Origin of the sequence: Tistrella mobilis (genome assembly GCF_041468085.1) — a bacterium.
GTDB classification, from domain to species: domain Bacteria; phylum Pseudomonadota; class Alphaproteobacteria; order Tistrellales; family Tistrellaceae; genus Tistrella; species Tistrella mobilis_A.
On the sequence record NZ_CP121017.1, the window covers coordinates 4,239,196 to 4,464,535 of the forward strand.

Genomic DNA, 225,340 nt, shown 5'->3' on the forward strand with positions numbered 1-225,340 from the left:
TGATCTTGGTTGCGGTCGCGGCGAAGCCTTCGGCCGTACAACGAACCACCGAGAGCGGGTCGTCATGCGCCATGTCGAAGCCGAGCGACACCACCAGAGCCTCGGCGCCGAACGTACGGATCGCCTCCAGCGCCTGATCGACCGCCGCCCCGATCTCGGCGTCACCCGATCCGGGGGCCAGGGTCAGGTTCAGATTGGCACCCGCCCCCTCGCCGCGGCCGGTCTCGTCGGGATAGCCGACGTAATAGGGCACATAGTCGGTGGGATCGACATGGATCGAGGTGAAGAACACGTCGCCGCGCTCGTAGAAAATATCCTGGGTACCGTTGCCGGCATGGGTGTCGACATCGATGATCGCGACCCTGGCGAACCGGCGCCGCAGATGATGGGCGGCGGCAGCGGCGTTGTTGAAGAAGCAGAAGCCGTTGCTCGCGTCCCACGAGGCATGATGGCCGGGCGGGCGCGAGAGGCCATAGACCATACGCTCGCCGGCCATCACCCGCTCCGCCGCATCCAGCGCCGACTGGGCCGACCAGTAGATCGCCTCCCAGGTCCCCTCGGTCACGGGGCAGGCCGTATCGGTGGAATAGTAGCCGAGCTGGCCGATCACCCCGGCCGGCAGACGGGCGTCGCGCCGGGTGGTGTGGTAATTGGGCACGGCCGGGTTGGTGGTCCCGGTCGCCTCCACCCAGCGTTCCCAGGCAGTGCGGAAGAAATCCACATAGCCGCGATCATGGACGGCATAGAGCGAGTCCAGGCCGTGATCCGCCGGAGCCACGATCTCGTGACCGGCACCGGCCAGCGCGTCGCGCAACAGAATCGCACGCAACGGCTGCTCGGGGTGGGGGATGAAGGCGCCGCGGCGGAAATACTGCTCCGGCGCATGGGCGGTCTGGCGGGGGTCGAAGACGACTTTCATGAGGCACATGTCCCGAAAGAGAAGCGCAGGAACCGGAGCGGTCAGTATCCGGCGCCGCGGTCGACGGAGGTCTCGACCGGCAGTCCCCGGTCGAGACGCTCCGCCGCCGCAGCGATGTGACGGGCAAGCGCACCGGCATCCGGTTCGCTCGCTTCATGCGGCGTGATCAGGATGCGTGGATCGCGCCAGAACGGATGGCCGGCCGGCAGCGGCTCGACCTGGAAGACATCGAGCGAGGCAGCCGACAGCTGCCCGGCATCCAGCGCCGCCAGCAGATCCGCCTCGATCAGCTGCTCGCCCCGACCGAGCTGGATCAGCACGGCGCCCGCCGGCAGTTTCGCGAAGAAATCGGCCGCCAGCAGGCCGCGGGTATCCTCTGTCAGGGGCAGCAGGTTGATCACCATGTCCGCCTCGGGCAACAGGCGGTCGAGCGCGGCCGGGCCGGCAAGCACGGTCACCCCCTGAGGCACCAGAGCCGGGTCGGGCGCCCGGCGGGCCACGGCCCGCACATCATAGCCGAGCCCGGAGAGTACCGTGGCTGCCATCCGCCCCATATGGCCGAAGCCCAGAATCAGGATCCGCACCTCACGTGCCGGCTGTTTGCGCAGCTTGCGCTGCCAGACGCCGTCCCGCTGCTGGGCCAGATAATCCCCCATGCCGCGGTGATGCCAGAGCACATGCCAGGCCGCGAACCCGGCCATCATCCGCGCCTGATCATCATCGCGCACCCGAAGCACCGGCAGCCCCCGGGGCAGGCTGGGGCAGGCCAGGATGTTGTCGACCCCGGCTGCAATCGAGGAGACGAAGGCGAGGTTCGGGAAGGGTGTGAAAGCATCGGCCGCCGGCTTCCAGGCCAGGGCGAAATCGATCGAGGCCGGGTCTTCGGCTGCCGTAACGGCGTCGACCAGTTCGATATGCGGGGCATGGGCCCGGAAATCGGCGCCGAAGATGGCGCCGAGATCCAGGGTGGCACTCAACCAGACGCAACGGCGCGCCCGCGGCATGGTGGTCATGCGCCAGCACCTGCGGCGAAGCGCTTGAGCGGCGTGCCCGGGCCACGGCCGGGGATGGCCGCAAGCAGGTCGCGGGTGTAGTCGCTCTTCGGCGCACCGAACACCTCGGCCACCGGGCCGAGTTCAACGATGCGGCCGCGCTGCATCACGGCGATGCGGTCGCAGATCTGCGCGGCGACGCGCAGGTCGTGGGTCACGAACAGCATGGACAGCCTGAGACGGGTCTTGAGCTCGGCCAGCAGGTCAAGAACCTGGGCCTGGATGGAGACGTCGAGTGCCGAGACCGCCTCGTCGGCGATGATCAGCTCCGGGTCGAGCGCGAGCGCCCGGGCGATGCCGATGCGCTGGCGCTGGCCGCCCGAGAATTCATGCGGGAAACGGTCGGCAGCCGAGGCGTCCAGCCCCACCACTTCCAGCAGTTCCCGCGCGCGCTTGCGCGCCTCGACGGCCGGCACACCGGCCGCGATCGGGCCTTCGGCGATGATCTGCCCCACCCGCGTGCGGGGATTGAGCGAGCCGTAGGGGTCTTGAAACACCATCTGCACCCGCCGGCGTTCGCGACGCAGTGCCGCCCCGGTCAGGGTGGCGAGATCGACCCCGCCGATCTCGGCCGATCCGGTCTCGGGATCGATCAGCCGGACGATGCAGCGCCCGAGGGTCGACTTGCCCGATCCGCTCTCGCCCACGATGCCCAGCGTCTCGCCCCGGGCGAGATCGAAGGAGATGTCGTCCACCGCCTTGACCACCCGCGCCTTGCGGGTCAGCCCGCCCCTGCCGTGATAGGTCTTGGTCAGCCCGCGCACCTTGAGCAGGACCTCGCCCTCGACCGGCTTGCGGTCGGGCACGCTCATGCCCGGGATCGCGTCGATCAGCCCACGGGTATATTCATGCTCAGGCGTGCCGAGCACCTTCGCGGCCGTGCCGATCTCCACCACCTGGCCATAACGCATCACACAGACCCGGTCGGCAATCTCGGCCACCACGCCGAAATCATGGGTGATGAACATCACCCCCATGCCGTGGCGGCGCTGCAGGTCGCGGATCAGCTCCAGGATCTGGGCCTGGGTGGTGACGTCCAGCGCCGTGGTCGGCTCGTCGGCAATCAGCAGCCTGGGCTCCAGCGCCAGCGCCATGGCGATCATCACCCGCTGACGCTGACCACCCGACAGCTGAAAAGGATAGGCGTCGATCGCCCGTGCGGGATCGGGGATGCCGACCTCGGTCAGCAGCTCCAGCGCCCGGGCGCGCCGTTCCTTCGGCTTCAGCCGGTTATGGCCTTCGAAGACCTCGGCGATCTGCTCCCCCACCCGCATCAGCGGGTTCAGCGCAGTCATCGGTTCCTGGAAGATCATGGCGACGCGAGCCGCCCGCACCTCACGAAAACCGATCTCGTCGAGGGCGAGCAGATCTCGACCTTCGAACAGAATCTGTCCGCCCGCCGGTTTCACCCCCGGCGGCAGCAGCCCCATCACCGCATTTGCGGCCATCGATTTGCCGGAGCCGCTTTCACCCACCACGCACAGGATCTCGCCGGCCTTCAGGTCATAGCTGACCCCGTCGACGGCGAAGGGCCGGTCGGCCCCCTTGGGCAGGGCCAGCTTCAGGTCTCGGATCGAGAGGAGGACATCGTCGGTCATCTGGGCCTCCCTCACCCGTCCTGCCGCGCCAGGCGCGGGTTGAGCGCGTCGTTCAGGCCTTCGCCGACCAGGTTGAGCGCAAGCACCGTCAGCAGAATGGCGACGCCAGGGAAGAAGCTCAGCCACCAGGCCTGACGGATCACGGTCCGGGCAGCGCCGATCATATAGCCCCAGCTCATCACATTGGGATCGCCCAGCCCCAGGAAGGAGAGCGAGCTTTCGAGCAGGATCGCCGTCGCCACCATCAGCGAGGCGAGCACGATGATCGGCGACAGCGTGTTGGGCAGAACCTGCTTCAGGATGATGGTGGTATTGGACTGCCCGGCGAGCATCGCCGCCTCGACATATTCGCGGGTGCGCAGCGACAACACCTCGCCACGTACGAGCCGCGCCACGGGTGGCCAGCTGACCACCGCAATCGCAATCACGATCGACGTGATGCTGGGCTGGAAGATCGCGACCAGCACGATGGCGAGCGCGAAGCTCGGCACGGTCTGAAAGAATTCGGTGAAACGCATCAGGGCATCGTCGACGATGCCGCCGTAATAGCCGGCGATGGCGCCGAGCGGCACGCCGATCGCCAGCGCCACCACCGTGGAGACCAGGCCGATCAGCAGCGAGACCCGCGCCCCATGGGCAAGACCCGCCGCGACGTTGCGGCCCAGCGTGTCCGTCCCGAAGGGCAGACCGGCCACATCGAGCGGCGGCAGGAAAGGCCGCTGCACCATCTTCCAGGGAGAGACCGGGTAGATCAGCGGCGCGATGATCGCAAGCACGATCACCGCCAGCAGGATGATCATGCCGACGACGGCACCGCGGTTCTGCGCGAAGCGCACGAGGAACTTCTTCATGCCCCCACCTCGATCCTGGGATCGGCAACCCTGTAGATCAGGTCGGTCACCAGGTTGAACAGGATCACCATCGCCGCCGACACGAAGAAGATGCCGAGCAGCAGGTTATAGTCGCGCTGCAGCAGGGCCTCGAACATCAGCCGGCCGATACCCGGCCAGGCAAAAACGGTCTCGGTGAGGATGGCACCGCCGACCATCTGCCCGGCCTGGAGGCCGGCCAGGGTGACGATCGGCAGAATGGCGTTGCGCAGCACATGCCGGCGCTGGATGACCGCGGGCCTGAGCCCCTTGGCACGGGCCGTCTTTACGAAATCCAGCCGAGAGACCTCCAGCATCGAGGCACGGGTCATGCGCGCATAGACGGCCATGAAGAACAGGCCGAGGGTCATGGCCGGCAGGACAAGATGCTCGGCGATATCCAGCACACGGCCGAAGCCGGTCGCATTGCCGCCGACGGTTTCCATGCCGAAACCCGGCAGCCAGCCAAGCTGCACCGAAAACAGCAGCACGGCCATCAAAGCCACCCAATAGAGCGGTGTGGCATAGAAGATGAGGGCCGCGGTGGTGATGGCCGTGTCCGACCACTTGCCGCGCCGCATGGCAGCCACTGCGCCGGCCGCAACGCCCAGGATCAGCGAGATCACGAAGGCGGTGCCGGTGAGCAGCAATGTCGCCGGCAGGCGGTCCATGATCAGATCCAGGACCGGCATCTGCTGACGATAGGAATAGCCGAAGTCGAGCGTAACCACGCCCGAGAGATAGATCCACAGCTGCACATGCAGCGGCTGATCGAGGCCGAAGCGCTCGCGCAGCTGCTGGATGAAGATCTCGTCGGCGGCACCGGCCTCGCCGGCCATCACCGCCGCCGGATCACCCGGTGCTGCATGGATCAGAAAGAAGTTCAGCACCAGAACCGCAAGCAGCACCAGGGCGGCCTTGACCAGCCGGCCAAACAGGAAGCGTGCAAGCGCCATCGACAGGTCTCCTCGACGGGGCGCCCGGAAGGGAATGGCAGGAACGGGATGGATGCGACGGCCGGCCCGGCGGGGCCGCTCCCGGACAGAGCGGTCCCGACCGGCCGTCACATCCAGCCGGTCACTCGATCCAGGCGTCCTTGAAGCCGTCGTTCACGCCGATGCCCGTGGTGATCAGGTTCTTCACGTTGCAGCGGGTGATGGTCGGGAAGCCGAGCTCCAGCAGCCAGGCCACCGGCACGTCTTCGACCAGCTTCTTCTGGACGACCTTGTAGACGGCCTCGCGCTTCTTGTCGGAGAAGGCGCTGGCCCCCTCGTGGAACAGCTTGTCGATCTCGGGCGACACATAGCCCTCGACATTGTTCCAGGGCGAGCCCTTGGCGATGTTGGTCGAGACATAGGTCCGCGATACGCCGAGCGCCGGGTCGCCATACTGGTAGAGATAGGTGAAGGCGAGATCGTAATCCCAGTCGGCGACCTTCTGGTTCCAGCCGGCGACATCGGTCGCGACCAGTTCGACCTTGATGCCGACCTCTTCCAGATTCTGCTTCACCGCTTCCGCCCAGCGCTGCCAGGTCTCGCCATAGGGCAGCGGCAGCAGGCGGACGGGCGTGCCGTCATAGCCCATCTCCTTCAGCAGCGCCCTGGCCTTCTCAGGATCGTGCGGATATGGCGTGACATCCTTGGAATGGAAGCGGATCTTCGACGAGAATGGACCATTGGCGACGTCACCCAGACCGTTCCAGAGCACGTCCTTGGCGAATTCGCGATCCATCGCATACATGATCGCCTTGCGGAAGCGCACGTCCTTGGTCGGGCCTTCGCGGTTATTCAGCCACAGCCAGGACAGGGGCGAGAAGAACTCCCAGCCTTCGTCGGTGACGCAGACATTGTCCATCCCGGTCAGCCGCGGCACGTCGAAATTCTCGACCGACCCGCCCGGCAGAATGTCGACCGTGCCGTTTTCGAAGGCGACGGCGCGCGAGGCCGCGTCGGGGATCACATGCCAGTAGATCTCGTCGAGATGGGGCTTGCCCGTCTCGTAATAGTTCTCGTTCTTGACCAGCAGGATATGCGAACCCTTGACCCATTCCTTGAACTTGAACGGGCCGGTGCCGATCGGCGTGTTGTTCGCGGGGTTGGTCTTGTAATCGGTGCCTTCGTAGATGTGCTTCGGCACCATCGGCATGGTGCCGACCTCGAAGATGCCGAGGAAGGGGCCGAAGGGCTCCTTCAGCTTGAAGACGACGGTGTGATCATCGGGCGCCGAGATGTTGTCGACATAGGCGAGCGAGGCGCGCAGGCGCGCATGGGTCTCGCGCAGGAACTTGTCGACCGAGAAGACGACATCCGCCGCCGTGAAGGGCTTGCCGTCATGCCAGGTGACACCCTGGCGGAGCTTGAAGGTGTAGATCGTACCGTCGCCGGACACGGTCCAGCTTTCGGCGAGCTGCGGCATCGGCTTCAGCGATTTGTCGTAGCGCAGCAGGCCTTCGTAGATGTTGCCGGCCACCATCTGCGTCGGGCCGTTCTGGATCATGCCCAGCATCAGTCCCGGCGGTTCGGGCTGGATCACCACATTGGCCCGTCCTCCCTCGACGGGCGCCGCGGTTGCCGCGAAGATCCACGACAGCGCTGCCACGCCGCCGAGCAGAATTCCCCTGATCATTCCTGTTCCCCCTGACGTCTCTGTTTTACGTCGGTCGTCGGACGTGGCTCATCCTGTTCTGATGTCGTTGGTATCGGTCTGTCGTCGAACGGCCACGAAATCCGCGCCCGGCCTCCCTGCCGGGTACGAAATCCTGTTCTGGTCGGTCAGTTCTCGAAATCGGGCTGGGTCCGACGGAGGAGGCGCAGATAGGCCTCCCACTCCGGGTCGGGCCGGTTGTGGCCGTGCTTGTCGTTCCAGCCCGTGTACTGGGCGGCGGTCTTGCGCGCCACCTCTTCACTCGGGCGATGGACAGGTGCGCCCGAGGCCTGCAGGGCAAGCTGCGCCTTGCAGCTGCGCTCAAGATTGTACATCAGCTTGAATGCCTCCGCGACCGTGGCGCCGCAGGTCATCAGGCCGTGGTTGCGCAGGATCATCACCTTGCGGTCGCCCAGATCGTTCACCAGCCGCTCGCGCTCGTCCAGATCCAGCGCAATGCCTTCGTATTCATGGAAGGCGATGCGGTCGTGGAACTGCAGCGACCACTGATTCAGCGGCAGCAGCCCTTCTGCCTGACACGATACGGCAACACCGGCGACGGTGTGGGTGTGCAGCACGCACTGCACATCATGTCGCGCGGCATGAACGGCACTGTGGATGGTGAAGCCGGCCGCATTGATGCCGGCGCCATACGGGTCGTCGATGATCCGGCCGTTGAGGTCCACCGTCACCAGGTTCGACGCCGTCACCTCGTCGAAGCGCAGGCCGTAGGGATTGATCAGGAACCGGCCGGTTCCATCCTCGGCATCGGCCACGCGCGCCGAGATATGGGTGAAGATGCTGTCATCGAGGCCGAAATGGGCGACCAGGCGATAGGCCGCGGCCAGATCGATCCGGGTCTTATCGACAGGATCGGAAGCGGGATGGAGCTGGGATGCGGTCTGCATCAGGCGGACCTCGCGCGGAGATGACGGATGCGGTGCCCCGGAACGGCGGGCGCGGAAAGGGTAGTCGACGGGTGGGTCGGCGAACGCGACGCGGGGGCGGCGGAATGTCGCGTTGCAAATTGTCGACAATCGACATTCGACCATGTTTCCGGCATAGTCGCAAGGGAGAGGTGACATATGACCGCAACCGGACCGACCCGCCCCCCACACATCGCCGCAGGCACCCAGGCTGCGCCGCAGCTTGCGGCGCTGGCGCAGGACGATCTCGTGAACCGCATCGCCCAGGTTCTGACCGAGGCGATCATGAAAGGGGGGTTTGCGCCCGGCGCCCGGCTGACCGAGGCCACCATTGCGCGCGATCTGGGGGTGAGCCGTGCCCCTGTCCGCGAGGCGGCACGCCTGCTGGAGAACAGGGGACTGGTCGTGGCGGTACCGCGCCGCGGCTTCTTCGTCCGCAGCTTCGATGCAGCGGATCTGGACCAGATCTATGATCTGCGCATGTGTCTGGAACGACATGCCGGCGGGCTGCTCGCGGGCCGCCTGACGCCCGAGATGGATGCCGCATTGTCGGCGCAGGTGGACCTGCTCCATCGCCTGGCCGAGGCAGGCGACGCCGATCGCCAGATCGAGGAGGACCTGAAGTTCCACCGCATGATCTGCGTCTTTGCCGGAAATCGCCGCCTGCTCAAGGTGTTCGATGAACTGACCGCAGAGACGCGTTATGGCATTGCCATGATCGGGCGGCTCTATGACGACCCGCACGAAATCGCCCGCACCCACGAGCCCCTGCTTGAAGCGCTGCGGTCAGGCGACGCCACGAGCTTCGCGGAAGCGAGCGATTATCACATCGGGACGGCCCGGGAGAGGGTCGTCGCCATGTTCGGTCCCGGCTGAAGGTTGCGCCCCTCAGCGCCGTTTCTGCAGGGCCCGGCCTGCCGGCCGGTCACCGACCAGCTGCCAGAGAGCCCGGGTCACGTGATCGAGATCATCGCCGTTCAACCGGCGTGACATGTCGGCATGATACTGACGGTCGATATCCGTCAGCCGCTGGACCTGGGACCGGCCGCGATCGGTGAGGGTGAGCGTGATCATCCGACGATCGGTGTCGGAACGATCCCGGCGCACCAGGCCGTGTTCGACCAGACCGTTGACCAGCCGGCTGGGGCTGCCGGTCTCACAGACCAGCAACTCGCCCAGATCGACCAGCGACAGGGGCTCACGCTGAGCCAAGACCGTCAGCACCTCCGCCTGGGAGGGCGTAAGGCCGAGCGGCCGCAGCCGGTCGGCGAGCTGACGGTAGGCTTCGCGCTGTGCCGCCAGGATCAGATAGCGAAGCTCTTCGACGGGCTGCATCCTGCCTCCCTCTGGTTCGAGGACGAATTCGAGGATGGGTACGTCATTCGGACGGGATGCCGCGACCGACGTCGATCTCCTCCGGAGATCCCCGATCGGAAACCGCATCCCCATGACCTAGACATAGGTCCTGCGTCACCGATTACCAAGCCGCCGAATGCGGAAGTGTCGGTCAAACCACGAAAAAACGCCCATGCCCCTCAAAAAGGACACGGGCGTTCCCGGAACCGGGGGTTTGTGCGGGCGGGCGGCTTCAGTGGATACCGAGGTGGACCATCGCCCCCAATACTGCGCCCTTGATGCGGGGCAGGAAGAGGAAGGTCAGGATCAGGCTGAGCGGGATCCAGAGCAGGACATGTACCCAGAGATCGGGCATCCAGTCCTTCTCCACCCACAGCATCAGCGGCACCACGATGTGGCCGACCAGAAAGATGGTGAAATATGGTGGGGCATCATCGGCACGGTAGCTGTCCAGCGCCTCACCGCAATGGTCGCAGTGATCACGCACCTTCAGATAACCGGCGAAGGCCGGCGCCTCGCCGCAACGGGGGCACCGGCGGGCGAAACCCCGGCGCAGAGCGCGCCAGAAGCCCGGCCGTACCGGCTCGGCTGCCGCCTCTTCGGTCATTGCGTTGGTCCAGACCATTTCTTCCTGGCCCGACATGTTCTGGCCCGACATGGGCTCTTCTCCTCGGGGCTGGGGCGCATCACTCGGGGGAACGGGACTGCGGAAGGGATCCCGGAGACTGGCGGGACGGATGCGCGATCTTCAATATGGGGGCCCGCGCGGTCGCGTGATACGCGACACGACGTCGCGGCCTTCATCGCCGGAGACGAGAAGAACCGACGGATCCCCCGCCGGCCGATCACCCCATCCAGTAATGGGCGGCGCCGAACAGGGCATCGACCCGATCGCCGGCATCGCTCACCGGCAGCAGGATGCGTTCATAGGTCACGTAGTCCTTGCCGATCGCGAAACCAGAGCGACGGGCGAAATTCGGCCGGCCCGTGAGGACCACGTCGTGATAGTCCTTCTCGATCCGCGGCCACTGATTGCCATGCACCTCGCGCAGCAGCCGGCCGCGATGATCGCCGCCATGAGCTTCGGAGATCCGTGTACCGACGAGGCGGAAGCGGTAGTCCAGACTGCCATCATCTGCCCGTACGACATCGTAGATGAACAGGTTCGGCAGCAGCCGGCGAAGATCAAGCGGATCGATCTGGCGCCGTAGCGGCATACCGGCACCTCCGCACAACCCACGCCAGTATGCGTAGGCCGAGCGGAGAATGTCGGTTTCGAACTGACGCGCGAAATCGTCCATGTTGCGGATGCCTGCCTGGCGGTCGCACGGCCGGTCATGGCCTTCTGCAACGATAGCAGTCCTTGTACGGCCCGTCCGGATGATTTCTTCAGACTAGAAAAGAAAAAGCCATCCGTCCGGAAATTTCCTGACGGATGGCTTTATTGCAACGCAACATTCATGCGGCGATGCGAAATCACCGCGGAGGTATGCCGCTCAGTACGACTTCGCGAAGATGGCTTCCACGGTCGCAGGCGCACCGGTCAGCACGCAGGCCTTACCGGAGACATCACCCTGGTCGTAGGGCAGGCAACGGATGGTGACCCCCAGATCGTCGAGCTTCGCCTCACTCTCACGCGTCCCGCACCAGGGAGCCCGCACGAAGCCCAGCCCGCCGGTGAAGTCGCTGCCCTCTTTCGAGAAGAAGGCGCGGAAGGAGTCATAATCGGTGATGTCGGTGCGGATGCGGGTCTCGCGGAACGCCACCGCCTCGTCATAAAGCCGCGCCTGAATCGCCGCCAGCCGGTCCGAGATGCCCGAGACCAATTCGTCCTGCGGAAGGATCGCCTTCTTCTGGTCCAGAGCAATGCGCTCGGTGACCGCAACCGAGCCCGAGGCGACGTCGCGGGGCCCCACCTCCAGGATCACCGGCACACCGCGCTTGATCCACGACCAGCGCTTCTCGCCCGCATTCATGTCACGACGGTCGACCTCGACCCGCACCGGAAGGTCCAGATAGCGTTCTGCCGACAGTCGCTTCGCCAGTTCCTCGACCGCCGGCATGACCTGGGCTTCGCTCGCCTCGTCGCGGATGATCGGCAGGATCACGATCTGCGCCGGCGCCACCGCCGGCGGCAGGCGCAGGCCGTCATCATCGGAATGGGTCATGATCAGCGCGCCGATCAGCCGGGTCGAGACACCCCACGAGGTGGTGTAGGCGAATTCCAGCCCGCCATCCTTCGTCTGAAACTGGATATTGGCGGCCTTGGAGAAGTTCTGGCCCAGGAAATGCGAGGTGCCGGCCTGCAGCGCCTTGCCGTCCTGCATCATCGCCTCGATGCAGTGGGTCTCTACCGCGCCGGGGAAGCGCTCGCTCTCGGGCTTCTCACCCGGGATCACCGGCACCGCCAGCCAGTCCTCGACCACCTCGCGATAGACTTCGAGCATGGTCGCAGTCTCGTCCATCGCCTCCTCGCGGGTGGCATGGGCGGTGTGCCCCTCCTGCCAGAGGAATTCGCTGGTGCGCAGGAAGACCCGGGGCCGCATCTCCCAGCGGACCACATTGGCCCACTGGTTGATCTTCAGCGGCAGGTCGCGATAGCTGCGGATCCAGCGGGCAAAGGCCTCGCCGATGACGGTCTCGGAGGTCGGGCGGACGACCAGCGGCACTTCCAGCTGTCCGTCGGGGACCAGCTTGCCGTCCTTCTGGACCAGACGATGATGGGTGACGACCGCCATCTCCTTGGCGAAGCCCTCGACATGGGCCGCCTCTTTCTCGATCAGGTCGAGCGGGATGAAGATCGGGAAATAGCAGTTCTGATGGCCGGTTTCGCGGATGCGCTGGTCGAAACGCTTCTGGATCTGCTCCCAGACGCCATAGCCCCAGGGGCGGATGACCATGCAGCCGCGCACGCCCGAGGGCTCGGCCATCTCGGCTTCCTTGACCACTTCCTGGAACCAGGCCGGAAAGTCTTCGGCACGGCTGATACGGATGGCGGTCTTCCGCTGGGCGCTGGACATCGGACGGAGGCCCCTGTGTGTTGGACGACGGCTGTTGGACGACGGGGGGTTATGCCGCAATGCGCATCACCCCGAACTCGCCGGCATCATCCACGTTTCAGGGCCGAGAACAAGAGCTTCCGCCCGGCCGGACCGACCTTCAATCTCAGAGACTGCCACGGGAGGCCAGGGCAATCCCTACCGCAAGGGGCAGCAGCGGCAGCACTGCCGTGAAGCCGTAACCACGGATCATCCGCCGCTTCAGTCCGGATCCGCCGCCACCGATAACGATCGCCGCAATCGCGACCGGCAGCCAGCCTGCAAGGCCCAGTGTCACCGCCGCTTCGGCCCCCTCCAGTACCGCGGTCACCGCCACCGCCGCCAGCACGACCACCGCGAGCGCCGCGATGGTAGCGGGCAGGCCGGGGCGCGCCGCAGCGAGGCCAGCGGCAATGCGGCCGGCACCGGCCGTGGCAGGTTTTCGCGGATCGGCAGCGCTGCGAGGATCACGATCGGCGGACATGGGCGGGGCACTCCATCGACTGGAATGAATCTAAGTTTCACTCTTATATACAGGAGCGCGCCCCGGACTTGTAGAGGCGAATACGGATCGACACGATAGGCAATCCCGATCGCCACGGAGCCTCCCCGCCCATGACCCTCACCGAACTCAAATACCTGGTGGCCATCGCAGATCACGGTCATTTCGGCCGGGCTGCCGCCGCGGCCGGCGTTGCCCAGCCCACCCTGAGCGCCCAGCTGCGTAAGCTTGAGGACTATCTGGGGGTGGAGCTGGTTGAGCGCAGCCGAAAGGGTGTGCGCCTGACCGCGGCCGGCGAACGCATCGTGACCCATGCCCGCCGGGCACTGGCGGAACAACAGGCGATCCTGCGGCTGACCCGGCATCGCGCCAGGCCGCTGGAAGGGCCGTACCGGCTGGGCGCCATTCCGACCCTCGGCCCTTATCTGCTGCCGGCGCTGCTGCCGGCGCTCAAACAGGCACATCCCCTGCTCGACCTGGTCGTGATCGAGGATCTGACCGACAATCTGCTGGGGCTGCTCGACGACGGCCGGCTGGATGCCGCCCTGGTGGCCCTGCCGGTCGAGATGCGCGGCCGGCAGGCGGTACCGCTGTTCGACGAAGGCTTCTTCGCCGTCGAACCCGCAACCGCCGGTGATGACCGATCTGATCGGGCACCCGCGATCAGTGACGCCGAACTATCTGCCGCCCGGTTGCTCGTGCTCTCCGACGGTCATTGTCTGCGCGATCAGGTGCTCGCCGCCTGCGCCCGCCCCAACCCGAGCGGCGACGATTTCCGGGCCGCCAGTCTGGAGACCCTGCGCGAGCTGGTCGCCGCCGGCTTCGGCACAACCCTGGTCCCCGCTCTTGCCGCCCGCGCCTGGCAGCGCGGCGGTGAAAGCCGGATGATTTTCCGCCCGGTCGAAGGCGATGCCGGGCATCGGCGGATCGGCCTGGTCTGGCGGCGCGGGGCCGGTGATGCCGACGCAATGGCCCTGGCTCGTGTCTGTCGGGGCGCCGTACCGCCGGAAGTGCGGCCGATCGACAGCTGATCACGCGGCCCGGATCCGGGAGCAGCCACCCGATTCCGGGCAAAATCTGCGATTGATTATTATTTGCATATGATGCGAGCATCCAGCCTCGGGATCATCCCCAGCAGAGGCATTCATGACGCCCCTCCCCTCCGCCAACGACGATACCGGCCATCGCATCTCCATCTCCCTCGACGGCGTGCCCGAAACCATGCTCTGGCCGCTCTGGCATCGCGTCGGGCTGGCAGGAACCGGCCGGGTGCCGCAGGAGGAACTGCTCGACGATCCGCTTGCGGCAGGAGTGCTCGCCCGCATCGATTATGATTTCGCCGGACATTTCGGCCGCCCGCATCCGGCCCACACAATCCGGGCGAAGCTGGGCGACCGGTTGATCCGCGACTTCGCCACCATCCATGACCGGCCGATCCGGGTGCTGTCGCTGGGCGAAGGACTGGAGACCCAGCTCTGGCGGGTCGATGACGGCCGCATGGAGTGGATAACGCTGGATCTGCCCGAGGGCATCGCGCTACGCCAGCGGCTGCTGCCTGCCCATCCACGCAACCGGATGATCGCCGCGTCGGCCTTCTCCCCCGAAGACTGGATCAGCGACATCGGGACCGACCGGCCATGCTTCGTCAGTGCGGCAGGACTGCTGATGTATGCCCCGGACAGCAGCCCCGTGACACGGCTGCTGGCGGCACTTGCCACGGGGCTGCCAGGCGGACGGGTCTATTTCGACACGATCCCCGGCTGGTACTCCCGCAAGACACTCCGCGGCCTGAAGGTGACGCCCGGCTATACCGCCCCTCCGATGCCCTTCGCCCTCACCCTGGCCGGGCTGGATGACTTCGCGGCCGGGGTTGCGGGCTTCCGGGTCGAGCGCAGCTGGACCTATGCCGACCCCTTCCCGCGGATGATGCCCGTGCTGGCCATGGCCTCACGGATCGGTTTCGTGCGCCGGCACATCGCGCCACTCTTGATCCTGGGCGGCTTCACGCCGACCCTCTGAGCAGGCACCGCCCGCTTCTGCGCCAGCCCCCACCACCGGAAGACAACACGCCATCCACAGCCGACCGATTGAAGACTGGCAACCGGCACACGGTTTCGGACAGACCGTGCGCCGCCCGGTCGAACGCCGGGTCCATGCGGTCATCGCGCTCACCATCGTCACCATGATTGCCGAAGTGGTGGCCGGCTGGCTGACCGGATCGATGGCGCTGCTTGCCGACGGGCTGCACATGGGCACCCATGCCTTTGCGCTGGGGCTTGCGGCCCTCGCCTATGCGCTCACCCGTGCCCGGGCACTTGACCGACGCTACAGTTTCGGCAGCGGCAAGATCAGCGAGCTTGCAGGCTTCGCCAGCGCGCTGCTGCTTGGTGTCTCCGCCCTGGTGATCGCAGGCGAAGCCGTGGCCCGACTGTTCGACCCCAGGCCGATCGCCTATGGCGACGCCATCCTGGTGGCGGTGATCGGGCTGATCGTGAATCTGGCCTCGGCGGCGCTGCTGGGGCTCGACCATCATCACGGGCATGAACACGGGCATGGGCATCACCATGCACATGACCATGATCACGACCACCATGACCACGAGCACGACCATGCCCATGAGCATGCCCACGGCCTCGACACCAATGCCCGGGCGGCCCTGCTGCACGTTCTGGCCGACGCCCTGACCAGCCTTGCGGCCATCGCAGCGATCGGGGTTGCCTGGGCCACCGGATGGCTCTGGGCCGACCCGCTCGCAGCCATGCTTGCGGCAGCGGTCATCCTTAAATGGTCGGTGGATCTGGGGCGGCAGTCGGCCGGTGTACTGCTCGACCGTCAGGCGCCAGAGGCGATGCGCCGCGACATCACCCGGGCGCTGGAATCCGATGGCGACTCGCAGGTCGTGGACCTGCATCTCTGGTCAGTGGGCCATCAGGCCTGGACCATGGTTGCCGCGGTCGTCACCCATGGTGATGCCGGCCCCGACGACTACCGCGCCCGCCTGCCGAAGCGGGCGGACCTGCACCACCCGATCATCGAGGTCAATCGCTGCCGCGGAGAGGTCAATCGCTGTCACGGAGACGGGCCTGCTCATCCGGCATCAAACTCGCCGGCCTGACGACATCCGGCATCAGCATGCCCCGGCGCCAGTCGGCCGGCGCTGCACCGAAGCGGCGCCGGAACAACCGCGCGAAATGGCTGGGATTGGTGTAGCCAACCGCCACCGCGGCATCGATCACCCGGGCTCCGTCCTCGATCATCCGGGCGGCCGCATCCAGCCGCGCTGCCTCCAGATGTCCGTGGACGGTCCGCCCGATCACCAGGCGGAAGCCCGATTTCAGTTTCTTCTCGTTCAGCCCCACCGTCCGCGCCAACAGCGGGATGGTCCAGGCTTCGTCATGCCGTTCAACCAGAAGTCGGGCGGCATGCTCGATCCGGCGGCGCTCCGCCGGCACGGGCAGGGTGGCCACGGGCGGCGCTCCGTCGATTTCGGCGATCAGCCAGGCCAGCGCCTCCAGCGCCTTGGCCTTGAGGAAGACTTGCCGGGCAGTTCCGGTCAGGCGGCAGGCCAGCACCGAACGCCCCACCGCCTCCAGCGCCGTTGAGGTCGGCCGCCCCAGCAGCAGCACGTCGCGGACGCTGCAATCCGTGGCAAACCCGCGGATCAGTACCGGCAGAGCGGCCAGCCCGAGCCCGGTCAGCAATCGGGCCTCGTAGCGGAAATCCAGGCAGAACACACGGGCGCCGGCGGGAATCAGATCCTCGCCCACCGTCGGCCGATTGGCATGGTAAAGCACCGTGGTGCCGGGGCGGATCTCCAGCGGCCGCCCGCCATCGATCGACAGACTGCCTGCGCCATCGAAGAACATCGAGATCGAGAGCGTCGGCGGACCGGCAATCCGCAGCCGCTGCTCCGTCTCGGCAATGAAATCGAACCGGTTGACCGCCATGCCCTCGCCGAGCGGTTCGTTGGCCTGCGCCGCGAACCAGGGGGGGGATGGCCCCAATCCCCTCGGCCTTGAGAGCTGAATTCTCATCGACCTCCCAGGTCTTCAGCGACGTCATGCTCCGGCTCCGCATCGGGTGGCTGGGAAGAGCATATGATTCCGCAAGTGAGAATGATTCGCAAGAAAGTCCCGACTCGATCAGGATGGGCACCGATCCGGGCGGCGGTGAGAACGGGAACACGCGATGACGGGCCACCTGTAACCAGCCCGTCTCCGACCGGCCATCGGCCCTGGTTTCGTCGCCCCAATCTCGCCAAGGATCACCCGCCATGCCCCAGCGCTCGTTCCGGTGCCGGACTGCGATCCTCGTCGCCCCGCTGCTGGTCACCGCCCCCCTGCCCGCCCTTTCGGCGGATGAGGCGGGTGACAGCGTCCAGCGCCTTGAAGCCCTGACCGTCACCGCCACCAAGCGCGATCAGGCCCTGGGCAGCGTCGACGCGGCCGTCTCGGTACGCAGCGGCGAAGAACTCGCCCAGGCCGGCGTAACCCGCCTGGATCAGCTCGACCGGGTGTTTCCCGGACTGGTGATCCGGGCGCGTGGCAACCGCGCCTATACCGGCGTCACCATCCGCGGCGTCACCTCGCCGGACTACTACAACCCGTCGGTGCAGGTCTATGTTGACGGCGTTCCCCAGGACCCGGCGAACTTCGCCCAGGAACTGGTGAATGTGGAGCGGGTGGAACTTCTGCGCGGCCCGCAGGGCACGCTCTGGGGTCGCAATGCCCATGGCGGCGTGATCAATGTCATCACCCGGACGCCGACAGACCGGGTTGAAGGCCTGGCCGCGGTGACGCTCGGCATTCCCGAGCGCGGCGCCCAAGCGATGATCTCGGGCCCGCTGGTGCCGGACCGGCTGGCGGCCGAACTGGCGGTGCGCTGGAACCAGGACCAGGGCCAGGTAGACGACATCGCAACGGGTGCCACCGGTATCGACGAGGGCATCTCGCGTTTTGCCCGGCTGAAACTGCGCCATGCGCCGACCGGCGGCCCGCTCGCCCTCACGCTCACCGCCACCCGGGAAGAGCTGGAGAGCCATGAGGAGCTGTATATCCGCGAGAGGAACGTCGAAGACCGCAGCTATGACAGCGCCACCCAGGGCGACCGGGCCTGGCTCGACCGGCAAGTCACGACACTCGCACTCGCCGGCGACTACGACCTTTCGGAAGCGCTTCGCCTGTCGAGCGTGACATCCTGGCAGAGCCGGGACATGACCCGTGTGATCACGGTGAACACGCCCGAGAGCCAGGACAGCTTTTCGCAGGAACTGCGCCTGGCCTTCCAGGCCGGCGAGCGGGTCGACGGCGTGATGGGCGGCTTCGTCCAGGATACCGGCTTCACCCGCACGACCCCCGGCTATCCAGGCTATTACGGCCCTGACCGCAACGAGGTCGACACCCGCTCCTATGCCCTGTTCGGAGAGGCGACCTACGCGCTGACCCCCGTGCTCGACCTCACCGGCGGGCTGCGCTGGTCGCGGGAGGAAGCGGAGATCCGCTACGACCGGCCGGGCTCCGGCCCCTATGATTTCCGCTTCCAGGCCCGGGACGATTTCTCGGACATCTCGCCCAAACTGTCGCTCGGCTGGCAGCTTGCGCCGGATCACAGGGTCTGGGCCACCATTGCCCGGGGCTTCAAGCCCGGCGGCTTCAATCACGCCGTCTCGTCCACCGCCGATGCCCTGCCCTATGACAGCGAGACCTCGACCAATTACGAACTCGGCTGGCGCGGCACAGCGGCCGGTGGCCGACTGGACATCGACGCCGCCGTCTATCTGATCACCGCCGCGGACAAACAGATCTATACCGGCCCGCTGGGAGCCCAGGTGCTGCGCAATATGGGCGATGCGGCCAGCCATGGCATCGAGGTGGACACCGCCTTTCGCGCCACCCCGGACCTGACGCTGCGTGCCGGTGCGACCCTCGGCCGGTCGGAATTCGATGGTGGCCCCTATGACGGCAGGCGGTTGCCCTATGCCCCCGACACCACGCTCAGGGCGGGGCTGCGCTGGATCGTGCCCCAGACCACCGTGCCGGGCGCCGTGGCGGTCGACCTCGGCGCCGACTGGGTTTCCCGCAGCTGGTTCGACGAAGCCAACACCCTCTCGCAAAGCGCCTATGCGCTGCTCGATGCGGCGGTGGAGGTGGATCTCGATGCCGGCTATGCGATCCGGGTCTTCGCCCGCAATCTGACCGACGAGGTCTACCGCACCTCCAGCTTCGATTTCGGCGGCGGCGACATCCGCAGCACCATCGGTGACGGCCGCACCATCGGCATCACCGGCAGCTGGCGGTTCTGAGCCGATGCCTGCCGCTCTTCCGTCCGGCCCGACCCCGCCCGGCAGGGTGCTCGCCGTCATCGCCGGGATCTATATCACCCAGAGCATCGTCGGCGGGCTCACCTTCCAGGGCCTGCCGACCAGCCTGAGAGCCGGTGGGGCGGGCTATGACGTGATCGGGCTCGTCTCGCTGCTGATGCTGCCCTGGGCGCTCAAATTCCTCTGGGCGCCCGCGGTCGAGCGCTTTCGGCGGCCGGTCGACGGCCGGCGGCACAGCCGGAAGATCGTGCTCGGCGGCCAGATCCTGGCCATCCTGAGCATTGCCCTGCTGACGACCGGGCAGACACCGCCATCGCCCGCCATGATGCTGACCATGCTCGCGGCCGCGGCCCTGGTCACGGCCACCGTCGATATCGGCTGCGATGCCTATGCGGTCGAGCAATTGTCCCCACGGCTGCGCGGGCTCGGCAACGTCATGCAGGTCGGCGGTGGTTATCTGGGCGCGCTGATCGGCGGCGGCGCCTTTCTGGTGCTGCTCGACCATGCCGGCTGGCAGCTCGCGATCCTGGCCATGGTCATGGCCATGACCCTGTTGACCCTGCCGATGGCGGCAACACGCGAGGGGCGGCCGGCGATCGATCGCGCGGAAGCGGCCGGGCACCGTCCGTCTCTCCGTCGGGCCATTGCACGGCGGGAGGTGCGCGTCGGCCTGGTGATCGTTTTCGCCGTCCAGGCCGGCCTGCGCCTGGCCATGGGGCTGACGGGGCCGCTGCTGGTCGATCGCGGGGTCTCGCTCGCCACCATCGGCCTGGTGACCGGTGCGGGCGGCATGGCACTCAGCCTTGCCGGCACCGTCGCCGCCGGCATTGCGCTTCGTCGGATCGACCCCGCCCGCCTGCTCGCACCGCTGGTGGGAATCCAGGCCCTGCTGCTCAGCAGCATCGCGGCGGTCATTGCCACCGATCTGCCGGCACCGCCGGTGATGGCCGTATTGCTGGCCCTCTCCGTGATCCAGGGTGCCAGTTTCGTCGCACTCTACACTGCCATGATGGGCTGGGCCGCCTCATCCCAGGCCGGTGTGGACTTCACCCTGCTGCAATGTGCCGATGCCGGGATCGCAGCCGCCGCCGGACTGTCGGGCGGCCTCATCGCAGCCGCTCTCGGCCTCGATGCCACGTTCGCCCTTGCCGCCGGCGCCGCCGCAGCTGCTGCCCTGTTGACCCCCCGCCTGCTCCGGCATGGCGCCCGCCCGGAGACCCTGCCGGCATGACCACGCGCCCCGATTTCCGCCTCCACGCCGTTATCGCCGGTGCTGGCATCGCCGGGCTCGCCGCCGCCTGGTGGCTCGACCGCATCGGCTGGCACACCACTCTGGTAGAGCGGGCGGCGGATCTGCGCACCGACGGCTATATGCTGGGCCTCTCAGGCCCCGGACTTGCCGCCGCAACCCGCATGGGCCTGCGCCCCGCCCTCGAAACCCATGGCCGGGAGATCGACGAAAATCTCTATCTCGACGGACGGGGACGGGAGGTGCTGCGCCTCCGCTATCGCGATCTGCTGCAGGGGATCGACTGGATCACCCTGTCGCGCACCGCATTGGTAGACGTGCTGGCCGGCGCCCTTCCTGCCTCCGCGACCATCCGCTTCGATGACCGGATCACCGGGATCGACGACCGCCGCGAAGGGCCGGTCGAGGTCACGCTTGCATCGGGCACGACATGCGCCGCGGATCTGGTGATCGGCGCCGAAGGGTTGCGCTCGGACCTCCGTCGCAGCCATTTCGCACCGGATGAAGCTGCATTGGAGCCGCTCGGCTATGGCGTCGCCGCCTTCCGCCTGCCCGACACACTGAAGCTGGGCCAGGACTTCCTGTCCTATGCCGAACCGGGCCGCCTGACCGAGTTCTACACTCTGGCCGACGGCTCGCTGGCCACGCTCTATGCCTGGCGGCGCACCGGGATCGACCTGCCAACGGGCGAGGCCGGGCGGATCCAGGCGCTGAAAGCCGCCTATGCCGGTGCCCATCCGGCGGTGCTGGCGGCGATCGATGCCCGGGAACCGGCCGATGGGCTCTATTTCGACACCACGCTCATGACGGTCCTGCCACACTGGTCCAAAGGCCGGCTGCTGCTGCTTGGCGATGCCGCCCATTGCCTCACCCTGCTTTCGGGCCAGGGCGCGGGGATGGCAATCACTTCGGCAGCCCTGCTCGCCGAATGCCTGCTGCGTCATCCGCTGGATGTGAAACGGGCCCTGGCGGAACACGAAGCCCGGCTACGTCCGGTCATCGATCGGCTTCAGACCCGCAGTCGCAAGCTCGCCCGACTGTTCATCCCGGCAACACCGGCCGGCTTCCGTCTGCGCAATTTCGCGCTGCGCCATATGCCGGCCCGGCTGCTGGCCCGACAGCTCACCCGGGATCTGAAGGGAGAGGGGCCGTTCTGAGCGAACCGGCATTTCATAGTCATTGACTATGAAATAGATGTCAAAAATCGATTTCCACTATGAAAAGCGGGGATGCAGGATCATGGGCGAAGGCGGACGGCAGCAAGCCGGCGCCAGAGGCATGTGAGGAGGCGAACCCCATGACCACCCGCTATGACGATCCGAAACCGACCGACCGGCCGACCCTGACCACCGCTGCCGGCGCGCCGGTGGTCAGCAATCAGTACAGCCGCACTGCAGGCCGACGCGGCCCCGTGACGCTCGACGACGTCCACCTGATCGAGAAGCTGGCCCATTTCAACCGCGAGCGCATCCCGGAGCGCGTGGTCCATGCCAAGGGCTCCGGCGCCTTCGGCACGCTGACCATCACCAACGACGTCACCCGCTACAGCAAGGCGAAGGTCTTCGCGGAAGTGGGCAAGAAGACCCCGCTGCTGATCCGGTTTTCGACCGTGGCCGGCGAGCGCGGCGCCGCCGATGCCGAACGCGACGTGCGCGGTTTCGCGGTCAAGTTCTACACCGACGAAGGCAATTGGGATCTGGTCGGCAACAACACGCCGATCTTCTTCATCCGCGATCCGCTGAAATTCCCCGATTTCATCCACACTCAGAAGCGCGACCCGCGGACCAATCTGCGCAACCCCACCGCCATGTGGGATTTCTGGTCGCGCAGCCCGGAGAGCCTGCACCAGGTGACGATCCTGTTCTCGGATCGTGGGCTGCCGGCCACTTATCGTCACCAGCACGGCTTCGGCAGCCACACTTTCGGCCTGGTCAATACCGCCGGTGAGCGGGTCTGGGTGAAGTTCCATCTGAAGTCCATGCAGGGCATCCGCAACATCACCGATGCCGAATCCGCCGACATCATCGGCCGTGACCGCGAAAGCCATCAGGCGGATCTCTATGACGCAATCGAGCGTGGCGACTATCCGCGCTGGCGGATGATGATCCAGGTGATGACCGAAGCCGAGGCACAGCAGACGCCCTATGATCCCTTCGACCTGACCAAGGTCTGGCCTCATGCGGATTTTCCGCTGATCGAGGTCGGCATCGTCGAGCTGAACCGGAACCCTGAGAACTATTTCGCCGAGATCGAACAGTCGATCTTCAGCCCCGGCAACCTCGTGCCCGGCATCACCGCCTCGCCCGACCGCATGCTCCAGGCCCGGTTGTTCGCCTATGGCGATGCCCATCGCTACCGGGTGGGGGTAAATGCCGATCAGTTGCCGGTGAACCGGCCGGTCGTCCAGGCCCATCCCGCCCATCGCGACGGCGCCATGCGCTTCGACGACAATGGCGGCCGGCAGCCCAATTACGAGCCGAATGGCTTCGGAGGGCCGGTAGAGGATCCGACCGCAGGTGAACCACCCCTGCCGCTCGACGGCCCGGCCGACCGCTACAGCCATCGCGACGGCAATGACGACTACACCCAGGCAGGCAACCTGTTCCGGCTGATGAGCGAGGCTGAACGCGACCGCCTGATGACCGCGATCGCCGGTGCCATGGCCCCGGTCCCTGAAGACATCCAGCGTCGCCAGATCGGCCATTTCGCCAAAGCCGATCCCGCCTATGGCGCCGGGGTCGCCGCACGGCTGGGTCTGAGCCTCAGGGACGCGGCCGAATAACCTCTGCCTGACCTGCCTTCCCGCCCCCCGATTGCGCCCCGGGGGGTGGCGGCGGCGGCGGTTTCCTCCGTGTGCCCGCCCGGATGTCCGCCGCCGGCCGCAGGGATCGCCTGCCTCCCGATCCCTGCGGGAGATCGTCGCACGGCCGGTTGTTGCCGCGACCGGCCGTGCGGCCTACTCTCCACCCATGACGACGGAGCCGGACCCGATGTTGAGCGACACGGCCGACGAGCGCAGGCCAGAGGCGGCCGCGCCCGACCGGGAGGCTGCGCCGCATCGCCATGCCCGGCTGCTGCGCATTGCCGGCTGGATCTGCGTCGGGCTGGGGGCCGTTGGCGCCGTGCTGCCGCTGATGCCGACAACCATTTTCCTGATCCTGGCGGTTGCCTGCTTCATGCGTGCCGATCCGGAGCTTGCCCGGCGGCTGCTGGAGCATCCGCGCTACGGCCCCTCGATCCGCGCCTGGCGCGAGCGGGGCATCGTGTCGCGCAAGGCCAAGATCGCAGCGGTCGTCGCGATGGCGGCCGGCCTGGTGTTTTCCTGGGCTCTGGGCGCGCCGGCCATGGTGCTGGCGGGGACCGCGGTCATCCTCATTCCCGTGGCCACCTGGCTGGTGCTGCGTCCGGAAGACTGATGCTCAGCTCTCGGGAAACGGCCCGGGCCGCATACCGCCTGCCGCCGCCAGCAACCGGCGGCCTTCGGCTGTAAGATAAGGCTCGAAGATGCCCATCAGCTGCCAGGCGCCCCAATCGAGATGCCGACGGGTGATGTCGCCGACCCCGTGGCGCATACGCAGATAGTCGATCCAATAGGTCGCGACGATCCAGGCGTTGACCATCATCCGCTCCAGTTCGTCGTCATCTGCCACGATCAGCCCGTTTGCCGCCATCGACCGCAGCGCCCGGCGCAGATCCGCCTGGCCCTCATCCGCCAGCGTTTCCAGTTCGGCTTGCAAACCCGGCGCCAGTCTGCGGACGACCATGGCGTCCCGATAGAAGAACCGCCATTCCCACATCAGACCGAACCAGCCGCGGAAATACCGCGCCGCCCGGGTCTCTGCCTCGCCCTCCGCCAGATCGGCTGCCGCCACCTCGCGCAGCTCGGCGGCGAAAGCCGCGAACAGGGTCTCGAGGATCTGCTCCTTGCGCTTGAAGTGGTAATAGAGGTTGCCCTCGTTGATGCCCACTGCCGCCGCGATCTCGGCGGTGGTGACGTCGGCCGTCCCCCGCCGGTTGAACAGTTCCCGGCAGGTCTCCAGGATCCGCTGTCGCGTTCCCGACCTGCGCCCCGCCACCGTCGCCATCCGGCCCCTCCTGCAGCACGTGTTGACGTGCCTAAGGTAAACACCTTAGGCTGACTCTCGTGCAAGCGTAACACGCACATCGTCGCGGATCAGAGAGACCGGTGGGGTCCGACCCGAAACATCCGGCCCGTTCCGCGATGCCAGGGAGGATCCCCGTTCATGGACACCACCACGATCGGCTCCGGCAATGCCGGGGCCGAAAGCTCTGACCTGCGCGCCGTCGACGTCCTGGTGATCGGCGCCGGCCTGTCGGGCATCGCCGCCGGCTACCACCTCCAGACCCGCTGCCCCGGCATCGATTATGCCATCCTGGAAGCCCGTGACGCGATCGGCGGCACCTGGGATCTGTTCCGCTACCCCGGCATCCGCTCCGACAGCGACATGTACACGCTGGGCTTTGGCTTCCGCCCCTGGATCGGCGACAAGGTCTTCGCGGACGGCCCCTCGATCCGCGACTATGTCCGCGATACGGCCACGGAATTCGGCATCGACCGACGGATCCTGTTCAATCACCGGGTGGTCTCGGCCGACTGGGACAGCGTAACCGCACGCTGGCAGGTGCTCGTAGAAGCAGGGCCCGAGCGGCACCCGCAGCGCTTCACCTGCCGGGTGCTCTATGCCTGCAGCGGCTATTACGACTATGCGGCCGGCCATATGCCCGACTGGCCAGGCATGGCGGATTTTCGCGGCCACATCATCCATCCCCAGGACTGGCCGGCGGATCTGGACCATCGGGACAAGCGGGTGGTGGTGATCGGCAGCGGTGCCACGGCCGTCACCCTGGTGCCGGCGCTGGCGGAAAGTGCTGCGCATGTCACCATGCTGCAGCGCTCCCCCAGCTATATCGTCGCCCGGCCATCCCGCGACGCCGCGGCAGGCTGGCTGCGCCGCCATCTTCCGGAACGTCTCGCCTTCCGGGCGGCCCGGTGGAAGAACGTGCTGCTGTCGATCTATTTCTACAACCTCGCCCGCAGGAAGCCAGCGCTGGTGAAGTCGAAAATCCTGGCCGGCGTGCGCCGTCAGCTGGGCCCCGACCAGGACCGCAACTTCACGCCGGCCTACGACCCCTGGGATCAGCGGCTCTGCCTGGTACCCGACGGCGATCTGTTCCAGGCGATCCGGGCCGGCACCGCCTCGGTCGTCACCGACGGCATCGAGCGCTTCACCGGAACCGGCCTCCGCCTCACTTCGGGGGAAGACCTGGCGGCCGACATCGTGGTCGCGGCCACCGGCCTCCGGATGAAGCTGCTCGCCCATATCACCCTCTCGGTCGACGGCCGGCCGGTACGGATCGGGGAGACGACCTCGTACAAGGGCATGATGTTGAGCGGCGTGCCCAATTTCGCCCTGGCACTCGGCTATACCAACGCGTCCTGGACGCTGAAATGCGAGCTGAGCGCGTTGCATCTCTGCCGGCTGATCCGCCATATGGATGCGAAGGGTTCAGACTGGTTCATGCCCCGCCCGCCCGAGCCCGGCCTCGCCACCCGGCCGGCGATCGACCTCGCCTCGGGCTATGTCCGCCGGGCGGCCGCGGACCTGCCTCGTCAGGGGGACCGCAAGCCCTGGCGGCTCAATCAGAACTATCTCCTCGATATGGCCGCACTGCGCTACGGTTCGGTGGTCGACGACAACCTTGCCTTCGGGCAGCGCAGAGATGCGGGAGGTGCAGGCTGATGCTTCTGCAAACGATCATCGCGCTGGCTGCGACCGGCGGCGGGCTCGCCCTGTTCACCGGCTGGACGGCCAGCCGGGTGGAGAAGGCGCTGCCGCCCCGCGGCCGGTTCATGGAGATCCGGGGCAATCGCCTGCACTATCTGGACGACGGCACCGGCCCGGACGATGACCGGCCGGCAGTGGTGATGGTTCACGGCCTCGGCGGCCAGATGCATCACTTCACCCACAGCCTGCTCGGCCGGCTCAGGGGCGATCATCGGGTGATCGTGGTCGACCGGCCGGGTTCGGGTCATTCCACCCGGCCCGATGATGCGCCCGCCAATGTGCTGGCCCAGGCCGGCGTGATCGCGGATTTCATCCGGGCGCTGAAGCTGCCGCGCCCGCCGCTGCTGGTCGGCCATTCGCTCGGCGGCGCGATCGCATTGGGCGTGGCGCTGGATCATCCGGAGACGATTTCGGGCGTGGCGCTGATCGCCGCTCTCACCCATCCCCAGGAGACGCCCCCCGACATCTTCAAGGGGCTGGCGATCCGCTCCGATACCGCGCGCCGCCTGATCGCCTGGACGCTGGCGACGCCGATGTCCTTCCTCCGCGGCCGCAAGGTGCTGGACGAGGTGTTCGGCCCCGATCCGATCCCCGCAGACTTTGCGATCGCCGGCGGTGGCCTGCTCGGCCTCAGGCCCAAGGCGTTTCGCTCAGCCTCGATCGACATGGTGGCGGCCAATGACGACCTGCCTGCCATGGCTGCCCGCTATCCCGACATCGCCCTGCCCATCCACATGATCTTCGCCCGCGGCGACCGGATCCTCGACTGGCGCGCCCACGGCGAAGCCCTGCAGGCGAAGCTGCCGGCGCTGCAGCTGACGCTGATCGACGGCGGACACATGCTGCCGGTGACGGCACCGGATGCGGTCGAGGCCCTGATCCGCAAGGCGACGCAGCGGGCTTGACCTTTAATATGGTGCCATATTATATGGCGCCTTATGGAAAGACTGGACACCAAATATCAGGCCCTGATCGACGAGAGCCGACGGCGAGGCCTCACCGGGCTCGACGGGCTCCGGACCTGCATGGAGCTGCTGTCGACGGCGCGGGCAATCGATCGCGATTGCGCCATCCGGCTCGGCAATCATGGCCTCTCGGAGGGCAGGTTTGTGCTGCTCTTCCTGCTCCGCGACCGGACAGAAGGGCTGGCACCGCACGTCCTGGCCGATCGGGCCGGCGTGACCCGTGGCACGATCACCGGCCTGCTCGACGGGCTGGAGCGTGACGGTTTTGTCCGACGCACGGCTGATCCCGAGGATCGCAGACGGGTCAGGGTGATGCTGACGAAGTCCGGCGAAGCCGTGACGGCCAGGGCGTTCCAGGAGCATGCCAGCTGGATCGCAGGGCTGACTGCCGGGCTTTCGGCGGAAGAGCAGGCAGAACTCGTGAGGCTGCTCGGCAAGTTGAGAGCAGGCCTTGCCAGCGAGGACGGATCATGAAGCCGACGGTCCTCTCCCCCGACCGCCATGCCGCGCTGAATACCGGAGAGGTTGCCGCCACGACCCTCGCCGAATGCCTTGCGGTCGATTTCGGAATCCTGATGCGGTCGGTTTTCCCCGATGCCGGTGATCAGGTGCTGCAGGCGATGGATGCGGCGGCGGCGCTCGGCATCTCCCGGCGCATGGCGCTGGCGGCGGAGCTGATCATCGGCCGTTACAGTCCCGGGGTGATCCCGCGCCTGACCGATCATCCGTCGGATACCGTGCGGGGCTGGGCCTGTTTCGCGGCAGGCAGGACCGCACCCGCGGATCACGTCTCCTGGCGCGAGGCCATCCGCCCCTTCGCCGATGACGGCCATTTCGGCGTCAGGGAATGGGCCTGGCTGGCGATCCGTGACCGGATTGCCGCCGATATTCCGGGGGCCATCGCGGCGCTGATGCCCTGGACGGCCGAGACCTCGCCGCGCCTGCGCCGCTTCGCGAGCGAGGCGACCCGGCCGCGCGGGGTCTGGTGTGCCCATCTGAAGCCGCTGAAGACCGATCCGACCCCAGGCTTCGCCCTGCTCGACCCGCTGAAGGCGGATCCCGAAACCTATGTTCAGGATTCCGTCGGCAACTGGCTGAATGATGCCGCCAAGGACCGGCCGGAGACGGTGCTGGCGCTCATCAGCCGCTGGCAGGCCGAGAGCCCGGTACCGGCCACGGCCAGGATCTGCCGGCGGGGGCTGCGCTCGATCCGGGCGTGACGCGGGTCAGGGATGACGCGGGTCAGGCGGCAACCGACTCGGTCAGACCGACATCCCAGCCGGTATCGTCGTCGAAAAACAACCGCCCCCGCTTGACCCGGAGCGCGACTGTCCGGCCGTTGGCGAGACCGAGGGCGTCGGCCTCCTCGCGCGGCAGTTCGGCCTCGACCAGATCCAGCCCGGGTACATCAAGCTCGATGCGCACCGAGGCGCCGAAAGCGACCAGATGGCGCACGGTCGCCGGCAGCGCATCGGCCGCACCTGCCGGCAGCACCGCCAGATCATGGGGCCGGACATAGAGCGTACCCTGTTCGGCGCGGGTCGCCTCCAGGCCCGCTGGCAGCGGCAACCCCGCCGTGCCGGCCCCGCTGACGCCGGCGACCTTCAGCCGCCCCGCCTCCACCATCACCGGCAGTTTGTTGACGTTGCCGAAGAACTGATACACGAAGGCCGTCGCCGGCCGGTCATAGACCTCGGCCGGGGTGCCGATCTGTTCAATCCGGCCCTGGGACATCACCACCACCCGGTCGGCGACTTCCAGCGCCTCTTCCTGGTCGTGGGTCACGAAAACACCGGTCAGGCCCAGATCGTCGTGCAGGCGGCGCAGCCAGCGGCGCAGCTCCTTGCGGACCTTGGCATCGAGCGCACCGAAGGGTTCGTCGAGCAGCAGCACCCGGGGTTCGATGGCAAGCGCACGCGCCAGCGCCACACGCTGCCGCTGGCCACCCGACAGCTGGTTGGGGAAACGATCCGCCAGGCTTTCCAGCTGCACCATACGCAGCAGCGATGACACCCGCTCGGCAATCTCGGCCCGGCCCGGGCGGCTGGCGCGCGGCCGCACCGTCAGGCCGAAGGCGACGTTGTCGAAGACGGTCATATGCCGGAACAACGCATAATGCTGGAAGACGAAGCCCACCCGGCGCTCGCGTGCGCCCAGACGGCCCGCATCTTCACCGCCGAAGCGGATCGCGCCACGGTCGGCGGTCTCCAGCCCGGCGATGATGCGCAGAAGGGTGGTCTTGCCCGATCCCGACGGCCCGAGCAGTGCCACAAGTTCACCATCGCGGATGTTCAGGTCGACATCGACCAGCGCGTCATACCCGCTGAACCGCTTGGAGAGGCCCTTGATCTCGATCATCGTGCGTGTCCTTTTCCACCACGACCGGAATTGTCCGCGGGGAAAGGGTTCGAGTCAAATGATTTCACAGTCGTACTCAGCGCATACCCGCCATGTCATCCACTATATACATTATTTTTTGTGTGATTTTTGCTCGATGCAGGCAATCAGCGTTTCCTTCAGTCCCGGCAGACGCTCCAGGGGAAGGGACAGTTCTGCCTGCGGGTCAGCCCTGCCGGCAGGGATCAGGGTTCCAGCGAGGCAGATGCTGGCCGGATCATCATATTCGCCAAGCCCGTCGGCAGTGACCGTCACCACCTCCCCCGGAAGCGGCGGCGCATCGGCGGCACCGCCATGGGGGGCAAGGGCGGCGGCATCGAGGCGCAGCAACACGGTACCGGCACAGCAGGCGGCGCAGGAGGGCAGATCCCCGGCCGCCTGGCCCAGAGCGGCGGGGACGCCATCAGGCGCATCATCCGGCGCCAGCCCCAGGATCAGCGAGACCAGATCATAAGGTGTCGCCCATTGCGCGACGTCCAGGGCCTTGTCGTCGACAGGCGTCGCCGTGTGAATGCCGCCATTGCAGCGGTCCCCCGCCGGCGCCAATACCAGATCCTCCAGCACCGGCACGCCATTGGCCGTCGCAAGCCGGCCCGACAGCAGCATCGAGAACGCGCCCGTACCGCCGCCATTCTCGACGAGTTCATAGACCAGCCGATCACTGTCGAAACGGCCGACCAGACGGCTGCCGACCCAGCCCCGCGACCAGCCACCGGGGTTGCCGCCTTCCGGTCCGGCCGGCGGACGAACCATCACCGCCATGTCCTGGTGACGCTCCGGCATGATCTCTTCTCCCGGACAGCCGGCAAGAGGCAGGCGTTCCAGCGCGGTCTCGCCGGTATAGGCCTGGGAGACCAGGCTGTCGAAGCAGGCCGGATGAACCCCGGCCGGATCGAAGGACGGCGACGGTACCGCAGACAAGGCGGGGGCAGACAAGGCGGGGGCAGACGAGGCGGGGGCGGCCCAGGCCAGGCCGGCGATCAGACCGGCGGCGAGCGTGCTGCGGATGCCCATGACGTCGGATGCTCCTGAATTGCGGGAGAATCCTCACTCCCGCCTGGATGGTTGGGCAGTCAGCGCTTCCTGCCGCAGCCAATCGGTGAAGGCCAGGACCCGCGGATCGTTCCAGCCGGTCTCGGTCGACACCAGATGATAGGCCTGTGCGGCCTGGATCTGAATGGAAAGTGGCCGCACCAGCCGCCCCGCGGCCAGATGATCGGCGATGAGCGCGCTGCGCCCCATGATCACCCCCTGCCCGGCAACGGCCGCAGCCACCGCCACACCGGTGTCGTTGATCCGCATCTGCCGGTCCAGATCATCAGGCGGGTTGAGCCCGGCAGTGGCGAAGAAGCTCCGCCAGGAGACGGCGACCTCGCCACCTGTCACATCGGCGTCGTGGATCAGGGGCAGATCAAGCAGGGCGGCAGGTTCGGTCACCGGTCCCAGCCGCTCCAGCAGGGCGGGGCTCATCACCGGCCCGAGCGTCTCGTCCATCAGCCGCTCGGAAACCAGCGGCCCGTCGATCGTCGGCACATAGCGGATGGCGAGGTCGACCGTATCGCGATCGAAATCCACCAGCCGGGTCTCGGCACGCAGGAACAGCTCGACATCCGGATAGGCCTCGCGGAACCGGCCGAGCCGAGGCGCCAGCCAAAGACTGGCAAAGGAAGAGAGCACGCTGACGGTCAATCGCCCGCCCAGATCACGCCCGCGCAGTTCGGCGGTAGAACGGGCGATGCGGTCGAAGCCGTCGGTCAGCCCCGGCAGATAGGCGCGCCCGGCCGCCGTCAGCAGCAGGCCGTTGGGCAGGCGGCGGAACAGCGTGACGCCAAGCCAGGCCTCCAGCCCCTTGATCTGGTGGCTGACCGCAGCCGGCGTCACGTGAAGCTCTTCCGCCGCACGGGCAAAGCTGGAATGACGGGCAGCGGCCTCGAAGGCGCGCAAGCCGTTCAGGGGCGGCAGTTTACGGGGCATGGCGTGTCCGGACCGGGTGCCGTCTCCGGCTCGACAGGCCGTTCCGGCGACGGTGAAGGACGGGCAGGCCTTCATCGTGCCCGTCGCCGCCCCTCGTGACCCACGAATAGTTTTCCTAAGGGAGTGTACGAGAAAGCCTCGTTTGCCCGCAATCGGCTCAGGGCGGAAGATGCAGTCACCGCCGGAGCCGTCCCTCTGCCCCCTCCCCCCATCCGGCGGCTCCCTTCCAGCCGGAGATGACGAAGATGACCGTCGTGACCCTGCGGCACCGCGCCGACGCCTGCGCGGGAGCCGGACTGCCCCCCGTTCGCGCCCAGGCCGCCGTGAAGCCGGTTCACGGCCTGATCGAACGGATGATCGCCACCCTCGGTCTCTGGGCCGAGCGCCACCGGCAGCGCCGCTGCCTGGCGACGCTCGATGCGCATCTGCTGCGCGATCTGGACATCGACCCGATCGATGCATCGCGGGAGGCGAACAAGCCCTTCTGGCGCGCTTGACCGCCACATCCGCCCCCGCAAAAAAATGGCCGCGGCTCCCGACCGGAGCAGCGGCCATTCCCGTTTCAGGCCCTGCACGTCATCAGCCGACCATGGCGTTGCCGAACAGGGTGTTGGGCAGCCAGAGCGAGATTTCCGGCACATAGGTGATGATGATCAGGAAGGCGATCAGGATCATCAGCCAGGGCCAGGCTGCCTTCACCACGCTCAAGACCGGCATCCCCGTTATGCCCGATGTCACGAACAGGTTGAGCCCGACCGGCGGCGTGACCATGCCGATCTCCATGTTCACCACCATGATGATGCCGAAATGGATCGGGTCGATCCCGAGGCCGGTGGCGATCGGGAACAGGATCGGCGCCAGGATCAGGATGATCGCAGAAGGCTCCATGAAGTTGCCGGCGACCAGCAGGATGATGTTGACCACCAGCAGGAATTGCCAGGGCGCCAGCCCGGCTTCGGTGATGCCGCGGGCGATCGACTGCGGGATCTGCTCGGTGGTCAGCACATGGGCGAAGAGGAAGGCGTTGGCGATGATGAACAGCAGCATCACCGTCACCTTCGCCGCATCGACCAGCACATGCGGCACGTCGGTGATCTTCAGGTCGCGATAAATGAACAAGGCGACCACGGCGGCGTACACCGCCGACACCGCCGCCGCTTCGGTGGGGGTGAAGATGCCGCCATAGATGCCGCCCATGATGATCACGATCAGGAGCAGACCCCAGAGTGCCTTGCGGCCGGTGCGGAGCACTTCTGAAAACGGCGCCCGCGGCTGGCGCGGAATGCCGTTCACCCGGGCAGAGATGTAGATGGCCACGCCCAGCATCAGTCCGAGCAGGATGCCCGGGATGACGCCGGCCATGAACAGCCGGCCGACCGAGCTTTCGGTCGCCGCAGCATAGACGACCATCACCAGCGAGGGCGGGATCAGGATGCCGAGGGTGCCGGCGTTACAGACCACGCCCGCAGCAAAGCTCTGTGTATAGCCGGCGCGGACCATGCCGGCGATCACGATGGACCCGACGGCAACCACCGTGGCGGGCGATGAGCCCGATACCGCCGCGAACAGCATGCAGGCCACCACCGAGGCGATGGCGAGGCCGCCATACATGTGGCCGACGCAGGCATTGGCAAAGGCGATCATCCGCCGCGCCACACCGCCTGTGGTCATGAAAGCCCCGGCCAGCACGAAAAACGGGATGGCCAGCAGGGTATAGAGTTCGGCGGTCTGGAAGAACTTCAGCGCCAGCGACGCCATGCTGTCGTTTGCGAACAGCAGAATGGTGAGCAGGCTGGACAGGCCGAGCGAGATGGCGATCGGCATCCCGATGATCAGGAAGACGAAGAGCGCCACGAACAGGAAGAGTGTGGTCACCGGCCCCTCCCTTCCCGACCGGACGTGCCTGCCGTCGGATCATCCTTGCCCCGCTGGTCGAGGGCCAGGGCCTCGGCCGCCTCGTCGGCGAGCTGGAAGCCGTCGGCCCGCCCGCTGAGGATCGCCCAGCCCTGCTCGATCAGCCTGAGCCCCAGCAGGGCAAAGCCCACCGGCAGGATGATCGACAGCATCCAGCGCTCCACGGGGATGTCCTCGGCCTCGATGCCGAGCGTCATCATGCGGTCGGTGTAGTTCCAGGATCCCCAGAACATCAGCCCGGCATAGAGCAGCGCCAGGGCGACGGCCACAAGCCCCACCACTCTGCGGGGGGCAGCCGGCATCATCTTCACCACCAGGTCGATGCCGATATGGGCATGGACCCGCACACAGTACGAGATGCCGATCATGATCAGCCAGGCGAAGAGATAGAAGGTCGCCTCAAGCGCCCAGACCAGGCCGCTGTTGAACACGTAACGCAGCACCACCTGGACGAAGGTGAGCAGCGTCATGGCAGCCAGGAGGAAGGCGATCGCGCCTTCCTCCAGCCGTCCCCAGATGCGGGCGATCATTGCGGTGATCCCGTGGACGGGGTCGCGGCCGCTCAGCGGGCGCCGTTCGACGCCTGGGCTGCGTCGATCACATCCTTGCCGATCTCACCCTCGAACTTCGTCCAGACCGGCGCCATGGCCTTGCGCCAGGCCGACACCTCGTCCTTGGTCAGGGTCAGGATCTCGGACGAGCCGCTCTCGGCGATGCGCTTCTTATCCCGCTCGTTGATGTCGTTGGCCATCTTGTTCACGGCCGTCGTCACCTCGCCCATGATCTTCTCAAGTTCGGCGCGGACATCGTCGGGCAGGCCGTTCCAGAATTCCGTATTGGTCACCACCATGTAGTCGAGCACACCGTGATTGCTCTCGGTAATGTACTTCTGGACCTCGAAGAATTTCTGGCTGTAGAGGTTGGAGTAGGGGTTCTCGGCACCGTCGATCGCGCCGGTCTGCAGCGCCTGATAGACTTCCGAGAAGGCCATCTTCTGCGGGTTGGAGCCCAGCGCCTCGAACTGCGCCAGCAGCACGTCGGAGGCCTGAATGCGGAACTTGAGGCCCTTCGCATCTTCAGGCATGCGCAGCGGCTTGTTGGCCGACAGCTGCTTCATGCCGTTATGCCAGTAGCCAAGGCCGATGAAGCCCTTCTTCTCCATCGAGCGCAGCAGACCGCGACCGGTATCGCTCGCCTGGAAACGGTCGACGGCGGCGATGTCGTCGAACAGGAAGGGCAGGTCGAAAACCTGGAGCTTCTTCGTATAGCGGTCGAATTTCGACAGCGAGGGCGCGATCAGCTGGACGTCGCCCAGCGCCAGAGCCTCCATCTCCTTGCCATCGCCGAAAAGCTGCGAGTTGGGATAGACCTCGACCTTCACCCTGTCACCCAGCCGCTCGGCAGCGAGCTTCTGGAACATCAGCGCCCCCTGCCCCTTGGGCGTGGAGTCTGCAACGACATGACTGAACTTGATGACGATCGGATCGGCGGCCATGGCGCTGCCGCCGGCCAGCAGGCCCGCCACGACGGCGAGCGACGCGAAAATGCGCATGGATCGGTTCCTCCCCTGGACCTGATCAACGGCTCCTCAGGCGCCGGCATGCGGTCCGGACCCTCGTCCCCCGGAGGCCCTGGCCGGAATTCTGTTCCCGGATCTGGCCGTTGTTTTTCCCGGACCGTCACGACGCCTTGATGACGGGATGTTATCATCCCCACATGCCCGATGTAGCACGACCTGAGCGGTCGACCGGAATGGAAAATCGGTCAACCCTTCGTCGAAACGCGATTTTGGGCATTTTGTTTCGCATGTCGGGACAGGCCCGATGAATGGAAGACGGCCCGCGCCCCGCCGCGGGCCTGATATCGAGGAGAGAGAATGAACCGGCTCTGCGTCTTCTGCGGCTCCAATCCCGGCGATGCTCCCGCCTTCACCGAGGCGGCACGGCATCTGGGCCGCGAACTGGCCCGGCGGCAGCTGGGCCTGGTCTATGGTGGCGGCCGTGTCGGCCTGATGGGCCAGGTGGCGGACGCCACCATGGCGGCGGGCGGCGAGGTGATCGGCATCATCCCCAAGGCGCTGGAGGACCGTGAAGTCGGCCATCGCAACATCACCGAACTCCGTGTGGTGGGCTCGATGCATGAACGCAAGGCGATGATGGCTGACCTCTCGGACGGCTTCATCGCCCTGCCCGGCGGGATCGGCACGTTCGAGGAACTTTTCGAGGTCTGGACCTGGGCCCAGCTCGGCAGCCATGCCAAGCCCGTCGGCCTGCTCGACGTCGACGGCTTCTATCAGCCGCTGCTCGACTTCCTGCATCACGTGGCGCAGCGCGGCTTCATGAAGCCCCAGCATCTCGATATCCTGCTGGTCGACACCGATCCTGCCCGGCTGATCGAACGCTTCGCAGCCTATCGCCCGAAGGTCGAGCACAAATGGATCGAGATCGAGGAGCGCTGAGCCGCCTCAGTCGATCCGGGCGATCACCTGATCAAGGTCGTCCATCAGCCGGCTGCGCAGATCCGGCCCCAGCAGGTCTGCAAGTTCAGTCTGGGCGGCCCGCCACAGCGGCGCCGCCCGGCGCAGCACTGCCCGCCCCTCTTCCGTGATGACCAGCAGACGGCGGCGGCGATCATCCGGATCCGCCCGGGTCTCGATCAACCCTGCCTGCTCCATCGGCTTCAGATTGCGCGTCAGGGTGGTCCGGTCGGTTACCAGCCGCTCCGCCAGCTGGCCAAGCGGCGCCGGGCCGTCGGCCCTCAACAGGGCGAGCACCGGGAACTGGGTGATCCGGAGCCCGGCCGGCTCCAGCCGCCGGTCGTAGAGCCGCGTGACCTGCCGCGCCGCCTGACGCAGACGCAGGCAGGTGCAGGGAAGATCCGTCCCGCCGGTCATTCTCTCTCCTTGCCGTCCATGCTGCACCGCATTACGCTGCAACAAAAGAGTGTATATACACTCTTTTACATGGACAAGCAGGACGGGAGTTGCTCCATGACCACCGAGATCAGTGCTGCGGCAGCCGAAGCGACCGGGGGCCGGGGTATCGGCGTTGCCAGCCTTGACGAGATCGCCGACATCTCAGGGCTGGAAATGCTGCAACGCCTCGCCGCGGGGGAACTGCCCCGCCCGCCGATCGGCGCCACGCTGAATTTCGATCCCGAAACGGTAGAGCACGGCCGTGTGGTCTTTGCCGGCACGCCGCTCTTCGACCATTACAACCCGATCGGCACCGTCCATGGTGGCTGGATCGCGGCAATGCTCGACAGCGCGCTCGGCTGCGCCGTGCACAGCACCCTGCCCGCCGGGTCGGCCTATACCACGGTCGAGATCAAGGTGAACTATCTGCGCCCGGTGACCACTGCGACCGGGAAGATGCGAGCCGAGGGCAAGGTCATCCATGTCGGCCGCAGCTTTGCGACCGCCGAGGCCACACTCACCGACGAGGCCGGCAAGCTCTACGCCCATGGCACCACCACCTGCGCAATCTTCCCGCTGTCACGCCGGGCGGGGTGATCCCCGCCCGGACATGATCAGCAGAATCGGCGCCGCGGATCACCAGGAGAAGCGCAGCCCGGCGGTCAGCCGATGGTCGCCGCCGGTCTCGTCGATCGCACCGGCATAGCCGACACCCAGCGTCACGCCAGGTGCGACATCGGCCTCGACCGCCGCGCCGATCCGGCCGGTGGTCCGCCCCTGCGAGATACCCTCCACCTGGAAGGTGTTCGCCGGGTCGCCGGTGAAGTGGGCCGTCAGCGTCTGATCGCGATCAAGCAGTTCCTGCCCGACACCCAGAGTGAAGCTCGGCCGGATCACGGTCTCGCCCTTCGACGCATCGCCATAGGCCGTAGAGAAGCGCACCCCGGCGAAGGCTTCCAACCCTTCGACCGTGCCCCCCTGGACCACCAGCGCCGCAGCGCCGGCACCGGTTTCGGTGACGTCATCACTCTTCTGCCGGTCATAGATCAGGCGCAGCATCGGGGTGACGGTCCAGCTCGGGGCCCCCGCCGCCGCCTCGGGCGTGCCCGGTTTCGCCCCAGGCACCACAAGATCGGTCGAAACGCCGATCGCGGCCGTCACCTGATCGGTATCGAAGCTGCCCCGGGCCGTGCGGTCGGTACCGGTGATCGACCGGTCGGCGTCAGAGGACGACCGGGTATAGGCGACCACCGCATCCAGCGTCACCGGCCCGGCCGGCACCGCACCATAGCCGCCGACATGCCAGCCGGTGGTGTCGATCCCGGCATCCCGGCTGCGGGCAGTGGTCCGACCGTCGGTCACGCCGGCTGCAATGCCGAGGCGCGCCGCCTCACCCACTGCAAAGTCGATGCCCACCGCCGTGCCGGCGCTCCGCCAGCGCAGATCGCCCGCCGCATCCTCACCGCTGGTCCGGCCGGTATTGCCGAAGCCGGTGATCCAGGCACCGCGATGACCGGCATGGGCGGCGTTTGCCGCCCCGTCGACGAAGGCCCGGCCCGTCCCGCGCAGATAGCGCCAGTGGCCGGCATATTCGGACCCGGCAAGATCGCCGAGGGCCGCCGCCGCATCGGCATCATCCAGCGCCGCCAGTTCGGTCAGCAACTGGTCGCGATCCCCGGTCGCCGTCAACCCCTGGGTCTCCAGCACGGTTGCGACATTGCGGGCATTGCGGGTGGTGGCGAGCGCCCGGAAGCCGTTCTCGGTATCCACCAGCCTGAGCGAGATCACGTCGCCATCAGCCAGCAGCCGTCCGACCAGACCGGCCCGATCGGTCTCGACCGTATCGAAGGTACCGGTGATGCCGTCGGCCGCCGTGATCAGCTCGGTGCTGGCATAGCGCGGCGTGCTGCCGTCGAACGAGCTGAGCGACAGCGTGCCGCCCTCGATCGTGGCGGCACCGCCCACCACCAGCCGGTCGGTGACCGTGCCGCCCGCACCGTCCGCGGCATATTCCATGGCGAGCGTGCCGGTTGCGGTCTGGGTGAAATCACCGGTGACGGTGATGGTGCCGATCGAATTGCCCGGCGCCACCTGGCCCTCGCTGATCAGATCGCCGTCGATCGTGCCATTGCCGGAAAGCGTGCCCGCGGCCCCGACCGTCATCTCATCGCCGGTGAAGCGGCCGTCGAGACGGACACCCCCCTCGTTCACATCGAAGGCGGCAGCGAGCAGATTGCCCGAGAAGCGCCAGGTGCCGGCCCCCTCCTTCTCGATCAGACCGAAACCACCGAGATCATGGGCGAAACTGCCGCCGCCTTCGAAGGTGGCGACGCTGTCTTCCCGATCGTGGGCGGCATCGAGGTCGTTGATCTCTCCCGCCAGAACGTCGCCATCGATAACGGCGCCGTCCCGCACGGTCAGCCAGCGCTCGTCGGCATCTTCCGAGAAGGTCAGGGCCCAGCCGTCTTCATTGGCGCCAAGCCGCCCGCCGATATCGGCGATATTGACCATACCCGCGTCATAGATCACACCGCCCCGGATCTCACCGCGGTTGACCAGTGTCGGAGTATCGATCGACAGGGAGTCCGGGTCGATCGAACTGGTGAAGACGATGCCGAGGGCCGCGGAAATCAGGCCGCCCGCCTGATTCTCGACGGAAGCCTCACCACCGGCCTGGATCGCCAGGCGCTCTGCCTCGATCACACCGGCATTGACCACGTCGACCAGACCGTCGGCATCGGAAGAAATGGCGACGCCACCGGTGATCCGGCCTGCGGCCGCATTGGCCAGCATGCCGTCGCCGATAAGGAACATGGCGGGCGCATGCCGCTCGTCATTCCCGCCCGAGATGGCGCCCGCATTCTCGATGTCGAAGCCGCCTTCGACATCGATGGCACTGATCCCGCCGGTGATCTCGCCGCCCGCCCGGTTGACGATCGACACATCATCGGCCGTGGCGTAGACGCCATAATCCTCGCCGGTCAGGAAGCCGGCATTGTCGATGTCGAGCGTATCGACCTCGGCATCAATGGCCGTGACGCCGGCGATGCGCGCGCCCGACAGATTGACCACATCAAGCGAACTGGCCTCGGTCTCGTCATCGACGCCGGCCCGGATGCCATAGGCGTTCGTGCCGGCAATCAGACCGGCATTGGTAATCACGGCACCATCGGCATTTACCAGATCAATCACGGCGGAATTCGGGTTGCCGTCCTCATCGCTCTGGCCGGTTCGGATCACCACACCGCCGCTGCGGTTGTCGATCACGGCATCGCTGCCGCTCAGCACCATGCCGCCAGCAATCAACCCGGCCTCATTGCGAATGCGGATATCGGCGCCGGAGGCGCTGACAGCGAAGCTCTGACCGGCGATCCGCCCGCCGATATTGTCGAGCACGAAGCCGTCACCGCCGCCCGCCACGATGGCGATATCGCCCAGGATCTGCCCCTCATTGCGGATGGCACCGGCATTGCCGTCCACGTCGCCGAGGTCGAGGATCGTGGTTCCTGCCGAGGACACCACGCCACCGGCAGCATTCACCAGGCTGCCACCCGCGAGTTCAATGGCAAGGGGAACGGTCTCTCCGTCCGGATCCCCGGTTGCCATCGCAGTGATGGTACCATGATTGAGGATCGCGCCGCCGCCGAGAGCCACGGCCAGCCCCCCGGTCGCCTGGATCAGGCCCTCATTGATCAGCTCGGCCGATCCGTCTTCCCCGGTGGCAACGATGCCGATCCCGCCGGAGATCACACCACCCCCGGCATTGCGGATCGCACCGCTTCCGAACGCGAGCGCCACTTCATCGCCCGAGATGGTACCGGCGTTGTCGATGAAGGCATTCCCATCGATGCCGATACCAATGCCACCGCCGCTGATCGTGCCGGTATTGGTGACCGTCACCTCGTCGGATGCAGAAACGACAAGGCCTGCGCCAAAGAGGCCGATGATGCTGCCGCCGTTCGCGATCTCGACGGTATCACCGGTCACCACCAGCCCACCGTCGGTGCCGCTGATCACGCCCGCATTTTCAAGCGTTACGTCGGTCCCGGCAAATGCGTTGCCCGCAGTGCCGGCAATGACGCCGGTACCGGAGTTGTTCAGGCTGACGGCACCGTCGGCGACAACCGACAGCCCGGCCACGTAACCTGCATTATCGAAGGTCGCATCGCCCGCCGCCTGAATGACGGCGCCATAGCCTTCGCCATCGATCACGCCGTTGATGTCATTGGTGACGGCAACCTCGCCGCCATCCACCGCCAGCCCCGCCTCTGCCCCGACGATGACCCCGCCATTGGCAATATCGACACTTTCGCCGACAACGATCAGAGCCGTGCCGCCACCACCGCGGATCAGAGCGCCTTCGCCATTCGACACCGCGATGTCATCTCCGTGCAGCAATATGCCGCTCGCGCCGTCGCTGACGATCACACCGCTGTTGCCGAGCAGAACTTCGGCTGCCGCCACATCGATCGCAAGGCCGTCAGCCGCCACGATGGTGTTGGTATTGGCGATCTCCAACCCGCCGATGATGTCGGCCGCCAGCGCCACGCCGTCCCCACGCGCCTGGATCAGGCCATCATTGGCAATGGCGGTCGTCAGCTCCCCGGCATCGTCGGCGACGTCACCGATCATCACCGCGCCGGCACCGCTTTCGATCACGCCGGTATTGGCGATCAGCCCGCCGCTGCCGGCCAGGATGGCGACGCCTTCCGCATCGTCACCGCCGAAGGTCGGATCGGTGGACGAGATGCGCCCGGCATTGGTGAGCGACGCCGTGCCCGCCAGCAGAAGGGCCGGTCCGGCGGCCTCGATGACCCCGCCCGCAGCATTGCCGACCACCGCATCGCCTTCGACGGTGATCGCAATGCCCTGCGCGGACCTGATGAGGCCGGCATTGGTGATCAGCGCTTCGCCCGTCAGCTGGATGGCCGTGCCTTCGGCGACGATCTCGCCGCCTGCCCGGTTCTCGATGATCGCGCCGTCCATCGCGTGGACGGCAGCGTCGTCGCTCCGGATCCGACCGATATTGTCGAGCGTGAGCGAGCCCAGGGTGACGATGCCGAACACGGAGCCCGAGACGGTGCCGCTGTTGACGACGCTGGTGGCGCTGGCTTGCGAGCCGACGATCCCGCTGCCACCATCCGCCCCCTCAATGCTGCCCGTATTGACGACGCTGCCCCTGCCGTCCTGGATGAGCACACCTGCCGCGCCGCCCGTGACGGTTCCGGCATTGCTGATCGATCCGGCATGGCCGTCTTCGTCGGCCACCAGATATACGGCGACGCCCCCCGCCACCACCGACCCGCCGGCGAGGTTGTCGAGCGCGCCGCCGGTCAGAACCACGGCATCACCGAGCGATGTGATGCTCCCCGAATTGCGGACGGAACCATTGGCCGCGGCAACCGCATTGCCGGCCATGGCGTCGATCGTCCCGGCATTGTCGACCGACGGCCGTACCCCGCCTCCCCCGACCAGGACAACGCCGCTGGCACCGGTGATCACACCGCCGTCACGATTGACGATCGTACCATCCGCGCCATAGACGGCCACGTTGCCGCCCGAGACCCGACCGGCATTATCGAGAGCGAGCGTGCCTTCGGTGCCGATACCGACCGCCCGACCGGTGATTGTGCCACTGTTGACGACGCTGGTGCCGCCGGTCACGCCACTTGCAATGCCGACACCACCGCCACCGTCGATGGTGCCTGTATTGATGACACTGCCCGTGCCCCCCAGGAGGGTCAGGGCGGAGGTGCCGCCTGTGATGACGCCGGCGTTGTCGACCACGACCACGTCGCTGATCAGTCCATTGCCTTCATCTGCCGCCACGACACCTGCCGCGGCATTCTTCAGCTCGGCCGAAGCACCGCCTTCAAGGTAAATGCCGTTGATGAAGCCGGCATTATCGAGCACCGCTCCATTGCCGGCATTGAGGGCAACACCCATTCTGTCGCCGGCGATCACGCCGCCCGCCCGGTTGGTGACCATGGTCTCGTCGCCGATGACGGCAAGGCCTGCAATGATCTGGGCGTCTCCGTCGGAGCCGCCGCCGATGATGGTTCCTGCATTGTCGATGATGGCTGTACCGGCCCTGAGCGTAACGCCCTCCAGGCCGGCCGCGCTGATGATGCCGCCCTGAAGGTTAGAGATCGTCACGCGTCCTGCAACAGCGACCCCGACCCCGTGCCCCGGCCCTTCAGAGCGGATCAGACCGGCGTTTTCGATCACCGTCTCGCGGGCAGCCGGATCCTCGTCCCCCGTCCCATCCGACACCGCAATGCCGGCCCAGCGGCGGTTGAGGATCACGCCACCCGCAAGATTGTTGATATGGCTGCCGCTACCCACGGCCACGGCACCATCCGGGACATCGTCGGGCACGACCCCATGAACAGTGACGATCTGCCCGGCGTTGACCACATCGGCGGCACCGGTGGTGAAAACCGCCGTCCCCCAGGTCAGGATCTCAGCCCCGGCGGCATTGGTCAGGGTGGCATCACCGTCGATCAGGAAGCCGGTCCCGCCGGCGACCAGTCCTTCGTTGACGATATGGGTGACATCGGCAGTGGCGCTGACGGCCGGAGCCAGGATGCCGTCGATCGTGCCCCGGTTTTCGATCCGGATCACGTCGCCGGAAAGCACGGCCGCGCCGTTGAAGCCGGTGATCCGGCCGCCTGCCTCATTGATCAGGATGGTCTCTGCCGGCCGGGCGGCGCCCGCGCGGGTGCCGGCGATCAGGCCGATTTCACTGCCCTTGCCTGCCGCGCTGCCTTCGATGATGCCGGCATTCTCAACCAGCACGGTGCCGCGACCAGTGACGAGGTTGTCGGTTTCCGCGGTGATCGATCCGCCAGCCAGATTCCGCAGCACGGCCTGTGTTCCGCCGTCGATCATCACGCCGTTCGAAACACCTGCATTGATCAGCCCGGCACTGTTGCCTGCCTCGACGGTGACACCGGCCTCCCGCCCCAGCACCATGCCGCCGGCCTGGTTCACGACCATGGCCGTGTCGGCCTGGATCGCGATGCCACCGGACACCGGCAATCCGCTGTTTGCGCCGCCAGCAATCGTACCGGCATTGGTCACATCCACCATATCGCCACGGATGGCGAGGCCGATCCCGTCGCCCAGGATAACGGCATCCGACCGGTTCATGACACTGACCGTACCGGCATCGATGCGCACGCCGTCGGCATCGTAGCTCTGCAGGGTGCCGGCATTGTCGAGCATGACCTCGCTACCGGCAGCCGTCAGCGCGACGTCCCCGCTGAGCACCATGCCACCGATCCGATTGCCGATCCCGACACCGCCCATTGCGGCGGCGATGATGCCGGTTCCCCGATCCGAGAGAATCTTGCCGGCATTGTCGATGTCGATCGCGCCACCCATTACCTGAACGCCGCCAATGCTGCCGCGGATCTCGCCGGTGGTGCCGTTCTGCAGGTTGATCGCAGCCGGGAAGCGTTCGGGGCTGCCGATTTCGATGCCGTAACCGGCGGCGTCCGAAATCACGCCGTCATTCTCCACCGTCACCGTACCGGTGCCGGTAACCAGGTTGACGGTCTGGGCGGTAATGGTGCCCCCTTCGGCATTGCGCAGCACGGCCGCGGCTCCGCCATCCAGGATGACGCCATTGGTCGTGCCGGCATTCTCCACCGTCGCCGTACCGGCCGCCTGCACGGTGATGCCCGCACTGCGCCCAAGAGCCGTGCCGGTGGCGCCGTTTACCACCCGCGCCTCCGCCGACTGCACGGCGATACCACCCGACACCTCGAGCGGGCTGCGATAGCCGCCCGAGACCACACCATCATTGGTGACGTCGACGGTCCCGCCCGTGACACCAAGGCCGACGGCCTCACCGATGATCACGCCATTCGTGCCGTTGGCGACGATCACCTCGCCGGCATTGATCAGCGCACCATCGGTCTGATTGCTCTGGATGGTCCCTTCATTCCCGATGACGGCTTGCGCGGCCTGTACAAGCAGGGCCGGCCCTTCCGCGAAGATCGCACCGCTCGCGCGATTGTCCAGGGCGAAGACGCCGGTCCCGGCAGCGACCAGGCCGGCGCCCGCCTGCCCGGTGATCACGCCGGCATTCTCGACCGCAAGCCCGGCGGTGCCATCGGGGTCCGCCATCTGCACACCGGCGGCACCGGTTATCCGGGCATCGGTGTCATTGACCAGGGTGCTGCCGACCAGCCCCACGCCTACGCCCCCGGCCGTGACCTCGCCACGGTTCTCCAGCGTCCAGCCCGGAGTTTCCGACGACACGGCCGGCTCATCGCCAGCGACCGTCCGGGCGGAACCTGCGACGATCTCCACCGCCGTTGGCAGATCCGACAAGGCCTCAAGCCTGAGCGGCACGTCACCAGACCCGACCTGAATGGTGTCGGCCAGAACCTCGTCCCGACTGCCCACGCCCCAGACCATCACGGTCATGGCGGCACCAGCCATCAGGTGGCGCCTGAGATGGATGAGACGTCGGGACAGGTCGACCTCACGGTCCAGGGAACGGGGGTGGCCAGCCATGATGCGGGCATCCTTCAGACGAGACGAACCGACGCCGGAGCCGCGCGCTCCGACCGAGCGTCAAAGATGTCCGAGCGAGCAGCCGCGCCGGAAGACCCGCAGGTTGAAAGGTCAACCCGGGTTTACATGGCCTTAACCCCGTCTCACGGTTTCCCTTGGCGGCATCAGCCCCGGTCGGGCATGCTGTCCCGCATGCACCGAGGATTGGCCTGCGCATGACCTCCGACCAACCCCCGAAGTCGCGTCCGGGCAGATCCGTCCGGTCCGCACCCGGCCTGCTGCGCCGGGTGCTGCGGGCGATGCGGGCCGTGTTGCTGGCGGTGCTGGCGATCTGGGCGGCGATGCTGGTCGCCTATCGCTGGATCGACCCGCCGGCAACGCCGCTGATGCTGATCCGCCTGGTCGAAGAGGGGCGGCTGGACTACAGGCCACGCACCCTGGACCAGATCGCCCGTACCCTGCCGAATTCGGCGATCGCGGCCGAAGACAACAATTTCTGCAGCCATTTCGCCGTGGACTGGACCGCAGTCGGCCAGGCCATCGACGAATGGCGCGATGGCCGGCCGCTGCGCGGGGCCAGCACCATTACCATGCAAACGGCCCGTAACCTGTTCCTCTGGCCGGGGGGCGGCTTTCTGCGCAAGGCGCTGGAGGTGCCGCTCGCCTTTGCGATCGAGATCCTCTGGCCGAAATGGCGAATCATCGAGCTTTACGTGAACGTCGCAGAAATGGGACCGGGCCTCTATGGCGCCGAAGCGGCCGCCCAGGCTCATTTCGGCAAGCCCGCCGCGGCCCTGACCGCGCGGGAGGCGGCGCTGCTCGCCGCGGTTCTGCCCAACCCGCGCCGCTGGAGCGCATCGGAACCGACACGCTACATCCAGCGCCGGGCCGGCGTCATCGCCCGCCGTGTGGGGCAGTTGGGGCCGGCGACAGCCTGTGCGGCGGCGCCGGCCTGAGCCATCCGGTTCAGCCGAGGCCGTGGTTACGGAACCAGGCGAGACAGCGCGCCCAACCATCCTTTGCAGCCTCGGGCCGATAGCTCGGCCGGTAATCGGCATGGAAGGCGTGGGGCGTGTCGGGATAAACGACGATCTCCGATGCCGTCGCCGCCGGTGTACCGGCAGCGGCGAGCGCGGCGCGCATCTGATCCACCGTCGCAACCGGAATACCGCTGTCGGCCCCGCCGTAAAGGCCGAGCACCGGCCCCGACAGATCGGCAGCCACATCCACCGGCTGGCGCGGTGTGATCTCGTTCGCCGCACCGACCAGTCGCCCATACCAGGCGACACCGGCCTTCACCTTCGGATTATGGGCGGCATAGAGCCAGGTCGTGCGCCCGCCCCAGCAAAAGCCGGTGATGCCCAGCCGCTCGGGATCCCCGCCGCGTTCGGCAGCGGCATGGGCGGCAATGGCATCCAGATCCGCCATCACCTGGGCATCCGGCGTCTTCGAGACCACGGTCGAGATGATGGTCTGCACGTCAGGCAGCTTCGTAACGTCCCCCTGACGTGCGAAGGGATCGAAGGCGATCGCGAGAAAGCCTTCGTGTGCGAAGCGCCGGCAGACATCGGCGATGTGCTCGTGCAGGCCGAAGATTTCGGGCGCGACCAGGATGGTGGCGAGTCTTTCGCCCCCCGCCGGCCGGGCGAAATAGCAGGGCACGTCGAAGCCCGAGACCGGCAGGGTGAAGGCACCCGCCTCCAGCCCCGCGGCATCGGTCGTGATCCGCGTCTCCGCCCGCACGGGCCTGGCGGCCAGCGCAAAACCCACCGCCAGCGAGCCGAGGGTAAAGTCGCGGCGGGTGACGTCCACAGGCGGCACGAGGCTCGCCAGGTCAGATGAATGATTGGTCATTTTTCTGGATCTCCGGCAAGGGGCGCGGTGGACGTCACCACCGCTTCCTTTGCCAGATGGCCTGATATGCCCCGGTCGACCAGCGTCTTACGCGAAACGCTGCATCCACGGGAATGCACCAATCCGCGTTGACGACCTAGTCGAGCAGGTCCGGCTGTTCCTTGACGATCCGGGCATAGAGCGGCTGGAACTGGAACCAGCCGGCCTGGGCGGTGCCGGTGACCGAATAGGCCTGGGCGGCCGAGGCATCGGAGATGACCTTGGGCGTGCCTGCCGCCTCTGCCATCAGCTGGACCTGGCAGCAGCGCTCCATCGCCACATACCACCAGACAGCCTCGTCGACCGAGGCACCGACGGTGAGCAGGCCGTGGTTCTGCAGGATCGCGGCCTTGTTGTTGCCCAAGGCCCGCGCGATCCGGTCGCCCTCGTCCAGTTCGACAACCACACCGCCGAAATCGTCATAGACGGCATGGTCGTTCCAAAAGGCGCAGGAATCCTGGGTGATCGGCTGAAGCGGCCGCCCCAGCGTCGACCAGGCACGGCCATAGACCCCGTGGCTGTGGGCCGCGGCCATCACATCCGGGCGGGCCTTGTGGATGCGGGAATGGATGGCGAAGGCCGCCGCATTGCAGATCGCATCACCATCGACCACCTGCCCCTCTTCATCGACCCGGATCAGGTTCGACACCTTGATCTGACTGAAGTGAACGCCGAAGGGATTGGTCCAGAAAGTGGTCGGATGCTCGGGATCGCGGACCGTGATATGGCCGGCCACGCCTTCATCCAGGCCGAAGCGCGAGAAGATCCGGAAACCGGCGGCAAGACGCTGCTTGGCATGAAGCCGGGCCTCCTCCACCCGCTCGAAGCGGGGCGGTCGGGGCAGGTTGCCGTAGCGGGCAGCGGCAGCACTCATCGGCCCCGGATCCGTCGCGGGGCGCTTTGCTGCGGGATCGGCAGCCGGGGCGGGATGCTGGGCGGTCATGGCATCAGTCCTCCATCGCCTTTTTGTAGACCGACTGCTTCGGCGCGGCGAACACCCGCCGCAGCATGGGCTCGAAGGCTTCAAGCGGCATACACGCGGCATCGGCATCGAAGGCCGGCGCATCGTATTTTTCGCAGAAGGCCGCCGTGCGGTCGAAATTCGGATGCCCCCGGAACTGTTCCCGGATGTCACGGTCCAGCCCGATGTGGTGGAAGAAGTAATAGCCCTGGAACAGACCGTGTTTCTCCACCATCCAATGATGCTCCGGCTCGACGAAGGGCTTCACGATCGCGGCCGCGATATCCGGATGGTTATAGCTGCCGAGCGTATCCCCGATATCATGGAGCAGGGCACAGACGACATATTCCTCGCTCTCGCCGGCCTGATGGGCAAGCGTGGCGGTCAACAGCGAATGATGCAGCCGATCGATCGGAAATCCGCCGAAATCACCATCCAGCAGTTTCAGATGATCCAGGATCCGGTCGGGCAGCGCCCTCGCATAGCCGCGGAAGCTGCCGGCGATCTTCGCCCAATCCTCGGCGGTGCCCTCCTGCATGCGGCGAAAGCCGGCGCGGGCTTCGGCATCGGGCGGCGTGATGGCGTTCATGTGACGGCTCGTCCTCCCTCTCAATCTTTGACGGGGCCGGGTTGTCGCCCCTTGCCCGAACGTTGGTTCAGGGACAAACATGCTAGGATCATGTGTCTCCCGCCGTCTGTCGGCCCTGCGACAGTCCGGGCAACCATCCCCTCTCTTCCTTGAGCCGCTGCCCCGTCAGATGACCATCCCCTTCGCCGACCAGAGCGGCTTCCTTTCCTCCTCTCTGCCCGAGGACACGGTACGGCGCCTGACGGATGCCGGCAGCCGGCGACGGGTGCCGGATGGCGGGCTGATTCATGCCAAGGGCGACGAGGCCGATGCCTTGTTCGGCGTCCTCTCGGGCGCAGTTCGTATCGCCTCAGCCGGCGATGACGGCCGGGAACTGGTTCTGGCCGTGCTGGAGCCGGGGGCCTGGTTCGGTGAAATCGCCCTCATCGATGGTGGCCGTCGCACCCATGACGCGGTGGCGCTGGGCGAGAGCGAGCTGATCGTAGTACCGAAGGCCGCCTTCGTACGCCTGCTTGCAGAACATCCGCCACTGTCGGAACATCTTCTGGTTCTGCTCTGCCGCCGGCTGCGCATGACCTTTTCAGCTCTCGAAGACGAAGCCTTTCTGCCCCTCGACCGCCGGCTCGCCAAGCGCCTGCTGGCGCTGGCCGATGCCTATGGAGAGGTCGAAGGCACCGCCACACGGATCGCCCTGCATCTGCCGCAGGAGGAATTGGGTCACATGCTCGGCACGTCGCGCCAGACCGTCAATCGCCTGCTCGGCGCCTGGGCGCGCGACGGGCTGATCGCCCGCGCCTATGGGCGGGTGACGATCACGGACCGGGCCGCCCTGGACCGGATCGCCCGCGGATGACGGCGGGCGGCGAGGAGCGTCTGCCCCTGAGAATCTGCGTGATCGGCGACAGTTTCGTGGCCGGTGCGGGCGACAGCACCTGCCTGGGCTGGGCGGGCCGCGTGGCGGCAAAGGCCATCGCACGCGGTGCCGATCTCACCCTCTACAATCTGGGCATCCGCCGCGACACCAGCCGCGACATCGCCGAACGCTGGCTGAGCGAAAGCCGCGCCCGGCTGCCGGAGGGCGTCGACGGCCGGCTGATCTTCGCCTTCGGGGTCAATGACCGCATGGAGGCGCCCACGCCCTCTGGCACCAGGCTGCCGATGGCCGAAAGTCTCGCCAATGCCGAGGGCATTCTGAGGGTTGCCGGCGCCCGCCGGCCCGTGCTGATGGTCGGTCCGCCGCCGATCGCGGAAGACGAGCCCAATCTGCGCATCCGGGCATTGAGCGACGCCCTCGGGCCGATCTGCCGGCGCCTGGACGTGCCATGGCTGCCGGTCTTCGATGCCCTGGCCGCAGATCCGGTCTGGATGGCAGAGGTCCGTGCCGGCGATGGTGCCCATCCGGATGCCGCAGGATATGAACGCCTTGCCACGTTGATCGAAGGCTGGCCGGCCTGGCGGGCCTGGACCGGCAGCACCTGACACGGCCTTGGCCGGGTCAGCGCGGCATCTTTGCAATCTCGGCCATCAGCCAGTCCCGAAAGGCCGACACCGCCGGCCGGCGCAGCCCGGCTTCGGTTGCAACCAGATAATAACCCCAGCCGTCATCAGCACTGATGTCGGGGAAAAGCGGCACCAGCCTGCCGGCCGCGATCGCATCGGCCGTAAGCGACGGCCGGCCGATGGCGATGCCCTGACCGGCTTCCGCCGCCTCGATCACCGCAGTCGATTCACTGAAGACCGGTCCGCCCGGCCCGGCGGCGATCACCTCCGGCATCGCCACCCCCGCCGCCCGGAACCAGCAGCCCCAATCATCGAGTTCGGCGAAGTGCAGTCGCACCTGATCCAGCAGGCAGGCGGGCGCAAAATCAGTGCGGGCACGCAGCGCGGCGGCCAAAGCAGGCGCTGCGACCGGGGTGAGGGGTTCGGGACCGAGCGGCAGCACCACCAGACCGCGCCAGTCCCCGCGCCCCCAGCGCAGGGCGATATCGGCCTCGCCGCGGGCGAGGTCGACATGGTGACGCTGGCTGTCGAGACGCACGGCCAGATCGGGCTGCGCCTTCAGGAACCCGCCGATGCGGGGGGCCAGCCAGAGGCTTGCAAAACTCGGCGCCACGCCGACGGTCAGGATGCCGGGCGCCGTGCGGGCCAGCGCCCGTTCATAGGCATGGGCCATCCCGTCCAGCGCCTGATGGGCGGCATCGGCAAGGTCGGCACCGACAGCGGTCAGGCGGACCCCGCGGGCTTCGCGTTCGAACAGCTTCAGCCCCAGCCGGTCTTCCAGCGTCTTCACCTGCTGGCTGACGGCCCCGGGGGTAAGGCCAAGCTCTCCTGCTGCCGCCGCCATGCCGCCCAGCCGCGCCGCGGCGGTAAAGGCCCGGATCGCATTCAGCGGCAGGCGCGCAATAGTGCGCGCCCGCGCGATCTCGGGCCGAAGCGCCGGATCGGCATGGGCGCCCCCCGGTTCGGGATTGGGATCGCGGAGCGGAGCATCTGCCATGCGCCGATCATGCCGTGGCGGGAAGAACCGGTCCAGGGGCAGCAAGCCGTGCTATGGGGGCCGCACCTGCCGGAAGGCTGCGAAGGCGCAGGCGCCCCACCCCCAGCAGACGGGCAAGTTCACCATCGCGGAAGGGCGGCCGCCGGTCGGCAGGCAGATCCAGTTCGACGACGGTATCCGCCCCGAAAGTCTTCCCCGCTGCAACATCCCGCACCAGGGCCCGCAGCCGGTCCAGGCGCCGGTTGGCGAGGATCGTTCCCGGCGTCGCCCAAAGCGGATCCACCGACGGCCAGAGACGTTCATGAACGCTGCCGGCCCCGGCACCCCAGCGCGCCAGCCAGGCTTCTTCGGCGGTAAAGGGCAGAAGCGGCGCAACCCAGGCGACCAGATGGTTGAAGGCGCGGGCGGCGACCGCCGCGACCGCCCGCCGCCCCGAGGCATCCGCATCGGCCGCCAGCAGCCCGGCCCGCAATCCCGCCCAGCCGGTGGTCAGCTCATCGGCGCAGAACCGTGTCAGCCGGGCCAGCATCGCCGGCAGATCGGCCGCCTCCAGATCGTCGCGCAGCTCGGCATCGATCTCGACCAGCCGGGTGAGCAGCAGGATCTCGGGCAGATCGAGCCGGTCGACCGGCGGAAGCAGCCCGGCCGGTGCCACCGACAGATGATCGAGCATCCGGCCAAGGGTCACACGGATGCACTGGAATGCGGCAGAAGCGTCGGCATCGTCACCGGCCGCAAACCGTGCACGGAGCAGATCGGCACCCTCCTGGTCCGCATGCCCGGCCCAACGCCGCCACTCGGCGCCGGCGTCACTCTGGGGGGCATCGGCATCCGCCAGCAGGCCGAGCCGCCGGCCGGCGGCATGGGCGGCCCCGGCCGGGGGGGGCGTGTCGAACCCGGCCATGCGCCGGGCGCGCGCCAGCATGTCCTGGCAGAGAGCCTCCTCGACCACGCCTGCGCCCGGCGGCAGGATCCCGGGCATGTCGGGCAGGGCCGCGCGCGGCCGGCCGGCGCAGGCGCTGCGGACACGGCGATGCAGGCGCATCTCGGTCCACGCCTCCACGAGCCTGGTTTCGCGTGCGGGATCAGCCTCGACGGAGAAGGTCAGATGCCCGGAGACGGAAGGATGATCGGAAAAGGGCGTGGCGGTGGCCTGAAGAAGCAGCTCGGTCATGATCGGATCCCGTCGGTCGTACCGCCCCGCCGGGCGGTCCTTCCGATGCGAAACCGGGACCTCGTCTCCGAGCGGTCAGGCGGTGCCTGTATCGTCGCTCCGGCGCCCTATGACGACGCCGGTCCCGGCCTCCGCAGAGACCGGGCGGGAAATTCGCGCAATCGATACCGATACCAGGCAGCGGCCACGGGCGGCCGGGGAGCGGCGGGCATGCGTGCAGATGCCGACGATCATGACTGCCCTCCTCTCCTGCGCGTGACGAACCTGTGCGGGGAAGCCTGCGCGATGGCGCACCTCTCCGTCAAGAACGATCTGCCGGGGGGGTGCCCGTCAGCCGGCGCGGATCCGCGCCAGGATCTCACGTACCACCTGGTCGAGCCGCGAAACAGTCGTGGTGAGTTCCTCGGTACCAGCCAGTACCGCATCGGCGGCATCGCCGGTCCGGTCGGAGGCCTGCCCCACCTCGGCCGCGCGCACCGACACCCGGTCGGTTGCGGTGGCGGCTTCCTGGACGTTGCGGGCGATTTCGGCGGTGGCGGCCCCCTGCTGATCGATGGCCGAGGCGATGGTGAGCGCAATCTCGTGCATCTCACGAATGCTGACCGTCACCCGGTCGATCGCCGTGCCCATATCGGCCGCAGCGCCCTGGATCTCGCCCAACCGCCCCGAAATATCGGCGGTCGCCCGCGCAGTCTGATCGGCCAGCGCCTTCACCTCGGATGCGACCACGGCAAAGCCCTTGCCGGCCTCGCCGGCACGGGCCGCCTCGATGGTGGCATTCAGCGCCAGAAGATTGGTCTGGCCGGCGATGTCGCCGATCAGCGACACCACCTGGCCGATCACACGGCCCGTCTCGGCCAGCCGCTTCGCCTGGCTGTCAGCACTGCCCGCCTCTTCGACCGCCCGATCGGCGGCACCGCGGGCCCGACCGACCTGGGAGCCGATCTCACCGATCGAGGCCGACAATTCTTCCGCCGCGGCGGAGACGGTCTGGACATTGGCGGCAGCCGCTCGCGATTCGGCATCCACCGCCCGTGCACCATCGATCGATGTCGCCGACATCTGGCCCATCCCGACTGCGGTGTCGCGCATCCGCGCCGCCGCGGTGATCAACTCCTGCAGCATCCGGCCCGCCTCCTGTTCAAAAGCGTCGGCGATCCGCCGGCGTTCGGATGCAAGCTCCGCTTCATGGGCCTCGCGCCGTCGCTCTGCCTCGTGGGCCAGTTCGTCGGCGCGGGCCAGACCGTCGCGGAACACGACCACAGTGCGGGCCATGGCACCGATTTCGTCGGCCCGGGCCGTTGCCGGCACCTCGATCGCGCGATCGCCCTCGGCCAGCTGATGCATGGTACCGGTCAGCCGGCGGATCGGTGCGGCAATCGCGTGCCCCATCCAGAACAGCGCGAGCCCGGCACCCAGGGCGATCACCACCAGGCCGATCGACAGCCGTCGCTCCACGGCGCGGGCTTCGGCGAAGACCGCCGCCTCTGGCACCGTGACCAGCACCGTCCAATGTGCCGCACCACGGCCCGGATCCACCGGCAGCGCCCGGACCAGAACCGGGCCGGCGGGCCCGGCCACCTCGGCACCATCCAGCGCCCTTTCGACCGGCCCGCTCGCCGTTGCCTTCAGGATGCCGGCAATCGCCGGGGCCGTCGCCGGCTTCCCGCGGCGCGCGTCGTCGGGATGAACCACCCACAATCCGTCGGCGGACAATACCGCCACCTGGCCGCTGCCGAAGGGTCTGGCCGCACCGATCCGCCGCTGCAGGTCATCGAGGCCCAGATCGACGGTGGCGACGCCGACCGGCTTGCCCGCCCGCAGAATGGGGGCAGCGGCCGTGGTCATCAGCACATCCCGCCCGGCGACGGGATAAAGATAGGGCTCGGTCACCAGGCTGCGGCCGGCACGCATGGGCGCGCCATACCAGGCGTCCGCCGCCGCATCCATGATCAACGGCTCGGTCACCACGCCGCCATCAGCGGTGCGCGACATATAGGGCACGAACCGGCCTTCGGCGTCACCGAGACCGGTGTTGCGGAAATCGGCATCCCGCCCGTCGGGCAGGCCGGGCTGCCAGCCAAGGCCACCGCCGACCACCCCCGCCTCGGCCGCGATCACCCCGTGCAATGCCGCGGCCAGGGCCGTGCGATCGGTGACGCCGGCAGCCAGCATGCCGGTCTGCCCGGCCGCCATCGTCTCGGCCAGGGCAACGGCACGGCCGATCTCTTCCGCCACCACCGCCGCCTGGCCGGCTGCCGTCTCCGCCAGAATCCGGTCGGCCGCAAGCCGCGCCGCCTCTTCCTGGGTCCGCAGCACATAGGCAGTCGCCAGCCCGAAGCCGACGAGCAGGATCCCACCGCCCAGCACCAGGATGCGCAGGCGCAGGGATCTGAAGATACCGCGTCCGGCCATGTCGCCCTCCGTCCATGTCGTGTGTCCGATCTATCACACCAACCATGACGCGCGGATGACGATCCGGCTGTGGTTCAGCGGCATTCCCCCTCACCCCCAGAAATCCTCGATGGACCCACGCCCGCAGATGGGCGAGGCTTCATACGTTCCTCCGCCAGGCCCTCGCCGGATATGCGCCCCCATGCCCGATACTGCCCCAGCCCATACACCGCTCGTCACTGCCCTGCCGGTGCCGATCATCCGGCCTCTCGTCGATGCCGATGGAGACGGGCTGATCGCCCTCATCGATCTCTGCTGGTCCGCCTATCCGGGCTGCATCCTGGATGTCGATGGTGAACTGCCGGAGCTGCGCCACTATGCCAGCCATGTCGATGCCCGTGGCGGTGCCGCCTGGGTGGCCGTTGCAGGCGGCGATCCCGCTGCCCCGGCAACGGCGGACACGATCCTGGCCAGTTGCGCGGTGATGGCGGCAGAGGGCGAAGCAGCGGGCCATTTCGAGTTGTTCAAACTGTATGTCTCACCACGGGCACGGCGGCTCGGCCTCGCCCGACGGATGCTGGTGCGCGCCATCGAACACGCCCGCAACGCCGGTGGCCGGCATCTGATGCTCTGGACAGATACCCGTTTCGCCGAGGGCCATGCCTTCTACGAGGCGCACGGCTTCGTACGGGCCCCCGTGACCCGCGAGCTTCACGATCTCAGCCGTTCGGTCGAATACCGCTACGACCTGCCGCTCGGATCCGACGCATGAGTGCGTCTGGCGGAACCGAAGCCGCCGGCACCCGGCCGGTCGGGGCGATGCTGCTGGCGGTCTGCCTGCTCTCGACCATGGATGTGGTGGTGAAGCTGCTGGGCGGCGATCACGGCATCGGCCAGATCGTGCTGCTCAAATCCGCGGCCTCCCTGCCCTGGGTCGGGCTCTGGTGGCTGCTCAGGCCCGAGCGCAGCACCTGGCGACTGGCCCGGCCGGCGGCTCATCTGCTGCGCGGTGTGCTGCTGGCGATCGCAGGTTTCGGCTTCTTTACCGCCTTCACCCTGCTGCCGCTGGCAGAGGCCTATGCCATCCTCTTCACGGCCCCGATCGTGACCGTGCTGCTCGCCTGGGCACTGATGGGGGAACGGCCGGGCAAGGGGGCGGGCATCGCCCTCTCGGCCGGTTTCCTGGGCGTGCTGGTGGTCGCCTCGCCGGGGTTGATGGTCCAGGACGATCAGGGCCATGGCCCGCTGACGGGCTATGTGGCGGCGCTGATCGGCACGGTCGGCTATGCCGGCGTCATCGTGACCACCCGCAAGCTGGCGCCCTCGGAGGGCATCGGGGCGCTGGCGCTGAGCGCCAACCTGGTCGCGGGCACGGTTGCAATTCCGGTGGCGCTGATCGACTGGACGCCGGTCTCGGCCACCCAGCTTGCCGGCTATCTGGTCGTGGCCGGGCTGAGTGTCAGCGGAATCGCGCTGATTTCCTGGGCCTTGGCCCGGGTCGAAGTGCAGCGGGTGGCCCCGCTGGAATACACCGCTTTCGCCTGGGCCGTGCTCTATGACTGGGCGATCTGGCGGACGACGCCGGGCCTGGCCTCGATCATGGGGGCTGCGATCATCGTCAGCGCCTGCCTTTGGCTGGAGACCCGCCGCGCCGCCGGACAGAGGCGGGCGGCGGGCTGACTTCGGGGGGACGCCAGGGGTTGATGGTGCGGGTTGATCCCCGCCATCAACCCCGCGCAGCCATGTCCTTCAGCTGCGCCTTCAGCACCTTGCCGGTGGCGGTTGCCGGGAAGGCATCCATGATCACGAACTCGGCCGGGCGCTTATAGGGCGCCAGCCGTTCCGCAACCCAGCCGGCGAGCGCCTCGCGGGTCAGCACCCGCCCCGGCACCGGCTGGACGAAGGCCACCACCTCTTCATTGCCGGGGACCGTCCGGCCGACCACGGCCGACTGCGCCACATCGGGATGGGCGTTCAGCACCCCCTCCACCTCGGGCGGGTAGACGTTGAAACCCGAGCGGATGATCAGCTCCTTGGCCCGCCCGGCGATGAAGATCCGGCCACCCTCGACACGCGCCAGATCACCGGTGTCGAACCAGCCTCCCGGCTTCATCACCTCGGCCGTCAACTCCGGCGCCTTGTAATAGCCCTTCATCACCCCGGGGCTGTGGATCCAGAGCCGGCCGACCTGGCCGTCGGGCAGGTCGCGGTCGTCGGCATCGACCACCTTGACCGCCATATTCGGCAACGGCCGGCCGACGCTGTCGTCGATGGCCGGTTCCGCGGGGGTGGTCTGCGACACAGCAGAGGTCGTCTCGGTCAGGCCGTAACCGTTGTGGAGCGAGGTTCCCACCAGCGCCTCGGCCGCTGCCTTCACGGCCGGATCCAGCGGCGAACCGCCCGCCGAGCAATAGCGCAGATATGGCCGGGCGATCGATGTCTGGCCGCGCGATTTCAGCACCGCCAGCAGGCGCTGATACATCGCAGGCACGCCCTGGAACATGGTGACGCCCTCGTCCGCCAGCGCGCGGAAGACGGCATCGGGGTCGAAACGCGGCGCCAGGCGCAGCGTCGCCCCACGCATCATCGATCCGGTCAGCACCGACGACAGGCCGAAGATGTGCGACATCGGCAGCACGGCATAGACCACGTCGCGATGGGTGATCTGGCGGCCGCGGCCGGATTCATCCGCCACCAGGATCAGATTGGCGTGGGTGATCATCACACCCTTGGGATTGCCGGTGGTGCCGGTGGTATAGACCAGCGCCGCCACCTGCCCCGGGCCCTCTTCCACCGGCTCGGGCATCGCCTCCGGGTTTTCGGGCGACAGCATCACCCGGCCCAGCGCGCCCAGATCGATCTCCCCGGCCCCGGCCCTCGCACCATGGGCGGCAGCCTCAGGCGATACGCCGCTGGTATAAAGGATGCGCCGGGCCCCCGAATGGGCCGCGATCCGGTCCACCTCCGCCCCGGTCAGCCGGGCATTGAGCGGGATGACCCAGACATCGCGGCGGCTGGCGGCCAGGATCGCGCCGACCAGGGCGGGCGCATTCTCCGAGACCACCAGCAGCCGGTCCCCCGGCCGCACGCCCCAACCGTCGAGCCGGCGGGCCAGGGCCTCGCTCTCGGCCATCAGTTCGGCAAAGCTGATCCGGCCGTCGTCATGGATGATCGCAGGCTTGTCCGGATGGGCGCGGGCGGCCGCCTCCATCACCTCGTGCAGGCGTCGATAGCGATGCGGGTTGCCGACGTGATCCTCGAACCGTGGCGCCGCGGCGGGGGCGTCGGCGGTCATGAACGGGCCTCGCGGATCATGTTGCGGGCGATCACGATCTGCTGGATCTGGCTGGTGCCTTCATAGAGCCGGAACAGGCGGACATCGCGATAGAAACGCTCGACACCGTAATCGGCGATATAGCCGGCGCCGCCCAGGATCTGCACCGCCCGATCCGCCACCCGGCCGACCATCTCGGACGCGAAGAGCTTGCAGCACGAGGCGAGCATGTTGACGTCCTCGCCGGCATCGCGGCGGCGGGCGGCATCTTCGACCATGCAGCGCGCGGCGTAGGCCTCGGTACGGCTGTCGGCAAGCATGGCCTGAATCAGCTGGAATTCGGCGATCGGCTGGCCGAACTGACGGCGGTCCATGGCATAGCTGAGGGCGTCATGGATCAGGCGCTCGGCCACGCCGACACAGACCGACGCGATATGCAGCCGGCCGCGATCCAGCACCTTCATCGCGGTCTTGAAGCCCACGCCTTCGACGCCGCCGATCACCGCCGAGGCCGGCACGCGGCAATCCTCGAAGATCACATCCGCCGTATGGGCGCCGCGCTGGCCCATCTTGCGATCGGGCTTCGCCACCGTCAGACCGGGCGTGCCGCGCTCGACGATGAAGGCCGAGATGCCCGAGGCCCCGCGCTTCTCGGGGTCGGTTCGCGCCATCACCGTATAGATGCCGGCCTCGGGCGCATTGGTGATGTAGCGCTTGGTGCCGTTGAGCACATAGCCGTCACCGTCGCGCCGGGCACTGGTCCTGAGGCTCGCCGCATCCGAGCCGCTTTCCGGTTCGGTGAGGCAGAAGGATCCGATCACCTCGCCCGAGGCCAGCTTCGGCAGCCACTGCGCCTTCTGTTCGGCGGTGCCGTCCATCACGATGCCCTGGGCGCCGATGCCGTTATTGGTGCCGAGCAGCGACCGGAAGGCGGGCGATGTCCAGCCCAGTTCGAAGGCGACCTTCACCTCTTCGGTCATCGACAGCCCGAGCCCGCCGAACTCTTCCGGAATCGACAGACCGAACAGGCCGAGCTCACGCATCTCGGCGACCACCTCATGCGGGATCTCGTCGGTCTCGGCGACCTGATGCTCCAACGGCACCAGCCGCTCACGCACAAAGCGCCGGACGGTGCCGACCAGCTGTTCCAGGGTTTCGGGATCGAGGGCCATGATTCGGGGAATTCCTCAACGCGGGCGAAGCGGATGCGGCGGGGATCGCAGCACGGCTGCAGACGAGAACGGCGGCCGCCACGTCGCCGGATGGCGGAGGGGTATCGCAACCGGCCACCGTCCTCATCGCCCGAAACGATAGAGGGGGGCGCGGGCATGGGTCAAATCAGCGGAATGTGTGGCCGCATAGTGGAATTTGATGAATGCGGACACCGTCGATGATCTACGTTCCGGCATACCGGTATCAGTATAACTTCGCCCCCGGCCTGGGTGACGATTGTGATGCAGAACATTTCACCCTGGACGGCCTCGCCATTTTTGATGATGATCATCATATATAATTCGAAACCGCACCGGGCGGAACGGCTTGGAGGGACAAGGACGATGACAGCAGGCATAGGCACGGCACTGGTCACTGGTGCCTCCTCAGGGATCGGGGCGGTCTACGCCCGGAGGCTGGCGCGGCGCGGACATGATCTGATCCTGGTCGCGCGCGACCGGCTGCGGCTTGAGGCGGCGGCCGAACAGATCGCAGCCGAATACGGCGTGGCTGTGGAGGTTCTGGTCGCCGATCTGGCTGCCGCCGAGGGGCTGGATGCGGTCGCGGCGCGGATCGAGGCGGATCCGGCCCTGTCTCTGTTGGTGAATGCGGCGGGGCTGGGGCCCGCCGGGCCGGCGCTGGCGACCCCGCCGCAGGGCTATGACGCGATGCTCACCCTGAACGTGGGCGCGCTGCAGCGGCTGACGCTGACCGCGGCGCAGGTCTTCGCCGGGCGTGGACGGGGTACGATCATCAACCTCGCCTCGGTGGTCGCCCTGATCCCCGAGCGGATGAACGCCCCCTATGTCGCCGGTAAGGCTTTCGTCCTGGAGCTGACCCGGGCACTTGCAGCCGAACTCGCCGGCAGCGGCGTCCGCTTCCAGGCGGTGCTGCCCGGGCTCACCCGCACCGAGATCTTCGATCGCGCCGGCGGCAGCCTGGACCATTTCCCCACCCATATGGTGATGGAAGCCGGGGACATGGTCGACGCCGCCCTTGCCGGGCTGGATGCGGGTGAGCTGGTCACCATTCCATCCCTGCCCGATGCGGCCGACTGGGCGGCCTATGACGCCGCCCGGGCGAGGCTTGCCCCCAACCTGTCGCATGACCGGCCGGCGGCCCGCTATCTGGCCACGACCCCGGCCTGAGCCAGGACCATAATCATGATAATCAGCATATAAACGCCGTTTGATCTTCAGGAGGTCTGGCCATGTCGGCTGCCGAAACCGCCACGCCCGCCGCAGCCACGGCGGCACCCCGCCGCCTCAGCGGGGGCATGCTGGCCCTGCTCGCCGGGCTGGCCGCGCTGGGCACGCTCTCGACCAACATCATCCTGCCGGCCTTCCCCTCGATGGCGGCAGCGCTCGATGTGCCGGCGCGGGATCTGGGCCTCACCCTCACCAGTTTCTTCCTGGCCTTTGCGGTCGGACAGCTGGTGGTCGGGCCGGCCTCGGACCGGTTCGGCCGCCGGCCGCTGGTGCTCGGCGGTCTGATGCTGTTCGTGATCGGCTCGGCGATCTGCTGGGCGGCGCCCGATTTCGGCACGCTGATCACCGGCCGCGTGGTGCAGGCGGCTGGTGTCTGCGCCGCTTCGGTGCTCTCCCGCGCCATCGCCCGTGACCTCTATGACGGCGAGGCCCTGGCCCGGGCGCTGGCCTTGACCATGGTCGCCATGGCGGCGGCGCCGGGCTTCTCACCGCTTCTCGGCAGCGCGCTCGACACGGCCTTCGGCTGGCGGGCGGCCTTCGTACTGGTGGGCGTGGCCGGCATCCTGCTTGCCGTCGCCCATCTGGCGGTGGTGGGGGAGACCCATCCGGCCGACCGCCGGCGCCCCGCGGGCATCGGCGGCATCGCCCGGGCCTATATCGAGCTCGCCCGCGACCGGCGCTTCATCCTGCCGGCCGGCGCCGTCTCGCTGGTGCTCGGCGGGCTCTATGCCTTCTTCGGCGCCACGCCGGCCATTCTGATGACCGACATGGGCTTCACTTCGCTTGAGCTGGGGCTGTTCTTCGCTGCGACCGTCTTCGTCGTGTTCGGCGCCGGCTTCGCCGCACCGCGCCTGGCCCATGCCTTCGGTGCCCGCCGCGTGGCCCGCGCCGGCGCTCTGCTGGCCCTTGCAGGCGGTCTGGTGCTGGCCGCGGGCGGCAGCACGCCCGGGATCGGCATCTTCACGGCGGCGCTTTCGGTGTTCCTGTTCGGGATGGGGCTGGTCAACCCGCTCGGCACCGCCATCACCCTCCAGCCCTTCGGCAGTCGGGCCGGCCTCGCCTCGGCCCTGCTCGGCTTCCTGCAGATGGCCATGGCGGCGCTCGCCACATTGCTGGTGACGGCCCTGCCGCTGCCGCAGACCCTGGCGATGGCGGTGGTGCTCGCCAGCGCCTCGGGGTTTGCCGCGGTCGCATTCATAGCCTCAGGAGATAAGTGACCGCTCGCTCAGGTACAAGAGCCCCGCAAGGTAATGCAGCGTTGCAGCGAGGAAGGCTTGACCGGACGGGTGATCCTGCCGTCTCGTCTTTTGCCGCATCCACTTCCGTTGCAAGGCGCCAGATGCAGTTCCTCACCGCAACCAGCCTGCGCGTCAGGCAGATCCTGGGCTTCGCCGTCCTGCTCCTGATGCTGGCGGCGCTCACGGCCGTCGGCATCTCGCAGGTCGACACGATCGACGACACCCTGACCCGGATCAACACCGTCAATTCGGTCAAGCAGCGTCACGCGATCAATTTCCGGGGCAGCGTCCATGACCGGGCGATCGCGCTTCGTGACCTCGTCCTGATCCAGGATGCCGCCGAACGGCGAAAGGTCATGGCCGATATCCGCCGGCTGGAGGGCTTCTATGCCGAGGCGGCCCGTGCCCTGGACGGCATGATCGCCGCAGGCGCGGAAATGACGGCGGACGACCGCACCCGGCTCGACCGGATCAAGGCGGTCGAGGCGCGAACAATGCCCATCGCCGCCCAGATCATCCGGTTGAGCGACGCCGGCGACAGCGCCGGCGCGACACAGCTGCTGATCACCAGCGCCCGGCCCGCCTTCACCGACTGGCTGGCCGCGATCAACGCCTTCATTGACCTGCAGGAGGTCAAGAATCAGGAGGCGGGTGCCATCGCGGCCGCCAAGGCAAGCGGCTTCCGGGAGTTGATGATCATTGCCTGTGCCGTCGCCCTGGCTGTGGGCCTGCTCTTCGGCCTCTGGTCGGTGGCGGCCCTTAAGCCGCTGCGCCGGCTGACCGGCGTGATGCTCACCCTCGCCCGTGGCGACCTGACCGTCGAGGTGCCGAAAGTCGCCAGCCGCGACGAGATCGGCGACATCGCCGGCGCAGTTGCGATCTTCAAGGCCAATGCAATCGAGGCAGCCGATTTCCGGGCCCGGCAGGAAACCGCGGAGCGTGATGCCCAGGCACGCAAAAAGGCTGAGATGGCGAGCCTGGCCCAGAGCTTCGAAAGCCAGGTTCAGGGCGTGGTGACGGGGCTTTCGGGCTCGGCGGATCAGCTCCGCAGTTCTGCCCGCGCCCTCTCGGGCACCGCAGAAGACACCGAACGCCGGGCGCATCAGGTGCTGCGTTCGGCCGAGGCCGCCTCGACCAATGTCCAGACCGTCGCCGCCGCCACCGGCCAGCTTTCGGCGTCGAGCAACGAGATCGGCCGGCGGATCGAGGAAAGCGCTGTCAAGGCGCGCGCGGCCGCCGATCAGGCCGAAGGCACCAATGCCGTGGTCCAGGGCCTGCGGGAGAAGGCGGAGCGGATCGGCAATGTGGTCAAGCTGATCTCCGACATCGCGGAACAGACCAATCTGCTGGCGCTCAACGCCACCATCGAGGCCGCCCGGGCCGGAGATGCCGGCCGCGGCTTCGCCGTGGTCGCCAATGAGGTGAAGTCCCTCGCCACTCAGACGGCGACGGCCACCAGCGACATTGCCGCCCAGATCACCGACATCCAGTCGGTCACCCGCGACGCCGTCGGCGCCATCCAGGGGATCGCCGCGGCGATCCGCGAGGTCGACGGCATCGCCGCCACCATCGCCGCCGCGGTCGAGGAACAGAATGCAGCGATCGGCGAGATCGGCCGCAATGTCGATCAGGCCTCACGCGGTACCGGCGAAGTCAGCGAAGCGATCGCGGGCGTCGGCGAAGCGGCCTCGCGCACCGGCAGCGCCGCCGCCCAGCTGCTCGGCGCATCGGAAGAGCTGTCGCGTCAGGCAGGCGCCCTGCAGACCCAGCTCGACCGGTTTCTGGCTGGCATCCGGGCCTGATCAGGCGAGCAGATCGAGCGTGGCGGGATCCGGCAGCCCGCCACACCAGCGGTCGAGGGCCGCCTGGAAAACCGGCTGCCCCGACACCGCCCCGAACAGGGTGACGCAGGACCGGAATTTCAGGTCGTCCGGGCTGCCGAAAAGCGCGTACAGCGATGCGGAGGGGGCGGCGGTCGCCGTCTCCACCGCACAGACCAGTCGCGGGCCCAGCACCGGATGGGCAAGATAGGCCCGGGCCTCGTCGGCATCGCCGATGCCATAGCGCTGCGCCGTGGGGCTGCGGCCAAGGGCGCGCAGCTGCGGGAAGATGAACCACATCCAGTGGCTGCGTTTCGCGCCTGCCCGCAGCTCCGCCAGCGCCTGATCGAAGACCGGCGCCTGGGCGGTCACGAAGCGCGCAAGATCATAAGGGTCGTCAGCCGGCGTCATTGAACCTGTCCTTCGTGATGGCCCCGGTCGCTTTCTCCGGAAAGAGTCGCTTTCTCCGGAAAGAATGGCGATGACGGCAAGCGCGATCAAACCGGCCCTGGCCGATCATGCCATCATCATGTGGTCGAGAACGTCGAGGAGAGGCAAAGCATGGCCGATACGCCGGTGGACAGGGTGCTCTGGTTCATCGACGGCCATTATCGCGAGGCGCTGGACCTGGACCGCATGGCCGAGGTTGCGGGCGTGTCGCGTTTTCACCTCTGCCGGGCCTTTGCCGCCGCCACCAGCGGCACGGTGACCGGCCGGCTGCGCGAGGTGCGCCTGCTCGCCGCCGCCCGTCAGCTGGCGACCGGCGCGCCGGACATCCTGACCGTGGCGCTGGATTGCGGCTACGGCTCTCACGCGGCTTTCACCCGCGCCTTCCGCAGCCGCTTCGGGCTGCCGCCCGACCGGTTTCGCGCCGCCGCCCTCGCCGATCCATCCCGCTTCCCGCTTTCGGAGACCGCGATCATGCAGCCAACCATCCTTCAGAACCTGCCGCCCCCGCGCACCGAGCGCCTCGGCCCCTTGCGCGTCGCCGGCCTCAGCGGCCATTACGACCTCAGCACCATCGGCACCATCCCGGCCCTGTGGCAACGGCTGGTGATGGAATACGAGCCCCTGCCCGGGCGGCTGGACGGCGTGTCGCTGGGTGTGTGCTATGGCGGGGATCCCGAGGGCGGGCTCGACTATCTGGCCGGCGCCCAGGTCACCGGCTTCGACGGCCTGCCGGCAGAGCTGACCCGTCTGGAGCTGCCGGCGCGCAGCTATCTGGTCTTCGCCTGGCCGGGGCACATCACCGAGATCCGCAGCCTGGTCCACACGATCTGGAACCATTGGCTGCCGAGCCATGGTGTGACCCCGGCACGGGCGCCGGATTTCGAGCGTTACCCCGAGAGCTTCGACGGGGCGACCGGCGATGGCGGCTACGAAATCTGGATCCCGCTGGACGACTGACCTCAGCGCACCGCCGAGACCCCGCCATCGACCACCAGCGCCGTGCCGGTGGTGAAGCTCGACATGTCGCTTGCCAGATAGAGGGCCGAGCGGGCGATCTCGGCGGGGTCCGCCAGACGCTTCAGCGCATGCAGCCCTTCGACATGGGCGCGGATCGCGGGATCGGGCATGGCATCACGGCCCATCGGCGTATCGGTCCCGCCGGGCAGCAGTGCATTCGCACGGATGCCCTGCTGCCCGTATTCGGCCGCAATCGCACGGGTCAGGCCGACCACCCCGGCCTTGGCCGCCGCATAGGCACCCATCATCGGAAAACCGACCACGGGGCCCACGAAGCTCGACGTGAAGATCAGCGAACCGCCGCCCCGGGCGATCATCGCCGGAATCTGGTGCCGCGCGCCCAGGAAAGCGGCGGTCAGGTTCACATCCAGCACCATCCGCCAGTCCGCTTCGTCGAGCCCGGTCACCGGCACCGCCGGGCCGGTCGCCCCGGCATTGTTGAACGCAATGTCGAGCCCGCCGAATTGCCCCTCGGCGGCCTCGACCGCCGCCCGGGCCACGGCGTCGTCGCCCACATCCCCTGCGACCGCCACCGCTTCCCCATCCCGGGCGGCGATCTCTTCCACCAGCCGGTCGAGTTCCGCGCGCCGGCGGGCGACCACCACCAGCCGCGCGCCTTCGGCCGCAAACAGTTTCGCGGCCTCATAACCGATCCCGGAACTCGCCCCGGTCACGATCGCCACCTTTCCCTCAAGCTGCGACATCGGTCGCTCCTCCTGCGTTGTCGATGGCAGGAGCATCGCCATGGGATCGACGGCCGGCCATCCGGCTGCGGTCACGGCATCCGAGGTTCCGCGTCACACCGGCTGCCGGTTGCGGATCACCGTCCGGATCGCAAAGCTCGACTGGATGCGTGCCACGCCCGGCATGCGTGAGAGCACCTCCTTGTGGACGCGCTCATAGGCGGCCGCATCCTCGGTTTCCACGCGGAGCAGATAGTCCGACAGACCGGTCATCAGATAGCACTCCCGCACCTCGGGGCAGCGGCGGACCGCCATCTCGAACCGGTTCAGCACCTCCTCGGTCTGGCGCTCCAGGGTGATCTGGACGATGACCACCGTCGGTTCCTCGTCGGCAGGCAGATCGATGAGCGCGGTATAGCCGCGGATCACCCCGGATTTCTCCAGCAATCTCAGCCGTCTGAGGCAGGCCGATTGCGACAGCCCCACCGCCTCGGCAAGGCGGGCATTGCTCATACGACCGTCTTTCCGGAGGAGGCGGACGATGCGGTCGTCGACCGGGTCGAGGCGTAGCGGCATGATCTGCGGTTTCCTTCGCAGAAAATTGTGTAGTTGGCATTATCTTCGATGATTCTGCGCCAGATCGGCAAGACAATCGACGATCTTTGTTCATACGCTGTGTGGAGTGCCATCCCCGCCCGAGCCGACCGCCGATCGAAAGCCGCATGCCATGAATGTGAGCGTCAGCGCCGCCCTGTCCGACCGGGAAACGACGCCTTCCCGTACCGCGGAAGATGCCGCAGCGGCCCGTGCCGGGGCCTTTCTGACCATCGATCTTGCTGCACTGCGCGAGAATTATCTCGCCCTCCGCACCCGTCTCGGCGGGCGGGCCTGTGCGGCGGTGGTCAAGGCCGATGCCTATGGGCTGGGTGCCACGCGCATCGCACCGGTCTTTCATGACGCCGGCTGCCGGCATTTCTTCGTTGCCCATCTGGATGAAGGCCTGGCGCTGAAGCAGGCACTGCCGGACGATTGCGCGATCATGGTTCTGCATGGGCCGATGCCCGGTGCCGAGGCCGATTGCGCCCATGCCGGGCTGGTGCCGGTGCTGAATTCGATGGAGCAGATAGAGGCCTGGGGCGGCCTTGCCCGGGCGCTGGGCCGGCGGCTGCCGGCCTTCGTGCAGATCGACAGCGGCATGTCGCGCATGGGCCTGCCCGAGGCCGACATCACCCGCATCGCCGCCGCACCCGAGCTGCTGGACGGGATCATCGTCGAGGCGGTGATGAGCCATCTGGCCTGCGCCGACGAGCCCGATCATCCGGCCAATGCCGAGCAGCTGGCGAATTTCCGCCGCCGCAAGGCGTTGCTGCCCGATGCCCCCGCCTCTTTCGCCAATTCGAGCGGCATCTTCCTGGGCCCTGATTATCAGTTCGATCTGGCCCGCCCGGGTGCCGCACTCTACGGCCTGAACCCGCAGCCGCATCTGCCCAATCCGATGAAGAGCGTGGTCCGGCTGACGGCCAAGGTGGTGCAGATCCGCGAGATCCCGGCGGGCGCCCATGTCGGCTATTCCTGGCGCTTCCGTGCCGAACGGCCGACCCGCATCGCCACCGTTTCGGTCGGTTATGCCGATGGCTGGCTGCGCAGCCTGAGCGGCCGCGGCTCCGCCCTGATCAGCGGCCGGGGGGCACCGATCGCCGGCCGGGTGTCGATGGACAGCATCACCGTCGACGTGACCGACCTGCCCCCCGAGGCCGTGAAACCCGGCAGCCTGGTCGAGCTGATCGGTCCCGATCAGAGCCCGGACGCCGTCGCGGCCGTGGCCGGCACCATCGGCTACGAAGTGCTCACCAGCCTGGGCAACCGCTATCACCGCCGCTACCTGAACGGCTGAGCACCGCACGAGCCGTCCCGCCACCCACACCCCACGCATCCCGGCGGCCCCTGCCGCCACCTTCGAAGACTGGGCAGAGCCTGTGAAGATCATCATCCTCGGTAGCGGCGTTCTTGGTGTCGCGTCGGCCTATTACTTGGCCCGCAAGGGGCATGAGGTCACCGTCGTCGACCGCCAGCCGGCGGCGGCGATGGAGACGAGCTTCGGCAATGCGGGCGAAGTCTCTCCCGGCTATTCGGCCCCCTGGGCCGGGCCGGGCGTGCCGCTGAAGGCGATCAAGTGGCTGACCATGGAGCACGGGCCGCTGAAGATCCGGCCCAAGCTGTCGATGCATCAGTGGTCGTGGCTGGCGCAGATGCTGGCCAACTGCACCAGCGAGCGCTATGCGGTCAACAAGGCCCGCATGGTGCGCATCGCCGAATACAGCCGCGACTGCCTGAAGGAGCTGCGCGCCGAGATCGGCATCAGCTATGACGAGCGCACCATGGGCACGCTGCAGCTGTTCCGCAAGCAGGAGCAGCTGGACGGCATCGATGGCGACGTGAAGGTGCTGAAGGACAGCGGCGTCGCCTTCGAGGTGCTGGATCGCGACGGCTGCATCAGGGCCGAGCCGGGCCTCGCCCGCGTGCGCGACAAATTCGTGGGCGGGCTGCGCCTGCCGGGCGACGAGACCGGCGACTGCCACATCTTCACCCAGAACCTGGCCGCCGAGGCCGAACGGCTGGGTGTGACCTTCCTCTACGACACCAGCATCCAGGCGCTTGCGGCGGAAGGCGACCGGATCACCGGCGTCTCGACCAGCCGCGGCGTGCTGACCGCCGATCGCTATGTGGTGGCGCTGGGCAGCTATTCGCCGCTGCTGCTGAAGCAGATCGGCATCAAGGCGCCGATCTATCCGGTGAAGGGCTATTCGATCACGGTGCCGATCACCAACAGCCAGCTGGCGCCGGTCTCGACCGTGATGGACGAGACCTACAAGATCGCCATCACCCGGCTGGGCGACCGGATCCGGGTCGGCGGCACCGCAGAACTCGCCGGCTTCGACCTTGCGCTCCGCGACGGTCGCCGCAAGGCGCTGGAGCATTCGGTCTCGGATCTTTTCCCCGAGGGTGGCGACGTGGCGGCGGCCAGCTTCTGGTGCGGCCTGCGCCCGATGACGCCGGACGGCACGCCGATCATCGGCGGCACGAAATATCGCAATCTCTGGCTCAACACCGGCCATGGCACGCTGGGCTGGACGATGTCGTGCGGCTCGGGCCGGGTGCTGGCCGATCTGATCTCGGGCGACCGGCCCGATATCGATACCCATGATCTGGCCATCGACCGCTACGCCGCCTGATCGACCCGTCTCGCTTTCCTTCGCCGGCCCTGTTCCGATCCAAGCTCCGGTCCGGCGCGAAGACGCCCCCGCCACCTTCGGGTGACGGGGGCGTTCTTCGTTGCAGGCGGCGGGTGGCCCTCCTCAGGCCACCTTCACCTCTTCGATGAAGCGGGTGACGTCGCCGCGGAGCACATCGGCACGCTGGGCCAGGCTGCCGCCGGCGGTGAGCACCTGCCGGCCGGCAGCACCGGTGCGGCTGGCTTCGGCCGAGACCTTGACCACGGTTTCCGCCACGTCGCGGGTGCCGTTGGCCGCTTCCGAAATGCTGCGGGCGATCTCGGTTGCCGCGGCGGCCTGCTGCTCCACGGCAGAGGCGATGGTGGTCGCGATGGCATCGACTTCCGACACCCGACGGCCGATGCCGCCGATGGCTTCCACCGCCGCGTCGGTCTCGGCCTGAACGGCACGGATCTGGGCGGCGATCTCCTCGGTCGCCTGGCTGGTCTGGCGGGCGAGGTTCTTCACCTCGGCAGCCACCACCGCGAAACCCTTGCCGGCATCACCGGCGCGCGCCGCCTCGATTGTGGCATTCAGCGCCAGCATGTTGGTCTGGGCGGCGATGCCGTTGATCAGGTCGACCACACGGCCGATCCGATCGGCCGCATCGGCCAGGCCATGGACAGTGGAAGCGGTGGCATCGGCCTCGCGCACCGCCAGAGCGGTGATGCGCGCACTTTCGGTCACCTGGCGGCCGATCTCGCGGATCGAGCTGGTCAGCTCGTCGGTCGCCGCCGCAACGGTCTGGACATTGGTCGAGGTCTGTTCGGTGGCAGCCGAGGCCGAGCCGGCATGGGCATTGGTCTGTTCAGCGATGCGCGTCATCTCGACCGCAGTCGCCTCAAGCTCGTTCGCAGCCCCGGCCACCTGATCCACCAGTTCGGCGATTTCGAGGTCGAAATCACGCACCAGCGCCTCGATGCGGGCGGCCCGGGCATCGCGGGCAGCCTGTTCGGCGTCATGCTCTGCCTGCAGACGAAGGCGTTCGCGGGCATTGTCGCGGAAGACCTCCAGCGCACGCGCCATGTCACCCAGCTCGTTGCGCCGGTCGGTGCCACGGATATCAACCGTCACATCGCCATCGGCCAGGCGGCGCATGGCGCCGGTCAGGCCGCGCAGCTCACGCGACAGGCCGCGGGCATTGAGGGTGGCAAGCCCGATCAGAACCAGTGCCAGCCCCCCGGCCCAAAGGGCGTTGCGCAGCATCGCCGCCCGAAGTTCGGCATTCAGATCGTCGATATAAACGCCCGATCCGATCACCCAACCCCATTCCGGCACGAGCTTCACATAGGACAGCTTTTCCACCGGCTGGGTGCCGCCCGGGCGAGGCCAGTGATAGGTCAACAGCCCGGACTTTGCCGGCCCGGTTGCCGTGTCGACCATCTTGTGAAAGATCAGATCGCCGGTCGGGTCCTTGAAATCGCTCATATCCTGGCCGTTCAGCCGCGGCTGGATCGGATGCATCACCATCCGGTAGTCCAGGTCGTTGACCCAGACATATTCACCATCATTGAAGCGCATCGCCTCCAGCGCCCGGAGCGCCTCTGCCTTGGCCTCATCAACGGTGGCGGGGGTCGCGCGTTTCACTTCGGCCATAACGATGGCTGCGGCCGCATCGACGGAGGAGCGGACCAGCCGCTCGCGATCCTGCAACATCTGAGCGCGCTGGTCGAAGGCGCCAATCATCGCGAGGGCCAGGAGACCGATGGCGGACAGCCCGACCATCGCGGCGAGCCTGAAGGCGATGGTCGCGTTCCTGACGCGCGGCAACGAGAGCGACATGATATGTGCCTTCCCGATCTTGACGACCGGCCGCGGGGGCGAGCCGGCCCTTCTTTTTGTGAAGACAACCGGTCGATGTCGGCCCCTTGCGGACCTGGGCGCGACATCCCGGCTGCCGGACCCCGTCCGGCAGCCGCGAGACTAGGTCTTGCACCATGAACCCGCCTTGATCTGTGCCAAAGCGCAGACCTGATCGCCACATCTGCGACGGAATGCCGCAGATCACTGCGCGATATCGGTCTTGTGGTCTTCCGCACGGGAAAATTCACAGCAACAGGCTAGACTGTCGGCGTTCCGTGATCCGTCGCGGGATCACGACGCGTAGTTCAAGCCATGGCCACCCACAATCGGCCGGCCCACGAAGGCGATGACGCCTCCACGAGGACGAGACAGATGAGCTTGTTGACCAGGATCGGCGCCGTCTGCGCCCTGACCGTCACCATCGCGGCCGGCGTTGCCTACGCCCAGTCCGATGTGATCAAGGAACGCCAGGACGGCTTCCAGGCCATGCGCAAGCAGCTGGGCGCCGTGAAGGCCGCGGTGGAAGGCGGCGGCCCGGCCGATGCCGTGATCGCCCCGGCCGAGGCGATGATCGCCTATGCCGAGCGCATCCCCGCGCTGTTCCCCGCCGGATCGGACAGCGGCGACACCAAGGCGCTGGCCACCATCTGGACGGACCGCGCGGGCTTCGAGGCGGCCGCCCGCAATTTCCGTCAGGCCGCGCAGGAACTGGCCGATACCGGCCGGTCGGGCGACATGGACGCCGTCGCGGCGGCCTTCGGCGATGTCGGTAAGGCCTGCGGCGCCTGTCACAACGACTATCGCGGGAAGTGAGCCGGCATCTCCCCGACAGAAAAACGGCGACACCCCGGGGTGTCGCCGTTTCCGTATCTGCGGGACCGGCAGCCCCCTACCCGCCCCAGATCATAATCGCCACCACGACCGCGATCCCGACTGCAAGGGCCAGGACGGCGCGGGGCAGGGAGCCCGCCCGCGGCGGCAGCGGCTTCACTTCCACTGGCGACACCCAGGGCTTGTAGCCGGTGATCATGGGCCAGATCAGATTCTGGCGGCGGGCGATCCAGTAGAGCAGCACCGCCGCGACATGGATGCCGATCACCCAGGGCAGGATGCTGCCCAGCACTTCGTGGATCGCGGTGATCTGCAGGCGGGTGTCGTATGACACCAGTTCTCCCAGCGGGCCCACGAACAGGATGTCGTCGTCGGTGAACAGGCCCAGCGTCACCTGCAGGCCGATCAGCCCCAGCAGCAGCAGCACCATCCAGCCGCCGGCGGCATTGTGCCCCGCCTCCGGCGGTGCCGTCCTGGCGTCGCGCAGCTCGCGCAGATGCAGCGCCACAGCGGTCGGCCCGCGCACGAAATCGGTGAACCGGGCATGGCGACCGCCGATCACCCCCCAGATCAGGCGGAAGACGATCAGCACGATGATCGCATAGCCGCACCAGACATGAACCTGGCGCGGGCCCTCGCCCGTCGCCCAGGCTCCGATCACGGCTGCGGCCAGCAGCCAGTGGAACAGGCGGGTCGGCAGATCCCAGACCAGAGCCCCCTTCGGCTTCGCGCCGCCGGGGCCGGATCGGGAGGTGGCGTCGGACATGATCTCGCCCTCTTTATCTTCGTTCGGTCACGCCGGATATGCGGCAGCCGGGGCCGCGGCCTCTTCAACATGTCGCGGGACGAAGCCTTCAGGCAAGGCCGCAGGGCGACGCCCCCCCGCCGGCGTGCGGATTGCCACGCAGAAAAAACCGGCGCCGCCCCCGATGGGACGACGCCGGCTGCAGATCGGGAACCCGTCGAGACCGATTCGGATACCTCAGGGGCGTACCGGGAAGTAACCGCTGGTGCAGATGCAGAAGTTCATCGCCAGGGTCGGCTGCCGGTTCTCATGGGCCTGACCGCCACCGGCAACGCCGATGGTGCGGGGGTCCATCTCCACGATCGGCGACGGGGTTGGAAGTGGTGAAGGCACAGCCCCGAACGGAACGGCAGCCGTCGCACGTCCGATCACCGCAGCGCTGGACGGGCTCAGGGTGATGTTGCTCGTCACCGTCTGAATGGTCGCGTTGACGCCATGGCTGTGACTGGCGATCTGGGTCATGCCCAGCGTCACGGTCATCGTCCCGATCTTCTGGCCGACGGAGCGCGGGGTGAGCCCGAGCCCGGTGCCCATGCCGACCGGCACCCGCCCCCGCAGATCGGGCAGGTTGTACGTCTGGTTCGTGACGCTGCCGCCATACTGGGTGCCGATGATGGCGTAGAGCACCTGATTCTGCTGCACGGTCATCTGCTGCCCGTTGCAGTAGGCCCAGTCATAGGGGGCGAATGCGAAGGCGAACACCCGGATTTCGCCGGTAAAGGGATCTGCCATGACACTCTCCTCAGGGCTTGACGGGATAATTGCCCTGAAGGGCGATGATGAAGTTGATGACAAGGCCCGGCATGATGTTCGCGTGGGGCTGGTTACCGCCCGTCGACAAGATCATCTGAGGCGCCATGGTCGCGAAATTCTGCGTCGGCGTGGTGGTGAAGGGCGTCGTATTATACATGCCGGTGAAGGTCGAGGCACTGACCGGCACATTGATCGCCAGCATGTTCCCGGTCGGAACTTCCAACGTCGCGGGCTGGGGATAGGCGTAAAAAGGATGGTTATGCGGTGGCATGGTCGCCTCGACGATCGTCACCTGCTCGGCGCCGAAAGACTGTCCCCGCGGATGGTTCTCGGTCATGTTCGGGCCCTGGCCGGCATGAACTGCAAGCCGCCCGCGCAGATCCGGCAGGGCAAAATTGGTGGTACCGTTGCCTCCGTAAACCGTGCCCAGGATCGAGTACAAAGCCTCATTGCCCTGGATGTTGAGAAGCGCCCCATTGCACAACGCCCAGTTCTCGGGTGCGTAGCCGCCGGCGAACATTCTGATTTCGCCAAGATATCCGTCCATTGAACCAACTTTCTTCTATGAGACTCGACGACACTGAAAGCCGTGATCAGGACCGCGGCGGCCAGAGCCCCAGATTCGCAATACAATAATAAACGGCGAGGCTGGGCTGCTCGTTCTCATGAGGCTGCCCGCCTCCTTCATATGTCACAGCGTCAGCCCTGAGCGGCGTGAGCGACGCATTGCCGGGCGCATCACCATAAATTTCAGGCCCGTCATTCTGAGTCGCGTTCGTCCCTGGGTTGGAAAGCAGCGTCTTGAAGCCTGTGGTCGTTACCGGAACGGATGTCTGTCCCTGAGTGCTCAAGGCCTGAGCGCTGTGAATGTGAGGTGGAATCTGGTTGACCGTCAGCGTCACACCCTGCAGCCCGGTGGCGTTACCCATCTGATAAGTGGCCGTGCCTGTCATATCGCTATAGCTGCCAAAATGCAGGGGCGATCGCCCCCGAAGATCCGGCAGTTTGAACGTCGTCGGCCAGTTGCCGCCATAGGCGTTGCCAATCAGTGCGGCAAGTGCCTGATTCTGGCTTACCTGCAGTTCCTGCCCTTCACACGGAAGCCAACCATTCGGTGCATACCCGAATGGAAAGATGCGGATTTCTCCGAGAAACGGATCCATCTCCTACACTACTCCTTGCTCTTTTTACCAGCCGAACGCCGCTTGCCCAGGCAAGCATCAGGTGCCCGACTTGACGCAGGGCACGATGGGGCTTCCCAAAAACAAATCGACGAGGCCAAGCACCTGCACCACATCCGAAAGTGGAGCGCCTATTGCAACCACAATCATACTCTTTAAAAAGAGCGTTCAGAACTAATTATTTCAGAGTTGCGCCAACCAGCCCGATGGGCAACCAACCTTCAGCAAAATCAGGTCGGTGCCCCTGACTCAGGATGAGTCAACATAAATAAAGGGGGGCTTGAACCAAGCCCCCCTCCGCAGATCAAACATGCTGCAAAGCAACTATGTCAGGAAAGATATTCCGGCACTTCATCACTAGGCGCCCCACCACCTTGCGTCTCCTTAGACGCATGTTCTATAAGCAACAGTGGCTTACTCCACTCCTTGGCCACCTTCTGCGATTCGTTCGTCTGATCTGCCATTGCCCCCTCCATATGGTTAAAGCAGATAAAATCCTTTAAAATTTGTTGCACGCATGAAGAGATTTTGTCAATACCTATTCGATTCGAAGCGGCCCTCGCTTATATATTCTATCGTGAAATTATACGATGTGTCACTCATGAGAGATATCATCTGATGATCATCACTTCCTTCAGCACAAAATAAAGACAACCGTCTCCGCCTTAATGCTCTCACACACATGAGCCAGCCTTGAAACTTCCGTGAGCAATACCCCCCGATTGAGATAGCCTCGATACCTAATTATATGGCATTTTCTGTTTTTCCGCACCACGTCAGGAGATCATCTATAATGCCTGTTCTCCGGAATCTCTCCGAACTCACAGCCACCGATTTTGAAGCAGCAATCGGCACGGCTTTCGTTGTACCAGGTGAAACATCCGACACCCCGATCGAGATCCTCACCCTGCGGCGGGTTGAACGGCGCAAGCCATCGCCGCCGGCCTTCGCAGAGCATTACAGCCTCATGCTCCGCGGCAGCCGGACCGACGTCTCCATCGATCCGCAGATGGTGCTGCTTGAGCACGAGACGCTGGGCGTCCTGCATCTGTTCATGAGCCCCTTCGGTCTGACCCCCGAAGGCCTGGTGCGCTATCAGATCGTCTTCGCCTGACGGCGATCAGCCGCCTTCAAACGGCAGATCGTCGTCCGGATGACCGGCGCCCCAGGTCATGAACATGTAGGGCCCCTGGGGCTTGCGGTCGACGAAGCCGAGCCGCTGATACAGCCGCCGGGCCGGGTTGTAGCTTTCCACATGCAGCCCGACATAGCGGCCGGTGCGCGCGGCTTCGTCGAGCAGAACCCGGATGATGGCCGAGCCGATGCCTTGCCCGGTGAGCATCGGCACCAGGATGATATCCACCAGCCGGATTTCGTGCACGCCGCCCCGGTCGATATACAGCCGCCCCACCGGCGCGCCGTTCTGCGTGATGATCAGAAAGGCGGTGGTGGTGTAATGGGTGGTGTAGTGATTGTCCTGCAGCCGGAACTGATCGGCCAGGAAGCTGCGTCGCACGGCATCGGGCCAGCCCGCGGCTTCAAGTTCCGCCCAACGGAACGAGATATACAGCTCGCGCAGGAAGTCGGTGTCCTGGGGCGTGCGCGGCCGGACGGCGAAGCCTTGGGTTGCAAGCGCCGGCGGCATCTCGAAACTGAGATCGGGGGCGGGCGTGGTTTCGGACATGAGGCACTGCCTGGCGACGGAGTGAGGGGGAAGCCACAGATCATGGCTGCACCCCCAAACCATCCCACGCAGCGGTCGTCCGCGTCCAGGCGAAGTTGCGCCGGCGGCGGGCCGGGCTATGACGGATCAGGCGGCGACGCGCACCAGGTCGTGCTCGGCCATCCGTTCCAGAAGCTCCATCAGATCGGCGCGGATCTCTTCGGCATCGCCCTCGTAATCGGCGACCAGCGCGGCATGCAGATCGGCCACCGAAACCGGAGCGGCCATCCGCTCCCAGATATCGGAGCCGATCTGGTCCAGGCCGTAATAATTGCCCTTGTCGACATGCATCAGCACCACCTCGCCATCGATCTCGGCGATCATCAGATCGTCATTGCGGGTGACGGTGGTCTCGGGCGTGATCGGCATCGGACAGGTCCTCTGGTGCGTCTGCTGCGGCGGGCCGGCCGGTGAACGATCGGCGACCTCTGTCGGTGAAATATATCGAGCACGGCGCCTGAAAGCGCCATGATCAAGTGCATCGGCCGCCGGAAAAATATGTGGGACATACCCTGGCCGTGCTCCGCTTTCCGTTTCATGCAACCAGAACAGAGCACAGGCGCGACGCTGATGCCGCCGCCACATGTCATCGAACCGTGATGGCGGATCCGCCTCATCGCGATCATTATCTCAATAACTCATGAGATATGGAGATAATGGTGGACGAGGCGCAGGCACTGGCCGCCTTCGCGGCACTTTCCCAGGAAACCCGTCTGCGCATCGTGCGCCTTCTGGTGACCGCAGGTCCGGACGGGCTCGCCGCCGGTACCATAGGCGAAGCGATGGGGGGCGCATCCTCGTCGCGCATGTCCTTTCATCTCGGGCAGCTTCAGCAGGCGGGCCTGGTCACGGCGCGGCGCGAGGGTCGCTTCATCCTCTACAGCGCCGCCTACCCCGCACTCGCGGCGCTTGTCGACTTCCTGATGCGCGACTGCTGCCAGGGCCATCCCGCCGTCTGTACGCCGACCGGCGCGGAAGGTTGCTGATGTCGATCATGACGATGCGGCCGGATCGCGGCGCCTGGCCGGATATCGCGGCGCTCGGCCTTACGCAGATCATCGGTTACGGCACGCTGTACTACAGCTTCGGCATTCTTGCCCCCGCCATGGCCCACGATCTCGGCTGGCCGGATGAGTGGGTGTTCGGCGCCCTGTCGGTGGCGCTGCTCGCCGGTGGCCTGGTCGCCCCCTGGTCAGGGCGTTGGATCGACCGCTTCGGTGCCGGCCGGATGATGACCGCCGGCTCTGTCGCAGCATCTCTGGCTCTGATCGGCTGCGCACTGGCACCCGACGGCTTCGCCTTCGTGCCGGCCCTGATCGCCATCGAGATCGCCTCCACCCTGGTGCAATACGGCGCGGCCTTTCCGTTGCTTGTCCAGCGCCACCCGCATGTGGCGCAACGCAGCATCGTCTGGCTGACCCTGATCGCAGGCTTTGCCTCGACGCTGTTCTGGCCGCTCACCTCGTGGCTGCATGGCTTCCTGAGCTGGCGCGAGGTCTATCTGGTCTTCGCGGCCATCAATCTTGCCCTGTGCGTCCCGCTTCATGCCTGGTTGAGCCGGCCATCGACACCCTGTGCACCCACCAACCTGCCCGGGGAACCAGCAGCCATGTCCCGGCCCGGTACGCCCCCGCCCGGTACACTCCAGGGCAGCGTGCCACCCGCCAGCCGCAGAGCGGCGTTTCTGCTGATGACCGCAGCCTTCGCCTTCCAAAGCTTCGTCAGCTCTGCGGTGCTGGTTCACATGCTGCCCATGCTGGGCAGCCTGGGCCTTGGGGTCATCGGGGTGACGGTCGGCGCGCTGTTCGGGCCGTCCCAGGTGGCGAGCCGCTTCATCAACATGATCTTCGGGCGCAACCTGTCGCAGCTCGTCCTGGCGGCGATGGCCGCCGCCCTGCTGCCGGGCGCGCTTATGCTGCTCGCCCTGACGGCCCCGTCGATTGCCGGCGCGATGGTCTTCGCCATTCTGTTCGGGATGGGCAACGGTCTTTACAGCATCGTGGGCGGCACCCTGCCGCTGGCCCTGTTCGGCGCGGAAGGCTATGGCAGACGCCAGGGACAGATCATGTCGGTGCGGCTGATCGTGGGGGCCGCGGCACCATTCGCCTTCGCCCTGTCCATGCACCGGCTGGGCGTCGAAACTGCGCTCTGGATATCGGCTGTACTGGGCTTCTGCGCGGTTGCAGCCCTGGCGATGATCGCCCGGCTGCTGCGGCGGGCCGCGCTTCGTCAGCCGGCTGCGACATGAGACGGCTGAGATGGCGGAGGGAGTGGGATTCGAACCCACGATACGTGTTACCGTATACACACTTTCCAGGCGTGCGCCTTCGACCGCTCGGCCATCCCTCCGGCCTTGTGCCCGATCGACTGTCTGTTCCGGATGCGCTGCGGCGTGTGCATCCCGGTCGACCGGCGGCGCGCATTATAGCCGGACGACGGTCAGACGCAACCATCGATCTGGGGGTCGCAACGGGATAGTGACGGAAGCATACCAGAGCATATGCCAGAGCCGCATGGCGGATGATGTACGGCGGCGGTTGCCAAGACGGGTTGATGGTCTAAGCTTGTCGTCGCTGGTCCTCGCACCCGCAGAACGGAGATCATCTGCCGCATGTCGGTTCGCCGGAGCCTTGCCTTGCTGCTGCTCATCGCCGCCCTGGTGCTTGTCGGCCTCGAAGCCGTCGGGGCCTGGTATCAGGGCATATGGGAGATCATTCCCTTGTCCAGCCTGTGGGCCGCCATCGACCGCAACAGCCTGATCGGCCTGCAGGCCGGGATCGAGAACAATCTGTGGCCCGGTCTGTGGCCGCCGGTGCGGACGGTTCTGGAACTCCCGGTCTGGGCTGTGGCTGCCATTCTGGGCGTGCTGCTGCTGGTCACCGGCAGCAGCCGTGCAGAGAGTGACAGACGCCGGCGGTTCAGCCGGCGACGCTGACGAAAAATGCCCGGGGTGCATCAACCCCGGGCATCAACCTTGCACCACAGACTGTCGATCGGCCGGTCAGCCGTCGATCTTGAGCGCGGCGATGAAGGCCGACTGCGGGATCTCGACATTGCCGTAGGTCCGCATGCGCTTCTTGCCTTCCTTCTGCTTCTCCAGCAGCTTGCGCTTGCGGCTGACGTCGCCGCCATAGCACTTGGCCAGCACGTCCTTGCGCAGCGCCTTCACGGTCTCGCGCGCCACCACCCGGCCGCCGATCGCCGCCTGAACCGCGATCTGGAACATCTGGCGGGGGATCAGGTCCTTCAGCCGTTCGCAGATCACCCGGCCGCGGGTCTCGGCCATGGCGCGGTGGACGATGATCGACAGCGCATCGACCGGCTCCTTGTTGACCAGGATGGTCAGCTTGACGAGATCGCTCTCCTCATAGCCCTGAAGCTGATAATCGAAACTGGCATAGCCGCGGCTGACCGATTTCAGCCGGTCGTAGAAATCAAACACCACTTCGGCCAGCGGCAGTTCATAGACCACCATGGCCCGGCCGCCGACATAGGTCAGCTCCTTCTGCCGACCGCGCTTCTCTTCGCAGAGTTTCAGCACGGCGCCCAGATGGTCATCCGGCACCATGATGGTGGCATTGATCATCGGCTCTTCGATATGGTCGATCTGCACCGGGTCGGGCATGTCCGCCGGGTTGTGCAGCTCCATGATCGAGCCGTCGGTCTTGTAGATCTTATAGACCACGCTCGGCGCCGTGGTGATCAGGTCCAGATTGAACTCGCGTTCCAGCCGCTCCTGGATGATCTCCAGATGCAGCAGGCCCAGGAAGCCGCAGCGGAAGCCGAGACCCAGCGCCGTCGAGGTCTCGGGCTCGAAATGCAGCGCCGCATCGTTGAGCCGGAGCTTGCCCAGGCTGTCGCGCAGATGCTCGTAATCGCTGGCATCGACCGGGAAGAGCGAGCAGAACACCACCGGCACGGTCGGCTTGAAGCCCGGCAGAGGCGCCGCAGCCGGCCGATCCTCTTCGGTGATCGTGTCACCGACCTGAGCGTCGGCGATGTCCTTGATGCCGGCCGTGATGAAACCGATCGAGCCGCAGCCGAGCGTATCGATCATCAGCGGCTTGGGCGTGAACACGCCCACCCGGTCGACCGGATGCGCGCGCTTCGTCGCCATGAAGCGGATTTTGGCGCCCTTCCTGAGCGTCCCGTCCTTCACCCGCACCAGGATGACCACGCCCAGATAAGGGTCGTACCAGCTGTCGACCACCAGCGCCTTCAACGGTGCCGCCGGATCGCCGGCAGGCGCCGGCAGGCGGGTGACCAGGGCTTCCAGCACATCGTCGATGCCGATACCGGTCTTGGCCGAGATCGGGATCGCCTGCGAGGCATCGAGGCCGATCACGTCCTCGATCTGCTGCTTGATCCGCTCGGGCTCTGCCGCCGGCAGGTCGACCTTGTTCAGCACCGGCACGATTTCGTGATCATTGTCGATCGCGAGATAGGCATTGGCCAGCGTCTGCGCTTCCACGCCCTGGCTGGCATCGACCAGCAGCAGAGAGCCTTCGCAGGCCGACAGCGAACGGCTGACCTCGTAGGAGAAGTCCACATGGCCGGGCGTGTCGATCAGGTTCAGTTCGTAGGTCTTGCCGTCCCTGGCGTCATAGGTGAGCCGGACGGTCTGCGCCTTGATCGTGATGCCCCGCTCGCGCTCGATATCCATCGAGTCGAGGATCTGCTCTTTCATCTCGCGGCCCTGAAGACCGCCCAGCCGCTCGATCAGGCGGTCGGCGAGGGTCGACTTGCCATGGTCGATATGGGCGATGATCGAGAAGTTGCGGATGTTCGCGAGGTCGGTCATGGACATCCCCGAAGGGCCGGGCCCCGTCAGCCGGATGGGCACAAGGGGCCGGGCAGGCACAAGCGTTTGAGTTGCCGGGGAACATAAGGCCCACAAGGGGCGCTGGCAACCGGGATCGGCGTCAGGCGGCCCCATGGCCACAGCGGGCGGGGCAGGCGTCAGGCCGCACCGCGCACCAGCCCGTTGGCCGCTTCCGGCGCGTCGTCCTCTACCTGAACGACGCGCGGTGCCGCAGACAGGCCGGGCAGGATCACGTCTTCGTCCTGATCGGCGCCCCCGTGCCCCAGCACCGCATAGAGCTGGATCGGGTCGGTCTTGCCGGCGAGCACGGTGGGCGCCAGCCGTTCAAGCAGGAAGCCTCCGCCGGCCTTGGCGATCACCGCCTCGGACACCAGCAGATCGCGGCCATGCTGTTTGCACGCCGCCTCGATCCGGCTTGCCGTGTTCACCGTATCGCCGATGACCGTATGCTCCAGGCGCTCCGGCGTGCCGACATTGCCGACCAGGGCCGGGCCGACATGCACCCCCACATCCTGTGCGAGCGGCGGCTCGCCGGCAGCGATCCGCCGCCGGTTCAGCCGCTCCAGCGCCTCGCGCATGGCAAGTGCCGTTTCCAGCGCGCGGCGCGCCGGGTTGGGATCGGGTTCGGCCGATCCGAAGGTCACCATGATCGCATCGCCGATGAACTTGTCGAGCGTACCGCCGTGGGCAAAGACGGTGGCGACCATCTCGGCATGATAGCTGCGCAGCAGGTCCAGCACATGGGCGGGCGGCATCTGGGCGGACAGCCGGGTGAAGCCGCGGATATCGGCGAACAGAACCGCCACCTCGCGCACCACGCCACCGGGGCGGAAGAAATCGTCTCCACCTTCAGCGATGCGGGCGGCCACGGCCGGGGAGAAATAGCGGCGGAGCTGATCCGAAGCATGCTGCTGACGCACCGCCTGAACCGCCATGTGGCGGGCGACCCTGGTCATGAAGGCGAGCAGCAGCCCCACCACCATCACGATCACCATGTCAGCAACCACCAGTCTGGGCGCCACGCCCATGCCGGTCATGGCAGCGAGCGGATCGGTGGTGATCGCCGTTCGGGGATCGTTCAGGATCATACCCGAGAAGCCGCCATAGATCGCCACGAAGCCGACCGCGATCACCAGCGGATAGGCCGGGCGGAAGGCGAGGGCATTCACCACCATCACCATCAGCACGCCGACCGTCATGCGGGTCTGCAGGAAGAATTGCGGCCCGACCACCTGATCCGCTCCGGAGCCGACATACCAGATCACCGGCAGCCCGCTCAGCACCATCACATCCAGCAGAGTCGCCAGATAGCCGGTGAGTTTGGGGCAGCCCTGGCGATCCAGATGCATCAACAGGGCCGCCGTGCCGATCGCCGCCCCACCGCAGAGCAGGCCGACCAGAGCCAGCTCTCCGATGGTCTGATACAGCAAGACATGCAACCCGAAGACAATGCCGAGCATGCCGAGCCGGGCAATCAGCGCAAAGCGCACGCCCTTCTTTTCCCGGGCAAGCAGCAGTTGATCGACTTCGGACATGCGCCGGCAGCCTCTGACGGACAGGTATGGCACGACTGGTCATCTGGCGGAATCCGGCGGGGAAACTGCCGGAGAACCGCATATGGGCGTGTTTCCGGGCGCCATCAATGCCACAGCCGATCCGAATGACACCCGGATGACAATCATACGGCGGCGCAGCAAAAATGGATCGTGTCAAAAACGCAGGGGCGGCACGGTCTGCGACGCATGTCACACCCCGTACCGCCCCTGGCGCTTTTGATCAGAACGCGGCTGGCTGCGTGTCAGCCCCGCAGCACGGCCCCGGTGGCCTTGGTCACCGCTGCCACGATCCGGTCAGACACCGCCTGGATCTCGGCATCGGTCAGCGTGCGCTCCACCGGCTGAAGGGTGACCGATACCGCGAGCGAAACCTTGCCGGCGCCCAGCCGCTCACCCTCGTAACGGTCGAAGACCGAGACGTCGGTGATCAGCTTCTTCTCGGCACCGCGAACCGCCTTGACCAGCGCCTCGGCTGCAACCCCGGCGTCGACGACGAAGGCGAAATCGCGCTCGACCGGCTGCAGGTCGTGCAGCACCAGCGCCGGACGGGTCCGGTCCGCCTTGCGCTTCGGCTCGGGCAAAGCGTCGAGATCCAGTTCGAAGCCGACCGCCGGCCCCTTCACATCATGGGCTTCGACCACCAACGGATGCAGCTCACCGAAGAAGCCGAGAGTCAGCTTCGGCCCCAGCTTCACCGCCGCCGACCGGCCGGGGTGGTAATGCGCCGGCGCTTCGCCAGGGACGATCTGCACCTTGTCGGCATCCATGCCCGCCGCGGCGAGCGCCGCCAGGATGTCGGCCTTGGCATCGAAGACGTCGACCGGCCGCGGCTGGCCGGCCCAGTTGCGCGGCCCCGTGCGACCGGTACGCAGACCGGTCGCCAGATTGCGCTGATCTTCAGGCGCAACGCCGCGCCAGCCGGGTCCGACCTCGAACCACCGGCCGTCCGGTTCGCCACGCGCAGCAGCACGGCCGGCAATCATGACCAGAGAGGCGAGCGGGGTCGGCCGCATCACTTCCAGATCCGCCGAGATCGGATTCAGCAGATGCAACTCGTCCGCTCCGCCGCCGAAACGCCTGGCAGCAGCGGCGGTCAGGAAGGAGTAGTTCACCGTCTCGACCAGGCCGCGGGCGGCCAGGTCACGGCGAACCCAGCCCGCCCGGCGACGGCGGTCGTTGGTCGCCGTGCGGGTGACGACATCCACCCTCGGCAGCGGCACCGGCGGCACGGCGTCATAGCCGTTGATGCGCAGCACCTCCTCGACCAGATCCGCCTCGCCCTCGACATCCTGGCGCCAGCTGGGCACGCGGACCTGCCAGAGGACGTCGCTCTCCTGCACCACATCGAAGCCGAGGCGGGTGAGGATCGTGGCCTGCGCGGCCGGATCGACGACGATGCCGCCCAGACTTTCCACCCGCGCCGGGCGGAAGCCGATGACCCGGTCGAAGCCCGGCACCTCGCCCGCAACCGTGACCTCGGACGCCTCGCCACCGGCAAGCTTCAGGATCAGTGCGGTCGCAATTTCGGTGCCCGGCAGCACCGTTTCGGGATCGACGGTGCGCTCGAAGCGATAGCGGGCATCGCTCAGGATCGAGAGGGCCCGGCCGCTTTCGGCGATCCGCTTGGGATCGAACCAGGCGCATTCCAGCACCACCTCGGTGGTGGTCTCGTCGACGCCGGTCGCCTCGCCACCCATGATGCCGCCCAGGCTCTGCACCCCGGCATCGTCGGCGATCACCACGTCGCGGCCGGCACCCAGCGCATAGGTCCGCTCGTCCAGCGCCTTCAGGCTTTCGCCCTCGGCGGCGGTGCGGATGGTCAGACCGCCGGTCAGCTTCTTTGCATCGAAGACATGCAGCGGCCGGCCCAGATCCAGCGACACATAGTTGGTGATGTCGACCAGCACCGAAATCGGCCGCAGGCCGACCGCGGTCAGCCGGCGCAACATCCACTCGGGCGCCGCACCATTGGTCACGCCGCGGATGGTGCGGCCGGCAAAAACCGGGCAACCGGCCTTTGCATCGTCGGTGATCCGGATCGCGATCGGGTTCGGGAAGCTGCCCGCGACCGGGGTCGCATCCAGCGGCTTCAGCGTACCAAGGCCGGCAGCGGCCAGATCGCGGGCGATACCGCGCACGCCCAGGCAGTCACCCCGGTTGGGGGTGATCGCAATCTCGATAACCGGATCGTCGACACCCAGCACCGGCGCGAAAGGCTGGCCGAGCGGCGCGTCCTCGGGCATCTCGATGATGCCGTCATGCTCGTCCGACAGGCCCATCTCGCGCATCGAGACCAGCATGCCGTTGCTTTCGACGCCGCGGATCTTCGAGGGCTTGAGCGTGAGCCCGGTGCCGGGCACGGTGAGGCCCGACCGCGCGAAGACGGCCTTCAGGCCGGTGCGGGCATTGGGCGCGCCGCAGACGACCTGGACCTCGCCATCACCGGTATCCACGCGGCAGACCCGGAGCTTGTCTGCATCCGGATGCTGCTCGGCCGAGATGACATGGGCGATGGTGAACGGGGCAAGCGCCGCGCGCCGGTCGGTGATCTCCTCCACCTCGAGCCCGACCGCGGTCAGCGCAAGCGCGATCCGATCCAGATCGGCATCGGTGTCGAGATGGTCCTTCAACCAGGACAGGGTGAACTTCATCGCGAGTGATCTCCGTTCAGCGCGTCAGACCGCCGGCGAGCGTCGGCAGATCGGCCGCCGCGAAGCCGTAATGCTTCAGCCAGCGCGGATCGCCCTCGAAGAAGGTGCGCAGATCCGGCACGCCGTACTTCAGCATGGCAATCCGTTCGATGCCCATGCCGAAGGCGAAGCCCTGATACTCGTTGGGGTCGATGCCGGCCATGGCCAGCACCTTGGGGTGGACCATGCCACAGCCCAGGATCTCCAGCCAGTCGCCGTAATTGCCGATCTTGAGTTCACCGCCGCCGCGCTGGCAGCCGATATCCATCTCGGCCGACGGCTCCGTGAACGGGAAATAGCTTGGCCGGAAGCGTACGGGAAGATCATCCACCTCGAAGAAGGCCTTGGCGAACTCGATCAGGCAGCCCTTCAGATGCGCCATGGTGATGTCGCGATCGATCACCAGCCCCTCCACCTGATGGAACATCGGGGTGTGGGTCATGTCGCTGTCGCTGCGATAGGTCCGCCCCGGCGCAATGATCCGGTAGGGCGGCTTGCCCGCCTCCATGGTGCGGATCTGCACCGGCGAGGTGTGGGTGCGCAGCACCAGGTTGGCACCGTCTTCGGCCTTGCCGCGGACATAGAAGGTGTCGTGCATCTGCCGGGCAGGATGCTCCGGCGGGATGTTGAGCGCAGTGAAGTTGTAATAGTCGGTCTCGATCTGCGGACCTTCGGCCACCTGGAAGCCCATATCGGCGAAGATGGCGGTCAGCTCGTCGATCACCTGCGAGATCGGGTGAATCCGGCCCTGGGGCTCGGGGCGCACCGGCAGGGTGACGTCGATCCGCTCGGCCGCGAGGCGGGCATCAAGCGCCGCCGCCTTCAGCACCTCGCGGCGAGCCTCCAGTGCCGTCTGCAGCTGGTCACGGACCTGGTTCAGCGCCTGCCCGGTCGCCTTGCGCGCCTCGGGATCCAGGGCGCCCAGGCCCTTCAGCATCTCGGTGATGCGGCCCTTGCGGCCAAAGGCCTGAACGCGCACCTCTTCGAGCGCGTCGAGATCGGCGGCAGCGGCGATGCGCCCCTCGATCTCCTCCTTCAGGCTGTCGATGTCGGTCATGGAGGCCTCGGGATCAGTTTGGCTCGACGGTCTTATGCGTATCGGACGTCTGAGATTCGCCGGAGTCCGGGATTCCGACGGAGGGGCAGAATGCGCGTTCACCAGTGACGGTTCGATGACACCGCGCCCTTCCGGATAAACCTGGCTCAGAACGCAAAACGAGGGGTCCCGCAGGCGCGGGCCCCCTCGCTTCGATCGGCGTCCTTCTGTGCCGGATCCGGGTCACCGGGCGTCACCGCCCGATATCCGCGTCTCTCAGGCACCGGCCTTGGCGAGAGCGCTCTGCGCCTGCTCGACAAGGCTCTTAAAGGCTGCGGGCTCGTGCACGGCCAGATCCGACAGAACCTTGCGGTCCATCTCGATGGCCGCGGCCTTCAGGCCGGCCATGAACTGGCTGTAGGTCATGCCCAGCTCGCGCGTACCAGCGTTGATGCGCTGAATCCACAGCGCGCGGAACTGGCGCTTGCGGACGCGACGGTCGCGGTAGGCATACTGCAGGTTCTTGTCGACGCGCTGCTTGGCTGCGCGGATCGTCTTGGACGAGCGGCCACGGGCGCCCTCGGCCAGCTTCAGAACCTTCTTGTGGCGCGCATGGGACGTCACGCCGCGCTTCACACGGGCCATCGTCTGTACTCCCGATGGAAATCATTGGAGCCGGCCGTTCAATCGGCCGGACACTGCATCTTCAGTCGTCGTCCGCCGGGAGCCGGTCAGGCGTAGGGCAGGAACTGCTTGACGATCTTGGCGTCGGCAGCCGTCAGGATCTGGGTCTTGCGGCTGTTGCGCTTCTGCTTCTGCGTCTTGGACGACATGCAGTGACGATGGAAGGCGCTGGCGCGGCGGACCTTGCCGCTCGCAGTCAGGCGGAACCGCTTCTTGGCGCCGCTCTTGCTCTTCAGCTTTGGCATTTTGCTCTCCGTCTGTTCAGGTCGCACCACCAGTCGCCGCCAGCGGCAGCACAGGACGATGCGGAGCATCCACGGCGGACGGGCATGCCAGAGGCCACGGCCACCATGTCGCGCGGAGCGGTCACCCGTTCCGGCGTTTCGAAGCCGGCTTTATAGCGATGCTGCCTGCACTTGGCAAGTGCAGGACGCACGCCATCACTCAAAAGGCAGCCGGGATCCTGCGGGTCCCGGCGCCCATCGCGAGCCGGCAGGCACGAGACCGGTCAGCTCATGCCTTTTCGGCGGCCTTGTCCGCACCTTCGGCCTTCTCGCCCGGCTGGACGAGCGGTGCAAGCACCATGGTCATCTGACGACCTTCCAGAGTCGGGCGCTGCTCGACCTTGCCCAGTTCGGCAAGATCACCCGAAACCCGCATCAGGACGCGCATGCCCAGATCCTGGTGCGTCACTTCACGACCGCGGAAGCGCATGGTGATCTTCACCTTGTCGCCTTCGGTCAGGAACTTGACGGCATGCTTCATCTTGACGTTGTAGTCGTTGTCGTCGATGTTCGGCCGGAACTTGAGTTCCTTGATCTCGATCGTCTTGTGCTTCTTCCGGGCCTCCTGGGCCTTCTTCTGCGACTCGTACTTGAACTTGCCGTAGTCGAGAAGCTTGCACACCGGCGGCTCGGCCTGAGCCGCGACTTCAACCAGGTCGAGCCCGGCATCGGCAGCGCGGTTCAGGGCGTCGTCCCGGGAGACGATACCGATCATGTTGCCGTCGGCGTCGATCAGACGCACCTGCGGCACGCGGATGGCTTCATTGATGCGATGGGCGTCGCGATTCGCGTTCGGCGCCACCGGCATTGGTCTTCTAGCGATGGTCAGTCCCCTTTCGATTGCCGACCGGAAACCCGCACCCTGCGGGCCGGGCCAGGAAACCCGCCACGGGCCACGATACCGGCGGGAAAAACCGGATATGGTGACGACAGGCTGATTCTTGAACCGGGCGACAGGGCATGAAGCGGGGTCGACGCGCACATGCGCGTCGCCGATATGACAGAAGGATAGTCACGGTCCGGAGCCGCGCAAGTCTTTCTTGAACGGCGACTTAGCCGCGGTCACGTCTCCAGCAGCCGGCGGATCGCGGTCGCGACCTCTCCGACCGACAGATCGGCCAGCCGATCCGACCGCAGCCAGGACGCGCGCGGCCCGCGGGGCCGGGTCAGTTGCGGATCGCTCTCCTTCGAGAAGAGGCTGAGCGACGGGCAGCCGACCGCGGCGATCAGGTGCATCGGCCCGGTGTCATTGCCCACCGCAATCGCCGCGCGCCGGGCCAGGCTTGCGATATCGGCAAAACTGGTGCGCCCCTGCAAAGACACGGCTCGCGGCTCGGCGGCGACCACCGCACCGATCGCTTCGGCTTCGGCATTCGTGCCGATCAGGATCGGCCTGATGCCCTGATCGGCGAGCAGACCTGCCGTCTCGGCATACTTCTCAGCGGGCCAGCGTTTGCCGGGGCGATGCACTGCACCGCCCGGCACCAGAAGGCCGAACCGCGCCGGCAGGTCGAAGCCGGACAGATCGGCCTTCAGAAAGCTGAGGTCGGGCGCCGGTACCCGCTTGATCCCGGCCATGACCAGCTGTTCGGCCTGGCGCTCCAGCGTGTGCATGTGGTCGCGCTGCGGGTTGGCATGCGGCAGCGCGCATCCGGGGGCAATACCGGACCAGAGCGGCCGCGGCCGGTCGAAGAGCCTGAAATAGCTGCTGCTGCGATCGCTGGTCTGGAGATCGTAAACCCGCTCGAAGCCTTCCGCGTTCAGTCGGCGGCGCATGTCTCGGACTTTGCCGAACTGCCAGGCCTTGGGTCGCTCGTCGATCCAGATCTCGTCGAACAGCCCGCTCTGTTCCAGCAGCCCGGCATAGGGCTTCGTGGTCAACAGGGTGATACGGCCCTCCGGATGGGCCAGGCGGATCGCCTTCATCGGCCCGAGCGCCAGGATTACGTCGCCGAACGCAGAATGCTTGATCACCAGCACGCGGGCCCGTGGATCGGGCACCGGCGGCACGATGATTTTCTGTACCGTCTTCATGCCGGCCGTCTCCGGGCCAGCGCCTCTTCGTAGACCGCAAGCGTCGACGCCTGCATCCGGGCAAGGGTGAAGCGGCCGTCGACCTGGGCAATCATCGCCCGTGCCGCCGCGGCCCGCGTCTTCGGATCCATGCCGAGCGCCAGCCCCAGCGCCCGCGCCAGCGCGCCGGCATCCCCCGGCGGCACCAGCATGCCACCGACATTCGTGTCCACGGTCTCACGCGCCCCGCCATGGTCCGTGGCGATGATCCAGCGACCCATCGCCTGGGCCTCCACCGGCACCCGGCCGAAGGCCTCGGGCTCCGTCGCCGGTGACACCACCACATCGGCAAGCATGTAGGCAGCCGGCATGTCGCGCTCGGCTTCGGCGATACCCGCCACATCCTCCAGCCCGCGATCGCGGATCGCCTGCTCGATTTCCGATCGGTAGCTTTCGGTGCCGGGAGCAGCCCCGACCATCACGCATTGCAGATCGCGCCGCCCCAGTTCTGCCAGCGCATCGAGCAGCACCATATGCCCTTTCCAGCGGCTGAGCCGGCCGGGCATCAGGATCAGCGCCCGGCTTTCATCCAGCCGCCAGCGGCGGGCGAGTGCGATGATCCGGTCGGCCGAGACCGCTGCCGGATGGAATTTCGAGACATCCACCCCGCGCGGGATGGTCCGGATCACGGCCGGATCGACGCCATAGACCGTCTGCAGATGGTCGGCGATGAAGTCCGAGATGGCGATCAGCGGTCGGCCGCGGGTCATTACCGCGTTGTAGCGGCGCTTCAGCCAGCTGCCGTGACCATAGGTGCCGTGAAAGGTCGTCACGAAGGGAGTGCCGGTGCGCTCCGCCGCCATGAAGGCGCTCCAGGCCGGTGCGCGAGAGCGGGCGTGGACCAGATCGACCCCCTCCTCCCGGATCAGATCGGCGAGCCGCCCGGCATTGGCGCGGATCGCCCAGGGGCGCTTCGTCGCCAGCGGCAGGGTGACATGCCGCCCGCCCAGCCGCTCCAGCTCCACCGCCAGCGGCCCCCCTTCGGAGGCGACGATTGCCCGCCAGCCGGCCGCGATCAGGCCGGCCGCGATATCGACGGTCCCGCGCTCGACACCGCCCGGCCCCAGCGCCGGGAGCACCTGGAGGACGGTGCGCGGCCGGGTGGTCGAAGCGGGGAGCGTCACAGGACCGTCGTTTGGGTCATGGGCGGGCTTGCTGCTAATATCGTCCGATTGCACCGGGTTCAGGGCTCCATGCGGGCGAGGACACGGCTGGCCCGGCCCCCGGCCGGATCCGCCCACAGACTACACGAGCGACCTTTCGGGCAGAAGTCCGGGCTGCCAGGCCCCGAAATGGTCACCGGTCTGGCTGTCATGCATCCGGCCCGTCACCCCGGTTTCGTCCACATCCAACCCCCATCCCCCAAATGGAGGATCGCGTGTCCACCCCCACCTCTTCCGCCGATGCCGCCCATCCCGCCGGTTCCGATACCGGTCGCATCGACCGCGGCGACGGCGTGTATCTGGCCTATCATCGCCACCTGCCCAAGCTCTGGGCACCGGGGCCAGGCGTCGTGTTCCTGGGCGGTTTCCGATCGGACATGACCGGCACCAAAGCCATGGCGCTCGACGGGTTCTGCGCCCGCACCGGCCGGCCCTATCTGCGCTTCGACTATTCCGGTCACGGCGCCTCGGACGGCGCCTTCGAAGACGGCTGCATCGGTCGCTGGGTCGAGGACGCGCTGGTGATGATCGACCGGCTGACCGACGGGCCGCTGGTTCTGGTCGGCTCCAGCATGGGCGGCTGGATCATGCTGCGCGTTGCCCTGGCCCGCCCGGATCGGGTGAAGGGCATGATCGGCATCGCCGCAGCTCCGGATTTCACTGAAAAGCTGATGTGGCCCGACATGACGGCCAGCCAGCAGGAGACGCTGCTCCGTGACGGTCGCCTGGAGATCCCGTCGGAATACGACCCGGAACCTACGGTGATCACCCGTCGGCTGATCGAAGAAGGGCGCGACAATCTGGTACTCGACGGCCCGATCCCCTTCGACGGGCCGGTACGCCTGCTTCATGGTCTGGAAGACCCCGACGTGCCCTGGCGGCTGTCGCTGGAAACCGCCGCGGCACTGACCACCACCGATCTCCGGATCGAACTGGTCAAGGGCGGTGATCACCGGCTCTCGACGCCGTCCGACATCGCCATGCTGACCCGCACCCTCGACGAGGTGTGCCGGCTGGTGGTCGAAGCGGATTGATCCGGGGCCACGGCTCCCTACATATCAAGAACCTTCAACCCGCCGCAGCTTTCGGGAGTGCCCTGCCGATGATCGGAACGACGACCGACCGCCTCACCCCGTGTCGTCGTTCCGTTCCGAAGGCTCTCCATGCCATCCACCTCCGTGCTCCTCAGCCTCCGCGGCATTGCCGCGATCGATCCGCTGGGGCGTGAGCTTTTTTCAGGGCTCGATCTCGATCTGGGCCAGGAAACCCTTGGTCTCGTCGGTCGCAACGGCAGTGGCAAATCGACCCTGCTCCGGATCATCAGAGGCGATGCCTCTCCCGCAGCCGGTCGGATCGTCCGACCGGCCGACTGCCTGCTGCTCGACCAGACGGCAGGCACGCCGACAGATCGGACCGTTGCCGATCTGATCGGCCAGAGAGCCGCACTCGACCTCATCGACCGGGCCCTGGCGGGGCACGTTGACGCCCGCGATGCAGCCCGCGTCGACTGGGGCCTTGAAGCCCGGATCGCCGCAGTGCTGAGCCGGATGGGCCTCGCAGGCCTGGACCTCCGCCGGCCCGCCGCCACCCTCAGCGGTGGCGAACGCGCCCGGCTGCGGCTTGCAGGCGCAATCCTGGCCGAACCGGATCTGCTGCTGCTGGACGAACCGACCAACCATCTGGACGAGAGCGGGCGACAGGCGGTCGTCTCTCTCATCGCAGACTGGACGCGCGGGCTGATCATCGCGTCTCATGACCGGGACCTGTTGCGCGGCCTGCCGCGCATTCTGGAACTGGCGCCCGGCCGGGTCTTCCACCACACAGGCGGCGGCGAGGCCTGGCTTGCCGCGCGCGCGGCCCGGGAAGCCGCGGCCCTTGCCGCCATGGCTGCCGCCCGGGATCAGATGAGCCGGACCAAGCGCGAGGCCTCTGCAGCGACCGCGCGCCAGGATCGCCGCGATGCCACCGGCCGCCGGCATCGCGGCCGCGGGGACATGCCGAAGATCCTGCTCGATGCCCGACAGGATCGGGCGGAGCGCAGCCGGGGCCGCGGGAACCGGCTTGCAGCCAGGCGTCTGGAGACGGCAGCAGGCGAGCTGACGGCCGCCCGCGCCGCGCTCGACCTGACCGGCCGGCCGGCTTTCTCCCTGCCCGCAACAGGTCTCGCCCGTGGGCGGGAGCTGCTCGATATGCGCGATGTCGTGACGGCGGCCGGTATTTCCCTGCCCGATCTCAACGTCACGGGGCCGGAGCGGATCGCGATCACGGGGCCGAACGGCGCCGGCAAGACGTCGCTGCTCAGGATCGCCGCCGGGCTGGACCTGCCCCGCAGCGGTTCGGTCCGGCGCCCCGGCCGGATCGCCCTGCTCGACCAGCATGCGGACCTGCTCGACCCGGCGCTCAGCCTGCTCGACAATCTGCGGCGCCATGCGCCTGATGCCGGAGAGGAAGCCTTGCGCGCAATCCTTGCACGCTTCCTGTTCCGCGGTGACGCCGCATTGCGGCAGACGGCCATGCTGAGCGGCGGCGAGCGGGTGCGGGTCGCTCTCGCCTGCCTGCTCGGCCAGGCGGAACCGCCAGAGCTGCTGCTGCTCGACGAGCCCACCAATCACCTGGACCTGGAGGCGACCGAGACGGTGGAGACCGCACTTGCCGCCTGGGACGGCGCCCTGGTCCTGGTCAGCCACGACCCGATACTGCTCGCCCGTCTGGGCATCGGGCGGCATCTGCGGCTTCCCGCCTGACCGCCGCTACCGGCTCGCCGCTTCCGCCGCAAGCTGGGCCGCCAGCCCGTCCCGGTAGGTGCGGTATTTCAGCCGCACGCCCAGCTCGTCACGGATCCGGTTGTTGCGCACCCGCTTGTTGTCGGCATAGAAGCTGCGCGCCATCGGGCTGAGATCGGCCTCCTCGAACGGCACTTCCGGCGGCGGCGCCACCCCCAGCAGCTCGCAGGCATGCAGGATCACGTCCTGGGGTGGGGCGGCTTCGTCGTCGCAGAGGTTGTAGGCGCGCCCCGGCGCGGGGTGGGCAAGGGAGGCGGCCAGCACGGCTGCAATATCGTCGACATGTATGCGCGAGAAGACCTGACCCGGCTTCACCACGCGGTGCGCCCGCCCGGCACGGACCGTATCGAGCGCCGAACGGCCAGGGCCGTAGATGCCCGCCAGCCGAAAGAGATGGGCAGGTGCCTCGGGCGCCAGCGCCGACCAGGCCTGCTCCGCCGCGACCCGGCGGCCGCCCCGGCCGGTGGCAGCAATGGTGGGCGTGGTCTCGTCGACCCAGCCGCCGCCGTGATCGCCATAGACCCCGGTCGTCGACAGATAACCGATCCAGGGCGCCCGCCCTCGTGCGGCACCTGCTGCTGCCGCGGCGGCGATATCCGCCCCGTGAACGCGGATCACCACATCCCCTTCGGCGTCGGGCCCGACCGAGGACAGGATCGCCACCGCCCGTCCCAGATCCGCGAGACCTGCGGCGCCCATGGGGCCGCTGCCGTCGAACAGATATGCGGCGATCCCCTCGGCCGCCAGCTGGTCGCGCTTTCCGGCACTCCGGCAGGTACCGGCAACCCGGCCCCCCGCGGCCATCCAGGCCTGCGCCAGCGCCCGGGCCGAAAAGCCGAGGCCGAAGCAGAACAGCAGGCGCCCGTCGCCCGCCACGGGGCGAAGCAGGGCAACGGGATCCGTCGGCCCCTGATCAGTCGACTGGTCGGTCATGGCCTCTCCTCGGACAGGACACCGGCAGCCCGCCATTCGGCCAGCACCGCCGGATCGGTTTCGCCCGACAGCCGCTCGGCCGCCGCGCGTGCAAATTCGGGCGGCGACATCAGGCGCGATGCCGCCCAGACCGCCATCGCCCGCACCTGTGCCGCCCCATCCGCCAGCAGCGGCCGGAGTGCGGGGACCAGATCGGGCCGCCCCGAATTGCCGATCGCGATCGCGACGTTGCGGACGAAGCGATCGCGGCCGATCCGCTTGACGGCGGTCCTGGCGAACATGGTGCGGAATGCGGCATCGTCCAGCCCGGCAAGCCCGGCAAGCCCCGGTGCCGTCAACGCCTCCCGGCCGGCCAGTTTCGTCTCGGCCGCCCCTCTCGCGAACTTGTTCCAGGGGCAGACCGCGAGACAGTCGTCACAGCCATAGATCCGGTTGCCCATCGCCGCCCGGAATTCCACAGGCACCGGCCCGTCGAGTTCGATGGTGAGGTAAGAGATGCAGCGTCGCGCATCCAGTTCATAGGGCGCCGGGAAAGCATCGGTCGGGCAAGCATCCAGACAGGCATGGCAGCTGCCGCAGCGATCGCCATGAGGGCGGTCATAGACAAGATCCAGCCCGGTCAGCATCACCGCCAGGAAGGTCCAGGAACCGAAATCACGCGAGACCAGATTGGTATGCCGCCCCTGCCAGCCCAGCCCGGCCAGCGCAGCCAGGGGCTTTTCCATCACCGGCGCGGTGTCGACGAAGAACTTCAGCTCCACCGCGCTTTCGTCCCACAGCCAGCGGGCCAGACGGCGCAGCTTGGCCTTGATCACCTCGTGATAATCGTCGCCACGGGCATAGACCGACAGGCTGCCGGTTTCAGGGCAGGAGAGATTGGCCAGAGGGTCGGTGGCCGGTCCGTAATTCTGGGCAAGGACAATGGCGCTGCGTGCCCCGGGCCAGAGCGCATCCGGGCTGCGGCGCCAGTCGATCCGGTCCTCGATCCAATGCATGTCGCCATGGCGGCCGAGTTCGACGAAACGGTCGAGCGCCTCGCCTGTCGCAGGGGGCAGGCGGGCCGGGGCGAAGCCCACGGCATCGAAGCCGATCTCCCGCGCCCTGGCGCGGATCGCGGCCGTCCAGCCGGCAGGATCGAGGTCGAGCGGCGGCCCCTTGCGCCTGGGCGGCGGTGGCGCGGGTGGGCGCCGGTCAGAAATCGAGGTCGCCATAATGCGCCGCGGGCGCGATGCCGATGATCCGGTCCTTGAGCATCGGCCGGAAGCTTGGCCGGGACTTGATCCGGACATACCATTCCTTGGCCACCGGATGGCGGACCCAGGGCACATCGCCCAGATAGTCGATGGCCGAGAAATGGGCGGCGGCCGCAAGATCGGCAAGCGAGAGCTGATCACCGGCCAGCCATTTGCGCCGCTCGGTCAGGAAGGCCACGTATTCCAGGTGGTAGTTGATGTTGGCAAGGCCGGCGCGGATGGCAGCCGAGGTCGGCTGGCCCAGCCCCGCCAGGCGCTTGTCCACCTTCTCCCCAACCAGGTTGCGGGTGACCTCGTCGGAGAATTTATGGTCGAACCAGTCGATCAGGCGGCGAACCTCGGCCCTGTCACCCGGCCGGCGCGGCAGCAGGGGATGTTCCGGATAGGCCTCTTCCAGATATTCGAGCACGGTGCGGTGGCCGGCGACCACGGTGTCGTCGGCTTCAACCAGAACCGGAAGCACGCCAGCGGGGTTGAGCCTCAGGAATTCGGTACGGCGTTCCCACGCCTTCTCGAGCTGCAGATCGTGATCGAGCTGCTTCTCGCCGAGGGCCAGTCGGACCACGCGGCAACCAGGGTTCAGCCAGTGATGATAAAGCGTGCGCATGGCCGAGGACTTTAGCGCAGAGAACGGCGTCGGGCCACTACCGCATCACCGGTATAGAGCGCGAGCGCGATCCAGATGAGAACGAAGGCCACACCTTGCGCCTCCGACACGGTTTCGCCCAGCAGAAACACGGCGACGGCGAGCTGACAGGTGGGATTGACGTATTGCAGAAAGCCCAACAGGCCAAGGGGCAGGCGCGGTGCCGCGAAACCGAACATCAGCAGCGGCACCACCGTGACGGCACCGGCAGCCAGCAACAACAGCACCTGCAGCGACCCGGCCGAGGGGATGGCGAGAACACCATCGGCCGCAGCGTAGATCGTCCAGCCGAGCGCTATGGGCGCCAGAACCGCGGTTTCAACCGCAAGCCCCGCGACGGCACCGACCGCAGCGAGCTTGCGCAACAGACCGTAGGTGCCGAAGCTCAGGGCCAGCGCGATCGCGATCCAGGGCAGGCCGCCGCCTTCTCGGGCAATCCAGGCGACGCCACCGATGGCCAGGAAGAAGGCCAGGATCTGCATCGCCCGCGGCCGTTCGCGGAGGAACACGACCCCCAGCACCACCGAGACCAGCGGATTGACGTAGTAGCCGAGGCTGGCATCGACCGCGCGGCCGGTCTGGACCGCGTAGATGTAGACGCCCCAATTGGCAGCGATGGCGAAGGCACTGAGGCAGAGCAGCCCCAGAACCCGGGGACGGGCGATCAGGGCGCGGATCTCGGTCCGATGGCGGTGGCCCGCAGCGATGAAGATCAGCACGACCAGCGAGCCCAGGATCCGGTCGGCCAGAACCTCCAGCGACGGCACCGCAGCCAGAGCCGAGAAATAGAGCGGGAACAGGCCCCAGATGACATAGGCACCGAAGGCCGCTGCAGCCGGCCGGCCAAGCCCGGGGGGCGCGCCGGCAGGCAGCGCCGGCGAGGGACTGCGCGGGGTGGAGGGCATCTGGGTGCGGGTCCGGAAGCGGGGGGATAGGAACGCCTGGGCGATCCTATCCCCCCACCCGCCATCCCGCCAGGGGGTGCGGACCAAAAGCTCCACACCTCTTGCATGAGCCGGATTGAACCAGAGGCCTGCTTCAGCCTGGAACGGCTTCAGCCCCGGAAGTCGGTCTGGGTACCATGGGCGGCAATGGCATCGGCCAGCCGTGCCAGACCGTGAACATAAGCCGCCGTCCGCCAGTCGATGCCGAGAGCCGCGACACGGTCGCCGATTGCATCGCCTTCCCGCTCAATGGCCGCTTTCAGCCGCTCATGCACCTCGGCTTCACCCCAGTACCAGCCCTGCCGGTTCTGGACCCACTCGAAGTACGAGACGGTGACACCGCCGGCATTGGCCAGAATGTCGGGCAGGACGGTGATGCCGCGGGCGGTCAGCACCTCGTCGGCCTCGGGCGTCACCGGACCATTGGCCAGCTCCAGGACCACGGGCGCGGTGATCAGATGCACATTACCGGCATGGATCATCTCTTCCAGAGCGGCCGGCACCAGCAGTTCGGCATCAAGGGCCAGGATCTCGTCCGGATCGACCCGGCGCACGCCCGGCCCCTCCAGAAGACCGACCCCACCCCGGGCCTTGGCGGCATCCAGCGCATCGAGATCAATGCCGTCGGGCGCCGCCACCGCGCCCCGGCTGTCGGAAACGCCGACGATCTTCCAGCCATCCGATGCCAGCAGCCGCGCCATGTGCCGGCCGGCATTGCCATAGCCCTGGACGATCGCACGCCGCACCCGACCCGGCCGGTCCTCGACACCCAGCCGGGCAGCCAGGTGGCGCAGCAGATACCAGCCGCCGCGGGCCGTGGCGTCACCGCGGCCGAGCGATCCGCCCAGCGCCACCGGCTTGCCGGTGACCACCGCCGGCGCCGGTGCACCGGTCAGCGAGCCGTATTCATCGGCCATCCAGCCCATGACCATGGCGTCGGTGTAGACATCGGGCGCCGGAATGTCGCGCTCCGGCCCGATCACGCCGGCAAAGGCCTGGACATAAGCGCGTGACAGCCGCTCCAGCTCGGCCCGCGACAGGCCACGCGGATCCACCCGGATCGCGCCCTTGCCGCCGCCATAGGGCAGGTTCATCACCGCGCATTTGAAGGTCATCCAGAAGGCCAGCGCCTCCACCTCGTCCATGGTCGAGGCGGGGTGATAGCGGATGCCGCCCTTGGTGGGGCCGCGGGTGTCGTCATAGCGGCAGCGCCAGGCGGTGAAGGCCCGCCGGCTGCCGTCGTCCATCCGGATCAGCAGTCGCGCCTTCAGGGTCTCGCGGGGGGCACCCAGCTTCTCTGCCACGTCCGGATCGAGGTCGAGATACGCGGCCGCCGTATCGAGACGAGAGAGTGCCTGCCGAAGCAGCGGACCGCGTTCATCATCCAACATGTCATGTCACCAGTCTTTTGCGGGGGTTACGAGAGAGAACCGGCCCCGCCCGTCGCAGGACCGATCCTTGCGCGGTTTAACCGCCCGGCGACCGGACTGAAAGGAAATGTCGTTCCGGAACTCTGCGGCCGGATAGCGACGAGGCCTGTGCCTGAACGAAAACGGCGGGCCCCCTTCCGGATGCCCGCCGCTTCCCGTCTTCGTCGTCCGGCCCGTCCTCAGTTCGGGGTCCGAAGGCCCCGGGGCCGCCCCCGCGAGGGTCCGCCTCAGGCGGTGACCGCCGCGACCTCTTCCGGGTTCAGGGGGTGTTCGAGGCGCGAGACCATCTCCTTCGGCACCACCTGCCAGATGCGATCGAGCGTACGATCCCAATCGTCGAGCAGGTTCTGGGCGAAGGCAGATTTGGTCTCGTCCACGTGGCGCTCGATCAGGCCGCGCAGCATCGCTTCCCAATGCGGGGTGGCGATGCGCTGCCAGACCAGCGTTTCCGGATTCACCCGGCGCTCGAACGAGCCGTCGCTGTCCAGGATGAAGGCCATGCCGCCGGTCATGCCGGCACCGAAATTGTGGCCGACCTTGCCCAGGATCACGACGGTGCCGCCGGTCATGTACTCGCAGCCATTGGCCCCGCAGCCTTCGACCACCGCCTGGGCGCCGGAGTTGCGGACGCAGAAGCGCTCACCCGCCTGGCCGGCCGCGAACAGCTCGCCCGAGGTCGCACCATAGAGCACGGTGTTGCCGATGATGACGTTCTCGTTGCTCTTGCGCGTGGTCACGAAGGGCGGACGCACCACGATGCTGCCACCCGACAGGCCTTTGCCGACATAGTCGTTCGAGTCGCCGATGACCTCCAGCTTCAGGCCCTGCACCGCAAAGGCGCCGAGCGACTGGCCGGCCGAACCACGCAGGCGCACGGTGATGTGCCCCGGCTGCAGCCCGTCCATGCCGAAGCGGCGGACGATCTTGGACGACAGGCGCGTGCCCACAGACCGGTGCGTGTTGCGCACATTGTAGGTCAGCTGCATCTTCTCGCCCTCGTTGAGGGCCGGCGCCGCGTCGACGATCATCTGCGCGTCGAGGGTGTCGGGCACCGGGTTGCGGGCCGACAGCGAGAAGTAGCGGGGCAGATCGCCCGGATCGGCCTGGGCCAGGATCGGGTTCAGGTCCAGATCGTCCAGATGCGCGCTGCCGCGGCTGACCTGCGACAGCAGGTCCGACCGGCCGATGATCTCGTTCAGCGACCGGGCGCCGAGCTGGGCCAGGATCTCGCGCACCTCTTCCGAGATGAAGGTGAAGAGGTTCACCACCTTCTCGGGCGTGCCGTCGAACTTGGCACGCAGCGCCGGATCCTGGGTGCACACGCCCACCGGGCAGGTGTTGCTGTGGCACTGGCGGACCATGATGCAGCCCATCGCCACCAGCGAAGTGGTGCCGATGCCGAATTCCTCGGCACCGAGCATGGCGGCGATGACGACGTCGCGGCCGGTCTTCAGGCCGCCGTCGGTGCGCAGCCGCACCCGATGGCGCAGACGGTTGAGCGTCAGCACCTGGTTGGCTTCGGACAGACCCATCTCCCAGGGCACGCCGGCATATTTGATCGAGGTCTGCGGGCTGGCGCCGGTGCCACCATTGTGGCCCGAGATCACGATCACGTCGGCATTGGCCTTGGCAACGCCGGCCGCGATGGTGCCGATGCCCGAGCGGGCGACCAGCTTCACCGAGACCTCGGCATCGGGATTGACCTGCTTCAGGTCGTAGATCAACTGCGCCAGATCTTCGATCGAATAGATGTCGTGGTGCGGCGGGGGCGAGATCAGCATCACACCCGGCGTCGAATGCCGAAGCTTCGCGATCTCGACCGTCACCTTGAAGCCGGGCAGCTGCCCGCCTTCGCCGGGCTTGGCGCCCTGCGCCACCTTGATCTGGATCTCGCGGCAGTTGTTCAGGTACTCGGTCGTCACGCCGAAGCGGCCCGAGGCGACCTGCTTGGTGCCGGAGTTGGCGTTGTCGCCGTTCGGACGCGGCTGGAAGCGATCGCGGCTCTCGCCGCCCTCGCCCGAGTTCGAATGCGCACCGATCCGATTCATCGCGATGGTCAGCGTCTCGTGCGCTTCCGCACTCAGCGCGCCCAGCGACATGGCCGGGGTCTCGAACCGCTTGCGGATCGAGGTGATGCTCTCGACCTCGTCGACCGGCACCGGCTTGCGGTTGGTCTTGAAGTCCAGCAGATCGCGCAGATGGATCGGGGGCAGCGCCCGCACACCCTCGGCATACTTCTTGTAGAGGGTGTAGCTGTCGCTGGCGACGGCCGTCTGAAGCATGTGGATCAGCCGGCCGTCATGGCCATGCGCCTCACCCTTCGCCCGGTAGCGGTAGAAACCGCCGATCGGCAGGATCGAGGCGCCGCCCTGGAAGCCGCGCTCGTGCTGGCGGATGGTCTTGCGCTCGATACCGGCCAGGCCGATGCCCGAGACGCGCGACGACATGCCGGGGAAGAACTCCGCCACCAGCGACCGCGACAGGCCCACCGCCTCGAAGTTGTAGGCGCCGCGATAGCTGCTGATCACCGAGATGCCCATCTTCGAGAGCACCTTGAGCAGGCCCAGATCGGCGGCGTGCTTGAAGTTCGACACCGCCTCGTCGACCGTCAGATCGCCGAACAGGCCGCGGCGATGACGATCATAGATCGTCTCCTCGGCCAGATAGGCATTGATCGTGGTCGCGCCGACACCGACCAGCACCGCCATATACTGCACATCAAGGCATTCGGCCGACCGCACGTTGACGGAGCAGAAGGTCCGCAGCTTCTGCTTCACCAGATGCGTGTGCACACCGCCTGCGGCCAGGATCATCGGCACGGCGACGTTCGACTCGTCCAGCCGCTCGTCGGTCAGGATGATGTGCTCGGCACCGCCGCGCACCGCATCCTCCGCCTCCCGACGGATCCGCTCCAGCGCCTTCTTCAGCACGCCCTCGCCCGCACCCGCCGGCATGGTGCAGTCGATCTCGACCGCACGATCCTTCATGTAGCGGCGCATGGCCGCATAGGCGCGGTTGGTCACGACCGGGCTGTCGAGCAGCAGGATCTTCATCTGGCTTTCGTCATGGGCAAAGACGTTGCCCAGATTGCCGAGGCGCGTGTCCAGCGTCATGACCATCTCCTCGCGGAGCGGGTCGATCGGCGGGTTGGTCACCTGGCTGAATTCCTGCCGGAAGAAGTTGTGCAGGCCGCGATAGTGGCTGGAGAGCACGGCGATCGGCGCATCATCGCCCATCGAGCCCACGGCTTCCTTGCCCTCTTCCACCATGGGATGAAGGATGAGCTCCAGATCCTCGATGGTCAGGCCGACCGCCAGCTGGCGCCGGCGAAGCTCGTCGGCATTGAAGCGCGGCTGGGGTGCGGGGACCTGATCGATCAGCGAGCCGAGCCGGGTGGTCTTGCCCGCCCAGGAGGCATAGTCATGCTCTGCCGCGAGCAGATCCTTGAGCGCGCGGTCGTGGTAGAGCTTGCCCTCCTGAAGGTCGACCCCCAGGATCTCGCCCGGGCCGACCCGGCCCTTCTCGATCACGTCCTGATCGGTCAGCGGCACCATCCCAGCTTCCGAGCCGACCACCAACAGGCCGTCGGCGGTGATGGCATAGCGCATCGGGCGCAGACCGTTGCGGTCCATGCCCGCCGCAATCCAGCGGCCGTCATAGACCGCCAGCGCCGCCGGGCCGTCCCAGGGCTCCATGACCGTGTTCAGATAGGCATAGAGCGAGCGATGCGCCTCCGGCACATCCGGCACCTTCGACCACGCCGGCGGCACCAGCATCAGCTTCACCAGCGGCGCCGAACGGCCGGCATGGCAGAGCGCCTCGAACACGGCGTCAAGCGCGCCCGAGTCGGAACTCCCCTGCGGGATCAGCGGCTTGATGTCCTCGCCGGCCGGGCCGAAGACCTCGGAGACCATCAGGGTCTCGTGGCTCTTCATCCAGTTGCTGTTGCCGCGCACGGTGTTGATCTCGCCGTTATGGGCGAGCATCCGGAAGGGCTGGGCCAGCGACCAGGTCGGGAAGGTGTTGGTCGAATAGCGCTGATGGTAGATGACGAAGTTCGACACGAACCGCTCGTCGAGCAGATCCGGATAGAACACCGTCAGCTGCTCGCCCAGGAACATGCCCTTATAGATGATCGAGCGGCTGGACAGCGAGCACATGTAGAAGTCGGCAACGCTCGCCTCGCGGACCTTCTTCTCGATCCGGCGACGGATGAGATACAGGTCGCGCTCGAAGGCGACGGTCCCGTTGCCCTTGTCGTTGGCGATCATGATCTGCTCGATCTCGGGCCGCGTCGCCGCGGCCTTCTCGCCGATCGCCCGGGTGTTCACCGGCACCTGGCGCCAGCCGTAGATCGTGTAACCGAGTTCCAGGATCTCGCTCTCGACGATCGTGCGGCACAGCTCCTGGGCGCCGAAATCATTGCGCGGCAGGAAGACCTGGCCCACGGCCAGCACGCTGCCCTCGGCCATGCGATGGCCGGTGCGCTCGATATGCTCCTGAAAGAAATCCTTCGGGATCTGCAGGTGGATGCCGGCGCCGTCGCCGGTCTTGCCGTCGGCATCGACCGCACCGCGATGCATCAGGTTGGAGAGCGCGGTGATGCCGGCCTCGACGACCCGCCGCTGGGGCGTGCCGTCGATCGAGGCAACGAGGCCGACGCCGCAGGCATCGTGCTCGTCGGCCGGGTTATAGGCGTGGGCGGCTTCCAGCTTGGCCTTGTTGGCAGCCCAGGCGGCAACGAAGGTCTCGGCCGTCTCGCGGATGATCTCGGACATGGCTTTGTCTCCCGTCCAGGCGTTCAGCTGGCAGCCGCCGACTGCTCGGCAGCGGTGATGCGGTTGCGGACATAGCGGTCGATCTGCTCGGCGGCATCGCGGCCGTCACGGATCGCCCAGACGACCAGCGAGGCACCGCGAACGATGTCACCGGCGGCGAAGACGCCGTCGACGCTGGTCATGAAGGTACGGATATCGGTCTTGAGCGTGCCCCAGCGGGTGGTCACCAGCTCGGGGCAGTCGAACAGCACCGGCAGATCCTCAGGGTCGAAGCCCAGGGCCTTGATCACCAGATCGGCCTTGAGAATGAACTGGCTGCCGTCGACCACCACAGGTGACTGACGGCCCGACGGGTCGGGTGCCCCCAGACGCATACGCACGGCCCGCACCGCCTCGACCTTCTCGTTGCCGAGGAAGGCTTCGGGGTTGGACAGCCATTCGAAGGTGACGCCCTCTTCCGTGGCATTCGCGACTTCGCGCTGCGAGCCGGGCATGTTCTGCCGGTTACGCCGATAGAGGCAGGTCACCGAGGCGGCACCCTGCCGGATCGAGGTACGCACGCAGTCCATGGCCGTATCGCCGCCGCCGACCACGACAACGTTCTTGCCCTTGGCCGAGAACCGCGCCTGCATCTCCGCCGACAGCTCGTCGCCCAGATTGAGCCGATCGGACGCGGTCAGGAAGTCGAGCGCCTTCTCGACGCCCTGAAGGCCGACACCCGGCACCTTGATCTCACGCGACTGATAGACGCCGGTCGCGATCAGCACTGCCTCGTGGCGCTGACGCAGCTCCTCGATCGTAACATCGCGCCCGATGTCGACGCCCAGATGGAATCTGATCCCGCCTTCTTCAAGCAGCTTCCAGCGGCGCAGCACGACCTGCTTGTCGAGCTTGAAGTTGGGGATGCCATAGATCAGCAGGCCGCCGACGCGGTCGTAGCGGTCATACACATGAATCTCGTAGCCACGGCGGCGCAGCATCTCTGCGGCAGCAAGACCGGCCGGCCCGGCGCCGACGATGCCGATCGACAGGCCCAGCTCACGCTCGGGCCTGGGCGCCTTGACCCAGCCGTTCTCGAAGGCGGTCTCGGTGATGTACTTCTCCACCGATCCGATAGTCACCGAGTTGAAACCCTTCTCGATGACGCAATTACCTTCGCACAGGCGATCCTGCGGGCAGATGCGGCCACAGATCTCGGGGAAGGTATTGGTCGCCGACGAGATTGCATAGGCCTCTTCCAGCCGGCCTTCCGCGGTCAGCTTCAGCCAGTCGGGTATGTTGTTCTGCAGCGGGCAATGCACCTGGCAGAACGGGATGCCGCACTGGGAGCACCGCGAGGCCTGGGTGGCCGCCTGTTCCGGCGCAAACCCGGCATAGATCTCGCCGAAATCTTTGGCGCGGGTTTGAGCGGTTCGCTTCTCGGGCATCTTCTGCTCGATACGGGTGAACTGCATCAGCTTGCGCGCCATGGTCCTCGTCCTTCGACCGTGGGCCGGGCATGTCCTGCCCGGCAGGGGTTGGGTGTCCGCGAGCTTCGGCAAGGGCCGCGCCGCGGATCGGTTCATTGCCACCCGGGACCGGCAGGGTCGCGGGCAACGTCTTTGTCAGGGTGACGTCCGTGCCGGCAGGGTTCTGCTTCGGCAACCCGCCTGATCGGCGGGCCGGGGCTGTTCCTGGCTGCGGGCATGTCATCTGCGGTCGCGTCAGGGTCCGCCTCGGGCGGGCGGAAGACGACGCGAACGCCGGGGAGGTTTGCAGAGGGCCTGCCCCGTCAGATCCCGGTCATTTCACCGGCGGATCGACGCAGCCTGACCCCGCCCCTTGCGCGCACGGAGGCCTTCGAAGGTCATATACGCCTTTGCAGGCCGTCTGGCGAGTAAAAAGATGATGAAAGGTCCGATCTAAGACCATTTTTCGTCAGACAGAGAGAAATTGCGAGCGATTCGCAGGGCTGCGCCCGACGACTGACGCGATAATGGTCTCATATTCTGACCTATATCCATCCAGCCCATTGTTTCATAAGAAGTATGGGGCCGAGCAGAGCCTCAACCACCCCAGGGCGGGCGGTCATCGAAGATGCACGAAAGAAAGCGGCCGGCCCCACCGGGGCCGGCCGCACGTCAGGCGTCCCGACATTAAAGTCGGTCAGTTTCCGGTCCGACCATCCCGCGGCCGATGGATCCAGGCGCGATAGCGGGCCAGATAATCCGGCACCACCGCCTCGACCGGGGTCGGACGGATCCCGAAAGCTGCGAGCCCTTCGGCCCCTTCGGCCACCACATTGTCGCGCTTCAGCATCCGCAGCTGATCGGTGGTCAGCGGCGCCATGCCACCGGGCAGGAGGTCGCCGAACCGGGCCACGACGCCGGCGAGCGCCCATGGCATGGGCACCAGGCCGCGATGCTTGCGCACGGTCACGAGGATGTATTCCAGGATTTGGGCGAAGCTGTACACCTTCGGGCCACCCAGTTCGAACGTCCGGCCGGCAAATTCCGGCTCTTCGAGCGACCGGACCACAGCCTCGGCGACATCGACCACCCAGACCGGCTGAAAGCGGGTCTGGCCACCGCCGATCAGCGGCAGGGCCGGCGAGATGCGGGTCATCCCGGCGAAACGGTTGAAGAAATCGTCCTCGGGGCCGAACAGGATGCTGGGGCGCAGGATCACGGCCGCCGGGAAGGCCTCGCGCACCGCCGCCTCACCGGCAGCCTTGGTCCGGCCATAGGCCGAACTGCTGGCGGGATCGGCACCGATCGCCGAAACATGGACCAGCGCGTCGAGCCCGGCATCCGCCGCAGCCCTGGCGATATTGCCGGCACCCTGGACATGGACTCCGTCGAAGGTGGCGCCCCAGCCCTCGGCCAGGATACCGGTCAGATTGACCGCCGCCGAGGCGTCGACGAGCGCCGCCCGCACCTGAGCCGCGTCCGTCACATCGCAGGACATGATCGCGATCTGGCCGACATCACCCGCAGGCTTCAGGAACAGGGCCCGGTCCGCATCGCGCACCGCCACCCTGATCCGCACGCCGGTGCGGGCGAGCCGCGCGACGACATAGCGGCCGAGGAAGCCCGAGCCGCCGAATACCGTGACGAGCCGATCCTTCATGGCGATCAAAGTCTCCCTCTCCTGGTCCGGCACCGCCGGTCGCGCAAACCTGGGCTACACATAATCCGGCGGGTGCCACGACGCAACGCCGGAGCCGCCCCATGCGACGGAAAGTCATGATCCGGCCGCAGCTTGATGACCGGCAGATGACGGCCGGCAGAAGCCATCCGCACTTGGCGGCAAGGATCAGCTTGCGCTAAAACCTTGCCTCGGCAGGCAGCGGGTCTGCCGTGACGACAGCGGAGGCGCGGCCGGATGACCATTCACCTGCACGAAGGCGACCTGCCCGAGGATTTCGGCCGGCCGACATCGATCGCCATCGATACCGAAACCATGGGACTGAAGCCGCATCGCGACCGGCTGTGCCTGGTGCAGATTTCCACCGGCGACGGCGATGCCCATCTGGTGCGGATCGCCCGTGGCCAGACCACGGCGCCGCGGCTGGCGGCCCTGCTGGAAGATCCGGACGTCCTTAAGATCTTCCACTTCGCCCGGTTCGATCTCGCCGTGCTCCACGAGCGGCTTGGGATCGACTGCCGGCCGGTCTATTGCACCAAGATCGCATCGAAGCTGATCCGGACCTATACCGACCGCCACGGCCTGCGCGATCTGCTGCGCGAGACGATCGGCGTCGAAATCTCGAAGCAGCAGCAGTCATCTGACTGGGGGGCAGACCAGCTGACGCCGGAACAGCAGACCTATGCCGCCGGCGACGTGCTGCATCTGCACGCCGTGAAGGTCGTGCTTGATGATATGCTCGCGCGCGAGGGCCGCACCGATCTGGCCCGTGCCTGCTTTGATTTCCTTCCCGCCCGTGCCCGGCTTGATCTGCTGGGTTGGGAAGAGCCGGACATCTTTGCCCACTAACCTCCAAGGCTCCCCACAGGCAGGCCCCCATATTCCGCCCCGCGGAACATACTGCCGCAGACACCCTTTCACGGGGCAGGGGGGCCGACCATATAGAACGGCATGTGCCATCTTTCCTGCACATGCCTTCGCACATGACCACGGGACACCGTGCCGATGACCGCCGAGACGCTCCCCCACACTGCCGCCGATGACGGCCGCGCCCTTGCCGCGGCCGAACAGGCGCTTGCCCTGGAAATCGCCGGGCTCGAAGCCCTGCGCGCCGGGCTGGGGCCCGATTTCGCGCACGCGGTGAACCTGCTCTACGCCACAAAGGGCCGGGTGATCGTCACCGGCATGGGCAAGAGCGGCCATGTCGGTGCCAAGATCGCAGCGACACTCGCCTCCACCGGCACGCCGGCACAATTTGTCCACCCCGCCGAAGCGAGCCATGGCGACCTCGGCATGATCACCCGCCAGGATGCGGTTCTGGCCCTCTCCAATTCCGGAGCGACGCCCGAGCTGTCGGATATTCTGGCCCACAGCCGCCGCTTCAGCATCCCGCTGGTCGGCATTACCGCCCGCAGGGCCAGCCCGCTGGCTGAAGCAGCGGACGTGGCACTGATCCTGCCGCCGGCGCCCGAAGCCTGCCCACTGCAGCTTGCCCCCACCACCTCCACCACCATGACGCTGGCGCTGGGGGATGCGATCGCAATGGCGCTGCTCGACCGGCGCGGCTTCACCGCCGAGGATTTCCGGATATTCCACCCCGGTGGCAAACTCGGGGCGCGGCTGGTGAAAGTGGCCGACATCATGCACGGCCCCGAAGACCTGCCCCTGATCACTCCCGACCGCCCCATGGCCGAGGCCCTGATCGAGATCAGCGCCAGAAGCTTCGGCTGCGTCGGCGTGACCGACGATGCCGGCCGGCTTGCCGGTATCGTGACGGATGGCGATCTGCGCCGCCATATGGGGCCGGATCTTGCCGCCCGCAAAGTGTCGGACGTCATGACGGCCACGCCCAAGACCATCCGCGCCCGGGCACTGGCGGCCGAGGCACTGGCCATCATGAACGCCTACAAGATCACCGCCCTGTTTGCGGTGGATGACGACGGTCGGCCCGTAGGTATCCTGCACGTCCACGATTGCCTGAGGGCCGGCGTGGCCTGAACGCGCCGTCTCCTCCTTATCCCAGCCTGTCCCGCCCGGAGCACGACGAGCAGATCATGGCCGAGACGCCGAAGATGCCCCCCCTGCCGACGGGCCCGCAGGCACCGCGCCGACGCAGCCGTTACAGCCGTTTCGTCCGGCTGGCGCGGATCCTGCTGCCTGCGATCGGCGCCGGGCTGATCGTGCTGGTGCTCGTGTGGTCGCAATTGTCGGGCATCGGCGGCGATGCACGTATAGGATACTCGAAGATCGTCCGGGACGATGTGGATGCGCTCCGGATGCTGGAACCCAGATTCACCGGTGTGGATGCGGAGGGCCGGCCGTTCCGGGTAGAAGCCGACGAGGCGACCCAGCCGGCGGTCGACAGTTCGCAGATCACGCTCAAGACCATCCGGGCCGACATGACCGCGTCGGACGGAACCTGGCTCGCCATCCGGGCAAAGACGGGCGCCTTCGATCGTGAAGCCGAACGGCTGAAGCTTGAGGGCGATGTCGAGGTGATTGCCGAAACCGGCTACGCCATGTCGACCGAGCGGGTGGACGCCGAGCTTGGCAGCGGAACCATCCGAAGCGACAGCCCGGTGGTGGCGCATGGTCCGGTGGGAAGCATCGACGCCGCCGGCTTCACCGCCCGGCGGGAAAGTGACACCATCACCTTCGATGGGCCCGTCCGTGTGACCGGCTATCCGGGTGTTGAGAGATGACGTCAGGAGCGCGCATGCCCTTCAGCCTTTCCACGGGCCGCCGTCACGGTGCGGCCCTCGCCCTGCTGGTGACGGCCTTTGGATCGGCGGCCGCCGTGATCCCGGTGCTCGCCCCCGTTCCGGCTGCGGCGCAGAGCGCCATCCGTACCTCCAGCATCGACACGTCGCAGCCGATCGAGATCACCGCCCAGGATTCGCTTGAATGGGCGGATGTCGAACGGGTGGCAACCTTTCGCGGCGAGGTGAAGGCCGTCCAGGGGACGATGACCCTCTATGCCGACACGCTGAAGGTCCATGTCGCCCAGCCCGGCGCGAAGGGGGCGAAGCAGGCCCCGCCGCAGGCGGGCCAGAGTGAGGGGCAGGAGGGTGAAGGGCAGCAGGGCGGCGGTCTTGCCGATGCCGCCGGCGAGATCTCGAAGATCGAAGCCGACGGCCATGTGCAGATCATCACCCCGAATGAGAGCGCCCGCGGCGATGTCGGCGTCTATGATGTCAACAAGGGCATGATCACGCTGACCGGCGCGGTAAAGCTCACCCAGGGCCGCAGCCAGCTTGAAGGCGAGCGGCTGGTGCTCGACCTGAACAAGGGCCGCAGCACGCTGGAAAGCGGTCGCAAGGGCCCGGTGCGCGGCCTGTTCGTGCCTGAAAAGAAGTGATGACCGACAAGATGTGACGCGGCGGCCCGCCGACAGGGCCGCATCATCGACGAGGAACACCGAGCCCTTGACCTCTGGCCATCAGGACATACCCGGCAGGCTTGCCGCCGACGCGCCCGAGCGCGCGGATGCGGGCGGCGATGTGCCGGCGGGGCTGGTCGCCCAGTCGCTGGGCAAGCACTACCGCAAGCGCCCGGTGCTGCGCGACGTGTCGCTCAACGTCGCCCGTGGAGAAGCAGTGGGGCTGCTTGGCCCCAACGGCGCCGGCAAGACCACCTGCTTCTACATCATCACCGGGCTGATCTCGGCCGATTACGGCCGGATCCTGCTCGACGGCGACGACGTGACCACCCTGCCCATGTACCGGCGCGCCCGCCTGGGCATCGGCTATCTGCCGCAGGAGGCTTCGATCTTTCGCGGGCTGACGGTGGAAGACAATATCCGGGCGACCCTGGAAGTGGCGGAGCCGGTGCGCGACAAGCGCGAGACCATGCTGGACGAACTGCTTGCCGAGTTCTCGATCAGCCATCTGCGCCGCACGCCAGCGATAGCGCTCTCTGGCGGTGAACGGCGACGGGTGGAGATCGCCCGCGCCCTTGCCACCAGTCCCGCCTTCGTGCTGCTCGACGAACCGCTGGCCGGCATCGACCCGATCGCGGTTGCCGATATCCGCGACCTGGTCTCGCATCTGAAGCATCGCGGCATCGGCGTGCTGATCACCGATCACAATGTCCGCGAGACCCTCGACATCATCGATCGCGCCTACATCCTGCACGACGGCACCGTGCTGATGGAAGGTGCCCCCGAAGACATCGTCGCCAATGACGACGTGCGCCGCGTCTATCTCGGCGACCGGTTCAGCCTCTAGGAGCCCGCGCATGGCGCTCAGCCAGAGACTGGACATCAAGCTCTCGCAGGCGCTGGTCATGACGCCCCAGCTGCAGCAGGCCATCAAGCTGCTGCAGCTGAACAACATCGAACTTGGCGCCTTCGTGGACGAAGAGCTGCTGCAGAACCCGCTGCTGGTCCGGGCAGAGGAGCGCGACGAACCGCTGACGGCGCTGACGACCGGCGATGCCGGTGACGATCCGAGAGGCCAGGAGCCCGCTTTCGAGCCCGGGGCGCGTACAGAACTGACCGAACTGGTCGGCAGCGGCGTCATGCCCGATTCCGAGCACGCTCCCCTTGATGCCGACATCGCCGGCATGTTCGAGAGCGACGGTCCCGCACCTTCCCAGGAGACCCCTGCCCAGCGGGAGATGGATCTGGATCCGGGTCTCGGCTTCGATGCCGGAGGGCCGGTCGGCCGCGGCGGCGACATGAATTTCGACGGCGACGACGAAGGTTTCGAAGCCCGCACCAGCGAGGCCACCACTCTTGCCCGCCATCTTGAGGAACAGATCGCCATCGAGATCCCGGAGGGGATTGAGCGGGCGATCGCAATCGTGCTTGCCGGCCTGCTGGACGAGAACGGCTATCTGACCATGAGCACGGCCGATGCTGCCCAGCTGATCGGGATCGACGTCCCGCGGGTGGAGGCAGTGCTGACCAGGCTGAAGGGGCTGGACCCGACCGGCGTCTTCGCCCGGGATCTGGCCGAATGCCTTGGCTTGCAGCTGGCCGAGCGTGATCGCCTGGACCCGGCGATGCAGGCGCTGCTCGCCAATCTGGACCTGCTGGCCCAGGGCGACCGGGCACGGTTGAAACGGGTGACCGGGGTCGACGACGAAGATCTCGACGACATGATCCGCGAGCTGCGGGCCCTGGATCCGCGCCCCGGCCTGCGCTTCGGCACGGATCCGCTACAGACCGTGGTGCCCGACATCCTGCTTCGCCCCCGCCCCGATGGCGGCTGGCAGATCGAACTCAATCCTGAGACGCTGCCCCGGGTTCTGGTCGATCACGCCTATGCCACGACCATCACCGCCCAGGCGAAGTCCAAGGCCGAGCGCGAATACATCTCTGAGCGGATGCAGACGGCAAGCTGGCTGGTGAAGGCACTGGACCAGCGTGCCCGCACGATCCTGAAGGTGGGCAGCGAGCTGGTCCGCCAGCAGGACGGCTTCTTCGCCCACGGTATCCGCCATCTGCGGCCCCTGACCTTGCGCGACATCGCCGATGCCATCGGCATGCATGAGAGCACGGTCAGCCGGGTCACGGCCAACAAGTACATGGCCACCCCCCGCGGCCTGTTCGAACTCAAGTTCTTCTTCACCGCCGCCATCGCCACAGCCGACGGATCCGGATCCGTCTCGGCCGAGGCGGTCAGGCACCGGATCAAGGAACTGATCGACGGCGAAAGCGCCGATGCGATCCTGTCCGACGACAAGCTGGTCGAGCTGCTGGCTGCGGATGGCATCGACATCGCGCGCCGAACTGTCGCAAAGTATCGGGAGGGGATGGGGATCGGATCCTCGGTCCAGCGCCGCCGGGCCAAAATGGCCAGGCGCTGACATCGGGGTCCGGCTCCACTGCGGACCTGCCGGAAGGGAGGCCGGCCGGCCCGACGGCCCCGTCAACGATCCGCCCCCGGCAATGCGCCGGTGCGGGGCGCGCGGCAGTCTGTCGCGCCCTGCCCCATCGCAGACGCCGGATGCGGACAAGCGACAGGCGAGGGAACATGCAGCTTACCGTTACGGGCAAGCAGATCAACGTCGGCGACGCCCTGCGCGACCACGTCTTCGAGGAACTGGACCGCGGCGTCAGCAAGTATTTCGACGATGCCATCGACGCCCATGTGGCCTTCGGCCGGGATGCCCACCTGTTCCGCTGCGATATTTCGGTTCATGCCCGCCGCGGTGTCATGATGAAGGCCAGCGGCGCCTCCGACGAGATCTATGTCGCCTTCGATCAGGCACTCTCACGCGCAGAAAAGCAGCTCCGGCGCTATAAGCGGCGCCTGCGGGATCATCACCGCACTGACGGGCGGGCTGATGCTGCACAGAATTCATTTGCATCCATCCCGGCCCGCGCCTACGTTCTCGCCGCCGAGGAGGACGAGACGGTCGAGCGTGAGGACGCGGCCGACGGCCACCCGGTGGTGATTGCGGAAACCGACACCGCCATCCTGTCCCTGACCGTGGGAGAGGCGGTGATGCGCATGGATCTGGCGGATCAGGCCGCGCTGCTGTTCCGCAACAAGGCACATGGCGGGCTCAATCTGGTCTACCGTCGTGAGGACGGGAATATCGGCTGGGTTGATCCGCGCCAGCCGGCCTGAGGGTCGACGTCGAACGGCGGAGACGCCGGAACGTCGGTACCGGGTCGGTCGCGGCGACCGGCCCCGACGGCCACCGGCTCGCCGCTCCCGGTCCCGGAGGGGGCCATCCGACGTGTAAGCCGGGGCCGCACGGGCGCCCCGGCTTTCCCACAAGAGGTTTCGATCGTCATGGAGATCGCGGATCTGCTGCGTCCGGAGGGGGTATTTGCATCCCTGAAGTCCAGCAGCAAGAAGCAGGTTCTTCAGGATCTGTCGCAACGAGCGGCCGATCTGACAGGCATCGACGAACGCACCATCTTCGAAACGCTGCTCGAGCGCGAGCGCCTGGGGACCACCGGCGTCGGCAACGGCGTCGCCATTCCCCATGGCCGGCTGGGCGGGTTGGACCGGGTCCAGGGCCTGTTCGCCCGGCTGGAGCGCCCGATCGATTTCGACGCCGTGGACGACCAGCCGGTCGATCTGATCTTCCTGCTGCTGGCGCCGGAGTCTGCCGGGGCGGATCATCTGAAGGCGCTGGCGCGTGTGTCACGGCTGCTGCGGGATGAACGGGTCTGCGACAAGCTCCGCGGCTCGGACACTGCCGAAGCGCTCTATGCACTGCTCACCGACGACGCATCGAGCAAAGCCGCCTGAGCCCGGGCGGTCATGCCGAGGGGCGGGGCCTTGACATGGCGACGGACCCGCAGACCATCCACGCCACCTGCATCCGCATCGGTCCGGCCGGCATTCTGCTGACCGGGCCGAGCGGCGTGGGCAAATCCGATCTGGCTTTGCGGCTGATCGATACCGGTGCCCGGCTGGTTGCTGACGATCGTGTGGTGCTCCAGACCGGGACACCGGATGCGCCATGGCCGGTCGCCTCCGCCCCTGAGATGCTTTGTGGCTTGATCGAGGTGCGCGGCGTCGGCATCCTTCGCACCGAGGTCTCGGCACCGGCGGCGGTACGTCTGGCCGTCCGGCTCCATCCGCCGGGCTCCAGGATTGAGCGCCTGCCCGAGCCCGATTTCATCACGCTTGCGGGTATCGCCGTTCCGGTGATCGATCTGGTGGCGGTGGAGGCCTCAGCGCCGGCCAAGTTGCGCGCAGCCCTGGCTGCCGTGCTCGATCCGCTTCAGAGGCATGCATGACCCCGATCGCCCGACCCGCTCCGACTCGATCTGATGCAAGCGGGCCGGCCCGCCTGCTGGTGATCACCGGCCTGTCGGGGGCCGGCCGGACCTCGCTGCTCAAGGCGCTGGAGGATCTGGGCTACGAGACGATCGACAACATGCCCGTCCGGCTGATGGCACCCGCGGTGGAAGCCATGGCGCCGGGCGAGGCGCTGGCCGTGGGCATCGACGTGCGCACCCGCGGCTTTGATGCGGCCGCGGTAGATCAGGCGCTCAGCCAGATCGCTGCCCTGCCCGGACTCGCCGCCACAGTCGTCTTTCTGGATTGCGACGACGAGGTGCTCTACCGCCGCTATACCGAGACCAGGCGCCGGCATCCGCTCGCCAGCTCGACCGATCGCCCGGTCGAAGACGGAATCCGCGACGAGCGGGCACTGATCGCACCCTTGCGCGATCGCGCCGATGTGGTGCTCGACACCAGCGAGTTCAGCCTGACGGACCTCAGGCGCAAGGCGTCGGAACTGTTCGCCTTCGGCGGCTCGCCGGGGCTTCAGCTCTCGGTCACCTCGTTCGGGTTCCGCAATGGCCTGCCGCGCGATGCCGATCTGGTCTTCGACGTACGCTTCCTGGCCAATCCGCATTACGATCCGCTGCTGCGGCCGCTCACTGGTCGGGATCCGGCGGTGGGTACCCATATCGCCGCCGATCCGCTCTTCGCCCCCTTCTTCGACCGGATGCTGGACCTCATCCGCCTGCTGCTGCCGGCCTACGCCCGCGAGGGCAAATCCTATCTCACCGTGGCGGTAGGCTGCACCGGTGGCAAACACCGCTCGGTCTTCGTCACTGAACGTCTCGCAGAGGAATTGAGGCAGGACGGGTGGCGGGTTACAGTACGCCATCGCGACATGCCCGACGCGGATCTGGCGCGAACGGGATCCCCGGCTGCAAAACCGGTCTGAGGCGTCAGAACGCGCCTCCGCCGGCAGGTGGCTGCCCATGAACGGAGGGGCCCCGGCGCGCTGCCGCAATGGCGGACGATGCCGGAGCCTCCGCAACCAAGGTGACGACGGAACCGATGATCGGTCTGGTACTGGTGACGCACGGCCGGCTCGCCGACGAATTCGTGGCAGCAACCGAACATGTCGTCGGCCCTCAGAAGGCCATGAAGGCGATCTGCATCGGCCCCGATGACGACATGGAAAAGCGGCGCCAGGACATCATCGACGCGGTGGCCGCCGTCGACGGCGGCGATGGCGTGATCGTGCTGACCGACATGTTCGGCGGCACCCCGTCCAATCTGGCGATCTCGATCCTGGATCGGGCCCATGTCGAGGTCATCGCCGGCGTGAATCTGCCGATGCTGATCAAGCTTGCCAGCGTGCGTGAGACGGAGCCACTCGCCAAAGCCGTGGTCAGCGCCCAGGATGCCGGGCGCAAATACATCAACGTCGCGAGCACCCTGCTCGCCGGCGACGGCCGCTGACGCAAGGGAGCCCCCGCCCGATGAGCCAGTCCGCCGCCCCGTCAGGCGAACGCCTGAAGCGCACCGTCGAGATCATCAACCGACGCGGCCTCCACGCACGCGCCGCAGCGAAATTCGTCAAGACAGCCGACAGCTTCTCGGCCGAGATCGAGGTCACCCGCTGCGGCCAGACCGTGTCGGGCCGGTCGATCATGGGGCTTATGATGCTGGCCGCGAGCCCCGGCTGCACCATCGATATAGAGGCTGCGGGCGCGGACGCCCCCCAGGCCATGGATGCCCTGGTCAAACTGATCGGCAACCGTTTCGACGAGGATGAATAGACGTTTGGCCGTCTGCCCGACCCGTGCCGACCCGCCGTCCCGGCGGGTTTTTTCATGGCCTCCACCGCATGCGGCGGCATATTACCATATAAAGATAGCTTTATATTCCCTTGCCCGATCAGGGCGGCCAGGGCTATAACCAGAGGGAGAGACGTTTGCCGGTTCCCCGGCAAAGCCGCCATGCCCATCAGGAGCGCCCTCGATGACCACGTTCACGGACTACAAGGTCAAGGACATCGCCCTCGCCGAGTGGGGCCGCAAGGAGATCTCGCTGGCCGAGACCGAGATGCCGGGGCTGATGGCGCTGCGCGACGAATATGGCGCGTCGAAGCCGCTGGCGGGTGCGCGGATCGCCGGCTGCCTGCACATGACCATTCAGACCGCCGTGCTGATCGAGACCCTGATCGCGCTGGGCGCCGAGGTCCGCTGGTCGTCGTGCAACATCTTCTCGACCCAGGATCAGGCAGCGGCCGGTATCGCCGCCGCCGGCATCCCGGTCTTCGCCTGGAAGGGGGAGACCGAAGAGGAATATGAGTGGTGCGTCGAACAGACCATCAAGGGGCCCGATGGCTGGACCCCGAACATGATCCTGGATGACGGCGGCGACCTGACCCTCATCATGCACCAGAAGTATCCGGAGCTGATGAACGAGGTCCGCGGCATCTCGGAAGAGACGACCACCGGTGTGCTGCGTCTCTACGAGATGGCAAAGACCGGCAAGCTGGCCTGCCCGGCGATCAACGTGAACGACAGCGTCACCAAGTCGAAATTCGACAACCTCTACGGCTGCCGCGAAAGCCTGATCGACGGCATCAAGCGCGCGACCGACGTGATGCTCGCCGGTAAGGTCGCCGTGGTTGCAGGCTATGGCGATGTCGGCAAGGGCTCGGCCGAGGCGCTGCGCGGCCAGGGCGCCCGGGTTCTGGTCACCGAGATCGACCCGATCTGTGCCCTGCAGGCCGCCATGGACGGCTATCAGGTCACGACCATGGACGAGGCGGCACCGCAGGGCGACATCTTTGTCACCGCCACCGGCAATGTCGACATCATCACGCTCGACCACATGCGCGAGATGAAGGACCGGGCGATCGTCTGCAATATCGGCCACTTCGACAGCGAGATTCAGGTCTCGGCCCTGCACAATTACGAGTGGAACGAGATCAAGCCGCAAGTCGACGAGATCACGCTGCCCGGTGGCAAGCGTCTGATCCTGCTCGCCAAGGGCCGCTTGGTGAACCTCGGCTGCGCCACCGGCCATCCGAGCTTCGTGATGAGCGCCTCGTTCACCAATCAGGTCCTGGCCCAGATCGAACTCTGGAACAACGCCCAGGCCTATGAGCGCAAGGTCTACACCCTGCCCAAGCATCTGGATGAGAAGGTGGCGGCGCTGCATCTCGACAAGCTGGGCGTGAAGCTGACGAAGCTCAGCGACAAGCAGGCCCAGTATATCGGCGTGCCGGCGGAAGGCCCGTTCAAGCCGGAATACTACCGCTACTGAGCGACGCCTCCCGTCAGGGATCGTATCGCCGCACCGCCGCCGCCGGGGTTACCCGGCGGCGGCGGTGCGTTTCGGGGCCAATGGCACGATCCATGCGGTGTCGTGATTGCGGCTCCGGCCATGACTGCTACACTCACGCCATGGACCCGATCGTCGTCGCCGCAGTCATGACGGCCCTTTCGGCCGGCCTTGCCGTGTACGCAATCAGGCTGCGTGCGCGTGGGCGAGCCGTTGCCGATCGCCTGCAGTCGGCCGAGCGTGCGCTGGCCGCCGAACGACGGGCCCGTGAAGCGGCTGCCGTCGCAGCAGAGACCGCCTCGGCCCGGGCGGATGCCGCCACGGCCCTGCTCGATGCCCTGCCTTTGCCGGTCTGGTGGCGCGACATCAGTGGTGCAATCGATGGCCACAACGCCGCCTTCGATGCTTTCCAACTGGGCGATGATGGGCATGAACGTCCGGAATTCGCCAACCGCGCCCTGATCGCCCAGGCCCGCGCCCTTGCCCGCACTGCCCGCGATCGCGGCCTGCCGATGCGCGAACGCCGCGCCGTGGTGACCGACGGCGTGCGCCGGGTGTACGAGATCCTGGAGATTCCGCCCGGAACCGACCGACCTGCCGTGGGTCTCGCTCTCGACGCCACGGCGCTCGCCGAGGCGGAAGCAGCGATGGAGCGGGTGGAAGCCGGCTATATCGAAGCCTTCGAAAGCGTCACCAGCGGCATTGCGGTCTTCGGCGCCGACATGCGCCTGACCTTCTGGAATGGGGCCTTCGCCCGGCTGTGGCATCTGGATGCCGCCTTCCTGGACCAGCGCCCGCGGGAAGGAGAGCTGCTAGAGCGCCTCCGCGAAAGCCGGCGCCTGCCCGAAGTGGTGAACTTCCCGGCCTGGAAGCGCGACCGGCTGGCGCTCTACACCAGCCTGTTCGCGCCGATGGAGGAACTGGTTCATCTGCCCGACGGCCGCACGCTCCATGTCATCATCGCCCCGCACCGCCAGGGCGGGCTGGTCCACATCTATGAGGATGTCAGCGACCGGCTGGCGTTGGAGCGGTCTTACAACACACTGATCGCCGTGCAGCGTGCGACCATCGATGCCCTGGCCGAAGGGCTGGCGGTGTTCCGCTCCGATGGCCGGCTCGGCCTCGCCAACCAGACTTTCGCCCGATTGCTGGAGACGCGGCCTGATCAGGTCTCGATCGAGACGCCGCTCGGCCAGCTGCTGAATGCCGCGCGACCGCTCGCCGCCCGTGCCGACGATCTGGAACTCGTCCGGCAGGTGGTGGACGAGGCCCTGGTCGAACGCCGCCGCGGCGAGATGACGCTCGAACTCGCCGGCGACCGCTTCTTCTCCATCGCAGCCACCCCGCTTCCGGACGGCGCTGCCCTGGTGTCGCTTGCCGACGTCACTGACACCATCCGGGTGGAACGTGCCCTGCGTGACAAGGCCGCGGCACTTGCCGAAGCCGATCGCCTCAAATCCGAATTCGTGGCCCATGTGTCCTACGAGCTGCGCACACCGCTGAATTCGGTGATCGGCTTCGCGCAGCTTCTGGCCAGCGAAATGGCCGGGCCGCTGAACCTGCGCCAGCGGGGCTATGCCGAAGACATCGTGCATGCCTCGGAACATCTGCTGGTACTGATCAACGACATGATCGACCTTGCCTCGATCGATGCCGGCGACGTTACCCTCAATCGCCGGCCGGTCGATGTCTGCCAGCTTCTGAGGTCGGTGGCAGATCTCGCCCGCCAGCGCGCCAAGGCCGCCTCGGTGTCGATCGATCTGGACTGCCCGCCCGACTGCGGCACCATCGATGCCGACGGCCTGCGCCTGCGTCAGGCCCTCTACAACCTGCTCGGCAATGCGTTGCGCTTCACTCCTGTCGATACCCGTGTCCGCATGGCGGCCGAAGCCCGACCCGCAGATCCGGCAGAAGGTCTTCCGCCTGTGGTGGCGGTCACCATCTCTGACCAGGGTCCCGGCATCCCCGAGGAAGAGCGCGAACAGGTCTTCGAGCGCTTCTGGCGCCGGCGCCGCGGCGAACGCAAGGCCGGGGTGGGCCTTGGCCTGCCGCTTGCCCGCAGCCTGATCGAATTGCATGGTGGCCGGATCCGGATCGACGACGCCCCGGGCGGAGGCGCGCGGATCACCTGCCTGCTGCCGGTGCATGCACCGGCCACGATATTGCCTGCAGCCGACCAAGAGTCTGAAATTCCGGCCTGATCGCCCCCTGCAACCCTGCCTTCACGGCCGCGAATTGATTGGACGGCAGCCGGGCCGGAGCCTATAAGATCGAAGCTATGATCAGGATCCCGTTCCTCAAAATGCACGGGCTCGGCAACGACTTCGTCGTCATCGACCGACGGAGCGGCCCGGCTCGGGGCCTCGTCCTCGACGACGCGACCATCCGCCGGATCTCGGACCGGCGGCATGGTGTCGGTTGTGACCAGTTCATTCTGATCGATCCGACCGATGGCGACCCGATCGCCGCCGGCAGTGCCGATGCGGTAATGCGCATCCACAATGCCGATGGCGGTGAAGTGGGCGCCTGCGGCAACGCCACCCGCTGCGTCGGCGCCCTGCTGATGGATGAAAGCGGTCTCGGTCGCACGACCATCGCGACGGTTTCGGGCCTGCTGCAGGCCAGCCGCGATCCGGCACAGCATGAAGCCGGGATGGTGACCGTCGACATGGGCCCGGCCCGTCTCGACTGGCAGCAGATCCCGCTCGCCGGCCCAGCCGATACGCTCGCGGTCGAGGGCGTGGAGGCCGGTCCCTTGCAGCGGCCCGTGGCAGTCAATGTCGGCAATCCGCACGCGGTCTATTTCGTCGAGGATGCCGAGGCGATCGATCTCACCCGCTGGGGGCCGATGATCGAACATCACCCGGTCTTCCCCGAACGCACCAATGTCGAGGTTGCCCATCGTCTCGGCCCCGACCGGTTGCGCATGCGGGTGTGGGAACGCGGTGTGGGCATCACCGCAGCCTGCGGCACCGGCGCCTGTGCAACGGCCGTCGCGGCCATCCGGCGCGGCCTCACCGGCCGCACGGTGGAGATCGTCCTTGACGGTGGCCCGCTGGTCATTACCTGGACCGAAGACGATCGCGTCTTGATGTCGGGCCCGGTCGCGACCAGCTTCGAGGGGACGCTCGATCCGTCCCTGCTCGCCTGACCTTCGGTTCCTCATCCGGTCCACAATCCCCCATGTCCGACCAGACTGACGATCCTCTGCGGATCATCACCTTCGGCTGTCGCCTCAATGCCTATGAGAGCGAGGTGATGCGCGGCCACGCCCGCGACGGAGCAGCCGGCGGGCGGACGATCGTGTTCAACACCTGTGCAGTGACGGCAGAGGCGGAGCGTCAGGCCCGTCAGGCCATCCGCCGGGCCCGGCGCGAGGATCCCGACGCCCGGATCGTCGTGACCGGCTGTGCGGCGCAGATCCGGCCCGAAGCCTGGGCGGATATGCCCGAGGTCGACGCCGTTCTCGGCAACGAGGACAAGCTGAAGGCCGACCGCTTTGCTGCCGCGCTCGCCGCCACACCCAACCGGGTATCCCTGCCGAAGGATGACGCGCCATCCGCTCCGGATTTCGTTGGGGCGACCGAACCTGCCCGGATCTTCGTCGACGATATCATGGCGGTTCGCGAAACCGCCGGCCATCTGGTCGAAGGGCTGGACGGCCGTGCACGTGCTTTCGTACAGGTGCAGAACGGCTGCGACCACCGCTGCACTTTCTGCATCATCCCCTATGGCCGCGGCAACAGCCGCTCGGTACCACTCGGCGAAGTGGTGGCGCAGGTGCGCGAACTGACCGCCCGCGGCTATGCCGAAGTCGTGCTGACCGGGGTGGACATCACCTCCTACGGCGCCGATCTGCCCGGACGTCCGAGTCTGGGCAATCTGGTGCGCCGGGTGCTGAAGCTGGTGCCCGACCTGCCGCGGCTCCGGCTGTCCTCGATCGATTCGGCCGAGATCGACCCCGATCTGATGCAGGCGCTGGCGGAAGAGCCGCGGCTGATGCCGCATCTGCATCTCTCGCTTCAGGCCGGCGACGACATGGTGCTGAAGCGGATGAAGCGCCGGCATAACCGGGCCCAGGCGATCGCCTTCGCCGAGGCCGTGCGCCGCATCCGCCCCGATGTCGTCTTCGGGGCCGATCTGATCGCCGGCTTCCCGACCGAGACCGACGAGATGTTCGCCAACAGCCTGAAGCTGGTGGAGGAGATGGGGCTGGTGCATCTGCACGTCTTCCCCTATTCCGCCCGCACCGGTACGCCGGCAGCCCGCATGCCCCAGGTGCCGGTAGCCGTGCGCCGCGACCGGGCCCGGGCCCTGCGCGAAGCCGGCGCTGTCGGGCTGCGCCGCTGGCTGGAGAGCCATATCGGCGCCGATCTGCCGATTCTGCTTGAAGCCCCGGATACCGGCCGCAGCGAGGGCTTCGCCCTGGTGCGTCTGGCGGAACCGGCCGATCCGGCACTGGTCGGTGGGATCGTGACCGCCCGGGTCACCGCAGCCGATGACGAGACCCTGGCGGGTGCGATCCTGCCGCATCATGCGGCCGACCACCTCCGGGGCCACCCCCATATCGACGCCGAAGGGAGGGCGACCGCTTGAGCGAGGAGCAGACGAGCAAGGGCGGCTGGCTGTCCCGCCTTCGGGCCGGGCTGAAGAAGACCAGCAGCCGGATCGGCGATGGTCTGGTCGGCATCTTCACCAAGCGCAAGCTCGACGCCGAAACGCTGGAAGAGCTGGAAGAGCTGCTGATCCAGGCCGATCTGGGCCCGGCAACCGCCGCGAAGGTCACTGCCGGCCTCGCCAAGGGTCGCTATGGCCAGGATCTGGGACTGGACGAGATCAAGGGTCTGCTGGCCGACGAGATCGCGAAGATCCTGGAGCCGGTGGCACAGCCGCTGAACTTCGCCCCAACCGCCTCGGGCCCGAGGGTCGTGGTGATGGTGGGGGTCAACGGCACAGGCAAGACCACGACGCTCGGCAAGCTCTCTTCCGCTGCCGTCGGCCAGCGCCGCAAGGTGCTGCTCGCCGCCGGCGACACCTTCCGCGCGGCTGCCGTGGAACAGCTGGAAGTCTGGGGCCAGCGCGCCGGCGTGCCGGTGCTGAAGCGCGAGACCGGTGCCGATGCGGCGGGACTGGCCTTTGATGCGGTGGAGCGCGGCCGCCGCGATGGCGTGGACCTGGTGTTCATCGACACGGCCGGCCGGTTGCACAACAAGGCCGGGCTGATGGCCGAGCTGCAGAAGATCGTCCGCGTGGTCGGCAAGGTCGACGCCGAGGCCCCCCACGAAATCGTGCTGGCGCTGGACGCCACCACCGGCCAGAACGCCATCAATCAGGTTGAAACCTTCAAATCGATGGTGCCCCTGACCGGTCTGGTGCTGACCAAGCTGGATGGCACCGCCAAGGGCGGTGTGCTGGTGGCGCTGGCCGATCGCTTCGGCCTGCCGGTCTATGCGGTAGGTGTCGGCGAAGGGATCGACGACCTGAAGCCCTTCGAGGCCCGGGCCTTCGCCCGCGCCCTGGTCGGGCTGGAGACCTGATCCGATGACCGACAAGCCGAACGAAGGCGTCGAAGCCCGCCCGACGGAGCAACGCCCGGCCGATGCCGGCACCGGCTTGATGCGCCTGGCGCTTGAGGCCGGGCCGCTGGTCGTGTTCTTTGTGCTGAACGCGAAATTCGGCCTGATGACCGGCACCGCCGGCTGGATGGCGGCCACCGCCATTGCACTCGCCGTCTCGTGGGTGCGGGAGCGACGCATCCCGATCCTGCCGCTGGTCTCAGGTGTGTTTGTGCTGGGTTTCGGCGGGCTGGCGCTGATCTTCGATGACGAGTTGTTCATCAAGATCAAACCGACGGTGGTCAACACACTCTTCGGTGTGATCCTGCTGGCCGGTCTCGCCTTCGGCCGACCGCTGCTCAAGCCGCTGGTCGGCTGGGCCTTTCTGCTGGACCATCAGGGCTGGCTGAAGATCACCCGCAACTGGGGCCTGTTCTTCCTGCTACTGGCGGTGATCAACGAGGTGGTCTGGCGGAACTTCTCCACCGATTTCTGGGTCGGCTTCAAGCTGTTCGGCATCATGCCGCTGACGCTTCTGTTCAGCATCTCGCAGGTGCCACTGATCCAGCGACACACCCTGGCCACCGGCAGCAATACCGGCGACCAGGGGTAGATCTCTGTCGATCAGCGCGGGCTGAGACGCACCAGGCTGCCGTCGCGGTCGCCCGCCACCCAGATGCGGCCGGCATCATCCACCGCGATGCCGGTCGGGATATAGGCCGGCGGCATGCCTGCGGTGCCTTCCAGCCCGACCCGGCCCTTGAGGCCGGTGGAGATCAGTTCGCCCTTCGCCGTTTCGGGATCGAAGGCCAGCACCTGCCCCGTGCCGGTTTCCACCGTCACCAGCCGGCCATCGGGCAGGCGGGCAAGGCCCTCGGGGGCCTTGAGATCGCCCACGACGACCCGAAGCGCCTGACCGTCGACCGGGACCTCGACGATCCGGCCGGCACCGGTTTCCGTTACATAGACCGATCTGTGATCGGGGCCCGACCAGATCATCCGGGTCGGCATAACCAGATGTTCCACCACCGGCTTCTGATCAGCCGGCGCCGCACTGCCGTCCAGCGCGGCCTTGTGGATGGTGCCGCCGGCAGTCAGGACCAGCAGATGGCCGTCATCCGCCATCAGCGCATCCATGGGCGCGGCCAGCTTGTTGACATGGCCAAGCTCGGCGCCGGTCGCGGGATCGAACATCTGAACCCCACCCGCGAACCAGCTCGTCAGCAGGATCCGGCCGCCGTCGTAATTGGCGTTCATCGGATTTTCGAGATTGCTCGCATAGGCCCGCGCGACATCGGTCACCTTGCCCGTCGCCCCGTCGATAGTGCGATAGGCGAAGAGGTCGGCCAGGTGCAGCGTGGAACCGCCTCCGGCTTTCGGGACGGCCACCAGACCGCCCGGCACCGCCAGATCACCCTTGATGATCGTATGGGTGCTGCCGGTCTTGGGGTCGACCTGGAAGATCGCCCCTTCGGCCATGTTCGAGACGTAGATCGTGCCGTCCTCGCCGATGGCGAGATTGTCCAGCGCCGGGTTGAGCTTCGCGATCACCGTGACGGCGCCAGTCGTCGGATCGACGCGCTTGACCTCGCCGGTGACGGTATCGAGTGCCACCACCTTGCCGTCGACTTCCTGGTTGACCGCAGCCGGTACCCTGAACCCTTCGGCAAACGTCTCGATCTTAGGATCGTCCAGGTTCACCCGAGCGAGCTTGCCCTTGAACCAGAGCGGGCCGGTGAGCGTACGGCCGCGGATCTCGAAGCCGTTGAGCCCCCCCATGCCCTCCAGAAGCTGCTTCGCCGGGGTCGCGCCGGTCGGGTCGATCTCGTAGAGCGCATCGCCCAGGAACACCCGGGTCGCGTACAACCGGCCATTGTCGTCGAAATCGAGCGAGTTGATACCGGGCAGGCCCGTGGCCAGCACCTGCACCGGTGCCGCCTTGCCCTGAAGCGCATCGCCAGAAATCGCGCGCACCTCGCCCGACAGAAAGGCTGTCCAAACGATGCGGCCATCGGGTGCAATCACCAGATCGTCGGCCTGGCCGGCCGGCCGGTCGACCACGATGCGGGCCTTGCCGCTGACCGGATCGACACCGATGATCTGCTGGCCGACGACGCTGCCACCGAGCACCTCGCCATCAGGGGCCACCGCCAGGCCATGCACGCCGCGAAACGGCGATGGCTGAATGATCGTGTCGAGCTGCCATTCGGCAACCGGCGCACTCTGCGCCGCCGCCAGGCCCGGCACCAGCGCGGCCGCGGCCACCCCGGCGGCGAGCCACCGCTTGAAGCTGAGAGACATTGGGACGTTTCCTCTGCGGATGATCCGGGGCATCCGGTCTTTGCCGGACGCTTCTCCGATATGGATCATGCGCGGGATTTGTCTCACCGGCCAGAGCCGAAGGCGCCCCGCCACGGATTTGATATGACGTTCGCTTCAGACAATGTCGGAAGTGGCGTTGGCTCGCATGATGCTGGACGAGGCTCATGCCTGCGCCGGGGGCGACTCCGTCTCGGGCACCAGTTCGGGTTTCCGCTCAGGCTCCGGCGGCTTCGGGCGCCAGAAGTCGCGGCGCGAAACGGCATCGCCCTGATGCAGGCGTTGCCAGTCCTTCAGGATCGCCTTGACCGTGGGGAAGGCGAGCTCTCCCCAGGGGATCTCGTCCCAGGTGAACAGGCCGACCTCCAGGCTCTCGATGCCGGCCGAAATCTCCGGTCGCGTCATGCGGGCCAGATAGAAGATCTGGACCTGATGGATCTCGGGGATGTCGTAGACCGCGAGCAGACGCTCGATCTCGGCGCGGGCGCCGGCTTCCTCGAAGACTTCACGCAGTGCGCCGTCGGCCGTGCTTTCGCCGTTTTCGAGGAACCCGGCCGGTATGGTCCAGAAGCCCTCACGCGGCGCGATCGCCCGGCGGGCGAGCAGGATGCGGTCTTCCCACACGCAGACTGCCCCGACCACCATGTTGGGGTTCTGGTAGTGGATCATGCCGCACTGGGTGCAGACGTGGCGCGGCCGGCTGTCGCCCTGGGGGATGCGCAGGGTGACGCGGCCGCCGCAGGACGAGCAATAGTCCAAGACCGGGAACCTCCGGGCGGATGGCGGATGCGATCGGGTCCGATCAGAGTGACAGCCGTGGCGGGGCCGGGCAAGCCCCGCCACCGATCATCTTCCGGCCCCTTGATCAGCCGAGCAGGAGGGCGTCGTCGGCCAGTTCCTCGCCGCGCACGCGCTTGAACATGGCGAGCAGATCCTCGACCTGAAGACCCTTGCGCTGCTCACCCGAGACGTCGAACACCACCCGGCCCTCATGCAGCATCACCGTGCGGGTGCCGAAATCCAGCGCCTGCTTCATGCTGTGGGTGACCATCAGCGTGGTCAGCCGGCCCTCGTCGACGATGTCACGGGTCAGCTGCAGCACGAAATCCGCCGTGCGCGGGTCCAGTGCCGCGGTGTGCTCGTCCAGCAGCAGGATCTTCATCGGCTGAAGCGTCGCCATCAGCAGGCTGACGGCCTGACGCTGGCCGCCCGAGAGCAGGCCCATGCGATCGCCAAGCCGCTTGTCGAGGCCGAGGTCGAGCCGCTTCAGCGCTTCGCGGAAACGATCGCGGCGGTCGGCGCGCACGGCAGCACCCAGCCCGCGATTTGCCCCGCGAGAGAAGGCCAGCGCCATGTTCTCTTCGATCGACAGCTTCTCGCAAGTGCCGGCCATCGGATCCTGAAACACGCGCGCCATCAACCCGGCGCGGCGGCGTGCCGGCCAGCGGGTGACGTCGGTGCCGTCGATCACGATCCGGCCGTCATCCACCCCGATTTCACCCGACAGGGCATTCAGGAAAGTTGATTTGCCGGCACCGTTGGAGCCGATCACACAGACGAATTCGCCCTCGCCGATAGTGAGGTCGAGCCCGCGCAGCGCCCGCGTCTCAAGCGGTGTGCCCGGGTTGAAGGTGACCTGGAGGCTCTTGGCTTCGATCATCGGATCATTCCTCCCGGCTCAGGCGGCCTTGCGCCGCCGCTGGGCAAGAACCCGCGGCAGCACCATGGCGGCGGCGACCAGCACGGCGGTCACCAGGTTGAGGTCCGAGGCGGTGAGGCCAAGGAAGCCGGCATTCAAGGCCAGCGCTACCGCGACGCGGTAGAGAATGGCGCCGATCAGGCAGGCAATGATCGCCCGGGCGATGGTGCGGGTCGACATTACCGCTTCGCCGCCGATCACCGAGGCCAGGCCTACCACGATGGTGCCGACACCCATGGTGACGTCGGCACTGCCCTGGGACTGGGCGAAGAGCGCGCCACCGATCGCGACCAGGCCGTTGGACAGGGCCATGCCGAGCAAGGTCATGGCGGCAGTGTTGATGCCCTGGGCGCGGGCCATGCGCGCATTGGCGCCGGTCGCCCGCATGGCAAGGCCCATCTCGCTGTTCAGGAAGCGGATCAGCAGGATCATCGCCGCGATCACCACCACGGCGAAAACCAGCGGGGTGAGCAGATAGAAGGGCAGGCCCAGCCCTTCGAACGGGGTCAGCACCGTCCGCTCGCCCAGCAGCGCCACGTTGGGGCGCCCCATGATCCTGAGATTGATCGAGTAGAGCGCGATCATCATCAAAATCGAGGCGAGCAGGTTCAGGATCTTGAGCCGGACATTCAGCCAGGCCGTGATGCTGCCCGCGATACAACCCGCAACGAAGGCAAGGGCCGTCGACAGGAAGGGATCCCAGCCGCCGACGATGGCGGTGGCGGCGACGGCGGCCCCCAGCGGGAAGCTGCCATCGACGGTCAGATCCGGAAAATCGAGGATGCGGAAGGAGAGGAAGACCCCGAGCGCCACCAGGGCGTAGACGAAGCCGGTCTCGATTGCACCCATCCAGGCGATCAGGCTCATCGCGCCCCTCCCCCGAGGCGCCCGGCGCAGCCCTGCGCCGGAAGGCATGCGTGCAGCATGTCGGTTGCGTTCCCGTCTGCCGCGTCCGCCGGGCCTGTCTCCGAAGCCCGGGCCGCGTGTGATCCCCACAGGTCCGAAGGGCCCGTTGCGGCCGTGCCGCGGGCCTCTGATGCCGCCGGCCGCCGTCTCCCCCGACGGCTCGGCAGTCGTGCCGCCCGGGTGACGGGGCAGTGGTAGCGGATCCCCCCCCGTGCCGCAAGCGGATCGCAAGTCCATATCAGAAGTGTAGAACGAATGAAACTATTTCGCGAAGACCGGACAGGCCGGGACAATGCGCACGAGCCAAGAAAAATGCCGCCCGGCGGGCCGGGCGGCATTCTCTCGCCTGCAGCCGGAACCGGCCGTCAGATCACTTCACCACTTCCTTGGCGTCGGCGATCACGGCCTCGGGGATGGTAACGCCCATCTCCTTGGCCGAGCCCGGGTTCAGATGGAGTTCCAACTTGGAGACGGTCGAGGCCGGAATGTCGGCAGGCTTCGCACCGGCCAGGATCTTGGCAACCATCTCGCCGGTCTGGACGCCGACGTCGTAGTAGTTGAAGCCGACGGCGGCGATGGCGCCGCGGCCAACCGAGTTGGTATCACCGGCATAGACCGGGATATCGGCATCCTGGCCAACTTTCACCACGCTCTCGATCGCCGAGACCACGGTGTTGTCTGTCGGAACGTAGATCGCGTCGACCTTGCCGACCAGCGACCGGGCGGCGGTGAGCACGTCGCTCGACTTGGGCGAGGCGGCCTTCTCGACCGTCATGCCGAACTGGCCGGCGGTCTTCTCGACCAGATCGACCAGGGCCACGGCATTCGCCTCACCCGGGTTGTAGATGACGCCCAGCCGTTTGGCATTCGGGGTGATCCGGGTGATCAGCTTCAGATGCTCGTCCATCGGCGACAGATCGGAGACACCGGTAACGTTGCCGCCCGGCTTCTCCATGCTGCTCACCAGCTTGGCGCCGACAGGATCGGTCACGGCCGAGAACACGACCGGGATATCACGGGTCGCCGCCGCCACGGCCTGGGCCGACGGCGTCGCAATCGCCACGATCGCATCGGGCTGCTCACCCACGAATTTCCGGGCGATCTGGGCCGCGGTCGCGACGTTGCCCTGCGCGTTCTGATAGTCCCACGTCAGGTTCTTGCCGACCTCCCAGCCGGCCGCCTTCAGCGCATCCTGCACACCCTGGCGGGTGGCATCCAGCGCCGGATGCTCGACGATCTGGGTGATCGCCACGGATTTCTCCTCGGCCGCAAGGCTGGTGCCGGCGGCAAGGCCCGCGATGGCAAGCCCGGCAAGAGATGCCGCGATCCGCGTGGTCCGGCGGCGGGTGATCATGGTCATCGAAAGACGCCCTTCCCTGGTGTCGTTGTGGCGCGGCAGCGTCCCCGCGCCGCGGTCCCTCGTCTTTTTCGCGTGCGGCCGACACGGGGGCAACCGCCGTCTCCCGCGGCGACTGACCGGCCGTATGCGCGCTGGCACAAGGATGCCCATGGCCCGCGCGGCGGGTCAAGCGCACCCGGCGATCGATCGGCGTCCGATGCACGCACACCGGGCATCGGCATGGTCACCCGCCCGAAAACAGGGATGCACGCCATGAAAACACCGCCGGCCCCCTGCGGAACCGGCGGTGTCAGGACAACTCGACGGAGCGATGTTTCGGAGAGGAATCGCGTGTCAGACCGTAATGTCCAGCACGCTGCCACGACCGCTGGCCGGGGGCGGGGGTGGCGGCTGACGGTCGACGCTGCTGTCCACCTTGCCGGCGGCCGGCACCGCCTCCACGGTCTGCGTGCCGCGCGGGTCGGCATAGCCTGCGACCTGGGTCGGCGCCACGGTCTGCGCGTTCAGGAAGGCGGCGGTGGGTGGGATCTGCATGGCCGTGCTCCGTAACCTCGGGACGGGCGACATGGGTCACCCGTGCTCGCCACAGATATCGTGATGAAGCGCGCACGGGTCAAGCCCCTGTTTGCACAGGTCTTCCGGTACCTTCAACGACTCTGGTGCCCGATCGCTCATCGGATGCGGTTTGACGGAAGCCGTCCCAGCGCGCGATGATCCTGCAAGTGGCGCGCCCTCTACGTGCGCCTCGACCATTTTCCACCTGCAAGCTCAACCGCCCAGGGGTTCATGCGCCAGGACCGACCCGCCGCTCTTGCCCGATCACTCACCATCGCCGCCCTGGCCCTGGGCGCGCTGCTGACGATGGTTACGGCAGGCCTGGCCTGGCGATCCTACGAGGCGGCGAAGATCGAGGCCGGTCGCCGTGCCACCGGGCTTGCGCTGCTCCTGGCCGAACATGCGGCTCGGGCCATGGATGCCGTCGACATCGAGGTCGCCCGCATCGCCGATCAGATCCGCAACGAAAACCGCCTGCCCGATCGCCAGGACAAGCTCTGGTTCGACCGGCTGCGTCACATTGCCGACGAGACGCCCCAGATCCGGGCACTCTGGTTGATCGACCCGGCCGGCCGGATCGTGCAGGTCACTCATGACTGGCCCGCACCGGAACTGACCGCCACCGACCGCACCTATTTCGCCCGCGCCGCCGCCGGTGCCGAAGGGCTGATCATCGACCCGCCCGTCGAGGGGGTTTTGACCGGCAAATGGTATGTTCCGGCCGCCCGCGCGATCAGGACCATCGACAACAGGCTTCTGGGTGTCGTGGCCGCCGCGGTCGACCCGGCCTATTTCATTCAGGTCTACCGCTCGGTGGATGTCGGCCCCGGCGGCCGTCTGCTACTGCTGGATACGGACGGCCGAAAGCTCGGCAGCGTCCCCGACGGTGAAGACGGGATCGGAAACGCCAGCGGCGCCGTTGAAAGCCCGCGCAATCCTGCAGGCCTCGGCAGAGCCTGGAGCGACCCGACCCGCATCACCCCCGACAGGGAAATGGTCGATCCGGATGACGGTGTTACCCGCCTCTATGGCCTTGCCGATGTTCCCGGGCGGCCGCTGGCGGTGGCGGCCGGCCTGTCGCTGGCCGATGTCCGGGCGGCCTGGGCGGAAGCCCGTATAGCCGATCTTGTCCTGCTTGTGGTGATGGCGGCAGTTCTGGCCGCCATGCTCTTTCTGATCCGCCGGCACATCGTGGTTCCGATCGCCCGGCTACATGCCATCGTGGCAGAGCTGGGTGGTGGCGATACGGCCCGGCCGGTACCTGCAGTTGGCGGCGCACGAGAGATCGTCGAACTGGCAGAGGGGATCGAACGCATGCGCGCGGCACTCGATGGTCACACCCGTGATCTTGAGGGGGAGGTGGCCGCTCGTACCGCCGAAGCTGCCGATCGCGGCAGGCTGCTGGATGGCGCTTTCGCCGCCCTTGGTCATGGCATCGCGATCTTCAATCGGGATCTGGTGCTGGTGGCCTGCAATCGACGCTATGCCGGGCTGATGGGGGTTCCCGAAGACCTGACACAGCCAGGCACACCGCTTGTCAGGATCGCAGAGCAGGCGCTCTATGAAGTGGCCGAGACGACACGCCCCGAGCGGATCGAAAAACGGGTGGCCCTTGCCCGGATGCGCGAAACAGCCACTTTGACCGAAACCTCTGCCCAGGGGCGGGTGATCCGCATCACCCACAATCCCATGGCCGATGGCGGCTCGGTCGCGATTTACGAAGACGTCACCGAGGCACGCAAGATCGACGCGGCGCTGCGCGACAGTGAATGGCGCTACCGGCTGCTGGCCGAGAATGCCGGCGACCTGATCCTGCGTCAGGATCCGGAAGGCACCATCCTTTATGCCTCTCCGGCATCACAGACCCTTCTGGGACTGGAGCCCGACCGCCTGATCGGCCGGCGACTTGCCGATCTGATCGTGACTGAAGATGCAGGCGTGCTCACGGCTCATATGTCCGCCCTCATCGAGAATGGTCGTGACCGTGCGACCCTGCGGATGCGTCACGCGACCGGACGTCCGGTCTGGGTGGAAGCTGGCGCCCGCATGCTTCGCGACCCGCGCACGGGCGCACCTGCCGAGTTCCATGCCAGCCTGCGCGATGTGGGTGAACGGATTGCCGCCGACCGGGCCGCCACAGAGAATTCCCGCCTGCTCTCCACCACGCTGGACAGCATGCGTCAGGGGCTCTGCCTGCTCGATGCCGGGTTTCGTGTGGTGCTCCACAACCGGCGCTTCCTGGAAATGAACGGCCTGACAGCCGACGACTGCCCGCCTCTGGCCGATTTCGAGCAGTTGATGCACCTGATGGCCCGCCGCGGTGAATTCGGCGTCGGGCCGGCCTTCGCCGAGGTCACCCGCCGGCTGTCGGCGCTCCGCCGCCCCTGGCCGCAAAGCTGGGAACGCCGCCGGCCGGACGGGACGGTGCTGGAGATGGCGAGCGCCCCCTTCCCGGGGGGCGGCCTGGTGATGACGTTCACCGATGTCACCACCAGACGCGCGGCCGAACGTGAGCTGGCCCGCCAGACCGAAGTGTTGCGCCTGACCATCGATGCAATGGAACAAGGCCTGATGCTGGTGGACCGCGCGCTCGACATCGTGGTGGTCAACCGCCGCTTCCAGGAACTGCTGGAAATCCCGAGCGGCATCGCCCGGCCCGGCAATCCGATGACTGAACTGGTCCGCTTCGTCGCCCGTCGCGGCGAATTCGGCCCCGGTGATCCGGAACGGCTGGCAGAAGCCTGGCTCACCCGGATGCGCGATCCGGCCCTGCTCGGACAGCCGGTGGAGCATGTCCGGCCCGACGGCCGTCGGCTGGAATTGATCCGCCTGCCGGTCGACGATGGCGGCACACTGACCATCTACACCGACGTCACAGACCGGCGCCGGATGCAGGATGCGCTGGAAGATGCCCGGGAACGTGCGCTCGGCGCCGCGGAGGCGCGGTCGCGCTTCCTGGCGACGGTATCACATGAAATCCGCAACCCGCTGAACGCGATCATCAACGCCCTGCATTTTCTGGACGAAACCGACCTCGACCCGGAACAGGCCGGACTGGCCCAGATCATGCGCCGGGCGTCAGAGCTGCTGCTCGATCTGCTCGATGACGTGCTTGATCTGTCGCGAATCGAAGCAGGAAAACTTGCGATCGACCCGAAGCCGTTCGACCCGGTCGCCCTCGCCCGCGACGTGAAGGCGATGTACGACCCGCAGGCACGCCGCAAGGGGCTAGACATCACCATCGAAGCAACACCATCGGTACCGCCCCGGCTGATGGGCGACCAGAGGCGGCTCCGTCAGATTCTGGTGAACCTCACCGGCAATGCCGTGAAGTTCACGGATACCGGGCGGGTCACGCTCTCTCTCGATCTGGTCGCGACCACGCCAGGGGGCCCCCCGGCCCTGCGGATGGAGGTGATCGACACCGGTGTCGGCATTCCACCCGAACAGACCCGGCGACTGTTCGAGGAATACTACCAGGCCGGTGCCGACCAGGCTGCCGCCATGACCCGCGGCACCGGCCTTGGTCTCGCGATCGTTCGCCGCCTGACGGACCTCCTGGGCGGGCGCATCGGTTGCGACAGTATCGCCGGAGAGGGCAGTCGCTTCTGGTTTGAGCTGCCGGCCGTTCTGCCTTCCCCACGCAGCCTTGCCAATGCCCACGCCCTGTTGGCTTCCGAGCCTTCGAGGATCCCGACCCGACGACATCCAGGACCGGAGACCATGCCCCGACACGCCGAAACGGATGCGACACCACCCGGGACACCCATTCGCATCCTGCTTGCCGAGGACAACGCCATGAACCAGATGCTGACCGCCCGCGCCTTGCAGCGGGCCGGTTATACGGTCGACAGCGTGAGTGAAGGCAATGCCGCCGTCGAGGCAGCAACGACGTGTGACTACGATCTGATCCTGATGGACGTCCAGATGCCGGGCCTGAGCGGGCTGGAGGCGACCCGCCGCATCCGATCCGTCGATGGCCCGCGAGGGCGCACCCCTATCCTGGCGCTCACCGCCAATGCCGGACGGGAAGCGGCAGAGATCTGCCGTGCCGCAGGCATGGACGATCATCTCTCGAAGCCCTTCCGGCGCGATGATCTGGTTGCGGCCGTGCGCCGCTGGCTGCCAGGCGGCGCAGAACGGCCGGGCGGACAGGATGAAGACACGACATCGCCTGATCAGGCACAGGGAGAAGATGGCTGATCCGGAAACGCTCTGCCGGTTGTTCCAATTGCGCGCATAACGCAATAATTGTTTGAAACAATAGCGCGTATTGGTAGGATACCACAGAAGCGGGGGCACCTCTCAAGATCCCCGCAACCAGGCACATACGGGAACGGGGCAAACCATGGCCCAGATCGACGATGGTATCGCAGATACCACGTCCGGCGGAGCTGTGACCGGCACAGGCGCCGGCCCGGCAGCCAGGGACGTGTCCGGAGATATGCTGCGGGCAACCGCAAAGACCGATCTGTCCGATAGCGGCAACAAATGGGCCTTCACCATTCTGGCGATCGCCTTCGGCGCTTTCGCCGCCGGCCTGCTGGTTGCCGGCAGCCTGCTGGCAGGCGTCGGGCACGGCACATCTGCCGGCATGCAGCCGGGGCTTGATGTGCGCTTTGCCGATCCATCCTGGGACGGCGTTTCCATTCCCACTCATGCCCGCTGCAGCCGTTATGGCCCTGCGGGTGCATCGCCTCCACTGATCGTCACCGGCCTGCCCGAAGGCACCCGGATGGTCGCCGTCGCCTTCAACGACGACAGTTACCGCCCACTCTCCACGGATGGTGGCCATGGCACGATCGCCGTCGCCGCCGATGGCGGCGTCGGCTGGGTCCTGGTCCCCTCCATTCCGGGCGAGACGGCGGCCCTGCCGGACGGCGTGATGATGCTTGCCCCCCATCGCGGCCGCCTCGCGCCGGGCACCGCCTATCTCGGCCCCTGTTCTGGAGGCACGGGCAATCACTATTCCGCGGAGATCGTGGCCCTGCGCATACCCTTGCCGCCACAGGGCATACGCCCTGCCCTGGCCGGTGACGACGTCCTCGCCCGCTCCACGATCAGCCTTGGCCGCTACTAAGGCGTCCTTGCCCGCCAGCACGCAGGCCTGACATGAAAACGCCGCCTCTCAGGCTTGCGATGAGAGACGGCATCATGTTGGTCCAACGGCTTGGCGCCTTATAAAGACGGGCGACCTATTTGTCACGATCGCGCGTAAGCGCCTCAATCTGCTTCTGCAGATCATTCAGCCTGTCGGCCAGCTGCCGGATGTCCTCACCCGCCGCAGGTGCCGCAGGCGGGACTGCCGGCCGTTCCTCGGTCTCCTCGGTGCGGGGCGTCTCTGGCATGCGCAGGCCGCCTGCGAACATGCGCATGGCCTGCTCCATCATCTGCATATTCTGCTTGCTCATCTCCTCAATCGAGGGGAAGGGAAACAGATTACCGAAGGTCCGGCGCACCTGCTCCTGATTCCGGGCAAGCGATTCCATCGACATTTCCAGATAGCGCGGCACGAATGCCTGCAGACTGTCACCGTAAAAGGAGATGAGTTGACGCAGAAAGCTGGTCGGCAACAGATTGCGCCCCTTGCCTTCTTCCTCGACGATGATCTGGGTCAGCACCTGATGGGTGATGTCCTCGCCCGTCTTCGCATCATTGACGATGAAGTCGATATCATCCTTCACCATCTGCGACAGATGATCGAGCGTGACGTAGCTGCTGGTCGCGGTGTTGTAAAGTCGCCGATTGGCGTACTTCTTGATCTTGACCTTTACCTTTTCGGTCCGCCCGGCGGTCGCTTCAGACTTCTCGGTCATTCTCTCCCCGCGCATTCATAGGGCCATGTCCGCGGGACACGGATCCCGCGCCTCATGGATCCCGTATCGTTATCGGCCCGTATCGGTATCGGGCAATGTCGCCGCATCCGCCATGGGCGTCTCCCTGCGCATCTGCGACCGGAGCCTTGCTGCACGGCAAAACCGACAGGAAACGCAGCATGGGTGATTAAATCACAGGGTTGATCCGCACCGCAACAAGAGGGACCGCAGCGCGGGGGAAAGAGAGCGTCGGCCATCGCATGACCGGACACCTCCGGTGCTTTCGCGCGGGCTCCCGGATCGGTATACTCTGCCCCATGTCGACACCATCTGGCATACCGGCAACCGCCGCTGCTTTTCTCGACCTCTGGGAGCGCCAGACGTCGGCGATGGTGACCGACATCAATCTCGCCAAGGCGATCGATGCCGCAGCGGTCGCCGCCGCCCGTTCGGGCGGCAACAGCGCGCCTGATCCGTCGAGGACCCCCTCTCCCGATGAGCCGAGCCGCAATCCGCCACGAGCCGGAAGAGACGCTTCAGACCACGGCAGAGGCGGAAACGCCGCCCCCGCCGCGGAGCCGGTCGCGGAAGCGGCAGTCCGAGGCCCGGCCGGCGCCGGAGCCTCAACCTCTGCCACCGCCCGCCGAGACGCTGTTCCCCCGCAAGGGGCCGCGGCCGATGCCTTATCATCTGGGGATGACCAGCGCCTTGCTGACCAGCTCCGTCGCGGCCTTGCCGATGCTGCGCGACGGCTCTCTGCCCTGGGCCCCGCATCTGGCGGCACGGGGGGCGCATCTGACCCAGGTGCTGCAGGGGCTTGATCCCGCGATCATCGGCGCCGAGGTTGCGGCGGAGGCCAAACGCCGGCTAGAGGCGCTGCTTGCCGGCGTCAGCCGCTATCGTGATCATCCATATGTGCGCGACCTCCCCGATCCGCCCGTCATCTGGCAGGAAGGGGCCACCCGCCTGCTCGATTATGGTGCCGCAGATCCGCTGGGCTTCACCCCAGGGGAAGACGGGCTCAGGGGTGACGGTCGCATCGCACTCTTCGTGCCCTCGCTGGTCAACCGCCACTATGTGATGGATCTGTCTCGCCGGCGCAGCCTGATGCGCTGGCTGATGGTCCGCGGCTTCCGCCCCCTGCTGGTGGATTGGGGCGTGCCGACCGGCACCGAACTCAGCCTGTCCATCGAAGACTACGTCGCCCGCCGGCTGGGTGCGATGATTGCCCACGCCTCGGAACTTGCCGGCGGCCCCGTGCCGGTCGTCGGCTATTGCATGGGCGGGCTGTTGACCATCGCGGGCGTTCAGCTGGCACGCGAACGTGTCGCCCGCATGGCACTGATGGCGACACCCTGGGATTTCGCGGCCGGCGATACCGCCGAGCGCCGCCTGATCCGGGTGTTGGGTCGTTCCATCCTGAAGACGGTGGAGCAGACCGGAAGCATGCCGGTCGACATGCTGCAGATTCTGTTCGTCGCCACCGACCCCGCTATGGTTCCACGCAAGTTCCGCGATTTCGCGGCGCTGGATCCCGCAAGCGATGCCGCCCGGGATTTCGTCGCGCTGGAAGACTGGCTGAACGACGGTGTACCGCTGGCAGGACCGGTCGCCCGCACGGTGGTTCACGACTGGTACGGGACCAACAAACCGGCGGAAGGCTGCTGGGAGGTGGCGGGTGAGATCATCGACCCCGGTGTTCTGGCGCCGATGCCGGTGCTGGTGGCGGTTCCGGAACGTGACCGGATCGTGCCGCCCCCGACTGCGGCCGCCCTGGCGGCTGTTCTGCCCGATGCCCGGCTGATCCGTCCCGCCGCCGGACATATCGGGATGATGGTGGGCAGCCGATCGGCGAAAGAACTCTGGGAGCCGCTCGCGCACTGGCTGTGCGAAGAGCCGGCCCCGGCAGCGCGGCGACGACGGCGCAGCCCCCCTCGAAAGTAGGGTGCCGCGACCACCCGCCACGCTTTTCCGGCGAGAAAACGCCGGTATAGTAGGAACCGAAATAACGATCTGCGGCCCGGGGAGATAAGCCTCGTACCCGCAGCCTGCGCGCCCCGCGCGACAGAACAGGAGACAGTCTCCCATGACCGACGCCGTCATCGTTGCCGCCGCCCGCACGCCGGTCGGTGCCTTCAACGGCGCGCTCGCGCCGCTTTCCGCCGCCGAGTTGGGCACCATCGCCATCCGCGAGGCCATCGCCCGCGCCGGCGTCGATGCCGCCGACGTGTCCGAAGTGATCATGGGCCAGGTTCTGACCGCCGCTGCCGGCCAGAACCCCGCCCGTCAGGCCTCGCTGCATGCAGGCGTCCCGCAGGAAGTTCCGGCCTGGGTCGTGAACCATGTCTGCGGTTCGGGCCTGAAGACCGTGGCGCTGGCCGCCCAGGCCATCAAGTCGGGCGAGGCAAAGATCGTGGTCGCCGGTGGCCAGGAGAGCATGTCGAACGCGCCGCACGCGGCCCCGCTGCGCCAGGGCAAGAAGATGGGCGACCTGTCGCTGGTCGACACCATGATCAAGGATGGCCTGTGGTGCGCCTTCAACGGCTATCACATGGGCAACACCGCCGAGAACGTGGCGCGCCAGTGGCAGATCACCCGCGAAGAACAGGACGAATTCGCCCTGGCCTCGCAGACCAAGGCCGAAGCCGCCCAGAAGGCCGGCCGATTCGCCGACGAGATCGTGCCCGTCACCATCGCCGGACGTAAAGGCGATGTGGTGATCGACACCGACGAGTATCCGCGCCACGGCACCACGCTCGACATGCTGACCAAGCTGAAACCCGCCTTCGACAAGGCCGGCAGCGTCACCGCCGGCTCGGCCTCGGGCATCAATGACGGCGCCGCGGCGACCATCGTGATGTCGGCCGAGGAAGCGGAGCGTCGCGGGCTCGAACCGCTGGGCCGCATCGTGGCCTGGGCGCAGGCGGGCGTCGATCCGGCGATCATGGGCTCGGGCCCGATCCCGGCTACCCGCGCAGCACTGGCCAAGGCCGGCTGGACCATCGACGATCTGGACCTGATCGAGGCCAACGAAGCCTTCGCCGCCCAGGCGCTGGCGGTCGGCAAGGATCTGGGTTTCGATCCCGCGAAGCTCAACGTCAATGGCGGCGCCATCGCCATCGGCCACCCCATCGGCGCCAGCGGCACCCGCATCCTCACCACCCTGCTCTTCGAAATGAAGAAGCGCGACGCCCGCCGCGGTCTCGCCACGCTGTGCATCGGCGGCGGCCAGGGCATTGCGATGCTGGTGGAGCGCTGACAGATCAGCCGGTTACGTTTTGAAGTGTCTGGTTCACGAAAAAGTCATTTTATTTCGAAACCAACCTTCGTAACGTAGCATCGTTTCCCGGGGGCGCCGGGCCCGTCGTCATGCTCAGGCGGCGGGTCCGGCGGGGAGCGAGACCCAGAGCAGTCCAATAAGCCTAGATCCAGGAGGCCAGGGAAGATGGCACGAGTGGCAATCGTCACCGGCGGTACACGTGGTATCGGCCGTGCGATTTCAGAGCGTCTGAAGGCGGACGGGTTCACCGTCGCCGCCAATTATGCCGGCAATGACGCAGCGGCACAGGCGTTCTCGTCGGAGACCGGCATCGCCGTCTACAAGTGGGATGTGGGCAGCTACGAGGCCTGCGCCGAAGGCATCGCCAAGGTCGAGGCGGATCTCGGGCCGGTGGACGTGGTGGTGAACAATGCCGGCATCACCCGCGACGCCACCCTGCACAAGATGACCCAGGCCCAGTGGGACGACGTCATCCGCACCGACCTGACGTCGATCTTCAACATGTGCCGCCTGGTGATCGAGGGCATGCGCGCCCGCAGCTATGGCCGCATCGTCAACATCAGCTCGATCAACGGCCAGAAGGGCCAGATCGGCCAGGCCAATTATTCGGCCGCCAAGGCCGGCATGATCGGCTTCACCAAGGCGCTGGCGCAGGAAGCCGCGTCCAAGGGCATCACCGTGAACGTGATCGCCCCCGGCTATGTTGACACAGAAATGGTTGCGGCGGTTCCCGAGCCGGTGCTGCAGAAGATTATCGGGACCATCCCCGTCGGCCGCCTGGGCAAGGCCGAAGAGATCGCCCGCGCGGTGAGCTTCCTCACCGCCGAGGATGCCGGCTTTATCACCGGCGCCACCCTCACCGTCAACGGCGCCCAGTATATCGCCGGCTGACCGGTCCCGCCCGCCGGCCGCATCCGCGACCGGCGGGCCCCGACCCAGGGGCCGGTCGCCGCATTGCCGATCCATCATCGGAAGGTGACACCGACCTATGACCAGCCCCCTCGCCATCACCACCAGCCGCCGTCTGCGCAGCGCGGTTGCCCTTGGTGCCCTGCTGGCGGCCCTGGCCGCAGTCTCGCCATCGCCCGCACGCGCCGAGCGCGATGTGCCTGATGCCGCCACGGTGCTGACCCTGTCCGAGACCGCCACCACCATCGTCGCTGCCGATCGTGCACGGGCGACACTGGCAGCCGAGGAACGCGGCGCCGATGCGGCAAAGGTTCAGGCGGACATCAACCGCAAGATCGAAGCCGCCCTGAAGCTTGCGCGTGAAGCCGCGCCCGTGAAGGTCGAAACCGGCGGGTATGGCGTCTACCCGATCGACCAGGAAGACCAGGCCCGCATCTGGAACGGCCGCCAGACCATCGAACTCGACAGCGCCGACATGACCGCCCTGGCCGAGCTTGCCGGGAAACTCCAGGCCCAGGGCCTGGTGCTGCAGGATCTGTCGACTTACGTGTCGGAGGAACGCGCCCGGGTGGAAAGCGACAAGCTGACGGTTGAAGCCATCCGTCAGATCCGCGCCCGTGCCGATCTGATCGGGAAGGAAATCGGGACCCGTACCGTGAAAATTCGGGCGCTGAGCCCGGGTAGCGGCCCCGGCACCCCCCAGCCGATCCCGTTCAAGGCCATGCGCATGGAAGCGATGGCGGCGTCTGATATGGCGGCCCCGTCAATCGAACCGGGTGAACGGACATTGCGCCTGACCGTCCAGGCGGAGCTGCTTCTGGAGCCGTGAGACCTGCCCCGGCGCCGTGGCCGCATGAGGCCGCAGCGTCGGGGCTGCATGAACCGGCCGGAAGGGGCAGAGTGACGGGGTCGGCAATCACCCCAGAGCCCCTGGATGCTCAAGAGCGCTTTTCTCCCCCTTCAACGGCTGCACGATCAGTCGCCTTCATTCGAAGCGGAGCTGAACGACGCCAGCGCTGCGTTGACGTGTCGGCTCGCATGGTTCGACGAGGCAGATCCCGAGGAGAATGACGATGCTGCGCTGGAAGCGCTCATCGACGACCTGTTGCTGCTGTACGAACGCATACTGATGCGGTCTCACCACGCGAGGGCTGCAGCGGGAAGGAAGACGGAGGAGATGTCGCCGATGGAGCACCTGGTTGTGCCCGGGGCGGCTTGCCGTACCACCAGTATGATCCGGCCCGTTGCGCCGACCGTGTTCAAGGTCGACCTGCAGGCGGGCTGTCTGCTGGTGCCGGCCGGAGACCGTGATGCCCTCGACGCATGGCTTGCCGCCATGCCCGAGTGAGGCTCCGGTCTCCGGCGTGATATCCGCAGGAGTTCAGCCGGGCATGGTCTGTTGCATGGCCGGGCGCGCCGACATCGCTTCGTACCATTCCGCAAGGCGAGGCCGTCCGTTTCGCCATGTATCGTCGGCGAAACGGAAATCCATATAGCCCAGCGCCGCGGCCAATGCGATTCGTCCAAGGCTGGGATCGGTGCCGGCGAAACCGGCGGCCTCACCTTCCAGCAGATCGAGTGTCCGAACCATCTTTGCCTTCTGCCGCGCGTCCCAGCCCGCCCAGCGATAGGGCTCCGGCCGGCGCAGCCGCTCGATCAGCCGGGCGACACCTGCCTCGGTGATGCCATGACCGAGGGTGGCCAGGCGACGTTCCGCCACCCAGCCCCCCGGATCGACCGGCAGCAGGCGGTTGCCGCCGAGGGTGCGGTCCAGATACTCGGCGATCGTCAGGCTGTCGACCAGGATCCGACCGTCATCCAGTTGAAGTGCGGGCACCTTCTCCAGAGGGTTCACCCGGTACAGCCCGGACTCTTCGGTCCATGGGTCTGCGATGGCCATCTCCAGCCGGTCCGCGATGTCGAGTTCAAGGATCGCGAGGCGCACGATGCGCGCAAAGGGCGAGGTGTTCGTGTAGTACAGCTTCATGGACCGCAGGTCTCTCTGATCGGGCACATCTTTCCGGCCCGACGCGGAATGTCGGGCTGGAAATCCTGGCGTTTCTCCCGGTCGAGAACGGTAGAGCAGATCCCGATCAGGTGGAACCGCTGATCGGCCGCAGCCCCTGAGGACAGACGCCGCTCAGGCCCGATCTTTGGCGCTGCGGATCGCCGCGAAGACATCTTCGGCAGACCGGCCGGCAAGCCCCATCGCGGCCGCCAGAACCGGATCATCGGCGCGCAGGAAGGGATTGGTCTCCTTTTCGTCGCCGAGCCGAGACGGCACGGTGGGACGTCCCTCTTCCCGCGCCCGTGCCACGGCTTCCGCCCGAACCGCCAGCGCCGGATTGGACGGATCGATGCCGCGCGCGAAGCGGGCGTTGGACAGGGTGTATTCATGGGCGCAGTAGACGGTGGTGTCGTCGGGCAGATCGCGCAGCTTCAGCAGCGACTGCCACATCTGGGGCATGGTGCCCTCGAACACCCGGCCACAGCCCAGCGCGAACAGGGTATCGCCGCAGAACAGCGCGCCGTGCCGCTCGAAATACCAGGCGATATGGCCTGAGGTATGGCCCGGCACATCCAGGACCCTTGCCACTGCACCGCCCAGATCATAGGCATCATCCTGGGCAAGGGCGATATCGATACCGGGAATGCGTGCCCGATCTGCCGCAGGACCGACGACGGTCAGCCCGTAGCGCGCCTTCAGCTCCAGATTGCCACCGACATGATCGCCATGATGATGGGTGTTCAGGATGTGGGTCGGCCGCCGTCCGGCCCGCTCCAGCGCCGCCACCACCGGCCCGACCTCGGCCGGGTCGACAATTGCGGTGGCGGTCGGCTGAGCGTCATCATCGACCTTGATCATCCAGACGTAATTGTCCGAGAGGCAGGGAATACGTTCGACATCGATGCGGATCATCTGGCTCGTCCTCAGGATTCCGGAAGAGGCGGGGCGGCTGCATGCCGGCGATTTTCAACCATCATAGCACGTCCGGGCGGGTGGCATGCGACGGTGCCGCGCCTTGCCGCCGGGCATTTGCGGCCCCATCTTGGGGGCTGCCGGACATGACGCCTGGCCCCGCCGCCGGAGGATCCGCGCCACCATGTGGCACGACATCATCGACCTCAGAAACTTCTATCAGTCGCGTGGCGGCCGCATCGCCCAGCGCCTGCTCCGTCGCGAGATCCGCCGGATCTGGCCGCGGATCGGACCGGCCGAAACCCTGCTGGGCCTCGGCTACGCCACGCCCTTCCTGCGCCCATTCCTGGGCGAGGCCGGCCGGGTGATCGCCGCCATGCCGGCTCCACAAGGCGGGCATGTCTGGCCCCATGAGGGCCCCAATCTGGTCACGCTGGTCGAGGAGGCGGAACTCCCCTATCCCGACCAGAGCATCGACCGGCTGCTGATGGTACACGCACTGGAGTTCGCCCCGTCGGCCCAGGCCCTGTTGCGGGAATGCTGGCGGGTACTGCGCCCTTCGGGGCGGCTGGTGGTGGTGGTGCCGAACCGGCGCGGTATCTGGGCGCGGGTCGACCGCACCCCCTTCGGCCACGGCCACCCCTTCAGCACCGGGCAGCTGACCCGGCTGCTGCGCAATGCCATGTTCGTGACCGGCGCCCCCGAGACCGCCCTGTTCGCCCCGCCTGCCGAGCGCGGACTGTTCCTGCGGCTGGCGGGACCGATCGAGCATTTCGGCCGGCGCTGGCTGCCGGCGGTGGGCGGTGTGGTGGTCATCGAGGCACAGAAGCAGGTCTATGCCGCCACGCCGCCCGGGGGGCGCCGGGCGCCGGCCCGGCTGGCAGTCCGCAGCCGTGCGCGCGGGGCCTGGGCCCCGGCGCGCACGGCCACGCTCAGCGATAGACGAGATCGCGAAGGGTGAGCGCCAGCGGCGACCAGTAGGTGATGACCGCCTGACACAGCATAACCACCCCGATGAAGGGCAGCAGATAGGGCACCATCCGGTTCAACGGCACCCGGGCCACGGCGCTGGCTGCGAACAGGTTCACGCCAAAAGGCGGGGTGAACATGCCCATCGCCAGATTGACCACCATGATGATGCCGAAATGCACCGGATCGATGCCGAAGGCGATCGCCACCGGCGCCAGGATCGGTGCGAGCACGATGATCGAGGCCGAGGTCTCGATGAACATGCCGACCACGAACAGCACCACATTGACCGCAATCAGGAAGGCCCAGGGGCCAGAGAAGGTATCGGCCAGATACCGCCCCAGAGCCGCCGGCACGCCTGCCTGCGTGATCAGATACGAGAACAGCCCCGCCGCTGCGATGATGAACATGATCACCGACGACGAGATCACCGACTTGCGGAAGATCACCGGCAGGTCACGAAGCTTCAGTTCACGGTGGAAAACGAAGCCGATCACCAGAGCCGCCACCACAGCGATGACAGACGCCTCGGTCGGTGTGAAGACACCGCCGTAGATGCCGCCCAGAACCACCACCGGCAGCATGAGCGACGCGAAAGCACGTCGCGCGGCGGTAAAGAGCGGCAACCGGTCCTCGCCGTCACGTGCCCCCCAACCCTTGATCCGGCACCAGATCAGCACGGTCACCGCGAGTGCCGAGGCGATGAGCAGCCCCGGGCCGAAGCCCGCGATGAACAGCTCGCCGATCGACACCTCCGCTGACACGCCATAGAGGATCAGCGGGATCGAGGGCGGCACGATCACGCCCAGCTCGGCCGAGACGGCCTGCAGCGAGGCGGCATGCGGCCTTGGATAGCCATGGCGGGCAAGCGCCGGGATCAGGATCGCACCGATGGCGAAAGTGGTTGCGACCGACGAGCCCGAGATTGCAGCGAAGATCATACAGGTCAGCACACAAGTGACGGCAAGGCCGCCGCGAAGGCCACCGACCAGCGCCTTGGCAAAGTCGACCAGACGCTGGGATATCCCGGCCCGCTCCATGACGTTGCCGGCCAGGATGAAGAAGGGCACCGCGACCAGCGGAAACTTGTCGACGGCAATGAACAGCTGCTGCACCACGATGAGCAGCGGCAGTTTGGTGAAGGCATAGACGCCGATGGCGGCGGCCAGACCGACGGAAATGCCGACCGGGACGGAGAGCCCGAGCAGCACCAGCATGGCGATGAGCATACCCGCGGTCATGGCGTCAGACCTGCGTTTCGAGCGAGGGGTCGGTTTCCTCTCGCCGGCTTTCGGGATCGAGCAGCCGTGCCAGCACCGCGATCATGCAGAAGGCAGCCCCCACCGGGAGGGCCGCATAGGCATAGCTGACCGGGATGTCGAGACCGGCCAGATTCTGGAACCGTACCCGGCGAACCACGATCCAGCCCTGCCAGACCACGAGCGCCAGGAATCCGGCCGACGCGGCGCCGATGACCACGTCCAGCACCAGCCGGGCACGTCCCTTGAGCGCGCGACGCGCCAGATCCACCGAGACCGCAGCACCGGTGCGGAAGGCGCCGGCGGCGCCGAGAAACACCATCCAGGCGATCAGCAGCTGAATGGCGACCTCGGTCCAGGGGCTGGGCTGGGCCAGCACGAAGCGCGCCACGACCTGCCAGAAGCCCAGGGCCACCGCCAGGGCAAGCGCGACCATGGCGGTGAGCACCGCAAGACCGGTCAGCACCCGGTCGGCGGTGAGAATCAGACGAATGATCATGTGGCCCCACCGATCAGAGGCGTGAGCGGCCCGACCACCACCCCGGGATAGAGCGGGCGGCGGGTCGGGCCGTCACGGGTCAAGTCCGGCGGGAGTCGATCACTGCTTCCAATCGCGGATGCGCTTGATCAGCTCCGGATCGAACCGCTTCTCGTATTCGGCATAGGCCGGCTTCAGCTCTTCCAGGAAGCGCGCCTTGTCGGGCTGCTCCACCACCGTCATGCCGGCAGCCTCAAGCTTGGCGATGCCGTCGGCCTCAAACGTCTCGACCTGCTTACGCATGGCATCGGCACCGGTCTTGGCCGCCGCCTTGAACGCCGCCTTGTCCTGGTCCGACAGCTCCTCCCAGCGCGACGGTGCCATGATGAACAGCGCCGGCGAATAGACGTGGCCGGTGAGCGACAGATACTTCTGCACCTGCGCAAAATTGCCCGAGACGATCACCGGGATCGGATTTTCCTGACCGTCGATGGTGTGCTGCTGCAGAGCCGTGAACACCTCGGGGAAAGCCATCGGCGTCGGCAGCGCGCCCAGCGTGGTGAAGGCCCGCATGTGCACATCGTTCTGCATGGTACGGATCTTCAGGCCCTTGACGTCCTCGGGCTCAGTCACGGCCTGTTTGCTGTTGGTCAGATGGCGGAAGCCGTTCTCAGCCCAGGCAAGCGCGATCAGGCCACGCTCGGGGAACTTGTCCAGCACCTCCTGACCGATCTCCCCGTCGAGCACACCGCGAGCATGGGCATAGTCGCGGAACAGGAAAGGAATGTCGAAGACCAGGGTCTCGGGCACAAAATTGCCCACAGGGCCGGTTGACGTCACCACCAGATCGATGGTGCCGAACTGAGCGCCCTCGATCATCTCGCGCTCACCGCCCAGCGCATTGGAGGGAAACATCTCCACCTTGAACCGGCCATCGGTCTTTTCAGCCAGCGCATCGGCGAAAGCCTGGGCGCCGACGCCGTAATGCGACGTGGCCGGCAGGCTGTAGCCCAGTTTCAGTGTCACCGGATCGGCTGCAACCGCAGCACCGCCGAACATCACCATTCCCAGCAGGGCGGCCGCAGCCGTTCCGAGCATCGTCGGTTTCATCAGGACGTTCTCCCTCTCAGGTCCCTCGTTCTTCTCGTCGTCCGGCGGGGCCGGCTCAGGCGCAATGCGCCGGACGCTCGTCCCCGGGCCGCCGTTGGCCGCGGCTCGTTCCGGTTCAGCGACGACACCCCCTTTTCCCCCAGGGTTATGTCGTCGCACCCTCCTGTTTTATCCTGCGGGCGGGGCCATGTCTCCCCTGGATCCACATGTTGGACGAGACCATTCTTTTCGGGAGACTGCACCCGGCACGGAAGAGAGGGCACCCAGGCTTAAGGTGTTGCGCTCAGCCTTCATGCCGGGCGATCCTGCAACCGTCCGACCACAGATCGGCATTCCACATGACCCGCCAGCATCCCGACCTGTCAGCCAGCCCCGATACCACGTGGCGACGCACCCTCGCTGCGGCTGATCGGGCGGCGTTGCGTGCTCTTGCACGGGGATGGCCGCTTGAGCGGGTGCTGACCATCATCTGCACGGCGATGGAGCGCCTGATCGATGGCTCTGCCTGCTCGGTGCTGTTGCTCGATGATGATCGGAAGCTGCACCACGGTGCAGCACCTCACCTTCCGCAGGCCTACAACGCCGCTATCGACGGCTTAGAGATCGGACCGTCAGCCGGATCATGTGGCACGGCCGCCTATACCGGCCGGCAGGTGGTGGTCGAAGACATCCGCGAGAGCCCGCTCTGGGCCGATTATCGGGATCTTGCGGAGACCGCAGGGCTCCGGGCCTGCTGGTCTACACCGATCCGCGACCCTGAACGACGGACCATCGGCACATTCGCCATCTATTTCCCGGAGCGCCGTGGCCCCACCCGCCAGCATCTGCGGACCGCCGCCCATATGGCGGCACTCGCGGCGGTGGCCATCGGGCGACGGCGGGCCGACGATGCGGTTTTCGAGGCCAAGGCCCGGGCCGAGGCGGCAAGCGCCACCAAGACCACTTTCCTTGCCGGCATGAGCCATGAATTGCGCACGCCGCTGAACGCGATCATCGGCTTTGCCGAGATCATGTCGGCCGAAATGTATGGCCCGCTGGGTTCATCCCGCTATCAGGATTATGCGCGGATCATCGCCACCAGCGGCCGGCATCTGCTTACCCTGATCGATGACCTGCTCGATCTGTCCAAGATCGAGGCCGGCCGCATGACTCTCTCCGCCGAACCGGTGGACCTGCTTACGGTCGCGGTCGACGCCCTCTCCATGGCCGGGGCGGATGCCGGAGCGGTGGAGATCCAGGCGCCCGATGTCCCGGTCACCGCGCGTGGCGATCGGCGCGCACTGACTCAGGTCGCCCTGAATCTCGTCAGCAATGCGCTCAAGTTCAGCAGACCCGACGGCCGGGTGGCACTGCGGATCTACAGGCCGGATCAGGATCATGCAGGGCTGGAAGTCAGGGATGACGGCATCGGCATTCCGGCAGACCGGCTGGCTGAACTGGGCCAGCCTTTCGTGCGGGTGGAGAGCGATCACAAGCACAAGGGGACAGGGCTTGGCCTCTATATCTCGCGCAGCCTGGTGGAGCTGCAGGGAGGGCGGCTTGACATCGACAGCACCGAAGGTATCGGAACCACGGTTCGTGTCACGCTGCCCGTTGCCTGACCGGCTCTGTCAGACCCGGTCGCGTGTCAGCACGAACATGCCGATCTCGCCGATCAGATTGGCATAACCGTCCGGCGCATTGCGGCGCACCACCCGGCCGCGACTGTCGAGTGCGAGCGAGGTTTCGATCCGCACGCCGGCATGTGCGCAGGAGCGGACGAAATCGGTGATGGTACAGAGATGGATGTTGGGCGTGTCGTACCAGGCATAGGGCAGCCCGCGTGTCCGTGGCATCCGTCCGCGGATCAGAAGATGTGCCCGGCAACGCCAGTGGCCGAAATTGGGAAAGGACACGATCGCCCGCCGGCCGATACGCACCAGGTTGCGGATCACCATGTCCGGCCGCCGGGTCGCCTGCAGGGTCTGGCTCAGCACGACCACATCGAAGGCATCATCGGGAAAGAAGTCGAGATCGTGGTCCGCATCGCCCTGGATCACCGACAGGCCCCGGGCGACCGATTCCTGCACGCCCTGCTGGCTGATCTCGATGCCACGGCCGTCGCAGCCCTTCTCGCGATCCAGATAGTGCAGCAGCACGCCATCACCGCAGCCGATGTCGAGGACCCGGACCTGAGGCTCCACCATGCCGGCAATCAAGTCCAGATCGGGCCGCAGCGCCGGATAGCCGTGCGCATCACGGATGACCCCGGGGCCCATCGGCCGGATCCGGTCGTCGGCCGGCGGGGAGAAGGATCTGGTCATGTCCGGTCTATCCCCGCATGCCCTGCCGCGCCGTCCAGAAAGCCCTCGACGATGCGGGCGAAGACCGGCTCATCGAGCAGAAAGGCATCGTGGCCGCGATCGGTCTCGATCTCGGTGAAGCTGACATTGCCGGCTACCGCGGCGATCGCACGCGCCACGGCACGGCTCTCCGCCGTCGGAAACAACCAGTCCGACGAGAACGAGATCACGCAGAACCGGACCCGGCTGCCACGGAAGGCGTGCGCCAGCACCCCACCGTGATCGGCTGCCAGATCGAAATAATCCATCGCGCGGGTGATATAGAGATAGCTGTTGGCATCGAAACGATCGACGAAGGTGCTGCCCTGATGGCGCAGATAGCTTTCGACCTGAAAATCCGCATCGAATCCATAAGAGCGCGCGCCCCGGTCCTGCAGGCGCCGACCGAATTTGTTGTGCAACGCCATTTCGGACAGATAGGTGATGTGCGCCGTCATCCGCGCCACCGCCAGCCCCTTGACCGGCCGGCTGCCATGCTCGGCATAGCGCCCGTGATGCCAGTCGGGATCGGCCATGATCGCCTGGCGCCCCACTTCGTGGAAGGCGATGTTCTGCGCAGAATGACGGGCCGCCGTGGCGATCGGCACCGCCGCGAACAGCCGGTCGGGCAGGGATGCCGCCCATTGCAGTACCTGCATGCCGCCCATGGAACCACCGACCACCGCGAACAGCCGCTTGATGCCCAGATGGTCGATCAACAGGGCCTGGGCACGCACCATGTCGGCAATGGTCACGACCGGGAAATCGGTCCCCCAGATCCGGCCGGTCGCAGGATCGATCCCGGCAGGGCCGGTGGACCCCATGCAGCCCCCCAGGATGTTGGAGCAGATCAGGAAGTAGCGGTCGGTATCGATCGCCCGGCCGGGGCCGACCAGAGTTTCCCACCAGCCGGGCTTGCCGGTCACCGGATGGGTGCCGAGCACATGCTGATCGCCGGTCAGGGCATGACAGATCAGGATCGCATTCGACCGCGCCGCGTTCAGCCGGCCGAATGTGGTATAGGCGATCTCGATCGGCCCCAGGCTGCGGCCGCAATCGAGCGGCATCGGCTTGTCCACGGCCAGACATGCGATGCGGGTGACGCCGTCGGCCGCCAGCGGATCCTTTTGTCCGGAATCATCGTGTCCGGGGTTCTCCGGCCCCGGATCCTCCGGCCCGGCCGGGGCCCGGCCGGTATCAGGAGCCATGGGCACCTCCCTTCATCTCAGGTTGTATCCGGATCTCATTATGATGACTGATCGGCAAGACAGCTAGCGGCCGCCGCCCGGCCAGTGTCAACGTTTTCTTTGATTTTGGCCGTGCCCGCGACTATCAATGGACGCCGGGCAATGGACGTCCGGCGATCGGCAGCGTTCGACGTCTGCACGCAGCAGCACCTGTCGCACCGACCGTTCCCGTCCGATGCCCGCCTGCTCGTCCCCCTCGTCCACGATCGACCGCGCCGGCCGCACCCACGCGCCTCGCGTGTTCCCGGAGATCGCGCCGCCCATGTCCAGCACGGAACCGACGCCCGAAGAACGCCTTGATGCGCTGCGCCGGCAGATCGACACCATCGACGACGATCTCCATGAGCTGATCGTTCGTCGGACGGAGCTGGTGGAGCGGGTTGGGGAGATCAAGCGCGAAGCCTGGGGACAGGTCAGCTTCATTCGCCCCGGCCGCGAGGCACGCATGCTCCGCCGTCTGAACGCGCAGCATCGCGGACGTTTCCCGAGACCGGTCCTGCTCCGGCTCTGGCGCGAGATGATCATCGGCTCACTCTGCCTGGAAGGTCCGTTCTCGGTCGCGGTACTGGATGCGCGCGGCGATGGCGAATACTGGGATCTCTCCCGCGATCATTTCGGCTCCTTCGCGCCGATGCATGCCTGGCGGAGCGCCTCCGACGTGCTCACCGAGGTCAGTTCGGGCAACGCCACGGTGGGGGTGCTCCCGATACCCGGCACAAGCAGTGCCGATGGTGACGCCCATTGGTGGCGCGGTCTGTTCAGCGAGCGGCCCGGCACGCCCAAGGTCATCGCCCGTCTGCCTTTCGTGCGCATGCCCAACAGCCGTGCTCAGGATCTGGACGGTCTGGTGATCGCCGCCCTTGAGCCCGAGGAAACGGGTGACGATCGCACGCTGATCGCGATCGAACTCGAAGGCTCTGAAATCAGCCGCGACCGGCTGTTCGAGGGCTTCGAGCGTGCGGGCCTCAAGGCCCGTTGGGTGGACAGCCATGTAACCGGTGGCCCGGCCAATCTGCGCACCCATCTTCTGGAAGTGGCCGAATTCGTCGGGGCCCGCGACGAACGGCTGGCGCGCCTGACCGGCTGCTTCAACGACGTGTCCGTCCGGGTGATCCCGATCGGCGGGTACGCCACGCCACTTTCGGCCGAAGAACTGCGATACCCCGCGCCGCCGGCCGAATAAGCCGGCGGCTGAACCCGTGTCGGCAGGACGTCCGAGCCCCCTCGGGCCCGAAGACCAGAGACAGAGATCCGCCCGGCAGCCGCGACATTCCTGCGCACGGCCTTGCACGGGCCGCGGTTGACGATGAGTGGAGACCCCGCATGACCGCCCTTACGCCCCGTCCGGGCATCATGGACATCAAGCCCTATGTCGGTGGCAAGAACTCGGCCGACGGCGCCGTCCGGTCGATCAAGCTCGCCTCGAACGAGAACGATCTGGGCCCCAGCCCGAAGGCCGTGGAGGCCTATCTGTCCTGCGCCACGATGCTGCACCGCTATCCCGAAGGCGGTGCCGACGATCTGCGCGAGGCGATTGCCGAGGTGCATGGGCTCGATCCGGCACGGATCGTCACCGGCTGCGGCTCGGATGAGGTGCTGACCCTGCTGACCCGTGCCTATGCGGGTCCCGAGGACCATGTCCTCTACAGCCAGTACGGCTTCCTGATGTACCCGCTGAACGCCAAGGGCGTGGGCGCAAAGCCGGTGGCGGCCCCCGAACAGGCGCTGGTCGCCGATGTCGACCAGCTTCTGGCCAATGTCACGCCGACCACCCGGATCGTGTTCCTGGCCAACCCGAACAACCCGACCGGCAGTCTGCTGCCGTTCTCGGAGGTCCGCCGCCTGCATGCCGGCCTGCCGGCCTCGACCCTGCTGGTGCTGGACGCGGCCTATGCCGAATACGTCACGGACCCCGACTACTCGCCCGGCACCGAACTGGTCGATGCGGCCGATAATGTGGTGATGGCCCGGACCTTCTCGAAGATCTACGGCCTCGCTGCCCTGCGGGTCGGCTGGGCCTATTGCTCGCCCGTCGTCGCCGACGTCCTCAACCGGATCCGCAACCCCTTCAACGTGCCGCTGCCGGCGCAGATCGCCGCCGCCGCCGCCGTGCGTGACCAGGAGCATGTGGCCCGGGTGCGCGATTACACGGTCGCAAAGCGGAGCTGGCTTGCAGGCGAGCTGACCGCCCTTGGCCTCACCGTCCATCCAAGCCATGGCAACTTCCTGCTGGTCGACTTCCCTGCCGAAGGGCCAAACACTGCCGCCCGCGTTTACGAAGCGCTGATGGCCGACGGCATTATCCTGCGCGCCATGGCGAGCTACGGCCTGCCCAACGCGTTGCGCATCACCATCGGTGCAGCCGACAGCCTGGACGCCATGCTGGTCTCGCTGAAGAACATCCTGGGCCGCAACGCCGACTGATCATCGCCGCAGCGAAAGGGGTGCCGGTCATCCCTTTCGCTGCCGACACCTGCCCTTCGCCTTTCGGAACCCGTCTCATGGTCAAGCACCCCCCGGTCATCGGCCGCCTTGCCATCCTCGGCATCGGCCTCATCGGCAGCTCCGTATCCCGGGCGGCCCGCCAGTACGGCGCCGCGGGCGAGGTTGTGGCCTATGACCCGGATGCCGGACGGCTTGCAAAGGCGCTGGAACTGTCGGCCATCGATCGCGCGGCCGGCAGCATCGAAGACGCCGTGGCGGATGCCGACATGGTCCTGATCTGTGCGCCGGTGGGTGCCATGGGCCGTATCGCGGCGGCCGCGGCCCCGGCCATGCGGCCAGGTGCGATCCTGTCCGATGTGGGTTCGACCAAGACGTCGGTGGTCGCCGATGTCGCCCCTCACGTGCCGGCCGGCATCCACTTCGTGCCGGCCCATCCGGTCGCCGGTACCGAGAAATCAGGCCCGGAACACGGCTTCGCCACACTGTTCGACGGCCGCTGGTGCATCCTGACCCCGCCGTCGATCGAGGGCGCCGACGCCGGTGCGGTCGATCTCTGCACCCGCTTCTGGCGGGCGCTGGGCAGCAATGTCGACGTGATGACGCCCGAACACCATGACACGGTGCTGGCCATCACCTCGCATCTGCCGCATCTGATCTCCTACACCATCGTCGGCACGGTCATGGACCTGGAGGAGCACCACCACTGGGAGGTGTTCAAATATGCCGCCGGCGGCTTCCGCGACTTCTCGCGCCTGGCGGGGTCCGACCCGGTGATGTGGCGCGACGTCTTCCTGAACAATCGGGATGCGGTGCTGGAGATGCTCGGCCGCTTCACCGAGGATCTTCAGGCCCTGCAGCGGGCGATCCGCTGGGGGGAGGCGGACAAGCTCGAAGCCCTGTTCACCCGTACTCGCGATGCCCGCCGGGCGATCATCGAGGCGCGTCAGGCCTGACGCGCCCCCCGGCCTTGAGAACACCCTCCGGGTCGTTGTCAGGACGGCTGCTCGGGCGGCAGCAGCGGTGCGACGGGCACGATCGGCAGGCCGGCCACGGTCAGCACGCCGGCCTGGATCGTCACCGGCACCCGCACCGCCTTGCGGCCGCCCTCCTCGACCTGTTCGAACAGGCCCAGCATCTGTTCCAACATGGTGCGGACCTGCGGCGTCATGCGGCCGGAGTCTTCCAGCCGGGCCAGCAGTTCCTCGGCGCCTGCGATGCGGAAGGAGGCCGCCCCCTCGGGCCTCAGCAGTTTGTCGATCGCGAACGTGCCGTCGCCGGTCACCGTCACCTCGCCGGCGATCGCCTCGAAGCGGGTGAGGTCGACCGTGCCCCCGGCGTCGCGCCAGCGTTCCAGCGCCGCCCGATCGACCGGCTCGTCGATCGGCTGCGGCCGGGTGACGTCGATGAACAGCCGCGACAGCGTCGGATAATCTTCCGCCTCGGGGTCGAGCCCTTCCATCTCCAGTGCCGCCCGGGCGCCACCCTCGGCCTCGCGGCGCTCATGGACCTGAAGCCGCTCCATGGTGAAGGCGGCAGGCGGAGCATCGCCTTCGATCCTGCGCCCCTTGATCTTCGTCATGTCGAGCGCCCCGCGCTCCAGCCGGCCGGCCTCGTCGAAGACCAGGCTCGACGCGGCGTGCTCGGGCTCAAGCTCGATCCGCGCCGTGGCGTCGGCAAAGGCGATCGGGCCCTCGATCACCGCCACCAGATGGCGCATCTGCAAGGGCTGCACATAGACCACCACCCGGTCGGCCCGGACGGTATTGCGGCCGTTCTCCGCCGTCAGCACCGGCTGCGGCACGGTCGCCTCCACCCGGAAAGGCCAGCCATTCACGACCACACCCCCGTGCGCAAAGCTGCGCCCGGATTTCGCCTGTTCGGCCGCAAAGCCGTCGACGGACGCCTTCACCTCGTCGGCGATACGGAACCAGACCGCCGTCCAGGCCCCAAGGGCGATCACCGGGATGGCAAGGAGAACGAACACACGCTTCAGTCGCATGGGGCCAGGGCCTTCTCCAATGGACAGCGGCACCGGGGATGGCGCAGCTCGGGCCTGTATAACGCGGAGAGCACCTGGGGTCGAGACATGGGGAGGACGTCCGTGAATGGTCACGAGGGCCCTGCGGTCACAAAGCTTTTCGCCTCAGCCGGTCGGAGCGTAGACTGGCCTGCTGAAGATGCCGGGCGGGCGTGCTATGGGAAGGCGAATGATGTCGATGGACGGCGGCGATGTCTGGGTGTTCGGCTACGGCTCTCTGATGTGGCGGCCGGGCTTCGAGCCGGCCGAGGCACAGGCAGCGCTGCTCTACGGCTATCACCGGGCCCTGTGCATCTATTCCACCCGCTATCGCGGTACGCCTGAACGGCCCGGCCTGGTGATGGGGCTGGATCGTGGCGGCGCCTGCCGGGGTATTGCCTTCCGCATCCGGGCCGATGAAACCCGAACCGTGCTCGCCTATCTGGACGACCGCGAGATGGGCCAGGATGATCGAGTTTATCTGCGCCGGATCCTGCCGATCCGGCTCGACGACGGCCGCCGGGTGCCGGCCGTCACCTATGTCGCCGATCGCAACGGCGCCCGCTATACCGGCCGGCTCGGGCTGGAGCACATGGCAGAGCTGGTCCGCGCCGGTACCGGCATGATGGGAACGGCCCGGGACTATCTGTCGCAGACGCTGGAGCGGATGGCCGAAATGGGCCTGCATGGCGGCCCGCTCCGCGACGTTCTGGATGCGGTGGCACGCGGCATCGAGGTCCCGACGGCGGAGTACACCAGCGCAACAAATTTGCCTTCCGGGCCCGCCTCGGGTAAGCACGTGTAGGATCAGAAGAACCAGGGCGATGGAAACGCACAGGACGGCCGCCAGACGATGACCGAAACGGACGGAACGCCCGCCGGAAAAGGGGCACTCGACACGGGCGATAATCCCGCGCTCAGGGCGATCTTCGGCGAAGACCACCCGCTGATCAGCCATTTCGGTCTCGAGGTGCTTGAGATCGACAAGGGCCTGGCCGTGGTGCGCCTGCCCTATCGCAGCTTCATGATCGGCAACCCCGAGACCGGCGTGCTGCACGGCGGCGTGGTCACCACGCTGATCGACAGCGCCTGCGGCATCGCGGTCTTCACCGCCCTGCCCCGGCTGCAGCCGATCGCGACGCTCGACCTGCGGATCGACTACATGCGCCCGTCCACACCGAACAAGTGGCTGCATGCCCGCGCCCGGGTGACCAGGGTCACCCCCAATGTTGCCTTCGTCACCGCCGAAGCCTGGCATGAGGGCGAGGATGGCCCGATCGCCACTGCCGCCGGCAGCTTCATGATCGGCACCAAGCTGACCCATCGCGAGGACGCCGAATGACCAGCCTTCAGGATGCTATTGAACGGTCGCGCGCCACCGGCGACTTTGCCCCCCTGAACCAGGCAGTCCCCTATGCGCGGTTCCTGAACCTCACCGCCAATCTGGTTGAGGACGAGCTGGTGTTCCGGATGGGCTATCGTCCGGAGCATATCGGCAACCCGGTGCTTCGGGCGCTGCATGGCGGGATCATCGGCTCGCTGCTGGAAACCGCAGCCCTCTCCCACGTCACCTGGGAGATGTCTCAGGTCCGCGTGCCGAAAACGATCACCATCACGATCGATTACCTGCGCTCTGGCCGCGCGGTGGATACCTATGCCACCAGCCGGATCACCAAGATGGGCCGTCGGGTGGTCAATGTTCACACCACGGCATGGCAGGAAGACCGGGCGCGCCCGATCGCCTCGGCCATCGCCCATTTCCTGATCGATTGATCCGGCCTCCGGGGATTTCATCCACATTTCGGGGAACATGTGGATGTCGAGCCTGACTCTCATCCCGATCAGATGGTTAGATCGAATTTCAGACTCTGTTCAGGGCGGATATCCGCACGGATCCCCAGATCATACACAGATTTATCCACAGACTGCGGTGGATGGTCGCAGCACCTCAACGACCGTCAGACGAGCCGTCCGCCAGCCGGGTCGAGGCCGGCTCGATGACCGCTGCGACGGCATCGAGCAGCGCATCCCCCTGAAGCCCGGGGGCCAGCGGCGGCAGGATCTCGATCACCGCCACCCCCGGCCGCTTGTCCAGCAGGCCCTTGCCCCAGAACAGGCCGGTGTTGAGCGCCACCGGCACCACCGGCAGATCGGGGGTGGCCCGCGCCACCAGGGCAAGCCCGCGCTTGTAATCGGGCGGCGCACCGGGCGCACGGCGGGTGCCTTCGGGAAAGATGATCAGGGGCCGGCGCTCCGCCGCGCAGGCCCGGGCGGCGGTGTGCATCCGCCTGAGCGCAGACGGCCCGCGCGCCCGATCGATCGGCACCATGCCCACCCGTTTCAGATACCAGCCGAAGACTGGAATCGAGGTCAGCTCTCGCTTGAGCACGAAGGCCGGCCGGTCGAAGAGCGCGCCCAGCACGAAGGTCTCCAGCATCGACTGATGCTTGGCGGCGACGATGAAGGGTTCGGGCGGCAGATGGGCGCGGCCGCGGATCTCGACCCTGAGGCCCACCACCAGCCTCAGCACCGCCAGGAATCCCCGGATCCACACCCGGCGCAGCCACCAGAGCGCCCCCCGGCTCCAGGCGACGGGCAGGGCGGCCAGCATGATCACCGTGCCCCAGAGATAGAAGAACAGGCTGAAGACCAGCGCCCGCACAGTAGTCATGCCCCGACCTCGTCGACCGTGCCGGCCGGCCAGGGCAGCAGCTTGCGGAGCAGCCAGTCCCGCGCCCAGGCGACCAGGAATTTCTGATACTCGGCCAGGAACAGCGCGGCCGTGCCCGGCCAGCGCCACCAGCCGTCCTGCTTGACATGTTCCGGGATGACCGGATGGGGCAGGATCTCCACCCCCGGCAGGGCGCGGCGAAACTCGATCAGGGCCCGCGGCAGATGATAGGACGCCGTAACCAGGCGAATGGACCGCACGCCTTGCGCCTCTGCCCAGCCATAGGTCTCGCGGGCATTGCCCACCGTGTCGCCGGCGGAAAAGCCCAGCACCACGCGCCCCGCATAGTCTGCGGCCTCACGTCCCGACGCCTTCAGCAGGCCGGGCAGGTCGACCCGGCGGTCGACGCCCGAAATGAACAGCCGCGGGGCCGCACCCGCATCCAGCAGATCCAGCCCCACGCCCAGCCGGTCGGCGCCGCCGGTCAACACCACGATCGCATCGGTGCGCCGCCAGTCGGGCAGGGTTTCGGACGGCAGGGTTTCGGCATAGATCACGAAACCGGCTGCCCAGGCCCCCACCGCCACCAGCAGCAGGCGCCAGGCCAGCAGGCGTAACCGCCAGGGACGCCGCCGGGGTCCCCCTGCCGATGCGCTGCCCAGCCGCCGGCCACGGCGGCTCACGGCATCGCCCTCAGGCGCCGGATGACGGTGATGCGGGCGACCAGCGCCGCCACCACCGCCAGCGCCGGCGTCACCAGGATAAGACCGCCCCAACCCACTGGCCCGGGATCCAGCCGGGGCAGCAGCGGCGCCGTCGTCTCAGGCAGAACCGCCCCGGCCGCAAAGACCAGCGCGGCGGCAACCAGGCTGCCGGCCAGGCCACCCCAGAAGCCGACCCGGAGGCCCTGCATGGCGAACTGCCGGGCGACATAGTCGTCAGGTGCACCCATGACGTGAAGGATGTCGATGGTCTCGCGATGGATGGCGAGCGCCGTCTTGACCGCGAAGATCACCGCCAGCGCCGCGGCAAGGCCAAAGAGGGCGCCGAGTCCTGCCGCCGCAGCCTGCACGGTTCGTCCGATTGCCGCCAGTCTGGCTACCCAGTCGCCCGGCTGTTCCAGCCGGGCACCCTCGATCAGATCAGCGATACGATCCGACAGTACCTCGATCTCCCCCGGTCGGGCCGGTGCGAGCGTCAGGTCGACCAGGGTCGGCAGCGGCAAGTCCACCTCGGCCAGTTCCGGCCCAAGCCAGGGCGAGACAAGGGCCTCGGCATCCTCGCGCGGGACCGGCCGGATCTCGCGCACCAGCGGCTCGGCCTCCAGCAGCCCGATCAACGGTCCCAGCCGGGCATCAGGTCCGTGATCCTGATCTTCTGAGGCTGGCAGCCAGACTGTGGCCCGATCGCCGAGTGCGGCAGCCCAACGATCGATCGCCTGGTCGGCCGTGCCGATCGCAATCATGGCCAGCGCCAGCAGCGCCGCCATCGGCGCCAGCAGCCAGGGCAGAAAACGCGCCGACAGATCCCGGCCGAGCGGCAAGCCCGCTCCGCGACGACCGATCATGGCTGCCCCTCCCCCCGTGTCTCTTCGGCGCGCGCCGGAGCGGCACGCTGGACGACGGGCGCCCGCGGCGGCGGGGCGGGAGGCATCAGCTTCAGCCGCCCTTCGTTCAGAACCAGACGGGGGTGGCGGAACCGGGCGAGCAGGGTTGTATCGTGCGTGGCGATCACGAGGGTCGTGCCCAGCTTGTTCAGCTCTTCGAAAAGATGCATCAGCTTCAGGCCCATCTCGGCGTCCAGATTGCCGGTCGGCTCGTCGGCAAGCAGCAGCCGTGGCCGGACGACCACGGCCCGGGCGATCGCCAGGCGCTGCTGCTGGCCACCGGACAGCGTGGCGGGCGAGGCGGCTTCATGCTCGCCCAGACCGACCCAGGCCAGCAACTCCCCGACATCCCGCCGGATTTCGGCTTCCGGAGTCTTCAGGATGCGCAGGGGCAAGGCGACGTTGTCGAACACACTCAGATGCGGCAGCAGGCGGAAATCCTGGAAGACCACGCCGATGCGCTGACGCATGCGAGCGCGATCGGAGCGGCCAAGCCCGCGGACATCGCGGCCGAAGAGCGAGATCTGCCCGGCCGTCGGCCGCTGGGCCAGGTAGAGCAGCCGCAGAAGCGTGGACTTGCCGGCACCGCTCGGGCCGGTCAGAAAATGATAAGAGCCGGGTGCGAGGCTGAAGCTGACGCCGTGCAGCACCTCGGCGCCGCCGTCATACCGCATGCCGACGTCGTCGAACCGGACTAGAGCCGTCTCGTCGGCCATCGATCCTGCCTGTTGCGAGGGGGTTCCGTAGGAGGGTATCCTCATGACGCGCCGCGGGAAGCATGGCACGGGGCCGGTGGCCTTGCAACCGGCACCCGGTGGAGCCTATAACCCGCCCGGACGGAGGCTGCAACCTTGGCTGCACCCGTTCATCCGGCGCGAGGACCTCCCCTGCCAGGCCGCCCGGCGGCACGGCGCATGCCGCCCCGCACACCCTCGGTTTCGAGCGATGATCCTGACCTGCCCGGCCTGTTCGACCCGCTATACGCTCGACCCGCAGTCCCTGGGCCCCGATGGCCGGAAGGTGCGTTGCACCCAATGTGGCCATGTCTGGCACCAGGATCCGCCGGCCGACATGCCGCGCCCGCTGGCGCTGCCTCGCGATGAGAATCCCGATGAACCCGCCAGCCTTTACGAGCGGCGGCCGGTTGCCATGGAAGTGGCCCCCGCCCGCAGCCCGCGCTGGCCGGCCTTCACGGCACTCGGCATCGTGGTCGCAGCAATGATCGGCGGCCTGATCGTGGGCCGTGAGCAGGTGGTGCGAGCCCTGCCCTTCACGGCAGCCGTCTATGGCACCCTGGGCCTGGGTGTGGGCGGTGAGGTGCTGGGGCTCGAAGTCCGCAACCTGGTTGCCCGGGGCGAAACGGTCGAGGGACGCCCGATCCTCGAAATCGACGGCGAGATCTACAATCTCTCCGACGGTGTCCGCGCCGTGCCGCCGCTCACGATCATGTATTACGGTTCGGGCGGTCAGGAACTCGGAACGTCGACCTTCAGTGTCTCGTCGAACCGCATGCTGCCCGGCGAGGTCCTGCGCTTCAACCAGCGGGTCGAGAACCCGCCGCGGGAGGCGGTCCGTTTCGACGTGCGCTTCGCCGCCGCTCAATGACATCCTGAAGGCGCCGCCATCGTCAGGCGCGGCGCCTTATCCATCCCCGACATCTGGAGACCAGACCGCATGCGTCCGGAAGGCGATATCCGCACCCTGATCAGCCGAGGCGAAATCGACCAGAGGATCCAGGGGCTCTCCTCCGAGATCGCGTCGAGCATGGGGCCGGAACCGCTGCTGGTCGCCATCCTGAAGGGCAGCTTCGTCTTCTGCGCCGATCTGATCCGGGGTCTGCACGGCGCCGGCATGCAGCCGCAGGTCGATTTCATGATGCTGTCCAGCTATGGCCGCAGCACGACCAGTTCGGGCGTGGTCGAAATCCGCAAGGACGTGACCGACTCGGTCGAGGGCCGCCAGATCCTGCTGATCGACGACATCCTGGAAAGCGGCCGCACCCTGCGCTTCGCCCGCGACCATCTGCTGTCGCGCGGCGCTGCGGAGGTGAAGTCCTGTGTGCTGCTCCACAAGCCCGGCAAGGCGAAGGTGGAGTTCCAGGCCGATCATGTGGGCTTCACCGTCGACGACCTGTTCGTGATCGGCTACGGCCTCGACTACGCCCATTATTTCCGCGAGCTGCCCTTTATCGGCGTGCTGGCCCCCAAAGAGGGCTGACCCCGCTCGGCAGCTCGGCAGTCGGACAGCAAGAGGGCGGCAGCCGGTGACCGGCTGCCGCCCTCTTCATGCGCAGATCCGCCGGATCTCAGATCCAGTCGGGGACACGGTCCATCGCGATCAGTTCGTCGACCGTCTGGCGCGGACGGATGACGGCATAGCGGTCGCCATCGACCAGCACCTCGGGCACCAATTCGCGCGCGTTGTAGGTGTTGGACATGGTGGCGCCATAGGCACCGGCCGAGCGGAAGGCGACCAGATCGCCCCGCGCCACCGGCGGCATCGGCCGTTCCCGGGCGAAAACATCGGTGCTCTCGCACACGGGACCGACGATCTCCACCGGCGCCCTGGGCGCCCCAGGGGCGGGCTCGTTCACCGCCACCACTTCGTGATAGGCGTCATAGAGTGCCGGACGCATCAGATCGTTCATGCCCGCATCCAGGATCAGGAAGCGCTTGCTCGCCGTGTCCTTGACATAGACCACCTCGGAGAGCATCAGTCCGGCATTGCCGACGATCACGCGGCCCGGCTCGAAGATCAGCTTCAGATCCAGATCGCCGGTCACCCGGTGCACCATCTCGGCATAGGCCTGAGGCGCCGGTGGCGTCTCGTCGCTGTAGGGGATACCGAGGCCGCCACCGAGATCGAGATGACGGATCGTATGGCCTTCGGCCTTGAGCTTCCGGATCAGCTCCACCGTACGGGTGAAGGCCGCCTCGAAGGGCTCAAGCTTCGAGAGCTGCGAGCCGATATGCAGGTCGATGCCGGTCGCCTCGACATGCGGCAGCCGTCGGGCATGGGCGTAGACGTCGATCGCGCGATCCCAGGCGATGCCGAACTTGTTGTCGGCCTTGCCGGTCGTGATCTTGGCATGCGTGCCGGCATCGACATCGGGGTTGATGCGCAGCGACACCCGCGCCGTCACCCCCATCGCTGCCGCCACCTGCTCGATCGCATCCAGTTCAGCATCGCTTTCGACGTTGAACTGCAGAATGCCCGCCTCCAGCGCCGCGCGGATCTCGGCATCGGTCTTGGCAACGCCCGAGAACACGATCTTCTCCGCCGGGATGCCGGCAGCCAGGGCGCGCCTCATCTCGCCTGCCGAGACGACGTCGGCACCATAACCCTCTGCCGCCAGCAGCTTCAGGACCGCCTGATTGCCATTGGCCTTCACGGCATAGCAGATCAGCGGATCCAGCCCCGCCAGAGCGTCGCGAAAGACGCGGGCATGTCGGGTCAGGGTCGCGCGGGAATAGACGTAGACCGGGGTCCCCACCTCGGCCGCGATCCGGGTCAGCGGCACGTCCTCGGCATGGAGGATGCCGTTGCGGTATTCGAAATGATCCATGTCGTCCTCGGGATCGGGCGGTCAGTAGGGCGGCACACCCAGGCCGGGGCCACTGGTGCGGCCCGGGGTCACCAGGCTCTTCGGGTCGGATCCCACCGGGTAGTTGGGGATCTTCTCCGTGTCGACGGTGCCGTCGGATTTCACCGCCATCGGCGGTACCAGATCACCCTTCTTGCCGCAGGCAGCGACGGCCGTCGCGACCATCAGGACCAGAACGAGGTGTCGGAGGCGGTTGGAGAGGTGGCTCACAGAAAGCGCTCCCTGGCTTCGGCCGCACGGGCACGCACGCCGTCGGGCGCGGTACCGCCGAACGAGGTACGACTGCGCACCGAGGCATCGACGGTCAGCACCGCCATCGCCTCGGCCGTGATCCGGGCATCCACCGCCGCCAGATCCTCGGCGGAAAGTTCGTCGAGCCGGAGCCCGCGGGTCTCGGCGGCGCGGACCACGCGGCCGGTCAGGTGATGCGCCTCGCGGAAGGGGAGCCCCACCACCCGCACCAGCCAGTCGGCCAGATCGGTCGCCGTGGAATAGCCGCCGGAGGCCTGGGCACGCATGGCATCGGGGTTGACGGTCAGGTCGCGGATCATGCCGGTCATGGCCTGAATGGCCAGCGACAGGGCGTCGACCGCATCGAAGGTCGGCTCCTTGTCTTCCTGCATGTCCTTCGAATAGGCGAGCGGAAGGCCCTTCATCACCGTCATCAGCGCCACCTGGGCGCCCATGATCCGGCCGACCTTGGCCCGGACCAGTTCGGCGGCATCGGGATTGCGCTTCTGGGGCATGATCGACGAGCCGGTGGTATAGGCGTCGGACATGCGCACAAAGCGGAAGGGTGCCGACGACCAGATCACCAGCTCTTCGGCGATGCGCGACAGATGGGTACCGCAGATCGCAGCCGCCCCCAGGAACTCCAGCGCAAAATCCCGTGCCGAGACGCCGTCGAGCGAGTTGGCCATCGGCCGGTCGAAGCCCAGTTCGGCGGCCGTCATGTGCCGGTCGATCGGGAAGGAGGTGCCGGCCAGCGCCGCCGATCCCAGCGGGCTCTCGTTCAGCCGGCCGCGGGCGTCGGAAAGCCGGCCGCGATCGCGGCCGAACATCTCGACATAGGCCAGCAGATGATGACCGAAGGTCACCGGCTGGGCGGTCTGGAGATGGGTGAAGCCGGGCATCACCGTCTCGGCATGCTGTTCCGCACGCTCGATCAGGGCCGCCTGCAGATCGCGGAGCTGGCCGTCGAAACGGTCGAGCATGTCGCGCAGCCACAGGCGGAAATCGGTGGCGACCTGATCGTTGCGCGACCGACCGGTGTGCAGCCGCTTGCCGGCATCGCCGATGATCTCGGTCAGCCGGGCTTCGACATTCATGTGGATGTCTTCAAGCTCGCGGCTGAACGGGAAATTGCCGCCTTCGATCTCGGCCAGAACCTGGTCGAGGCCGCCTTCGATCGCTGCCACATCCTCAGCCGACAGGATACCTCTGGCGCCCAGCATCCGGGCATGAGCGCGCGAGCCGGCGATGTCCTGGGCGTAGAGGCGCTTGTCGAAATCGATGGAGGCGTTAATCTCCTGCATCAGATCCGAGGGCGCGCTGTCGAAGTGGCCGCCCCACATGTTCACGCCGCTCGCGCGGCCGGCGCCGCCCTTGCTGTCGCTGGTCATCTCGCTCCTCGGCTTCCTGGCAGATCAGGGGACCCTGAGGGCCTCCCCGGGTTTCGATGGATGGGGACGGCGATTACGCGGCAGGCGGACATTCGCGACAGGCCTTCCTCACACGGAGATCCTCCTCGCATGAAGAAACCGGTCATCGCCGCTCTCGCCGCCGCAGTCGTCGTCATCGTGGCGGGTGTCCTTATCTACCGCGGCTTCGGCCCCGCCGACAAGCCGGGCGGGATCGATGCCTCCTTCGCACGGGACAGTCTGGCGAAGCTTCAGGTCCAGGACCAGCCCGCTCCGCTGCCGGTGCTTGAAATGACCAGGCTCGACGGCAGTCCCGTGACGCTTGCCGACTACCGGGGCAAGGTCGTGCTGCTCAACTTCTGGGCCACATGGTGTGCGCCCTGTATCGAGGAAATGCCGGCCCTGAACCGCCTGCAGGCCTCGCTTGGCGGCAACGACTTCACGGTGCTGGCAGTGGCGGCCGATCAGGGGGGAGCCGCCGTGGTCGGTCCCTTCCTGGACAGGCTGAAACTCGACCGGATCGAGGTTGCGATCGACAAGCCTATGCGCACGCTGGGTGCAACGAAGGTCGCGGGCCTTCCCACCACCCTTCTGATCGACCGCGAGGGCCGCGAGATCGCCCGTCTGGTCGGCATCGCCCATTGGGATGCGCCCGAGGGCGTGGCGTTGATCAACGCTGCCATCGGCAAACCGGCTGCCGCAGACTGACGGTCAAACGACAGGGGCCGCCCGAAGGCGGCCCCGAAGACGTCAGGCAATGGTTCCGCCGTCCCGCATCAGCGGGTCGGAACAGGCACGTCGCCGCGATAGTCATAGAAGCCACGGTCGGTCTTGCGACCCAGCCAGCCGGCCTCGACATACTTCACGAGCAGCGGGCAGGGGCGATACTTGCTGTCGGCGAGGCCGTCATACAGCACCTGCATGATCGACAGGCAGGTATCGAGGCCGATGAAGTCGGCCAGCTCGAGCGGACCCATCGGATGGTTCGCGCCCAGCTTCATCGCAGTGTCGATCGCCTCGACCGTGCCGACGCCCTCGTAGAGCGTGTAGATCGCCTCGTTGATCATCGGCAGCAGAATGCGGTTGACGATGAAGGCCGGGAAGTCTTCCGACACCGCCGGGGTCTTGTCGAGCTTGAAGACCAGCTCGCGCACCACCTCGTAGGTGGGGTTGTCGGTCGCGATGCCGCGGATCAGTTCCACCAGCTGCATGCGCGGCACCGGGTTCATGAAATGCATGCCCATGAACCGCTCGGGATGACGCATGGTCGCAGCCAGGCGGGTGATCGACAGCGACGAGGTGTTGGTCGCGACGATCACCTCGTCCTTCAGCATGTCGCGGATTTCGGCGAAGATCTTCCGCTTCAGATCCTCGTTCTCGGTGGCCGCCTCGATCACCAGGTCGAGCACGTCAAAGCCGGCATAGCCGACCTGTGTCCTGATCCGGGACAGAGCGGCGGGCTTGTCCGCGGGCTCGATCTCGCTACGCGACACCTGACGGTCGAGCGCCTGCTCGATCCGGTCCATCGCCTTGGCGAGCTGCGCCTCGGAAATGTCGACCATCGTGACGTCGTAGCCGGCGAGGGCGCAGACATGCGCGATGCCGCGGCCCATCTGGCCTGCCCCGATGACGCCGATCTTCCTGATCATGAGGACCGCACCTTCTTCGACTTGACAGCCCGGGGCAGGGCCCCGCGCCCCCTGTTTAACACAAGTTGCGCAAAACCCCGCACCGGGCTCGGTTTTCTTTCACATGACCGGCATTCATCCGGTCATATGTTACGTTACTTCTGCAGCGTCTCGGTCAACTCGGGCACGATCTTGAACAGATCGCCCACAAGGCCGTAATCGGCGACCTGGAAGATCGGCGCCTCTTCGTCCTTGTTGATCGCCACGATCACCTTGCTGTCCTTCATGCCGGCCAGGTGCTGGATGGCACCCGAAATGCCGACCGCGACATAAAGCTGCGGAGCGACGACCTTGCCGGTCTGGCCAACCTGGTAATCATTCGGCACATAGCCGGCATCGACGGCCGCGCGGCTCGCGCCGACGGCGGCGCCCAGGGCATCCGCCAGGCCTTCGATGATCTTGAAGTTGTCCGAGCTGCCGACGCCGCGGCCGCCCGACACCACGATCTTCGCGCTGGCGAGTTCGGGACGCTCGGACTTGCTCAGGCTCTGGCCCACAAAGCGGCTGAGGCCCGCATCCTCACCGGCGGCGATGGTCTCGACGGCGGCCGAACCGCCCTCGGCCTCGGCCGCCTTGAAGGCGGTGCCGCGGATGGTGAGGACCTTCACCTTGTCCGAAGACTGCACGGTAGCAAGCGCGTTACCGGCATAGATCGGACGAACGAAGGTGTCTTCCGACACGATCTCGATGGCATCCGAGATCTGAGCAACGTCGAGAAGAGCAGCCACGCGCGGCAGCACATTCTTTGCAACGCTGCTCGACGAGGCGACGATGTGGCTGTAGCTGCCGGCCAGACCCACGATCAGCGGGGCCAGGTTCTCGGGCAGGGCGCCCTGGTACTGGTCGCCCTCGGCATGGAGCACCTTGGCAACGCCCTGGACCTTGGCGGCAGCCTCGGCAGCCGCACCGGCATCCTTGCCGGCGACCAGCACATGCACGTCGCCCAGCTTGGTACCGGCGGTGACGGCGTTCAGGGTCGCGGCGCCAAGCGACGCGTTGTTGTGATCGGCAATGACGAGAACCGTCATGGTCAGATAACCCCCGCCTCGTTCTTCAGCTTGTCCACCAGCGTCGCAATATCCGGCACCTTGATGCCGCCCTTGCGCTTCGGCGGCTCGGTGACCTTCAGGGTCTTCAGGCGCGGCGCAACGTCCACACCGAAATCACCGGGGGTCTTGGTGTCGAGCGGCTTCTTCTTCGCCTTCATGATATTCGGCAGCGAAGCGTAGCGGGGCTCGTTGAGACGCAGATCGGTGGTCACGATCGCAGGCAGCTTGAGCGAGACGGTCTCGAGACCGCCGTCGATCTCGCGGATCACCTCGACCTCGCCGTCACCGACGGTGACCTTGGACGCGAAGGTGCCCTGGGCCCAGCCCAGCAGCGCCGCCAGCATCTGGCCGGTCTGGTTGGAGTCGTCGTCGATCGCCTGCTTGCCCAGCACGACCAGCTGCGGCTGCTCGGCCTCTGCGACCGCCTTCAGCAGCTTGGCCACGGCGAGCGGCTGGACCTCTTCATCGGTCTCGATCAGCAGGCCGCGATCCGCGCCCATGGCCAGCGCCGTGCGGATCTGTTCCTGTGCACCCTTAGGGCCGATGGACACGACCACGATCTCGGTGGCCTTGCCGGCTTCCTTCAGCCGCACGGCTTCCTCGACCGCGATCTCGTCGAAGGGGTTCATCGACATCTTGACGTTGGCGAGGTCGACGCCGGTCTGGTCAGCCTTGACGCGGACCTTGACGTTATAGTCGACCACGCGCTTGACGGGGACGAGTACCTTCATAGATCTCCCGACTCCAGTTGGGTTTTTTCGGCTCTACGTCGTCCGGTCGCATCCCCCGACCCCCTCAGCGGGTGCGGATCCGGACCAGGACGCCCGGCAGCGAACGGCAGGGCGCCGGCTCTCCGTCGGACGACAGGCGACCGGCTGCCCGGGTGGCGCGCGACGACCTGCGTCACATGGCTCCCGGCTGCCGGTTCCCCCGATCGAGTCCACCGCACATTAGGCGCTGCGACGTGCGGTGTCAATTTCGGGGCACCTCTCGAAAATTCAAGGAACGCCGCGGCTTAAGGCCGCGTCAGCGGTTGGCCCCCGGGACCCAGAGGACGTCGCGCGCGCCCTTATCGTTCAGATGACGTGCCAGAACGAACAAATGATCCGACAGCCGGTTGAGATAGCGCAGTGCCGCCTCGTTCACCGGCTCCACCCTCATCAGCTCGACCAGGTCACGCTCTGCGCGGCGAACGACCGTCCGCGCCAGATGCAGATGCGCCGATGCCGGCGTACCGCCGGGCAGGATGAAGGATTTGAGCGGCTGCAGCCCGGCATTCATTGCATCGATCTCGGTTTCCAGCCGGTCAACCTGCGCCGGCAGAATGCGCAATGCCTTCGCCTCACGTGCAGGGTCGTCGCCGGCGGGGCAGGCGAGATCCGCCCCCAGATCGAACAGATCATTCTGGATACGGGCGAGCATGCGGTCTTCGTCGCTCCCGGTCTCCAGATGCAGCCTGACCAGCCCGATCACGCCGTTCGCCTCGTCGACCGTGCCGTAAGAGGCGACCCTGAGATCATCCTTCGGTCGTCGGCTACCGTCGCCGAGCGAGGTTTCACCGCGATCGCCGCCACGGGTGTAGATGCGGGTGAGCTGGACCATCGGGGGCTCCGTTGGTGGTTGAAGGTGGCAGCGACGGCAGGTCGGGTCAGCCGCCCGTCATCGCCAGGAACAGCAGGACGAGCAGGATCGCCAGGGCCTGCAGCAGCACCCGCCACTGCATCAGCTTGTTCGAATATTTCTGGTTGAAGCGCCCGCCGACGAGCATCGACATCACGCCCACCAGGAGAACGCCGGCCGTGGCGACCATCGCAACCACGATCAGAACCGGCACCACGCCTGACATCGTATCCATGGCCCGCAATATGGCCCCGCCGGGCCCGGTCTGACAGGGTCAACCGGTCCCGGCGGGCGAGATTTTCGCGCGAAGGCCGGCGTCCCTGCGGAAGCCGGCCCCGTCACCCTCAACCCAGAAGGCGGCGGGCGATGACCTGTGCCTGGATCTCGGCCGCACCCTCGAACACATTGAGGATGCGCGCATCACAGAGCACGCGGCTGATCGGATATTCCTCGGCATAGCCATTGCCGCCATGGACCTGGACGGCGTTGTCGGCCGTGGCCCAGGCGACGCGGGCTGCCAGAAGCTTGGCCATGCCGGCCTCCAGGTCGCAGCGCCGGTCGCTATCCTTCTCGCGCGCCGAGAAATAGGTCAGCTGGCGGGCGATCATGATCTCGACGGCAGCCCAGACCAGCTTGTCGAAAACCCGCGGGAAGGCGTAGATCGGCTTGTTGAACTGCACGCGCTCATGAGCATAGCGCAGCCCCATTTCCAGCGCCGACTGGGCGACACCGACCGCACGGGCTGCAGTCTGGATACGGGCGCTTTCGAAGGTCGCCATCAGCTGCTTGAAGCCCTGGCCCTCGGTCCGCCCCAGCAGGTTGTCAGCGGGCACGGTGAAATCGTCGAAACCGATCTCGTATTCCTTCATGCCGCGATAGCCGAGCACGCGGATCTCGCCGCCGCTCATGCCCTCGGCCGGGAAAGGCTCGGCATCGGTGCCACGGGGCTTCTCGGCCAGAAACATCGACAGGCCGGAATAGTTCTTGGTGGCCGGATCGGTCCGGACCAGCAGGGTCATCAGATCGGCGCGGGCGGCATGAGTGATCCAGGTCTTGTTGCCGGTCACCCGGTAGACATCGCCATCCCGGGTCGCGCGGGTCTTGAGGCCGCCGAGGTCGGAACCGGTACCGGGTTCGGTGAAGACCGCGGTCGGCAGGATCTCACCCGAGGCGAGACGCGGCAGCCAGCTCTGCTTCTGGTCTTCCGTGCCGCCAAGCCGGATCAGCTCGGCCGCGATCTCGGACCGCGTCCCCAGCGAACCGACGCCGATATAACCGCGCGACAGTTCTTCGGTGACCAGACACATCGCCACCTTGGAAAGGCCGAGCCCGCCGAACTCCTCAGGCACGGTCAGGCCGAACACGCCCAGCTCCGCCATCTGGTTCACGACCTCGAGCGGGATCAGCTCGTCGGCCTTGTGCCAGTCATGGGCGAAGGGAACGACCTTTTCTTCCACGAAGCGGCGGAACTGGTCACGGATCATCAGCAGGGTCTCGTCTTCGAGCCCCAGCTCGCCGAAATTGCCGTCGGCGATCAGTGCCGCCAGCCGCGCCCGAACCGCGGCCGTGTTGCCGGCCCGCAGGAACAGGCCCGCATCCCCCTGCGAGAGCGCTGCCGCCTCGTCGATGAGGCCGAAATCGGCCGGACGAACGATCTCGCCCTGCGACATGGGCAGGCCGCCCTGAAGCTGTGCCACGTACTCGCCGAAGGCGGTCTGCAGCATCAGCTGTTCGGTCTCGCCAAGGCGCCCCTCGGCATCCAGCCGACGTGCCCAGCCAAGCATCTGGCGCAGGGCCTCGACATAGGTTGCCGTCCAGGCAAGGCCATGAGCGGCATGCTGGCTAGCATCGAGCACGGCAGCATCGACCTTGCCGTCGCGACGCACCATCCCGCCCACGGCGGTCTGGACGGCATCGGCATAGGCCTCGACGGCGGCAAGGGCGCGTTCGGCCCGGTCGAGCAGGTCGTCGATCAGGACGGGGGCGTCGGTCTCGGGCGAAAGGATCGCGGTGGAAGCGGACATGGGAGGAATGGTCCTCTGGTCGGAAGACGTGTCGAACACTGCGGATATCGGAAACGGCGGGGTACCGCACCGGATATGGCCCTGAGGCGGCCGGCGTCCAGCGCCGGTCCGGACGATCCGCTGCGGCATCCTGATCAAGGTGCGGCGCCGCCCGCCCGATCAGGCCCCTGGACGGGGCCGGATCGGCGCAGGCGGCGCCGGGGCCGGCGTGGCGGTGCCGCGCCGGCCACTCACCGCATCAGTTTCGGTCAGCCGTCGATGGCGTCCTCGATCGTCCGCAGGCCCGGGCGCGGCGCCTGGACCAGCACGGCCATGTTGCCGGGCTTGTGCTGGTTGCGGAACATCTTCATATGCGCCTCGGGGATGTCGTCCCACGAGAAGACTTCCGACATGCAGGGATCGATGCGACGCTCGATCACCAGCCGGTTGGCCTGGGCTGCCTGCTTCAGATTGGCGAAGTGACTGCCCTGGATGCGCTTCTGACGCATCCACACGAACCGGGCATCCATGGTCAGGTTGTAGCCGGTGGTACCGGCGCAGAACACGACCATGCCGCCGCGCTTGACCACATAGGTCGAGACCGGGAAGGTCTGCTCACCCGGATGCTCGAAGACGAAATCGACGTCATTGCCCTTGCCGGTCACGTCCCAGATCGCCTTGCCGAAGGCGCGGACGCGGCGGATGTAGTCGTTATAACCCTGAACGTCGTCGACCTCGGGCAGACGGCCCCAGCAGTCGAAATTCTTGCGGTTGATCGCGGCCTTGGCACCCAGGCTGAGCACGAAGTCGCGCTTGTTGTCTTCAGAGATGACCGCGATGCCGTTGGCACCGGCCGTGGCGATCAGCTGCAGCGCCATCGAGCCCAGACCGCCGGCGGCGCCCCAGACCAGGACGTTGTCACCCGGACGCAGGATGTGCGGGCGATGGCCGAACAGCATGCGATAGGCGGTGGCGAGCGTCAGCATGTAGCAGCCGCTCTCCTCCCAGGTCAGATGGCGCGGGCGCGGCATCAGCTGGCGCGACTGCACGCGACAGAACTGGGCGAAGGAGCCGTCCGGGGTCTCGTAGCCCCAGATGCGCTGCGACGGCGAGAACATCGGGTCGCCGCCGTTGCACTCCTCGTCGTCACCATCATCCTGGTTACAGTGGACGACGACCTCGTCGCCGACCTTGAAGCGCTTCACCTTGGAGCCGATGGCCCAGACGATGCCCGAAGCATCGGAGCCGGCGATATGATATGGCGCGCCATGGCCGTCAAACGGCGAGATCGGTCGGCCGAGTGAGGCCCAGACGCCGTTATAGTTGACGCCGGCGGCCATCACCATGACGAGCACTTCGTCCGGCGCCAGGTCCTTGGGGGTTTCGACGACCTCGACCTGCATGGCGGTGTCGGGGTTGCCGTGACGCTCCCGGCGGATGCACCAGGCGTACATCTGATCCGGAACATGGCCCAGCGGCGGAATTTCGCCGACCTCGTAGAGCGACTTGACCGGCTGGGTGCGGGTCGCCTCGGCGGCGGTGGTGTCAGTGTTCATGGGAAGACCGTGCCCTCGTTCTACTTCTCTCGACCTTAAGCGTCCGCAGGTGGGGTCGGGGCACCACGCAATCCTGCGGCCTCCTGGCTGCGCCCCGATGTCCGGGGCCGGCGTACTGTCGTGGAACCGCGCGTATTGTTCGCGCGTTGGTATTTGTCGTTCGTTCTTGGTGGTATCGTTCGGATGGTCCGGCAGTCCCGTCCGGGAAGGGACAACGGGACCAGAACCCGCCGGAAGATCAATCGCGGTACGGTCGCATGCTGCGACGCGATCGCGACCAGAGCTTTCCGGTTGCCGTTCATGATTTTCCGGATATAAGGGATTTTCAAGCCCTTTTTTGCGGCGCAAAATAGGGCCTTATTTCCAATGGGGCGCCCTCAGGGTAAGATTCGACACAGAACCCCGCCACGACAGGACGAAAAGATGCCGAAGCAGCCGAATTCCGCCGCAGAAGCGGCAAGCGGCGCCATGCCGCGCCGCGATACGCCCTGGCTGATGCGCACCTATGCCGGCCACTCCTCGGCGGAGGAGAGCAACAAACTGTACCGCACCAATCTGTCGCGCGGTCAGACCGGTCTCTCCGTCGCCTTCGACCTGCCGACCCAGACCGGCTATGACGCCGACCATGTGCTCGCCAGGGGAGAGGTGGGCAAGGTGGGCGTGCCGATCTGTCATATCGGCGACATGATGACGCTCTTCGACGGCATCCCGCTTGAGCGGATGAACACCTCGATGACGATCAATGCGACCGCAGCCTGGCTGCTGTCGCTCTACATCGCCACCGCCGAGAAGCAGGGAGCGCCGCGGGCATCGCTCCAGGGCACGACCCAGAACGACATCATCAAGGAATATCTGTCGCGCGGCACCTATGTCTTCCCGCCCAAGCCCAGCCTGAACCTGATCGCCGACACCATCGCCTTCACCTACCGGGAACTGCCCAAGTGGAACCCGACCAATGTCTGCTCCTACCATCTGCAGGAAGCAGGGGCGACGCCCGAGCAGGAACTGGCCTATGCACTGGCGACGGCGGTGGCGGTGCTGGATACGGTGCGCGCCGGCGGTCAGGTGCCTGAGGCGGATCTGCCGCAGGTGGTGGGACGGATCAGCTTTTTCGTGAATGCCGGCATCCGCTTCGTCACCGAGCTTTGCAAGATGCGCGCCTTCACCGAGCTTTGGGACGAGATCACCCGCGACCGTTACGGCGTTGCGGAAGAGAAGTTCCGCCGCTTCCGCTACGGCGTGCAGGTGAACTCGCTGGGCCTGACCGAGCAGCAGCCCGAGAACAACGTCTACCGCATCCTGCTGGAAATGCTGGCGGTGGTGCTGTCCAAGAACGCCCGCGCCCGCGCCGTGCAGCTGCCGGCCTGGAACGAGGCTCTGGGCCTGCCGCGCCCCTGGGACCAGCAGTGGTCGCTGCGCCTGCAGCAGATCGTCGCCATGGAAACCGATCTTCTGGAATACGGCGATCTGTTCGACGGTTCACCGGTGGTGGCGGCCAAGGTCGAGGAGCTGAAGGCCGGCGCCCGCGCCGAACTGGCCCGGATCGAGGAGATGGGCGGCGCGGTGACCGCGGTCGAGAGCGGCTACATGAAGCAGCGGCTGGTCGAGAGCAATGCCCGCCGCGTGGCCGCGATCGAATCGGGAGAGATGGCGGTGATCGGCGTCAACAAGTTCGTCGAGACTGCGCCGTCGCCGCTGACCTCTGGCGAGGATGGCGCCATCCTGACCGTCGACCCCGGTGTCGAACGCCGACAGATCGAGAAGCTTCAGGCCCACAAGGCCGCTCGTGATGCGACAGCGGTCGAGGCGAGCCTCGCCGAACTTGCTCGTGCGGCCAAGGAAGGCCGCAATATCATGGAAAGCTCGATCGCCTGCGCCCATGCCGGCGTCACCACCGGGGAATGGGCAGAGACGCTGCGCCAGATCTTCGGCGAATACAGGGCACCCACCGGCGTCGGCGGCAGCGTGGTCGAGGTGCGTGGCGATCGCGACCGGACCGAGGCGGTGCGCGCCAAGGTCGACAGCCTGTCGGACCGCCTGGGCCGCCGGCTGAAATTCCTGGTCGGCAAGCCCGGTCTCGATGGCCATTCCAACGGTGCCGAGCAGATCGCCCTGAAGGCCCGCGACTGCGGTATGGAGGTGGTCTACGAGGGCATCCGCCTCACCCCGGCCCAGATCGTCAATGCCGCTCTTGAAGAGAGCGTTCACGTTGTGGGCCTGTCGATCCTGTCGGGCAGCCATAACGAGCTGGTCGCCGATGTCATGCGCCGCATGGCCGAAGCCGGGCTCACCGACGTGCCGGTGATCGTGGGCGGCATCATCCCCGACGAGGATGCCCGCAAGCTGAAGGCGGCCGGCGTCGCCCGGGTCTACACGCCCAAGGACTTCGAAATCACCCAGATCATGGCCGACATCGTCGACCTGGTCGACGGGCTCAGCCGCGAAGCGGCGTGATGTCCGCGAGCCACGAAAACCGGGCGGCAGACCGCCGCCCGGTTCTGATCTCGGCCTGCCTTCTGGGCAGGCCGGTTCGTTTCGACGGCCGGGGTGCCGCGCGACCGCATCCGCTGATCAACGATCTCATGGCCGAAGGCCGGCTGATCCCGCTCTGCCCCGAGATGGCGGGCGGTCTGCCGACACCACGACCGCCGGCGGAGCTCGACAGTCGCCGCCGGGTGATCGATGCAACCGGCACCGATGTCACCGCAGCGTTTTCAGCCGGTGCCCGCATCGCCGTCGAAACTGCCCTGGCCCGTGGGGTGCGCCTGGCGCTGCTCAAGGCGCGGAGCCCGTCCTGCGGGGTCGGGCGGATCCATGACGGCAGCTTCAGCGGCCGGCTGATCCCAGGCGACGGCCTGACGGCCGAGGCTCTTACCGCCGCCGGTATCGAAGTATTTGCCGACGATGATCTCGACGCCGCGGCCCGGCGGCTGGCCGAGATCGATGGCCCGAATGGTTGATCAGCCGGGGATTCACTTCGTCTCGACCGACAGACCGCCATTGCCGACCTCCACCTCGACTCCGCTCTTCTGACTCTCCTGATAATACTGATAGCCACCGACGGCGACGATCACGAGCAGAGCACCGATAATCAGATACAGAACGTTCCGGCTCATTTGTATGACCTCGTATCTTTCGGGGGCAACGAATGTCACCCGACTTCGCTTGACCACATGACGTCATGAAAGATGTATCAGGTCAATCGATCGTAACGTTACAACGGGGTCCGCCCCTGAATGAACACGGGTTATGTCATTTGATGGCGCCGGGCGATGACTTGATCCATGACATTGCCTTGGATCTGACGTCGCGTCATCGGCCGGCTTCCTGTAGCGTGGGAACCAGAGCGCCACCACTGCAGGACCCGGATCATGCTAAGGATGACGATCAACCCGCCGGTCTTCTTCGGCGCCGCTTCCATCATCCTCGCCTTTGTGGTCGCAGGGGCCGCGATACCCGAGCAGATGGAAGCATTGTTCACCGTCGTCCAAAGCGAGATCCTGCATCGCTTCGGCTGGTTCTATATCCTGGTGGTCGCGATCTTCCTGGGCATGGCCCTGTTTCTCGGCTTCAGCCGCTTTGGGCGCCTGAAACTCGGCCCGGACGACTCCGAACCGGATTTCCGCTATGGCTCGTGGGTGGCCATGCTCTTTGCCGCCGGTATGGGCATCGGGCTCATGTTCTTTGCGGTCGGCGAGCCCATGACCCATTTCGCGAGCCCGCCTGTGGTCGAGCCCCGCTCGATCGAGGCGCAACGCTCTGCGATGAACATCACCTTCTTCCACTGGGGCATCCACGCCTGGGCGATCTATGCCATCGTCGGCCTGTCGCTCGCCTATTTCGGCTATCGCTACAATCTGCCGCTGACGATCCGCTCGGGCCTCTACCCTTTGCTGAAAGAGCGGATCCATGGGCCGATCGGTCATGCGGTCGATATCTTCGCGATCTGCGGCACGGTCTTCGGTCTCGCCACCTCTCTGGGCTTCGGCGTCCTGCAGATCAATGCCGGTCTCGATCATCTGATCGGGCTTGAAGTCTCCCCCATCGTGCAGGTGACGCTGATCGCCGCCGTGACCGGTGTCGCCACCATCTCGGTGATCAGCGGCCTCGACAAGGGTGTGCGGATCCTGAGCGAGACCAATCTGGTGCTCGCCGTTGCGCTCATGCTCTTTGTGCTGGCCGTCGGGCCCACCACGATGCTGTTCCGGGCCTTCGTCCAGAACATCGGCATCTATCTCGACAATTTCGTCCTCAAGACCTTCAACCTTTATGCCTATGAACCGCGCTCGTGGATCTATTCCTGGACGCTGTTCTACTGGGCCTGGTGGATCTCGTGGTCGCCCTTCGTCGGCATGTTCATCGCCCGCATCTCGCGTGGTCGGACGGTGCGGGAATTCGTGATTGCGGTGCTGTTCGTGCCGCTGGGCTTCACCTTCCTGTGGATGACGGTATTCGGTAACACGGCCATGTTCATCGACACCGAGGTCGCCAACGGCGCACTGGCCGCCGCGGTTGCCGAGGATGTGTCGGTCGCCCTGTTCCGGTTCCTCGAATATCTGCCGCTCTCGTCGATCACGGCGGTTCTGGCGGTGATGCTGGTGACGGTGTTCTTCGTGACCTCGTCGGATTCTGGTTCGATGGTGGTCGACACCATCGCGTCGGGCGGGGCCACCAACACGCCGATCCCGCAGCGGGTGTTCTGGTGCGTGCTCGAAGGCGTGGTCGCGGCGGTCCTGTTGCTGGCCGGCGGTCTCTCGGCGCTCCAGACCGTCACCATCGCCAGTGCCCTGCCCTTCGCCGTGGTGATGCTGCTGCTGTGCTGGAGCCTGTTCCGCGGCATGAGCGCAGATCTTGCCCACCGGCCGCTCGGTGCCCCCGTCCCCTCAACAGGTGTCCCGGGTGTGGAAGCCGGCTGGAAGCGCCGCCTTGGTCAGATCCTGCACACACCGGACGAGAAGGACGTACGCCGCTTCCTGGATGGTACCGCCACGGATGCACTCCGGGCGGTGGCGGCGGAGTTCAACGGCCGCGGCCATCCGGCAGACGTGGAACGCGACGATGCGACCGGCGGCATCTCGCTGGTGCTGCCGGCCGAAGGCGTACGGAACTTCATCTACGGCATTCAGCCGGCCAGCCATCCGCTGCCGGCCCTGACGGCGATGGATGCCGCCCGACCCGATCTGCGCCATGAAGCGCGCACCTGGTTCAGCGACGGCAGCCGTGGCTATGACGTCTATGGCCTGACCCGCGATCAGCTGATAGCGGACGTGCTCGTCCAGTTCGACCACTACCAGTCCCTGGTCCGGTCACCCGGCGCCGCGCTCTTTGCAGGCGCGCCGGAACAGACACCAGAATAGGCTGGGCCATCCCATGCTCCATCCATCCGCGGTCGCCATCACGGCCGGGCTCCGCAAGGCGATCATCGATGGCGCCTGCCCCGCCGGCACGGAACTGCACCAGGATGCACTGGCAGGGGAGCATGGGGTCGATCCGGCCGTGATCCGTTCGGCCCTGCTGCAGCTGGATGCAGAAGGGCTGGTACGGATCACGCCGGGTGTCGGCGCCGTGGTGTCGTCGATCTCGCGAGAGGAAATCGACGATGTCTTCGATCTCAGGGTGATCCTGGAACCGCGGCTGCTACGCGAGGCAGTTCCTGCACTGACGCCGGCCGACTTCGCCCGGATCGAGACGATCCATCATCTGTTCATCGGCGCCGTTGCCGCCGGTGACATGGCCCGCTGGGGCGCCCTGAACGCCGAGTTGCATCTGGCCATGTACATGCATGCCCGCCGGCCGCGCAGCCTGCGCATCGTAACCGGGCTGCTGCAGACCTCGGATCGCTACACACGGCTTCAGCTCTCCACCACACCCTCTCCTGGCCGGGCAGAGCGCGAGCACGGCACATTGATCGCCCTCTGTCGAAGGGGTGAGATCGAAGCAGCCTGTCAGGTGCTGACCGCTCATATCGAAGGGGTGCGGGCGGATCTGCATGCCGCCCTCACCTGACCGACGGCATCGGCCCGTATCAGGGATGCATGCGCGCACCCTTGGTGATCCGGTCAACCACACGCCGATCTGCCCTGATCCCCAGCCCGACCAGCTTCGCGGTCTCGGGCTGCTGCTCTGCAAATACAGCGCGGTTGGCAGCATCGTGGCCGGTTGCAAACATGTCTTCGACATAGAGCGCCGGCACCACTTCCCGCTCCAGGCAGCGGCGGCGGATGGTGACGAGCGTCTGGCCGTCAGCCGCCAGCACAATTACCGGTTGGATCGACAGCGGCAATGCGATATTGCCGGCAGCATCGCGGTAAGGCTCCCCCATGATCTCGGGCGCCGCCCCGGTGACGCCGCTCATCAGAAACGCCGTGACGTTCAGCTTCTGCCACACGGCAAGGTCATCGCGCACCACCAGCGCGATCTTGGTCTCGAACTGCATATCCCCGCAGGCTCCTTAAGAGAGGGGGGCGGCTGCGATCCGGCGGAGGAGCGATTTCAGCTCCTCTGCTGCCGGGCCACCCAGAGCCGCATCGACATCGGCATTGAGCGCATCCATCTCCGCCTGGAGCGGATCGCGCAGCGCCCGGCCGCGGTCGGTCAGATGCAGAGCGTTGACTCGCCGGTCCTCTGCGGATGGCCGACGCGCGATCAACTCCAGCTTCACCAGACGGTCGATCACGCCGGTGATGGTAGCGCTGTCCAGCACCAGCCGCGCGCCAATGGTCGCGCCGCTCTGGCCGTCCTCTTCCCACAAGACCTGGAGCACGGCGTACTGAACCGGTGTCACTCCATGCCGGGCCAGCCGGTCACGGGCCGCCCGGGTGACAGCCTGCGCGGCCTTGCCGGTCAGGAAACTGATGCAGTCTTCGATGCGGTTCATAAGATAAACTCTCGCATACATATATCTCGTATACGAGTCTTTTTATCGGCCGATATCGCGGGACGAATGACAGGCCTGCCTTACATCAGCGGCACGCCAGCGATCCAGCGATGGCCTGCGAAAAGGGCCATATAAACCACGAGCGCCACCAGCCAGCGCCACCAGGCGATCTCGGCAAAGGCCCCCCTGGCCTTGCCCGCGAAGATCGCGGCAAAGGGAATATAAGAGCTGGCGCCGGTAAACAGCATCCACGAGACCGGCATGTCGCGGCGCTTGCGGATCTCGATCAGCCGGCTGCCGGCAAGGGCGACGACAAAGATCGTGAGGCCCAGAATTGTGGTGGCAAGATCGCCATTGGCCAGAATATGGGCCACAGCCCAGATCATGATCCCCCACATCAGCGGGTGGCGGGTGATCTTGAGCACGCCGACCGCCTTGGGTGCAGGCGCGCCGGCGGCATCGGCCCCGGCCATGGTCGGGTTGCGCTGGGTCAGCCCCAGCACCGCGAAGGCAACCGCGAACAGCATCAGCGTGAAGGCCAGATGGCGCAGCGCGCCGCTGCCGTCCCAGAGCGGCACATATGGGGCCTGCCCATAGCCCCAGATCAGAATGCCGAGCGAGAAGAGCGCCACCAGAGAAAAGAGGGCGCGATAGGCGCCCTCACCCAGCGAGGCGATCATATAGCGTCTGACGGCCGGGATGCCCGGCACCAGATGTGTGATGAGGAACAGCACCGCGCCGATGGCGAGGCCGATCATCTGATGCATGGATCCCGTCCTCTGCTTTTTTATGGCACGTGCCCGTGCCCGATCATGCTCAACGCAGCATGACGCAGCAGGATGACGGGTTCAATCCCGGGCAGGTGGCCCGCGCGGAACATGTTCCGGCTCGGAATATTTCCGGCTCAGAACATGTTGAGTTCGAGCCGGGCATCCTCGCTCATCATCTCCGGGGTCCATGGCGGATCCCAGACCACCTCGACGGTCACGTCGGAAATACCGGCGATGTCGCGGATCTTGGTCTCGATCTCGACCGGCAGGCTTTCGGCCACCGGGCACATCGGTGAGGTGAGCGTCATGCGGATATAGGCCAGGTCGCCCGCATCGATACGCACCTCGTAGATCAGCCCCAGATCATAGATGTTGACCGGGATCTCGGGATCATAGCAGCTGCGCAGCACATCGATCACCGCGGCTTCAAGATCGCCCGGCTCGTCCTGTGGCAATGGCTTGGTGTTGTCGGTCATATCGCCTGCTTCCGTTCGAAACCCGTCGTCTCCGGCCGCCTGCATCGGGCTGGCCTGATGGTTGGGGCGCCGCTTCACTCGGTCGAGACCGGGCCGCCGGCCCGGTCTGCATCCCCACCGTTCTCCAGTGCCCGGGCCAGCGTGTGCCAGGGCAGGGTCGCGCATTTCACCCGGCTCGGAAATTCACGCACGCCCCCGAGTGCCGCCAGCACGCCCAGCGTCGCCTCGACCTCCGGATGGTCGAGCGCCCGCGGATCGGCACCGGTCACCAGATCACGGAAGCGCATGAACATATCTGCGATCTCGGTCCGGCTGCGGCCCTGCACCACCTCGGTCATCATCGATGCAGACGCGGTGGAGATGGCGCAGCCACGACCCTTGAAGGCGATCTCCGCCACCCGGTCCTCCTTGAACCTCAGATCGACCGTCACCTCGTCGCCGCAGAGCGGGTTATGCCCATGGGCGCTGGCATCGGCCGGGTCCAGCCGGCCGAAATGCCGCGGGTTGCGGTTATGCTCCAGGATGATCTGCTGATAGAGCGACCGGAGGTCGTCGTCGAGGGCAGTATCGGCCGGCATGGCGGGTCTCCTCAGCCCATGAACTTCACGACCTTGCGCAGCCCGTCGACCAGCGCATCGACCTCGGCGCGGGTGTTGTACATGCCGAAAGACGCACGCGCCGTTGCCGGCAGGCCAAAACGGGCCATCAGCGGCTGGGTGCAGTGATGACCGGTGCGCACCGCAATGCCCTGCTGATCCAGGATCGTGCCGATATCATGCGGATGAATGCCGTCGATGGCAAAGGACACCACACCCGCCTTTTCGCGCGCTTCGCCCACGATCTTCAGTCGGTTGATCTCGCGCAGCCGCTCATGGGCATAGGCGGTCAGGTCGTGCTCGTGGGCCGCCACGGCCTCGACGCCGACCGCGGCCAGATAGTCGAGCGCGGCGGCGAAGGCGATCGCCCCCACGATATGCGGCGTGCCGGCCTCGAACTTTGCTGGCGGCGGCGCATAGGTGGTCTTCTCGAAGCTCACGGTCTCGATCATGTCACCACCACCCTGCCAGGGCGGCATGGCTTCCAGCAGCGGCAGCTTGCCGTAAAGCACGCCGAAACCGGTCGGACCATAGGCCTTGTGCGATGAAACCGCGTAGAAATCGGCATCCAGCGCCCGGACATCGACCCTCATATGCGGCAGAGCCTGGGCGCCGTCGATCACCGCGATCGCCCCCGCGGCATGGGCCGCATCGATCATCCGCCGCAGCGGCAGAATGGTGCCGAGCGCGTTGGAGACATGGGCCACGGCCATGATCTTCACCCGGCCGCTGGCGATCAGCCGATCGAAGGCGTCCTGGTCGACCTCGCCGGTATCGGTCACCGGCACCACGACCAGCCGTGCGCCCGTCTGCCCCGCCACGATCTGCCAGGGCACGATATTGGAGTGATGCTCCAGATGCGTGACCAGGATCTCGTCATCCGGCTTCAGATTGGTCCGAGCCCAGGTATAGGCGACCAGGTTCAATCCCTCGGTCGTGCCGCGGGTGAAGACGATCTCCCGCTCCGAAGCGGCATTGAGCCAGGCACGAACGGTCTCGCGTGCCGCCTCATAGGCCGAGGTCGCCTTTTCCGACAGATAGTGCACACCGCGATGGACATTGGCGTAAGAGGTCTCATAGACCGCCCGCTCGGCATCCAGCACCTGGCGCGGCTTCTGCGAGGAGGCCGCATTGTCGAAATAAACCAGCGGCTTGCCGCGCACCTGGGTGGCCAGGATCGGGAAATCGGCGCGGATCCGCTCCACGTCGTAAACCGGCAGGGTCTTCTGATCGGTCATCACGCCGTCGCCTCCTTCGCGACCGTCTCGGTCAGCACGGTCTGGGCCATGTGGCGGTCGACCCAGCCCGAGACCTGCTCGCGGAAGGCCTCGAAGGGCAGGCGGTCGACGATTTCCTCGGCGAAGGCCCGGGTCAGGATGCGCCGGCCTTCGGCGGCATCCAGCCCGCGGCTCCGCAGGTAGAACAGCTCCTGCTCCGAGATGGCACCGACGGTCGCGCCATGGGCGCATTTCACCTCGTCGGCATGGATCTCAAGCTCGGGCTTGGGCAGGATCTCGGCCTCACGCGAGGCAAGCAGGTTACGGCTCGACATCTCCGCATCGGTGCCGATCGCACCCGGAAGGACGTGGACCCGGCCGTTGAAGATGCCGCGCGCCCGGCCGCCCGCCACGCCCTTCCAGGTCTGGGAGAGGCGGCAGTCGCGGGCGCGGTGCTCGACATTCGACCGGGTGTCGGTCTGCTGCTCGGCACCGATGGCGAAGAGTCCATCCAGCGTCGCCGCCGCACCGCGGCCCTCCAGCGCCACGTCCAGCGTGTGGCGCGACAGTCGCCCGCCCAGATCGATCTGGATCATGTCGAGTTCGGCATCCCCGGCGACCGAAGATGCCAGCCGGTCGATATGGAAGCCTTTCTCGCCGCTGGTCTGCAGGCGGATCAGGGTCAGCTTCGCCCCGCGGCCGAGGCGGATCTCCACCGTGGCATTGACGAAGGCGGTCTCGCCGGCAAGGCCGCGCCAGTGCTCGATTACCGTCGCCCTGGCATTATCGGCCAGATCGATCACGATCCGCGGCTGCGCGACCACCGGCATGCGGGGGGCAAGGGCGTGATGGAGCAGGTGCACCGGCCGGGCCAGTTCCACCCCGCGCGGCACCAATACTGCCGCACCGTCGGCGAGCGCCGCCTGATTGAGGGCGGCAAAGCCGTCACGATCCCCGCGCGCCACCTGCCCCAGCACCGCATGCACCCGATCGGGGGCGGTGGCGAGTGCCTGGGACAGCCCGGCGACCACCACCCCGTCGGGCAGTTCCCCCACCGCCGAAAGATCGTCGGAGAAGACCCCGTTCACCATGGCGATGCGGTCGCAGTCCAGCCCCTTGGGCAGGATCGGCTGCAGATGGGCCCAGGTCAGCCGCGGCGCCGCCGCATCCGCAGCGGCGAAGCTCTGACCATAGAGTGCGTTCAGGCGAAGATTGCGCCAGTCCTCCTGGCGGGGGGTCGGCAGGCCCAGGGCACGGAAGCCGTCACGGCCGGCGGCGCGCAGCGCCTCCAGCCAGTCGGGCCCGGTCTTGGCCCCCTGGGCCGCGATCAGCAGATCGAGCTTGTCGGGCGTGGCATCCAGAACCGCCATGATCTCAGGCCTCCGCCCCGGCCAGATCCTCGACCCAGCCATAGCCCTTTTCCTCCAGCTCAAGCGCCAGCGACTTGTCGCCGGAGCGCACGATCCGGCCCCGGGCCAGCACATGGACGAAATCGGGCACGATATGGTCGAGCAGGCGCTGATAATGGGTGATCATCACGAAGGACCGTGCGGGATCGCGCAACGTATTCACGCCATCGGCCACCGCCTTGAGCGCATCGATGTCGAGGCCGCTGTCGGTCTCGTCCAGGATGCAGAGCTTCGGCTCCAGCACCGCCATCTGGAAGATCTCGTTGCGCTTCTTTTCTCCGCCCGAGAAACCGGCATTGACCGGGCGTTTCAGCAGGCTCTCGTCCAGATGCACGATCTTCAGCTTCTGGCGAACCAGCTTCAGGAACTGCACGCCATCCAGTTCGGGCAGACCCTCATGCTTACGTCGGGCGTTGAGCGCTGCCTTCAGCAGATAGGTGTTGTTCACGCCCGGGATCTCGACCGGGTACTGGAACGCCAGAAACACGCCCGACCGCGCCCGCTCTTCCGGCGCCATCTCCAGCAGATCCTGCCCCATATAGGTGACCGAGCCCTGCGTGACCTCATAGCCGTCGCGGCCGGCCAGGATGTGGGAGAGCGTGCTCTTGCCGGCGCCGTTCGGCCCCATGATGGCGTGGACCTCGCCGGGCCGCACGTCCAGATTCAGGCCGCGCAGGATCTCCTTGCCGTCGACGCGGGCGTGCAGGTCGCGGATGATGAGCATGTTGGTCCTCGAATGAGATCGTCCGGCGGCCTGAACGGCCGCAATGCGTCAGGCCCGGCAGGATCCCGGGCCGCGGGAAACGGATGGCCGGGTCAGCCGACGCTACCTTCCAGCGTGATGCCGAGCAGTTTCTGGGCCTCGACCGCGAATTCCATCGGCAGCTCCTTCAGGACGTCCTTGCAGAAGCCGTTGATGATCATCGACACGGCATCCTCGGCCGACAGCCCGCGCTGCATCAGATAGAACAGCTGGTCGTCGCTGATTTTCGAGGTCGTCGCCTCATGCTCGACCTGCGCCGTGGGGTTGCGGCTCTCGATATAGGGGAAGGTGTGTGCCCCGCAATCCGGCCCCAGCAGCAGACTGTCGCACTGGGTGTAGTTGCGGGCGCCCTCCGCACCCTTCTGCATCCGCACCAGGCCGCGATAGGTGTTCTGGCCGCGCCCGGCCGAAATGCCCTTGGAGATGATCGTGCTACGGGTGTTGCGCCCGATATGGATCATCTTGGTGCCGGTATCGGCCTGCTGCGCATTGTTGGCGACCGCGACCGAATAGAACTCCCCGATCGAGTTGTCGCCCTGCAGGATGACGCTGGGATACTTCCAGGTGATCGCCGAGCCGGTCTCGACCTGGGTCCAGGAAATCTTGGAATTGGCCCCGCGGCAGGCGCCACGTTTGGTGACGTAGTTCAGAATGCCACCCTTGCCATCCTTGTCGCCCGGATACCAGTTCTGGACGGTTGAGTATTTGATCTCGGCATCCTTCATGGCCACCAGTTCGACCACCGCGGCATGCAGCTGGTTCTCGTCGCGCATGGGCGCCGTGCAGCCTTCCAGATAGCTGACATACGCGCCTTCTTCAGCAATGATCAGCGTCCGTTCGAACTGGCCGCTGCCGGCGGCATTGATGCGGAAATAGGTCGACAGCTCCATCGGGCAGCGCACGCCCTTCGGCACATAGACGAAGGTGCCGTCCGAGAACACGGCCGAATTGAGCGCGGCATAGAAGTTGTCACCGACAGGGACCACCGATCCCACATACTTCTTGACCAGCTCCGGGTACTCGCGCACCGCTTCTGAAAACGAGCAGAAGATGATGCCGAGTTCCTTGAGCTTACCCTTGTAGGTGGTGGCGACCGAAACGCTGTCGAGCACCGCATCGACGGCGACGCCGGCCAGCATCTCCTGCTCCTTGAGCGGGATGCCGAGACGCTCGTAGATCTTCAGCAGTTCGGGATCGATTTCCTCCAGGCTCTTCGGCGCGTCGGCCTTGGGCTTGGGGGCGGAGTAGTAGATGATTGACTGGAAATCGACCTTGGGCTTCTTGAGGAAGGCCCAGTCGGGCTCCTCCATCGCCTGCCAGGTCCGGAAGGCCTTGAGCCGCCACTCCAGCATGAAGTCGGGCTCTTCCTTCTTTGCAGAGATCACGCGGATGACGTCCTCGTCGAGCCCCGGCGGCACGTTGTCCGCGTCGATGTCGACATGGAAGCCTTCCGTGTACTCGCGGGCGACAAGCGCCTCGACTGCGTTCTTGCTCGTCATCACTCGTCCTCCGCGCGCCCGTTCTTGAAAGAACGGCCCGTCCATCGGGCCGGCGGGCGTCGCCTCTTGATCTCGTCGTCACCGGCCCGGACACGAACTCCGCGTCAGCCGGAAGTTTCCGGTCCGGCTCAGCCCGCCTGCGCCGCGGGGAAGGGCTGCACAGCCGCATCCGCCGCCATGTCGGCAAGGCTGATCCCTTCCAGTGCGCGGCTGATCGCCCGGTTGATCCGGATCCAGTTACCGCGGGTCTGACACACGCTTTCCTGCCGGCAGGTGCCGGGATGTTCGATGCATTCCATGATCGCGACCGGGCCTTCCAGGCTCTCGACGATGTCGACCACCCGGATCTCGGCCGCCGGACGCGCCAGGCGATACCCCCCGTGAGCCCCGCGATGGGAAATCAGCAGCCCGTCACGGGCCAGCGTCTTGGCCAGTTTCGCGACGGTCGGCGCGGGGATGGCCAGCTCTTCGGCAAGCTCCGTCACCCGATGAACACGATCAGGCGCGTTGGCGATATGGGTCAGAACCACGATCCCATAATCGGTAAGCTTGGCGATTTTCAGCATCGGATGGTCGGTCCCGGGTCGGATGGGCCGGTTGATGGCGAGAGCCACGAAGGGCCCCTCGCCAATCAGGACTGTTCAGGTCCTATATCGGTCATCAGCGCCTGGAAGGCAAGACCCTACTTTATCAAAAACGCAAGGCGCGGTGCGGCTTTCACGCATTCGCAGGCGGGTCCCCGATGCCGTCGCGTTCCGCCCCTTGCGTCCGGGGCGGCGTCTCTGCCATGGCCGGCGCGCCACGTCGGGCATCATCGATCCGCGCGGGCCGGGCATCGAAACCGCCCTGCTGCCGCACGTCTCCGTCACCCCTGGGCTGAACCTGCTGGAATGCCCAGCGTATCCGGGTCTCGGGCCCCTCGGCAACGCCGGTCACCACGACCTGCTGCGCCGGACGCACCCGACCTTCACGCCCCATGTGGACGCTCTCTTCGATCGCGATGCTCGCGCCATCGGCGCGGACATACCAGCCGGGGCCGTGGACCGGCCTCACCAGCACGGCCGCCCCCCCCTGAATCGGCGAGGCCTTGACAGCCGGATGCAGATGGAAGCGCAGCGCGAACCGCGCCGCTCCTCCGCCACGCCCTGGCAGGGCGGTGAAGCGGTCCTCGCCGCGCAGATCATCGCCATCCGGCCCCAGATAAAAGCGGCGGGCATGGAGCAGGCCATGGTCACGGAAACCGTAATGGGTGAATTCCAGCCACTGCGCCCCTTCGTCGTCGCGGCGGTCGATGATCACCGGTGGGCCGGCCCTGCGACGACGTTCGCCTGAACCCGCTTCAACCCGCTGCGGCCCCTGGTCTTCGACCGTCACGCCGGAATGAGCCGCCGCCTGGGTGACGGCCTGCATCCAGGGGCCCGGCCTCGCGACATAGGCACCGCAATTGACCACCAGCCGCTCACGGCCGGTCGACATCTCGAACGACGAGAAACCAGAAAAGCCGGCTTGTCCGGCCGTAGCCGGTGCCGGCAGCCCCAGATCGACCAGCACCGTGGTCCGTCGGGCAGCCAGGCGCTCGAACCCGCCGACAGCCCCGTCCAGCCTTTCCATGCCGCGGGCCGGCACATGCCCAAGCACCTGATCGACCCGCGCCGCCGGAATTTCGGGCGTTCCGTTGAACAGGGCAAGCACGCCATCGCGGTGGCGCATCAGCCTGAGCGCCGCGGCCAGCCGGCTGATCAGATCGTCGAAGCCAGCCGGCAGGGCAGCCTCATGGGCCGCGGCAATCGTCTTCAGCTCGACCAGATCAGAGACGAGATCAAGCTGACAGACCGGCGACCGGGAGTGATGCACGCCGTCTGCATGAATCTGCCGTTCCAGCGCCTGCACCAGCAGCTTCGCGATCCGGGCAAGCTTGCGCCGCCCCGCGCCCAGCGCAGCCCGGCCCATCCACAGGCCGCGCAGAGCCTGGATGCGCTCGATCCCGTCCAGGTGGCGCCATTTCACCATCCGCTCCAGGCGGTCGGCATGCTGGCGCAGCGCCGCCATCAGCCGGCGATCATCGGTGCGGGCCGCCTGCAGCCGGTCGTCATCGGCATCGATCAGAAAACTGACATGAAGCGACAGCGCCGCCAGGCGGCGACCGGCGATGCCCGGCGACCAGACATAAGGCTGGAAAGCCGCCCGGTCCGCGGCAATCCATTCAAAAACCAGAGCGCGGGCCAGCGCCCGGGCGCGGGAAGCATGGGGTCCCGCGACGGCCCTCAGATGCCCCAGCCACTGAAAGCCCTGCCAGGCGACCAACCAGGCATCCGACGCCTCGTCCGGCAGCCAGTCCGGTCGCGACAGGGCAGGCGTCGGGGTGGTGAATGCCGGAACGGGCACCTCATCTGTCGACACATCCCCGCCTTCAAGCAGGGCTGCATCTTCAGGGCGGGCGGTGTCGTCGAGGATCGGCTCAGGTGCCGGCGGCTGCGCCGGCACGGGGGTCAGCTCAATGTCCGGTTCGTCGTCCCCCCTGGCGCCCTCCGCCTCGTCCGGACGGAACGGATCCGGTCCCAGCTTGTGGCTGGCCTCCACCACCTGCCCCGCCAGGCGGAAATGCCCCTGGACCATCTCCACACCACGGGCTGGATCGCCCGGGCGTAGCGGTTCCAGCACCCGTTTCAAGCCACCGCGCGCATCCGGCAGCGGCGCCACGAACCACCGATGAGCCAGCGCTCTCAGACGGTCGCCGGCGCCGGGCAGCGGGCTTCCGGGCGGCGGCATGCGCGTGATCGCGGCCATGGGCCTCTGGTCTCTCGATTGCAGGGGAAGGTAAAACGTATCGGCAGATGCAGGTTAAAAGCGACAGAGTCAGCCGCCAGTGCGCCCCCGATCTGCGCCGGTGCGCAGTGCCCGGATATTCAGGGCGTAGGCCTCGGCACCGCCCTTGAAGGCGGCGGAGCCTGCAACCAGCACGTCGGCCCCGGCGGCGGCTACGAGGGCCGCCGTTTCCGGCGTCACACCGCCATCGACCTCAAGATCGATCGCCCGGCCGGTCGCATCGATCTTCGACCGCAGGATGCGGATCTTGTCGAGCTGGGACGGGATGAAGCTCTGGCCGCCGAAACCAGGGTTCACACTCATCACCAGCACCAGATCCAGATCCGGCAGCACGTAATCCAACACCTCTGGCGGGGTGGAGGGATTGAGCGACACGCCCACCTTCACCCCCAGCGACTTCACCAGCTGCACGGTGCGATGCAGATGCGGCCCCGCCTCGGCATGAACCGTTACGATATCGGCCCCGGCCTCGACGAAGGCCGGGATGTAGGGATCGACCGGTGCGATCATCAGATGGACGTCGAAGACCTTCTTCGACCACGGCCGGAGCGCCTTCACCACCATCGGCCCGATGGTCAGGTTCGGCACGTAATGGCCGTCCATGACATCGACATGGATGTAATCTGCCCCCGCCTGATCAATGGCGGCGACCTCATCGCCCAGCCGGGCGAAATCGGCCGACAGGATCGACGGGGCGATCCGGACCGGTGCCGGGCTGGGGGTGGCGGGGCGGCTGCTGGCGGCGGTTGCGGTCATCGGGTGGGAAGCCTCCGACGGGGCCGTCATGACGGCTGGTTACGAGTGGTCTCAGGCGGCGTCGCGGCGTCGCAAGCGAACGGCGAAGAAGCCGTCCATGCCGCCGGCATCGGCAAGCAGGGCGGGCGTAGTGCGCAGTTCGCCGGCGGCGTTGATCGCAACACCCAGCCGGGCGGGCAGTTCATCGGCACCGATGGGCACACGCTCGGCGGCAAGGCCGCGATCGAGCGCCCGGCGGACAAGATCCTCGCCCTCCGACGGTTCCAGCGAACAGGTGGCATAAACAATCAGGCCGCCGGGCTTCACCAGCTTCAGCGCCGCCTCAAGCAGCTTTTCCTGCAGCTCCGCCAGTTCCGCCACCTGATCCGGACGCTTGGACCAGGCAAGGTCAGGACGCCGGCGCAATGTACCGGTGCCGGAGCAGGGTGCGTCCACCAGCACGGCATCGGCTGCCGCCTCGGGCCGCCATTCAAGAAGATCGGCCGTCACGGGCGTGACGTCGGTGAAGCCCAGCCGGGCCATGTTCTCGCCCAGGCGCATCATCCGACGGGCATTGCGATCGACGGCCGTGACATGGGCGCCGGCCGCAGCCAGCTGCGCGGTCTTGCCGCCCGGTGCGGCGCAGAGGTCATAGACCACCTTGCCCTTCACGTCGCCGAGCAGCATGGCCGGCAGGGTGGCTGCCAGATCCTGAACCCACCAGGTGCCTTCATCGTAGCCCTCCAGCCGCTCGACACCACCCTCGGCGCGATCGAGACGGACGGTACGGCCGCCGATGGCACGGCCGCCGAGCTTTTCAGCCCAGGCCGCCGCCTCGCGCGGGTTCTTGACCGAGAGATCGATGGGCGGCTCGCGCAGCAGTACCTCGGCAATGGCGTCGGTGGCCTCTATCCCGTAGGCCGCTTCCCACGAGGCACGCAGCCAGCGGGGCAGGTTCTCGCGCCTGGGGTCGATCTTCGCGGCGGCGGCGATCTGGTCCCCCTCGGCAGCCAGCCGGCGCAGCACCGCATTGACCAGCCCCGACAGGCCGCCCAGCCCACCCGCCTGAGCGAGGCGCACGGCATTATCCACCGCCGCATGATCCGGGGTGGACAGAATCCTGAGATCGGCGAGGCCGAGGCGCAGCACATGCATGGCCTTTTCGGGCGCCGGCCGCTGCATCACCCGGCCGAGCAGCCGGTCGAATTCGCCCTTCCGGCGCAACACGGTCGCGACCAGCATCCGGGCATGGGCCCGGTCGCGCGGCTCAAGACGGTGGAAGCCCGGATGGGTTGCGATCGCATCGTCCAGCGGCCGACCATCATCCAGCACGTCCATCAGCAGTTCCGCGGCAACGGCTCGCGACGGTGTCGGCTCGCGGAAGCTGGCGCGGGCCCGCGGCGCATGGGCGTCGTCGCGGGCCGCACGATAGCGGTCGTTCCGGGGCTTACCACCCTGGATCCTGCCGTCGCGATCCCCCTGATAGGTGCGGTCGCGGCCCTGCGGCGGGCGGCTGCCGCGGGGCCGGTCACCGGCGGCCTGATCATGAACGGGGCGATCGTCGCGAGTGGGGCGGGCGCCGCGATCATTGCGGCGATCGTCCTCGGGGCGGCGGGGCGGGCGCATCCGGCGCTCAGCCCCAGGGGCCGCGGCGCGGGCCGCGGGCGAAGCCCGCCGGCGCGCCGGCGCCGGCCGGGGCAGTGCCGATCGTCATGGCGCGCAGGCGCGCCACCCGGTCAGCGGTGGTCGGATGGGTACGGAACAGGCTGTCAACGGCGTTGGATTTCAATGGGTTCACAATGAAGAGATTGGCCGAAGCCGGGTTGTGTTCGGCGTGGGCATTGACCACGCGGCGAGAGGCGTTCTCAAGACGGGTGAGTGCCGAGGCAAGCCAGTCGGGCCGGCCACAGATCTCGGCACCGATGCGATCGGCCTGATACTCTCGCGAGCGGCTGATCGCCATCTGCACCAGGGCGGCACCGATCGGGGCGAGCATCGAGACAAGCAGCACGCCCACGAAGCCCAACGGGTTGGGGTTGCCATTGTCGTCCCGGGTACCGCCGAAAAAGAAGGCAAAATTGGCGAGCATGCCGATGGCACCCGCGATGACCGAGGTCACCGTCATGATCAGGGTATCGCGGTTGCGAATATGGGCAAGCTCGTGAGCGACCACGCCGGCAACTTCTTCGGGCGAGAGCGCCTGTAGCAGCCCGCGGGTTACAGCCACAGCGCCCTTTTCCGGGGAACGGCCGGTCGCGAAGGCGTTGGGCTGCGCCTCTTCCACAATGTAGAGCTTCGGCATCGGCAGGCCGGCATTGGCGGCAAGGCGCGCCACCATGTCGTGCAGCTCGGGTGCCGCGCGCGGATCCACTTCGCGTGCACCATACATGCGCAGGACCAGCTTGTCCGCGTTCCAATACGCGAAGCCGTTCATTGCGATGGCGATCAGCAGCGCGATCATCATGCCGCTGCCACCGCCGATCAGATAGCCCACGACCATGAACAGCCCGGTCATGACCGCGAGCAGCAATGCCGTTCGGATGTGGTTCATGGGATGTGTCGAGCCCGGATGGAGGACGAGGCCGCAGACGGCTTCCGCATCGGGCGGGGGTGCGCCGCCGGATCGCCTGACATATATGGACAGGCACGGGGGCTTCAAGCGAAACCGCCCGCATCGGTGTCATGCAGTGCAGGAGGATCAGAGGCTATGGCCGAAAAGACGCAGAACGACGCCGGCACCGCGGTGGCCGCGGATACGGCCGTCGCGACGGACACAGCCGTCCCGACGCCGGCACCGGAAAAGCCGGCCGAGATCGGCGGCCCCAAGGGGCTGGATCCCGTGCGCTACGGCGACTGGGAACGCAACGGAAAATGCGTCGACTTCTGAAGACGTTGACAGCCGTTCACCCCCGTTTCGCCCCGCCCTGCGCAGGGTGTTGATCGGCGGCAGGATGTGGTGTGCAAATGCGCGCCCGGCGGAATAGGCCCGCCGGGCCGCCACGCAGCGACGACAGGGTCACACCAATCTGCACAGAAAGGGCCGTCGATGAACGCCCTCGCCGCTTTCCATCTGCGCGCCGCCGCGATTTATGTCGCGCTTGGCATGGTCGCAGGCATCGTAATGGCCGCCGGCCAGCACTTCGAATACGGGCCGGCTCACGGCCATCTCAACCTTCTGGGCTTCGTCTCCGCCGCCATCTACGGGCTGGTGCTGAAGGACCGCCCGGACCTGGCGGCCACCCGCCTGGCAAAACTCCACGCCATTCTGGCCCATCTCGGCCTGGTGGTGATGACCATCGGCCTTACCGTCCTGTTCTCGGGCGATGTCGCAACCGGAGAACCGCTCGCCAAAGCCGGCAGCATCGTCGTATTGCTGGGCGGGCTGGCCTTCATCGCGCTGGTGTTCAAGGCGACCACCCCCCGGACCGCCTGAGACGGCGCGCCGCCAGACGCAAGCGGGCCCGACAGCTTCCTGCCGGGCCCGCTTGCGTCATCAGGCGACGCTCACTTGTTCATGCGGTTGCCGACCAGATCATCGACCACCGTCGGATCGGCCAGCGTCGAGGTATCGCCCAGCCCGTCATGTTCGTTGGCGGCGATCTTGCGCAGGATGCGGCGCATGATCTTGCCCGAACGGGTCTTGGGCAGGCCCGGCGCCCACTGGATCAGATCCGGCGTCGCGATCGGGCCGATCTCGTTGCGCACCCAGGCCACCAGCTCCTTGCGCAGCTCCTCCGACGGCGTCTCGCCGGCGATCAGAGTGACATAAGCATAGATGCCCTGACCCTTCAGTTCGTGCGGGTAGCCGACCACGGCCGCCTCGGCGACCTTGGCATGGGCGACAAGCGCACTCTCGATCTCGGCGGTGCCCATCCGATGGCCCGAAACGTTGATCACGTCGTCGACCCGGCCGGTGATCCAGTAATAGCCGTCCTCGTCACGCCGGCAGCCGTCGCCGGTGAAGTAGAGGCCGGGGAAGGTGCTGAAATAGGTCTGGGCGAAGCGCTCGTGATCGCCATAGACGGTGCGCATCTGCCCGGGCCAGCTATCGGCAATGCAGAGATTGCCCTCGCAGGCGCCGTCCAGCGGCTTGCCTTCATTGTCGACGATCAGAGGCTTCACACCGAACAGCGGCAGGGTGGCTGATCCCGGCTTAAGGTCGGTGGCGCCCGGAAGCGGCGCGATCATCAAACCTCCGGTTTCGGTCTGCCACCAGGTATCGGTGATCGGGCAGCGGCCGTCGCCGACCACCTCGTGATACCACCGCCAGGCCTCGGGGTTGATCGGCTCGCCCACCGAGCCCAGCAGGCGCAGCGACTTGCGCGACGACCGCTTCACCGGTGCCTCGCCCTCGCGCATCAGGGCGCGGATGGCGGTGGGCGCCGTGTAATAGATCGTGACGCCGTACTTGTCGACCACCTCCCAGTGGCGGCCGGCATCGGGCCAAGTGGGCACGCCCTCGAACATCAAGGTGGTGGCGCCGTTCGCAAGCGGCCCGTAGAGGATGTAGGAATGCCCGGTCACCCAGCCCACATCGGCCGTGCACCAGTAGACATCGTCCTCCTTCAGATCGAAGACGGTCTTGTGGGTCAGCGAGGCATAGAGCAGATATCCGGCGGTCGTGTGCAGCACGCCCTTGGGCTTGCCGGTCGACCCCGAGGTATAGAGGATAAACAGCGGATCCTCGGACTCCATCGGCTCCGGCGGGCATTCGTCGGAAACCTCGGCCACCGCTTCATGCCACCAGATGTCGCGACCGTCCTTCATGGCGATACTGCCGCCGGTGTGGCGCACCACGATCACGGTGCCGACGCCGTCCACATGGTCCAGCGCCTTGTCGGCATTGGCCTTCAGCGGCACCTTGCGGCCGCCGCGCAGGCCCTCGTCGGCCGTGATCAGCACGGTGGAACCGCAATCCTCGATGCGGCCGGCCAGGCTGTCGGGCGAAAAACCGGCGAAGACGACCGAATGGACGGCCCCGATCCGGGCGCAGGCGAGCATCGCCACCGCGGCTTCCGGGATCATCGGCAGGTAGATCGTCACCCGGTCGCCCTTCTTCACGCCCTGTGCCTTCAGCACATTGGCGAAGCGGCGGACATCGGCGGCCAGTTCGGCATAAGTGATCAGGCGGTTCGGTGCCTTCGGATCATCCGGCTCCCAGATGATCGCCGTCTTGGCGCCGCGGGTCGCCTCGTGGCGGTCCAGGCAGTTCCAGGCCACGTTGATCTGCCCGCCCTCGAACCAGCGGATGGACACATCGCCGGTGAAATCGGTGTTCTTGACCCGGTCCCAGCGCCTGATCCAGTCCAGCGCCCCGGCCTGCTCGGCCCAGAAGCCTTCCGGATCCGAAATCGAGCGCGCGTACATCTCGTCGTAGCGGGCCTTGTCGATCAGGGCCTCACGCGCGAAGGCCTCCGGAACGGGATAGAGCATCTTAGGCTCTGCGGTCTTGTCGTCTGACATGGGCTGGGTTTCCCCCTCGGTCGGATCCCTCGCGGCCGCGGTCAGGCGCGGCAGCGTCACTCAGCGCCCGGTTGAAATCCGGGCGTCACACTTACACGTGGCAATGCAGCCGTCAGTCAGGCCGCACCGCATGAAGCACCCCGTCCCCGTCGCACTCCAGCGCCAGTGCCGGAAGCCGCAGCCCCCTGCAGGGGCCGGCGATACAGAGCCCGTCATCGGGACGGAACCGCGCGCCATGCAGCGCGCAGATCAGCAACTCTCCCGTCCGGTCGAAGAACCGGTCGGGCGTCCAGTCCAGCGAGACGCCGGCATGGGGACAGGCATTTTCATACGCCCGAAGCTCCCCCTGCCAGCGGATCACGAAGACCCGGAATTCCTCGGGCATGCGCCCGAACACGAAGCCCCGGCCGCCACCTTCCGGCACCTCGGCCGCCGGACAAAGCCGCAACCGGCGGTCCCCGCCATCCTGCATCTCAGACACCGGGCTCGATGCCGGCCAGGCGGCAGATATGATCCCAGTGCTCGTCCGACACCGGCATCACCGACAGCCGGGACTGGCGGACCAGCGCAATGCCTTCCAGCGCCGGATCGGCCTTGATCTCCGCCAGGGTCACCGGCCGCCCGACCGCCGTCACCGGTGCCACATCGACCATGCCGAAACGGCCCTTTTCATCCGACGGGTCCGGATAATATTCGCGGACGATCTCGACCACGCCCACGATCTCCTTGCCCTCGTTCGAATGATAGAAAAAGGCACGATCGCCGATCTTCATAGCCTTCAGATTGGCCGAGGCCTGATGATTGCGCACGCCGTCCCAATGGGTACGGCCATCGGCGACCATCCGGTCCCAGGAATACTTGAACGGTTCCGATTTGACCAACCAGCGGGCCATCGCGTCGCGTCTCCTGGCCGATCAGCGATTGTCGAAAACCTTGCGCCACGGACGGATCGTGACGCTTTCGAACAGCCCGGCCTTCGCGTAAGGATCGCCGGCGGCGAAGTCCTTCGCCTCGTCCAGCGTCTCGGCATCATAGATCAGAAGGCTACCGATCATCGTGGCGCCGTCGTCGGAGAGGAAAGGTCCGGCCAGTACCACCTGTTCGCCCTCTTCCTTGAGGAAGGCCACATGGTCGGGGCGGTTCTCAAGACGAACGGCCTCGTGGCCGGGCTTGTCGATACAGATGATGGCGAACAGCATGGGGGCCTTACTCCTCGGCAGCAGGATGGTTCGGGCGTCGCCATTCTGCGCCGATGACGTCCTCTGCGGCAAGTCCGGGACGGCCGCGACCGCCCGGGAGCGCGTTCCACGAGGGGCCTCCACCCTCTCCCTCCCCGGAGCGGTGGCTCGCGGAACGCGCCATGGTTGCCGTCGGTTGTCCTTCACACATCATGACATTGGCAGACCGGCCCCGCGCCCCCTACCTTTGGCGATATCGGTCCGGAGCGGGAGACGCGCATGGTCGACAGCGGCAACAGGCAGGCCCTGATCCTTGGGGCGGCGGGCGGGTTCGGCGGCGCGATGGCGCAGGAGCTGGGCCGGCGCGGCTGGTACCTGCGGCTTCTGGTCCGCGATCCGGCCCGGCTCGGCCGGCTGGGCCTGCCGGAAGACGCCGATATCGTGGTCGGCGACGCCCGTGATCCGGCGCTCGTCGCCCATGCCGCGCAGGGCATGGATGCGATCGTCCATGCCGTGAACCTGCCCTATCCGCAATGGGACCCGGCGATGCGCCGGATCACCGCCGCCGCAGTCGGGGGCGCCCGGGCCAGCGGTGCCCGCCTGGTCTTCCCCGGCAATGTCTATGCCTTCGGCCGCCAGGATGCCCGGCCGCTGCACGAAGAAGCCGAACGCCGCCCCGATACGGTGAAGGGGAGGTTGCGCGCCGATCTTGAGGGCGCCATCGAAACGCTCGGCCACGAAGGGGCGGCGCCGGTGCTGATCCTGCGCGCCGGCGATTTCTACGGCCCGACCGTGCGCAACGGGCTGACCGATATGATCTTCGCCCGGCTGGCGAAGGGGCAGGCGCCGCGCTGGCCCGGGCCGCTCGACCTGCCGCACCAGTGGTGCTTCGTGCCCGACCTTGCGCGGCTCGCCGCCGACCTGCTCGAAGCCCCGGAACGCCTCGCGCCGGTGGAGCACGTCCATCTGGCGGCCCAGACGTTCGAAACGCAGCGCCGCTTCATGGAGATGGCGGCAGCTGCGGCCGGCCGACCGCAGCTTGGCCCGAAGCGCCTGCCCTGGTGGCTGTTGCGCATGGCCGCCCTCACCGATCCGGTCGCCCGCGAGCTGCTGGAACTGCGCTATCTGTTCGACGATCCGGTCGTGCTCACCGGCAACCGCCTTCAGGTGCTGGTGCCCGATTTCCGGCCGACGGCGCCCGAGCGGGCGATTGCGGCCACCATGGCCGCCCATATGAATGATGCCCGCACCGGCGACGGCTGACGGAGGATGCAGGGCGGCCCTGCGTCGGGCGCGAAGGAAATTCGGGTGACCGGCAGGCGGGCGGAGCGTACACCCGGAGGCCCCTCAGCCCCCACCCCGGCTTCTGCACGTCATGGACATCCTGTCGGCCTTCCTCACCCATCCCGTCGGCCCGGAGCTGCTGCTGGCCCTGTTCGCAGCCGCGGTCGTGGCTGCGGCCATCGACGCCATCGCCGGCGGCGGCGGACTGATCACCCTGCCCGCCATGCTTGCAGCCGGTGTCGCCCCGGCCACCGCGATCGCCACCAATAAGGTCCAGTCCTCGATGGGCACGGCCATGGCGGCGATCACCTATGTCCGCTCGGGCCAGGTACGGGTGCGCGAGGTGGTGCCGCGGATGCTGACCGTGCTGGCCGGCGCGGCACTGGGCTCGCTTGCCGTGCAAGCGATCGATCCCTCGGCACTGGGCCGCATCCTGCCGGTGCTGTTGGGTGTGATGGCCGCCTATTTCCTGCTCTCGCCACGGGTGGGCGACCTCGATGCCGAGTCCCGCGTGCCGGGCTGGGTCACCGGCTGGATCGTGGCGCCGCTGATCGGCTTCTATGACGGCTTCTTCGGGCCCGGGACCGGGTCCTTCTTCATGCTGGCGCTGGTCGCCCTCGACGGGCGCGGCATGCGCCGGGCCGTGGCCGAGACCAAGCTGCTCAACCTGACCAGCAATCTCTCGGCGCTCGCCGTCTTCGCACTGGGCGGCCATATCGACTGGATGTTGGGCGCGGTGATGGCCACGGGCGCAGTCATCGGTGCCCGCATCGGCGCCGCCCTGGTGATCGCCCGCGGTACCCGGATCGTGAAACCGCTGCTGGTCTGCACCTGCCTGGCACTCTCAGCTCGTCTTGCCTGGACCGAATATCGGGCCGATGCGGCACCGCCGCCACCGGCCGCGACGGTAGAAATCTCCGCCCCAGAGTGATCCGCCGGATACGTTCATGACCGGCAGGGCTTTGCGCCCCTGGACCCGGCGGGCCGGCTGCGCCTAAGATTCCGCAGCGCGATCCAGCCCGCAGGTCACGGGAGCCTCTGTCACCACATGACCCAGGTCTTGGACATACCCGCCGCCTTCCGGGACGGCTTCGACCGGGCCCGGCTTGTCGATGCCGGGCTGGCGGAGCGCTATGCCCGCCATCTGAGCCTGGGCGACCCGCTCGCCGATGCGGCGGTGGCGGCTGCCGCCACCGCGCGACAACGCGCGTGGATCCGGATCGGATTGGACGAAGGTCTGGCCGGGCTGGACGACGCGCCAGAGGCGCTTCGCGACCTCTTCGCGCATGCCACGGACGTGCCCTACTGGTTCACCCAGAGCCGGACCCTGCCCGGCTGCAGGGCCTTTCACGGCAATTCACGCATGTTTCTCGCGGCCTTCGTCGCGGGCTCGCTGGTCGAAGCCTATTCGACCCTGATCGCCAAGGCCTTCATCACCAGCGGCCGGCTGGGGGATCAGGCCGGCCGGCGCTTCCGCCAGAACAACCAGCTGCTGTCCGAAATTTTCCTGCCGGGCGGGCTCGGCACGTTCGGCGAAGGCTGGAAGATGGCGCTGCGCATCCGGCTCATGCATGCCCGTCTGCGCCTCCTGACCGCCCGCTCTCCCGACTGGAACCATGCAGACTGGGGTACGCCGCTCAGTGCCGCCCATATCGCCTTCATGAATGCCGCGCTGTCGGGCCGGCTTCTGGAGCGCGCCCGGGTGCTGGGTGTGGAGCTGTTCCCCGAAGAACGCCGCGCCTTCATGATGATCTGGCGCATGGCCGGCCATCTGGCCGGTGTGCCGGCCGAGCTGCTGCCGCGCCATGAAATCGAGGCCCAGCAGCTGTTCCGGATCGGCCGGATGATGGAACCGCCGCCCGAGATCGAAGGCATCGTGCTCGCCAACGGGCTGATCAATTCCGCCCCGATGGCCGCCGGGGTCGATGACCCCGATTTGCGCCGCAAGCTGGTACGGCAGCTCTACGGCATCTCGCGCGGGTTGATCGGTGGCGATCTCGCAACCGCCCTGCACTTCCCCGAAACCCGCGGCATGGATACCCTGACCGCGATCCGGCTGCGCAACCGGGCCGATCTGCTGCTGCGCCGGCATATCGGTTTCTATGACCGCCGCCGCCGTGCCGGCCAGTTCACCCAGCTGCTCGATCTCTCTTTCGAGGGGCTGGAGAGCGACCTTCCCAAGGCCACGGCAGAGGATGAGTTGCCCGCCTGAGGACGGGGCCGAGCCGCCTGCACCGGCGCCGACGCCCCGTCGGCCGGGGCCGAGCCTGTCGGCCAGCCCTGGACAGGGCACGCACATCCCGACCGGAGACCGCCCCTTCCCACAGACAATTCTGCTCGATGGGGACATCCCCGGGCGCCCGGTCGAACTCCTTGCGGATATCCGAACCCACGGCCGGATCAGCCCCGATGCCGCCCCCGCCCACCAGCCACGGTCTGCCCGGCATCGGGGTCGAGCGGCCAGCGGGCGCGGGGGATCAGAGCAAGGCCGTCTCCGGCGGGCAGATCGCCGCCGGCTGCCAGATGCTCCAGACCTGCCCAGGCAATCATCGCGCCGTTGTCCGTACACAGCCTGACGGGGGGGGCGATCAGATGCAGGCCGCGCCGGGCGGCGACATCGGTCAGCCGGGTGCGCAGTGCGGTGTTGGCGGCAACGCCGCCGGCCACGACCAGCGCATGGCCGCGGCCATGGATGGCGACGAATGCCTTGGCCGCGCGGCCGACCCGGTCGGCGACGCTGTCGGACACCGCGGCCTGAAAGCTCGCCGCCAGATCGGCGACGTCCTGCCGGCTCAGCACCCGGATCCGCTCCGCCTCCTGACGGACCGCGGTCTTGAGGCCCGAAAACGAGAAGTCGCAATCCGGCCGGCCGATCATCGGCCGCGGAAAGGCAAAACGGGCGGGATCGCCGTCGCGGGCGGCCACTTCGACCGCCGGCCCGCCGGGATAGCCGAGACCCAGCAGACGGGCGGTCTTGTCGAAGGCTTCACCCACTGCGTCATCGATGGTGGCGCCCAGACGGCGATACTGCCCGAGGCCGGTAACTTCGGCGATCAGGCAATGGCCGCCCGAGACCAGCAGCAGCAGGAAGGGAAAGGCGACGCCATGGGTGAGGCGGGCGGTCAGCGCATGCGCCTCCAGATGATTGATGCCGAGCAGCGGCACGCCCGCGCCCAGCGCCAGCCCCTTGGCGGTCATCAGCCCGACCATCACACCGCCGATCAACCCCGGCCCCGAGGTGACCGCGATCGCATCCAGATCGCCCAGGCCCAGCTTCGCTTCGTCCAGCGTGGCCGCAACCAGCCGGTCAAGATGGTCGATATGAGCGCGTGCCGCGATCTCGGGCACCACGCCGCCGAAACCCTGATGCTCGGCGATCTGAGAGAGCACCAGATGGGCGCGGATGGTGCCAAGCGGCCGCCCCTGCCCCGGCTGCGCGGCCGGATCGGACACCACCACAGCGGCCGCCGTCTCGTCGCAGCTGGTCTCGATACCGAGACAGATGCGGGGACGTTCGGCAGCGGCGGGATCAGAAAGGCTGGCGGCGGACGCGGTCATCGGGCAGGGTTCCGGTTCGCGGGTGGGACCGCGGCAAGAGGTAGCGGCTCAGGCCGCCGATTACCACTTCCCAAAGCGCACGTCAGGCACTAACACAGGGCCATCATGGTCACGCATCCGCTCCTCCGCATCGGCACCCGTGGCAGCCCGCTCGCCCTCGCACAGGCGAACGAGGTTCGCGGACGGCTGGCTGCACTCGATCCGGCCCTCGCCGCAGCCGGCGCGGTCGAGATCGTCATCATCCGTACCACCGGCGATCAGGTTCAGGATCGGACCCTGGTCGAGCTGGGCGGCAAGGGCCTGTTCACCAAAGAGATCGAGGAGGCGCTGATCACCGGCGCCATCGATCTTGCGGTCCATTCCATGAAGGACATGCCGACCGAGCTGCCCGAAGGGCTGGCGATCACCGCCCTGCTGCCGCGCGAGGATCCGCGCGACGCCTTCCTGTCGCTCAAGGCCCGCAGCCTCGACGACCTGCCGGCCGGGGCCGTGATCGGCACCGCCAGCCTGCGCCGTCAGGCCCAGCTGCTCGCCGCCCGCCCCGACCTGACGGTCGTGCCGCTCCGCGGCAATGTTCAGACCCGGCTGTCGCGCCTGCGCGAGGGGCGGATCGACGCCACCCTGCTCGCCATGGCGGGGCTTAACCGGCTGCAGCTGACCGAGGTCGACCGCAGCCCGATCGATCCGGCGGTGATGCTGCCGGCGGTGGCCCAGGGCGCCATCGGCGTTGAGACCCGCAGCGGTGATGATCGCACCAATGCCTGGGTGGGCGCGCTCGACGACGGCGAAACCGCACTGGCGGTGATCGCCGAACGGGCGCTGCTCGCCGTCCTCGACGGCTCCTGCCGCACACCGATCGCAGCTCTCGCCAGTCGCGACCCCGCCGGCCGGCTGGCCCTGACCGGCCGGGTCGCAAGCCCGGACGGCCGGACGCTGCTGGAAGAGGCAGGCGCTGCGGAGATCGGCGCCGAAGACCGTGCTGCCGCCACGGCTCTGGGCCACCGCGTGGGCATAGCCCTGCGGGAGCGTGCGGGAGAGGACATCGCCCGCTGGGCCGCCGGGGTTACCGGCCAATGGGTCCCCGGCACCAACTGACCCGCCCCTCCCGACCGCATCATCGCCTGCCCTTCCGCCCGAGATCGGAGCCCGCCCCGCCATGCGCATCCTGGTGACACGTCCGATAGACGACGCACAGACGCTCGCGGAAAAGTTGCATCGCCTGGGGCATCAGGCGGTGATCGCGCCCTTGATGACCGTCCGTTACCGGCCGATTCCGGATCTGGAGCGGGTGCTGGACCGGGCGCAGCGTGTGCTGCTGACCAGCGCCAATGGCGCCCGGGCACTGGCGCGGGCGACTGATCGTCGTGACCTGAAGCTGGCCACCGTCGGCCGCGCCACGGCCGAGGCTGCCAAGCGCGCCGGCTTCACCCGTATCGACGTGGCCGGCGGTGATGCCGACCGGCTGGCCGAACTTTGCGCCAATTCCTACAAGCCTGCGGACGGCCCGCTCGCCCATATCGCCGGCAGCGTGGTCACCGGCCGGTTGGGGGAGCAGCTGGGTGCGCTGGGTTTCACCGTCGAACGCCGGGTCGGCTACGATGCCGCCGCGATCGGCGAACTGCCGCCGCCGGTGGCAGAGGGGCTGGCCCAGGGCCAGCTGCCGGTGGTGATGCTGTTCTCGCCCCGGACCGCCCGTCTGTTCCTCGACGAGATCGGGCGCCTGGGCATCGGCGCGTCCTTCTGTCGCATTGATGCGCTTTGCCTGAGCCCGGCCGTGGCTGAAATGGCGGCCGGCCTGCCCTGGCGGCGGGTGCTGATTGCAGCCGAACCGGCCGGGGACGCCATGCTGGCACTGCTCGATCAGGCCGGTCCCAACGCGCAGAGCGCCAATTCGCAGGGCCCCGCGCAGGAGGGCTGACTCCCCCGTAAAAACCGCGCACGACGCGTCTGGCGGGAACGCGGCCGGGCCCTCGCGGCTTGCCTATGGGTGCCCGATCGGCGACAAAGGGTGCAAGCCGACCAGACGGAGACCGCCCGATGACCGAAAGCCGGACGCCGCCCTCCGGGAAGAAGACCGGCCCTGAGGCCGGTCGGCCCGACGCTGCCGCGGCCGAAACCGAAGGCGCCACCGCCCCGACGGAGGCGGTATCGACGCCTGCGGAGCCGAAGCCTGCTGCCCGGACCGGCGCCGACGACGCCACGTCCTCACCTGCCGGAGGTGCGAATGCCGCCGGCAAGGCCGGGGCACCGAAGCCAGAGCCTGCAAAGGCTGCCCCTTCGAAGGCAGACGCACCGAAGGCCGACACCCCGGGGGCGGAGCCTGCAAAACCCAAGGCTGCACCGGCAGCCGACGACGCCACGCCGGCTGCCCGCATCATCACCCCGACCGACCATCGCGCCCAGCCGCGCGACCGGGTCGGCCGTGCCGCCCTGGGCGTCTCTGTCCTGGCGCTGGTGCTGGTTGTGGTGGGCGGCGTGGTGGTCACCGCGGCCCCCGACAGGGTCCGGACCATGCTGGGCGCCGCCCCAACCACCGTCGAACCAGCCCTTTCGGACCGGATGGCAGCGCTGGAGCAGCGGCTCGATCAGGGGCCGCCCGACACCGCCGAGATCGAGCGCCGGCTGGGCACCGTCGAGAATGGCCTCGGCAGCCTGGAAGAGGACCGGCTGGGGGAGCGCATCGGCGCCCTTGAGGACGCGGTCGCCCGGCTTGAAGCCCTGACCGAAACCGTGTCGAAGCTGGAAGCGGAGCTGTCGCGCACCAACGAGACCGTGGCGCGGATCGGCCCGTTGGAAAACCGGCTGGCCAATGTCGAAGGTGCGGCCCGCAACCTTTCGGACCGTGCGGCAATCGCCGAAAACCGGCTGGCGGATACCCCGACCGCGGATGCCATGCGCCTGACCGCGCTGGCGCTGGCCGATGCCCAGCTCGCGGATGCGCTGGATGCGGGCCGCAGTTTCGAAGGCCCTCTGGGGGCAATCCGCGCCCTGGGCCGCGGCGATGGCGAGATCACCGATGCCGTCGGACAGCTGGCGCCGCATGCGGCCGAAGGCGTGCCGACCCGTGACGAGTTGATCGCACGCTTCCAGGCTCTGGTGCCGACCATCCTGCAGGCCGCAGAGACCAAGCCCGCCGAGGGCGACGTAGTGGGCGGGGTGCTCGCCGAGCTGCGCGGTCTGGTGACCGTACGTCGCACGGGGCAGGAGCAGGCCGCGCCGGCCGCCGGCGCGCCTGAAGGCGATGCCGACCTGACCGTCGCCGCCATCGAACGGCGGCTGAAGGCAGGCGATCTCGCCGGTGCCGTTGCCCGTGCCGAAGACCTGCCGCCCGCCGCCGCCGAACGTGCCGCCGCCTGGACGGAGGCCGCAAAGGCCAGGCTAGCGGTCGAGAAGGCCGCAGCGACCCTCGGCGATGCCGTGGCCGCGCGCTTCGAGGCCGGCGCACGCGAGACTGCCGTCGTGCCCGCCGCCGGCGAGGCCGGTTCCCGGAATGCTGGTGAGGCTGCCCAATGATCCGCGTCATCCTGCTCGTCCTGGTCATCATTGCCCTCAGCCTGGGCGGCGCCTGGATCGCCGACCATCCCGGCAGCTTCTCGGTCGACTGGCTTGGCTGGCGCGTCGAGACCAGCTTTGCGGTGGCGCTTGCGGTGCTGGTCGTGGCACTGGCGGCACTCGCAATCGTGGTTCGCCTGCTCTCAGGCCTGGTCACCGGCCCGAAGAGCTTCATGCGTCGCCGTACCGAGCGCCGCCGCCGTCGGGGGCTGGAAGCCATGACCCGCGGTCTTGCCGCTGTGGCTGCCGGCGATGCCCGCGATGCCCGTAAGCTGTCGGCTCGGGCCGAGCGGCTGCTCGACGCCCAGCCGCTCGCCGACATGCTCGCCGCGCAGTCAGCACAGCTGGCCGAAGATCCGGCCGAGGCCGAGCGCCGCTGGACCCGCATGCTGGAGCACGAGGAAACCGCTGAACTCGGCCTGCGTGGACTGGCGGTGATGGCCCGCCGCCAGGGCGACGGTGCCGCGGCAGTGGCTCGCGCCCGCGAGGCGCTGGCGAAGCGACCCGGCACACGCTGGGCGCTGGAGACCGTGTTCGAGGTGAAGCTAGCCGACGGCGACTGGGCCGAAGCCGAAGCCGCACTGACCGCGCTTGAACGGCACAAGCATCTGGACCGCGAGGAAAGCCGGCGTCGGCAATCGGCGCTGGAGATCGAGCGCGCCCGCGCAGATAGCGTCGCCGGCCACCACGACGACGCCACCACCCGTGCACGCACCGCCGTCAAACTGGCTCCGGGCCGGCCCGAGGCGGCGATCACACAGGTCGAGGTCGCCATTGCGGCCGGCAAGCTGCCGGTGGCCCGCAAGCTGATCGAACAGAACTGGGGCGCCGCGGCCCACCCTGAGCTGGGGCGGCTTTACGTCACCCTGCTTGGTGGCAACACCACCCCCACCGAACGGGTGCAGCGCGCCCGCGATCTGGCCCAGATCGCCCCCACCCAGGCCGAAAGCCGGCTGCTGGTGGCCGAAACGGCGCTTGAGGCCGGCATCCTGGGCGTTGCCCGTGATTCCGCCAACAAGATCGCCGTCGCCGATCGCGATACCCGTGCAGAACGCATCGCGGCACGTGCCGCAGAAGCCGATGGCGACTGGCAGTCCGCCGCTCAGGCCTGGCACCGTGCGGCCGATGCCCGCCCGGCACCGGGCTGGATCTGCGGTCGCTGCAACACGGTGCACACCCGCTGGCACGCCGTCTGCGGCAACTGCGGCAGCTTCGACACCATCAGCTGGAGCCGGCCGGCCACGGTGCCCGCCGCCGTGCCCGCGACCACCGGGCCGGCACCGGTGGCCAGCAGCGCCGCAGCCACCCCGCCGATGGATCCCGCCGCCCCCGGGCGGCCACCCGCCGCCGCCTGAGCATGGTCCCGAGGCGGCAACGATACGACCAAGGTCGGTCAACCCCCCGGAATGTTTGACGCGGGCGCCGCGAGGGGCGCATATACCGGGCGGATGGATAAGCCCGGACGCGGGCGGCCGTGCCATGTCCGGCCCTCCCGCGGACCACTTGCCGATGGAGCCTAGGACGCGATGACCGAGACCACGCCGAAGACGCGCGTCGAGAAGGACACGATGGGGTCGCTCGACGTGCCAGCCGACCGCTACTGGGGTGCCCAGACCCAGCGGTCGCTGCAGAACTTCAAGATCGGCGGCGAGAAGATGCCGGTGCCGCTGGTGCGCGCGCTGGGCGTGCAGAAGCTGGCCGCGGCACGGGTGAACATGGCCCTGGGCGCGCTGGACGCGAAGGTCGGCGAGGCCATCGTCGCCGCGGCCCGCGAGGTCGCCGACGGCAAGCTCGACGATCACTTCCCGCTGGTGGTCTGGCAGACCGGTTCGGGCACCCAGACCAACATGAACGCCAACGAGGTGATCTCGAACCGCGCGATCGAGATGCTCGGCGGCGAGATCGGCTCGAAGAGCCCGGTTCATCCGAATGACCACGTGAACTGCGGCCAGTCGTCGAACGACACCTTCCCGACCGTGATGCACATCGCGGCCGCGGTGGAAGCGACCGGCCATCTGATCCCGAGCCTGCGCCACCTGCACAAGGCCCTGGCCGACAAGGCCGAGGCCTTTGCCGAGATCATCAAGATCGGCCGTACCCACACCCAGGATGCGACGCCGCTGACCCTCGGCCAGGAATTCGGCGGCTATGCCCGCCAGATCGAATACGGCATCGCCCGCGTCGAATCGTCCCTCGCCCGCGTCTACGAGCTGGCCCAGGGCGGCACCGCCGTCGGTACCGGCCTCAACGCCAAGATCGGCTTCGCCGAAGCCTTCGCCGACGAGGTGGCGAAGATTACCGGCCTGCCCTTCATCACGGCGCCGAACAAATTCGAGGCGCTGGCTGCCAATGACGCGCTGGTCGAGCTGTCGGGCGCGCTGAACGTGCTCGCCGCCAGCGTGATGAAGATCGCCAACGACATCCGCTTCCTGGGCTCGGGCCCGCGCTCGGGCCTGGGCGAGCTGCTGCTGCCCGAGAACGAGCCCGGCTCGTCGATCATGCCGGGCAAGGTGAACCCCACCCAGTGCGAGGCGCTGACCATGGTCGCCGCCCAGGTGATGGGCAACCATGTGACGGTGACGGTCGCTGGCTCGAACGGCCATTTCGAACTGAACGTCTTCAAGCCGGTGATCATCTACAACGTCCTGCAGTCGATCCGCCTGCTGGGCGACGCCGCGGTCAGCTTCGCCGACAACTGCGTGGTCGGCATCGAGGCGAACACCCGCCGCATCGACGAGCTGATGCGCAACTCGCTGATGCTGGTGACGGCGCTGAACCCGTATATCGGCTATGACAACGCCGCCAAGGCGGCCAAGACCGCCCATAAGGAAGGCACCAGCCTCAAAGAAGCGGTGGTCAAGCTCGGCCTGCTCACCGAGGACGAGTTCGACCGCTATGTCGACCCGAAGCTGATGATCGGCCCCAGCGCCTGAGCCATCACGCAGCGGAACGACCCCGTCGGCAGGCGGGAGGAAACGCCACGGGCGGCATCGGATCTCCGGTGCCGCCCGTCCGTGTTTTTCAGTCTTTGAATCTGCGGGTCATTTCACCCGGATGCGATTGAGCAGGTCAACGATCCGCGCCTGATCGAGCGGCTCGTCCAGCGGCACGCAGATATGGCCGTCGAGGCGGATGGAGCTGAGGTTGGCCGGCAGCGGCGCCGGCTTGGCAGGCGCGGAGACCGGTTCGGACTGCGGTGCAGCCTGCGGCTGAGGTCCGGCTGCGGGCCTTGCCTCGGGTTGGGCCTCCGGTTCGGCTTGGGCCTCCGGTTCGGGTTCAGGCATCGCCTCGGGCTCCGCGGCCTCATCCCCTCCGAACAGCCGCGAGAAGAAGGCGCCCACGGGATCCCCCTGCTCCTCGGCAGGCGCTTCGGCTTTGGCCGGCGCCTGATCGGCGGGTTCCGCCGGCACGGCCTTCGGGGCGGGGGGCTCGGCGGCTTCCGGCCGCTCGTCAGCCTGGCTGTCGAACCAGCGCCCGATCCCGGCAAACACCGCACCGATGCCGGTGTCGCCGTCGATCTCGCCGATCGCGGTATCGACGACCGGCGGCGCATCGGGCTCCGGCGAGCGCCGGCCCCGTGCCGGGGCCGGTGTTGTTTTCGCCGTATCGGCTTCGGCCGCGGCATCGATCAGTGACTGGTCGGGCAGGCTGGTCGTAAACAGGACGCAATGCGCGTTCGCCGTTTCCGCCCGCACCCAGTCCAGCCGCGCGCGCGGGCCGTCATTCAACGCCACATCGAGACTGCCGCCGCCGCCGACCGTGTAGGCGAAGCGCTGGAAATAGAGCGGAAGCGCCTCCTCAAGCGCAGTAACAGGATCCGGTGGCCCATCTGGACCGTCCGGCTGGTCCGCTCCGCCCCCGTTATCCACCGGCGAGGCAGCCGGCACGGAGCTGCGGCTGCCGCCATTCCGTCCGGGCCCGTTGAGAAAGCCGTTCACCACCGAAAACGCCTGACTGCCTGCCGGATCGACGGCAGCCGGTGCCCCGTCTTCATCGGGGGCTGACAGGTCCAGCCCGGCCAGGCGCGGATCCGCAGCCCTTACCGGCACGGTGGCGGGCTGCGTCGGGGCCCCCTTGCCGGCCACCGTGCTCTGCCCGCTCGCGGTCCCCGTCCCGGCAACGGCAGCGGTTTCGGGCTCGGGCGCAGACGCATCGGGGGTGAGCAGGGCAGACCGGCTTTCCGATGCCAGGCGCTGCAGACGCACCTGTCCCCGGGGCACGGCGCCATAAAGGTCGCCGTAATCGGCAATTGCCCGGTCGTAGATGCCATACGGCTGAACCACGAAGCGCGACGGCTGGCGCTGCAGCGCCGGCCAGTCGATCCGCACCGGAGACTGCCACTCGGCCATCAATCCGTAACGGGGCGGCACCAGCGGCTGCAGCAGCGGCGCACAGCCCCCCGCAGGCAACAGCATGGCCAGAACCGCAAGCCGGCGGGCAGATGGGCGCAAGATCATGGGCAGGACATATCCGTCTGGCAGATGCGGTCGACCGACAGTCGGCCACGGGGACCATGGCAGGTCAAGCCCGCCCCCGTGGCAATATCATGGCCCGCGATTCCTGGCCCCACTGATTCGTAATCAGTTGCCGCAATGGGGGATGATCGGCTGTGATGCGCGGGCCCTTTCCTTTGCAACCGGAACGCTGATGTCGCCCTCTGCCCCCGCCCTGTTGCTCGCTCCGCTGCCGGTTCTGCTCGCCATGGTCCTGCTGGCACTGCGACGCAGTTCCCTGGAAGCGGGTCTCGCCGGTGCCGGGGTGGCGGTGCTGATCGCGCTCGGCAGCGGGGTGGATGTCGCCTCCCTGATCGATGCCGGGCTCCGCGCCGGCTGGATCGCCTGGACGGCCGTATCGGTCATCCTCGCCGGGCTGGTTTTCGATGCCGTGGCCTCGCCTGCCGCCGCCCTTGGCGGGGAGCGCACGGTCGCCGCCGATCCGGCGCGCTATCGCCGCATCTTCACCGCCTGCATGCTGATCGGCCCCTTCGCCGAAAGCGCCACCGGCTTCGGCGTCGGTGCCGTGGTGACGGCCGCCCTGCTCCGCCTTGAAGGGCTGCCGCCGATCCGGGTCGCGGTGCTGTCGCTGTTGAGCCAGTTGCTGGTGCCCTGGGGCGCACTCGCCATCGGAACCCAGGTCACGGCCGCCCTGCTCGACCACGACCCGCATCTGCTGGGCGCCGCTACAGCGCTGCTCTCCGCCCCGGTCTATGCCGGCGCACTGATATTGCTGCGCCTTCAGGCCGCGGCGTCCGGCATCCGCCCGCGGGGGCAGGGCTATCGCATTTGCCCGATGACGGATCGGGCGAATGCGTCGGACCATCCGGATCGCTTTCGCTTGCGACGGATGGAGATGGTTGGCCTGGCAGTTTTGAGGACGTTGAGGGCGAGTTTTCGGATGATGGCGAGGTTTTCCGGGCCGTGGTCCTTGCGAGCGCGGGCCTCGTCCTCGCGGAAGGTGGTGTCGAGAACCCAGTGCAGGCCGTTCTCGATGGCCCAGTGGCCGCGGACGGCCTTGGCGAAGGCGGCGGCGGACAAGCGGGCGGAGGAGAGGTAATAGCGGGTAGATGTGCTTGTCTTTCCGTCCCGCTCGACGGTGGCGACGACCCGGGCGATGGTGGCGAGCGCCGGCATGGCAGGCCGGTCGGGGTCCCGCTTTTCCGGGAACAGCCAGTCGACGTCATGAACCACCTCGTGCCGACGGATCTCCAGACGGCCGTGGTCTGCGTCGGTGGTTTGCAGCGTCTCGGCCGGCGCCGTCGCCGGATCGGCGAACCAGGTCTCGACGTCGGCAAGGGTGGCGGGGCGGTTTTTCTTCAGCGCGAAGAGGTAGTCGCCGCCGCGCTCCAGCACGAGGCGCGCCGTCTCGCCCTGGCAGTGGATCGCGTCAGCGGTGACGAGCATGCCCTTCAGATCGATGATGGCGAGGAGGGCGCGGGCGGCGGTGATCTCGTTGCCGCCCTCTGGAACCGCCGCCTGGCCGAGCACCAGCCCGGCCTCGCCGGCAAAGGCGCTCACCACGTGCAGCGCGCTCTTACCCGCAGCCCGGTCAAACGAACGCCGGAGCGTTTTGCCATCAATGGCGATTACGCCGGGACCATCGGCTCCGAGATCGTCGAGGAACTGTGAGAAGCACGCCGACAACGCTGCGGGATCGATCAGGCGGAACAGCCGCGAGAACGTGTCATGGCTTGGCAAGCCGTTGGGAAGGCTGAGAAACTCCCGGAAGAGCTCCTCGCGGTCCTCTGCGAAGTCGGCAAAATCGACGCAGCTCTCGCAGCCGCAGATCGAAGCCGTCAGCGCGATCACCAGGAGGTCCAGAAGCTCATGGCGTCTCGCGTTACCCGTGCGCGGGTCGGGCACCTGGCGCAGGATGGTGATCAGAGATGGCATCGGTTCCTCCTTGGAACCGAATAAAGAATCCATCTCTGACCATTCCGCTACCCGGGATTTTCAAATGCGATTCCCCTGCCGCGGCACTACAGGATCTGGCCGGCCGATGCCGGCCCGTCTAGGATAGACAACGCATGCCCCGGCCCGCTTGGGCGGCGGCAGATCAAAGAGAGGCGCCCACATCCCGCGAGGCGCCCGCACCCAGGAGACGCCCTCCCCCATGGCCCGTTCGGATTTCGATTTCCACTTCCCCTTCCGTATCCGCTATTCAGAAGTGGACGGCCAGCGCGTTGTATTCAATGCGCATTATCTCACCTATTTCGATACGGCGATCACGGAATTCCTGCGCTCACGCGAGATCGGATACAACGACCACTTCTCCCCGGACACGTTCGACTTTCATCTGGTCAAGGCGACGGTCGAGTACAAACGGCCGATCCGCTTCGATGACGAGATCGATGTCTGTGTGCGGATCGGCGCGGCCGGCCGGTCGAGCGTGACCTTCGCGATCGAAATCCATCCCAAGGGAGAGGATGCGCTGCTCTCCACCGGCGAGATCATCTGGGTCTACACCGATATGCAGGCCGGCCGCTCGGCGCCGGTGCCCGGCTGGTTCCTGGAGCGCATGGGCTGGACGGCGGCCTGAGACCTGCGGGCGGATCGGGGCGGGGTGGTCAATCCGCCTCGATCCGCTCCATATCCTCGTCGGAGAAGCCGTAGTGATGGCCGATCTCGTGGATCAATACGTGACGGATCAGCTCGTAGAGTGTTGAGCCGGCGGCCTCGCCCTCGGTCTCTGCCCAGGCATCGAGCAGCGGGCGGCGATAGAGAAAGACCATATCCGGCCAGGCCTGCGGCTGCGTCAGTGACCGCTCGGTCAGCGGCACGCCGCGATAGAGGCCGAGCAGGCCGAAGGGATCCTCGATGCCCATCTCTGCCAGGGTCTCGTCATCGGGAAAATCTTCCACCCGGATGGCGACCGGGCCGATCGCCTCGCGGAAGGCGGCCGGCAGGCTGCCGAAGGCCTGGTCGGCGATTGCGTCGAACACGTCAAGGCCGGGGGCCACGAGATTGCCATAGCGGCGAGCCGGATCGTCCTCGGCAGCGGTCATCTGGCTTGCGCCTCCATTCCGGATGTCACGTCTCTCGGGTTGACAGGCCCTGCGCCTGCGGGCCCTTCTGGTGATCAGGGATCCGCGGGCGCCAGAGGCCCGTGGACGCGATATGGGGAGCCTCGCCATGGTCGAAAAGCTCGACCCCGCCGCCCGCGCCGAACTTCTTGCCTCGCTCCCCGGCTGGAGCGAGGTGGAGGGCCGTGACGCGATCGAGAAGACCTTCCGCTTCACCGATTTCAAGGCCGCCTTCGGCTTCATGACCCGGGTTGCCATAGCGGCAGACGGCCAGGATCATCACCCCGAATGGTCGAATGTTTACAACCGGGTCACGATCCTGCTGACCACCCATGATGCCGACGGCCTGTCGGCACGCGATGCGAAGCTTGCGCGGGTGATTGAGGAGGCAGCAGCCGGCAGCGGATTGGCCGACTGAACGGCCGGCCGGTCACGGCAGGAAAAAGGGCCGCGTCCCTTTGCGGAGACGCGGCCCTTTCCGTAGCTGTCTTCCTGTCCGGATCCGGCTTCCGGCTCAGCGCGCCGACATGCGGATGGCGCCGTCCAGGCGGATGACCTCGCCGTTCAGCATGCTGTTCTCGACGATGTGGCGGGCAAGCGCGGCATACTCCTCGGGCCGGCCGAGCCGCGAGGGGAAGGGCACGCTGGCACCCAGGCTGTCCTGAACCTGCTGCGGCAGCCCGAACAGCATCGGCGTGCCGAAGATGCCCGGGGCGATGGTGCACATGCGGATGCCGTGCTGGGCCAGCTCACGCGCCACCGGCAGCAGCAGGCCGACAACGCCGCCCTTCGACGCCGAATAGGCCGACTGGCCGACCTGGCCTTCGAAGGCCGCGATCGAGGCGGTGTTGATGATCACGCCGCGCTCGCCATCCTGGGTGACCGGATCGGCCTTCGCCATCTGGGCGGCGGCAAGGCGGATCATGTTGAAGGTGCCGATCAGGTTGACGTTCACCACCTTCGAGAAGGCGTCGAGCGAGGCCGGGCCGTCCTTGCCCAGCACCTTGAAGGCGGGCGCGATACCGGCGCAGTTGACCAGAATGCGAACCGGTCCATGGGCTGCGGCGGCCGTCTCGAACGCGGCCTCGGCTGCGGTCGGGTCGGTCACGTCCAGCTTGATCGCCAGGCCGCCGATCTCGCGCGCCAGCTCTTCGATCGCCTGCTCGTTCAGGTCGACGACGGTCACCTTGGCGCCGGCGGCGGCGAGCGCCCGGGCCGTGCCGGCGCCCAGGCCGGAGGCACCACCGGTCACGACTGCGGCAACACCGTTGATCTGCATGGGTCCTGGTCTCCTCGATCGCTGTCGCTGCGGGGCCGGGGCGCGGGGCGGCGACCTCCGGAATTCTCCCCCATCGCCGGGAATTGATCCGCCATTCAGCGGCAGGGGTCAAGCCCGGCCGACCCGCGGGTCAGCCCGCGACGGCCGGGTCGCGCCACTGGCGGGCGTCCGGTTGCCGGATCAGGGCCGAAGCCATCGCGCAGCGTGAGGTCGGTGGTCAGGAGTCGAGGGTGCGGGTGCCGACCGGCGTCCAGCCGGCCCAGCCGGCCAGCCAGTCGATCAGATCGTGAAAGGCGTCGAGGTCGTCTTCGCTGGTGGGGGGCACCACGGTCGGGCGCCCGCCGCGTTCCACCACCCGGCTTAAGGCCAGGCGGCCGCGGCTGCGGTCGACGGCGACCACGGCCAGCCAGCGGGCACCGTCGCCCGCGATCAGTTCCGCGCCCTCGTCATCCTCGTGCTGGATCATCGGCCGCGAGGTGCCGCCGGCTGAGGGCGCACCCTCGAACACGCCCGAGAACACGATCGCGCTCGGATTGGCCGCGACCGCGATCGCGCGGGCGGCGCGCTCGTCCTCCGGGCCGTCGCCGGGCAGGTCCAGCTCCAGCACCCGTTCGCCCTCTTCCTCCCCGCGATCGACTTCGGCAAGGAAGTCCGGGAAATCCTCGCCCAGCGCATCCTGCAGGGCTTCGAGCCCGGCATCGCCCATGCCGATGCGCGATGCGCCGAACCAGATCAGCCGCCAGAGCGGCCGGCCGTCGCCGGCTTCCACGCGCTCCACCGCCTCGCGCTGATTGACGGCGAGAATGGTGGCGAGGGCGGGGCGGCTCATCTCACGGTCGGTCATTTGTCCTCGGGCGTGGTTTCTGAACGGTCGGCAGTGGCGGCAGGGGTGGTGACGGCTGCCGTGGGGCGGCCGGCCAGGCGCGCTTCGCGGCGGGTGATGTACACGGCAGAGCCGATGATGACGGTTGCGCCGACCAAGGTCCAGGGGTCCGGTACCTCATCGAAGAAGGCAAGGCCGATCAGCACCGCGAAAGGCAGGCGGGTGAAGTCGAAGGGCATCACCGCCGAGGTGGGAGCGGCGGCGTAGGCGCGGGACAGGAAGATCTGTGCGACGATCGCGGTTGCCCCCACCAGCAGCAGCCATGCCCATCCCTCCCAGCCCGGCCAGCTCCAGACGAAGGCGGCGGGAATGAATGAGATCGGCGTCATCACGATGTTGGACCAGAACGTGATCACGGCCGGTCCGTCATGGGCGGCCATGCGCCGGATGGAGATCGCCGACGAGGCCATGAACAGCGCCGAGGCAAGGGCTGCGATGGTGCCGGCCGACACTTCGGTGAAGCCGGGGCGCAGCACCACCAGCGTGCCGGCGAACCCCACCGCCAGTGCCGTCCAGCGCCGGGCCCGCACCGTCTCGCCGAGGGCGATGACGGCAAGCAGCGTGGCGAAGAGCGGCAGGGTGAAGTTCAGTGCCACCGCATCGGCAAGCGGGATGGTCGCCACCGCAAAGAACCAGGTGGACATCGCCAGGAAGCTGGTCAGCCCGCGCAGCCCGAACAGCGTCCAGCGCCGCCGGAAATTATAGGGCAGCGGCAGTCGGCGCAGCATGGGCACCATCAGCACCACGCCGAACAGGTTGCGGAAGAACACCACCTCCAGCGGGTGGACATGCTGGGCCGCCATGCGGATCTCGGCCGCAAGCAGGGCCAGCATGCCGCAGGCGGCGGTCATCCAGAGCCCGCCCAGAATCAGGGCGCGGCCCGGATCGACCGGGGCGGACGGGACAGGACGGACGGGCATCTGGGGAACCTGACGGGCGGATCGCGGCGGGTGACGAGACAATAGACCCCCGATCGGCCGCGATGCCAATGGTCTGCGGGCACCCGCCCGCGCATGGCCGGAATGCAGGCGGGACGAACGTCGTACGGATATCACCCGCGATGCGGCCGGCGGTGTCTTCAAAGCGCTGCGGCGCAAGCACTTGCCCGATACCGGCGGTTTCGTCGCCGGCCGGGGCGGCGCTCATTGACAGCATCGGCCCCGCCGCTTATCAAACGGGGACCGGGGGTATCATCGGGGGGAAACCCTCGCGAGAAAAGGCGGTATGCATGAGCAAGAAAGTCTACCCTGACGCGGTGGCGGCGCTCGCCGGCCTGCTCAGGGACGGCATGACCATCATGTCCGGTGGCTTCGGACTGTGCGGCATTCCGGAAAACCTGATCCTTGCGATCCGCGAGTCCGGCGTTCGCGACCTGACTGTCATCTCGAACAATGCAGGCGTCGATGGTTTCGGCCTCGGCATCCTGCTCGAGACCCGGCAGGTGCGGAAGATGGTCTCGTCCTATGTGGGCGAGAACAAGACCTTCGAGAAGCAGTACCTCGCGGGCGAGCTGGAGCTTGAATTCAACCCGCAGGGCACGCTGGCCGAGCGCATCCGCGCCGGCGGTGCCGGTATCCCGGCCTTCTTCACCAAGACCGGCGTCGGGACCATCGTCGCCGACGGCAAGGAAGTCCGCGAGTTCGATGGCGAGCAGTACGTCATGGAGCGGGGGCTGGTCGCCGATCTGTCGATCGTGAAGGCCTGGAAGGGCGATACCGAGGGCAATCTGATCTATCGGATGACCGCCCGGAACTTCAATCCGATGATGGCGACCGCGGGCAAGGTGACCGTGGCCGAGGTCGAGGAACTGGTCGAGCCGGGCGCCCTGGGCGCCGACGCGATCCACACCCCCGGCATCTTCGTGCAGCGGATCCTGGCCGGCAGCAATTACGAGAAGCGCATCGAGCAGCGCACCACTCGTGCCCGTGGGGAGGCGTGACCATGGCCTGGACTCGCGAAGACATGTGCCGCCGCGCGGCGAAGGAGCTGAAGGACGGCTTCTACGCCAATCTCGGCATCGGCATCCCGACGCTGGTCGCGAACTACATTCCGGACGGCGTGCATGTGGTGCTGCATTCCGAGAACGGCATGCTCGGCATGGGGCCCTTCCCCTATGACGACGAGGTCGACCCCGACCTGATCAATGCCGGCAAGCAGACGATCACCGAACTGTCCTATTCCAGCTATTTCGACAGTGCGACCAGCTTCGCCATGGTGCGTGGCGGACACATCAACCTGTCGATCCTGGGCGCGCTGCAGGTCTCCGAGGCAGGCGATCTCGCCAACTGGATGATCCCGGGCAAGATGGTCAAGGGCATGGGCGGTGCCATGGACCTGGTGGCCGGCGTTCAGCGCGTGGTGGTCATCATGGACCACAATGCCAAGGACGGCTCGGCCAAGCTGGTCAAGGAATGCAGCCTGCCGCTGACCGGCAAGGCCTGCGTCGATCTGCTGATCAGCGAGGTCGGCGTGTTCAGCTTCGAGGACGGCCTGACCCTGATCGAGCTGGCCCCGGGGCTGACGGTCGACGAGGTCAAGGCCCGCACCGAGGCCGAATTCAAGGTCGCGCCCGGTCTCGCCTGACCGGATCCGCTGCCTGATGACGACAAGGCCGGCATCGCATCCGCGGTGCCGGCCTTTCGTCATCTCAGATGAAGGCCTCCGACGGCCGGATCACGCCGACCTCGGCACCGGCCCAGGTGGTGATGCCGCGCCGGCTCCAGGGAGCGAGTGCATCGAGATCGGCGTCATCGAGGGCGCCGAGTCGTGCCAGTGTGGCGAGCAGCGCCGTTTCCGCGGCCCGAACCGCCCCGTCCTCGACCTTGAGCGCCACCCCGAGACCCAGGCCGGGCAGGGCTGCGGCATAGACGCCTTCGGCGCCGACCTTGGCCAGCACCCGGCCCGGCGCCTGACGGGCGATGGCGGAACAGAGCCGGCCGGTACCGGCAATCATCTCGGGCGCCGTCCAGACCGCCCGGCTCAGCCGGGACATTGCATCGCGCCGGGCGGTGGTCTCACGCGAGGGGTCGGCAATGCGGGCGAAGGCGAGTGCGAGGGCGCGAAGCGGCATGGCGATCACCGGGATGCCGCAGCCGTCGATTCCCTGGGGTGCATCGTCCAGCGGATGGTCGCCCAGCTCCGACAGGGCGTCGCGCCAGCGCCGTTGTACCGGGTGGTCGCGGTCGCCATAGCCGGTCACGGCTTCGCCCAGATGGCGGGCGGTGGCCAGGAAGCCGCAATGCTTGCCGGAGCAGTTGTTGTGGGCGCGGGAGGGGGCGCCGCCATCGCGCGCCATGGTACGAGCGGTTGCGTCGTGCGACGACCAGTGGGCGCCGCAGATCAGGTCCTCGGTGCCGAGCCCCATCCGATCCAGCCAGGCCGACACCCGGCCGACATGCATCGGCTCACCGTTATGGCTGGCCTGGGAGAGGGCCAGTTCCGCCGCGCTCAACCCCATTGCATCGGCCGCACCGCTTTCGATCAGCTGCAGGGCCTGAATCGGCTTGGTGGCTGAACGGGGAAAGACCGGGCGGTCACCGTCGCCAAGCGCCAGGACCACGCGGCCCTGCGCATCGCAGACCACCACGGCACCCCGGTGGCGGCTTTCGACGAAGCCGCCACGGACCACCTCGACCAGAACCGGATCGCTCACCATCACCCTCTCCGCCTCCACTTTGCGCTGGGCGGTCAGGATGATGCCGCAACCCCCGCAGTTCAAGGCCTCGGGAGTGGGGCGTTCAGAAGCGGATGAAGGGGTTGAGCAGCCGGCCGACGGTGCCGGTCAGCGAGATCGGGGCATCAAGCACCGCAAGGCACAGGCATTCGCCGTCGTCATGGGCGATGGGGCGATGATCCACCTCACCGGTGGAGATCGCGACGTCGCCGGGGAAGAAGTCGCCGCTCTCGTCGCGATAGCCGCCGGCCAGGACCATCAATGCCTCGGTGCCCCTGTGGGTATGCTGGGGCATGGCGCGGCCGGCACCGATCTTCATCAATACGGTCCGGGTGCCCGGATGCCGGCCGACCGCGAGGTCGATGACATGAACGCCTGGTCCGTTCCAGCGCCAGGGGAGATCCTGCGGTGCCGTGGGAAGATAAGCAAGCAGGGGCCTCGGCAGGCGCAACGTGCCCTCGCTTACCGGAAGCAGGGCGTCCAGATCCAGCGACCGGTGGCCGGGCCGGGCCGGCTCAGCCGCGGCATCCTCGGCATCGATCCGGGCAAAAAGGGCGGCCAGCGCGTCGTCGGCCATAGCGACCGGTGCCTGATCGTCGAGAAGGGCCCCACCCGTCGCATCGAGCAGGCGCAGCGTCTCGCGGCAGGTCGGGCACAGCGCGGCATGGCAGGCAACCAGCAGGGCATTTGCCTCGTCCAGCGTGCCGGCTGCGTAATCGACCAGCCACGCCTCCGGCATGTGGTGCTGCGGACCCATGGTCTCGTGATGCTCCATCAGTGTACCGGCCCCAGCGCCGTCCTGAGTTTGGACAGCGCCAGTCTCAACCGTGACTTGACCGTACCGAGGGGAAGGTCTTCGCTCTCTGCAATGGCGCTGTGGGACTTATCCTCGAAGAACGCCATGTGCAGCAGGCGGGCCTGCTCCTCGGGCAGGGTTCCGATGGCCACCTTCAGCCGTTCGGCCTCCTGGCCGGCGGCATAGGCGGTCTCGGCCGGCTGGGCAAGGCCGTCCCCGACCAGGGTGGGGTCGTCAAGCTCAATCTCCGGCCGCTTCTCGCGGCGCAACTCGTCGATGCTGCGGTTGCGGGCAATGGTGAAGATCCAGGTCGCAACCGATGCCTGACGCCGGTCGAACCGCTCGGCCTTGCGCCAGACGGTCAGCATCGCTTCCTGTGCAACTTCTTCAGCCCGCTGAGGGTCGAGGCCGCGCCGGATCAGGAAACCCTTCACACGGGGCGCAAACCACGCATACAGCTCGGCGAATGCCCGACGATCCCTGTCGCGTGCGACAAGGACCATCAGATCGGCCATGCGTTCTGATACCGTGCGCGACCCGTCGGACGGACCGCCACGGCCGTCCACCGTGCTCATGGCGCCATCTAACAGGACTCCTTTCCGCGCCGCAAGGCGCGGACGGATGCAGGTCTCATCGGTCATGGACCGGCCTTTCAGGCCATTGGTTCCCTTTGTCGCAGAGATACGCGGCCCGGCGCTGAGTGGATCAGTGCAAAACGACGCCCCGCGAAAAAAGTTCCGCGGGGCGTGTGTCTGCCAGGGGCCGGTCCGGTCGATGCCGGATCAACGGGGACTGCGGCTGCGGCGGCCATCCAGGCCGGCCTCGGCGCGGGCAATCAGCCTGCCGATATCCTCGCCCGGTTGCAGGGTGGCGCGCGAGACGGACAGGGCAATCCGCCCCACGGCCTCCCGATTGTCGCGACGTACGATCCGCCGGCCCGAGACGATGTTGCGGATCTGCTCGGCGATCGCGCTGGATTCGCCTTCTGTTGTATGGGGCAGCGCAACGGCGAAGCGCTGGGCGCCGAAGCGGGCGGCGACGTCGCGTCCGCGCACGCCGTCGGCCAGGGTCTTGCCCACCAGCCGCAACACCTGGTCGCCGATGCCGGGCCCATGGGCGGCGGCGATGGTGTCGAACCCCTCGATATCGACCAGCATGACGGTCAGCGGATCGCCGGTCTCGCGGGCCAGTGCGATCTCCTCGCCCAGGCGCAGCTCAAAATGCCGGCGGTTGGCGAGACCGGTGAGCGGATCGGTGGCGAGTTCGCGCCGGACCTTGTCCAGATCGCGGCGGACACCGCCGATCTGGTCGGTTGCAGCGTCGAGCGAGCGCACCGCGCCTTCGGTGCGCTGGGCCGTGCGTCGGGCCAGCAGCGCCAGTCCCCGTGCCGCCTCGGCCAGACGCCGGGGATCGACGGCATCGCCATGCTCCAGCCGTTCGGCCAGACGCTGCGCCTCGTCGGCTGCCGTGTCGAGCGCCGAGCGGGCGCCTTCTGCCGCGGTGAGTGCCCGTTCCGCCTCTGCGGCGAGCCGGGCGCCGCCTTCGCGGACCGCCTGGGCCTCGCGGGCCATGCCGAAATGCCGCTCGAAGGCTTCCCGCAGGAAATCCGGGGTCAGCTGCCCGCCATCGGCCAACAGCCCGTCGATCGCCCGGCTGAGTTCCGGGTCGCGACCGGCCTCATGAACGTAGGCCACCGTGTAATTGATCGGATTTGGCGCAACTGCGTGGGATTTGAGAAGTCCGAGGGCAGCCTGTGCGTGGGATTCCGACCGATCGGTCTGTTCCGCGTATTCCACGCGACCCCTCCGACAACTCTGCTGCACACATGGCGCCGATATCTCCGGCGCAGGGTGCATCCGCCGCTTCGAATGCATCCTGCAGCTTAATGGCCCAATTGTTTAAGAGTCGTTAACACACGCCGCAACGCAACAACGATGGCTTCGCTCAGTCCGAGGCGGTTGAGACACCGGCCTCGGCAAAGGTGGCCATGCCGTTATGGGTGGCGATGGCCGCCTGGACCAGGGCAGAGGCCAGCACGGCGCCCGAAGCCTCGCCGAGGGCCATGTCGAGGTCGAGCAGCGGCCGCTGGCCGATGGCGGCGGCCAGGCGCTGATGACCGGGCTCGCGCGACAGATGGGCGATACGGCAATGATCGAGCGCCGCCGGATCCAGCTTCCAGAGCACCGCGGCTGCGGCGGTGCAGGTGAATCCGTCGAGCAGCACCGGCACTCTGAGCATGCGGGCCGCGATCACCGCCCCCACGATCGCCGCCAGTTCGTGGCCACCCAGCCGGCGGAGCACCTGGAGCGGGTCGGCGAGGGCCGGGCCGTGGAAGCCCAGGGCCTCGTCGATCACCGCAATCTTGCGGGCGAGACCGGCATCGTCGACACCCGTGCCGCGACCGGCCCAGTCCGAGCCCATGCCGCCGAATAGCGCGGCGGCGATGGCCGAACCCGCCGTGGTGTTGCCGATGCCCATCTCACCCAGACACAGGATGTCGATGCCGGGCTCCACCGCCCGCATGCCGAAGGCGATGGCGCGCAGCACCTCGGCATCCTCCAGCGCCGGGCCGCGGGTGAAATCCGCCGTCGGCTGGTCGAGGCCCATCTCGTAGACCGACAGCCCGGCACCGAAGGAGCGGCAGAGCTGGTTCACCGCCGCCCCGCCTTCGACGAAATTCGCCACCATCTGTTCCGTGACAGAGGCGGGATAGGCCGAGACGCCGCGTTCGGCGATGCCGTGATTGCCCGCGAAGACGCAGGCGAGCGGCCGGGCGGCCCGCGGCGGATGGGCGGCCTGCCACGCGGCGGTCCAGACCGCCAGCTCTTCCAGCCGGCCGAGCGCGCCGCGTGGCTTGGTCAGTTCCGCGTCGCGGGCGCGGGCGCGCTCCATCGCTTCCTCGTCGGGGCCGGGAAAGGCGCGGACCAGCTCGGCGACGCCGGCGAGATCCTTGAACGGGATGGCGGAATGGTCGGCTGCCACGGCGCGGGGCCTCCTGAGGCACGGGCCGCCGGCGCCTCAGGGGCGTCGCGGCCGGTCGAAGATGCGGAAAATCGTCCCGGACGATACCGGGACGTGATGGCCGGAACGATTGCGCGCCCCGCCCGTCCGGTCAAGCCTTCTGGTATCACGGATGACCCGCAGGCTGGCCGGGTGGTCGGGGCGCCGCTATCTTCGGGCGAGTTCCCTGTTCCGTAACCGGCGTTCCAGGCTCATGACCGATCAGCTGCCCGTCCCCCCGCCGACACCTCCCCCGCCGGTCCCTCCGCCGCCAGCACCTGCGCGACCGCTCGACGGCTTGTGGCTGGCGCTGGGGCTCGTGACCCGTCTGCCGGTGCCGGCGCCGCATGGTCTGCAGCCGGCCGCGCGCTTTGCGGGCTGGCTGGGGCCGGCCGGGTTGATCGCAGGCGGACTTGCCGGGCTGGTGCTGGCGGGGGCGGCAGAGGTTTTTGCCGACCGCTGGATTGCAGCCCTGCTGGCATTGATCGCCGCGGCGCTGATCGGCGGGCTGATCCACGAGGATGGGCTCGCCGATGTCGCCGATGGTTTCGGCGGCGGTCGTGACCGGGCGGCGAAGCTGGAGATCATGAAGGACAGCCGGGTCGGCACTTTCGGTGCCGGCGCGCTGATCCTCGGCTTCGGCCTGCGGGCGGCACTCTATGCGGCGCTGGCCCCGCTGGGGATCGGGGCTGCGGTGCTGGCTGCCGGGGCGGGAGGGCTTTCCCGCGCGGCGATCGGCCTTGCCATGGCCTGGGTGCCACCGGCCCGACGCGACCGGCCGGGCCTGGCAGATGCGGCCGGGCGTGGCCCTGCGGCGGCGGCTGTGGCCGGTCTTGCGGCAACCCTGTTGATCACTGCCGGCCTGGCCTGGTGGGCGCTGGATCTCCAGGCCCTGCCAGCGGTGCTGGGGCTCGTGGTCGGAGCGGCGGTCGGTGCGCTGGTGATCCTGCGCCTGGCGCTCCGTCAGATCGGCGGTACCACCGGCGACGTCTATGGTGCACTTCAGCAGGCGGCCGAGATCGGCGCCCTGCTTCTGGCTTATGGAGGCCTGCTGTGGTGGCCGTGACCCGCTGGTACTGGTTGAGGCATGCCCCGCTTGCGGCGTCGGCGCTCGGACGCATCCACGGTGCGGGGGAGGCGCCTGTGGATCTGCCGCCCCCGCGGCATGCAGCCCGGATCGCCCGCCACCTGCCTGAGGGGATCCGGCTGGTGGCGAGCCCGCTTGCCCGCGCCCGGGACACCGCATCGGTGCTTCGCCCCGACCTCACGGCCCGGATCGACCCGGGTTTCATCGAGCAGAATTTCGGCCTCTGGGAGGGCCGGGTACATGCCGAGATCGAGGCGGCGGAGCCCGACGCCTATGCCGCCTTCTGGCGTCAGCCCGCCCGGGCGCGCCCACCTCAGGGGGAACGTTATTCAGACGTGATCGCCCGCGTCGCCGCGACGGTCGACCGGATCTCCGCCGAGGCGGATACGCGACCGGTGGTGGTCGTGGCCCATGCCGGGGTCGTGCGGGCAGCCCTTGCCCAGGCGCTGGGACTGACGCCTGAGCAGAGCATTTCCTTTGTTGTCGATCCGCTGTCGCTCACCCGGATCGACCGGATCCAGATGGATGACGGCGCGGTGCTCTGGCGGGTGGAGACGGTGAACCGGCCGCTGCTGACGGGAGACGACGAACCATGCTGACCCTGGTTCTGGGTGGGGCGCGCTCAGGCAAGAGTGCCCTGGCGGAGCGTCTGACAGTGGCGGCGGCGGGGGATGTCCGGCCGCTTTATGTCGCCACGGCTGAAGCCTTCGACGACGAGATGCGCGATCGCATCGCGCGTCATCGGACGGATCGCGGGGCCGGCTGGGTGACGGTCGAGGCGCCGGCCGATCCGGCGGGGGCGATCGCGGTGGCCGCGGAGGCGGGGGCGGTCCTGCTCGACTGTCTGACGATCTGGGCGGCGACGCTGATGCATCTGGAGCGGGATCCGGACACCGAAACCGCACGTCTGATCGCAGCTGCCCGTGATCTGGGCCGCCCGGTGGTGATGGTGGCCAATGAAGTGGGGCTGGGCATCGTGCCCGATAATGCACTGGCACGGCGGTTTCGTGATGTCGCGGGACGGATGAACCAGCAGGTGGCAGCGGCAGCCGATCGGGTGATCTTTGTGGCGGCCGGGCTGCCGCTGGTGCTGAAAGGACCTTCTTTCGGTGCCGGAGAGGTCGCATCTTGATCGCACCCCTGTCACAGCCGGTCATGGCATAACGGCGGGGACAGGACGGCACGGAACCGGTTTCACCGAAATCAGGGCGGAGCCTGCGAAGCTCCCCGCCGCTGCCGTCGGATATGCACCCGCCGAGGAGTTTTCTCATGTTCCGCATGCGCCTCAACGACCGCCGCCCGCTTGCGCTGACCGTCGCCGCCATGGCTGCCATGGCGCCGCTGGCGATTGTGGCGCCGGCTTACGCCAACGACCAGCAGGAGACGGTCTCCAAGGCCGCCGCCACGGTCGAAGCGATTCGCAACTCGCCCCAGGGCAAGGATTTCGAGGCGCAGCTGAAGGGCGCACGGGCGGTGCTGATCGCCCCCAGCCTGGTCAAGGCCGGTTTTATCATCGGCGGTGAGGGGGGCGTCGGTGTGCTGATGGCCCGGGATTCGGGCGGCTGGCGCGGGCCGGTGTTCTACGACATCGCCAAGGGCGGCATCGGTCTGCAGGCCGGCGTTCAGGTGTCGGAGACGGTGCTGGTCGTGCGCACCGAGCGCGGGTTGCAGAAACTGCTCTCTGACAAGGTCTCGCTGGGCGGTGACGTTTCGATCGCGGTGGCGACCGTCGGCGCCGGCGTCGAGGGCAGCACCACCACCAACATGGATGCCGACATCGTCGCCTTTTCGAACGCCAAGGGTCTGTTCGGCGGTGCCTCGCTCGACGGCACGGTGATCGTGCCCGAAGAGGACTGGAATCGTGCCTATTACGGCCAGTCGCTGACGGCTGAGAATATCCTTCGCACCAATGTTTCGGACGGCAAGGCCGACACGCTGAAGAGCACGCTCTCGGGACGCTGAGCCGGCAGCCCGCTGCTCAATCGAGCAGGGTGGCGAGCAGGGCCAGCAGCGGCGCCCCCGCCATGCAGGCACGCAGATACAGGGTCAGGGCCCGGTCGATATCGGCCGGGCCCGCTTCCGTGTCGCCGCGGCCCATCCAGGCATCGTCCACCACCCGGTTGCCATAACGGCGCGGGCCGGCGAGCCGGAGCCCGAGGGCGCCCGCCATCGCCGCTTCCGGCCAGCCGGCATTGGGGGAGCGGTGGCGCCGGGCGTCGCGGCGCATGGCGGCCATCGCCTCGCCGGCATCACCCGGTCCGGGCAGGGCGGCGGCCAAGGCGATCAGCCCGCCGGCGATCCGGGCGGCCGGCCAGTTGACCAGATCGTCCAGCCGCGCCGCGACCCGGCCGAAGGCGGCATGGCGCGGAGTCATATGACCGATCATGCTGTCCATGGTGTTGATCGCCTTGTAGGCAGCGATGCCGGGCAGGCCCGCCACCGCAAACCAGAACAGCGGTGCCACCACACCGTCCGAGAAGTTCTCCGCCAGGCTTTCGATGGCGGCTCTGGACACCCCGGCTTCATCCAGGCTCTCCGGATCGCGACCCACGATGCGAGCCACCATGCGCCGGCCGGCGGCGAGCCCGTCGCGGGCCAGTGCATCGGCGACATCGCGGACATGTTCGTACAGGCTCTTCTGCGCGACGAGGGTCATGGCGATCAGCGCCTCGCCGACCCAGCCGAAGGGGAGGCTGCGCAGCAGATCCGACAGCCCCCAGGCGACGAGCGCCGTGCCGCCGGCCACGAGGATCACCGTCAGCGCCCCGCGGCGTACCCGTTCCGCCTCGCTTCGCTCCGGCCGGTTCAGCCGGCGGTCGAGTGCGGAGATCGCGCGGCCGATCACCGCCACCGGATGAGGTATGCGCGCCCAGAGCCCTGGCGGGTCGCCGATGAAGCCGTCGAGGACGGCGACCACAAGCAGCAGAAGCCCGGGATCGGGCGCGAAGACCGGGCCGATGATGGCGGCGAGGAACAGCGTGTCCGCGGGCATGGAGCAGGAACCTTGGGGGGACAGGGCGGGTGGACCGGGGGCCGGGGCGGTAGAAATATCACCGGAGTGTGCGGCGGCTGAAGGGCGCGGGTCAATTGTCGGCGGCAGGCCATGGCGAGCGACGATCGGTCGCAGATGATGCGGTTGCGGCCGTGGCGCCCGGCTGCTATGGGGTGGAAGCGCCTGCATTGCCGGCCCCGCGACCCCCGGGGCGGCGATGGCATCGCCGGGGCTCCGCGGTCTCCCTCACCCGGTGCTCCTTAAGGACCTCCCCGACCGGTGGCGCCCACGGCCTGCCGGCCTTCCCCGCGGATCGAGAGCATCATGTCGAAGAAGGCCCCCCGCCGCCCGTC

At 67.2% G+C, this 225,340-nt stretch carries 211 protein-coding genes and 1 tRNA gene (1 of these 212 cut by a window edge); 92 read left to right on the forward strand and 120 right to left on the reverse strand.

What is annotated here, in order from left to right; translation table 11 throughout:
- The 7 genes from P7L68_RS24650 to P7L68_RS24680 all read right to left on the reverse strand — a co-directional run.
- On the reverse strand, positions 1 to 919 hold the 5' portion of the coding sequence (locus P7L68_RS24650; RefSeq protein ID WP_372002457.1) for a histone deacetylase family protein. 110 nt of this gene lie to the left of the window's left edge; the window shows 919 of its 1,029 coding nt (coding positions 1-919); its start codon is at positions 917 to 919; the stop codon falls past the left edge of the window.
- Between the two features lie 41 nt (positions 920 to 960).
- Positions 961 to 1,932 carry a 2-hydroxyacid dehydrogenase gene (locus P7L68_RS24655; protein ID WP_372002458.1) on the reverse strand — a complete coding sequence of 324 codons (972 nt, stop codon included), beginning with the start codon at positions 1,930 to 1,932 and terminating at the stop codon, positions 961 to 963.
- Entirely contained in the window at positions 1,929 to 3,569 is a 1,641-nt protein-coding gene (locus tag P7L68_RS24660; protein WP_372002459.1) for an ABC transporter ATP-binding protein, read from the reverse strand. Before P7L68_RS24660 ends, P7L68_RS24655 begins: the two co-directional genes overlap by 4 nt.
- An 11-nt stretch (positions 3,570 to 3,580) precedes the next feature.
- Positions 3,581 to 4,420, reverse strand: coding sequence for an ABC transporter permease (locus P7L68_RS24665; protein ID WP_372002460.1), 840 nt, complete (start codon positions 4,418 to 4,420; stop codon positions 3,581 to 3,583).
- The gene (locus P7L68_RS24670) at positions 4,417 to 5,394 is read right to left on the reverse strand and encodes an ABC transporter permease (protein ID WP_372002461.1); all 978 of its coding nucleotides are present in this window, start codon (positions 5,392 to 5,394) and stop codon (positions 4,417 to 4,419) included. The genes P7L68_RS24665 and P7L68_RS24670 overlap by 4 nt, the downstream gene beginning before the upstream one ends.
- 121 nt (positions 5,395 to 5,515) lie before the next feature.
- The gene (locus P7L68_RS24675; protein WP_372002462.1) at positions 5,516 to 7,063 is read right to left on the reverse strand and encodes an ABC transporter substrate-binding protein; all 1,548 of its coding nucleotides are present in this window, start codon (positions 7,061 to 7,063) and stop codon (positions 5,516 to 5,518) included.
- Positions 7,064 to 7,209: 146 nt separating this feature from the next.
- Positions 7,210 to 7,989, reverse strand: coding sequence for a class II aldolase/adducin family protein (locus tag P7L68_RS24680; protein WP_372002463.1), 780 nt, complete (start codon positions 7,987 to 7,989; stop codon positions 7,210 to 7,212).
- Between the two features lie 177 nt (positions 7,990 to 8,166).
- On the opposite strand from P7L68_RS24680, the gene P7L68_RS24685 reads away from it, so the two are divergent.
- Complete coding sequence (locus tag P7L68_RS24685; protein ID WP_372002464.1) at positions 8,167 to 8,883, forward strand: GntR family transcriptional regulator; 717 nt, start codon at positions 8,167 to 8,169, stop codon at positions 8,881 to 8,883.
- Positions 8,884 to 8,895: 12 nt separating this feature from the next.
- Here P7L68_RS24685 and P7L68_RS24690 read toward each other — a convergent pair whose 3' ends face one another.
- From P7L68_RS24690 to P7L68_RS24710, 5 genes are all read right to left on the reverse strand, one after another.
- Positions 8,896 to 9,342, reverse strand: coding sequence for a MarR family winged helix-turn-helix transcriptional regulator (locus P7L68_RS24690; protein ID WP_062761698.1), 447 nt, complete (start codon positions 9,340 to 9,342; stop codon positions 8,896 to 8,898).
- Positions 9,343 to 9,595: 253 nt separating this feature from the next.
- Positions 9,596 to 10,021, reverse strand: a complete 426-nt coding sequence (locus P7L68_RS24695; RefSeq protein ID WP_372002465.1) for a DUF983 domain-containing protein — start codon at positions 10,019 to 10,021, stop codon at positions 9,596 to 9,598.
- A gap of 187 nt (positions 10,022 to 10,208) precedes the next feature.
- Positions 10,209 to 10,664, reverse strand: a complete 456-nt coding sequence (locus P7L68_RS24700) for a PAS domain-containing protein (RefSeq protein WP_372002466.1) — start codon at positions 10,662 to 10,664, stop codon at positions 10,209 to 10,211.
- A gap of 195 nt (positions 10,665 to 10,859) precedes the next feature.
- Positions 10,860 to 12,383, reverse strand: a complete 1,524-nt coding sequence (gene proS / locus P7L68_RS24705) for a proline--tRNA ligase (protein ID WP_372002467.1) — start codon at positions 12,381 to 12,383, stop codon at positions 10,860 to 10,862.
- A 145-nt stretch (positions 12,384 to 12,528) separates the two neighbouring features.
- Positions 12,529 to 12,885, reverse strand: coding sequence for a hypothetical protein (locus tag P7L68_RS24710; protein ID WP_372002468.1), 357 nt, complete (start codon positions 12,883 to 12,885; stop codon positions 12,529 to 12,531).
- A gap of 131 nt (positions 12,886 to 13,016) precedes the next feature.
- Between P7L68_RS24710 and P7L68_RS24715 the strand changes: the two genes are divergently transcribed.
- From P7L68_RS24715 to dmeF, 3 genes are all read left to right on the forward strand, one after another.
- Entirely contained in the window at positions 13,017 to 13,934 is a 918-nt protein-coding gene (locus P7L68_RS24715) for a LysR substrate-binding domain-containing protein (protein WP_372002469.1), read from the forward strand.
- Between the two features lie 115 nt (positions 13,935 to 14,049).
- Positions 14,050 to 14,922, forward strand: a complete 873-nt coding sequence (locus P7L68_RS24720) for a class I SAM-dependent methyltransferase (RefSeq protein WP_372002470.1) — start codon at positions 14,050 to 14,052, stop codon at positions 14,920 to 14,922.
- Between the two features lie 67 nt (positions 14,923 to 14,989).
- Complete coding sequence (gene dmeF, locus P7L68_RS24725) at positions 14,990 to 16,018, forward strand: CDF family Co(II)/Ni(II) efflux transporter DmeF (RefSeq protein WP_372006956.1); 1,029 nt, start codon at positions 14,990 to 14,992, stop codon at positions 16,016 to 16,018.
- On the opposite strand, the gene P7L68_RS24730 is transcribed toward dmeF, so the two are convergent.
- Positions 15,963 to 16,907, reverse strand: a complete 945-nt coding sequence (locus P7L68_RS24730; RefSeq protein ID WP_372002471.1) for a helix-turn-helix transcriptional regulator — start codon at positions 16,905 to 16,907, stop codon at positions 15,963 to 15,965. The genes dmeF and P7L68_RS24730 overlap by 56 nt on opposite strands.
- Positions 16,908 to 17,176: 269 nt before the next feature.
- Between P7L68_RS24730 and P7L68_RS24735 the strand changes: the two genes are divergently transcribed.
- The 5 genes from P7L68_RS24735 (at position 17,177) to P7L68_RS24755 (ending at position 23,887) form a co-directional block, all read left to right on the forward strand.
- Positions 17,177 to 19,204: a TonB-dependent receptor gene (locus P7L68_RS24735; protein WP_372002472.1), complete on the forward strand. Its 2,028-nt coding sequence runs from the start codon at positions 17,177 to 17,179 to the stop codon at positions 19,202 to 19,204.
- A 4-nt stretch (positions 19,205 to 19,208) separates the two neighbouring features.
- Positions 19,209 to 20,453 carry an MFS transporter gene (locus P7L68_RS24740; protein ID WP_372002473.1) on the forward strand — a complete coding sequence of 415 codons (1,245 nt, stop codon included), beginning with the start codon at positions 19,209 to 19,211 and terminating at the stop codon, positions 20,451 to 20,453.
- Positions 20,450 to 21,628: an FAD-dependent monooxygenase gene (locus P7L68_RS24745; protein ID WP_372002474.1), complete on the forward strand. Its 1,179-nt coding sequence runs from the start codon at positions 20,450 to 20,452 to the stop codon at positions 21,626 to 21,628. The genes P7L68_RS24740 and P7L68_RS24745 overlap by 4 nt, the downstream gene beginning before the upstream one ends.
- Before the next feature lie 140 nt (positions 21,629 to 21,768).
- Positions 21,769 to 23,253, forward strand: coding sequence for a catalase (locus P7L68_RS24750; RefSeq protein WP_372002475.1), 1,485 nt, complete (start codon positions 21,769 to 21,771; stop codon positions 23,251 to 23,253).
- 208 nt (positions 23,254 to 23,461) lie between these two features.
- The gene (locus tag P7L68_RS24755; protein ID WP_372002476.1) at positions 23,462 to 23,887 is read left to right on the forward strand and encodes a YbaN family protein; all 426 of its coding nucleotides are present in this window, start codon (positions 23,462 to 23,464) and stop codon (positions 23,885 to 23,887) included.
- Positions 23,888 to 23,890: 3 nt separating this feature from the next.
- On the opposite strand, the gene P7L68_RS24760 is transcribed toward P7L68_RS24755, so the two are convergent.
- Positions 23,891 to 24,556 (reverse strand): TetR/AcrR family transcriptional regulator, encoded by a 666-nt coding sequence (locus P7L68_RS24760; RefSeq protein ID WP_372002477.1) that lies wholly within the window; start codon positions 24,554 to 24,556, stop codon positions 23,891 to 23,893.
- A 159-nt stretch (positions 24,557 to 24,715) separates the two neighbouring features.
- Here P7L68_RS24760 and P7L68_RS24765 point away from each other — a divergent pair, with 159 nt between their 5' ends.
- Genes P7L68_RS24765 through P7L68_RS24780 form a run of 4 tightly spaced genes read left to right on the forward strand, consistent with a single transcriptional unit; the run spans position 24,716 to position 28,463 of the window.
- On the forward strand, positions 24,716 to 26,233 hold the full coding sequence (locus tag P7L68_RS24765; protein ID WP_372002478.1) for a flavin-containing monooxygenase: 1,518 nt from the start codon (positions 24,716 to 24,718) through the stop codon (positions 26,231 to 26,233).
- On the forward strand, positions 26,233 to 27,183 hold the full coding sequence (locus P7L68_RS24770; protein WP_372002479.1) for an alpha/beta fold hydrolase: 951 nt from the start codon (positions 26,233 to 26,235) through the stop codon (positions 27,181 to 27,183). Before P7L68_RS24765 ends, P7L68_RS24770 begins: the two co-directional genes overlap by 1 nt.
- 33 nt (positions 27,184 to 27,216) lie before the next feature.
- Positions 27,217 to 27,717, forward strand: a complete 501-nt coding sequence (locus tag P7L68_RS24775; protein ID WP_372002480.1) for a MarR family winged helix-turn-helix transcriptional regulator — start codon at positions 27,217 to 27,219, stop codon at positions 27,715 to 27,717.
- Positions 27,714 to 28,463: a HEAT repeat domain-containing protein gene (locus tag P7L68_RS24780; RefSeq protein ID WP_372002481.1), complete on the forward strand. Its 750-nt coding sequence runs from the start codon at positions 27,714 to 27,716 to the stop codon at positions 28,461 to 28,463. The genes P7L68_RS24775 and P7L68_RS24780 overlap by 4 nt, the downstream gene beginning before the upstream one ends.
- 22 nt (positions 28,464 to 28,485) lie before the next feature.
- Here P7L68_RS24780 and P7L68_RS24785 read toward each other — a convergent pair whose 3' ends face one another.
- The 3 genes from P7L68_RS24785 to gcvA all read right to left on the reverse strand — a co-directional run bounded on the left by P7L68_RS24785 (position 28,486) and on the right by gcvA (position 31,614).
- A complete protein-coding gene (locus P7L68_RS24785; RefSeq protein ID WP_372002482.1) occupies positions 28,486 to 29,601 on the reverse strand; it encodes a sulfate/molybdate ABC transporter ATP-binding protein in 1,116 nt (371 codons plus the stop codon).
- Between the two features lie 111 nt (positions 29,602 to 29,712).
- Positions 29,713 to 30,654 (reverse strand): hypothetical protein, encoded by a 942-nt coding sequence (locus P7L68_RS24790; RefSeq protein WP_372002483.1) that lies wholly within the window; start codon positions 30,652 to 30,654, stop codon positions 29,713 to 29,715.
- Between the two features lie 33 nt (positions 30,655 to 30,687).
- Positions 30,688 to 31,614: a transcriptional regulator GcvA gene (gene gcvA / locus P7L68_RS24795; RefSeq protein WP_372002484.1), complete on the reverse strand. Its 927-nt coding sequence runs from the start codon at positions 31,612 to 31,614 to the stop codon at positions 30,688 to 30,690.
- Positions 31,615 to 31,859: 245 nt separating this feature from the next.
- Between gcvA and P7L68_RS24800 the strand changes: the two genes are divergently transcribed.
- Positions 31,860 to 32,111, forward strand: a complete 252-nt coding sequence (locus P7L68_RS24800; RefSeq protein ID WP_372002485.1) for a DUF1127 domain-containing protein — start codon at positions 31,860 to 31,862, stop codon at positions 32,109 to 32,111.
- A gap of 82 nt (positions 32,112 to 32,193) precedes the next feature.
- On the opposite strand, the gene P7L68_RS24805 is transcribed toward P7L68_RS24800, so the two are convergent.
- From P7L68_RS24805 to P7L68_RS24815, 3 genes are read right to left on the reverse strand one after another with little or no spacing between them, the layout of a single operon-like run.
- Entirely contained in the window at positions 32,194 to 33,489 is a 1,296-nt protein-coding gene (locus P7L68_RS24805; protein ID WP_372002486.1) for a TRAP transporter large permease, read from the reverse strand.
- A complete protein-coding gene (locus tag P7L68_RS24810) occupies positions 33,486 to 34,058 on the reverse strand; it encodes a TRAP transporter small permease (RefSeq protein WP_372002487.1) in 573 nt (190 codons plus the stop codon). The genes P7L68_RS24805 and P7L68_RS24810 overlap by 4 nt, the downstream gene beginning before the upstream one ends.
- 32 nt (positions 34,059 to 34,090) lie before the next feature.
- The gene (locus P7L68_RS24815; protein ID WP_372002488.1) at positions 34,091 to 35,080 is read right to left on the reverse strand and encodes a TRAP transporter substrate-binding protein; all 990 of its coding nucleotides are present in this window, start codon (positions 35,078 to 35,080) and stop codon (positions 34,091 to 34,093) included.
- Between the two features lie 324 nt (positions 35,081 to 35,404).
- Here P7L68_RS24815 and P7L68_RS24820 point away from each other — a divergent pair, with 324 nt between their 5' ends.
- Positions 35,405 to 35,986 carry a TIGR00730 family Rossman fold protein gene (locus P7L68_RS24820; RefSeq protein ID WP_372002489.1) on the forward strand — a complete coding sequence of 194 codons (582 nt, stop codon included), beginning with the start codon at positions 35,405 to 35,407 and terminating at the stop codon, positions 35,984 to 35,986.
- Between the two features lie 6 nt (positions 35,987 to 35,992).
- Here the strand turns inward: P7L68_RS24820 and P7L68_RS24825 are convergent, their stop codons facing one another.
- The gene (locus P7L68_RS24825; RefSeq protein WP_372002490.1) at positions 35,993 to 36,421 is read right to left on the reverse strand and encodes a MarR family winged helix-turn-helix transcriptional regulator; all 429 of its coding nucleotides are present in this window, start codon (positions 36,419 to 36,421) and stop codon (positions 35,993 to 35,995) included.
- 96 nt (positions 36,422 to 36,517) lie between these two features.
- Here P7L68_RS24825 and P7L68_RS24830 point away from each other — a divergent pair, with 96 nt between their 5' ends.
- On the forward strand, positions 36,518 to 37,039 hold the full coding sequence (locus P7L68_RS24830; RefSeq protein ID WP_372002491.1) for a PaaI family thioesterase: 522 nt from the start codon (positions 36,518 to 36,520) through the stop codon (positions 37,037 to 37,039).
- A 39-nt stretch (positions 37,040 to 37,078) separates the two neighbouring features.
- Here the strand turns inward: P7L68_RS24830 and P7L68_RS24835 are convergent, their stop codons facing one another.
- Complete coding sequence (locus P7L68_RS24835; protein WP_372002492.1) at positions 37,079 to 44,968, reverse strand: autotransporter domain-containing protein; 7,890 nt, start codon at positions 44,966 to 44,968, stop codon at positions 37,079 to 37,081.
- Between the two features lie 215 nt (positions 44,969 to 45,183).
- Here P7L68_RS24835 and mtgA point away from each other — a divergent pair, with 215 nt between their 5' ends.
- Entirely contained in the window at positions 45,184 to 45,924 is a 741-nt protein-coding gene (mtgA, locus tag P7L68_RS24840) for a monofunctional biosynthetic peptidoglycan transglycosylase (RefSeq protein ID WP_372002493.1), read from the forward strand.
- Positions 45,925 to 45,934: 10 nt separating this feature from the next.
- Here the strand turns inward: mtgA and P7L68_RS24845 are convergent, their stop codons facing one another.
- From P7L68_RS24845 to P7L68_RS24855, 3 genes are all read right to left on the reverse strand, one after another.
- Positions 45,935 to 46,822: a dienelactone hydrolase family protein gene (locus P7L68_RS24845; protein ID WP_372002494.1), complete on the reverse strand. Its 888-nt coding sequence runs from the start codon at positions 46,820 to 46,822 to the stop codon at positions 45,935 to 45,937.
- Positions 46,823 to 46,958: 136 nt separating this feature from the next.
- Complete coding sequence (locus tag P7L68_RS24850) at positions 46,959 to 47,735, reverse strand: class II aldolase/adducin family protein (protein ID WP_041605220.1); 777 nt, start codon at positions 47,733 to 47,735, stop codon at positions 46,959 to 46,961.
- Positions 47,736 to 47,808: 73 nt separating this feature from the next.
- Complete coding sequence (locus P7L68_RS24855) at positions 47,809 to 48,411, reverse strand: HD domain-containing protein (RefSeq protein WP_014743753.1); 603 nt, start codon at positions 48,409 to 48,411, stop codon at positions 47,809 to 47,811.
- A 169-nt stretch (positions 48,412 to 48,580) separates the two neighbouring features.
- On the opposite strand from P7L68_RS24855, the gene P7L68_RS24860 reads away from it, so the two are divergent.
- Both P7L68_RS24860 and P7L68_RS24865 read left to right on the forward strand, forming a co-directional pair.
- Positions 48,581 to 49,264, forward strand: a complete 684-nt coding sequence (locus P7L68_RS24860) for a Crp/Fnr family transcriptional regulator (protein WP_372002495.1) — start codon at positions 48,581 to 48,583, stop codon at positions 49,262 to 49,264.
- Positions 49,261 to 49,890: a GDSL-type esterase/lipase family protein gene (locus P7L68_RS24865; protein WP_372002496.1), complete on the forward strand. Its 630-nt coding sequence runs from the start codon at positions 49,261 to 49,263 to the stop codon at positions 49,888 to 49,890. The genes P7L68_RS24860 and P7L68_RS24865 overlap by 4 nt, the downstream gene beginning before the upstream one ends.
- A 16-nt stretch (positions 49,891 to 49,906) precedes the next feature.
- Here the strand turns inward: P7L68_RS24865 and P7L68_RS24870 are convergent, their stop codons facing one another.
- From P7L68_RS24870 to P7L68_RS24880, 3 genes are all read right to left on the reverse strand, one after another.
- Positions 49,907 to 50,908: a LysR substrate-binding domain-containing protein gene (locus P7L68_RS24870; protein WP_372002497.1), complete on the reverse strand. Its 1,002-nt coding sequence runs from the start codon at positions 50,906 to 50,908 to the stop codon at positions 49,907 to 49,909.
- A gap of 7 nt (positions 50,909 to 50,915) precedes the next feature.
- Entirely contained in the window at positions 50,916 to 52,082 is a 1,167-nt protein-coding gene (locus tag P7L68_RS24875; RefSeq protein WP_372002498.1) for a class I tRNA ligase family protein, read from the reverse strand.
- Positions 52,083 to 52,412: 330 nt separating this feature from the next.
- Positions 52,413 to 54,497 (reverse strand): methyl-accepting chemotaxis protein, encoded by a 2,085-nt coding sequence (locus P7L68_RS24880; protein ID WP_372002499.1) that lies wholly within the window; start codon positions 54,495 to 54,497, stop codon positions 52,413 to 52,415.
- 181 nt (positions 54,498 to 54,678) lie between these two features.
- Between P7L68_RS24880 and P7L68_RS24885 the strand changes: the two genes are divergently transcribed.
- Together P7L68_RS24885 and P7L68_RS24890 are read left to right on the forward strand one after the other, a co-directional pair.
- Positions 54,679 to 55,248: a GNAT family N-acetyltransferase gene (locus tag P7L68_RS24885; RefSeq protein WP_372002500.1), complete on the forward strand. Its 570-nt coding sequence runs from the start codon at positions 54,679 to 54,681 to the stop codon at positions 55,246 to 55,248.
- Entirely contained in the window at positions 55,245 to 56,156 is a 912-nt protein-coding gene (locus P7L68_RS24890; protein ID WP_372002501.1) for a DMT family transporter, read from the forward strand. The genes P7L68_RS24885 and P7L68_RS24890 overlap by 4 nt, the downstream gene beginning before the upstream one ends.
- Positions 56,157 to 56,202: 46 nt before the next feature.
- On the opposite strand, the gene P7L68_RS24895 is transcribed toward P7L68_RS24890, so the two are convergent.
- Together P7L68_RS24895 and P7L68_RS24900 are read right to left on the reverse strand one after the other, a co-directional pair.
- Entirely contained in the window at positions 56,203 to 57,771 is a 1,569-nt protein-coding gene (locus P7L68_RS24895) for a class I adenylate-forming enzyme family protein (protein WP_372002502.1), read from the reverse strand.
- A complete protein-coding gene (locus tag P7L68_RS24900) occupies positions 57,768 to 58,922 on the reverse strand; it encodes an acyl-CoA dehydrogenase family protein (protein WP_372002503.1) in 1,155 nt (384 codons plus the stop codon). The genes P7L68_RS24895 and P7L68_RS24900 overlap by 4 nt, the downstream gene beginning before the upstream one ends.
- Before the next feature lie 384 nt (positions 58,923 to 59,306).
- Between P7L68_RS24900 and P7L68_RS24905 the strand changes: the two genes are divergently transcribed.
- The 3 genes from P7L68_RS24905 to P7L68_RS24915 all read left to right on the forward strand — a co-directional run bounded on the left by P7L68_RS24905 (position 59,307) and on the right by P7L68_RS24915 (position 63,210).
- On the forward strand, positions 59,307 to 60,110 hold the full coding sequence (locus tag P7L68_RS24905) for an SDR family NAD(P)-dependent oxidoreductase (RefSeq protein WP_372002504.1): 804 nt from the start codon (positions 59,307 to 59,309) through the stop codon (positions 60,108 to 60,110).
- A gap of 62 nt (positions 60,111 to 60,172) precedes the next feature.
- Positions 60,173 to 61,387 (forward strand): multidrug effflux MFS transporter, encoded by a 1,215-nt coding sequence (locus tag P7L68_RS24910; RefSeq protein ID WP_372002505.1) that lies wholly within the window; start codon positions 60,173 to 60,175, stop codon positions 61,385 to 61,387.
- 122 nt (positions 61,388 to 61,509) lie between these two features.
- Entirely contained in the window at positions 61,510 to 63,210 is a 1,701-nt protein-coding gene (locus P7L68_RS24915) for a methyl-accepting chemotaxis protein (protein WP_372002506.1), read from the forward strand.
- On the opposite strand, the gene P7L68_RS24920 is transcribed toward P7L68_RS24915, so the two are convergent.
- Positions 63,211 to 63,639 carry a DUF1810 domain-containing protein gene (locus P7L68_RS24920; protein ID WP_372002507.1) on the reverse strand — a complete coding sequence of 143 codons (429 nt, stop codon included), beginning with the start codon at positions 63,637 to 63,639 and terminating at the stop codon, positions 63,211 to 63,213.
- 150 nt (positions 63,640 to 63,789) lie between these two features.
- On the opposite strand from P7L68_RS24920, the gene P7L68_RS24925 reads away from it, so the two are divergent.
- Positions 63,790 to 64,635 carry a GyrI-like domain-containing protein gene (locus P7L68_RS24925; RefSeq protein WP_372002508.1) on the forward strand — a complete coding sequence of 282 codons (846 nt, stop codon included), beginning with the start codon at positions 63,790 to 63,792 and terminating at the stop codon, positions 64,633 to 64,635.
- A 2-nt stretch (positions 64,636 to 64,637) separates the two neighbouring features.
- On the opposite strand, the gene P7L68_RS24930 is transcribed toward P7L68_RS24925, so the two are convergent.
- On the reverse strand, positions 64,638 to 65,399 hold the full coding sequence (locus P7L68_RS24930) for an SDR family oxidoreductase (protein WP_372002509.1): 762 nt from the start codon (positions 65,397 to 65,399) through the stop codon (positions 64,638 to 64,640).
- 93 nt (positions 65,400 to 65,492) lie between these two features.
- Complete coding sequence (locus tag P7L68_RS24935; RefSeq protein ID WP_372002510.1) at positions 65,493 to 65,954, reverse strand: Lrp/AsnC family transcriptional regulator; 462 nt, start codon at positions 65,952 to 65,954, stop codon at positions 65,493 to 65,495.
- A 151-nt stretch (positions 65,955 to 66,105) separates the two neighbouring features.
- On the opposite strand from P7L68_RS24935, the gene alr reads away from it, so the two are divergent.
- Together alr and P7L68_RS24945 are read left to right on the forward strand one after the other, a co-directional pair.
- On the forward strand, positions 66,106 to 67,272 hold the full coding sequence (gene alr / locus P7L68_RS24940) for an alanine racemase (RefSeq protein WP_372002511.1): 1,167 nt from the start codon (positions 66,106 to 66,108) through the stop codon (positions 67,270 to 67,272).
- Positions 67,273 to 67,354: 82 nt separating this feature from the next.
- Entirely contained in the window at positions 67,355 to 68,611 is a 1,257-nt protein-coding gene (locus P7L68_RS24945) for a D-amino acid dehydrogenase (protein ID WP_372002512.1), read from the forward strand.
- Between the two features lie 123 nt (positions 68,612 to 68,734).
- On the opposite strand, the gene P7L68_RS24950 is transcribed toward P7L68_RS24945, so the two are convergent.
- A complete protein-coding gene (locus P7L68_RS24950; protein ID WP_372002513.1) occupies positions 68,735 to 70,432 on the reverse strand; it encodes a methyl-accepting chemotaxis protein in 1,698 nt (565 codons plus the stop codon).
- A 393-nt stretch (positions 70,433 to 70,825) separates the two neighbouring features.
- Here P7L68_RS24950 and P7L68_RS24955 point away from each other — a divergent pair, with 393 nt between their 5' ends.
- Positions 70,826 to 71,266, forward strand: a complete 441-nt coding sequence (locus tag P7L68_RS24955) for a cytochrome c (protein ID WP_372002514.1) — start codon at positions 70,826 to 70,828, stop codon at positions 71,264 to 71,266.
- Between the two features lie 76 nt (positions 71,267 to 71,342).
- Here the strand turns inward: P7L68_RS24955 and P7L68_RS24960 are convergent, their stop codons facing one another.
- The 4 genes from P7L68_RS24960 to P7L68_RS24975 all read right to left on the reverse strand — a co-directional run bounded on the left by P7L68_RS24960 (position 71,343) and on the right by P7L68_RS24975 (position 74,005).
- Positions 71,343 to 72,050: a cytochrome b/b6 domain-containing protein gene (locus P7L68_RS24960; RefSeq protein ID WP_372002515.1), complete on the reverse strand. Its 708-nt coding sequence runs from the start codon at positions 72,048 to 72,050 to the stop codon at positions 71,343 to 71,345.
- 216 nt (positions 72,051 to 72,266) lie between these two features.
- Positions 72,267 to 72,821, reverse strand: coding sequence for a phage tail protein (locus P7L68_RS24965; protein WP_372002516.1), 555 nt, complete (start codon positions 72,819 to 72,821; stop codon positions 72,267 to 72,269).
- Between the two features lie 10 nt (positions 72,822 to 72,831).
- The gene (locus P7L68_RS24970) at positions 72,832 to 73,389 is read right to left on the reverse strand and encodes a phage tail protein (protein WP_372002517.1); all 558 of its coding nucleotides are present in this window, start codon (positions 73,387 to 73,389) and stop codon (positions 72,832 to 72,834) included.
- 46 nt (positions 73,390 to 73,435) lie between these two features.
- The gene (locus P7L68_RS24975; protein ID WP_372002518.1) at positions 73,436 to 74,005 is read right to left on the reverse strand and encodes a phage tail protein; all 570 of its coding nucleotides are present in this window, start codon (positions 74,003 to 74,005) and stop codon (positions 73,436 to 73,438) included.
- 811 nt (positions 74,006 to 74,816) lie between these two features.
- On the opposite strand from P7L68_RS24975, the gene P7L68_RS24980 reads away from it, so the two are divergent.
- Positions 74,817 to 75,137, forward strand: a complete 321-nt coding sequence (locus tag P7L68_RS24980; RefSeq protein ID WP_372002519.1) for a hypothetical protein — start codon at positions 74,817 to 74,819, stop codon at positions 75,135 to 75,137.
- Between the two features lie 6 nt (positions 75,138 to 75,143).
- On the opposite strand, the gene P7L68_RS24985 is transcribed toward P7L68_RS24980, so the two are convergent.
- Both P7L68_RS24985 and P7L68_RS24990 read right to left on the reverse strand, forming a co-directional pair.
- Positions 75,144 to 75,707 (reverse strand): N-acetyltransferase family protein, encoded by a 564-nt coding sequence (locus P7L68_RS24985; protein ID WP_372002520.1) that lies wholly within the window; start codon positions 75,705 to 75,707, stop codon positions 75,144 to 75,146.
- A 126-nt stretch (positions 75,708 to 75,833) separates the two neighbouring features.
- On the reverse strand, positions 75,834 to 76,115 hold the full coding sequence (locus tag P7L68_RS24990) for a PqqD family peptide modification chaperone (RefSeq protein WP_062761748.1): 282 nt from the start codon (positions 76,113 to 76,115) through the stop codon (positions 75,834 to 75,836).
- Positions 76,116 to 76,405: 290 nt separating this feature from the next.
- On the opposite strand from P7L68_RS24990, the gene P7L68_RS24995 reads away from it, so the two are divergent.
- Together P7L68_RS24995 and arsK are read left to right on the forward strand one after the other, a co-directional pair.
- Entirely contained in the window at positions 76,406 to 76,732 is a 327-nt protein-coding gene (locus P7L68_RS24995) for an ArsR/SmtB family transcription factor (protein ID WP_372006958.1), read from the forward strand.
- The gene (gene arsK, locus P7L68_RS25000; RefSeq protein WP_372002521.1) at positions 76,732 to 77,994 is read left to right on the forward strand and encodes an arsenite efflux MFS transporter ArsK; all 1,263 of its coding nucleotides are present in this window, start codon (positions 76,732 to 76,734) and stop codon (positions 77,992 to 77,994) included. Before P7L68_RS24995 ends, arsK begins: the two co-directional genes overlap by 1 nt.
- 11 nt (positions 77,995 to 78,005) lie before the next feature.
- On the opposite strand, the gene P7L68_RS25005 is transcribed toward arsK, so the two are convergent.
- Positions 78,006 to 78,095: transfer RNA gene (locus P7L68_RS25005), tRNA-Ser, on the reverse strand.
- Positions 78,096 to 78,357: 262 nt separating this feature from the next.
- Between P7L68_RS25005 and P7L68_RS25010 the strand changes: the two genes are divergently transcribed.
- Positions 78,358 to 78,681 (forward strand): hypothetical protein, encoded by a 324-nt coding sequence (locus tag P7L68_RS25010; RefSeq protein WP_372002522.1) that lies wholly within the window; start codon positions 78,358 to 78,360, stop codon positions 78,679 to 78,681.
- Positions 78,682 to 78,747: 66 nt separating this feature from the next.
- On the opposite strand, the gene lepA is transcribed toward P7L68_RS25010, so the two are convergent.
- The 9 genes from lepA to P7L68_RS25055 all read right to left on the reverse strand — a co-directional run bounded on the left by lepA (position 78,748) and on the right by P7L68_RS25055 (position 90,015).
- Entirely contained in the window at positions 78,748 to 80,547 is a 1,800-nt protein-coding gene (gene lepA, locus P7L68_RS25015; protein ID WP_372002523.1) for a translation elongation factor 4, read from the reverse strand.
- A 158-nt stretch (positions 80,548 to 80,705) separates the two neighbouring features.
- Entirely contained in the window at positions 80,706 to 82,103 is a 1,398-nt protein-coding gene (locus P7L68_RS25020; protein ID WP_372002524.1) for an adenylate/guanylate cyclase domain-containing protein, read from the reverse strand.
- Between the two features lie 263 nt (positions 82,104 to 82,366).
- Positions 82,367 to 84,775, reverse strand: a complete 2,409-nt coding sequence (gene pheT / locus P7L68_RS25025; RefSeq protein ID WP_372002525.1) for a phenylalanine--tRNA ligase subunit beta — start codon at positions 84,773 to 84,775, stop codon at positions 82,367 to 82,369.
- A 16-nt stretch (positions 84,776 to 84,791) separates the two neighbouring features.
- Complete coding sequence (gene pheS / locus P7L68_RS25030) at positions 84,792 to 85,871, reverse strand: phenylalanine--tRNA ligase subunit alpha (protein WP_014743717.1); 1,080 nt, start codon at positions 85,869 to 85,871, stop codon at positions 84,792 to 84,794.
- 255 nt (positions 85,872 to 86,126) lie between these two features.
- Complete coding sequence (rplT, locus tag P7L68_RS25035; RefSeq protein WP_014743716.1) at positions 86,127 to 86,495, reverse strand: 50S ribosomal protein L20; 369 nt, start codon at positions 86,493 to 86,495, stop codon at positions 86,127 to 86,129.
- A gap of 86 nt (positions 86,496 to 86,581) precedes the next feature.
- Entirely contained in the window at positions 86,582 to 86,779 is a 198-nt protein-coding gene (gene rpmI, locus P7L68_RS25040) for a 50S ribosomal protein L35 (protein WP_014743715.1), read from the reverse strand.
- A gap of 268 nt (positions 86,780 to 87,047) precedes the next feature.
- Positions 87,048 to 87,626 carry a translation initiation factor IF-3 gene (gene infC / locus P7L68_RS25045; protein WP_062761755.1) on the reverse strand — a complete coding sequence of 193 codons (579 nt, stop codon included), beginning with the start codon at positions 87,624 to 87,626 and terminating at the stop codon, positions 87,048 to 87,050.
- A gap of 254 nt (positions 87,627 to 87,880) precedes the next feature.
- Positions 87,881 to 88,852 (reverse strand): glycosyltransferase family 9 protein, encoded by a 972-nt coding sequence (locus tag P7L68_RS25050; protein WP_372002526.1) that lies wholly within the window; start codon positions 88,850 to 88,852, stop codon positions 87,881 to 87,883.
- On the reverse strand, positions 88,849 to 90,015 hold the full coding sequence (locus tag P7L68_RS25055; RefSeq protein WP_372002527.1) for a glycosyltransferase family 4 protein: 1,167 nt from the start codon (positions 90,013 to 90,015) through the stop codon (positions 88,849 to 88,851). Before P7L68_RS25055 ends, P7L68_RS25050 begins: the two co-directional genes overlap by 4 nt.
- 254 nt (positions 90,016 to 90,269) lie before the next feature.
- Here P7L68_RS25055 and P7L68_RS25060 point away from each other — a divergent pair, with 254 nt between their 5' ends.
- Together P7L68_RS25060 and P7L68_RS25065 are read left to right on the forward strand one after the other, a co-directional pair.
- Complete coding sequence (locus tag P7L68_RS25060) at positions 90,270 to 91,088, forward strand: alpha/beta hydrolase (protein ID WP_372002528.1); 819 nt, start codon at positions 90,270 to 90,272, stop codon at positions 91,086 to 91,088.
- Positions 91,089 to 91,217: 129 nt separating this feature from the next.
- On the forward strand, positions 91,218 to 92,798 hold the full coding sequence (locus P7L68_RS25065) for an ABC-F family ATP-binding cassette domain-containing protein (RefSeq protein ID WP_372002529.1): 1,581 nt from the start codon (positions 91,218 to 91,220) through the stop codon (positions 92,796 to 92,798).
- Between the two features lie 6 nt (positions 92,799 to 92,804).
- Here P7L68_RS25065 and P7L68_RS25070 read toward each other — a convergent pair whose 3' ends face one another.
- The 8 genes from P7L68_RS25070 to P7L68_RS25105 form a co-directional block, all read right to left on the reverse strand.
- Positions 92,805 to 93,770 carry an SDR family oxidoreductase gene (locus P7L68_RS25070; RefSeq protein ID WP_372002530.1) on the reverse strand — a complete coding sequence of 322 codons (966 nt, stop codon included), beginning with the start codon at positions 93,768 to 93,770 and terminating at the stop codon, positions 92,805 to 92,807.
- Complete coding sequence (queG, locus tag P7L68_RS25075) at positions 93,767 to 94,981, reverse strand: tRNA epoxyqueuosine(34) reductase QueG (protein WP_372002531.1); 1,215 nt, start codon at positions 94,979 to 94,981, stop codon at positions 93,767 to 93,769. Before queG ends, P7L68_RS25070 begins: the two co-directional genes overlap by 4 nt.
- Positions 94,962 to 95,630 (reverse strand): glutathione S-transferase family protein, encoded by a 669-nt coding sequence (locus P7L68_RS25080; protein WP_372002532.1) that lies wholly within the window; start codon positions 95,628 to 95,630, stop codon positions 94,962 to 94,964. Before P7L68_RS25080 ends, queG begins: the two co-directional genes overlap by 20 nt.
- An 11-nt stretch (positions 95,631 to 95,641) precedes the next feature.
- Entirely contained in the window at positions 95,642 to 96,574 is a 933-nt protein-coding gene (rarD, locus tag P7L68_RS25085; RefSeq protein WP_372002533.1) for an EamA family transporter RarD, read from the reverse strand.
- 149 nt (positions 96,575 to 96,723) lie between these two features.
- The gene (locus P7L68_RS25090; protein WP_372002534.1) at positions 96,724 to 98,004 is read right to left on the reverse strand and encodes a Glu/Leu/Phe/Val dehydrogenase; all 1,281 of its coding nucleotides are present in this window, start codon (positions 98,002 to 98,004) and stop codon (positions 96,724 to 96,726) included.
- Positions 98,005 to 98,270: 266 nt separating this feature from the next.
- Complete coding sequence (gene gltB / locus P7L68_RS25095) at positions 98,271 to 102,821, reverse strand: glutamate synthase large subunit (protein WP_372002535.1); 4,551 nt, start codon at positions 102,819 to 102,821, stop codon at positions 98,271 to 98,273.
- A gap of 23 nt (positions 102,822 to 102,844) precedes the next feature.
- A complete protein-coding gene (locus P7L68_RS25100; RefSeq protein ID WP_372002536.1) occupies positions 102,845 to 104,290 on the reverse strand; it encodes an NAD(P)-dependent oxidoreductase in 1,446 nt (481 codons plus the stop codon).
- Between the two features lie 676 nt (positions 104,291 to 104,966).
- Positions 104,967 to 105,929, reverse strand: coding sequence for a complex I NDUFA9 subunit family protein (locus tag P7L68_RS25105; RefSeq protein ID WP_372002537.1), 963 nt, complete (start codon positions 105,927 to 105,929; stop codon positions 104,967 to 104,969).
- A 255-nt stretch (positions 105,930 to 106,184) separates the two neighbouring features.
- Here P7L68_RS25105 and P7L68_RS25110 point away from each other — a divergent pair, with 255 nt between their 5' ends.
- The 18 genes from P7L68_RS25110 to P7L68_RS25195 all read left to right on the forward strand — a co-directional run bounded on the left by P7L68_RS25110 (position 106,185) and on the right by P7L68_RS25195 (position 123,121).
- Positions 106,185 to 106,796: a ribonuclease D gene (locus P7L68_RS25110; RefSeq protein WP_372002538.1), complete on the forward strand. Its 612-nt coding sequence runs from the start codon at positions 106,185 to 106,187 to the stop codon at positions 106,794 to 106,796.
- 156 nt (positions 106,797 to 106,952) lie between these two features.
- Complete coding sequence (locus tag P7L68_RS25115) at positions 106,953 to 107,945, forward strand: SIS domain-containing protein (RefSeq protein ID WP_372002539.1); 993 nt, start codon at positions 106,953 to 106,955, stop codon at positions 107,943 to 107,945.
- A gap of 56 nt (positions 107,946 to 108,001) precedes the next feature.
- The gene (lptC, locus tag P7L68_RS25120) at positions 108,002 to 108,649 is read left to right on the forward strand and encodes an LPS export ABC transporter periplasmic protein LptC (protein WP_372002540.1); all 648 of its coding nucleotides are present in this window, start codon (positions 108,002 to 108,004) and stop codon (positions 108,647 to 108,649) included.
- A gap of 14 nt (positions 108,650 to 108,663) precedes the next feature.
- The gene (locus P7L68_RS25125; protein WP_372002541.1) at positions 108,664 to 109,305 is read left to right on the forward strand and encodes an LptA/OstA family protein; all 642 of its coding nucleotides are present in this window, start codon (positions 108,664 to 108,666) and stop codon (positions 109,303 to 109,305) included.
- An 88-nt stretch (positions 109,306 to 109,393) separates the two neighbouring features.
- Positions 109,394 to 110,173 carry an LPS export ABC transporter ATP-binding protein gene (gene lptB, locus P7L68_RS25130; protein WP_051045425.1) on the forward strand — a complete coding sequence of 260 codons (780 nt, stop codon included), beginning with the start codon at positions 109,394 to 109,396 and terminating at the stop codon, positions 110,171 to 110,173.
- Positions 110,174 to 110,183: 10 nt separating this feature from the next.
- Positions 110,184 to 111,758 carry an RNA polymerase factor sigma-54 gene (gene rpoN, locus P7L68_RS25135; RefSeq protein WP_372002542.1) on the forward strand — a complete coding sequence of 525 codons (1,575 nt, stop codon included), beginning with the start codon at positions 110,184 to 110,186 and terminating at the stop codon, positions 111,756 to 111,758.
- A gap of 167 nt (positions 111,759 to 111,925) precedes the next feature.
- The gene (gene hpf / locus P7L68_RS25140; protein ID WP_372002543.1) at positions 111,926 to 112,525 is read left to right on the forward strand and encodes a ribosome hibernation-promoting factor, HPF/YfiA family; all 600 of its coding nucleotides are present in this window, start codon (positions 111,926 to 111,928) and stop codon (positions 112,523 to 112,525) included.
- Positions 112,526 to 112,693: 168 nt separating this feature from the next.
- Positions 112,694 to 113,158, forward strand: a complete 465-nt coding sequence (gene ptsN / locus P7L68_RS25145) for a PTS IIA-like nitrogen regulatory protein PtsN (RefSeq protein WP_014743694.1) — start codon at positions 112,694 to 112,696, stop codon at positions 113,156 to 113,158.
- A gap of 35 nt (positions 113,159 to 113,193) precedes the next feature.
- Positions 113,194 to 113,652, forward strand: coding sequence for an HPr kinase/phosphorylase (locus P7L68_RS25150; RefSeq protein WP_372002544.1), 459 nt, complete (start codon positions 113,194 to 113,196; stop codon positions 113,650 to 113,652).
- Positions 113,649 to 114,593 (forward strand): RNase adapter RapZ, encoded by a 945-nt coding sequence (rapZ, locus tag P7L68_RS25155; protein WP_372002545.1) that lies wholly within the window; start codon positions 113,649 to 113,651, stop codon positions 114,591 to 114,593. The genes P7L68_RS25150 and rapZ overlap by 4 nt, the downstream gene beginning before the upstream one ends.
- A 116-nt stretch (positions 114,594 to 114,709) precedes the next feature.
- Positions 114,710 to 115,117, forward strand: a complete 408-nt coding sequence (locus P7L68_RS25160; protein WP_372006959.1) for a PTS sugar transporter subunit IIA — start codon at positions 114,710 to 114,712, stop codon at positions 115,115 to 115,117.
- Between the two features lie 20 nt (positions 115,118 to 115,137).
- Positions 115,138 to 115,437, forward strand: a complete 300-nt coding sequence (locus P7L68_RS25165; protein ID WP_372002546.1) for an HPr family phosphocarrier protein — start codon at positions 115,138 to 115,140, stop codon at positions 115,435 to 115,437.
- A 202-nt stretch (positions 115,438 to 115,639) separates the two neighbouring features.
- Positions 115,640 to 116,935: an adenosylhomocysteinase gene (ahcY, locus tag P7L68_RS25170; protein ID WP_372002547.1), complete on the forward strand. Its 1,296-nt coding sequence runs from the start codon at positions 115,640 to 115,642 to the stop codon at positions 116,933 to 116,935.
- Positions 116,936 to 117,075: 140 nt separating this feature from the next.
- Positions 117,076 to 119,154 carry an ATP-binding protein gene (locus P7L68_RS25175; RefSeq protein WP_372002548.1) on the forward strand — a complete coding sequence of 693 codons (2,079 nt, stop codon included), beginning with the start codon at positions 117,076 to 117,078 and terminating at the stop codon, positions 119,152 to 119,154.
- A 77-nt stretch (positions 119,155 to 119,231) separates the two neighbouring features.
- The gene (gene dapF / locus P7L68_RS25180; protein WP_372002549.1) at positions 119,232 to 120,104 is read left to right on the forward strand and encodes a diaminopimelate epimerase; all 873 of its coding nucleotides are present in this window, start codon (positions 119,232 to 119,234) and stop codon (positions 120,102 to 120,104) included.
- 32 nt (positions 120,105 to 120,136) lie between these two features.
- Positions 120,137 to 121,549, forward strand: coding sequence for a tRNA (N(6)-L-threonylcarbamoyladenosine(37)-C(2))-methylthiotransferase MtaB (mtaB, locus tag P7L68_RS25185; protein ID WP_372002550.1), 1,413 nt, complete (start codon positions 120,137 to 120,139; stop codon positions 121,547 to 121,549).
- On the forward strand, positions 121,546 to 122,490 hold the full coding sequence (gene ftsY, locus P7L68_RS25190; protein ID WP_372002551.1) for a signal recognition particle-docking protein FtsY: 945 nt from the start codon (positions 121,546 to 121,548) through the stop codon (positions 122,488 to 122,490). Before mtaB ends, ftsY begins: the two co-directional genes overlap by 4 nt.
- A gap of 4 nt (positions 122,491 to 122,494) precedes the next feature.
- Positions 122,495 to 123,121 (forward strand): septation protein A, encoded by a 627-nt coding sequence (locus P7L68_RS25195; RefSeq protein WP_372002552.1) that lies wholly within the window; start codon positions 122,495 to 122,497, stop codon positions 123,119 to 123,121.
- Between the two features lie 11 nt (positions 123,122 to 123,132).
- On the opposite strand, the gene P7L68_RS25200 is transcribed toward P7L68_RS25195, so the two are convergent.
- The 6 genes from P7L68_RS25200 to P7L68_RS25225 all read right to left on the reverse strand — a co-directional run bounded on the left by P7L68_RS25200 (position 123,133) and on the right by P7L68_RS25225 (position 129,326).
- Entirely contained in the window at positions 123,133 to 124,809 is a 1,677-nt protein-coding gene (locus P7L68_RS25200) for a hypothetical protein (protein WP_372002553.1), read from the reverse strand.
- A gap of 183 nt (positions 124,810 to 124,992) precedes the next feature.
- Entirely contained in the window at positions 124,993 to 125,586 is a 594-nt protein-coding gene (locus P7L68_RS25205; RefSeq protein WP_372002554.1) for an NUDIX hydrolase, read from the reverse strand.
- A gap of 106 nt (positions 125,587 to 125,692) precedes the next feature.
- Positions 125,693 to 126,487: an ABC transporter ATP-binding protein gene (locus tag P7L68_RS25210; RefSeq protein WP_372002555.1), complete on the reverse strand. Its 795-nt coding sequence runs from the start codon at positions 126,485 to 126,487 to the stop codon at positions 125,693 to 125,695.
- Between the two features lie 18 nt (positions 126,488 to 126,505).
- Positions 126,506 to 127,393 (reverse strand): ABC transporter permease, encoded by an 888-nt coding sequence (locus P7L68_RS25215; RefSeq protein ID WP_372002556.1) that lies wholly within the window; start codon positions 127,391 to 127,393, stop codon positions 126,506 to 126,508.
- A 409-nt stretch (positions 127,394 to 127,802) separates the two neighbouring features.
- Positions 127,803 to 128,786, reverse strand: coding sequence for an ABC transporter substrate-binding protein (locus P7L68_RS25220; RefSeq protein WP_372006960.1), 984 nt, complete (start codon positions 128,784 to 128,786; stop codon positions 127,803 to 127,805).
- Positions 128,787 to 129,125: 339 nt separating this feature from the next.
- Positions 129,126 to 129,326, reverse strand: coding sequence for a hypothetical protein (locus tag P7L68_RS25225; RefSeq protein WP_372002557.1), 201 nt, complete (start codon positions 129,324 to 129,326; stop codon positions 129,126 to 129,128).
- A gap of 252 nt (positions 129,327 to 129,578) precedes the next feature.
- Here P7L68_RS25225 and P7L68_RS25230 point away from each other — a divergent pair, with 252 nt between their 5' ends.
- Together P7L68_RS25230 and P7L68_RS25235 are read left to right on the forward strand one after the other, a co-directional pair.
- Positions 129,579 to 133,550 (forward strand): PAS-domain containing protein, encoded by a 3,972-nt coding sequence (locus P7L68_RS25230; protein WP_372002558.1) that lies wholly within the window; start codon positions 129,579 to 129,581, stop codon positions 133,548 to 133,550.
- 241 nt (positions 133,551 to 133,791) lie between these two features.
- Positions 133,792 to 134,427 carry a hypothetical protein gene (locus tag P7L68_RS25235; RefSeq protein WP_372002559.1) on the forward strand — a complete coding sequence of 212 codons (636 nt, stop codon included), beginning with the start codon at positions 133,792 to 133,794 and terminating at the stop codon, positions 134,425 to 134,427.
- 115 nt (positions 134,428 to 134,542) lie between these two features.
- Here P7L68_RS25235 and phaR read toward each other — a convergent pair whose 3' ends face one another.
- Positions 134,543 to 135,163 carry a polyhydroxyalkanoate synthesis repressor PhaR gene (gene phaR / locus P7L68_RS25240; protein WP_372002560.1) on the reverse strand — a complete coding sequence of 207 codons (621 nt, stop codon included), beginning with the start codon at positions 135,161 to 135,163 and terminating at the stop codon, positions 134,543 to 134,545.
- A gap of 495 nt (positions 135,164 to 135,658) precedes the next feature.
- Here phaR and P7L68_RS25245 point away from each other — a divergent pair, with 495 nt between their 5' ends.
- From P7L68_RS25245 to P7L68_RS25265, 5 genes are all read left to right on the forward strand, one after another.
- Positions 135,659 to 137,107 (forward strand): alpha/beta fold hydrolase, encoded by a 1,449-nt coding sequence (locus tag P7L68_RS25245; protein ID WP_372002561.1) that lies wholly within the window; start codon positions 135,659 to 135,661, stop codon positions 137,105 to 137,107.
- 142 nt (positions 137,108 to 137,249) lie between these two features.
- Complete coding sequence (locus P7L68_RS25250) at positions 137,250 to 138,422, forward strand: acetyl-CoA C-acetyltransferase (protein WP_014743673.1); 1,173 nt, start codon at positions 137,250 to 137,252, stop codon at positions 138,420 to 138,422.
- Between the two features lie 186 nt (positions 138,423 to 138,608).
- A complete protein-coding gene (gene phbB, locus P7L68_RS25255; protein ID WP_372002562.1) occupies positions 138,609 to 139,334 on the forward strand; it encodes an acetoacetyl-CoA reductase in 726 nt (241 codons plus the stop codon).
- Between the two features lie 97 nt (positions 139,335 to 139,431).
- Positions 139,432 to 140,181 (forward strand): SIMPL domain-containing protein, encoded by a 750-nt coding sequence (locus tag P7L68_RS25260; RefSeq protein WP_372002563.1) that lies wholly within the window; start codon positions 139,432 to 139,434, stop codon positions 140,179 to 140,181.
- A 105-nt stretch (positions 140,182 to 140,286) separates the two neighbouring features.
- Complete coding sequence (locus P7L68_RS25265) at positions 140,287 to 140,700, forward strand: hypothetical protein (protein ID WP_372002564.1); 414 nt, start codon at positions 140,287 to 140,289, stop codon at positions 140,698 to 140,700.
- 33 nt (positions 140,701 to 140,733) lie between these two features.
- On the opposite strand, the gene P7L68_RS25270 is transcribed toward P7L68_RS25265, so the two are convergent.
- Together P7L68_RS25270 and gloB are read right to left on the reverse strand one after the other, a co-directional pair.
- Positions 140,734 to 141,339, reverse strand: a complete 606-nt coding sequence (locus tag P7L68_RS25270; protein WP_372002565.1) for a glutathione S-transferase family protein — start codon at positions 141,337 to 141,339, stop codon at positions 140,734 to 140,736.
- A gap of 153 nt (positions 141,340 to 141,492) precedes the next feature.
- Positions 141,493 to 142,272 (reverse strand): hydroxyacylglutathione hydrolase, encoded by a 780-nt coding sequence (gloB, locus tag P7L68_RS25275; RefSeq protein WP_372002566.1) that lies wholly within the window; start codon positions 142,270 to 142,272, stop codon positions 141,493 to 141,495.
- A gap of 184 nt (positions 142,273 to 142,456) precedes the next feature.
- Here gloB and P7L68_RS25280 point away from each other — a divergent pair, with 184 nt between their 5' ends.
- Positions 142,457 to 143,233 (forward strand): class I SAM-dependent methyltransferase, encoded by a 777-nt coding sequence (locus P7L68_RS25280; RefSeq protein WP_372002567.1) that lies wholly within the window; start codon positions 142,457 to 142,459, stop codon positions 143,231 to 143,233.
- On the opposite strand, the gene P7L68_RS25285 is transcribed toward P7L68_RS25280, so the two are convergent.
- From P7L68_RS25285 to P7L68_RS25295, 3 genes are all read right to left on the reverse strand, one after another.
- Entirely contained in the window at positions 143,205 to 144,482 is a 1,278-nt protein-coding gene (locus tag P7L68_RS25285) for a TRAP transporter large permease (RefSeq protein ID WP_372002568.1), read from the reverse strand. The genes P7L68_RS25280 and P7L68_RS25285 overlap by 29 nt on opposite strands.
- Positions 144,483 to 144,486: 4 nt before the next feature.
- Positions 144,487 to 144,999, reverse strand: a complete 513-nt coding sequence (locus tag P7L68_RS25290) for a TRAP transporter small permease (RefSeq protein WP_372002569.1) — start codon at positions 144,997 to 144,999, stop codon at positions 144,487 to 144,489.
- Between the two features lie 99 nt (positions 145,000 to 145,098).
- Positions 145,099 to 146,088: a TRAP transporter substrate-binding protein gene (locus tag P7L68_RS25295; RefSeq protein WP_372002570.1), complete on the reverse strand. Its 990-nt coding sequence runs from the start codon at positions 146,086 to 146,088 to the stop codon at positions 145,099 to 145,101.
- 338 nt (positions 146,089 to 146,426) lie between these two features.
- Between P7L68_RS25295 and P7L68_RS25300 the strand changes: the two genes are divergently transcribed.
- Entirely contained in the window at positions 146,427 to 147,689 is a 1,263-nt protein-coding gene (locus tag P7L68_RS25300; protein ID WP_372002571.1) for a GAF domain-containing sensor histidine kinase, read from the forward strand.
- Between the two features lie 9 nt (positions 147,690 to 147,698).
- Here the strand turns inward: P7L68_RS25300 and metW are convergent, their stop codons facing one another.
- Positions 147,699 to 148,346, reverse strand: coding sequence for a methionine biosynthesis protein MetW (gene metW, locus P7L68_RS25305; protein WP_372006961.1), 648 nt, complete (start codon positions 148,344 to 148,346; stop codon positions 147,699 to 147,701).
- A gap of 41 nt (positions 148,347 to 148,387) precedes the next feature.
- Entirely contained in the window at positions 148,388 to 149,617 is a 1,230-nt protein-coding gene (locus tag P7L68_RS25310; RefSeq protein WP_372002572.1) for a homoserine O-acetyltransferase, read from the reverse strand.
- A gap of 301 nt (positions 149,618 to 149,918) precedes the next feature.
- Here P7L68_RS25310 and P7L68_RS25315 point away from each other — a divergent pair, with 301 nt between their 5' ends.
- From P7L68_RS25315 to P7L68_RS25325, 3 genes are all read left to right on the forward strand, one after another.
- Positions 149,919 to 150,839: a chorismate mutase gene (locus tag P7L68_RS25315; RefSeq protein ID WP_372002573.1), complete on the forward strand. Its 921-nt coding sequence runs from the start codon at positions 149,919 to 149,921 to the stop codon at positions 150,837 to 150,839.
- 140 nt (positions 150,840 to 150,979) lie between these two features.
- A complete protein-coding gene (gene hisC, locus P7L68_RS25320; RefSeq protein ID WP_372002574.1) occupies positions 150,980 to 152,080 on the forward strand; it encodes a histidinol-phosphate transaminase in 1,101 nt (366 codons plus the stop codon).
- Between the two features lie 77 nt (positions 152,081 to 152,157).
- A complete protein-coding gene (locus P7L68_RS25325) occupies positions 152,158 to 153,054 on the forward strand; it encodes a prephenate/arogenate dehydrogenase family protein (RefSeq protein ID WP_372002575.1) in 897 nt (298 codons plus the stop codon).
- 38 nt (positions 153,055 to 153,092) lie between these two features.
- Here P7L68_RS25325 and P7L68_RS25330 read toward each other — a convergent pair whose 3' ends face one another.
- Entirely contained in the window at positions 153,093 to 154,100 is a 1,008-nt protein-coding gene (locus P7L68_RS25330; protein ID WP_372002576.1) for a DUF2125 domain-containing protein, read from the reverse strand.
- A 211-nt stretch (positions 154,101 to 154,311) separates the two neighbouring features.
- Between P7L68_RS25330 and P7L68_RS25335 the strand changes: the two genes are divergently transcribed.
- The 3 genes from P7L68_RS25335 to P7L68_RS25345 are packed head-to-tail and all read left to right on the forward strand — an operon-like array spanning position 154,312 to position 155,891.
- Entirely contained in the window at positions 154,312 to 154,923 is a 612-nt protein-coding gene (locus P7L68_RS25335) for a gamma-glutamylcyclotransferase (RefSeq protein WP_372002577.1), read from the forward strand.
- A gap of 48 nt (positions 154,924 to 154,971) precedes the next feature.
- Positions 154,972 to 155,460, forward strand: coding sequence for a PaaI family thioesterase (locus P7L68_RS25340; protein ID WP_372002578.1), 489 nt, complete (start codon positions 154,972 to 154,974; stop codon positions 155,458 to 155,460).
- On the forward strand, positions 155,457 to 155,891 hold the full coding sequence (locus P7L68_RS25345) for a PaaI family thioesterase (protein WP_372002579.1): 435 nt from the start codon (positions 155,457 to 155,459) through the stop codon (positions 155,889 to 155,891). The genes P7L68_RS25340 and P7L68_RS25345 overlap by 4 nt, the downstream gene beginning before the upstream one ends.
- 175 nt (positions 155,892 to 156,066) lie before the next feature.
- Here P7L68_RS25345 and P7L68_RS25350 read toward each other — a convergent pair whose 3' ends face one another.
- The 4 genes from P7L68_RS25350 to ftsE are packed head-to-tail and all read right to left on the reverse strand — an operon-like array spanning position 156,067 to position 159,111.
- The gene (locus P7L68_RS25350; protein WP_372002580.1) at positions 156,067 to 156,789 is read right to left on the reverse strand and encodes a lysophospholipid acyltransferase family protein; all 723 of its coding nucleotides are present in this window, start codon (positions 156,787 to 156,789) and stop codon (positions 156,067 to 156,069) included.
- Positions 156,786 to 157,472 (reverse strand): YdcF family protein, encoded by a 687-nt coding sequence (locus P7L68_RS25355; protein ID WP_372002581.1) that lies wholly within the window; start codon positions 157,470 to 157,472, stop codon positions 156,786 to 156,788. The genes P7L68_RS25350 and P7L68_RS25355 overlap by 4 nt, the downstream gene beginning before the upstream one ends.
- Positions 157,469 to 158,356 (reverse strand): cell division protein FtsX, encoded by an 888-nt coding sequence (locus P7L68_RS25360; protein WP_372002582.1) that lies wholly within the window; start codon positions 158,354 to 158,356, stop codon positions 157,469 to 157,471. The genes P7L68_RS25355 and P7L68_RS25360 overlap by 4 nt, the downstream gene beginning before the upstream one ends.
- Positions 158,353 to 159,111: a cell division ATP-binding protein FtsE gene (ftsE, locus tag P7L68_RS25365; RefSeq protein ID WP_372002583.1), complete on the reverse strand. Its 759-nt coding sequence runs from the start codon at positions 159,109 to 159,111 to the stop codon at positions 158,353 to 158,355. Before ftsE ends, P7L68_RS25360 begins: the two co-directional genes overlap by 4 nt.
- A 229-nt stretch (positions 159,112 to 159,340) precedes the next feature.
- On the opposite strand from ftsE, the gene P7L68_RS25370 reads away from it, so the two are divergent.
- Together P7L68_RS25370 and hpt are read left to right on the forward strand one after the other, a co-directional pair.
- Positions 159,341 to 160,000 carry a zinc-ribbon domain-containing protein gene (locus P7L68_RS25370; RefSeq protein ID WP_372002584.1) on the forward strand — a complete coding sequence of 220 codons (660 nt, stop codon included), beginning with the start codon at positions 159,341 to 159,343 and terminating at the stop codon, positions 159,998 to 160,000.
- A gap of 69 nt (positions 160,001 to 160,069) precedes the next feature.
- A complete protein-coding gene (gene hpt / locus P7L68_RS25375) occupies positions 160,070 to 160,612 on the forward strand; it encodes a hypoxanthine phosphoribosyltransferase (protein ID WP_298641022.1) in 543 nt (180 codons plus the stop codon).
- Between the two features lie 88 nt (positions 160,613 to 160,700).
- Here the strand turns inward: hpt and lysA are convergent, their stop codons facing one another.
- From lysA to argH, 3 genes are read right to left on the reverse strand one after another with little or no spacing between them, the layout of a single operon-like run.
- A complete protein-coding gene (gene lysA / locus P7L68_RS25380) occupies positions 160,701 to 161,960 on the reverse strand; it encodes a diaminopimelate decarboxylase (RefSeq protein ID WP_372002585.1) in 1,260 nt (419 codons plus the stop codon).
- 21 nt (positions 161,961 to 161,981) lie between these two features.
- Positions 161,982 to 162,209 carry a lipoprotein gene (locus P7L68_RS25385; protein ID WP_372002586.1) on the reverse strand — a complete coding sequence of 76 codons (228 nt, stop codon included), beginning with the start codon at positions 162,207 to 162,209 and terminating at the stop codon, positions 161,982 to 161,984.
- Complete coding sequence (gene argH / locus P7L68_RS25390; RefSeq protein ID WP_372002587.1) at positions 162,206 to 163,621, reverse strand: argininosuccinate lyase; 1,416 nt, start codon at positions 163,619 to 163,621, stop codon at positions 162,206 to 162,208. The genes P7L68_RS25385 and argH overlap by 4 nt, the downstream gene beginning before the upstream one ends.
- Positions 163,622 to 163,750: 129 nt before the next feature.
- Here argH and P7L68_RS25395 point away from each other — a divergent pair, with 129 nt between their 5' ends.
- Positions 163,751 to 164,347 (forward strand): TlpA disulfide reductase family protein, encoded by a 597-nt coding sequence (locus P7L68_RS25395; protein ID WP_372002588.1) that lies wholly within the window; start codon positions 163,751 to 163,753, stop codon positions 164,345 to 164,347.
- Between the two features lie 68 nt (positions 164,348 to 164,415).
- On the opposite strand, the gene P7L68_RS25400 is transcribed toward P7L68_RS25395, so the two are convergent.
- The 7 genes from P7L68_RS25400 to ccrA all read right to left on the reverse strand — a co-directional run bounded on the left by P7L68_RS25400 (position 164,416) and on the right by ccrA (position 171,555).
- On the reverse strand, positions 164,416 to 165,288 hold the full coding sequence (locus P7L68_RS25400; RefSeq protein ID WP_372002589.1) for a 3-hydroxybutyryl-CoA dehydrogenase: 873 nt from the start codon (positions 165,286 to 165,288) through the stop codon (positions 164,416 to 164,418).
- A 134-nt stretch (positions 165,289 to 165,422) separates the two neighbouring features.
- A complete protein-coding gene (locus P7L68_RS25405; protein ID WP_372002590.1) occupies positions 165,423 to 166,355 on the reverse strand; it encodes an electron transfer flavoprotein subunit alpha/FixB family protein in 933 nt (310 codons plus the stop codon).
- 2 nt (positions 166,356 to 166,357) lie between these two features.
- Positions 166,358 to 167,107: an electron transfer flavoprotein subunit beta/FixA family protein gene (locus P7L68_RS25410; protein WP_014743642.1), complete on the reverse strand. Its 750-nt coding sequence runs from the start codon at positions 167,105 to 167,107 to the stop codon at positions 166,358 to 166,360.
- Between the two features lie 295 nt (positions 167,108 to 167,402).
- Complete coding sequence (locus P7L68_RS25415) at positions 167,403 to 167,978, reverse strand: cob(I)yrinic acid a,c-diamide adenosyltransferase (RefSeq protein ID WP_372002591.1); 576 nt, start codon at positions 167,976 to 167,978, stop codon at positions 167,403 to 167,405.
- 46 nt (positions 167,979 to 168,024) lie between these two features.
- Complete coding sequence (locus P7L68_RS25420) at positions 168,025 to 168,231, reverse strand: twin transmembrane helix small protein (RefSeq protein ID WP_372002592.1); 207 nt, start codon at positions 168,229 to 168,231, stop codon at positions 168,025 to 168,027.
- Between the two features lie 109 nt (positions 168,232 to 168,340).
- Positions 168,341 to 170,020 (reverse strand): acyl-CoA dehydrogenase family protein, encoded by a 1,680-nt coding sequence (locus P7L68_RS25425; protein WP_372002593.1) that lies wholly within the window; start codon positions 170,018 to 170,020, stop codon positions 168,341 to 168,343.
- Positions 170,021 to 170,268: 248 nt separating this feature from the next.
- Positions 170,269 to 171,555 carry a crotonyl-CoA carboxylase/reductase gene (gene ccrA / locus P7L68_RS25430; protein ID WP_372002594.1) on the reverse strand — a complete coding sequence of 429 codons (1,287 nt, stop codon included), beginning with the start codon at positions 171,553 to 171,555 and terminating at the stop codon, positions 170,269 to 170,271.
- A gap of 423 nt (positions 171,556 to 171,978) precedes the next feature.
- On the opposite strand from ccrA, the gene P7L68_RS25435 reads away from it, so the two are divergent.
- The gene (locus P7L68_RS25435; protein WP_372002595.1) at positions 171,979 to 174,009 is read left to right on the forward strand and encodes a methylmalonyl-CoA mutase family protein; all 2,031 of its coding nucleotides are present in this window, start codon (positions 171,979 to 171,981) and stop codon (positions 174,007 to 174,009) included.
- Entirely contained in the window at positions 174,009 to 174,515 is a 507-nt protein-coding gene (locus tag P7L68_RS25440; protein ID WP_372002596.1) for a DUF523 domain-containing protein, read from the forward strand. Before P7L68_RS25435 ends, P7L68_RS25440 begins: the two co-directional genes overlap by 1 nt.
- A gap of 12 nt (positions 174,516 to 174,527) precedes the next feature.
- Here the strand turns inward: P7L68_RS25440 and P7L68_RS25445 are convergent, their stop codons facing one another.
- A complete protein-coding gene (locus P7L68_RS25445) occupies positions 174,528 to 174,671 on the reverse strand; it encodes a hypothetical protein (RefSeq protein ID WP_372002597.1) in 144 nt (47 codons plus the stop codon).
- 255 nt (positions 174,672 to 174,926) lie between these two features.
- Here P7L68_RS25445 and P7L68_RS25450 point away from each other — a divergent pair, with 255 nt between their 5' ends.
- Positions 174,927 to 176,912 (forward strand): BCCT family transporter, encoded by a 1,986-nt coding sequence (locus tag P7L68_RS25450; protein ID WP_372002598.1) that lies wholly within the window; start codon positions 174,927 to 174,929, stop codon positions 176,910 to 176,912.
- 13 nt (positions 176,913 to 176,925) lie between these two features.
- Positions 176,926 to 177,561 (forward strand): GntR family transcriptional regulator, encoded by a 636-nt coding sequence (locus P7L68_RS25455; protein ID WP_372002599.1) that lies wholly within the window; start codon positions 176,926 to 176,928, stop codon positions 177,559 to 177,561.
- Between the two features lie 19 nt (positions 177,562 to 177,580).
- Here P7L68_RS25455 and P7L68_RS25460 read toward each other — a convergent pair whose 3' ends face one another.
- The 14 genes from P7L68_RS25460 to htpX all read right to left on the reverse strand — a co-directional run bounded on the left by P7L68_RS25460 (position 177,581) and on the right by htpX (position 191,274).
- The gene (locus tag P7L68_RS25460; RefSeq protein ID WP_372002600.1) at positions 177,581 to 177,991 is read right to left on the reverse strand and encodes a DUF2000 family protein; all 411 of its coding nucleotides are present in this window, start codon (positions 177,989 to 177,991) and stop codon (positions 177,581 to 177,583) included.
- Positions 177,992 to 178,006: 15 nt separating this feature from the next.
- Positions 178,007 to 178,432, reverse strand: a complete 426-nt coding sequence (locus P7L68_RS25465; RefSeq protein ID WP_372002601.1) for a MarR family winged helix-turn-helix transcriptional regulator — start codon at positions 178,430 to 178,432, stop codon at positions 178,007 to 178,009.
- 80 nt (positions 178,433 to 178,512) lie between these two features.
- Positions 178,513 to 179,199, reverse strand: coding sequence for an NnrU family protein (locus tag P7L68_RS25470; protein ID WP_372002602.1), 687 nt, complete (start codon positions 179,197 to 179,199; stop codon positions 178,513 to 178,515).
- 137 nt (positions 179,200 to 179,336) lie between these two features.
- Positions 179,337 to 179,678, reverse strand: coding sequence for a metal-sulfur cluster assembly factor (locus P7L68_RS25475; RefSeq protein WP_372002603.1), 342 nt, complete (start codon positions 179,676 to 179,678; stop codon positions 179,337 to 179,339).
- 74 nt (positions 179,679 to 179,752) lie between these two features.
- A complete protein-coding gene (sufU, locus tag P7L68_RS25480) occupies positions 179,753 to 180,256 on the reverse strand; it encodes a Fe-S cluster assembly sulfur transfer protein SufU (protein WP_372002604.1) in 504 nt (167 codons plus the stop codon).
- Between the two features lie 11 nt (positions 180,257 to 180,267).
- Positions 180,268 to 181,512: a cysteine desulfurase gene (locus P7L68_RS25485; protein ID WP_372002605.1), complete on the reverse strand. Its 1,245-nt coding sequence runs from the start codon at positions 181,510 to 181,512 to the stop codon at positions 180,268 to 180,270.
- A complete protein-coding gene (gene sufD / locus P7L68_RS25490; RefSeq protein WP_372002606.1) occupies positions 181,512 to 182,861 on the reverse strand; it encodes a Fe-S cluster assembly protein SufD in 1,350 nt (449 codons plus the stop codon). The genes P7L68_RS25485 and sufD overlap by 1 nt, the downstream gene beginning before the upstream one ends.
- A gap of 4 nt (positions 182,862 to 182,865) precedes the next feature.
- Positions 182,866 to 183,624, reverse strand: coding sequence for a Fe-S cluster assembly ATPase SufC (sufC, locus tag P7L68_RS25495; protein WP_014743625.1), 759 nt, complete (start codon positions 183,622 to 183,624; stop codon positions 182,866 to 182,868).
- 92 nt (positions 183,625 to 183,716) lie between these two features.
- Entirely contained in the window at positions 183,717 to 185,162 is a 1,446-nt protein-coding gene (gene sufB / locus P7L68_RS25500) for a Fe-S cluster assembly protein SufB (protein ID WP_372002607.1), read from the reverse strand.
- 128 nt (positions 185,163 to 185,290) lie between these two features.
- Positions 185,291 to 185,728: an SUF system Fe-S cluster assembly regulator gene (locus tag P7L68_RS25505; protein WP_014743623.1), complete on the reverse strand. Its 438-nt coding sequence runs from the start codon at positions 185,726 to 185,728 to the stop codon at positions 185,291 to 185,293.
- A gap of 151 nt (positions 185,729 to 185,879) precedes the next feature.
- Complete coding sequence (locus P7L68_RS25510; protein WP_372002608.1) at positions 185,880 to 187,949, reverse strand: heparinase II/III family protein; 2,070 nt, start codon at positions 187,947 to 187,949, stop codon at positions 185,880 to 185,882.
- A gap of 69 nt (positions 187,950 to 188,018) precedes the next feature.
- Positions 188,019 to 188,744 carry a ribulose-phosphate 3-epimerase gene (gene rpe / locus P7L68_RS25515; RefSeq protein WP_372002609.1) on the reverse strand — a complete coding sequence of 242 codons (726 nt, stop codon included), beginning with the start codon at positions 188,742 to 188,744 and terminating at the stop codon, positions 188,019 to 188,021.
- A gap of 51 nt (positions 188,745 to 188,795) precedes the next feature.
- Entirely contained in the window at positions 188,796 to 190,349 is a 1,554-nt protein-coding gene (locus P7L68_RS25520; protein ID WP_372002610.1) for an RsmB/NOP family class I SAM-dependent RNA methyltransferase, read from the reverse strand.
- Positions 190,350 to 190,356: 7 nt separating this feature from the next.
- The gene (gene htpX, locus P7L68_RS25525) at positions 190,357 to 191,274 is read right to left on the reverse strand and encodes a zinc metalloprotease HtpX (protein ID WP_372002611.1); all 918 of its coding nucleotides are present in this window, start codon (positions 191,272 to 191,274) and stop codon (positions 190,357 to 190,359) included.
- 156 nt (positions 191,275 to 191,430) lie between these two features.
- Here htpX and P7L68_RS25530 point away from each other — a divergent pair, with 156 nt between their 5' ends.
- Both P7L68_RS25530 and P7L68_RS25535 read left to right on the forward strand, forming a co-directional pair.
- Positions 191,431 to 191,610 carry a DUF1674 domain-containing protein gene (locus tag P7L68_RS25530; protein ID WP_372002612.1) on the forward strand — a complete coding sequence of 60 codons (180 nt, stop codon included), beginning with the start codon at positions 191,431 to 191,433 and terminating at the stop codon, positions 191,608 to 191,610.
- Between the two features lie 159 nt (positions 191,611 to 191,769).
- Positions 191,770 to 192,156, forward strand: a complete 387-nt coding sequence (locus P7L68_RS25535) for a hypothetical protein (RefSeq protein WP_372002613.1) — start codon at positions 191,770 to 191,772, stop codon at positions 192,154 to 192,156.
- A 71-nt stretch (positions 192,157 to 192,227) separates the two neighbouring features.
- On the opposite strand, the gene acs is transcribed toward P7L68_RS25535, so the two are convergent.
- From acs to P7L68_RS25555, 4 genes are all read right to left on the reverse strand, one after another.
- Positions 192,228 to 194,186 carry an acetate--CoA ligase gene (gene acs / locus P7L68_RS25540; protein ID WP_372002614.1) on the reverse strand — a complete coding sequence of 653 codons (1,959 nt, stop codon included), beginning with the start codon at positions 194,184 to 194,186 and terminating at the stop codon, positions 192,228 to 192,230.
- 112 nt (positions 194,187 to 194,298) lie between these two features.
- On the reverse strand, positions 194,299 to 194,658 hold the full coding sequence (locus P7L68_RS25545) for a Rieske (2Fe-2S) protein (protein WP_372002615.1): 360 nt from the start codon (positions 194,656 to 194,658) through the stop codon (positions 194,299 to 194,301).
- A gap of 1 nt (position 194,659) precedes the next feature.
- A complete protein-coding gene (locus P7L68_RS25550) occupies positions 194,660 to 195,079 on the reverse strand; it encodes an EVE domain-containing protein (protein ID WP_372002616.1) in 420 nt (139 codons plus the stop codon).
- A gap of 21 nt (positions 195,080 to 195,100) precedes the next feature.
- Positions 195,101 to 195,385 carry a YciI family protein gene (locus tag P7L68_RS25555; protein ID WP_372002617.1) on the reverse strand — a complete coding sequence of 95 codons (285 nt, stop codon included), beginning with the start codon at positions 195,383 to 195,385 and terminating at the stop codon, positions 195,101 to 195,103.
- Positions 195,386 to 195,643: 258 nt separating this feature from the next.
- Between P7L68_RS25555 and P7L68_RS25560 the strand changes: the two genes are divergently transcribed.
- The 3 genes from P7L68_RS25560 (at position 195,644) to P7L68_RS25570 (ending at position 198,860) form a co-directional block, all read left to right on the forward strand.
- Positions 195,644 to 196,627 (forward strand): NAD(P)H-binding protein, encoded by a 984-nt coding sequence (locus P7L68_RS25560; RefSeq protein ID WP_372002618.1) that lies wholly within the window; start codon positions 195,644 to 195,646, stop codon positions 196,625 to 196,627.
- A 112-nt stretch (positions 196,628 to 196,739) separates the two neighbouring features.
- A complete protein-coding gene (locus P7L68_RS25565) occupies positions 196,740 to 197,579 on the forward strand; it encodes a TSUP family transporter (RefSeq protein ID WP_372002619.1) in 840 nt (279 codons plus the stop codon).
- Positions 197,580 to 197,696: 117 nt separating this feature from the next.
- Complete coding sequence (locus P7L68_RS25570; protein WP_372002620.1) at positions 197,697 to 198,860, forward strand: oxygenase MpaB family protein; 1,164 nt, start codon at positions 197,697 to 197,699, stop codon at positions 198,858 to 198,860.
- Positions 198,861 to 199,048: 188 nt separating this feature from the next.
- On the opposite strand, the gene tsaD is transcribed toward P7L68_RS25570, so the two are convergent.
- Positions 199,049 to 200,206 (reverse strand): tRNA (adenosine(37)-N6)-threonylcarbamoyltransferase complex transferase subunit TsaD, encoded by a 1,158-nt coding sequence (gene tsaD / locus P7L68_RS25575; protein WP_372002621.1) that lies wholly within the window; start codon positions 200,204 to 200,206, stop codon positions 199,049 to 199,051.
- A gap of 105 nt (positions 200,207 to 200,311) precedes the next feature.
- Here tsaD and hemC point away from each other — a divergent pair, with 105 nt between their 5' ends.
- The 5 genes from hemC (at position 200,312) to fumC (ending at position 206,691) form a co-directional block, all read left to right on the forward strand.
- Positions 200,312 to 201,301: a hydroxymethylbilane synthase gene (hemC, locus tag P7L68_RS25580; protein ID WP_372002622.1), complete on the forward strand. Its 990-nt coding sequence runs from the start codon at positions 200,312 to 200,314 to the stop codon at positions 201,299 to 201,301.
- 61 nt (positions 201,302 to 201,362) lie between these two features.
- Positions 201,363 to 202,124 carry a uroporphyrinogen-III synthase gene (locus P7L68_RS25585; RefSeq protein ID WP_372002623.1) on the forward strand — a complete coding sequence of 254 codons (762 nt, stop codon included), beginning with the start codon at positions 201,363 to 201,365 and terminating at the stop codon, positions 202,122 to 202,124.
- A gap of 119 nt (positions 202,125 to 202,243) precedes the next feature.
- Positions 202,244 to 203,719 (forward strand): COG4223 family protein, encoded by a 1,476-nt coding sequence (locus tag P7L68_RS25590; protein ID WP_372002624.1) that lies wholly within the window; start codon positions 202,244 to 202,246, stop codon positions 203,717 to 203,719.
- Positions 203,716 to 205,113 (forward strand): heme biosynthesis protein HemY, encoded by a 1,398-nt coding sequence (locus P7L68_RS25595; protein WP_372002625.1) that lies wholly within the window; start codon positions 203,716 to 203,718, stop codon positions 205,111 to 205,113. Before P7L68_RS25590 ends, P7L68_RS25595 begins: the two co-directional genes overlap by 4 nt.
- A 171-nt stretch (positions 205,114 to 205,284) precedes the next feature.
- Positions 205,285 to 206,691, forward strand: coding sequence for a class II fumarate hydratase (fumC, locus tag P7L68_RS25600; RefSeq protein WP_296714991.1), 1,407 nt, complete (start codon positions 205,285 to 205,287; stop codon positions 206,689 to 206,691).
- Between the two features lie 108 nt (positions 206,692 to 206,799).
- Here the strand turns inward: fumC and P7L68_RS25605 are convergent, their stop codons facing one another.
- The 3 genes from P7L68_RS25605 to P7L68_RS25615 form a co-directional block, all read right to left on the reverse strand.
- Positions 206,800 to 208,215 (reverse strand): hypothetical protein, encoded by a 1,416-nt coding sequence (locus P7L68_RS25605; RefSeq protein WP_372002626.1) that lies wholly within the window; start codon positions 208,213 to 208,215, stop codon positions 206,800 to 206,802.
- Positions 208,216 to 208,279: 64 nt separating this feature from the next.
- Positions 208,280 to 209,077 carry a hypothetical protein gene (locus P7L68_RS25610; RefSeq protein WP_372002627.1) on the reverse strand — a complete coding sequence of 266 codons (798 nt, stop codon included), beginning with the start codon at positions 209,075 to 209,077 and terminating at the stop codon, positions 208,280 to 208,282.
- A complete protein-coding gene (locus P7L68_RS25615) occupies positions 209,032 to 210,147 on the reverse strand; it encodes an ISAs1 family transposase (protein ID WP_372006792.1) in 1,116 nt (371 codons plus the stop codon). The genes P7L68_RS25610 and P7L68_RS25615 overlap by 46 nt, the downstream gene beginning before the upstream one ends.
- A gap of 220 nt (positions 210,148 to 210,367) precedes the next feature.
- Here P7L68_RS25615 and P7L68_RS25620 point away from each other — a divergent pair, with 220 nt between their 5' ends.
- Positions 210,368 to 210,793, forward strand: coding sequence for an acyl-CoA thioesterase (locus P7L68_RS25620; RefSeq protein ID WP_372002628.1), 426 nt, complete (start codon positions 210,368 to 210,370; stop codon positions 210,791 to 210,793).
- Between the two features lie 28 nt (positions 210,794 to 210,821).
- Here the strand turns inward: P7L68_RS25620 and P7L68_RS25625 are convergent, their stop codons facing one another.
- Complete coding sequence (locus tag P7L68_RS25625) at positions 210,822 to 211,259, reverse strand: metallopeptidase family protein (protein ID WP_014746680.1); 438 nt, start codon at positions 211,257 to 211,259, stop codon at positions 210,822 to 210,824.
- A 127-nt stretch (positions 211,260 to 211,386) separates the two neighbouring features.
- On the opposite strand from P7L68_RS25625, the gene P7L68_RS25630 reads away from it, so the two are divergent.
- Positions 211,387 to 211,695 carry a 4a-hydroxytetrahydrobiopterin dehydratase gene (locus P7L68_RS25630; RefSeq protein ID WP_372002629.1) on the forward strand — a complete coding sequence of 103 codons (309 nt, stop codon included), beginning with the start codon at positions 211,387 to 211,389 and terminating at the stop codon, positions 211,693 to 211,695.
- Between the two features lie 96 nt (positions 211,696 to 211,791).
- Here the strand turns inward: P7L68_RS25630 and P7L68_RS25635 are convergent, their stop codons facing one another.
- The 3 genes from P7L68_RS25635 to P7L68_RS25645 all read right to left on the reverse strand — a co-directional run bounded on the left by P7L68_RS25635 (position 211,792) and on the right by P7L68_RS25645 (position 214,359).
- Positions 211,792 to 212,556 carry an SDR family NAD(P)-dependent oxidoreductase gene (locus P7L68_RS25635; RefSeq protein WP_372002630.1) on the reverse strand — a complete coding sequence of 255 codons (765 nt, stop codon included), beginning with the start codon at positions 212,554 to 212,556 and terminating at the stop codon, positions 211,792 to 211,794.
- A 217-nt stretch (positions 212,557 to 212,773) separates the two neighbouring features.
- A complete protein-coding gene (locus P7L68_RS25640) occupies positions 212,774 to 213,400 on the reverse strand; it encodes a hypothetical protein (RefSeq protein WP_372002631.1) in 627 nt (208 codons plus the stop codon).
- Positions 213,397 to 214,359: a DMT family transporter gene (locus tag P7L68_RS25645; protein ID WP_372002632.1), complete on the reverse strand. Its 963-nt coding sequence runs from the start codon at positions 214,357 to 214,359 to the stop codon at positions 213,397 to 213,399. Before P7L68_RS25645 ends, P7L68_RS25640 begins: the two co-directional genes overlap by 4 nt.
- Positions 214,360 to 214,667: 308 nt before the next feature.
- On the opposite strand from P7L68_RS25645, the gene P7L68_RS25650 reads away from it, so the two are divergent.
- Together P7L68_RS25650 and P7L68_RS25655 are read left to right on the forward strand one after the other, a co-directional pair.
- On the forward strand, positions 214,668 to 215,378 hold the full coding sequence (locus P7L68_RS25650) for a CoA transferase subunit A (protein WP_062761522.1): 711 nt from the start codon (positions 214,668 to 214,670) through the stop codon (positions 215,376 to 215,378).
- A gap of 2 nt (positions 215,379 to 215,380) precedes the next feature.
- Positions 215,381 to 216,022, forward strand: a complete 642-nt coding sequence (locus P7L68_RS25655) for a CoA transferase subunit B (RefSeq protein WP_372002633.1) — start codon at positions 215,381 to 215,383, stop codon at positions 216,020 to 216,022.
- A gap of 64 nt (positions 216,023 to 216,086) precedes the next feature.
- Here P7L68_RS25655 and P7L68_RS25660 read toward each other — a convergent pair whose 3' ends face one another.
- From P7L68_RS25660 to cobT, 5 genes are all read right to left on the reverse strand, one after another.
- Positions 216,087 to 217,094 carry an asparaginase gene (locus P7L68_RS25660; RefSeq protein ID WP_372002634.1) on the reverse strand — a complete coding sequence of 336 codons (1,008 nt, stop codon included), beginning with the start codon at positions 217,092 to 217,094 and terminating at the stop codon, positions 216,087 to 216,089.
- Between the two features lie 82 nt (positions 217,095 to 217,176).
- Positions 217,177 to 217,887 (reverse strand): ChrR family anti-sigma-E factor, encoded by a 711-nt coding sequence (locus P7L68_RS25665; protein ID WP_372002635.1) that lies wholly within the window; start codon positions 217,885 to 217,887, stop codon positions 217,177 to 217,179.
- Positions 217,887 to 218,423 (reverse strand): sigma-70 family RNA polymerase sigma factor, encoded by a 537-nt coding sequence (locus P7L68_RS25670; RefSeq protein WP_372006962.1) that lies wholly within the window; start codon positions 218,421 to 218,423, stop codon positions 217,887 to 217,889. The genes P7L68_RS25665 and P7L68_RS25670 overlap by 1 nt, the downstream gene beginning before the upstream one ends.
- A gap of 267 nt (positions 218,424 to 218,690) precedes the next feature.
- Entirely contained in the window at positions 218,691 to 219,602 is a 912-nt protein-coding gene (locus P7L68_RS25675) for a diguanylate cyclase domain-containing protein (protein ID WP_372002636.1), read from the reverse strand.
- Positions 219,603 to 219,852: 250 nt separating this feature from the next.
- A complete protein-coding gene (gene cobT / locus P7L68_RS25680; RefSeq protein WP_372002637.1) occupies positions 219,853 to 220,890 on the reverse strand; it encodes a nicotinate-nucleotide--dimethylbenzimidazole phosphoribosyltransferase in 1,038 nt (345 codons plus the stop codon).
- Between the two features lie 337 nt (positions 220,891 to 221,227).
- On the opposite strand from cobT, the gene P7L68_RS25685 reads away from it, so the two are divergent.
- From P7L68_RS25685 to P7L68_RS25700, 4 genes are all read left to right on the forward strand, one after another.
- On the forward strand, positions 221,228 to 221,974 hold the full coding sequence (locus P7L68_RS25685; RefSeq protein ID WP_372002638.1) for an adenosylcobinamide-GDP ribazoletransferase: 747 nt from the start codon (positions 221,228 to 221,230) through the stop codon (positions 221,972 to 221,974).
- Positions 221,965 to 222,594 carry a histidine phosphatase family protein gene (locus tag P7L68_RS25690; protein ID WP_372002639.1) on the forward strand — a complete coding sequence of 210 codons (630 nt, stop codon included), beginning with the start codon at positions 221,965 to 221,967 and terminating at the stop codon, positions 222,592 to 222,594. Before P7L68_RS25685 ends, P7L68_RS25690 begins: the two co-directional genes overlap by 10 nt.
- A complete protein-coding gene (gene cobU / locus P7L68_RS25695; protein WP_372002640.1) occupies positions 222,588 to 223,127 on the forward strand; it encodes a bifunctional adenosylcobinamide kinase/adenosylcobinamide-phosphate guanylyltransferase in 540 nt (179 codons plus the stop codon). Before P7L68_RS25690 ends, cobU begins: the two co-directional genes overlap by 7 nt.
- Before the next feature lie 137 nt (positions 223,128 to 223,264).
- On the forward strand, positions 223,265 to 223,957 hold the full coding sequence (locus tag P7L68_RS25700) for a lipid-binding SYLF domain-containing protein (protein WP_372002641.1): 693 nt from the start codon (positions 223,265 to 223,267) through the stop codon (positions 223,955 to 223,957).
- 16 nt (positions 223,958 to 223,973) lie between these two features.
- Here the strand turns inward: P7L68_RS25700 and cbiB are convergent, their stop codons facing one another.
- Positions 223,974 to 224,987, reverse strand: a complete 1,014-nt coding sequence (cbiB, locus tag P7L68_RS25705; RefSeq protein ID WP_372002642.1) for an adenosylcobinamide-phosphate synthase CbiB — start codon at positions 224,985 to 224,987, stop codon at positions 223,974 to 223,976.
- Positions 224,988 to 225,340 lie beyond the last annotated feature (353 nt).

Coding starts and splice junctions, on each gene's coding strand:
- P7L68_RS24655 (WP_372002458.1), bottom strand. CDS start 1,932: ATGACCACCATGCCGCGGGCGCGCCGTTGCGTCTGGTTGAGTGCCACC.
- P7L68_RS24660 (WP_372002459.1), bottom strand. CDS start 3,569: ATGACCGACGATGTCCTCCTCTCGATCCGAGACCTGAAGCTGGCCCTG.
- P7L68_RS24665 (WP_372002460.1), bottom strand. CDS start 4,420: ATGAAGAAGTTCCTCGTGCGCTTCGCGCAGAACCGCGGTGCCGTCGTC.
- P7L68_RS24670 (WP_372002461.1), bottom strand. CDS start 5,394: ATGGCGCTTGCACGCTTCCTGTTTGGCCGGCTGGTCAAGGCCGCCCTG.
- P7L68_RS24675 (WP_372002462.1), bottom strand. CDS start 7,063: ATGATCAGGGGAATTCTGCTCGGCGGCGTGGCAGCGCTGTCGTGGATC.
- P7L68_RS24680 (WP_372002463.1), bottom strand. CDS start 7,989: ATGCAGACCGCATCCCAGCTCCATCCCGCTTCCGATCCTGTCGATAAG.
- P7L68_RS24685 (WP_372002464.1), top strand. CDS start 8,167: ATGACCGCAACCGGACCGACCCGCCCCCCACACATCGCCGCAGGCACC.
- P7L68_RS24690 (WP_062761698.1), bottom strand. CDS start 9,342: ATGCAGCCCGTCGAAGAGCTTCGCTATCTGATCCTGGCGGCACAGCGC.
- P7L68_RS24695 (WP_372002465.1), bottom strand. CDS start 10,021: ATGTCGGGCCAGAACATGTCGGGCCAGGAAGAAATGGTCTGGACCAAC.
- P7L68_RS24700 (WP_372002466.1), bottom strand. CDS start 10,664: ATGGACGATTTCGCGCGTCAGTTCGAAACCGACATTCTCCGCTCGGCC.
- proS (WP_372002467.1), bottom strand. CDS start 12,383: ATGTCCAGCGCCCAGCGGAAGACCGCCATCCGTATCAGCCGTGCCGAA.
- P7L68_RS24710 (WP_372002468.1), bottom strand. CDS start 12,885: ATGTCCGCCGATCGTGATCCTCGCAGCGCTGCCGATCCGCGAAAACCT.
- P7L68_RS24715 (WP_372002469.1), top strand. CDS start 13,017: ATGACCCTCACCGAACTCAAATACCTGGTGGCCATCGCAGATCACGGT.
- P7L68_RS24720 (WP_372002470.1), top strand. CDS start 14,050: ATGACGCCCCTCCCCTCCGCCAACGACGATACCGGCCATCGCATCTCC.
- P7L68_RS24735 (WP_372002472.1), top strand. CDS start 17,177: ATGCCCCAGCGCTCGTTCCGGTGCCGGACTGCGATCCTCGTCGCCCCG.
- P7L68_RS24740 (WP_372002473.1), top strand. CDS start 19,209: ATGCCTGCCGCTCTTCCGTCCGGCCCGACCCCGCCCGGCAGGGTGCTC.
- P7L68_RS24745 (WP_372002474.1), top strand. CDS start 20,450: ATGACCACGCGCCCCGATTTCCGCCTCCACGCCGTTATCGCCGGTGCT.
- P7L68_RS24750 (WP_372002475.1), top strand. CDS start 21,769: ATGACCACCCGCTATGACGATCCGAAACCGACCGACCGGCCGACCCTG.
- P7L68_RS24755 (WP_372002476.1), top strand. CDS start 23,462: ATGTTGAGCGACACGGCCGACGAGCGCAGGCCAGAGGCGGCCGCGCCC.
- P7L68_RS24760 (WP_372002477.1), bottom strand. CDS start 24,556: ATGGCGACGGTGGCGGGGCGCAGGTCGGGAACGCGACAGCGGATCCTG.
- P7L68_RS24765 (WP_372002478.1), top strand. CDS start 24,716: ATGGACACCACCACGATCGGCTCCGGCAATGCCGGGGCCGAAAGCTCT.
- P7L68_RS24770 (WP_372002479.1), top strand. CDS start 26,233: ATGCTTCTGCAAACGATCATCGCGCTGGCTGCGACCGGCGGCGGGCTC.
- P7L68_RS24775 (WP_372002480.1), top strand. CDS start 27,217: ATGGAAAGACTGGACACCAAATATCAGGCCCTGATCGACGAGAGCCGA.
- P7L68_RS24780 (WP_372002481.1), top strand. CDS start 27,714: ATGAAGCCGACGGTCCTCTCCCCCGACCGCCATGCCGCGCTGAATACC.
- P7L68_RS24785 (WP_372002482.1), bottom strand. CDS start 29,601: ATGATCGAGATCAAGGGCCTCTCCAAGCGGTTCAGCGGGTATGACGCG.
- P7L68_RS24790 (WP_372002483.1), bottom strand. CDS start 30,654: ATGGGCATCCGCAGCACGCTCGCCGCCGGTCTGATCGCCGGCCTGGCC.
- gcvA (WP_372002484.1), bottom strand. CDS start 31,614: ATGCCCCGTAAACTGCCGCCCCTGAACGGCTTGCGCGCCTTCGAGGCC.
- P7L68_RS24800 (WP_372002485.1), top strand. CDS start 31,860: ATGACCGTCGTGACCCTGCGGCACCGCGCCGACGCCTGCGCGGGAGCC.
- P7L68_RS24810 (WP_372002487.1), bottom strand. CDS start 34,058: ATGATCGCCCGCATCTGGGGACGGCTGGAGGAAGGCGCGATCGCCTTC.
- P7L68_RS24815 (WP_372002488.1), bottom strand. CDS start 35,080: ATGCGCATTTTCGCGTCGCTCGCCGTCGTGGCGGGCCTGCTGGCCGGC.
- P7L68_RS24820 (WP_372002489.1), top strand. CDS start 35,405: ATGAACCGGCTCTGCGTCTTCTGCGGCTCCAATCCCGGCGATGCTCCC.
- P7L68_RS24825 (WP_372002490.1), bottom strand. CDS start 36,421: ATGACCGGCGGGACGGATCTTCCCTGCACCTGCCTGCGTCTGCGTCAG.
- P7L68_RS24830 (WP_372002491.1), top strand. CDS start 36,518: ATGACCACCGAGATCAGTGCTGCGGCAGCCGAAGCGACCGGGGGCCGG.
- P7L68_RS24835 (WP_372002492.1), bottom strand. CDS start 44,968: ATGGCTGGCCACCCCCGTTCCCTGGACCGTGAGGTCGACCTGTCCCGA.
- mtgA (WP_372002493.1), top strand. CDS start 45,184: ATGACCTCCGACCAACCCCCGAAGTCGCGTCCGGGCAGATCCGTCCGG.
- P7L68_RS24845 (WP_372002494.1), bottom strand. CDS start 46,822: ATGACCAATCATTCATCTGACCTGGCGAGCCTCGTGCCGCCTGTGGAC.
- P7L68_RS24850 (WP_041605220.1), bottom strand. CDS start 47,735: ATGAGTGCTGCCGCTGCCCGCTACGGCAACCTGCCCCGACCGCCCCGC.
- P7L68_RS24855 (WP_014743753.1), bottom strand. CDS start 48,411: ATGAACGCCATCACGCCGCCCGATGCCGAAGCCCGCGCCGGCTTTCGC.
- P7L68_RS24860 (WP_372002495.1), top strand. CDS start 48,581: ATGACCATCCCCTTCGCCGACCAGAGCGGCTTCCTTTCCTCCTCTCTG.
- P7L68_RS24865 (WP_372002496.1), top strand. CDS start 49,261: ATGACGGCGGGCGGCGAGGAGCGTCTGCCCCTGAGAATCTGCGTGATC.
- P7L68_RS24870 (WP_372002497.1), bottom strand. CDS start 50,908: ATGGCAGATGCTCCGCTCCGCGATCCCAATCCCGAACCGGGGGGCGCC.
- P7L68_RS24875 (WP_372002498.1), bottom strand. CDS start 52,082: ATGACCGAGCTGCTTCTTCAGGCCACCGCCACGCCCTTTTCCGATCAT.
- P7L68_RS24880 (WP_372002499.1), bottom strand. CDS start 54,497: ATGGCCGGACGCGGTATCTTCAGATCCCTGCGCCTGCGCATCCTGGTG.
- P7L68_RS24885 (WP_372002500.1), top strand. CDS start 54,679: ATGCCCGATACTGCCCCAGCCCATACACCGCTCGTCACTGCCCTGCCG.
- P7L68_RS24890 (WP_372002501.1), top strand. CDS start 55,245: ATGAGTGCGTCTGGCGGAACCGAAGCCGCCGGCACCCGGCCGGTCGGG.
- P7L68_RS24895 (WP_372002502.1), bottom strand. CDS start 57,771: ATGACCGCCGACGCCCCCGCCGCGGCGCCACGGTTCGAGGATCACGTC.
- P7L68_RS24900 (WP_372002503.1), bottom strand. CDS start 58,922: ATGGCCCTCGATCCCGAAACCCTGGAACAGCTGGTCGGCACCGTCCGG.
- P7L68_RS24905 (WP_372002504.1), top strand. CDS start 59,307: ATGACAGCAGGCATAGGCACGGCACTGGTCACTGGTGCCTCCTCAGGG.
- P7L68_RS24910 (WP_372002505.1), top strand. CDS start 60,173: ATGTCGGCTGCCGAAACCGCCACGCCCGCCGCAGCCACGGCGGCACCC.
- P7L68_RS24915 (WP_372002506.1), top strand. CDS start 61,510: ATGCAGTTCCTCACCGCAACCAGCCTGCGCGTCAGGCAGATCCTGGGC.
- P7L68_RS24920 (WP_372002507.1), bottom strand. CDS start 63,639: ATGACGCCGGCTGACGACCCTTATGATCTTGCGCGCTTCGTGACCGCC.
- P7L68_RS24925 (WP_372002508.1), top strand. CDS start 63,790: ATGGCCGATACGCCGGTGGACAGGGTGCTCTGGTTCATCGACGGCCAT.
- P7L68_RS24930 (WP_372002509.1), bottom strand. CDS start 65,399: ATGTCGCAGCTTGAGGGAAAGGTGGCGATCGTGACCGGGGCGAGTTCC.
- P7L68_RS24935 (WP_372002510.1), bottom strand. CDS start 65,954: ATGCCGCTACGCCTCGACCCGGTCGACGACCGCATCGTCCGCCTCCTC.
- alr (WP_372002511.1), top strand. CDS start 66,106: ATGAATGTGAGCGTCAGCGCCGCCCTGTCCGACCGGGAAACGACGCCT.
- P7L68_RS24950 (WP_372002513.1), bottom strand. CDS start 70,432: ATGTCGCTCTCGTTGCCGCGCGTCAGGAACGCGACCATCGCCTTCAGG.
- P7L68_RS24955 (WP_372002514.1), top strand. CDS start 70,826: ATGAGCTTGTTGACCAGGATCGGCGCCGTCTGCGCCCTGACCGTCACC.
- P7L68_RS24960 (WP_372002515.1), bottom strand. CDS start 72,050: ATGTCCGACGCCACCTCCCGATCCGGCCCCGGCGGCGCGAAGCCGAAG.
- P7L68_RS24965 (WP_372002516.1), bottom strand. CDS start 72,821: ATGGCAGATCCCTTTACCGGCGAAATCCGGGTGTTCGCCTTCGCATTC.
- P7L68_RS24970 (WP_372002517.1), bottom strand. CDS start 73,389: ATGGACGGATATCTTGGCGAAATCAGAATGTTCGCCGGCGGCTACGCA.
- P7L68_RS24975 (WP_372002518.1), bottom strand. CDS start 74,005: ATGGATCCGTTTCTCGGAGAAATCCGCATCTTTCCATTCGGGTATGCA.
- P7L68_RS24980 (WP_372002519.1), top strand. CDS start 74,817: ATGCCTGTTCTCCGGAATCTCTCCGAACTCACAGCCACCGATTTTGAA.
- P7L68_RS24985 (WP_372002520.1), bottom strand. CDS start 75,707: ATGTCCGAAACCACGCCCGCCCCCGATCTCAGTTTCGAGATGCCGCCG.
- P7L68_RS24990 (WP_062761748.1), bottom strand. CDS start 76,115: ATGCCGATCACGCCCGAGACCACCGTCACCCGCAATGACGATCTGATG.
- arsK (WP_372002521.1), top strand. CDS start 76,732: ATGTCGATCATGACGATGCGGCCGGATCGCGGCGCCTGGCCGGATATC.
- P7L68_RS25010 (WP_372002522.1), top strand. CDS start 78,358: ATGTCGGTTCGCCGGAGCCTTGCCTTGCTGCTGCTCATCGCCGCCCTG.
- lepA (WP_372002523.1), bottom strand. CDS start 80,547: ATGACCGACCTCGCGAACATCCGCAACTTCTCGATCATCGCCCATATC.
- P7L68_RS25020 (WP_372002524.1), bottom strand. CDS start 82,103: ATGTCCGAAGTCGATCAACTGCTGCTTGCCCGGGAAAAGAAGGGCGTG.
- pheT (WP_372002525.1), bottom strand. CDS start 84,775: ATGAAGTTCACCCTGTCCTGGTTGAAGGACCATCTCGACACCGATGCC.
- pheS (WP_014743717.1), bottom strand. CDS start 85,871: ATGACCGACATCGACAGCCTGAAGGAGGAGATCGAGGGGCGCATCGCC.
- rplT (WP_014743716.1), bottom strand. CDS start 86,495: ATGGCCCGTGTGAAGCGCGGCGTGACGTCCCATGCGCGCCACAAGAAG.
- rpmI (WP_014743715.1), bottom strand. CDS start 86,779: ATGCCAAAGCTGAAGAGCAAGAGCGGCGCCAAGAAGCGGTTCCGCCTG.
- infC (WP_062761755.1), bottom strand. CDS start 87,626: ATGCCGGTGGCGCCGAACGCGAATCGCGACGCCCATCGCATCAATGAA.
- P7L68_RS25050 (WP_372002526.1), bottom strand. CDS start 88,852: ATGAAGACGGTACAGAAAATCATCGTGCCGCCGGTGCCCGATCCACGG.
- P7L68_RS25065 (WP_372002529.1), top strand. CDS start 91,218: ATGCCATCCACCTCCGTGCTCCTCAGCCTCCGCGGCATTGCCGCGATC.
- P7L68_RS25070 (WP_372002530.1), bottom strand. CDS start 93,770: ATGACCGACCAGTCGACTGATCAGGGGCCGACGGATCCCGTTGCCCTG.
- queG (WP_372002531.1), bottom strand. CDS start 94,981: ATGGCGACCTCGATTTCTGACCGGCGCCCACCCGCGCCACCGCCGCCC.
- P7L68_RS25080 (WP_372002532.1), bottom strand. CDS start 95,630: ATGCGCACGCTTTATCATCACTGGCTGAACCCTGGTTGCCGCGTGGTC.
- rarD (WP_372002533.1), bottom strand. CDS start 96,574: ATGCCCTCCACCCCGCGCAGTCCCTCGCCGGCGCTGCCTGCCGGCGCG.
- P7L68_RS25090 (WP_372002534.1), bottom strand. CDS start 98,004: ATGTTGGATGATGAACGCGGTCCGCTGCTTCGGCAGGCACTCTCTCGT.
- gltB (WP_372002535.1), bottom strand. CDS start 102,821: ATGTCCGAGATCATCCGCGAGACGGCCGAGACCTTCGTTGCCGCCTGG.
- P7L68_RS25100 (WP_372002536.1), bottom strand. CDS start 104,290: ATGGCGCGCAAGCTGATGCAGTTCACCCGTATCGAGCAGAAGATGCCC.
- P7L68_RS25105 (WP_372002537.1), bottom strand. CDS start 105,929: ATGAAGGATCGGCTCGTCACGGTATTCGGCGGCTCGGGCTTCCTCGGC.
- P7L68_RS25110 (WP_372002538.1), top strand. CDS start 106,185: ATGACCATTCACCTGCACGAAGGCGACCTGCCCGAGGATTTCGGCCGG.
- P7L68_RS25115 (WP_372002539.1), top strand. CDS start 106,953: ATGACCGCCGAGACGCTCCCCCACACTGCCGCCGATGACGGCCGCGCC.
- lptC (WP_372002540.1), top strand. CDS start 108,002: ATGGCCGAGACGCCGAAGATGCCCCCCCTGCCGACGGGCCCGCAGGCA.
- P7L68_RS25125 (WP_372002541.1), top strand. CDS start 108,664: ATGCCCTTCAGCCTTTCCACGGGCCGCCGTCACGGTGCGGCCCTCGCC.
- rpoN (WP_372002542.1), top strand. CDS start 110,184: ATGGCGCTCAGCCAGAGACTGGACATCAAGCTCTCGCAGGCGCTGGTC.
- hpf (WP_372002543.1), top strand. CDS start 111,926: ATGCAGCTTACCGTTACGGGCAAGCAGATCAACGTCGGCGACGCCCTG.
- ptsN (WP_014743694.1), top strand. CDS start 112,694: ATGGAGATCGCGGATCTGCTGCGTCCGGAGGGGGTATTTGCATCCCTG.
- P7L68_RS25150 (WP_372002544.1), top strand. CDS start 113,194: ATGGCGACGGACCCGCAGACCATCCACGCCACCTGCATCCGCATCGGT.
- rapZ (WP_372002545.1), top strand. CDS start 113,649: ATGACCCCGATCGCCCGACCCGCTCCGACTCGATCTGATGCAAGCGGG.
- P7L68_RS25160 (WP_372006959.1), top strand. CDS start 114,710: ATGATCGGTCTGGTACTGGTGACGCACGGCCGGCTCGCCGACGAATTC.
- P7L68_RS25165 (WP_372002546.1), top strand. CDS start 115,138: ATGAGCCAGTCCGCCGCCCCGTCAGGCGAACGCCTGAAGCGCACCGTC.
- ahcY (WP_372002547.1), top strand. CDS start 115,640: ATGACCACGTTCACGGACTACAAGGTCAAGGACATCGCCCTCGCCGAG.
- P7L68_RS25175 (WP_372002548.1), top strand. CDS start 117,076: ATGGACCCGATCGTCGTCGCCGCAGTCATGACGGCCCTTTCGGCCGGC.
- dapF (WP_372002549.1), top strand. CDS start 119,232: ATGATCAGGATCCCGTTCCTCAAAATGCACGGGCTCGGCAACGACTTC.
- mtaB (WP_372002550.1), top strand. CDS start 120,137: ATGTCCGACCAGACTGACGATCCTCTGCGGATCATCACCTTCGGCTGT.
- P7L68_RS25195 (WP_372002552.1), top strand. CDS start 122,495: ATGACCGACAAGCCGAACGAAGGCGTCGAAGCCCGCCCGACGGAGCAA.
- P7L68_RS25200 (WP_372002553.1), bottom strand. CDS start 124,809: ATGTCTCTCAGCTTCAAGCGGTGGCTCGCCGCCGGGGTGGCCGCGGCC.
- P7L68_RS25210 (WP_372002555.1), bottom strand. CDS start 126,487: ATGATCGAAGCCAAGAGCCTCCAGGTCACCTTCAACCCGGGCACACCG.
- P7L68_RS25215 (WP_372002556.1), bottom strand. CDS start 127,393: ATGAGCCTGATCGCCTGGATGGGTGCAATCGAGACCGGCTTCGTCTAC.
- P7L68_RS25220 (WP_372006960.1), bottom strand. CDS start 128,786: ATGATCACCCGCCGCCGGACCACGCGGATCGCGGCATCTCTTGCCGGG.
- P7L68_RS25225 (WP_372002557.1), bottom strand. CDS start 129,326: ATGCAGATCCCACCCACCGCCGCCTTCCTGAACGCGCAGACCGTGGCG.
- P7L68_RS25230 (WP_372002558.1), top strand. CDS start 129,579: ATGCGCCAGGACCGACCCGCCGCTCTTGCCCGATCACTCACCATCGCC.
- P7L68_RS25235 (WP_372002559.1), top strand. CDS start 133,792: ATGCTGCGGGCAACCGCAAAGACCGATCTGTCCGATAGCGGCAACAAA.
- phaR (WP_372002560.1), bottom strand. CDS start 135,163: ATGACCGAGAAGTCTGAAGCGACCGCCGGGCGGACCGAAAAGGTAAAG.
- P7L68_RS25245 (WP_372002561.1), top strand. CDS start 135,659: ATGAGCCGAGCCGCAATCCGCCACGAGCCGGAAGAGACGCTTCAGACC.
- P7L68_RS25250 (WP_014743673.1), top strand. CDS start 137,250: ATGACCGACGCCGTCATCGTTGCCGCCGCCCGCACGCCGGTCGGTGCC.
- phbB (WP_372002562.1), top strand. CDS start 138,609: ATGGCACGAGTGGCAATCGTCACCGGCGGTACACGTGGTATCGGCCGT.
- P7L68_RS25260 (WP_372002563.1), top strand. CDS start 139,432: ATGACCAGCCCCCTCGCCATCACCACCAGCCGCCGTCTGCGCAGCGCG.
- P7L68_RS25265 (WP_372002564.1), top strand. CDS start 140,287: ATGCTCAAGAGCGCTTTTCTCCCCCTTCAACGGCTGCACGATCAGTCG.
- P7L68_RS25270 (WP_372002565.1), bottom strand. CDS start 141,339: ATGAAGCTGTACTACACGAACACCTCGCCCTTTGCGCGCATCGTGCGC.
- gloB (WP_372002566.1), bottom strand. CDS start 142,272: ATGATCCGCATCGATGTCGAACGTATTCCCTGCCTCTCGGACAATTAC.
- P7L68_RS25280 (WP_372002567.1), top strand. CDS start 142,457: ATGTGGCACGACATCATCGACCTCAGAAACTTCTATCAGTCGCGTGGC.
- P7L68_RS25285 (WP_372002568.1), bottom strand. CDS start 144,482: ATGACCGCGGGTATGCTCATCGCCATGCTGGTGCTGCTCGGGCTCTCC.
- P7L68_RS25290 (WP_372002569.1), bottom strand. CDS start 144,999: ATGATCATTCGTCTGATTCTCACCGCCGACCGGGTGCTGACCGGTCTT.
- P7L68_RS25295 (WP_372002570.1), bottom strand. CDS start 146,088: ATGAAACCGACGATGCTCGGAACGGCTGCGGCCGCCCTGCTGGGAATG.
- P7L68_RS25300 (WP_372002571.1), top strand. CDS start 146,427: ATGACCCGCCAGCATCCCGACCTGTCAGCCAGCCCCGATACCACGTGG.
- metW (WP_372006961.1), bottom strand. CDS start 148,346: ATGGGCCCCGGGGTCATCCGTGATGCGCACGGCTATCCGGCGCTGCGG.
- P7L68_RS25310 (WP_372002572.1), bottom strand. CDS start 149,617: ATGGCTCCTGATACCGGCCGGGCCCCGGCCGGGCCGGAGGATCCGGGG.
- P7L68_RS25315 (WP_372002573.1), top strand. CDS start 149,919: ATGTCCAGCACGGAACCGACGCCCGAAGAACGCCTTGATGCGCTGCGC.
- hisC (WP_372002574.1), top strand. CDS start 150,980: ATGACCGCCCTTACGCCCCGTCCGGGCATCATGGACATCAAGCCCTAT.
- P7L68_RS25325 (WP_372002575.1), top strand. CDS start 152,158: ATGGTCAAGCACCCCCCGGTCATCGGCCGCCTTGCCATCCTCGGCATC.
- P7L68_RS25330 (WP_372002576.1), bottom strand. CDS start 154,100: ATGCGACTGAAGCGTGTGTTCGTTCTCCTTGCCATCCCGGTGATCGCC.
- P7L68_RS25335 (WP_372002577.1), top strand. CDS start 154,312: ATGTCGATGGACGGCGGCGATGTCTGGGTGTTCGGCTACGGCTCTCTG.
- P7L68_RS25340 (WP_372002578.1), top strand. CDS start 154,972: ATGACCGAAACGGACGGAACGCCCGCCGGAAAAGGGGCACTCGACACG.
- P7L68_RS25345 (WP_372002579.1), top strand. CDS start 155,457: ATGACCAGCCTTCAGGATGCTATTGAACGGTCGCGCGCCACCGGCGAC.
- P7L68_RS25350 (WP_372002580.1), bottom strand. CDS start 156,789: ATGACTACTGTGCGGGCGCTGGTCTTCAGCCTGTTCTTCTATCTCTGG.
- P7L68_RS25360 (WP_372002582.1), bottom strand. CDS start 158,356: ATGATCGGTCGTCGCGGAGCGGGCTTGCCGCTCGGCCGGGATCTGTCG.
- ftsE (WP_372002583.1), bottom strand. CDS start 159,111: ATGGCCGACGAGACGGCTCTAGTCCGGTTCGACGACGTCGGCATGCGG.
- P7L68_RS25370 (WP_372002584.1), top strand. CDS start 159,341: ATGATCCTGACCTGCCCGGCCTGTTCGACCCGCTATACGCTCGACCCG.
- hpt (WP_298641022.1), top strand. CDS start 160,070: ATGCGTCCGGAAGGCGATATCCGCACCCTGATCAGCCGAGGCGAAATC.
- lysA (WP_372002585.1), bottom strand. CDS start 161,960: ATGGATCATTTCGAATACCGCAACGGCATCCTCCATGCCGAGGACGTG.
- argH (WP_372002587.1), bottom strand. CDS start 163,621: ATGACCAGCGACAGCAAGGGCGGCGCCGGCCGCGCGAGCGGCGTGAAC.
- P7L68_RS25395 (WP_372002588.1), top strand. CDS start 163,751: ATGAAGAAACCGGTCATCGCCGCTCTCGCCGCCGCAGTCGTCGTCATC.
- P7L68_RS25400 (WP_372002589.1), bottom strand. CDS start 165,288: ATGATCAGGAAGATCGGCGTCATCGGGGCAGGCCAGATGGGCCGCGGC.
- P7L68_RS25405 (WP_372002590.1), bottom strand. CDS start 166,355: ATGACGGTTCTCGTCATTGCCGATCACAACAACGCGTCGCTTGGCGCC.
- P7L68_RS25410 (WP_014743642.1), bottom strand. CDS start 167,107: ATGAAGGTACTCGTCCCCGTCAAGCGCGTGGTCGACTATAACGTCAAG.
- P7L68_RS25415 (WP_372002591.1), bottom strand. CDS start 167,978: ATGGTCCAGCTCACCCGCATCTACACCCGTGGCGGCGATCGCGGTGAA.
- P7L68_RS25420 (WP_372002592.1), bottom strand. CDS start 168,231: ATGGATACGATGTCAGGCGTGGTGCCGGTTCTGATCGTGGTTGCGATG.
- P7L68_RS25425 (WP_372002593.1), bottom strand. CDS start 170,020: ATGTCCGCTTCCACCGCGATCCTTTCGCCCGAGACCGACGCCCCCGTC.
- ccrA (WP_372002594.1), bottom strand. CDS start 171,555: ATGAACACTGACACCACCGCCGCCGAGGCGACCCGCACCCAGCCGGTC.
- P7L68_RS25435 (WP_372002595.1), top strand. CDS start 171,979: ATGCCGAAGCAGCCGAATTCCGCCGCAGAAGCGGCAAGCGGCGCCATG.
- P7L68_RS25440 (WP_372002596.1), top strand. CDS start 174,009: ATGTCCGCGAGCCACGAAAACCGGGCGGCAGACCGCCGCCCGGTTCTG.
- P7L68_RS25445 (WP_372002597.1), bottom strand. CDS start 174,671: ATGAGCCGGAACGTTCTGTATCTGATTATCGGTGCTCTGCTCGTGATC.
- P7L68_RS25450 (WP_372002598.1), top strand. CDS start 174,927: ATGCTAAGGATGACGATCAACCCGCCGGTCTTCTTCGGCGCCGCTTCC.
- P7L68_RS25455 (WP_372002599.1), top strand. CDS start 176,926: ATGCTCCATCCATCCGCGGTCGCCATCACGGCCGGGCTCCGCAAGGCG.
- P7L68_RS25460 (WP_372002600.1), bottom strand. CDS start 177,991: ATGCAGTTCGAGACCAAGATCGCGCTGGTGGTGCGCGATGACCTTGCC.
- P7L68_RS25465 (WP_372002601.1), bottom strand. CDS start 178,432: ATGAACCGCATCGAAGACTGCATCAGTTTCCTGACCGGCAAGGCCGCG.
- P7L68_RS25470 (WP_372002602.1), bottom strand. CDS start 179,199: ATGCATCAGATGATCGGCCTCGCCATCGGCGCGGTGCTGTTCCTCATC.
- P7L68_RS25475 (WP_372002603.1), bottom strand. CDS start 179,678: ATGACCGACAACACCAAGCCATTGCCACAGGACGAGCCGGGCGATCTT.
- sufU (WP_372002604.1), bottom strand. CDS start 180,256: ATGCCGGCCGATACTGCCCTCGACGACGACCTCCGGTCGCTCTATCAG.
- P7L68_RS25485 (WP_372002605.1), bottom strand. CDS start 181,512: ATGACCGATCAGAAGACCCTGCCGGTTTACGACGTGGAGCGGATCCGC.
- sufD (WP_372002606.1), bottom strand. CDS start 182,861: ATGGCGGTTCTGGATGCCACGCCCGACAAGCTCGATCTGCTGATCGCG.
- sufC (WP_014743625.1), bottom strand. CDS start 183,624: ATGCTCATCATCCGCGACCTGCACGCCCGCGTCGACGGCAAGGAGATC.
- sufB (WP_372002607.1), bottom strand. CDS start 185,162: ATGACGAGCAAGAACGCAGTCGAGGCGCTTGTCGCCCGCGAGTACACG.
- P7L68_RS25505 (WP_014743623.1), bottom strand. CDS start 185,728: ATGCTGAAAATCGCCAAGCTTACCGATTATGGGATCGTGGTTCTGACC.
- P7L68_RS25510 (WP_372002608.1), bottom strand. CDS start 187,949: ATGGCCGCGATCACGCGCATGCCGCCGCCCGGAAGCCCGCTGCCCGGC.
- rpe (WP_372002609.1), bottom strand. CDS start 188,744: ATGACCGCAACCGCCGCCAGCAGCCGCCCCGCCACCCCCAGCCCGGCA.
- P7L68_RS25520 (WP_372002610.1), bottom strand. CDS start 190,349: ATGCGCCCGCCCCGCCGCCCCGAGGACGATCGCCGCAATGATCGCGGC.
- htpX (WP_372002611.1), bottom strand. CDS start 191,274: ATGAACCACATCCGAACGGCATTGCTGCTCGCGGTCATGACCGGGCTG.
- P7L68_RS25530 (WP_372002612.1), top strand. CDS start 191,431: ATGGCCGAAAAGACGCAGAACGACGCCGGCACCGCGGTGGCCGCGGAT.
- P7L68_RS25535 (WP_372002613.1), top strand. CDS start 191,770: ATGAACGCCCTCGCCGCTTTCCATCTGCGCGCCGCCGCGATTTATGTC.
- acs (WP_372002614.1), bottom strand. CDS start 194,186: ATGTCAGACGACAAGACCGCAGAGCCTAAGATGCTCTATCCCGTTCCG.
- P7L68_RS25545 (WP_372002615.1), bottom strand. CDS start 194,658: ATGCAGGATGGCGGGGACCGCCGGTTGCGGCTTTGTCCGGCGGCCGAG.
- P7L68_RS25550 (WP_372002616.1), bottom strand. CDS start 195,079: ATGGCCCGCTGGTTGGTCAAATCGGAACCGTTCAAGTATTCCTGGGAC.
- P7L68_RS25555 (WP_372002617.1), bottom strand. CDS start 195,385: ATGCTGTTCGCCATCATCTGTATCGACAAGCCCGGCCACGAGGCCGTT.
- P7L68_RS25560 (WP_372002618.1), top strand. CDS start 195,644: ATGGTCGACAGCGGCAACAGGCAGGCCCTGATCCTTGGGGCGGCGGGC.
- P7L68_RS25565 (WP_372002619.1), top strand. CDS start 196,740: ATGGACATCCTGTCGGCCTTCCTCACCCATCCCGTCGGCCCGGAGCTG.
- P7L68_RS25570 (WP_372002620.1), top strand. CDS start 197,697: ATGACCCAGGTCTTGGACATACCCGCCGCCTTCCGGGACGGCTTCGAC.
- tsaD (WP_372002621.1), bottom strand. CDS start 200,206: ATGACCGCGTCCGCCGCCAGCCTTTCTGATCCCGCCGCTGCCGAACGT.
- hemC (WP_372002622.1), top strand. CDS start 200,312: ATGGTCACGCATCCGCTCCTCCGCATCGGCACCCGTGGCAGCCCGCTC.
- P7L68_RS25585 (WP_372002623.1), top strand. CDS start 201,363: ATGCGCATCCTGGTGACACGTCCGATAGACGACGCACAGACGCTCGCG.
- P7L68_RS25590 (WP_372002624.1), top strand. CDS start 202,244: ATGACCGAAAGCCGGACGCCGCCCTCCGGGAAGAAGACCGGCCCTGAG.
- P7L68_RS25595 (WP_372002625.1), top strand. CDS start 203,716: ATGATCCGCGTCATCCTGCTCGTCCTGGTCATCATTGCCCTCAGCCTG.
- fumC (WP_296714991.1), top strand. CDS start 205,285: ATGACCGAGACCACGCCGAAGACGCGCGTCGAGAAGGACACGATGGGG.
- P7L68_RS25605 (WP_372002626.1), bottom strand. CDS start 208,215: ATGATCTTGCGCCCATCTGCCCGCCGGCTTGCGGTTCTGGCCATGCTG.
- P7L68_RS25610 (WP_372002627.1), bottom strand. CDS start 209,077: ATGGTCCGACGCATTCGCCCGATCCGTCATCGGGCAAATGCGATAGCC.
- P7L68_RS25615 (WP_372006792.1), bottom strand. CDS start 210,147: ATGCCATCTCTGATCACCATCCTGCGCCAGGTGCCCGACCCGCGCACG.
- P7L68_RS25620 (WP_372002628.1), top strand. CDS start 210,368: ATGGCCCGTTCGGATTTCGATTTCCACTTCCCCTTCCGTATCCGCTAT.
- P7L68_RS25625 (WP_014746680.1), bottom strand. CDS start 211,259: ATGACCGCTGCCGAGGACGATCCGGCTCGCCGCTATGGCAATCTCGTG.
- P7L68_RS25630 (WP_372002629.1), top strand. CDS start 211,387: ATGGTCGAAAAGCTCGACCCCGCCGCCCGCGCCGAACTTCTTGCCTCG.
- P7L68_RS25635 (WP_372002630.1), bottom strand. CDS start 212,556: ATGCAGATCAACGGTGTTGCCGCAGTCGTGACCGGTGGTGCCTCCGGC.
- P7L68_RS25640 (WP_372002631.1), bottom strand. CDS start 213,400: ATGACCGACCGTGAGATGAGCCGCCCCGCCCTCGCCACCATTCTCGCC.
- P7L68_RS25645 (WP_372002632.1), bottom strand. CDS start 214,359: ATGCCCGTCCGTCCTGTCCCGTCCGCCCCGGTCGATCCGGGCCGCGCC.
- P7L68_RS25650 (WP_062761522.1), top strand. CDS start 214,668: ATGAGCAAGAAAGTCTACCCTGACGCGGTGGCGGCGCTCGCCGGCCTG.
- P7L68_RS25655 (WP_372002633.1), top strand. CDS start 215,381: ATGGCCTGGACTCGCGAAGACATGTGCCGCCGCGCGGCGAAGGAGCTG.
- P7L68_RS25660 (WP_372002634.1), bottom strand. CDS start 217,094: ATGGTGAGCGATCCGGTTCTGGTCGAGGTGGTCCGTGGCGGCTTCGTC.
- P7L68_RS25665 (WP_372002635.1), bottom strand. CDS start 217,887: ATGGAGCATCACGAGACCATGGGTCCGCAGCACCACATGCCGGAGGCG.
- P7L68_RS25670 (WP_372006962.1), bottom strand. CDS start 218,423: ATGGCCGATCTGATGGTCCTTGTCGCACGCGACAGGGATCGTCGGGCA.
- cobU (WP_372002640.1), top strand. CDS start 222,588: ATGCTGACCCTGGTTCTGGGTGGGGCGCGCTCAGGCAAGAGTGCCCTG.
- P7L68_RS25700 (WP_372002641.1), top strand. CDS start 223,265: ATGTTCCGCATGCGCCTCAACGACCGCCGCCCGCTTGCGCTGACCGTC.
- cbiB (WP_372002642.1), bottom strand. CDS start 224,987: ATGCCCGCGGACACGCTGTTCCTCGCCGCCATCATCGGCCCGGTCTTC.